This is a genomic window from Epilithonimonas sp. (genome assembly GCF_032055105.1).
GTDB lineage: Bacteria > Bacteroidota > Bacteroidia > Flavobacteriales > Weeksellaceae > Epilithonimonas.
In genome coordinates this window covers 1-196688 of sequence record NZ_DAMBRK010000007.1, presented here as the reverse complement: position 1 = coordinate 196688, position 196688 = coordinate 1, and the positions used below count along the sequence as shown (strand labels likewise).

The following is a 196688-nucleotide window of genomic DNA, read 5'->3' as shown; positions in this document are numbered from 1 at the left end:
CTTCTCATAAAAAATGCCCCTAAAAAGTGTATAACTTTTTGGGGGCAGTCCAAATGTGACGAGGTTTTTTTATAATTATTTTTAAAGATTTAAAACTTAAAATCTACACCAACATAGAAATTCTGTTTCATAATCGGCGCATAAACCATTCCTCCGTCAAAGTAATTTCCAAAAGGATTACCTGCATCCAGAATCGCAACTTTTTGCTGGTAACCGGTTAAGTTTTCTCCTCCTAAATAAACTCTGATTTTCTCAGAAAAGTTTCTGGAAATCTGAGCATTCAAAGTTGCATAACTTGGTGAATAATCTGCTAATTGAAATTCTGTAGGATTTGATTTTGTATTCGGAAGTCTTTGTTTTCCAACTAAATTCAAAGTCGTGTCAAAGCTCCAAAATCTGCCTTTTTCAGTTTTATTGGTTGAATAAGCCAAGTTCGCAAATCCACGATGTTTTGCCATAAATGGCACTTTTTTCAGTCCGCTTAGATAATCCAAAGCAACATCGTAATATTTGTAAGCCAATCTGAAATCTAAGTTTTTAATCGGCTGAAAATCCCATTGTGTCTGGAAACTGTTGGCGAAAGATTTTCCTTCAAGATTGTAAAACAAAATTTTCTGAGCAGATTCATCCAAATCGGTTACAACCTGATTCTGGAAATCTGTTCTGAAAAAATCAGCTAAAATCGTGGATTTTCTTCCAAATAATTTGAATTCTTGTTGTAAACTCACGCCATAATTCCAAGCGATTTCCGGTTTCAAACCATAGATTTCACCACCATTATTGATGATTTGGATTTGACGATTGGATGCAAAATAAGATTGACTTTCTGCAAAGATATTCGCAGTTCGGAAACCTCGTCCAGCCGAAATTCTGAAAATCGTTTTCGGCGTCAAATCATATTTGAAATTCATTCTCGGCGTAAACTGTGTTCCAGCAAGATTATGGAAATCAACACGCGCACCTGTTACCAAAGTGAATTTTTCACCTGTCAAAGTATATTCTGCAAACAATCCAGGAACAGTTTCGGTTCTTTTGTAATTGTCCAAAAGATAATCTTCATCGTATTTATCATAAAGGAAACTCGCACCAACTTTATATTTGTTATTCGTATTTCCGATGATACTTTCGAAAATCAAATTAGAATAATAAGACGTTTCTTTTCCAAAATAATTTCTCAATCCAAAAAAGCTATCTTGCTGATGATAAGTCAATTGATTCATCCAACCCAAGCTTTGATAAGGTTTCCCTTTGAAAACATAACCTGTTTTATTCCATAATTGAAATCTTGAGATATCAATTCCAACACCATAAAGCGATTGGTCTTTTTGAGGAATCCTTTTATTAAATCCGATTTGTCCCGCCGTTCTTTCATCTTTCAGATAATTAATTCCGAAATGCGAAGCAAATCCTGAATTCACCAAATCATTGTAATTCAAAAGATAAGCAACATTTAACTGACTTCCTTTTGGTCTGTCAAGAAAACCGTCATCGTTCATATCTGTATCTCCAAAAGTTCCATTTCCGTGGAGTAAAACACTTTGAGTCCATTTGTCAGAAATTGGAGAAGTACTCGTCACATTGGCTTCAACTCGACCATTGTTATCAGAAAACAAATTGATTTCCGTTTCCGATTTTTTATCATCTTCGTTAGACTTCAAAAGTTCCGTATTGATTTGTCCAGTAATACTTTCGTAACCATTTACAACCGTGCTTCCGCCTTTTGTTAATTGGATTCCGCCAATCCATTTTCCAGGAATAAAATTGAGTCCATAAGGTGAAGCCAATCCACGGATTTCAGGTAATTGTTCTTTGGTCAAAAGTGTATATTTCTGGTCAAGTCCGAGCATTTTTAATTGCTTAGTTCCCGTAACCGCATTACTGAACGAAACATCCACAGTTGCATTAGTTTCAAAACTTTCGGAAAGATTACAGCAAGCCGCTTTTAACAATTCTTTGGAACTGATATTGAAAATCAATCCTGCTTCTTTTTTGTTGATGGCAGTCGCTTCTTTTTCTCTCGTCAGTTTTACACCTTCAATTTGATTGGTTTTTTTATCAGAATCTGAGTGATGTTCAAGCGTGTCAATCGGTTTTTCGAAATCAGAACCTCTTGTGTATAGACAACACGCAGGCAAGTTTTTGTAAGCATCTTCAGGCGCTTTGAATTTCTCGTTATCGTGACCAACTTCAGCGATTTGTTTCAGAATATCGTCGCATTGCACTTTCGATTCTTCAAGCGTCATCGTCAAAGTCTGATTTTCTGCAGTCCAGTTGGCTGTTTGTGCTCCTGCTTTCAAGGCTGCTTTTTCTATTCTGGCTTTGCACATATTGCAATTTCCTTTTACCAAAAACTGTTCTGTAACGGTTTGCGCGAATGAAAATATCGAACAAAAGAGCAGCACAGAAAACATAAGTTTTCTACTTAAATAATTCATCGTCAAAAATTTAAATTAATTACTTAAGCTCGCAGACTTGTTTTGTATTAGCATTTTTTGCCAATTTTTTGCTGTTGTCAGGACGGTCGTACTGGCAGCAAGCGTCTAAATCATCGTAAGTTTTGTCAGAAGCACGGAACATTTCGTTGTCGTGACCAACATTGGCTACGCTTTTCAGGATTGCTTTTTTGTCAGTTTTAGAAGCGTCATAACTCACGGTCAAGACTTTTTTGCTCATACTCCAGTCGGCTGATTTTACATTTTTATCAGCTTTAACAGCGGTTTCGATGCGTTCTTTGCACATTCCGCAGTTGCCTTCTACTTTGGCTTTGAAAGATTTGGTTTGAGCAGAAAAATTTGAAAATAGAAATATAGAAAGGAATAAAATTCCTGATTTTATGATTGTATTCATTTTGATTAATTTTAATTGTTTGATAATAATGTCTTTGTAAAATTGCCCCCTGAATTGTCAATCTGAGGCTCTCGAAGACATTTAAATAAAAAAAATTAACCAAGTTTAGGCGGTTGCCAAATATTGAAAGACCTTGCTAAAGGTGATTGAGAATAGTAAGAAAAAGGATTGTTGATTTCGAAAACCAAAGTTTTCAGTTTGTTGTCGAAATTATTCAGAACAACAGAAAAAACGAATCCCGAACTGCAGGTTTTGCAAGTGGTGCAATTGTCTTTGCAGTCTTTTTCTTTTTTGGAATCGTGATGACAAGAATCTGATTTTTTCTCTTCTTTTTTGCAACACTCAGAATCTGATTTCTGAGCTTCACAACAAGAACTCTGAGCCAACTGAACATTAAAATTTTGCCTCGGAAATACAAAAATCCCCAAACATAAAATCATTAATATCAATTGAAACCTTCTCAACATCGTTTTGCAAAATTAGCAAATACAAAATAAACGAACCACAGAAGACACAAAGATTTTTTGTCTTTATATTAAAAAACCGGTAAACTTTTGTGCCTTTTGTGGTTTACAATTTAGGAATATTCTTTGCATTCTACAAGAAAACAGAATCTATGAACAGCACTATTTCCAAAATCAAAGGAATTTTTAATCTCCTGAAACATATCGATATAGACCAAATCTCCAAAATCTCACAAAAAGTTGACCTTCCAAAACTGATGAATCAGTTCTCAAAATTGGATGAAAATCAAATCAAAGGTTTGACGAAAATGCTCGATTCTTCTGGCAAGAAAAAAGAATTACCACCGATTAATGGCGATTTTTATGAATTACATATGAAACTGACGGATGAGCAAAGAGCAATTCAGTTAAAAGTCCGTGAGTTTATGGAAAAAGAAGCAAAACCTTTGGTCAACGATTATTGGCTGCACGATGATTTTCCACACGAACTCATCCCAAAATTCAAAAAACTGAATCTCTGCGGTGTCACTTACGAAGGTTACGGTTGTCCGAACCTTCCTTTCTTAATGGAAGGTGTTATTGCAATGGAAATCGCCAGAGTTGATGCATCTTTAGCTACATTTTTCGGAGTTCAATCTGGATTATCAATGGGCTCAATTTATATGTGCGGTTCCGAAGAACAGAAACAAAAATACCTTCCGAAGATGCAACAATTCGATTTGATTGGCGCATTTGGATTGACAGAACCAGAAGTTGGTTCTGGCGCAGCAGGCGGATTGACAACAACCTGCAAAAAAGTAGAAGGCGGCTGGATTCTGAACGGACAGAAAAAATGGATTGGTAATGCGACTTTTGCTGATGTGATTATTATTTGGGCAAGAGATTTAGATGACAATCAAGTCAAAGGTTTCATTGTCGAAAAAGGAACGGAAGGTTTTTCGGTCGAAAAAATCAAAGGAAAAATGGCACTCCGAATTGTTCAAAACGGATTGATTACAATGAAAGATTGTTTCGTTGCCGATTCTCAAAAAATGGAACACGCCAACAGTTTCAAAGACACAGCAAAAGTCCTCCAAATGACAAGAGCAGGCGTTGCTTGGATGGCGACAGGCTGCGCAAGAGGAGCTTACGAAAGTGCTTTGGATTATACCAGAAAACGTAAGCAATTTGGAAAACCGATTGCTTCCTTTCAATTGATTCAAGGGCATTTGGTAGAAATGTTATCGAATTTGACAGCAATGCAAACTTTGGTTTTCAGATTGTCCGAAATGCAAGATGCTGATATTTTGAAAGACGAACACGCTTCCTTAGCAAAAGTCTTCTGTAGCCTGAGAACGCGTGATGTTGTGGCGCAAGCAAGAGAAGTAATGGGTGGAAATGGAATTCTTTTGGAACACGATGTTGCCCGCTTTGTTGCCGATGCAGAAGCCATTTATTCTTATGAAGGAACCAAAGAAATCAACTCGTTGATTGTTGGTCGCTCGATTACTGGAATGAGTGCATTTGTTTAGATATCTTATGTTAATGAATTTTCGCTTTAATTGTTGTAAATTTATTTCAATGAAAAAAGTAGTTTTTTTAATATTAATCAGTTTATTTTTGCAACAATGTGCGCAGAAAAAAATTGATTTAACCAAACCTCAACAACAAACAACAATGGAAGATAACACACACGCCAACAATCCCTATTATTCAAGAACTGACAAAACCAAACTGAATGTTTCCAACGAAGAATGGAAAAAAATCCTTGCTCCTGAAGTTTACGCCATCGCAAGAGAAGCCAATACAGAATATCCTTTCACAGGAAAATATAATGATTTCGATGAAGTTGGAGAATATTACTGCGCTGTTTGCGGTAATCATTTGTTCCGTTCGAGCTCTAAATTTGCGAGTACTTGTGGCTGGCCAAGTTTCTTCGAAGCAGATAAAGATGGCGTAATTTACAAGAGAGATTCTTCTCACGGAATGGAACGCATCGAAGTTCTTTGCAAACGTTGCGATTCACACTTAGGGCACGTTTTTAATGATGGTCCGCCACCAACAGGAACTCGATATTGTATGAATTCTGTTAGTCTGGATTTCCAGAGAGATAAGAAATAAATCAATCCCGAATAATTCGGGATTTTTCTTTTTTATGACTTAATTTTGTATCAACTAAATCTAATTTAAAATTGAAAACAATATTCATCACCGGAGCAACTTCCGGAATCGGGAAAGCAACTGCAATTCTATTAGCAACGCAAAAAAACAGATTGATTCTCTGCGGAAGAAATAAAACGGTTCTCAAAGAACTCAAAACAGAATTGTCAAAAGAAACTGAAGTTTTTACTTTGAGTTTTGATGTCAGAAATTCTGAGGAAGTTTTTTCTGCCATCAATTCACTTCCGGAAAATTGGAAAAATATAGATGTCTTGATTAATAATGCTGGAAACGCTCACGGACTTGACCCAATTTCTGAAGGAAATATCGATGACTGGAACTTAATGATGGATGGAAATGTGAAAGGTTTATTATATGTTTCTCAACCGATTATCAAATTGATGAAAGAAAAACAAAACGGGCAAATCATCAACATCAGCTCGGTTGCGGCAAGACAAACTTATGCGAATGGTGTGGTTTATTGTGCTTCTAAAAAAGCCGTTGATGTAATTTCGGAAGGAATGAGAATCGAGTTGACAGAATTTGGGATTCGTGTGACTAATATTCAGCCGGGAGCTGTTGAAACTGATTTCTCGAAAGTAAGATTCAAAGGTGATGATGAAAGAGCTGCGACAGTTTATGCGGGTTACGAACCTTTAGTTGCAGAAGATATTGCGGATGCGATTGCTTATTGCATCAATGTTCCGGAAAGAGTTTCGGTTTCTGATATGACGATTTATCCGAAAGCACAAGCAGAGCCAAGGACAATTTATAGAAAATTATAATCTGATAATGAGGTTTTTAAGTTTAATTTTCTGCTTGTTTTTTGTTGCCGGATTTTCTCAGATTTATTCTAAGAAAGAAAAAACATTGTTGAGTCAGGTTTTAAAACTGGATTCTTTGATGGAAAATAATGATTCTAAGATTTTAGAATTGTTTTCTGATGATGTTTCTTTTGGGCATTCTAATGGCTGGATTCAGAATAAAGATGATTTCAGAAAAGATTTCGAATCCGGAAAAGTGAAATATCAATCTATTAAACAAACTAAATTAAAGGAATTTAAAATTAAAAATAAATTCGCAAATATCAGAAGAATCATAGCTGTCAAAGGACTTTACAAAAACGAAGCTTTTGAAATGAAGCTTTCAGTTCTCGAATTTTGGATTAAGCAAAAAGGAATCTGGAAATTGTGGAGCCGGCAGAGTGTGAGTTTGAAATAATTCTTCCTTAATTCTTACATTTGCAGAATGAAAATCCTTCACATAGAAACCTCGTCCAAAAACTGTTCTGTTGCCATTTCTGATGGTGAAAATCTGCTTTGCCTTTGCGAAGAAGTTTCCGATAATTATAAACAATCCGAAAATCTTCACAGTTTTGTTGAATGGGCTTTGGAAGGCGCAGAAATTTCTTTGAAAGATTTGGATGCTGTTTCTTTGGGCAAAGGTCCGGGTTCTTATACAGGTCTTAGAATTGGAGCGGCTTCTGCAAAAGGCTTTTGTTATGGTTTGAAGCTTCCTTTGATTGCTGTTAATTCTTTAGATTCTATGGTTGAAGAATTCGTTAATCAAGGTTTTGAATTAATTATTCCTTTGATTGATGCCAGAAGAATGGAAGTTTACACCGCTTTTTTCGATGGGAAATCAGGCGAAATGATTTCTGAAACCGAAGCCAAAATCCTAGATGAAAATTCCTTTTCAGAATTATCTGACAAGAAAATTCTCTTTATTGGAGACGGTGCAAAAAAAGCTCAAGAAATCCTGAATCTTCCTAATGCGGAATTCAAATCGGATATTTATCCTTCAGCAAAAGGCTTGATTAAAAAATCGGTTGAAAAATTCAATCTAAAAGATTTTGAAAATGTGGCTTACTTTGAACCCTTTTATCTAAAAGATTTTCAAGGAATTAAAAAAGCCGATAGAGTTAAAAAACAATAATTATTTCTTAGAAATCCTATACAATTTCCCACTGTCCGTCACCGCATAAAGATTCCCGTCTTTCCCATCAAAAACATCACGGAATCTCTCGCCTTGGTCTTCTAATAACCTTTCTTCTCCGACAACTTTGTTGTTTTCAAGAATAATTCTGTTGATTTTTTCGCCACTGAGACAAGCAATGAAAAGATTGTTTTTCCACTCAACAATGTTTCCCGTATAAAATGTAATTCCACTTGGAGAAATCACCGGATCCCAATAATAAACGGGCTGTTCCAAATCATCTTTTTTTGTCAATCCATTATTGATTTTCTGTCCAGAATATTCGATTCCGTAAGTAATTGTTGGCCAGCCGTAATTTTTTCCAGGTTGTATGAGGTTGATTTCATCTCCACCTCTTGGTCCCATTTCGGTTTCCCAAAGTTCGCCGGTTTCTGGATGAATGGCAATTCCCTGAGGATTTCTGTGTCCGTAAGAATAGATTTCTGGCTGAGCTTTGTTGCTTCCGATAAAAGGATTTCCTGCGGCAGGTTTTCCGTTTTTATCGATTTTAATAATTTTTCCCAAATATGCTTTTAAATCCTGAGCCAACGGACGTGTTTCCAAGTCCGACCTTTCACCTGTACTTACGAAAAGATTTCCTGATTTATCAAAAGTCAATCGACTTCCGTAATGAAGTCTTCCATCATAAGAAGGTGTTGCTCGGAAAATAACTTTGACGTTTTCCACTTTGTTTGTCGACAGAATACCTTTTGCAACAGAAGTCAAATTCCCCTTTTCATAAGGTTCTGAAAATGACCAATAAATCGTTTGATTATTTTCAAAATCCGGGTCAATCACAATATCAAGAAGTCCGCCTTGTCCGCGACTATCAACTTTCGGAAGACCCGTTATTTTTGTTACATATTTTCCGTCTGGAGACACAAGATTGATAAATCCTGTTTTCTCAGTAATCAGAAAATTATGATTGGGCAATTGTGCAATTCCCCAAGGTTTGTCAAGTTTTGTATTGATAACATCAACCTGATATTCTGTCTGCGTTTTGTAACCCATCACTCTCGTTTGTCCTTCAAAAGTTGGTTTGTTGTTGGAATTTGGTTTCTCTTTTTCTACTGGAGGAAGGTTTTTGATAGATTCTTTTTCCTGACAAGAAATCAAAATCGTTGAAAAACAAAACATTGGAAGAATAATGGACTTCAGCATAACAGATATTTTTTCTAATGAATGGAAAAATAGTGCCACCAAAAAAATCTTAATTAAATTTTTTTTCCACTTACCTCCTGTTTTTGACGGGGCTTGTTTTAAGTATTTTCACATATTTTAACATTTGCCCTTTTTTTTAATATATAATTAGTTAAAAAATTATATTTTTGATTACAAATTCCTAATTAATATGAAAATCAAAAAAATAAGTGTTGTGTTTTTTTTGGGTGCAAGTTCACTTTATCTTGCTCAGACAAAAGATAGTCTTTCAGGAGAAACGGCAGTAGAAGAGGTTACTATTATTGGAACTCGGAATAAAAATAGAACCGTTACAAATACCCCTGTCCCAGTAGATGTTATCGATCTGAAACAAGTAAGCCAATCCACAGGTCAGGTAGATGTTAATCAGCTTTTACAATTTGCTGCGCCATCATTTAATTCTAACAAACAATCTGGCTCAGACGGTGCGGATGCTGTAGACCCAGCGACTTTGAGGGGTTTGGGTCCTGATCAGACTTTACTTTTGTTGAATGGAAAAAGATACCATCAATCTTCTTTGATCAATCTTTTCGGAACCAGAGGAAGAGGTAATTCGGGATATGATATGAATACGATTCCTGTTGCAGCTATAAAAAGAGTAGAAATTTTAAGAGATGGAGCTTCTGCCCAATACGGCTCGGATGCAATCGCAGGTGTAATCAATGTTGTTTTGAATGACAGAGATCACGGATTTGAAGGAAGTGCTTTTTACGGCGCTAATCTTTTCAAAAGTCCAGGAAATAACGATGTGGTGTCGAATAAAAAATGGGACGGAAATACCTTTGATTTCAGCGGAAATCTTGGAACCAAAATAGGAAACAATGGAGGTTTTGGAAATTTTACTTTTGAAATCATAAATAAAGATTATGCAATAAGGAATGCAAATCCAGATAAATTTGATGCGCCGAGACAGCGTTTTGGAGATGCTAAATCCAATAATATCTTTTTCTTTGGTAATATAGAAGTTCCTTTTTCTAATAATTTGAAATTCTATTCACAGCCAGGTTTTTCTTATCGTAATACCCATGCCTATGCCTGGACAAGGTCTGCAGATGCGGATGGTAACATCCCAGAAGTTTATCCAAACGGCTTCGATCCTGTTCAGAACACAAAAATCTCAGATTTTACTTTTGATAATGGTTTGAAGTTTAAAGTTGGTGATTGGGATTTTGACTTCTATAATGCTTTTGGAAATAACAGATTTGTGTATCAAATTGATAATACAATCAATGCTACTTTGGGTGTTAATTCTCCAACTAGTTTTGATGCAGGAGGACATTCGCTTTTACAAAATACAACAGGGATAAGTACAAGCAAATTTTTTGATGTATTAGAAGGTTTGAATCTAGCAATCGGAACAGAATTCCGGTATGAAAAATTCAATATCATAAAAGGCGAAGAGGCGTCTTATGCCATGTATGATGTGAATGGGAATTTGGTAACGGCCGATACAAACCCAGATTTATTGGTTGTTAATCCATTGTCTGGAGATGTGAGACCTGGCGGATCACAAGGTTTTCCGGGCTATTCTCAAGAAGTTGGAAAAAGTAGAAATAATTTTGCTGCTTACATAGATACAGAACTTGATATTACAAAAAATTGGATGATAAGTGCTGCGGGAAGATTTGAGAATTATAATGATTTTGGAAGCACAATCAATGGAAAATTTGCGACAAGATATGCGATAACGCCGCAATTTGCATTCAGAGGATCAATATCTACAGGTTTCCGAGCGCCATCATTGGTTCAGAAATATTATAGTTTACAGTTCACCAATTTTCAAGGTGGAGAACTTGTGACGGTTCAGTTAGCATCTAATGATAGTGCTCTTGCAAAAGAAGTTGGGATCCCAGAGCTGAAACAAGAAACTTCTACGAATGGAAGTGCGGGATTTACATTCAATAGTGGAAAATTTACCGCAACTATAGATGGTTATTATATTAAAGTAAAAGACAGGATTGTGCTGACCGGAACATTTGATCAATCAGATGATGCAATTGGCTCGATTTTGACAACCAATCATATTGATCAAGCACAATTTTTTACTAATGCTGTAGATACCAAAACAAAAGGAATTGATTTGATTCTCTCTTATAACACAGGTTTAGGTGCTGGAAAGTTGACCGCTACATTGGCTGGGAATTACAATGAAATGGAGATTACAGATGTTCATACCAGTGGAAAATTGGTTGGTAAAGAAGATGTTTATTTGAGTGCTAGAGAAAGGGCATTTATCTTGGCTTCTGCTCCTAAGAGTAAGATTAATCTAAATCTAAATTATAAAATCCAAAAATTCAATGCGAATCTACAATTGGTAAGATTCGATAAAGTGACTTTGGTAGGTTATAATGGACCAGATGATTACCAAACTTATACCCCAAGAGTGACCACGGATATTTCGCTAGGTTATGATTTTACAAAAAATTTCTCTTGGATTGTGGGCGGAAAAAATATTTTTAACAGATACCCAACATTACAATATTCATCTGTATCTGATGGTAATACAGAGTCCGGTGGAATCTTTGATCCTGTGCAGATGGGGTTTGCAGGTAGGCAAATATTTACAAGAATTACTTATAAATTCTAAACTTATTTTATTATTTTCTTTGAAGGGTTCATAATTTTGAATCCTTTTTTTATAGAAAAATTTGCGCATTCAAATTTTAATTCTACATTTGTAGAACAAAATATAATATTGTAGAAATGAACGAGCAAAAATTAACAGAAACCGAAATCATCTTAATGGAAATCCTTTGGAAAAAAGAAAAGGTTTTTATGAAAGATATTTTGGAAGAATATGCTGAACCAAAACCTGCGTCAACAACCATTGCAACATTGTTGAAAAGAATGCAAAACAAAGATTTGGTAGGATACAAACTTTATGGAAACTCGAGAGAATACTTTCCAAAAGTGAAGAAGGAAGATTATTTCCAAGGCGAAATGACTTCTATGATTGACCGTTTTTTCAATAATTCTGTAAGCCAATTTGCATCATTTTTCACTTCAAATGCAAAACTATCTCAGAAACAATTAAAAGAACTTCGAGACATTATTGATAAAGAAATAAAAGATTAAAATGTTTACTCTTATTTTAAAAATAATCCTTTGTTCATCGTTATTGATAGGGATTTATTATCTGTTTTTACAACGGGAAAAGATGTTCCGTTTCAACAGATTTTATCTTTTGTTTGCCTTGGTTTTTTCTTACGTGATTCCGTTTGTTAAAATTAATCTTCCGGCAGCTTCGCAGCAAAAAAGCCAATTGATTTTTGATGAAATTCCAACGCAACAATTGATTCAGAATGCAAATCAAACATCACAATTTGATTGGATCAATTTAATTTTTTTAGCTTATTTTTTAGTTTGTATTTTGCTGATTATCAAATCAATTATTTCAATTAGGAAAATCATTAGTCTGAAAGGAATTGATATTAATTATCAAAATCTGAAAGTGAAATTATTAGAGAAAAATCTGCCTCCGTTCAGTTTTTGGAATAAAATCTATCTGAATAAAAATTACTTTGAAAATCAACAAATCGATAACCGAATTTTCCAACACGAGAAAACGCATATTGTTCAGAAACATTCTTTGGATATTCTATTTTTAGAGATTTTGAAAGTTTTTTCTTGGTTCAATCCAGCATTATATTTTTATAAAAAAGCGATGACAGATAATCACGAGTTTTTGGCGGACGAAACTATTATCAAACAACAAAATAATATAAAAGATTATCAACAATTGATTCTTTCCGAGATTCTCCAAACTCAGAACCTAAACTTGACACACCAATTCAATTACAATAAGACCAAAAAACGATTTATTATGATGACCACAAAAAAGTCAAAATTCGAAAAAACAAAAAAATTGTTTGCTGTTTCTGCTTTTGCCGGATTGAGCATTCTGTTTGTACAGAAAATCTATGCTTCAGAAATTGAGACTATAAGTCCGTCTATTCCAACAGAAATAACGATTAATAATTTCAATAATCTTGATACAATTCCTCAGAGAATAGAAGCAAAAACCAATGTAAAGCTTAAAAATTCTAAAAAAGTAAAAACACCACCGACTCCAAAGGAATTCAAGGAAAATGAATTACCAATTCCACCTCCACCACCACCTGCAAGAAACCTTACAAACGCTGAGTTTCCTGAGGGACTGAATAATCTAAGAAAAGGAATTGCTGAAGCTTTTGATTCTTCATCATTTGATGGAAAAAAAGGAACTATAAAAACAAATCTATTTATTACGATTAACAAGTATGGAGAAACGGTGGACGTTAAACCAGATGGAGATAATCAAAAATTCAATGAGGAAGCTATAAAAGCATTTAAAACAGCAACACAAGGTAAAACTTGGAAACCTGCAACGGAAGATGGAAAAGAAGCCACAACTGTTTTCCAATTACCTGTAACGATGCAATTTCTTTAAAATTTTTAGAAAAAAATAATCAAATAACCCTTTCAGAGTTTGAAACTTTGAAAGGGTTTTGTTTTATGGAAAGCCACGTTTTATTTTGTAAATTTGTTCCATGCAATTCAAACTTCAATCAGAATATCATCCTACTGGAGACCAGCCTCAAGCTATTGAGAAATTGGTAGAAGGAATCAATATTGGTGAAAAATATCAGACACTTCTCGGTGTTACCGGTTCCGGAAAAACTTTTACCGTTGCAAATGTGGTACAACAGGTTCAAAAACCGACTTTGGTTTTGGCCCACAACAAGACTTTGGCAGCTCAGCTTTTTATGGAATTCAAAGAGTTTTTCCCGGAAAATGCTGTGGAATATTTTGTTAGCTACTACGATTATTATCAGCCGGAAGCTTTTATTGCTTCCACAAATACTTACATCGAGAAAGATTTAAGCATCAACGAAGAAGTTGAGAAATTGAGATTGTCTGCTACAGCCAGCCTGCTTTCCGGGAGAAGAGATGTTTTAATTGTGGCTTCAGTATCTTGTATTTATGGTATTGGAAATCCAACGGAATTTCATAAATCCTTAATTACACTTGATAAGGAAGTAAAAGTTTCCAGAACAAAACTACTCCATTCCTTGGTAAATGCATTATATTCCAGAGCTTTGAATGATTTTCAAAGAGGAACATTCCGCGTAAAAGGAGATGTCGTTGATATTTTTCCTGCTTATGCAGATAATGCGGTGAGAGTCCAGTTTTTTGGAGATGAAATTGAAAAGATTCAAAGTTTCGATCCCGTTTCGGGAAATGTAACCGCCAATTTTGACTCCATTAATATTTATCCTGCTAATCTTTTTGTAACCACACCAGAAACCATGCAAAGTGCGGTGCGTCAAATCCAGGACGATTTGGTAAAACAGGTAGATTTCTTCCAGGAAATTGAAAAACCTTTGGAGGCAAAAAGGCTACAAGAAAGAACAGAGTTGGATTTGGAAATGATAAAAGAATTAGGCTATTGTTCCGGCATAGAAAATTATTCCCGATATATGGACGGCCGTTTACCCGGTTCCAGAGGTTTCTGCTTATTGGATTATTTCCCGAAAGATTATCTGATGGTAATTGATGAAAGCCACGTTACCATTCCCCAAGTCCACGCGATGTATGGAGGAGACAGAAGCCGAAAAGAAGTATTGGTAGAGCACGGTTTCCGACTTCCTGCTGCGATGGATAACAGACCTTTGAAGTTTGAAGAGTTTGAATCTCTGCAAAACCAAGTCATCTATGTATCTGCCACGCCTGCAGATTATGAAATGGAAAGAACCGGCGGAAATTATATTGAGCAAATTATCCGCCCAACCGGACTTCTGGATCCTATTATAGAAGTCCGTCCAACGATGAATCAGATTGATGATTTGATTGAAGAGATCCATAAAAGAGTAGAACTGGATGAAAGAACTCTGGTAACTACTTTGACTAAAAAAATGGCGGAAGAACTCACCAAATATTTCACGAAAGTTGGAATCCGAACAAGATATATCCACTCTGATGTGGAAACGCTGGAAAGAATCCAGATTATGCAGGATTTACGTCTGGGATTATTTGATGTTTTGGTTGGTGTCAATCTTTTAAGAGAAGGTCTTGATTTGCCTGAAGTTTCTTTAGTGGCGATTTTGGATGCCGACAAAGAAGGAATGTTGCGTTCTCGCCGTTCGATGATTCAAACGGTTGGTAGAGCCGCGAGGAATCTAAACGGACGCGCCATTATGTATGCCGATAAAATAACAAAATCTATGCAGGCAACGCTTGATGAAACCAATTATCGCCGGGAAAAACAAATGAAATATAATGAAGAGCACGGCAAAGTTCCTCAGGCTTTGAACAAAAAAATCAGTGAAAACTTGGTTGGAAGAAGTAAAGATTTCCCAGACGAAAAATATACTCAAAAACAAATTCTACAGGAAGTTGCCGAAACCAAAGCAAGCTATGGAAGCGAAGATATCGAGAAAATCTTAGCTCAAAAGCAGAAAGAAATGGAAGCTGCAGCAAAAAATCTCGACTTTATAAAAGCCGCAAAACTTCGTGATGAAATTGCAGCTCTAAAAGCTTAATTATTTCTTCAAAAAGTATTTGTAAAACTTCAGAATCTTCTTGATTTTTCGTTTTCTTACCATCTTTTCAGAAGCTTCATTGATTTTTTGAAGACAATATTCTACAGGAACTCCTGATAACTTAGAATATTCATTGCTGATGATTTTCATTGTGTCGACATCGGTCGTTAATCTTGCAAAATTCAGAAGTCTTTTGTCAGTCGGAAAATCGGAATGAAAACTCATTCTGTTGAGATCAACTAAGTAGAAATTATAAGTTTCATTTTCTTTTTTTAAAAGAAAATTTCCAGAAGCATTGTCAATAAACTCGATTCCTTTTTCGTGCAAATTGAACATTAAAGTTGCATAGCCTCGGAAAATTTTTTCTCTCTCAGGATAATCAGCATTATGTAAAGCGTCTGTCAAAGGAAAACAATTGTCCAGCTGCTCACTGACATAATAACTTGATGTCAATCCCCAAAAATCAAAAAACTCGATGTAGGCAACAGGATTTGGTGTGTAAAAGTTTTTACTGAGTAGGAGATTTGCATATTCAAAAGAACGTCTGGCTTTGGATTTTCTATAAAACTTGTAAACGTGTCTATTGATGAAATTATGTTGTTTGAAGGATTTGAAATTATATTTTTTACCCTCAATTTCAAAAATTTTTACAATATTTCTGGCTCCAGGACCAATTAAAGTTCCGCCGTTTTTGAAGTTTTTAATAATATCAGAAACTTTATTTTTATATTGAGAAAAACCTTCGGAAAATACCCAGTTCATTGACTTCTTATTTTTAGGTTATTAGTTTAAAGACGTTTTAATCAGCTCCATTACTTTATCATTGTCCACATTATTGGTGTTTACAGATAAACTTTTATGATTATAAGGTTTGTACATATTTTCGTCTGTCACAGAAAACAGTCCAATCGTTGGAACTCCAGAAGCACTCGCCAAATGCATTACACCATTATCAGCTGCAATAAAAATGGCACAATTTGCAATGAAACCACACATCTCACGAACATCTTTACTATAAAAATTTGGAATCTTGAAATTGAGTTTTGAGATGTTTTCTACCGGTAAAAGTTCAATGATATTATAATCTGGGAAAGTAGCTTCTAATTTATCATAAAATGATGTCCACCAAGATTCTGAATAACATTTATCTCCAGTCGCATTGGTGAAAAGGCAAATGGTTTTTTTGTCATTTTTTACAATGTTATGTAGTTTTTTCTTTCCATCTTCAATTTCTGATTGGTCTAATTTTAAATCTAGAAAAGGAACTTCAGATTTGTTTTCATCAAGTCCAATTTGAGTTAGATAATATCTTAAATTGTAAATGGTATTTTTCGCAATGTGATTGTAATCAGAATGTTGGGATTTAATATTCTCAACTTCTTCTCCAAAAAATTTGTAATCAGCGTCTGCTAATGATATAGATAATCTTCCGGAAGAAGAACCTTGCGTTGCGTTGATTGCCAAATCATACTTGTTCCATTTCAAAGCAAACCAGCCTTTTATATATTTAAAAAGATTGCTAAAAGGCTTTTTCGGAAGTTGATATATATTGTTAACACTTTTATAATTCTTGAAAATAATTGGAGTCACTCCACCTTTCACAAACAAATCAATTTTTGCATCCGGAAATGTGTTTTCAATCTCTTGAACCAGCGGAGTTAATAATAGAATATTTCCCAATCTATGATTAGGTCTGGAAATCAGAACTCTTTTTACTTTGAAATTTTTATTAAGTTTCCCCTCAGCATGCGACTTACCAATGTTTTTAGTAAGACTTTTCATAACAGACCTTCTTACGGCGTTGATTTTTTTCTTCATATAACTTTTATGATTGCAAATTTACCGAAAAAAATTATCGTCTGAGCGGTTTTAGCAAATCCATCAAACCATTTAATTTGATTTCGTAGATTGTTGCCAATTGCATTCCGAGTTTTCCTTGTGGAAATCCGCCGTTTCTCATGAACCATTCGAGGTAAGAAATGGGTAAGTCAGCGAGGATTGTTTCTTTGTACTTTCCGAAAGGCATTCTGACTTCGCAGATTTCTTTCAGGATTTGAGGATTGATTCCCTCCATTTTATATAATTAAATCGTTTTTGTTTTCTATTTCAATTTCCTGATTTGGAAGTTCTAATTGTGGCGTTTCATCTTCAGAAAATTCATCTCTGTAAACTTGGATTAATAAAACTGTTATAGACATCATGATTGGACCAAAAATCAGTCCCATAAATCCAAAAATGTTCATTCCGAGAATAATTCCGAAAACGGTAACCAGAGGATGAATGTCTTCTAATTTCTTAAGCAAAGTAAATCTCAAAAGATTATCCGTCAATCCAACCGCAACAAGACCATAAATCAAAACTCCAAGTCCCGGTCCTGTTTGTCCTTCTGCAATCATAAAAATAGCAACTGGAACGTAAACTATAGCAGCCCCAACAACGGGTAACATAGATGCAAGAGCCGTTAAAGCAAATAAAAGCATTGGACTTGGCGCTCCAAATATGTAATAACCAATCAAAGCTACAATACCTTGTCCAAGCGCAACTACAGGAATTCCGATGGCGTTTGCCATTACGAGTTTAACGAATTTGTCACCTAACATCTGCGTATTGGTTCTTTTGAAAGGCATTGCTTTGGCAACAATTCTTTCAAAAAGTCTGGCTTTAACAAACATAAAATACAGGATAAAATACATCGAAACAACGACCGTAAAAGTATTAAAAGTCGTGCTCAAAGCTTTTGTAGAAAATGTTCCGGCAAAGTTGGTAACTTTAGTAATATTCTCTTTACTTAAGATATCAAACCCCACTTTTTGATAAACAAACTGATGAATCTTCTCCAGAAATACATTGAATTTTTGCATATAAACCTGTGCATTTCCCATTTTGGAAACCAATTGGTCAACCGTAAAATAAACAGGCAAAATGAGTATTACAAGTGATGCTAACATCAGAACTGTTGAAGAAAGCCAAGGTTTCCAGTTTTTATCTTCAATTAAATAAAAATTGAATTTTCTACAAATGATATAAAGCGTAACAGCTCCGAGAAATGAAGGAATAAATAATGCCAGATTCCAGCAAATTAACCCAACTAAAACACATATAAGAAGAATTAATGCAATCTGTTTTATAACAACAGAGTCTATTGGTTTACCGGAATCTGACATAGTTTTTATTTATTTTTTATGGATTTAATTGTCTCGGCGTCCCACAGTAAGCGCAGTAAGTAGAATACATTGCGATGTAAGCAAACGGAATTGTAAGATAAATCCCCACACAACACAAAACTACACCTGCAATACTGATAAGGCCAGCCAATAATGCGGTAAGTAAAATCGTGCCATAATTGTTTTGTACAATGTCAAAAGATTTTTTCAAAGCATCAAAAGCACTTGCTTTTTCAAAAATTAAGATAGGATAACCAAGGAAAAAGAAAGGCATCACAAAAACTGCAGGCAAAATGCACATAAAAAGTAGGATTGTGAGCGCAATTTGAGTAATTAATGCGTAAATGAAAATATTAACAAAGTTTTGTTTATAAGCAAAAAAGATATCGGAAACAACAATTAGTTGCTTGAAATTGGATTTATTAGCCACATAAATCAAACTTACTAAAACTGGTGTAAGAAGAAGTGTAACAAGAAAACTTGCGCCAGTATAAGCCGCAAAACCAGGAGCTGCAATAATATCTGCGTAATCTACGTGTCCTCCGCTAGTCATTTCTTCAACCAAAAGTTGAGAATCAAAACCAGTTACCATCTGGATGATGAAACTAAGCAAGAAATAGATAACAACAGCCAAAAAGCAATATAAAAACGTATTCTTAAAAATCTCTAAAGCGTGAGAAATAATTGAGCCCACTTCTCTTTCTGGGGTTGTTGCTTGAGAATCAAGATCATTAAAATTTTCCATTGTAGTTTGAGTTTGAAGTTTATTATCAAATCTACATAAAAAAATCTTGAATCGAATTAAGTCAGCAACAATTATTCCTGAAAATCAGTAATTAAGTATTTGTAAAGAACATAAATCATCGCATTCCAAAACGGAAATGTCAAAAATAGTCCAAAACCGAAAGCTAAAATTCCCGAATAGGAAAAAAGTATTGAGACAAAACTTGCTATCAAAATCAAAATAATATTCTTCTGAAAAGTCTGAATATTAATCTTAAAGGCTTCGAAGAAATTGCTGTTTCTAAAGAAAATCAAAGCAGGAATAAGCAACATCATTGGAATCCAAATTAATGTAAAAACAGACAAGTAAGTATTGATAACACTCCAAAACAATGAGTAAATGGCAAAAAGGAAAAAGTAATGTCCTCGGAATCCTACAAAAAGGTCACTGATTTCTGGAGTTTCTCCTAAATCTAATTTTCTGTAGATTTTAAAAAATCCAATATTCAAAGGGAAAATAACTGCTTTAATAACCAAAACGACCATTGCAAAAGAAAGCGCATTTTGTGTCTGCATCAGCGATTCATACTTTTTCAAAAATGCTTGAGTGTCTGTGTAAAATAAGTTTTGAAATTTCTGAACTTCTTCAAAAAGCCCATAATATCGGAACGCGTACATTGCAGCGAACATAAAAATCGCAAAGTAAATTGCGCTGAACAAAAACTGAAATGGCAATGTTCTCATCCAATATTGGTAAGCCTCTGTTAATATTTTCCCGATTTCTGGTTTTTGCGTCGTCATTTCTCAAACTTTTTGCAAAAGTAACTATTATTGTTTTGGAAATATATCGCAAAGGCACAAAAAATTATTTTCAAACCCAATGTTTTTAAGTCGCAAAATATCCAATATTGGAAACTTTGCGACTTATCAATTGTATTAAAGATTAAATTGCGCCTTTGCGATACAAATTCCTATTTTTGTTTTTATGTTTGAGAATCCGCAGTTTCAGAAGATGGACGAATTATCAGAGAGAAATGAACCTTTTTTTTTCTTGATTAATTTTTTGATGGATGAAGTCAGAATTTTCACTGAAAATGAAATTCAAAATAATGCTTTGTTAATTGATTTTCCGAATGTTACAAATGCTAATAATCAACACGAAGATATTCCAAATTTTGAATGGAAATCATTTCCTGAAACCTTAGAAAAATATCAAAAAGGATTTGAATTGGTTCAGGAAAATCTTAGAAAAGGAAATTCTTATTTGACAAATTATACAACTAAAACTGAAATTGAAACCAACTTAAGTTTAGAAGATATTTTTAAATTTTCAAAGGCAAAATATAAAGTTCAGTTTAAAAATGAATTCGTATTTTTCTCACCGGAAACTTTTGTAGAAATTGTTGATAACAAGATTTTTACACATCCGATGAAAGGAACGATTGATGCAGAAATTGAGGATGCAGAAAATATTCTTAAAAATGACCCGAAAGAAAAAGCAGAACATTACACCGTTGTCGATTTGTTGAGAAATGATTTGAGTATGGTTGCAGATAAGGTTCAGGTTAAAGAATTTCAAAGAATCGATTATATCAAAACCAAGCAGAAAAATCTCTTGGCGATGAGTTCCGAAATCGAGGGAGAAATCAAACCGGAATATCAAAATAAAATCGGGACAATTCTTCAAAAATTGTTGCCTGCAGGTTCTATTTTAGGCGCTCCAAAACCCAAAACGTTGGAAATTATTTTGAAAGCCGAACAATATGAGAGAGGGTTTTATACAGGAATTGCAGGTTATTTTGACGGTAAAAATCTGGATTCCTGCGTGATGATACGTTTTATTGAAAAAGAGAACGAGAGACTGTTTTTCAAAAGCGGAGGTGGAATTACCCATCAAAGTGACCTTGTTAGCGAATATGAAGAAATGAAAAACAAAATCTATGTCCCGATTTATTGAAAGCATCAAAGTTGAAGACCAGAAAATTTTCCTGAAAGAACTTCATCAGAAAAGAATGAACGACACTTTTTCGAATTTTGGAAAGGTGTGTAAAATCGATATTCATAGTCAATTTTTAAATCTGGAACACGAAGAAGACGGACTTTACAAATTCCGAATCGAATATGATTTGGAGAATAATTTCAAAACACAAATTATTCCTTATGCGATTTCAAAATTATCTAATTTTGAATTGGTTATTGATAATGAAATGGATTATAATTTCAAGTCTGCAGACAGAACCCAATTACAAAAATTGAAAGATAAAAGTCACGCTGATGAAGTGATTATTGTGAAAAATAATCAGATTACAGATACTTCTTATTCCAATCTATTGTTCTTGAAAGATAAAACTTGGTTCACACCAAAAAGTTATCTTCTGAATGGTGTAATGAGACAGAATCTTTTGAAATTAAAAAAAATCAAAGAAGCAGAAATCACTCTCGATAATATCAAAAAATTTACCCATTTTCAGCTTATCAATGCGTTGAATGATTTCGATGATATGTTCATTTATCCGATTGAAAAAATTATTAATCTGCCTAAAGAGGAATCGGATTTGGAGTTTTAATTTATTTTAGAAATTACTGATTCAACAGAATTTCCTTCAAAAGAAGTTGTAATTGTTGCAGAGTTATTTTTGATTTTAACAATTTTACATTTTAAACCTCCATTTGAATTAATATAAATGTCAGTTTCATCAAATCTGCTTTTCAAAGTATCTATCAATAAAATATATTCACAATCATTTATCCATTTTACATTGTAAACTCTTTTACTTCCTAAGTTTTTACCTGTTTTTAAATCAAAACTTTCCTCAGTCTGATATTTTTGTTTTCTTTCTAAGATATACTTTCTGTTATTAGATTTATTAACAAGTTCAAATTTACCAATATGAAAATCTTCACACTTTAAATCACTTTCTTCTTTCAAACTAAAGATTGAAAGAAAGGCAAAACTTAGAATTATATTTTTCATAATGAGTTTTGTTTACTTCAAAGCTTCAAAATACTGCTTCAAAATATCCGCATTATTACATCCTGAAGTCATTACTTCCAAAATTTTTGGTTTAGAGTCTGGCTTGAAATAATTTGGTAAAACACGGTCAAGAGAAATCTCATCTTCAACTCGTGTATAATCGAAGCCGAAATTCTTTGCCAATAATTCTGCATTTCTATGATGTTGTGTTGCAATGAATTCGTCCAAAGCATTGGTTCCACTTGGTCCAGGAATGATTTTGAAAATGTTTCCCTCGCCATTATTGAAAATCACAATTCTCGTATAAGGCGGGATGTACTGATTCCAAAGCCCGTTGATATCATAGAAAAACGACAAATCGCCGGTAATCAAAATCGTTGGCTCATCTTCCATCATTGCAAATCCCATTGCCGTAGACGTACAGCCATCGATTCCGCTGGTTCCGCGGTTGCAGTACACATCATATTTTTGATATTCAAATAATTGTGCGTATCGGATTGCTGAAGAATTAGAAATATGAATTCTATAATTTTCAGGAATAATATCAGATAATTGATGAAAAAGATAGAAATCCGAAAAAGGAGCTTTGTTAAGATATTCCTCGTGTTTTGCATCTTTTTTATCTTTCAAAACATCCCAAAGATTGAAATAAGGTCTTGGTTCCAGATTAATGGATTTCAATAATTTGGAAAAGAAAATCTCTGGCTTAGTTTCAATTTTCTGAGTTAAAGCATAATAAGTGTCTGGTTGCCAATATTCATCAATATGCCAATGTTGCTTTGGTTTTGCTTTTCTCAAGAATTGTTTCACTCTTTTAGAAACTACATTCTGTCCGATTGTAATCAACAAATCCGGAGCATAAGTATGGTAATCTTCCTCAGAAAAATCGGTGATATAACGGTCGATATGAGCAAAAAATTTGTCGTGCTGAAGATTAGAATTCATTTCCGTTAAAACAACAACGGTATGATTTTTAACCAATTGAGAAAGCTGAGCTTCCAATTCCGGATTTGGAGACAATGTTCCAGCCAAAATCATAATTCTCTTGGAAGTATGCCAATCTGCAACAAGATTGGAAGGTAACTCGTAATTCTTTTTCTGAATTGTTTTCTCAACAGCTGGCATTACAGGCAATTCTTCCAACAAATTATAAAGAGGCTCTGTCAAAGGAATATTGATATGAACCGGACCGCTTTTTTCGATGCATAATTCAACCGCTTTTTTGATGGTTTCAAAATTATAATCATCCGCGCCATCTTTTTCATCTTCCAATAATTCGAAATCGCCATAAGAATGCTGTTGGAAAATATTTTTTTGACGAATCGTCTGTCCGTCAAAAATATCAACAAAATCTGCCGGTCTGTCCGCCGTTAAAACTAAAAGTGGTACATTTTGATAAAACGCTTCCACAACAGCCGGATAATAATTGGTCGCTGCAGAACCGCTTGTACAAGTAATTGCAACGGGTTTTTTAATCGATTTTGACATTCCCAAACCTACAAAAGCTGCTGCTCTTTCATCCACAATACTGTAGCATTGGAACGTATCAATCTCAGAAAAATGAATCGCCAAAGGTGCGTTTCTGGAACCTGGAGAAATAATGATTTTATCGATGCCGTATTGTTCAAGAATATGTGCGAGAATTTGGATGCTGCGTTTTGCGGAATATTGCTTCATTTGGGAAAATTACTGAGAAATAAATCAGTTTGCAAATTTAATGAAAAGCTTTTAACTCATTAATAATATATCTAGCAGATTGTCCAGATTTAGCCTATTATTAATTTATATAACAATTATGTTGATTGAAAAAATTCTTGTGGTTAAATTTAAACTCTCAATACAATCTCTCTACTTCTAGAATAATAAACTACACCCTCAAATAAAAAATAAGAGCCTGAAAAGTTTCAAGCTCTTATTTTAAATTTCTCCACCTAGACGAAGGAATCTTATGAAATATGAATGTTTCTATTTTATTTCTGACTCAAAAAATATTCTGCTTCCGCTTTTCCCCATTTTGGGTCAAGAGAAGATTTTGATTTGTAAGTTCCAAACTGCTCCAATGCTTTTTTGAACAATTCTGTCCCTTTAGCTTTGCTGCCGCCAAATTGTTCTGGTGTGAAATAAGCATCTTCTGCTTGTAAAACTGTGATTCTTGGATTGTTTGGATCTAGTTCTTGTGCTTTAGCCAAAGCTTGTTGTGCAACTGGAGCTTCGGTCATATATCTGGACATCGGATCTACCATCATTTTCAGTCCGCTTGTCATTTTTTTCAGGATGAAAAGTTCAGCATTGTTTGGGCTTAATGTTTCTGCTTTAGCAATATATTTCTCCGCATCGGCTGCAACTGGATCAAGTTCTGCTGTTTTTCTGGATTTCATCAATATTCTTCCTTTCTGAATCGTTGCAAATGCAGCATAATAATACGGTAACCATTCTTTAGATTCTTTAGTTCCGATTCTATCAAAATCATTAGCCAAAGCCGTGAATTCATCTGGCGTTTTATGGTCTTCTACTTTAGCTATTTTTTCTGTCATAGCTTTTTCAAAAGCTGTTTGAGCGAAAGTTGTAAATCCTATTAAAGAAAGGCTGATTGTTAAGATTAATTTTTTCATATGAGAGTATTTTATTGTTTTTTAAAATTTCTGATTCAAAGATAGAGCGAGTTTTCTTTAGTTTAAATTTTATTACACCGAACTGTTATTTTTGATGTCTGAATTGTAATTTTAATTAAGTTTTCAACCACAAACGATTAATATTGATTGATTATTCTAAGTTGAATTTTAAAAGTTCAAATAAGTTAACTTATTTAAAATCAAACTTCTGTGCCTTTTGTGGTTTTAAATCACTTATTTAAATCACTTACAAATTATTATTAATAGCATCATTCGTCTTATCAACACCAAAACTCACAAATACTCCAACAAAAACAAATGTATTAACTGGTGGTCTAACAGCTGTTCTGCTATTTCCATCGGCAGAATAATTGTATCCGTAAACATTTTTATTTCCAAGGATATTATTAATACTCAAAACAAATACAGTAAATGATTTCGAATCTTTTTTCCCAACACTTGGAACATAATTGATACTAAAGTTCAGTCCGCTGTAATCTTTCAACTTTCCTTGATGACGAACGATATTCTCTCCATTTTCTGAAACCAAATCATAATAAGGTCGTCCTTTGGAATAAGTATAAGACAGATTAAATCCAGTTTTCCAATCCATCACAAACTTCTTCGCAACAGCATTAAGAGTATGTTTTGAAGCAAAATTGGGAGCTAAACTAAAAGGATAGTTTAAGAAGTCTCTTTTAGAATCCAAATAAGAATAAGTTAACCAATAATCAATCTCTTTAAATGTTTTTTTGTCTCTCCAAAAAAACTCGATTCCTTTTGCAAAACCTTTTCCAGCATTACTATTCGCAATCTGATAATATTGATTATTGGCCGAAGACACATTATCTGCCAACGAAATGGTTTTAATCAAATCGTCATATTTTTTATAAAATGCTTCGAATCTCAAACTTCTTCCATTCGCATTTTTCTGAACCTGAAAGATATAGTGGTCAGCTCTCTGGAAATCAAAATTCTTGCTGTAAAGGTATTTGCTTTCCGGATTTTGATAGAAGATTCCGTAAGCTAAAGAAGTTGTCCAATCTTTCGAAATTCTATAAGCTAAGGCTACTCTTGGCGAGAAATTCCATTTGTCCAGATAAGAAGAATGTTCTGTTCTGGCACCGACTTTCGCCGTTAAATTATTAGTAAAAATCAAATCTGTTTCTGCAAAAGCGGACGAAATTAAATCTTTATAATTTCTTTCGAAAGTTCCATATTTCATATTTTCATCAGCATTATTCAATTCGAATCCGGCTCTCAAAACACTTGCTCTATCGATTTTTCTTTCAACAACTGCTTTTGCATTGATGTAATTGGATTGATTATTAATTAGTGTGTTAGACTGCTCTACATCATTAAGAAAAGTTGCAAAATTCAAATCACTGGAATTGTAAGTGTAAGAAGTTCCGATGTTCAGGAAATATTTCCCGAATTTCTCTCTGTAAGATAAATTGTGATACATATTCTGTCCTTTCAGACTTACCATATTTTTGTCAGAATCGGGTTCCAGACTTTCTGAACCAACTGCCATTTTGTTTTCATCTACACTTCCATAATATTTGATAAAACCTCCTTTTTTAGTTTTAATTCTAAAGTTTCCATTAAATCCATAACCTTGAGGATATTTGTCAAAATCTGTATTGAAATTGAATAATTTCCCCATCAATCCAAGATTCGAATAACCTCCAGCAAAACCCCAAGAAGCTGTTTTTTTCTGATTCAGTTTTTGATAATTTGCACTTAGGAAAATCGGAGAAACGCCGAAATCAAAAGATTTCGTTTCCGGCAAATCCACACTTTCTAAAACTAGAACCGACGACAAAGCCTGTCCGTAAATCGCTGAATATCCACCACTTGAAAATATATTTCCTTTAAATAGCGAAGTATTAAAACGGTCTCTTCCCGCAATTCCCGGAACCGAATTGGTGAAATAATTATTGACCAGATTGCCGTCCATAAAGATTTTGGTTTCAGCACCTGTTCCACCTCTCACGAATAATCCTTCACTCTCTCCCACTTTCTGAACGCCTGGTAAATATCCTAAAGCTGAAGAAATCTGTCCATTTGCACCAGCAGTTGTATATACATCCAAAGGTGTCAATAAAGCTGTTGCACGTTTCTTGTCACTGGCTTCTATACTTCCTGCAGTAATCACAACCGCATTGATTTCGCTGATTTGTTCTTTAAGATTGGCATTCATCAAAATGTTTTTGCCTTCAATTTTTACAGGAAGTTCAACTTCATCATAATTTTGTCCTGAAAAAACCAAAATCTTATCTCCAGTTTCTGAGGTTGTGAAAGAATAATTTCCATTAGCATCGGTTGTTGCGCCGTCATAAGTATCTTTGAGTGTTACATTAATGTCTTTCAATACTTTATTCTTATAAGTCACTTTTCCGGAAACGGTAATTTGCGACCAAATACTGATTCCAATTACTAAAGTTAATAAGCTAAAAAGTTTACGTTGAGTTTTCATATGACTTAATTTTGACTCAAAGATATTTCGGCGAATGATAATATTAAATTAATTATGACCGAACCGTATATATTGCTAACCGAATGGTAAATGTTTCACGTAAAACATTGACTTTATAATATTGGCTTTAAATTTGTTATATCGGAAAAATAATAATTAACTTTAAACAAATAAACTTTTTATAATGAAAAATCTAATACTTATTGGTATTGTGGGACTTACACTAGCTTCTTGCAAAACTATTTCAAAAGAATACATTATTCGTCCAAAATCTCATACAGAGACTCAGGGAACGGCTAATTTCAAGCAAAAAAAAGGTAAAGTTGAAATGGATCTGAGTGTTTTCAAATTAACACCCGGTCTTCACGCTGTTCACATCCACGAATTTGGAAATTGCGGTGCAACAGATGCTTCTTCTGCCGGTGGACATTGGAATCCCGGAAAAGACGACCACGGAAAATGGGACACAGAACACTTCCATATGGGAGATATTGGAAATCTGGAAGCTAATAAAGATGGACAAGCAAGATTGGTTTTCAGTACAGATAAATGGTGTCTTGGTTGTGATGACCCAATGAAAAATATCATTGGAAAGGCCATTGTAATCCACGCAGGAGTTGATGATTTCCATACGCAACCAACCGGAAATGCGGGCGGAAGAGTTGGATGTGTGGAGATTAAGTAAAGATTAAGAGATGATAGACGGATAGATAATAGATTTACTAATCAATGTCTATTATCTATCCGTCTATATTCTTTTTAGTCTTCAAAGCTATATTTCAAAACTTTGGAAAGCATCAATAATATGATGGATTTCCAAAGTTTTTTGTTTGTTTGGAAGCACCGAAATAATATCAAACCTGACTTCTTTATCAATATTATTTTCCTCGATGAAATAATTGGAAGCTGATATTAACAATTTGATTTTCTTCTTATTAACTGCTTCTTGAGGTTCCAGAAAAGCATCGGTATTTCTGGCTTTGACTTCTACAATAACGATTTGATTTTCAAATTCCGCGATGATATCCACTTCGGCTTTCAAGTAACGGAAATTACGAGCTAGAATCTTATATTGATTCTTGACTAAAAAATCAACTGCTAAATCTTCAGCAATTTTTCCAAACTCGTTATGATCTGCCATTGTAAATTGTGATTAATGAAACTCAACAATAACTTTTTTGCCAACTTTCAGATTGATTTCTGAACCAATAATCAATGGTCTATTATCAAAAATATGTCCATTTGGAAAGCCAAAAACTGTTGGAAAATCATATTTGGAGAATCTGTCAGCAATTAATTGATAAGCAAATGAATCGAAGGATTCTTCATATTCTTTGTTCTCGGTTTCTTTTCCCATATTGATCATTCCGCCAACAATTAAGCCTTTTATTTTTTTGAAAACGTCCGCTAATACCAGACTCATTATCATTCGGTCCAGCGCATAGAAATTCTCGCCAATATCTTCTATGAATAAGATTTTATCTGTGAAATCAAAAGAATAACTGGTTCCTAAAAGTGCATAAACCAACGCAAGATTTCCACCAACCAGAATTCCGGAAGTCTCTCCTACTCTATTATTTGGATTTGAATCTATTTTATAATTGAGTTTCTTGCCTTTCAGAATATCAAAAATCAATTCATAACTTTCTTCTGTAACGCCAAAACTTGAAGTTTTAATGGTTTGTCCGTGGATAGATGCAAAACCTTTTTTCAACAAATAGCTTTGAATAACCGTATTGTCAGAATAACCAATATACCATTTTGGATTTTCCTTGAACTCAGTTAGTTTCAAATCCTGCAAAAGATGCTGACAACCATAACCACCTCTTGAAGCCCAGACTGCAGAAATCTCTTTGTCATTTAAAGCCCAATTGATATCGTTTATTCGCTGTTTCTCGGTTCCGGCGTATGAATAGCCGTTTTGGTATTTTGTGTAGAGATTTTCGCCTAAAATAGGTTCGTAACCTTTGGATTTTATTAATTCTAAAGTTTTTTCTAATTGCGGAATCTCAACAGAACCTGCCGGTGAAATAATGGCTATTTTATCTCCTTTTTTGAGCGGTTTTGGGAAAATAATATTTTGCATTTGTGTGTTTTTGATGTATTTGATTTAACGCAAAGGTCGCAAAGATTTTTTTATTTTATTGAAAATATTTTAGGGTCACAAAGACGCTTCGCTCAGCAAAAATTCTCAAGTTATTTTGTTATTGCATAGGAATCTCATCCATTTAGATTCATACGAAATGACAAAATTGGGTTTATATGTTAACCGTCGATTTATGTTGAATCTGCAACCCGACTTGAACGATTGAGCCCTTCGACAAGCTCAGGATAAACTACAGGCGGATAAGTTGTCCAAATAATTCTACTTAATCTTCGGCTGCTGTTTTTCTGCTCGTTCTAATTTCTCGTCGAACTTGTTGAACTTTTTGAAGCTTTGAAGGAAAATAAAGAAACTGAATAATATCAAAATACAACCTACTGCTTTCCTTATTTTATTGGCTACTCTTTGATTAAGCTTATCGTGGAATTGCTTTGCTAAAAAGATTTTGGAAAGGTCTATAAGAAGATATGTTCCAATTACAATCCCAATGTAAAGGACAAAATCCTGAACTCTCGGATATTCTTTCCGAACAGAAAGAACTGTTACTAACCAAAAAAGAACAACACCAATGTTAAGTAAATTGAGTAAAAAGCCGTTAAGGAAGGTTTTGAAATAATTTTGATCGATGAGTTTTTCTTCGCCTTCGATATGCATTTTGGTTCTGGAAAGCAACATATAAATGGCATAAATCAAGATGAGAAACGCCGAAATCCGGTAAAATCCGGGATGTTTATCAATAAGACTTACCAAATCAGCGCTGGCGTAATAACTGACAACGATACAAAGTAAATCAGCAGAAACTACACCGATATCCAAAGCAATGGCATGTCTTGGACCGCGGGAAAAACTGGTTTCTATCAGTAGGAAAAAAATAGGTCCAATAAAGACCAAACTTAGCATTATTCCTAATCCGACAGCGTATAAAATGAGTTCGAGCATTTTTTTTTAAATTTCAGAACCGGCTGTAAAAATAGAGATTTAAAATTTAAGATACTCTGATAAATTGAAGTTAATATAACTTATCTCGCAGATTTTGCTAATTCAGCAGATTTTTATAGATATTCTAAATCTGTAAAATCAAAATAATCTGCGAGAGTTTTTCTAAGGTTATAAAATTGAATGTCAGTAAGAAATTAATTCTAATTGACAATCTTAAAATCCAACTGCTTTGCAATCAAATTAGCTTTCACTACCTTTATTTTTACCTCGTCTCCGAGCTGATAAGTATTGCCTGTTCTGGAACCAATAATCGCATAATTTTTTGCATCTAAAGAATAAGAATCGTCCACCAAATCGCGGAGTTTTATCATGCCTTCTGCCCCATTTTCTGGAATTTCTACCCAGAAACCATACTCTGCAACACCGGAAATAACGCCAGAGAAAACTTCGCCAACGTGGTCTTCCATAAACTTGACCTGCATAAATTTGATGCTTTCTCTTTCCGCTTCAGAAGCTAATCTTTCCATTGCTGAACAATGTTTTGCCTTCTCTTCCACTTCCTCTTTATTTGGCGATTTTCCACCGTCCAAATAATGCTGTAACAATCTGTGCGCAATCAAATCCGGATAACGACGAATGGGCGATGTAAAGTGCGAATAATATTCGAAGCCAAGTCCGTAATGTCCAATCGGGTCTGTGGAATAAACGGCTTTGCTCATACTTCTCATCGCCAGCGTTTCAATCATATTTTCTTCGCCTTTGCCTTTGACATCACTCAATAATTTATTCAAAGATTCAGCGACTTTTTGGGTATTTGCCAAGTCCATTTTGTAACCGAAAGTTCTTACGAAATCTCGCAAAGCGGTTAATTTCGCTGGGTCTGGGTCATCGTGAATCCTGTAAATGAAAGTGTTTCCAGTTGGTTCATTTCTTTTATTTAATGAAATAAATTCGGATACTTTTTTATTCGCCAAAAGCATAAATTCTTCAATCAAATGATTGGAATCTTTACTGACTTTGAAGTAAACACCAATCGGTTTGTTATTTTCATCCAGATTGAATCTTACTTCGCTCCTATCAAAGGTAATCGCACCATTTCTGATACGTTCCGCTCTCATTATTTTGGCTAATTTATCCAACTGAAGAATTTCCTCAACCAAGTCTCCTTCTCCAGTTTCGATTCTTTCCTGAGCTTCTTCGTAAGCAAATCTTCTGTCTGAATGGATTACCGTTCTACCAAACCATTGTTTATGGATTTTCGCATCTTCATCCAGTTCAAAAACAGCTGAGAATGTGAATTTATCTTCATTTGGGCGCAATGAACAAACATCGTTACTCAAAACTTCCGGAAGCATCGGCACTACTCTATCAACCAGATAAACCGAAGTTGCTCTGTTATAAGCTTCTTCATCCAAAATCGTCCCAAGTTTCACATAATGAGAAACGTCCGCAATGTGAACACCAATTTCCCAAAGTCCATTTTCTAATTTTCTGATAGACAAGGCATCATCAAAATCTTTCGCATCTTTAGGGTCAATCGTAAATGTTAAAATATCACGCATATCCCAGCGTTTCGCCACTTCATCTGCATTGATACTTCTGTCGATTTGGTCAGCATCGTGTTCCACTTCTGGTGGGAAATTGTAAGGTAAACCATATTCTGCTAAAATCGAATGAATCTCTGTTTCGTGGTCGCCAGGAGCGCCAAGAACAGTTGTGATTTCTCCTTCTGGATTCTTGCTTCCAGGCTTCCATTCCAGCATTTTTACGATGACTTTATCGCCGTCTTCTGCTCCATTAAAATGGTTTTTGGAAATGAAAATATCTGTATTAAGTTTCTTCTTATCCAAAACCACAAACCCGAAATCCTTGTCCGAAATCTTTTGGAAAGTTCCAACAAAAACCTCTTTTGCTCGTTCCAAAACTTCTACAACAGAACCTTCTAGTTTTTTGCCTTTGAAATTGTAAGTTACAATCAGGACTTTGTCGCCTTGTAGAGCGTCTTTCACATTTTTCTGATGGACGAAGATATCATCATTGATTCCTTCCACTTTAACATAAGCATTTCCGGATTGATTAAAATCTATAACACCTGTCAAAGTCCCTTCTATATTGAGGTTAACAATATATTTTCCTTTTTCGGTTTCTTTAATTTTCTGAGTTGCCAAGAGTCTGTGAAGTGCTTGAATTACAAGCTCTCTTTGTCTTGGATTTTTGTAATCTATACCTTCCGCAATCTGTTTATAATTGTAGATTTTGGAAGTTTTCTGATTCATAAAACGAATGATTTTCCTTCCGATATCCAGAAGTTTTTGGTCGTTTTTATGACTTGTATGTTTTTTGTTTTTCATTTGTTTCTAGTTATAATTCAACTACATTTATCAACAACAATAATAATCCCACAAATGGATTATTTTATTCAATAAATATATAATAAAAATAGGGGAGTTTTGGAAACCTTTGTATTAATTTATGGTTTCGTGAGAAAGAACTTTCTCTGTGAAATGCGTTGCAAAGATATAACTTTAAAAATAAAGCCTGTAATCTTAGCAATTACAGGCTTTTTATGCTTAGCAAAATGTGATTTTATCAACTCGGTTCTGATGTCTTCCACCTTCGAAATCTGTTGTTAGGAATTTATCTACAATCTCGAAAGCTAACTCTTTTGAAATAAATCTCGCAGGAATCGAAATCATATTCGCATCGTTATGTTGTCTTGCAAGAGAAGCAATTTCCGGCATCCAACAAAGTGCACATCTTATGTTCTGATGTTTGTTTGCCGTGATTTGAACACCATTTCCACTTCCACAAATCAAAATTCCTAATTCGTTTTCTCCATTTTCAACAGAATTTGCTGCTGGATGTACAAAGTCCGGATAGTCTACAGAATCAGTAGAGTAGGTTCCAAAATCCTGAACTTCATACTTATCTTCGAGGTATTTTTTTATTAATTCTTTGTATTCAAAACCGGCGTGGTCTGCGGCTATTGCTATCTTTTTCATTTTTATATACTTATTATTTTTAATGGTAAAATGGAATCGCTTGTCTGCGAATTCATTGTTTTTTTAATAATTCATTTATTTCAGTATAAAATTACTACATATTTTGAAATTGTTGTTACAATATTTTAATACAATTGATAATAATATTTTATATTAATTATATATATCTTAACTTAATTAATCCTATAATGTATAAAAAACAAACAATTTTCAATATTATTAATTAATATCTTATACTTTGTTAGAAATTGTTAGAAAACCTGTGGATAACTTCTTTTAAATATTTCTTTTAGTTTTTAAACAAATTTTGTAATGAAAATTGTTGACAAATATTTTAACAAAATTTTTAGAAAACTTTTATTGGAGATTCCCTTCATTTATCCGCAAGATGGTTTTGAAGAATGAGTTGATTTTACATTTATCAACAATTGTTAATAACATAATTAATCTATTGATTAAAAGAACATTAATAATGTTTAAAAAGTCTTAATTAATCTACATTTCTTGTGATAAAATATTCAAGATTTATTTATCCCCATACTCTCGTCTACAACAATATACTACATTCTTATTTTTTTTAAAAAGAAAAAAAAAGTTGTTTATGATTGTAAGAAAAGTTTGTGGAATTTTTTTGAGAATAAAATTTCCGAAAGGAGGGAATAAGTTTTAAATTTGTGAAACAAAGAGAGGAGGAGTGATTTCAAATCTCAATAAAAACCTTAAATATATTTTAAATGAAAACAATTAAAGATTTCGATTTTAAAAACAAAAAAGCTTTAATAAGAGTTGATTTCAATGTTCCTCAAGATGAGAATCTTAATGTGACCGATAATACAAGAATCGTTGCCGTAAAACCTACAGTTGATAAAATCTTGGCTGACGGTGGATCTGTTATATTAATGACACACCTTGGAAGACCAAAAGGAGAGGTGAATGACAAATATTCTCTTAAACACATTTTGAAAGAAGTTTCTAAAGTTCTTGGCCAAGAAGTGAAGTTTGTTGAAGAATCGGTAGGAGAGAAGGCTGAACAAGCTGCTGCTGAACTTCAGGCTGGAGAAATCTTATTATTGGAAAATCTACGTTTTCATAATGAAGAAGAAAAAGGTGATGAAGCTTTTGCAGAAAAGTTGTCTAAATTAGGTGAAGCTTACGTGAATGATGCTTTCGGAACTGCTCACAGAGCACACGCTTCTACAGCTGTAATTGCAAATTTCTTTCCTTCTACTAAATTTTTCGGTTTACTAATGGAAAAAGAATTAGTAGCGATTGATAAAGTTCTAAAATCTGGTGAAAAGCCTGTAACTGCGATACTTGGAGGTTCAAAAGTTTCTACAAAAATCACCATTATAGAAAATATTCTTCCTGCAATTGATAATTTGATTGTTGGTGGAGGAATGTCTTTTACTTTCATCAAAGCACTTGGTGGAAAAATTGGGCAATCTATTGTTGAAGATGATAAATTGAATCTTGCATTAGAAATTCTGGCTAAAGCAAAAGAACATAACGTAAATGTTTATCTTCCGACAGATGTTGTGATTGCTGATGATTTTAATAACGAAGCTGAAAGAAAAGTTGCTGACATTAGAGAGATTCCAGAAGATTGGCAAGGTCTGGATGCAGGTCCAAAATCAAGAGATATTTTCAATGATGTCTTGATGAATTCTAAAACTATTCTTTGGAATGGTCCAATCGGAGTTTTTGAAATGTCAAATTTTGCTGCTGGAACTAAAGCTTTAGGTGACAGTATTGCTGAAGCTACAAAATTAGGAGCTTTCTCATTAGTTGGAGGAGGAGACAGTGTTGCTTTCGTAAAACAATTTGGTTATTCTGATAAAGTAAGTTATGTTTCAACAGGAGGAGGAGCAATGTTGGAAAGCTTGGAAGGATTAGAACTTCCAGGAGTAGCTGCAATTAATAAATAGAAATTTACTTTTCCAAATAAATTTAAAAACCGACAAAAAAAATTGTCGGTTTTTATTTTCTCTATACTTGAATAAGTTTCAGTAAAAATTTTTTAAGCGATTCTCAGTGACTTTAATTGGAAATTAAAAATCATTGAAATTTTTTTTAAATTTTGTATTTATTAACAATTTTTAAACAAAATGTCTGAAAATTGGCTTTCAGAATTGTATCAAAAATCGATTTTCTATTTTTTTTCAATAATATATATCAAACTGGAAAATTCGGTGTTAAAAAGTGCTTTTACGTTAGAAATCGTTCCGTGAACTACAGCTTTTAGCCAAAAAAGAGGTGATTTCTTATATTTTTCACTCAACATCGAGATATAAAATGAATCGAGTAGGAGAGGTTTGATTTTTCTTAATTTCCAATCTGGATTTTTCGAAATCAAATTTTCCATTCCATTTTTTGAAAAATGATAGATGTGTCTCGGTACATCATACGCTGCCCAAAATTCTTTATAATGTTTCGCATCGTAAGAAGTTGGATTCGGAACGGCAATAACTAACAATCCTTTTTCTTTTAATTTTGAATGAAAAATATCTAACATTTCTTTCTGATTTTCGATGTGTTCGAAAACGTGCCATAAACTAATTGCATCTAAACTTTGATTTTCAATTGAATTTAAATCATCAATTATTTTAGCTTTTGAGATCTTATTAATTGCTGCATTTCTAGCATTTGAATTTGGTTCATATCCAAAAGTATGAAAATCATTTTCAATATATTTAACAAATTCTCCGGCACCGCAACCATAATCTAAAACATTTGAACCTTTTTTAATTCTATCTACGAGAATATTTTTCTTGTATTGAAGATTAAAAGACTGTAGAAATTTATAAAGTTTTTCTTTTAAACTTCCCGAATCCTGATGATGCGAAATATAATCTTCACTTTCATAATATCTTGAAATATTAGAAGGAATAGGGGAGGTTTTGAAAACTCCTTTTGTTTCTGTTTCTACAATTTCAAATTCTTCTTGTGTAAGAAAGTGGTCTTTAATTTTCATAAATTAATTCAAAGTTTTTAAACAAAAAGAACAATGAAAAATAACATTGTTCTTTGTAATGTTTCACGTGGAACATTTATAATTTTATCTTCCCAAGTATATTAAAAGTACATTAATATCTGCTGGCGAAACACCACTGATTCTTCCTGCTTGTGCAATAGTTTTAGGTTTTACTTTGCTCATTTTTTGTTTAGCTTCAGCTGAAAGAGAAGTGATTTTAGAATAATCAAAATCTTCAGGAATTCTAATAGTTTCTAATCTATTCAGTTTAGCCACATTTTCCTTTTCTTTCTCTATGTAACCTTTGTATTTGATATTGATTTCTGCCTGTTCTCTTACTTCATCTTTGTAAGTTGATGCTACATCTTTTATTGCCTCAATTGCTTCTAATCTTTCCAAAGTCATATTAGGACGAGTCAAAATTTGAGCAGCTCTGTAAGCTTGATCAACAGGAGAGGATTCAATGGTTTCAAGAATTGGATTAATAATTCCTGGTTTAAGAGAAGTTTCTCTAAGGAAAGTCTCTAATTCTTCACTTTTTGCTATTTTTTCTTCAACTTTTCTAAGTCTGTTTTCCTTAGCTAAACCAAGGTTGTAAGCTTTTTCAGTTAATCTGATATCCGCATTATCTTGTCTCAATAGCAATCTATATTCAGCTCTGGAAGTGAACATTCTGTAAGGTTCTTCAGTTCCTTTTGTAATTAAATCATCAATTAAAACACCTATATAAGCTTCATCTCTATTCAAAATAAATTCTCCTTTGTCGTGAACTTTATTATGCGCATTGATTCCTGCAATTAAACCTTGTCCTGCAGCTTCTTCATAACCCGTTGTTCCATTGATTTGACCAGCGAAATAAAGGTTTTCAACCAGTTTTGTTTCTAATGTGTGGTTTAGTTGGGTAGGAGGGAAGTAATCGTATTCTATGGCATAACCAGGACGGAAAACTTTTACATTTTCGAAACCTGGAATATGTTTCATCGCTTTGATTTGAACATCTTCTGGAAGAGAAGAACTGAATCCGTTAACGTAGATTTCCACAGTTTTCCAGCCTTCTGGTTCTACAAATAATTGATGTCTGTTTCTCTCAGCAAAACGGTTAATTTTATCCTCAATACTTGGACAATATCTTGGACCTAAACTCTGAATAGTTCCATTAAACATCGGACTTCTGTCAAATCCTTCACGTAAAATATCGTGTACAGTTTCGTTGGTATAAACGATATGACAGCTTAATTGTTTGGTTAACTTAGGTGTGTCTAAATAACTGAATTTCTGAGGATTTTCATCGCCTTTTTGTTCTTCCATTTTGGAATAATCTAGACTTCTTCCGTCCACTCGAGGAGGAGTTCCAGTTTTCATTCTACCAGCTTCAAAACCTAAAGAAACTAATTGTTCAGTAATTCCAAAAGCTCTTGGTTCTCCCATTCTTCCACCGCCTAATTGTTTGTCTCCAACGTGAATCAATCCATTCAGGAAAGTTCCGTTCGTTAAAACAACAGATTTAGCTTTAATTTCGATTCCAAGAGAAGTTATAACACCTGCAACTTTGTTATTTTCGATGATGAGTTGCTTTACCATATCTTGGAAAAAGTCAAGATTTGGCGTGTTTTCTAATGCTAAACGCCATTCTTCTGCAAACATCATTCGGTCATTTTGTGTTCTTGGAGACCACATTGCAGGACCTTTGGAGAGATTCAGCATCTTGAACTGGATTGCAGATTTGTCGGCAACAATGCCAGAATAACCGCCCATTGCATCTATTTCTCTTACAATTTGTCCTTTTGCAATTCCTCCCATTGCTGGATTACAGCTCATTTGTCCAATGGTTTGCATATTCATTGTAACAAGGAGCGTTTTTGAACCAAGATTGGCAGCAGCAGCAGCAGCCTCGCAACCTGCGTGACCAGCTCCAACTACAATTACGTCGTATATTTCGCTTATCATATTCTATATTTTAAAGGTAATGTTTCACGTGGAACATTGACCATAATATTGGAACTAGCCCCGATTGACTCAATATTATTTAATTATTTTTTTATTGAATCGTCGAAGCTCATCCTTAGCTTTGTAGCGGTTACCCCGCAACTAGCTTTGGAAAAAGCATTGGCGTGAGGAGTATGAGCGGAAAGCGGGATTAAGCTCCTAAAAATTTTTAAATTGATTGATATAAAAATCTTCTTTTGCTCGCATTTGTGTTTGTTCTTCCTCGGTTTTATCCTTGTATCCGCAAAGATGAAGAATCCCGTGAGCCAAAACGCGATTGAATTCTGATTCAAAGTTTTGAGATAGGGTAGAGGCGTTGTCAAAAATGCGCGGCAAAGATACGAAAATATCTCCCGAAATGGTTTTTCCCTTCACATAGTCAAATGTGATGATGTCGGTGTAATAATCGTGGTCGAGATAATCCTGATTGACCTTGAGAAGATATTCGTCGTCACAAAAGATATAATTGATTTCGCCGAGCTTCTTGTTCTCTGTTTGAATCAGGTTTTCTAGCCATTCAGAAGTTTTTGAATGGATTTCTACTTTGTCAATTTCTTCAAAAAAATAGTTTATCATATTTTTAAAACCAATGTCCTAAGATGACACTGAAAACGCCTTTATGTTTGTTAAGAGATTTACTGAAATTGATTTTTATCTGTCCAAATGGAGATTTGTAACCTGCAGTCAATCCAAGTGAACTATAATTAAGTTTTGCAGCTTCTTCGAATTTGATGGAGCTAAACATATTTGCTAAACTGAAATTACCAACTAAGAAATAGTTTTTACCAAATCTCAACTGAAAATCATTGGAAGCTATGAAAATATTATTATCAGTTAAAGAGCCGAATTGATAACCTCCAAATCTTTTGAAATTGACAATAGATTGTTCAAAAATTCCACCGACTCTATATTGATAAAAAGAAGGTAAAGTTTCTTCACCTATCGTGATTCCTCCATAAAGATTCAAACGGTAAGTGAACATCTTTGAAATAGAGAAATTCATTTTGATATCTGCTTTTATAGTAATTGGTTTTTTCTCTAATTCTGAATTGAAAAGGTCTATAATTTTTCCTTCTGCATTTAGGTAAAATCCTTTTGTTGGAAAATCTTTATCATTTTGAGTATCGCTTTTCAGAAATAGATATGGATTAAGGTACTTTTCTATGTTTTTGTTGGTACCGTTTCTTTCACTTTCAAAATAATCGTGGCTCAAACCTCCGCCAATTGCAAATTTATCTTTCCAAACAGATTGTAAAAAGACCTCATTTCTAAACCAATCCCAAGTTTCTGTGGTATTATTATCAAAGTTTTTGAGGTCAAAAGTCATCCCTGTAGAATAAATTCCAAAACCTGGAATGTAACCGTTATCAATAAAATAATTAAAATAATATCTAGGATTATCTCCAATCACAACATCTAATGACAAGTTTGAATTTCTAAAAAGAAGACGTTTCGCAGAATAATTAAGTAACAATCCTGTCTTAAAAACTTCGTCATAATGAAGTCCAAATTTCAAAAAATGGCGAGAATCGTCTTCGGTTACATATAATTTAAGATAACTTCCATTATTTTCCTGAACGATGTCGTAATTGATAAATTTATAATTGTTGGTTGCATACAGTTTATCAATCATCTTATTGATGCTTCCATAAGTCTGCATAGAAGGCAAAGTAAGCCCCATTTTTCCACGAACATAGTTGGACTTATAAATTCTGCCATTTTCCACCACAAGACTGTCTATTTTGTAAACGCTGGAATAGATTTGATTGATAGAAGACCTTACTCTTTGGAAATGACGTTTGGGTAATTCGTTTAAAATATCAACATATTTTTGAGCTTCTACATAACCGCTGTCAAGGATTTTTCGTTTGTCATCGTAACTTGTAGCAGTCATTCCTGTGAGGTTCGGTTTGATATTGATATCGGTGTATTTATATTGATTTTTCGTTTCTTTTTGAATCCCGAAGTCGATAATTTGATTAAGGATAGAAATAATATTGTTAAGGTTTCCACGCTTTGCTAAAGGTTGATTAAGGTCAACGCCAATCACGATATCAATTCCTTTATCTTTCAGAGGTTTTGAAGGAAAATTAACTGTCATTGCGCCGTCAACATAAAGACTATCTCCAATTTTTACAGGGTCTAAAAGCGAAGGAAAAGCAGAGCTAGCCATAATAGATGAAACCAAATCTCCCTTTTCAAAAATCTTCATTTCACCACTTTCAAGATTGGTTCCAATACACATAAAAGGAATAGGAAGTTTGGAAAAATCATCAATATTGGAAACATTTCTAAGCAATTCTTTCAACATATAAACATTTCTCTGTCCTGTACTAATGGAAGAAGGAAAAGAAATTTTTCCATTTTTAAAAGGAACTGTGAACAGATATTTGTCAACATTTTTATTGAAAAAACTCGTTTCCTGTCTTGTTTTAGTCTCCGTTATCAAAGAATAGAAATCCGTATCCATAACGATTTTCTCAATATCTTTACCTGTGTAGCCGGAAGCGTATAAACCGCCGACAATCGCACCCATACTTGTTCCAGAAATATAATCGATTTTAACACCTAGAGAATCCAAAACTTTCAGAACTCCAACGTGAGTGAAACCTTTTGCGCCTCCTCCAGAAAGCGACAAACCAATCTTAGGATTTTTTGGAATGACAAGATTTTCTTTTACCTGAGGATAACTCATCAGATAAGCTAAAAATGAAATCAGATAAAAGAGTTTCTTAATCATTTGCTAATTTTTTATATAGATTCTTTTGACTCTCGGAGAAATCGAAGTTAATACTTCATAAGTAATTGTACCACAATATTTTGAAAATTCTTCAAGAGTAGGATTTGAATTAAAAATCGTTACAGAATCGCCTTCTTTTGCAACAACATTATCCACATCAATCATCATCATATCCATACAAATACTCCCGACAATTGGACTGAGTTTATTATTAATCCCAACATTTCCAACTTTATTTCCAATCAATCTTGGAATTCCATCAGCATAACCAACGGGGATTGTCGCAATTTTGGTATCGTGTTCAGCTTTGAATCTTCTGCTATAACCAACCGATTCTCCAGTTTTTACTTCCGAAATTTGAGAAATTACAGTTTTAAAACTAACCGAATGTTGAAGTTGTTTTTTAATTTCAGGATTTGATGTTTCTCCAATCATTCCAATTCCAATTCTTACCATATTGTATTGATAATCAGTATAATTGGTAATTCCCGAGGAATTAAGAATATGTCTGATTGGCTGATAACCCAATTTATCAATCAAATAACTTGAATTTTTTTCAAATGTCTTTAATTGATTCAAAGTAAATTTTTTTTCTTCAGGTATATCAGATGAAGATAAATGACTGAAAATACTCTGAACTTTTACATTCATTAAGTTTAATTTTTCAGTTAATTCATCTAATTCAAAATCCTTAAAACCAAGACGATGCATTCCTGTTTCCAATTTGATATGAATCGGATATTTCTGTTGATTTCCAGATTTTATCAATTGTTCATTGAATAATTCTAAAACCCGAAGACTGTAGATTTCCGGTTCCAGATTATATTCTATAACGCTGTCGTAGCTGTGCTGTTCAGGATTCATCACAATAATTGGCGTTGTAATTCCTTTCTTTCTTAATTCAACACCTTCGTCAGCAAATGCAACACCAAGATAATCAATATGATGATGCTGAAGGAATTCAGAAATTTCATAACTTCCTAATCCATAAGCATTTGCTTTTACCATTGCCATCATTTTGGTTTCAGGTTTTAGCAGAGATTTATGGAAATTAATGTTATGAAGAATTGCATTGAGATTGATTTCAAGAACTGTATCATGTTTTCTAAGCTCAAGAATTTCTTTGATTTTTTCAATCTCAAATTTTCTGGCACCTTTTAGAAGAATAACTTGATTTTCTAAATCATTAATTACTTTACTTTCAATGAATTGATTCGTATTATTAAAAGTAAAAGTTTCAGAATTAAATAGTTTATAAAACGAGCTAATTTCTTCACCAATCAAGAAAACTTTATCGAATTTTTGTTCATTAACCAGCTCAGAAACCTCAGAATATAATTCTTCAGAATTCTCATTAGAATCCAGAATATCTGTAAGAATCAGAGATTTTTTAGGTTTGTTATATTCGCCGATAAACTGGAAAGCAATTTTCAAAGAATCCAAATCCAAATTATAAGAATCATTGATAATCAGATTGTTTCTAATTCCTTCGATGCTTTCAAGACGCATTTCAATCGCTTTGAGTGCATCGATTTTTTCTTTGATTTGAAGATTTGAAAGTTTAAATTCTTTCAAAATTCCAATCAAAGCTAAAACATTGGTTAAAGTCGCTTCATCTCTTTGATTGATTGGCAAAGAAAATTCTTCATCAAAATATTTGATTTTAATATCCTGAGTTCGGTCATTAACATCAGAAATTATAGTAATATCATTATTAATTTTTAATCCATATGATATTAATTTTTTACTTGAGTATAATTGATTTATTAATTTGTCTGTCAATTCGTTATCAGAATTAAAAAATATTACTTCTGATTGTTTGAACAGCTTTAGTTTTTCATTAATTAATTCTTCTTCAGAACTGAAATTTGCCGAGTGAGCGGTTCCAATATGTGTCAATAATCCAATCTTTGGATGGAAAACATTTTCCTGTTTTTCCATTTCGTCAGGCTTGGAAATTCCAACTTCGAAGATTCCTAACTCGTGCTTTTTATCAATTTGTAACAATGATAATGGCAAGCCTATTTGAGAATTAAAACTTTTCGGGCTTTTAACCGTAACAAACTCATTATAAAGACATTGATAAAGCCATTCTTTCAGAATCGTTTTTCCGTTACTTCCCGTAATTCCAATCGAATTGATATCAGAATGTTCAAAATGATATTTGGCAAGCGTTTGTAAAAACTCAACGGAATTTTTTGTAATGATTTGATTGATAGAAGAATTATCAATTTTATTTTCAGTAATAATCGTATCAATTCCTTTTTCTATAACAATTTCTATATATTTCTGTCCAGAATTTTTTTTGGTGCTTATCGCAAGAAACGCAGTATTTTTTGTAGAATAAATCGTTCGGCTGTCAAACGCCAAATTTTTGATTTTGATATCTTGATTTCCAATCACTTCAGAATTGGTAATTTCTGCAATTTCTTTTGCTGTATAATTCATTTGATTTTATAAATCGTCTATTACGAATTTTTTATCTTCATCCTGATAATTGTTATATAACCGTAATATTTTCAGATATTTAGATTCTAATTTATATATCAGAGTTGTTTGTTCTGTAATCAGAAGTTTGTTATAATTTGGAAATTTTTCCAGCTTTTGGAAAGTTACTTTTTTATCCAAAATCAATCCGATTTTATGATTGAGAATATTCATAAAATTTTGATATTCCCGAAAAGTGAATCTATTCCCGATATAATCTTCTATTTGCTCAAGGTCTTGAAGAGCAAACTTAGACCACCTTATTTCCATACTTTTTCAAAAATCGTTCTTCGGAAAGTTTCATTACATCATCGTGGGAAAAATAGATTCCATTACTGAAATCTTTTTCAGCTTCTTCCAAAGTTTGTAAAAGAGAAGTTTCCGGGTCGATAATTTCCGCAATCTTGAGCAACTCTTCCGGATTGAATTTCTTTTCCTTCATTTTACGGAAAAATGTAGGTTCAGAAATCCCGCTTTTCTCAATGATAAATTTGATTTTAAAAGGAGAATTCTTCAAAATCTCATCAATCGAATTGCTTATTTTAATATAATTTTTAATTTCTAATATCATTTTGTGAGAGTTTTTACTATTAAAATTTAAACAAATTTAATTAAAATAATGATATTAATCTTTAGCTTTCAAAACTTCATCCACAAAAACTCTTCTGCTCACTGCATCATAAGCTTCGGTTTCTCCAAGTTCCACCAATTCCTTTCCTGCAGAAGTTCTCATCGAATAATTGGCAAGATTTCCGGTTCTTTTACAAATGGCGTGCACTTTGGTCACATATTCTGCAGTTGCCATCAGATTTGGCATTGGTCCAAAAGGACGGCCAAGAAAATCCATATCCAATCCGGCAATCACAACTCGTATTCCGTTGTTTGCTAATTGATTGGCTACGTCAACAATGCTTTCATCAAAAAACTGTGCTTCATCTATCGCAACAACATCACAATTAGAGCCCAACAAAAGAATCTCGGAAGGACTTTCCACAGCTGTACTTCGGATTTTCGTCTGATTATGCGAAACGACATCTTCATCAGAATATCGCGTATCAATTTTCGGTTTGAAAATCTCGACATTCTGGCCAGCCATTTCTGCGCGACGAAGTCTTCTGATCAGTTCTTCCGTCTTTCCGGAGAACATAGAACCGCAGATAACTTCCATCCAACCGCTTTGTTTGGAATGATTAATTGTATTTTCTAAAAACATTATTAATTTAGCAAAAAATTGTTTTAAAATTATAAAAGAAAAACTTGATGAAACCTTTTTGGGAACAAAATTGTTCTTAAATTTATAAGCATCAAATTTAAGTAAAAATTAATAAGATATATTATGCAAAATTGGCGGGAATCATACGATAAAGTTTTCGAAGAGATAAAGAATCTTTTGTCAGAATTATCAAAATCTGATACTTACGAAGATATTTTGATGAAGGAAAATGAAATCAATCAGTTATATCAAAAATTTTCTTTTCTTAAAGTTTCTCAGAATTTTGAGTTTTCGTCAACTGAAATTGAACCTTTGCAAATTATTGAAAATCAATTAACAAACTCTGATTCAAATTTAATTTCTGTAGAAGATTTTGAAGAAGAAAATAAAGTGGCGGAAATTGTAGTTGAAGAAACAGAAGTTCACGATATTTTTGATGACGTTCCGGAAGTAGAAGAAGTTCATTCTTTTGAAGAAATTGATGCTCAAGAAGATTTGGTTGAAGAACCGGTTTTGGAAAATGAAGCTTTAAATGAAATCGTTGAAGTTCAAAATGAAGAACAAATAGAGGAAGTAATTTCTGATATTTTGACTCCAATCAATGTGACGGAAGAAATTATCAATGAATCTCAAGAAACAATTGAAGCTGAAACTCCTGAAGAAATTCTTTTGGAAGAACCAACGGAGAAATTGGAACCAATGCAAGACAGTCAGTTTTCTTTTGCAATGACAAAAGAACAACCAATTGCTCAAGTTTCAAATGATGATTACGAAGCTCGATTAGCAGAAAAAGAAGCTAAGTTGAAAGAACTTGAGGAAAATAGAAGAAAAATTGTAGAGTTTTCGAAAGAAAATACCCAACCTAAAGAAAAAACTCAGGAAGTTTACGAATCTCAAACTCAAGAAGAATCTCACGATAAGAAATTCAAATTGGCTCATATCAAAGGTTTGAAAATTGCAAAATCTTTGTTTGATGATGACCATTTGGAGGAGGAAGAAAAACCTGTTCCGGTTCAAACCTCCGGAAGTCTTCTGAAAAATAATGTGCCGACAGATTATATGGAGGCACCGAAACCAAAACCGGAATTCAAGCTTGATTTGAATGACAGAATTGCTTTTTCTCAACATCTTTTCGGAGGAAGTCAAAGTGAACTAAATCAAGTAGTTGCTGTTCTAAATTCTTTTACTTCTGTTGAAAAAGCTCAGGAATTTTTGAGCGATATCTATTACGAAAGAGATTGGAAAAAGGCAGATTCTTACGCGCAGAGATTGTGGACTTTGGTTGAAAATAGGTTTTTGTAGATTGTTGTATCCAAATACACTTCCTGTTTAGAAAATAACTCACAACAAAATTGAAAAAAATAAATGAGTCAAAGTATTGCTGGAATATGTGTCAATAAAGGATTTGATATTGATGGTTTTGATTTGGGAGAAGATCTTGAATTTCTATGGCAATTTCAAAAAAAAGTTTCTCCTGAAATCGCATTTGAAAAAAATAAAAAAGAAAAGTTCTATGATGTTTGTTTCTTAGAAAATGCAACTTTAATTCTAACCGAATTGGAAACAGGAATGTGGGGACGAACTTCTAAAAAATATGAAGTTTTTTCTTTTGTTATCCAAGAATCTACAATGAGTTTTAGTTTTAAATGGAGTTTAAATTCTGATTTTGAACAAAGATATTTCCGTGTTGAAAATAATAGTATTGATGAAGAAGTTTCTGGTGGAGAAAAATTAGCTATTGAAAATTTGTATGAAGATTATACAGAATTGATAGAAGCACAAATAAAAGAAACAACAGGATTCTCACTTAAAGATTTTTCAGATAAAGAATTTTACAGATTCAAATGGGTGGGTTGGGAAGTTTTATCAAAAGATATTGATTATGTTTTAAGAAGTGGATATTTCTACAAGTATTTTGGAGGAGAATTGATTGCAAATTATACTCAAGAAGACCAAATAAGACTTTTTGAATTATTTCATAAATATGCGGTCGATAATAATATAGACGTTTATCATTATATGACTTATGGTAACTCTGAAGGAATAATGCCTGTAGAAACTATATTCAAAACAAATTATCACGATGTAATAAAAATATTGCTCAAGAATCCTGAAACAGAATTGGTTGTAAAAAAACATTACACAAAAAATCAATTAGATTGGTTGTTTTGTATACATCAAAATGATGAAAAAAGATATAATGAAATACTTAATGACCATTTAAAGATTGAAGAAAATATTATTTTGAGTGAGATATTTCAAGAAAAAAAATCAAAGAAAAAATTGAATAAATGGTGGGAGTTTTGGAAATAAATATATTTAAAAAGTAGATGAGTGGTATTCTTTATTTTGTTCCAACACCCGTTGGAAATCTGGAAGATATGACTTTCCGAGCTGTGAAAGTTCTGAAAGAAGTGGATTATATTTTGTGTGAAGATACAAGAACTTCTGGTGTTCTTCTAAAACATTACGAAATATCTAAACCTTTGAAATCCTATCATTTACATAACGAACATCAAGCTACACAAAAAGTAATTGATGACCTCAAAAATGGTCAAAATATTGCTATCATTACCGATGCAGGAACTCCAGGAATTTCCGACCCAGGTTATCTTTTGGCAAAAGCTTGTGCGGATGAAAATTTGGAAATGATTTGCCTTCCTGGCGCAACAGCGTTGATTCCAGCGCTTGTAGTTTCCGGATTACCAAATAATGAGTTTCTTTTTGCAGGATTTCTTCCTCAAAAAAAGGGAAGACAAACAAAATTGAAACAATTGGCTGAAGAGAAAAAGACAATCGTTCTTTACGAAAGTCCACATAAAATCAATACAACGCTTGAACAAATCAAAGAATTTTTTGGAGAAGAAACTAGAGCGAGTTTAAGTCGGGAAATTTCCAAAAAATTCGAGGAAACTAAACGTGGGACAATCAATGAGTTAATTGAATTCTCGAAAAGCAAAACTTTAAAAGGTGAAATTGTTCTGATTGTGAATAATTCATAATGAAAAATTACAAACTAGGTCAATACGAAATTGAAGATTTAGAATTTGCTTTGTCAGATTTTGAGAAGCAATATGGAATTCATTTTAATCAAGATGAATTGAATTCTATTGAATGTGTTGAACAATTAACAGAAGCCATTTCAAATAAATTTGATTATGAAAGTTCTAGTGATTGTACTAGTCAACGAGCTTTTTACAAATTGAGAAATGTTCTGAATAAATTGAATACTGGAAATCAAAATATCAAACCGGATTTGGAATTGGCAGAATTAATTCCAAGAAAAGGCAGAATTCAGAAAGTAAAAGAAATTGAAACAGAATTAGGATTCGAACTTAATGTTCTCCAGCCAAAAAATTGGATTTTTTATTCGGCAATTTTTTTGTGGATAGGAGTAATTTTATTGTTTTTTTTCCACTTCTTTTATGCCTTAATTTTAGCGATTTTTAACTACTATTTTTTTGGTTTCATCTTTAAAAAAGGAAAGGAATTTAAAGTATCAACTGTTGAAGAACTCGTTAATAAAATTGTTATGGAAAATTATTTTAGAGTCAGAAGAACTTCAAATACAATTAATAAAATTGAGTTTAAAAAAGTAGTTTTAGAATGGTTTTCCGATAGAATGGATATGGATAAAGAAGAACTAAAATCTGCAAAGTTCATTTAAAGTATTATTTTTGCCATAATAAAATTAGAAAACATTATAAAAATATATGGGATTACTACAAGGTAAAGTTGCAATCATCACTGGAGCAACGCGTGGAATCGGAAGAGGAATTGCAGAGGTTTTTGCCAAAGAAGGTGCGAAAATCGCATTCACTTATGCCGGTTCTGTTGAAAAAGCTAAAGAATTAGAATCAGAATTAAGCAAAATAACAGAAATCAAAGGATATCAGTCAGATGCTTCGGATTATGACGCCGCTCAAAAATTGGTTGAGGATGTATTGGCAGAATTCGGAACGATTGACATTTTGGTAAATAATGCAGGAATTACAAGAGATAACTTGATGTTGAGAATGTCAAAAGAAGATTGGGATACGATTATCAAAGTTAACTTGGATTCTGTTTTCAACTTGACAAAAGCGGTTATCAAACCAATGATGAAAGCTAAATCTGGTTCTATCATCAATATGACTTCGGTTGTAGGTGTGAAAGGAAATGCAGGACAAGCAAATTATGCCGCTTCTAAAGCTGGAGCAATTGGTTTTACTAAATCTATCGCTTTGGAATTAGGTTCCAGAAACATCCGTTGCAACGCAATTGCTCCAGGTTTCATCGAAACTGAAATGACGGCAGCTTTGGACGAAAAGACAGTTCAAGGTTGGAGAGACGGAATTCCTATGAAAAGAGGAGGACAACCTGAAGACGTTGCTAATGCTTGTGTTTTCTTCGCAAGTGAACTATCTTCTTACGTTACAGGTCAGGTTCTGAATGTTGATGGAGGAATGTTGACTTAATTAAAACAATATCAATTAATTATAAGGCTTTTTGTACAGTACGCAAAAAGCTTTTTTTATAAAAAAATTATGACAATCAACGGAAAGAGTTACAATAATATTTTATTGGTTTTTGCTTTGGAATCTGAAGCAGGAAAAGAATTCGAAAATTATAACAAAGTCTTTGTAGGAATAGGAAAAGTTAAAGCGACTTATAATCTTACAAAAGCTATTCAGAAAGTAAAACCGGATTTAATTATCAATCTTGGAACTGCCGGAAGTACAACTTTTGACAGAGGAAGCGTTGTGAATTGTAGTCGTTTTATTCAGAGAGATATGGATGTCAGAGCTTTGGGTTTTCAGAAGTTTGAAACACCGCTTTCTGGTGAACCTGTTGTTATGGAGTATGGTTTAAATGTCGAAAGTCTCCCAAATGGAATCTGCGGTTCTGGCGACCAATTCGAAATGGAGCATATTAATCCAGAATATAATGTCATCGATATGGAAGCTTTTGCGCTTGCGAAAGTTGCAGAATATGAAAAAATCGATTTTCTATGTCTGAAATATATTTCTGACGGCGCAGACGGAAATGCAGCCGACGATTGGACACAAGAGGTCAAAAAAGCATCGATTACGTTGAAAAGAGAACTAGACAATCTTTAAATAATAAAAAAAGGAACTCAAAACTGAGTTCCTTTTCCTTTTTCATTAATATCTAAGTTTTATTTCAAACTCTCAAAACTACGTTTGATAAAATCCGTCAATTCTTTTCCTTTCAAAAGATTCTGAGATAATTTTGCCAAATCCAAAGCCTGATTAATCATCACATTTTTCTCATCAGCATTATCTTTTTTCAGTAATTCCTCAGCGAAATTCGAATTAGAATTCACCACCAAATTATACATCTCCGGGAAACCGCCCATTGCGAACATTCCGCCACCGCCAGTTGCCTGCATATCTTTCATTCTTCTAAAAAACTCCGGCTGAGTTAACGTAAACGGAGCATCTGTAGAGTCCAAATCTTCCAATTGAACCGTAAACTTCGTATCATTAATCGATTCCTCGATTTCTTTCTTCAATGTTTCTTTATCCGAATCATTTAGTTTAGAAATTTTCGGCTCATCTTTTTTGATTAAGTTATTGATATGGTCTGCATCAACTCTCGCAAAAGAAACATTCTCTTTCGAAGATTCCAATTTCTGGATTAGATGCGGAACAATTGGAGAATCCAGCAATAAAACGTCATAACCTTTTTCTTTCGCAGATTCTATATAGCTGTGTTGTTCGTCAGCGTTATTCGCATAAAGAATTACTGTTTTTCCGTCTTTATCTGTTTGAGTTGGTTTGATTTTCTCAATCAATTCATCCCAAAGATAATAGTTGTTATCCGTCGTTGGATAAAGTGCAAACTTGTCAGATTTTTCATAGAATTTATCTTCCGAAATCATTCCGTATTCGATAACGATTTTGATATCATTCCATTTCTGATTATAATCTTCACGATTTTCATTGATTAACGAAACCATTTTGTCCGCAACTTTTTTCGTGATGTAAGAAGAGATTTTCTTCACTGCACCGTCAGCTTGAAGATAAGAACGGGAAACATTCAACGGAATATCCGGTGAATCAATCACACCTCTCAACAACATCAAGAAGTCAGGAACAATTCCTTTCACCTCATCCGTCACAAACACCTGATTTTGATACAATTGAATTTTATCTTTCTCGATATTCAGGTTGTTACCCAATTTCGGAAAGAACAAAACGCCTGTCAAATTGAACGGATAATCTACATTCAAATGGATATGAAACAAAGGCTCTTCAAACTGCATCGGATACAATTCTCTGTAGAAATTGTTGTAATCCTCATCTTTCAGTTCAGACGGCGATTTTGTCCAAGCCGGATTCGTGTTATTGATGATGTTGTCAACTTCAATGGTTTCCGGTTTCGCATCTTCAGCAGAACCTTCCGGCAAAGGCAAAGTCTCGGTTTTTGTCCCGAATTTAATCGCAACTTGATTGAATTTGTTATACTTTGTCAACAATTCACGAATTTTAGATTCCTCCAAAAACTCAGTCGAATCTTCTGCAATATGAAGCACAATTTCAGTTCCTCTGTCAGATTTTTCAGCTTCTTCAAGCGTATATTCCGGACTTCCGTCGCAAATCCAACGAACCGCTTTACTATCTTCTTTATAAGATTTAGTCAAGATTTCAACTTTCTCTGCCACCATAAATGCCGAATAAAATCCAAGACCAAAATGTCCGATAATTCCAGCATCTTTCGCTGAATCTTTATATTTTTCAAGGAATTCCTCAGCACCTGAAAATGCCACTTGGTTGATATATTTCTCAACTTCTTCACCAGTCATCCCGATTCCTTGATCTTTGATAGTCAGTGTTTTCGCATCTTTATCAATTTTTACTTCGATGATTGGATTTCCGTATTCAACCTTCGCTTCACCAATTGTCGTAAGGTGTTTCAGCTTCGTCGTCGCATCCGTTGCATTAGAAATTAACTCACGTAGAAAAATCTCGTGGTCGCTGTAAAGAAACTTTTTGATGAGCGGAAAAATATTTTCCACCGACACATTAATACTTCCTGTTGCCATATTATATTATTTTTTGTTTTTTATTAAAATTTGAAAGACAAATCTCAAAAAAAAGACCATCCAAAAATTAATGACAAATTGTCGCTTGAAATTAAAAACTCTAAACCTAAAAGTCTTCGACTCCGCTCAGACTGACATTGCTGAAAATGAAACCATAGTATTAGACTTGTCACACTGAGCGGAGTCGAAGTGTTTTTTCTTAAAATAAAACTTTTGATGGGTTTTTACGCCTTTGCGAACCTTAAAAATATTTTCAATATTGGAAAAAAAATTTTGCGTGCTTTGCTTTCAAAAATTACAGTAGCTTATATGATAAATTTGACTTCGTCAAATCTTTGCGCCTTAAAACATAGAATCATATAAAACCCTTTTGTGCCTTTGCGTTTAAAATCCAAGCCGAGCATAAACCAAAAATCCTTACATTTACTTTCATCAACAAAAAGCAATAATGCGTCATAAAATAAAAACCCAAAACCCTGATTTTAAGAATATTAAATTCAATTCTAATTCAGAAAATTACACTTTTGAAAAAGACGGTTTGGAGTTAAAATCAAAATACAGTGCAGAAGATGTAAAAAACGAAAGCATCAAAAATGGGTCTGCCGGAATTGCGCCTTTTCTTCGAGGTCCATATTCTACAATGTATGTTCAGAAACCTTGGACCATTCGCCAATACGCAGGGTTTTCCACAGCCGAAGAATCTAATGCTTTTTACAGACGAAACCTTCAAGCTGGACAAAAAGGACTTTCGGTAGCTTTTGATTTGGCAACACACAGAGGTTATGATTCCGACCACGCAAGAGTCGTTGGCGATGTCGGAAAAGCAGGTGTTGCGATTGATTCGGTTGAGGATATGAAAATCCTTTTCGACCAGATTCCATTGGATGAGATTTCGGTTTCAATGACAATGAATGGTGCAGTTTTACCGATTTTATCTTTTTACATTGTCGCTGCTGAAGAACAAGGTGTTTCTCAGGATAAACTATCCGGAACTATTCAGAATGATATTTTGAAAGAATTTATGGTTCGGAATACTTATATCTATCCGCCAACACCATCAATGAAAATCATCGCCGATATTTTCGAATACACTTCCAAAAACATCCCGAAATTCAACTCGATTTCTATTTCGGGTTATCATATGCAGGAAGCTGGAGCAACGCCGGTTTTGGAAATGGCTTATACTTTAGCCGACGGATTAGAATATGTAAGAACCGGAATCAAAGCCGGAATGAACGTTGACGATTTCGCTCCGAGATTATCCTTTTTCTGGGCTATCGGAATGAATCATTTTATGGAAATCGCCAAAATGCGCGCAGCTCGTTATATTTGGGCAAATCTCCTAACACAATTCAATCCTCAAAATCAAAAATCCTTAGCTTTAAGAACTCATTCTCAGACTTCTGGTTGGAGTTTGACGGAACAAGAACCTTTCAATAATATCACAAGAACTGCCATTGAAGCGTTATCTTCTGCTTTAGGCGGAACTCAATCCTTACACACGAATGCTTTGGATGAAGCGATTGCCTTACCAACAGATTATTCAGCAAAAATCGCCAGAAACACCCAAATCATTCTTCAACAGGAAAGCGGAATCTGCGACGTTGTTGACCCAATGGGCGGAAGTCACTTAGTCGAATCACTAACACAGCAAATGATTGACGAAGCAATGAAATACATAGATGAGGTTGAAAAAGAAGGAGGAATGACAAAAGCCATTGAAGCAGGAATCCCGAAAATGAGAATCGAGGAAGCCGCAGCAAGAAAACAAGCAAAAATCGATAGCGGAGAAGAATTCATCATCGGAGTTAATTCCTTCAAATCCAATCTAAAACAAACCGACATAGATATTCTCGACATTGATAACACAGAAGTCCGCCGAAAACAAATCGAAAGATTAGAAAGAATAAAAGCTGAACGTAACACCGAGGCGGTCAGCCAAATTTTGGATGAAATTAGAAGTTGTGCAAAAACAGGAAATGGAAATCTTCTTGAACTTTGTATAGAAGCGGCAAGAAGAAGAGTAACACTTGGAGAAATGAGCGATGCAATGGAAGAAAGTTTCGGACGTTACAAAGCCAATATCAGAACTATTTCAGGAGTTTACGCTATGAATGCAGGAAAAAACGAATACTTTGAAAAAGCTGTTTCTCTAAGCCAGAAATTTGAAGATGCGGAAGGAAGACGACCGAGAATTATGGTGGCTAAAATGGGTCAAGACGGTCACGACCGTGGTGCAAAAGTCGTAGCAACTGCATTTGCAGATATGGGTTTTGATGTGGATGTTGCACCGTTGTTCCAAACTCCGGAAGAAGTCGCAAAACAGGCGGTGGAAAATGACATCCATATTTTAGGTGTTTCTTCTTTAGCGGCTGGTCACAAAACACTCGTTCCGCAAGTTGTGGACGAACTGAAAAAACTCGGTGCAGACGATATCACCATTGTTGTTGGTGGTGTAATTCCCCAACAGGATTATGAGTTTTTATACGCTAATGGTGCCGATTTTATCTTCGGTCCCGGGACTAATTTGCCCAAATGTGCGGTTGACATTTTGGAGGAATTTTTAAACTAAAATTTTACGAGAAAATAAAATGTAGAATAAAAAATTTTAGATACTATTCAAAATCTATTTTTGGAACGGGAAAAATTAAAATTTAAACCTTGTTTTTTTACATATTATGTTAAAACTAATTTAAAAAGAAGTTATTGATTTTTCGTAAATTTGCAAGTCTTTTAGATAAATCATCAATCTAACATTTAAATTATAATATGTTACCAAAAATAAATCCCCTTCAGACTTCCGCTTGGAAAGCTCTTGACCAGCAATTTGCAAACAATGATTTTGAACTTAGAACTTTGTTCCAGTACAATCCAAACCGTTTTCAGGAGTTTTCGTTAGAAACAGAAAACTATCTTTTTGATTATTCTAAGAATTTGGTTGATGCTAAAACTTTAGAATTATTGTTACAGTTGGCAGAAGAATCACAATTGAAGGAAGCAATTGGCAAAATGTTTTCTGGTGACAAAATCAACGAAACTGAGGGAAGAGCAGTTCTTCACACCGCTTTGAGAGATTTTTCTGATAAGGAGATTTTGGTTGACGGCGAAAATATCAAACCTGCAATCAAAAAGGTTTTGGATCATATGAAAGCTTTTTCGGAATCCGTAATTTCTGGTTCTCACAAAGGTTTCACTGGCAAGGAAATCACGGATGTGGTGAATGTAGGAATCGGAGGTTCTGATCTTGGACCAGTGATGGTTTGCTCTGCTTTAAAACATTTTAAAACAAGACTGAATGTTCATTTCGTTTCCAATGTGGACGGAAATCATATGGCAGAAGTTGTTAAAGATCTTAATCCTGAAACAACTTTGTTTATTGTTGCCTCTAAGACTTTTACGACTCAGGAAACAATGACCAATGCCAATTCTGCAAAAAAATGGTTCTTGAAATCCGGTGCTAAAAATGAAGATGTTGCAAAACATTTCGTAGCATTATCAACCAATATTGAGGCGGTTAAAAAATTCGGAATTGCGGAAGAGAATATCTTCGAATTTTGGGATTGGGTTGGCGGTCGTTACTCGCTTTGGAGTGCAATCGGATTAAGTATTGTCTTGTCTGTTGGTTATGAAAATTTCGAACAGTTATTGAAAGGAGCAAACGATACAGATGTTCATTTCCAAACTAAAGATTTTAAAGAAAATGTTCCTGTTTTGATGGGCGTTTTGGGTGTTTGGTATCGTAATTTCTATGCTGCTGGAACTTATGCAATTTTGCCTTATTCTCAATATCTTGATCGTTTCTCTGCTTATCTTCAGCAAGGTGATATGGAAAGTAACGGGAAATCTGTTGACAGAAATGGCGAATTCGTGGAATACGAAACAGGGCCAATCATTTGGGGAGAACCGGGAACTAATGGTCAACACGCTTTTTATCAATTAATTCATCAGGGAACAGAATTAATTCCTGCAGATTTCATCGCTTATGCTAAATCTTTAAATGAAGTTGGTGAACATCAGGATATCTTATTAGCGAATTATTTTGCACAAACAGAAGCTTTAGCATTTGGAAAAACAGAAGATGAAGTTTTTGCTGAATTAAGATCATCTGGCAAATCAGAAGAAGAAATTGAAAAGTTGTTGAATTACAAAATATTCGCTGGAAATACACCAACCAATTCTTTCTTGTTTAAGGAATTGACTCCATTCACATTAGGACAATTAATAGCTTTATACGAACACAAGATTTTTGTTCAAGGTGTGATTTGGAATATCTTTAGTTTTGACCAATTTGGTGTAGAATTAGGAAAAGTATTAGCGGGAAAAATCCTTCCAGAATTGGAAGCTGAAGGTCAAGTTGAAACGCACGACAGTTCAACCAACGGTTTGATTAATTTTTATAAATCAAATCGATAAAATATAAAAGTGGAGTGTTGGGAAAGGAGCACTTCACTTTTTTCAAATAAATCTAAAAAGTAAAAAGAAAGAAAAATGGCACAAATTCTAGATGGACTGAAAGTGTCCAAAGAGGTAAAAGCTGAGATCAAAGAAGAGGTTCAGAAGATTCTTGCCAACAAAAGAAGAGCGCCACATTTGGTCGCAATTTTAGTTGGTAACAATGGAGCAAGCAAAGCTTATGTCAATAGCAAAGTGAAAGATTGTGAAGAAGTTGGATTCAGTTCTTCATTGATCAAATTTCCAAGCACAGTTTCAGAATCAGAGTTATTGGAGAAAATCGATGAGTTGAATAAGTCAAAAGATGTAGACGGATTTATCGTTCAGTTGCCTTTGCCAAAGCAAATTGATCAGGAGAAAATCATTATGGCAATTGACCCGAGAAAAGATGTGGATGGTTTTCATCCAGAGAATTTTGGTAAAATGGCTTTGGAAATGGATACATTTTTACCAGCAACACCATTTGGAATTTTGACATTATTGGAACGATATAATATCGAAACCAAAGGAAAAGATTGTGTAATCATCGGTAGAAGTAGAATCGTTGGGAAACCAATGAGTATATTAATGGGAAGAAAAGATTTCCCAGGAAATTCTACAGTGACTTTGACACACTCTTACACAGAACATATAGAAGAATATACAAAAAAAGCAGACATTGTAATAACAGCGCTTGGTGATCCTAATTTCTTAAAAGGAGAGATGATCAAAGATGGAGCAGTTATCGTAGATGTCGGCATTACAAGAGTTGATGATGATTCTGAGAAAGGATATCATCTTGCAGGCGATGTAGATTTTGACAGTTGCGCAGAAAAAGCAAGTTGGATCACGCCAGTTCCTGGAGGAGTTGGACCAATGACGCGAGCAATGCTGATGAAAAATACCATCATTGCCTATAAAACGTCAGTTTATAATGACTAAAGAAGAAGAAAATATTTTATTAAAAGAAGGTAAAATGCTCCCAGTGATGGAGCATTTTTACACTATTCAAGGTGAGGGATTTCATGCTGGAAAAGCGGCGTATTTCATTCGCTTAGGTGGATGTGATGTTGGCTGTCATTGGTGTGATGTCAAGGAAAGTTGGGATCCAACGCTTCATCCATTGATGGATACTGTAGAAATTGCAGAAACCGCAGCAAAATATTGCAAGACAATTGTTCTCACAGGTGGAGAGCCATTAATGTGGAATCTTGATATCTTGACTTCAAAGTTAAAAGAGTTGGGATGTACTATTCATATCGAAACTTCTGGCGCTTATCCTATGAGCGGACATCTGGACTGGATCACGCTGTCGCCTAAGAAAACAGGACTTCCGTTAGCAGATATTTATAAAGAAGCGAGTGAACTTAAGATGATTATCTTCAATCAAAATGATTTTAAATTCGCTGAGGAACAAGCTGTTAGAGTTTCAGATTCTTGCGAACTTTATCTACAGAGCGAATGGAGCAAACGAGATGCGAATTATCCTAAAATTACAGATTTCATTTTAGAAAATCCAAGATGGAGATCTTCTATCCAAACGCATAAATATCTGAATATCCCTTAAATTTGGTTTATGCAAAGACTTCGATATTCTCGATATTTCAAGACATTTGTGATTTTACTAGATATGATTCTGGTATCATCTGTATTTGTGATTTATTATTGGAGAAACTTCGAAGTCAAATATGACTCAGAATCTGTTGAACAGAATGTTTTATCAATTCTATTGTTATGTTTTTTTTGGTTATTGCTGAGTGGAAGAACAAGGCTTTATCACATACCAAGGAATGTTACTTATACGATATATCTGGAAAGAATTCTGATCCATGTATTTTTCTTTTTTCTTGGCGTTGTAATGCTTGGAAAAGTCAGTATGAATGACTTCCTCAAAACGGAACGTTTTTATCTTGCCGGCATTTTGCTATTAGTAGTAATCCCTATTAAAAGTTTCATCTATTTTCTTTTGAAATACATCAGAAGTAAGGGGATTAACCATAGAAATGTGATGTTTATAGAAGAAGGTATTTCTTCCAATATGCTTAGGGAGATCATCAATCAGCGTAAAGATTATGGATACAGAATATACGATTATCCGCAAGGGAATTACAATTTGAATCATATTATAGAGTTCTGGAGAGATAATGGGATTCACACCATCTTTTTGCCATCTGAACACCGCCTGGAAAAACAATTTGAGAATGATCTTTTCCGCCAAGCAGAACTTAATAAAGTTAAAATTTCTTTAGTTCCTAATATTATTCAGAACGAGTTTTTTGAGTATGAGTTCAATTACATAGAAACTGTTCCGGTATTGTCTCAGGCAAAATATCCATTAGATTTTTTCACAAATGCTGCACTCAAGAGATTATTTGATTTGTTTTTTTCTTTGGTTGTTTTAATAGGAATTTGTTCTTGGCTTTTTCCAATCATTATTTTATTAATAAAATTGGATGGATCAAAAGGACCTGTATTTTTTATTCAAAAAAGATATGGCTATCACGATGAGGTTTTTGATTGTTTGAAATTCAGAACAATGAGATCTGAGAATAATACAGCTCAAAGCACAACTTCTGTTAATGATAATAGAATTACCAAAGTAGGAAAATTTCTAAGAAAAACCAGTTTGGATGAGATGCCACAATTTATAAATGTGCTTAGAGGAGATATGACAGTTGTTGGGCCAAGGCCTCATATGCTTTTGGTGGATGATTTTTATAAACCGAAAATTAGTAGATATAGTCTTAGAAGTATGGTAAAACCAGGAATTACAGGGCTGGCTCAGGTAAGTGGTTTCCGTGGGGATGAAGGAGATATGAAAGCTGGGATGAAAAAAAGAATCCTTGCAGACTCATTTTATGTTAGAAATTGGAGTTTTAGTATGGATATTGTTATCATTTTCAAAACTGCTTTTTTGGTCATAATTGGAGACAAAAATGCACGTTAAGTATTTATTAAAGAAAAGAACTAATTTTGTTTTATGTTAAAACAACTATTTACCTCTATAGGAGAATATTTTTTGCTGTTAGGAAAAGCTATCAGTAAACCACAAAAAAGAAACGTCTATATGAAACTGCTTGTAAGAGAGTTTTATGACTTGGGAGTCAATTCTTTTGGCTTGGTTTTGTTTACATCTTTCTTCGTAGGCGCGGTTGTAGCTATTCAGATGTTTAATAATTTTGATGCATCCGATTTTCCAATTCCTAATAGTTTTGTGGGATATGCAACAAAAACAGTTTTAATTTTGGAATTTTCTCCTACGATTATATCTGTAATTCTTGCAGGTAAAGTAGGCTCTTACATTGCCTCTAGTATTGGAACAATGCGTGTTACAGAACAAATTGATGCATTGGATATTATGGGAGTCAATTCTCCAAATTTCTTGATTTTGCCAAAGATTGTAGCTAGTGTTGTTTTCAATCCAATACTTATTGCCATTAGTATTGTTGTCGGGATTTGGGGAGGTTATGTCGCAGGAGTTGCTACAGGAAACTGGACTACTGCAGATTACATTACAGGAATACAGATGTATATGCCGTCTTATTTCATATGGTATGCTTTTCTTAAAACAGCTGTTTTTGCTTTTTTAATTGCAACTATTCCCGCTTATTTTGGATATAATGTAAAAGGAGGATCTTTGGAAGTAGGAAGAGCAAGTACACAAGCTGTTGTTTGGACAATGATTTCTGTAATCATAATGAACTTATTACTAACACAAATGTTCCTTAGCTAATGATAGAAGTAAAAGAATTAAGAAAGAAATTTGATGATGTTGAGGTTTTGAAAGGAATTAATACATCATTTGATACCGGAAAGGTCAATCTTATCATTGGACAGAGTGGATCCGGGAAAACAGTTTTCCTCAAATCACTACTCAATGTTTTTGAGCCATCAAGCGGAGCTATTTTATTTGATGGACGAGATATTATGACAATGTCCAGAGAAGAAAAGCAGGGTTTACGCTCAGAGATTGGAACGGTTTTCCAAGGAAGTGCACTATTTGACTCTATGACAGTTGAAGAGAACATTAGTTTCCCATTGGATATGTTTACCAATCTTACTTATCGCGAGAAAAAAAGAAAAGTTCTGGAGGTGATTGGTCGAGTTAATCTTCAGAATGCCAATAAAAAATATCCTTCCGAAATATCAGGAGGGATGCAAAAAAGAGTTGCTATTGCAAGAGCAATTGTTAATAATCCGAAATACCTTTTCTGTGATGAGCCCAACTCTGGATTAGATCCCTATACATCCAATGTTATTGATGATCTTTTGATGGAAATCACAAAAGAGTATAACACCACAACAATCATCAATACCCATGATATGAACTCTGTGATGACGATTGGTGAAAAAATCCTTTATCTAAGACTAGGAGTTAAAGAATGGGAGGGGAACAAAGATATTCTGGCAACAGCAAAGAATAAACATCTGATAGATTTCGTTTATTCATCAGAACTGTTCAAGCAACTGAGAGACTTTATGCTCGAGAATGATCAAACTAGTTTAATTGACGTAAAACCCGAAAACAATGAGAAAGACAATTCAAAAATTTCAAAACAATAATAATTTCAAAATGAGTAAAAAACTAATTAGTACACTAGCCGTATTTTTAGGAATAATGGCCTATTCGCAAGTCACCGTTGGAGTGAGAGCTAATGCTCTTTTCAATACTTCTTCGGCTAGCTGGGATAATTTCACAAATACCATTAACGGAGAAAAAGAAAATTCTGGTTTCAATGCAGGTTTATCTTTCAAAATTGGTTCTCCAGTGGGAGGATGGTTTGTAATGCCGGAAATTTATTATACTTCTATCAAGACTGAAGCTACTGCGACAACTGTAACAGAAGGAAATGTTAATATTGAGGCAAAAAGTAATAGAATTGATGTTCCTGTTTTAGTAGGACATAATTTCTTATTGGGCAAATTAGCGGCATTTGTAGGGCCTGTGGCTTCTTATAACCTTACCACAGACAACACATTTGCAAACTTTAAGGAAAATGCTACGAAAGAGTTTACAGTAGGTTATCAATTTGGAGCGCAAGCAACTTTGTCTAAGTTTGTTATCAATGCAAGATACGAAGGCGCTTTTTCAAAAGATACAAGAAAATTTATCAATAACGTATCAGGAGAAGAAGTAAGATATGACAACCGCCCAAGTATGTTTATCTTAGGTATAGGCTATAATTTCAAATAATATTTTATTATCATAAAAATGAGAAGGCTGGAAAAACAATTTTCCAGCCTTCTTCATATATAGACCTTAAAAATTTACAAAACCAATTCTTTGTGAGAAACTTGATTTTGTTCTACAAATGTAAAGGCAAACATTCAAATTCTTTTTAACATAATAAATAAAAAACAGAACAATATTAATCTAATTTGTTTATTTTTACATAAATTTAGCATTAACAGGAATGAAGGTAATTCTAGAACATATTTCGCCTGATGATAATAGCTCTTTCCGAGTTCTCCATATCAAAGATGTTCCCATTTCCGAACTCAATTGGCAATACCACTATCATCCTGAAATTGAGATTGTTTGTGTACTGAAAGGTAAAGGAACAAGACATGTTGGCTATCATAAAAGCCACTTCGAAGATGGCGCTTTGGTATTGATTGGTTCTAATATTCCACACTCTGGTTTAGGTCTTAACGCAACTGATCCACACGAGGAAATCGTAATCCAGTTCCGAGAAGAGATTCTTTGTTTGCCAGAAGGAGAACCAGATACTAATTCTATTAAAAAACTAATAGAGATATCAAGATATGGCGTTCTTTTTTCTTCGGAAGTTAAAAAACGATTGATTCCCAAATTAGAAAAAATTACTGAGGCAGAAGGTTACACAAGATATCTATTACTTCTGGATCTTCTTTTTGAACTTTCCAAAACAGATGACTACGAACTAATGAATACAGAAGTAATGCCTTATACAATAGTTTCCAGAAATAGGAACCGTCTGGAAGCGGTTTTCACCTATGTGGAAAATGGTTATCGGAATGAGCTGGATATTATGCAAGCCGCAGATTTGGCTAATCTTACAAAGCCTGCTTTCTGTAATTTTTTCAAAAAAGCAACTTCATTAACTTTTGTCGAGTTTGTCAATCGATATAGGATTGACAAAGCTTGCATCCTACTTTCCCAAGAAAAAAGCATAGCAGAAAGTTGCTATGCTACAGGTTTTAATAATATTACTTATTTTAATAAGATATTTAAAAAATATACCAAGACTACGCCCGGTCAATTTATCAGAAGTCTTTAATTATTAAAGGCTTCTATTGTTTATATTTTTTACTGCTTGTTGTTTTTCCAATTCCGCTTTTTGCTTTTGAAGTTCTTTGAACTCTCTTTTCAGTTGAGCTTCTTTTACAGCGTTTCCTTTGCTGACGTAGCCTATCATTCCTCCAATAAAAAGACCAATTCCGATTCCTGCCAAAATTCCCATCAAAGTAATGGGTTCAAATAATTTGATGACAGAAAAATTATCATTGAAATAAAAAAGAACAAAAGCTAAGGCCAATAACAAAAGCCCTGTTAAACTTAAACCCTTCATAGTATTGTGATTTAGATTCTAAAATTTACTAAAAAAGTTTATAGTTTTCCACCAGCAGCTTTATAATATTGAAGCGCTTTTGGCATATCAGCATTCAGGTCTGCAATTCTATTAGCGGGATTTGGGTGGGTAGAAAGAAATTCTGGTTGTCTACTTCCTGTTGAAGAAGCCTCCATTCTTTGCCAGAAAGAAGTTGCTGTTCTTGGATCGTAACCTGCCATTGCCATCAGTTGTAATCCCATTTCGTCTGCTTCAGATTCTTGTTTTCTACCGTAAGCCAAAAGTCCAACTTGTGCTCCTACAGGATATACTTTTTCGAAGATTCCTGCCCATTGACTGTTAGAAATTGTCCCTCCTAAAAAACTTCCTCCATATTGTGCAATCATTGCTTGCGAGATTCTCTCGTTTCCGTGTCCTGCTAAAGCATGAGAAACCTCATGACCCATTACGACTGCAATTCCGTTATCGTCCTTACAAACGGGCAAAATACCTGTATAAAACGCTACTTTTCCGCCTGGCATACACCAAGCGTTTAGTTGGCTGTCCTGGATCAAATTAAACTCCCAATTATAACCCGATAGCGCAGATTCTCTGCCTATACTTTTATAATAAGCATAAGCTGCATTTTTGATTTTTGCGCCTACATTTTTGACTCTATTAGCATCAGCAGTCCCAGTAATTACTTTGGAGCTAGAAAGGGTTGTTTTGTACTCTGCTGCTGCAGCAGTTACTATCTCGCTGTTGTTAGCAATTTGAAGAGAAGAGCGACCTGTTACAGGATTAGTAACACAAGCCGTAATTCCTAATCCAGCTAATAATAAGGTTGAAATTTTTACAATTTTCATCGTTTTATTTTTTTAATTAATTGTGTTTTACAAGTTTTATTCCAAAACTACTCTTTGTTCAAAAATGCATCCCAACCTTGTGCTGTTAACGGAATCAATTGATTAGAACCTCTTGCAATCAAGAAATTACCTGCATTGTTTTCTGTAGCGTGACCAATTATCGTGAAATCTGGATGATTCTTAATCTTATCAAAATCTGAAGAAGCAATTGTGAATAGCAATTCATAATCTTCGCCACCATTTAGCGCAGCCATTGCAGGATTAAGGTTCAATTCGTCTGCTGTATGGATCGTAGTTTCATCCATCGGGATTTTCTCTTCATAAACATTGAATCCTACTTTTGACTGATCCGATAAATGAAGAATCTCAGAAGCCAACCCATCAGAAACATCAATCATAGATGTTGGTAAAACATCCAATTCTGCTAATTTAGCTTTAACATCCGTTCTTGCTTCTGGCTTCAATTGTCTTTCCAAGATATAATCGTAACCTTCCATTTCAGGCTGCATATTTGGGTTTGCCAAATAAACAGAATGTTCTCTTTCCAAAATCTGTAGCCCAAGATAAGCGCCTCCAAGATCTCCTGTTACAACCAATAGATCGTTTGGTTTTGCACCATTTCTTTTTACGATTTTATCTTCGTTTTCAAGACCAATTGCAGTAACGCTAATGACTAATCCAGCGTTGGAACTTGTTGTATCTCCGCCAATTAAGTCTACTTTGTATCTGTTACAAGCTAAGGCAATTCCAGCATAGATTTCTTCCAAAGCTTCAACCGGAAAACGATTAGAAACAGCAACAGAAACCAAAATCTGAGTTGGTGTTGCATTCATCGCAGCAATATCGCTGAGGTTCACAACAACAGATTTGTAACCCAAATGTTTCAGTGGAACGTAACCCAAATTAAAATGGACACCTTCCGCTAGCATATCAGTTGATACGACAACTTTTTGACCTTCAGAATCAATAATAGCTGCATCATCGCCAATAGAAAGTCTTGTAGAATTCTGAACAATTGGAAAATTCTCTGTCAAATGTTTTATCAATCCAAATTCTCCAAGCTTGGAAATAGGCGTGAGTTCTTGTGATTTATCTTCGAGCATAATTTTTTATTAATGATGAGTTGTAAATAATTAATGATAATTCGTTTTTATCACTAATTTAAAAATTTATTTAAAGTTTTCTAAAAGAGAAACGTCTATGTTCTCTGGTCGGAAAGGCAAAGTTTTCAAATATTCTCTGGAAATCGTCTGTACATTTTCAGATTTATATTCGTTCATTACCAAGAGGATGTCTTCTGGCGGAGTTGTTGTTTTTCTCAACATCATATCAATCCAAACACCGGTTGCTTCTGCTGTTGCACAATGGGTTCCATCGGTAAGATAAAACTTGTGAACGAATTGATAAATCATCCCATCTTCTGACATTGCGGCTACTTCCAAACCAACAAAAACTGTTTGATCTGCATAGATTTCTTTGAAGAAAGAATAACGCTCGTGCAACATCACAGGACCAACTCCCCAACGATTCAGTTGAGTTAAACCGATTTTGTTTTTATTAAGGAAAGCCATTCTCGTTTGTGAGCAATAGTCAACATAGGTTGAGTTTCCAAGATGACGATTAGCGTCGATATCGCTCCATCTTACTTCGAATTTATGGTAATAAACAGACATTTTTTTCGATTTTAATATTCTTCAAAATTAACCATTTGAGGTGGATATTAAAAATGTAATTTTGTGCATCGAATACAAAAGTGTCGAACACGCGACATATTGGTTTCATTGAAATTAAAATTAATGTCAAAAAAGAAAAGAATAATCATTATTGGTGGAGGCGCAGCTGGTTTTTTTGCAGCAGCTAATCTTGATAAACAAAAGTTTTACGTTACAATTATCGAACAAAACTCTGATGTTTTACAAAAAGTGAAAATCTCTGGAGGTGGAAGATGCAATGTGACGCACGCTTGTTTTGATCCGAGGGAATTGGTTCAATTTTATCCAAGAGGAAATAGAGAATTGCTGAGTGTTTTTACAAAATTTCAACCTGGTGACACAATGGATTGGTTCGAAACCAGAAATGTTCCCTTGAAAATCGAAAAAGATAATCGCATTTTTCCAACAACAGATTCTTCTCAAAGTATTATGAATGCTTTGATTAATGAAGTTCGAGAAAAAGGTTTTGAAGTTAAAACTCAGGTTTCCGTTTTGGAGATTCTTAAAGATGATGAAACTTATTTAATTAAAACAAAACAAGGCGATTTCGTAGCCGATATTGTAATTTACACGACAGGAAGTTCTCCAAAATCTGTGAAATTGATTCAAAATCTAGGTCATAAAATTGTAGAAGCTGTTCCTTCTCTTTTCACATTTAATATTAAAGATAATTTGCTGAAAGATCTTCCTGGAACAAGTTTTGAAAATGCGGAAGTTAGAATTCCGAGTTTAAAAACTGAAGAATCTGGACCGCTTCTTATCACACATTGGGGACTTTCTGGTCCTGCAGTTTTGAAAATATCGGCTTGGGAAGCAAGAACTCTGGCAAAATTGAAATATCAGTTTGAAATCGAGGTTAATTTCATCTCAAAACCAATTGCTGAAGCTGAAGAAGAACTGAAAGAATTTAAAAATCAAAATCCTAAAAGATCTATCGGACAATCCAAAATATTTGATGTTACGAATCGTTTTTGGAACAAGATTTTGGAAATCAATCAAATCAATCCAGAGAAGCAGATTGCTAATATTTCGGGAAAAGAAATGAACTTAATTCTTGAAAATCTCTGTGCTAAAAAACTTTTGGTTACAGGAAAATCAACCTTTAAAGATGAGTTTGTAACGGCTGGTGGAGTAGATCTTAAAGAAATTAATTTTAAAAATATGTCTTCAAAGGTTTTATCAGATTTTTATATTGCTGGTGAAGTTCTTGATATAGATGCAGTTACGGGAGGTTTTAATTTCCAAGCCTGTTGGAGCGAAGCTTGGTTAATTTCGCAACATCTAAACTCGATGTAACAAATGTTTTATTAAATTTGAGAAATTAACTTTGAAAATGAAATTCAGAAAAAACGTCATCAGACTGCTTGTATTATCAAGTTTACTTTTCATATTCTCTTGCCAAACCAGAGTAGTTTCTCCAACAAAACCTTTGCAAGATAATTCCATCGATTTGTATAAAAAATACACGATTCAGACCAAAGATGCGAAGTCACAGAGAATTGAAGTTTTGAAAATTGATGCAACCAAAATCTATGGCAAAAACAAAGCAGGTGAAATGGTAGAAATCGAGAAAAACGAAGTGAGAGAAGTTAAAAAGCTTGATGTTTTGCTTTCTGCTATTATTGCAATCGCAGCGGTTGCAGCAGTTGTTTTTATTCCAATTTAACAGTGAGAAAAAATTTCTTTTTACTATTTTCTTTAATATCATTTTATTCATTTTCTCAAAAAACACAAAATGAATTTTCTGCAAAGTATCCTTTGGGAAATGAAGTTTTCAAAAAAGAGTTGTCTCAGGCATTGAATGTTGATAATATTAAAGGTAACGGAAAGGATACTTGTTATGTGAGATTTGTTGTTGAAAGAGATGGTTCTCTGTCAAATATTATTGCAGAAGGAAAAAACAATTCATTTAATAAAGAGGCAGAGAGAGCTTTAATGAAACTAAATCCTAAATGGACGCCAGGAAGTATAAACAACGTTCTTGTTAGAAGTCGGTTTAAGGTTCCCCTATATATTGATTTTGGAAAGTAAAAATAAAATCAAACATCCTACAAAATAAAACAAAATATCTCCCCAACTAAAAGAGTTGCCCAAAATTATCATCATTACCCGATTGTCTTTGAAACCCATCAATTCTCCGAAGTGAAAATATTGGGCAAACTCAATCAGACAAGAAAATATAAAAACTCCAATAATCAGTTTTGTTGGATTAATTTCAAAAAATGCTTTGATGAAATAATACATCAACATTACAACAAAAACATCGCCCAGATATGCTCTTACAAAGAAAATGTCTTTGAGTTTTGTAGCAATCAGAACTTCTACAAGGAAAATGAAAATAGCAATTAAGAAGTTTTTGTAGTCGAATTTTAATTGGAGAGTCACAATTGATAGCTTTTAAATCATAACAAAAAATCGGTGTAAATATTTTATGCCGATTTTTTATTTCAATAAGTTTAAACTTGGTTTAATTTTTGAAAAAGTATTTTTAAAAAATCAAATTATTATGAAAAAGATACTTTTTATGGGAATATTAGCTTCTTTAATTTTAAGTTGTATTCCAGACAAGGATAAGCGAGATAAAAGAAAAGACGACCTAAGCGCAGAGCATATGAGAAATGAAGGGATAGACTCTGCTGCTGTTTCTTCTCAAAAAAATACAGTGGATACGATTTCTAAATAATCGCTATCTCCCAATCATCTTCTTAATCGAGTTCAGTTTCATCAGAGCTTCAATTGGCGTCAAAGTATTGATGTCAATTTTTGTCAATTCTTCGCGGATATTTTCCAGAACTGGGTCGTCCAATTGAAAGAATGAAAGCTGAAGGTTTTCTTCGGTCACGCGTTTTATTTTCTCTCCGGAATCTTGTGTTGTTCTGGTTGATTCTAGAGTTTTAAGAATTTCATTGGCGCGATTCACAACTTTGGAAGGCATTCCTGCCAACTTCGCCACATGAATACCAAAACTGTGTTCACTTCCTCCTGAAATCAACTTTCTGAGAAAAATAATATTGCCTTTTGCTTCTTGAATGGAGACGTGGAAGTTCTTGATTCTTTCGAAGTTGACAGACATTTCGTTCAACTCGTGATAATGCGTTGCAAACAATGTTTTCGGTTGAGTCGGATGTTGATGAAGATATTCGGCAATCGCCCAAGCAATAGAAACGCCATCGTAAGTAGATGTTCCACGTCCGATTTCATCCAGAAGAATCAAACTTCTGTCCGAGATATTATTAAGGATATTCGCAGCTTCATTCATTTCCACCATAAAAGTCGATTCGCCAGCAGATAAATTATCTGTTGCGCCAACTCTTGTGAAAATCTTGTCAAGCGTTCCAATTTCAGCGTGTTTCGCAGGAACAAAACTTCCGATTTGAGCCAGCAAAGCAATAATCGCAGTTTGTCTCAGAATCGCGGATTTACCGGCCATATTCGGTCCGGTTACCATTATGATTTGTTGAGAATCTTTGTCTAAGAAAACATCGTTCGGGATGTAAGATTCGCCAAGTGGAAGTGATTTTTCGATGATTGGATGTCGTCCTTCCTGAATGTCGATTGAGAAAGAATCATTCAGAATAGGTTTGGTGTAATTGTCTTCAACAGACAAATCTGACAAGCCAACTGCGCAATCCAATTCACCAATCAGTTTCGAATTTTCCTGCAATTGGTCGATATAAATCAAAACATTTTCGCAGACATTTCTGTAAAGTTCCAATTCTAATTTTCCAATTTTTTCTTCAGCGCCAAGAATTTGATTTTCATATTCTTTCAGCTCTTCGGTGATGTAACGTTCTGCATTTACCAAAGTCTGTTTACGAATCCAATCTTCAGGAACTTTGTCTTTATGCGTATTTCTAACTTCGATATAATAACCGAAAACGCCATTGAAATCAATTTTCAAACTTGTGATTCCAGTTCTTTCGATTTCACGTTGACACATATCGTCTAAGAAACCACGACCTTTGCTTTGAAGATTTCTTAAGTGGTCAAGTTCTTCCGAAATTCCTTCTTTGATGACATTTCCTTTGTTGATGTTGACAGGAAGTTCATCATTCAAATGATTTTTGATGAAATCGATTAATTCCTCAAGATTGATGAAAGGGTCAATCCAAGCTAAAACGTCCGGAAATTTCAGAAGATGTTTTCTGATTTCATTAATATTAATGATACTTTGACGGAGATAACCTAATTCTTTCGGTGAAATCTTTTCGGCTGCTAATTTTCCAATTAATCTATCCAAATCAGAGATGCCTTTCAGCAAATCTTTAATGTCGTATTTCAAAGAATCTTCTTTGTTAAGGAATTCAATTAGGTTCAATCTTCTGTTGATATCGCCGATATTTTTCAAGGGAAGAATCAAACGTCTTCTCAATAATCTTCCACCCATCGGAGTAGAAGTTTTATCAATAATATCAAGTAGAGATTTCCCTTGATGATTAGCAGAATAAACAATCTCGAGATTCCTCAACGTGAAATTATCCATCATCAGATAATCATCCTGTGGAATCACTTGAATTCTCGTAATATGCTGTAAAAGTGCGTGATGCGTATCTTCAACCAAATAAGCGAAAATTGCTCCTGCTGCAGTAATTCCTAATTTATGTTCATCGATTCCAAAGCCTTTCAAAGATTGTGTTTTGAAATGCGAAGTCAGTTTTTCGTAAGCATAAGGATATTTGAACGCCCAATCTTCCAGCTTGAAAACATTTTTATTCCTAAGCTGATTCGGAATCTCCGAAGTTCTTTGATAGATAATTTCGCTCGGGTCAAAAGTGTGAACAATGTGAAGTAATTTCTCAAGATTACCTTCACTTACGAGAAATTCTCCGGTAGAAACATCCACAAGTGCCATTCCGTATTTTTCTTTTTCCTTATGAAGAGAAAGTAGGAAGTTATTTTTCTTAGAAGTCAGAACTTGGTCATTGAACGTAACACCTGGTGTAACCAATTCTGTAACACCACGTTTTACAATTCCTTTGACGGATTTTGGGTCTTCCAACTGATCGCAAATCGCAACACGCATCCCAGCTCTAACAAGCTTTGGTAAATAAGAATCTACAGAATGATGCGGAAATCCAGCCAATTCGATATGACCTTCGCCATTGGCTCTTTTGGTGAGAACAATCCCAAGAATCTGCGACGTTTTTATCGCATCTTGTCCAAAAGTTTCGTAGAAATCTCCAACACGGAACAGCAATAATGCATCAGGATATTTCGCCTTAATCGTATTGTATTGCGTCATTAACGGAGTTTCTTTCTTTGCCAATTTTCGGGATTTTAGAAGCGCTAAAATACGAAATTAAAATGCAGAAAAAAGAATGAAGGTTTCCGGAAGATTATTTTTTTTCCAACTTTGCCAAAGCTTTGGAGCTTTTTCTGTAAGCCCATTCTTCTTTATATTTTACCCATTTTGCTTTGAAGATTTTCCGCATCAGCTTGTCCGTATATCGCATTATGAAAACGTGATAAAGCATACTTAGAAACTTCGAAGGACGATTGGGTAAAGCTCTAATAGACAAGGAAAAACCTGGTTCTAAGTAACGGTTGTAATGCCAAAATGCGCCGGGAATAAACAATGCGTCACCGTGTTCCATTAAGATTTCCGTTCCGGTTGCATATTTCAAAGCTGGATATTTTTCATAATCTGGATTGTCATAATCAATTTCTTCAATCGTGTGAACGGACAAAGGAACTTTATAAAGTAATTCATTTTGCTTTTGGTCAAACAATAAAATTCTTTTCTTTCCTCCGAAATGAACGTGAAAAAAATCTCCCAAATCAACATCATAATGCATCAGAACGTGCGCTTCGCTTCCACCAAAAAACAAAGTCGGAAGACGTTTGAAAAATTTCATTCCCAAATCCGGATAAGAGAAATCTTTCAGTAATTCTGGTAACTTGTCTGTGATGATGTAAAAAAAGATTCTGAGGTCGGAAGGTTTACTTTTTATAATGTCAATATAATCCTTCATCTTCATCTTTGTTGCTGGTGTGTCAGAACTTTTATTAGCGTCGGCTGGTTTGTTGTCATAGATTGGAACAACTTGTTCTCCTGCTTTTTCTCGGATATAATCCAGATTCCATTTTTCGTAAGCGCCCCATTGTTTTGCAAAACCTTTTATCAGAAGTGGTTTATGAGGCTTGAAATACTTTTTTTGAAAATCTTCTTTATTAATGTGTTCTACGATGTCAACAGGATTCAGAATCATATTAATTGTTTTGGTTCAATAAAAATAGTAAAAATGAAGTTTATGAGACTGTTCTTTGTGAAATTTTCGAAAAATAAGATTCGTTAAAAGAAAATTAAAAATAATCCGTTTAATTATTAAATTTGGCTAATGAAAAAATATTTTTACCTTCTTATATTAAGTTTTTCCTTGATAAGTTGCTACACATACAAAGTTGCAACAGAAGCCGATGAAACATCGGATAGCTATGTTAGAGCACAAAACAGATCCGAACTAGATGTGAAATCTAATGAAAAAGTTGCGGTTAACACTGTTGCAGATAGGAGAACAAGTGTAGCAAAAATACCAACGAGAGGATCAAGAAATACAAAACCGGAGAAAGAGAAAAAACCCAAACCAACGAGCATTATAGAGAAATTGGAAGTGGGCAAATTTTTCAAAATCGATGTAGCTGATAGAAGCTACAAAATACAAGTGGACAAATGGGAAAGCGACACGTTGATGGCGCACGTTATTCATAAACCGAAAAATATTCTTAAATTTCATAAAAATCAAATCAATCAATCTACAATTGCAGAAAGAAGATTTTCCCAACCAATAGCTGATATTATTACAGTGGCTGCCTACGCTGGTGTTGGTCTAGGTATCTGGTCATTGGTTAAATGATGCTTTCGAAATTATAAAAAAAGTCAAGGACTTGTTTAATTTTAAATTGGAATTATAAATAATATCAGTTAAAAATTATTTATAGTTAATCCAAATAGCCTCATATTTGTATCTTTAAAAAGTTCAAATAATTTAAAAACTAAATTTTTGAATATAATCTATTGATTCATAATGAAAATCGAACAAATATATACTGGTTGTCTAGCTCAAGGTGCTTATTACATCACTTCTGAAAATGAAGCGGCAATCATAGATCCACTAAGAGAAGTTAAACCTTATCTTGAACGTTTGGAGAAAGATCAGGTCAAACTCAAATATATTTTTGAAACTCATTTTCACGCAGATTTTGTTTCGGGACATTTGGATTTATCAAAGAAAACCGATGCTCCAATTGTTTTTGGACCGACGGCAAAACCAGATTTTGAAGCGATTATTGCTGAGGATAATCAGTTTTTTGAAATTGGAAAAATCAAAATAAAAGTTCTTCATACACCAGGTCATACTTTGGAAAGCTCTACTTTTCTTTTGATTGATGAAGATGGAAAAGAAACAGCCATTTTCTCTGGAGACACTTTATTCTTGGGTGATGTTGGAAGACCGGATTTAGCGCAGAAAGCAGGTGAAATTGACGAAAGAGATTTAGCAGGAATGCTTTACGAAAGTCTTCAAAACAAGATTTTACCTTTGGATGATTCGATTACGGTTTATCCGGCTCACGGTGCTGGTTCCGCTTGCGGAAAAAATATGCAGAAAGAAACGGTGGATACTTTGGGAAATCAGAAAAGAACCAATTATGCGCTTAATCAACCCAACAAAGAATCTTTCATTAATGAAGTTCTGGATGGATTAACTGCTCCTCCAAAATATTTCGGAATGAACGTAGCAATGAATAAAGGTGGCTACGAAAGTTTTGACCAAGTTCTGAAAAAAGGGAAAAATCCGTTGTCTGTAGAAGAATTCGAATTGGCGGCGGAAGAAACCGGAGCTTTGATTTTGGATACAAGAAGTGCCGCGGTTTTTCATAAAGGCTTTGTTCCGAATTCTATCAATATTGGAATCAAAGGCGATTTTGCGCCTTGGGTTGGAGCAATGATTGTAGATGTTCAGCAACCGATTCTTTTGGTTTCTGACGAAGGAACGGAAGAAGAAGTAATAACGAGATTGAGCAGAGTAGGCTTTGATAATGTTTTAGGGTTTTTGGACGGAAGTTTCGAAGCTTGGAAAAATTCTGGAAAAGAGACCGACGAAATCAGAAGAGTTTCTGTAGAAGAATTTGCCAGTGAATATTCTGAAAGTGTGAAAGTTGTTGATGTGAGAAAAGAAACAGAATACGAGGCAGAACATGTCAACGAAGCTTATAGTAAACCTTTGGCTTACATCAATGATTGGGTTAATTCTTTAGATAATTCTGAACATTTTTATATTCATTGTGCTGGAGGTTACAGAAGTATGATTGCGGCAAGTATTTTGCAGTCAAGAGGTTATAGGAATTTTACTGAGGTTGACGGCGGATTCAATGCGATTAAGAAAACTGAGAAATTTCCACTGAGCAATTTTGTTTGTCAAAGTAAAACTTTGTAGAATTAAAAAAAACTTCGAGAGCCTCAGTGTGACAACGTTTTGTATTGTCAAGATGAGGTTCTCGAAGAATCTAATATCTAAAAACTAACTTCTAAAATCTTCGTTATGTCACAAAAATTTCAAGAACTCATACAATCCGAACGTCCAGTTCTTATTGACTTTTTCGCAACTTGGTGTCAACCTTGCAAAGTACAATCTTCCGTTTTGAATTCTGTAAAAGAAAAAGTTGGAGAAAAAGCGAGAATCGTAAAAATTGATGTTGACCAATTTCCGTCGATTGCATCAGAAAACGGCGTTCGTGGTGTTCCTACTTTAGCGATTTTCAAGAACGGAGAATTGCTTTGGAAAGAAAGTGGTGTTCATGATGTTAATTCTTTGATTGGATTGCTAGAGCAGTATTCTAATTGATGATTCTTAATCAAAAAAAACAAAATATTGTCTAATTAGACATTTCTTATTCTTATTTTTGCAAAAAATTTTGACCGTTGGTAAGAATCGCAGAGCATAATGATTGGGTGGTATATTGTATTCTTGGGAGTATCTTTATATACATTATTCTTTTGTCTGTTTTTCAAAGAGATGCTAATGTCAAAGACTTTTTGTTGCTAAAACTAGAAGACTCCAACAATCTCACGCCTTCTTGGTTGATTATTTCTATTGTGAAGTGTTTGATGACTGCTCTTTTGTTATCACAATTTGTTCCGATTGTTCCAAAGCTTTTTTCAATAGATGTTTTAGGCTTCCAAATCAATAAATTTGGTTTTACATTTTTGGCATTATTAAGTTTTGATGTTATCAAAAACATTTTAACCTTCTTGTTCTATTCCAGCATTGGAAGTGGTAAAAATCTGAAAGGATTGACACTGGTTTCCAGTAAGTTTTATTTCTTAGAATCTATTGTTTTTATAATAGCATCTTTTACACTTTATTTTTTTCCAATCGACTTAGTGAAATATTTCTATTTCATCATTGGGATGGTTATTTTTTCTTTCTTTTTAAAAAACTTAATATACATTTTCCACAATCAGTCTATTTTACCAGAAAAATGGTATTATAAATTTTTGTATATTTGCACGCTTCAAATAGTACCGTTTTTAGTACTTTGGAAATTCTTATTTTATTGAATGTAACATACACATTTTAAGATGAAAATCAAATCAATTTTAGTATCGCAACCTGCTCCTAACGAATCATCACCTTATTTGGAAATTGCAAAAAAAGAGAAAATCAAAATCGATTTTCGTCCTTTTATTCACGTAGAAGGTGTGGATGCTAAAGAACTCAGAACACAGAAAATTGACCTTACTCAATACACAGGTATTATTTTCACAAGTAAAAATGCAATCGACCATTATTTCCGTCTTGCAGAGGAAATGAGATTCTCTGTTCCAGATTCTATGAGATACATATGTCAGTCAGAGGCGATTGCCAATTATCTACAGAAACACATTGTTTACAGAAAAAGAAAAATCAGCTTTGGAGAGAAAAACTTCTCAGACTTGGCTGCTTTGTTCAAAAAATATCCTTCGGAAAAATATCTTTTGCCTTCTTCCGATGTTTTGACTCCGGAAATTCCAAAAGTAATGGATGCTGCTAATGTAGACTGGACGAGAGCAATTATGTACAAAACAGTTGCGAGTGATTTGACAGATATCAACATTAAGGATTATGATATGTTGGTTTTCTTCAGTCATCAAGGAATCAAATCTTTAGGAATCAATTTTCCAGATTTCAAACAAGGCGAAACAAAAATTGCTGTTTTTGGAACAACTACTCAAGCTGCAGCGGAAGAAGCTGGATTAACTGTCAACGTAATGGCGCCAACCAAAGAAACGCCATCTATGACAATGGCTATTGAAAAATACATCAAAAGCGTTAATAAGTAACAACGCTTTTACATAAATCAAAACCGTCTTCTTTTCGAGAAGATGGTTTTTTGTTTATTTTTGTTAAATCTGAAAATAACTTCAGAAAACTACTTTTAACCACATAGACACATAGTTTTCTGAATAAATTAATTGAACACTAAAGTTGAAATAGAAGATATTTACATTCTCTCTATTTTTTCTTTGTATAAAAAATTAATCTATGTGCCTATGTGGTTTTAATTAATATCAATTTCAAAATGAATGCTCCTAAAGCAAAAAAAATAGATAAACTTCTTGAAATTCAAAACGATAAAAGAAACGACCCTTTTTTCTGGATGAATGAACGTGAAAATCCCGAAGTTATAAAATACCTAGAAGAAGAAAATTCTTACACAGATTTTGTAATGAAGGATACAGAAGACCTTCAGAACGAATTGTTTGAGGAAATGAAATCCCGTTACAAAAAAGACGACCAGTCTTTACCTTATTTCTTTAATCAATATTGGTACATCGTCCGTTATGAAGATGGGAAAGAATATCCTGTTTTTTCGAGGAAATTTCAGACTCTGGACAATGAAGAAGAGATTCTTTTGGATGTCAATATCTTGGCAGAAGGCGAAGAATATTTTGATATAGGAAGCGTTTCTGTAAGTGTTGATAATCAATTTATTGCTTATTCTTCTGATAAAACTGGGCGAAGAATCTACACTATATTTTTCAAGAATATCAAAACGGGAGAAATTTTCGAAGATAAAATCGAAAACACAACCGGAAAAGCTGTTTGGGCAAATGACAATCAGCATATTTTTTACATCAGAAAAGATGAAAGTCTAAGAGCTTATCAAATCCACCGTCACAAGTTGGGAACAGATACTGAAAAAGATATTTTGATTTTCCACGAAGAAGATGAGACTTTTGATGTTAATGTTTTTAAAACCAAATCTTTAGAATACATCTTTATTTCTTCATCAAGTACGAACGAAGATGAACATAGATTCATTCCTGCAGATAATGTTTTTGCAGATTGGAAAATAATTCAGGAAAGAACGGAGGATTTGGAGTATTCTGTGGAGCATTATCAAGATGATTTTTACATCATTACAAATGCTGACGATTCTACTAATTTCAAAATTGTAAAGACCAAAGTTTCTCAGCCAGAGATAGAAAATTGGGTAGATTTCATTCCTCACAGAGAAAATGTTCTGTTGGAAGGTTCTGAAATTTTCAATGATTATTTCGTGATTGAGGAACGTGAAAAAGGACTTCTTCAAATCAAAATCATCGAAAGCAAAACAGGAGATTCTCACTATCTTCCATTTTCCGACCCAACTTATACGGCGTATATCGGAACGAATATGGAATTTGACACAGAAAAACTGCGTTTCGGATATACGTCTTTGACAAAACCTTCTTCAACTTACGAATATGATATGAAGGAAAAAACCACCCAACTACTTAAAGAACAGGAAGTTTTGGGCGGAAAATTCTTCTCAGAAAATTATATCTCAGAAAGAATCTGGGCAAAAGCAAGAGACGGAAAAGAAGTTGCGATTTCTCTGGTTTATCATAAAGATACCAAGAAATCTGCAGAAACGCCTCTTCTACTCTACGGTTACGGAAGTTACGGTCACACGGTTGACGCTAGTTTTTCCAGTGTAAGATTGACTTTGCTTGACCGAGGTTATATCTACGCCATCGCACACATCCGAGGCGGAGAATATCTTGGAAGAGAATGGTATGAAGACGGAAAAATGTTGCAGAAAAAGAATACATTTTTTGATTTCATCGATTCTGCAAAATATTTAATATCAGAAAATTATACTTCTCCAAAACATCTTTACGCAATGGGTGGAAGCGCCGGTGGATTGCTAATGGGAGCTGTGATGAACTACAATCCGGAATTATTCAATGGGATTGTGGCGCAAGTTCCGTTTGTAGATGTTGTGACGACGATGCTGGACGAAACCATTCCTTTGACAACGGGAGAATACGACGAATGGGGAAATCCAAACGAAAAGGAATATTATGATTATATGAAATCCTATTCGCCTTACGACAATATCGAGGCAAAGGATTATCCAAATACGCTGATTACAACTGGCTTCCACGATTCTCAGGTTCAATATTGGGAACCGGCAAAATGGACAGCAAAATTGAGAGATTTGAAAACGGATAACAACATTCTGATTTTCAAAACCGATATGAGTTCCGGTCACAGCGGTGCAAGCGGACGATTCGAGAGTTTAAAGGAAATTGCTTTGGAATATGCGTTTCTTTTGAAGATAGATAAGTAATCTAAATTGATTTATTAATGAAAACCGACAACACCAGAATTTACAAAATGTCTTTTGCCGGCGTTTATCCGCATTACATTGCGAAAGCTGAGAAAAAAGGCAGAACAAAAGCCGAAATTGACGAAATCATCTTTTGGCTGACGGGTTATGATTCTGAGAAACTTCAGGAAATCATTGATAATAAAATTGATTTCGAAACATTTTTTGCAGAAGCAAAGTTGAATCCGAATGTTTCAAAAATAACCGGTGTGATTTGTGGTTATCGTGTTGAAGAAATCGAAGATAAACTGATGCAACAGATTCGTTATCTGGATAAATTGATCGACGAATTGGCGAAAGGGAAAACAATGGATAAAATTTTAAGAAAGTAAAAAAGCAATATGACAGAATCCGAAATCTGGAAAAAAATAGAACATTTCTTTGAAGAAAACTTTCAAACCGAAAAGAATCCTCCTATTGAAACAATATTATTTTTAATTGGTATTCAGGAACTCGGAAGTGGCCAACAAAAATTCACTAAAGATGATAAGGTCAATCTTATTCATATTGCGGTTTGTAGATTGCTAGAGCCTTTTGGTTATTACAAATTCACGCATTATGAAGATGGCTGGCCTCAATTCGAAAAGTTAGACGACCTTCCTGAGTTGAAACCTAACGAACAATCGCTTCTAATGAAAAAAGCGATTATCCAGTATTTTATTGATGAAGAAATTAATTTGGATTAAGGTTTACATCTCGCAGATTCGACAGATTTTGCTGATGATAACCTTAAAAAATCTGCACAATTCGCTTAATCTGCGAGAAAATTATCGTGATTGATTTTCTTCTAAAATTTCCTCCAACTGATTCAATCCCATTTTAAAGCCTTCTTCAAAACCCATTTCGATGAGCTGATTCATTTCTTCTTTTGAGTTGAAATGCAGATTAAAGGTGGTTCTTGTACCTTCATCAATTCCTGTGAAACCAATCAGCCAAGAAGTTTGGGGCAAATCTGTTCTCACTTTTCCTTTGTCGTCGGCGAAAGCATCTGTCCACGCAATACTTCGGTGAGGCATTATTTCGCCATAATTTGCTAGTGCCTTTTCTTTTTCTCCGTTCGGACCTTTCATTGCATACAACCAATTTCCGTTTTCTCGAAAATCCATTTTTTCGGTTTCACATTTCCAAGGTTTTGGCGCCCACCATTGGTCAATAAATTCTGACTTTGTAAAATAATCCCAAAGCGTGGAAACATCGGCTCTGTAAACTTTCATCACATATACTCCTATTTCCGAGTCCTTATTAAAAAAAATTTCTGAGTTCATAACTTTTACTTTTTATAAAATTAATTATAAAAAATCACACCAAACTTTTCTTATGGCAATGTATTTGATATTCACAATAAAATGTTAAATCTTTTCATTTTAAGAAATATTTAATAATTACAGCTCGTTATTATTGTTGAGATATTCTTAAAAAGAGTAATTTTAACTTTTCAAACTTAAAAAATATATGAACAACAAGTTTATTCCTATTATATCTGTTTTTATGACAATTTCCTTGGTGGTTTTTGTCTCTTTACAGTTATATTGGATTAAAGAATTATATACTTCGCTTGAGCAGGATTTTTCCAATAAAGTTTATTCCGCATTAGAAACTTCGACTCAGAAAGTCAATCAAATCGAGGTCAACAAATATTGGAATGAGACTTATAACAATGTTGGAAAAGAGGTTTTAGCATCTAAAAACCAACCAACTAAGACTTACATCCAACAAAGTTCTGATTCTGCCAATCGTTCGAATATTCTTTTCCAAACAAGCATTGTTGAAAAACAAAACATTCCCGTTTCGGCAAAAGGTGATACTTTGTACACGACGAAACTTTACAAAGATGAAGGACAACTGAAACTGAAAAGAAGCAATCCTGAACCTTTGACAACCAACATCAGCAGAGACCTTGATAATAACTCTTATCAGATGAAGGAATTTGCACGGTTGAGTGCAACCAATCTTCCGATAGAAAAGCGTGTTGACAGCAAAACCATAGATTCCGTCATTTCAAAAGAGTTAAAGCTAAAAGGAATTGATACAAAATTTGGCTTTGCTGTCATCAATAAAACCAACCAATTGACAACGGTTGCAAACAACATTTATCTTGACCAAAAGGATAAAACGAATTATACATATCCGCTTTTTACAGACAGCAAAGACAGAACGCTTTATACTCTAGCATTAGTTTTTCCAAGAAAGGATTATTCTTTGGTAAAACACAATTTACCAATGTTGTTGGGAACTTTTATTTCATTATTGACGATTTTGGGGATTTATATTATTTCGATTAATTATATGATGAGACAGAAAAAGATTGCTGAAATCAAAACAGATTTCATAAACAATATGTCTCACGAGTTCAAGACGCCTTTGGCAACGATTTCTGTCGCAACGGATTCTTTGGCTAATGATAAAATCGCAACCGACCCTGATAAAGTCAAATACTATTCAGGACTCATAAAACAGGAAAACCTGAGGATGAAAAAACAGGTTGAAACCGTTCTGAATATGTCCAAACTGGAACGAAACGAAATGCCTCTTCATTTGAAAGAAACCAACGTTCGGGAATTGATAAAAAGCGTTGCCGAATCTTTCCGATTAATTGTCAATGAAAGAAATGGAAGTTTAACAACGGATTTTAATGCGACTAAATATAATTTTTTAATCGATGAATTTCATATTTCGAATGCTTTGATTAATCTTCTTGATAACGCTAACAAATATTCTCCGGAAACGCCTGAAATAAAGGTTAGTACAAGAAATGAAGGAAACTGGTACGTCATCGAAATTTCCGATAAAGGAATGGGAATGGAATCGACCAATAAAAACAAGATTTTCGAAAAATTCTTCCGAGAAGAGACAGGAAACATCCATAATGTAAAAGGACAAGGTCTTGGATTGTCTTATGTGAAAAAGATTATTGAGAATCACAAAGGTCAAATCCACGTAGATTCTCACAAAGGAAAAGGAAGCACATTCACCATAAAACTTCCGATAATTTAATTAATAATGAAAAATTAATAATTAAGATTTTGGAAAATACCGAAATTAAGAGAAATATTATTAGAGATAAGTCCTTTGATTTTTCTGTAAGGATTATTAATCTTTTTAAATTATTAACCTCAGAAAGGAAAGAGTTTGTTTTATCAAAACAATTATTAAGGTCAGCAACATCGATTGGTGCAAATATAGAAGAAGGAATTGCCTCTTTTAGCAAAAAAGAGTTTGTCGTGAAACTGCAAATCTCTTACAAAGAAGCTTTTGAAGCATATTATTGGATAAAATTATTACATAAAACAGAATTTATAAATGAAGCAGAATTCAAATCACTAGAAAAAGATGTAGAGGAAATTATTAAATTATTAACAACTATTTTAAAAACCACTAAACAAAATATAAACGACACGAAGAAATATTAATTCTTTATTTTTAATTATTAATTACAAGGCTATGAGCAACAGGATATTATTAGTAGAAGACGACCAAAGTTTTGGCGCAGTTCTTAAGGATTATTTAACCATCAACAACTTCGAGGTAACATTAGCAACCGACGGAGAAATAGGACTGAAAGAGTTTACAGAAAAGGAATTCGACATCTGCATTTTCGATGTAATGATGCCGAAAAAAGATGGATTTTCTTTGGCAGAAGATGTGAAAAAAATTGATAAAAACACGCCAATCATTTTCTTGACCGCAAGAAATATGCGTGAAGATATCCTGAAAGGTTATCAATTGGGAGCAGACGATTACATCACTAAACCATTTGATACAGAGTTACTTCTTTACAAAATCAAGGCAATTCTACAAAGAAGCGCTGTTTTGGAAAATGAAGACCAAGAGCAGTTCAAAATCAGTAATATCTTCTTCGATTCTATGTTGAGACAACTAAGAGTTGGCGAAAACGAGTACAAATTATCTCCAAAAGAAAACGAACTTTTGAAATTGCTTTGTATTCACAGAAACGACTTTATGCCAAGAGATTTAGCTTTGAGAAAAATCTGGAAAAAAGAGAATTATTTCACGGCGAGAAGTATGGACGTTTACATCGCAAAACTGAGAAAACTTCTGAAAGATGATGAAGGTTTGGAAATCATCAACGTGCACGGAGAAGGTTTCAGACTATTAGTGAAAAACCCATAAAATTAAACCCTTCAGAAATTTCTGAAGGGTTTTTTTATAACTTTTTACATTATACGTTTTACAAAATAAAAATGATTTAATTCGTTGCCATATTCTGCTTTGGAGAACCAAGAATTGAATCCATTTTTTCAACGTTTTTCAGCCATTTAGAACTTGTGAGATATTTTTCGTCAGGATAATAAATAAACAGACAAGTTCCGTTTTTTATCTTATTAATAATCGGTTGTGCCATTTCTCTGGAAACCGCAGGACAACCCCAACTTCTTCCTAATCTTTTCTCAGATTTGATAAAATCTTCACTTACATATTTTGCGCCGTGCATCACAATGCATCTTTCCAGCGCCGCATCATTATAGCCCTTGTCCATCCCAAAAAGTCTCATAGAATAGCCATTATCGCCATTATAAGTCTGTTCTGTAATATAAAAACCAAGACTTGACTGGTGCGAATCTTCTGTGTTAGAAAAGTTGGTAGCGAACTCTTCGCCTGTTCCTTTTCCGTGTGCGACCAATGTGTTGAACAGCACTTTTTTCTCATCCAAATCAATCACCCAAAGGCGTTTTCTGTTAGAAGATAAACTAAAGTCACAAATCGAAAGTAATTTGGCTGACGATACAAGTTTTTGGGATTTTTTCAAATTTTGGAATCCTAAAAAGGCTTTTTCGAAGACTTCAAAATTCAATTTTTCATCCGTAAACTGAAGCTCTTTATAGATTTCTTCTGCGGGATTTTGTGGTGAGAAACTCTTTTTTGGGCTTAGTTTTATTTCTTTTACTATCGTTTTGGTTTGAGAGATTTTGCTCTCAGAACTTGTGGGGTAAAAAGAAGTGGTTACCAAATAAACTAAGCATAACAATAATGGGAATTTCTTCATTAATTATAATATTAAGATTTTATTTTAGTGGTGCAAAATTATATATAAATCATTTTCAGACTGTTACAGTCAAGCTTTTTAACGGTTTTTTAGTAAACTTTAACGCAATTACTCCTTTTTTGAACGATTTTTATTAAGACTTTATTATGATTGACACTTTTAAAGTTTTAAATTGCAGTAAACTTTTGAAGTATGTCAACAATTAAAATTGCAGGTCTCAATCTCGATATTTCTTGGAAAAACAAGGAACAGAATTTCAAACAAATCGAAGAAGAATTCGGTTCTGTTGAAGCAGATTTGTTTCTGCTTCCTGAGATGTTTTCTACAGGATTTTGTATGGAAGCTGAGGAAGTTGCCGACAGAAATCTAGAAACTTTGATTTGGATGAAATCCTTTGCCAAAAGTAAAAATTCGGCAGTTGCAGGAAGTGTTTCTGTGGAGGAAAATGGGAAATTCTATAACAGATTTTATTTTGTTTTACCCGACGGAAGTTTTGAATATTACGACAAAAGACATTTGTTTTCTTACTCCGGAGAAGATAAAATCTACACAGCAGGAACAGAGCGAAAAATTATTGATTATAAAGGATTTAAGATTCTTTTGCAGGTTTGTTTTGACTTACGATTTCCTGTATTTTCGAGAAATCAAAATGATTATGATGCCGTTTTATATGTTGCGAATTGGCCAAAATCCAGAGTTGAAGCTTGGAAATCATTGTTAAAAGCACGTTCAATTGAAAATCAGACTTTTCTTTTTGGATTAAATCGAATTGGAACAGACGGTTATAATCTTGAATATGAGGAAAGTTCATTAGTTTATTTCCCCAACGGACGAGAAATCTCTGAAAGAAAAAACAATCTTATCAGATCTGAATGGAATTTGGATGAATTGAAAGAGTTCCGAAATAAGTTTCCTTTTTTGAATGAAAGGGATGAGTTTGAAATAGTCTATAACAAATAATTATTTTACATTATTTTCATTTCGTAAGAATCACTCAATTTTACAGAATTTAAAATAGAAAACAGAATTTAGAGCTTCAGTAACATCGATGAAAACTCGAAAGTTACTGTTTTCTATTTTTCTCTTCAATCCAACGACTCATATATTTTGTCGAATTCAGTTGATGATGTTGCAGAATTTTCCCGAGATAATTTTCTGTCCGATGATTTTCTAAATTATTCTCAATATTCGAAATGATTCCCCGAAACTGATTGACATACAATTTCTTATCAAAAATTTGTTTCAAAATCTCATTTGCATTTTCGTTGGCTTGATTCCAAATGGATTCATTTTGATAAAGTTCAACAGCGTTTGTCACAAATCCTTCGTCAGAATTTTCTATGAATCCATTCCAAGGCAAATTCTTATGCATTGCTTCTGCACCAATAGAACTGGTCACATTAGGTAATTCAAATCGCATACTTTCCCAAAGTTTTCCTTTCAATCCTGCGCCAAAAGGAATCGGAGCCAGTAAAACTCTGTATTGATTAAAAAGTAATTTAACATCTTCGGCTCTTCCTTTTACCAAAAAACCTTCTTTCTCATTATGCAGTTGAAAAACCTTTTCCGAAGCATAAGCGCCATAAATATGAAGTTCTACGTTTGGAAGTTCTTTTCTAATATTTTTCCAAATCGATTTCAGTTTGAGAACAGTTTGCCAATTCGGTTCGTGAAGAAAATTTCCAATGCTAACGAAATGTTGTCTTTCTTCAAAAGCAGTTTTATTTTTTTCGATATTCTCAATCAAGAAAGGTATATAAAAAAGAATGTCAGGATTGATTTTAAATTTTTCTGTCAATAATTGATATTCGAATTCTGAAATAATAAGCGACAAATCACATCGCAAAATCGAAGCCATTTCTCTCTTGAAAATATCATTAATCAAATCTTCATTACTAGTTTCTCTCTTTTCAACAAAAGCTTTTCTTCTTGCTTCTCTCAGAAAATGCAAATCTTCTGTATCAATGATTTTCAAAGCATTTGGACAATTTTCTGAAACTCGCCAACCAAATTGTTCTTCGGTTACATAACGGTCAAAAAGTACAATATCTGGATTGAGGTCTTTTATCTTTTTATCAAAACTTTCATTATTGATGTCGATTTTTTGGATTTCGATTTTTTCTGAAAACTCGATATTGTTGGAAGAAGTTAGAAACGTAATTGTATAATTTGCTTCCGAAAATAATTTGATAAGCTGCATCATTCTGTAACCTGCTGCTGTAGAAGCCGGTTCTGGAATAACGAGACCAATAATGACAAGATGTTTCATGTGGAACAAAAATATAAATTATTAAAACAAAAAATTTATACTAATTTTGATATATGCGAATAGAAAACGAAATCAAATTAGGGTTCAAAGATGTGATGTTTCGTCCGAAGCGTTCTACACTCAAATCCCGCAGCGAAGTTACAATAGAGAGAGAATTCACTTTTCTTCATACTCAGAAAAAATGGAGCGGTGTTCCGTTGATTGCTGCCAATATGGACACAGTTGGAACTTTCGAAATGGCGGAAGCGCTTTACAAAGACAAAATCATTACGGCTGTTCATAAACATTATTCTGTACAGGAATGGTCTGATTTTCTGAAAGATAAAAGCGATGACTTCTACCAATACATTGCACTGAGTACAGGAACTGGAAAAGCTGACGAAGAGAAAATCAAAACAATCTTGGGTGCCAATCCGAAAATCCAATTTCTTTGCATTGATGTTGCGAATGGTTATTCTGAACATTTTGTAGAATTTGTGAAAAAAGCACGTCAGAATTTTCCAGATAAAATTATTATGGCAGGCAATGTTGTAACCGGCGAAATGGTAGAAGAACTTATTTTAGCAGGTGCTGATATCATCAAAGTTGGAATTGGACCAGGCTCGGTTTGTACAACTCGAGTCAAAACCGGAGTTGGTTATCCTCAACTTTCTGCGATTATTGAGTGTGCGGATGCGGCTCACGGTTTGGGCGGTCAAATCATTGGTGACGGTGGTTGTAAAGTTCCCGGAGATGTAGCGAAAGCTTTTGGTGGCGGTTCAGACTTCGTAATGTTGGGCGGAATGTTTGCCGGACACGACGAAAGCGGCGGTGAACTCATCACAGAAAATGGAAAAACTTTCCGATTATTCTACGGAATGAGTTCTCAAACTGCAATGGATAAACATTCTGGAGGTGTTGCAGAATATCGTGCTTCCGAAGGAAAAACCGTGAAGGTTCCTTACAAAGGTCCAGTTGCAGAAACAGTAAAAGATATCTTAGGAGGTGTTCGTTCAACTTGTACTTATGTTGGTGCATCAAAGTTGAAAGAGTTATCGAAAAGAACGACTTTTATCCGGGTTCAAGAGCAGGAAAATCAAGTTTTTAATGGATAAAATATGTTTCGACAATATTTTACCATTATATTTAGTCTAATTTTTCTAACAATAAATGCTCAGAACAAAATGAGACCTTTAGAAGAACTAATCAACAAAACAGACTCAGGTTGGCCAATTGTTGAAGAAATGGTCAAATCTGCAAAGAATAAAGTTGAGATTCTCTCGGTAAACTCTGATAAAGCCAATGACGCGCTTTATAAAACTCAAGTTACAACGCGTTCTCCAATGGGTGCCATTGTTTATCATACAGGTGGCATTTTAGTAGATAATGGCTGGATTAGAATTCTTGGCTCTGGCAATACAAAACTTGATAGAAGTCTTCCCGATTGGAACCAAGGGAAATCATTCAAAGAGTATGGTGAAACGCCTTCGTTTTTGTTGATTGCTGATGATGCAATTGGTGGATTTTTTATTTTGAATGGCGGAAGCCTTGGAGAAGATTTGGGCAAAGTTTATTATTTCACTCCTGATAACTTGGAATATGAACCTTTAGATATTACTTATACACAGTTTCTTGATTTTTGTTTCAATAATGATTTGAATCAATTTTACAAAGACAATCGATGGAATAATTGGCAAAAAGAAGTTTCTGAATTAGACGGAAATAAAGTTTTCAACTTCTATCCTTATTTGTGGACAAAGGAAGGTAAAGACATCAATAAAAATTCTCGAAAAGCAATTTCAATAGAAGAACAATATAATCTGAATATAGAATTCCGAAAGCAACTTGGATTACAATAAAAAAACCAGCCAAATTCGGCTGGTTTTTATTTTTACTTGACTTTTGCCAAATGAATCACATTATCTCCTTGAGAAATCAACAATGAGTCTTCCGTAGATTCTGCAGAAATACTATTTCTCTCATAGATTTCTCCTGCTGTTGTTGCTTGTTTAAAGTCAAGAACAAACTTGTTATTGTTAGCTTCTATAGTAATTGTTTTTGCCTTGCCATCGTCTATAAAAGTCGCTTTTGCTCGGCTTCCATCACTTGCTTTGTAAGGATATGAAACAGATGAGGTTTTTTTACCATTTATATCTTTTTGGGCATTAGAGGATGTAATAGTATCTGTTTTTCCATCTTTTTCTACGATTTCTGTTGTTGTAGAAAAGGAATCGGATGTTTTTTTGACATCATTTTTTTTACAAGAAAATAAAACTAAAGCGGTTACAAATCCTAGAATTAAACTGTTTGTTTTCATGGGCTAAATTTTTTATTAATAACAAAATTTCTGTCAAATTGTTGTCCAAAGACAGCAAAAAATCTAAAACTAATTTCGGAATTTTTTTATATATAATGATTGGATTAGATAATAAATTTTTATAGTCTTATAACTGATTGTTTTACAGAATTAATTTAAATCAAGTTACTGCTCAATAAATTATAATAATACAATTGATAAAATTCAGAATTAATTAAATAATGATTACTTTTAATCCCAATTTCTAACCCACAACAAAATGCAATTCTCCGGACAGATCCTAAAAATGATTTCCCAAAACGGACAACCCATCCAATACTATCTCAACCTAAAAAATGATTTGATTAATATGAATCAACTTTTTGGAAAAGATTTGCACATCAAACATATTGGTTATCAATGTGTGAATTGTGGAAATGACGAGAAAATCTACCGAATGGGATTCTGTAAAAAATGCTTTTTCGAAAGTCCTTATGCTAGTGATACGATTATCCGTCCAGAATTGTCAAAGGCTCATCTTGGTATTGTCGAGCGAGATTTGGAAGTGGAAAAAGAAATCCAGTTGGTTCCGCATATCGTTTATCTGGCTTACACAGGTGATGTAAAAGTTGGCGTTACGAGAACGCATCAAATTCCTACGCGTTGGATAGACCAAGGTGCGACTTTCGCTTTGCCAATCGCCATTACAGAAAACCGTTACGAAGCCGGAATGATTGAGGTTGAACTCAAAAAACATATCGCCGATAAAACCAACCCGAAAAAAATGTTGGCGGATGAATATGAAGACACTTTAGATTTAATTGATTTCCGAAACAAGATTGCGGACTACTTTCCTAATGATTTCAAAAAGTTTGCAGTGACTGATGAAGACATTGTAAAACTAGATTTTCCTTACGAAGCGCCGGCAAAAATCAATGTTTTTACATTGGACAAAAAACCAGAATTCAATGGAGTTTTGAAAGGGATTAAAGGACAATATCTTTCTTTTGAAGGCGGAGATTTTATCAATGTAAGAGGACACGAAGGTTATGTGATTGAATTGACAGTTTGATAAAATGAAGAATCCTTTATTTTTTCTCTTACTAATTTTACTTTCTTGTTCAAAGAATCCTAATAAGATTTCTAAAAAAGATATTAATTATATAGAAAAAGATAAAGAAACAGGCTGGTTTCGAGTTCATAACAAACAAAACAAATGGGGATTCATAGATAAAGATAGTTCTATTGTAATTCCTTTTGAATACGATTTTGTAAACCCTTTTGAAAACCATCTTGCTTATGCAAAACAAGGAAGTAAAGAATTCTTTATTACTTATAAAAATTTAAAATTAGAAGGAGATTTTGATGCTGTTAGTGTTTTTTCAGAAGGTTTAGCTCCAATTAAAAAAAATAGGAAATGGGGTTTTATCAACGAGAAAGGAAAGATTGTTATTCCAATTCAATATGATGTTGTTGATTGTTTCAGACCAAGTGGATTGTGCGCGGTAAGTAAAAATGGAAAATCAGGGTTCATTGATAAATCTGGTAAAGAAATAATTCCTATTATTTATCCTGAAGTGAATCAACAGATGCTGGATAAAAATGTTATTGTAAAAAACAAAGGCAAATGGGCTTTCTTTGACAATCAAGGAAAACAACTCTCAGACTTTATTTATAATGAAGTTTTCCGAACAGACCATTATGATTTTTCCAAAGACATTTTTACAAGAGATGAATCTACTTATTTCGAAAACGGAGCTGTTTTAGTTTTAAAAGATAATCATTATGAATTCCTCAATGAAAAAATAGAACCTGCTTTCCCCAACAATAAGTTTGATTCCGCAACAGTTTTTGACGCTTTTAAAAACGCCATCGTCAAAAGAAATGGCAAGTATGGAATGATAAAACCAAATGGAGAATTCAAGGTACAATTAGAATATGATTTTATTGAACCTTATGATACTAGTCACGGTCATTATTCCGAGTACTATAATGCAAGAAAAGGAAAAATCTTTTCTATCATTAATAGAAATTTGGAAAAAATAGGAGATTCTTATGAGCCAATTCATAATAATTTCCGAACAGACAATCCAACCATTTCATTTAAAAATCTTAAAGGAAAATTTGGTTTAGTTGATAGAAATGGAAATATCAAAATTCCTTTTGTTTATGATGAAGAACTCATATTTGAAGGGGATAATTATGCAATTGCAACCAAAAACAATAAAAAAGGAATCATTAATATTAATGGAAAAGTAATCTTCCCTTTCAATTTTGATAACATTACAACACTTGATGATATAGAAAACATTTTCATTTTTCATAATAAAAATGAAGCTAAAGTAATGAGCATCAATGGAAAGATATTAATTTCCGGATATGAAAATATCCGACCAATTTTCTATGACCATTCAAAATTCATAGTCAAGAAGAATAAGAAATTTGGTGTAGTTGATATCAATAACAAAATTCTTGCGCCAATTATCTATGATGAGTTTTCTGATTGGGTAGAATATGGTCCCGAAAACAGACATATTGTAAAAATTGGTTCAAAATCCGGAATGTTGGAAGAGAAGACTTTTAAGCAAAAAATACCGGTAGATTATGATTTTGTTTTCATCTCTCGGTTTGTTGTTTTTGTTGGAAAAAATAAAAAATATGGCATTATTGATTTGAATAATAAGATTCTTTGTCCATTAATTTATGATGAAGTGAAACCAAGTTATGTTTATGGCTTAGGTTTTGGAGAGGATAAAATATTTGCCAGAAAAGGGAAAGACTATTTTGAAATTAATATTAATGGAAAAGTTTTGAAATCTGTTACAAGACAAGATGTACAACAGAAAACTAAATCTCCAAGAATAGAAATTCCAGAACCGCCACCACCGCCAAAAATAAAATAATATGCAAAAAAAACTACTGAAAATTACTGCAATCGTACTTGGGAGTGTTTTGATTCTCATAGTTTTACTGAATATCGGATTCAGTCTTTGGCTCAAATATAAATTACCAGATTATCTCAAAACCAAAACACCTTACGAGATTACTTATCAATCTCTGAACGTGGAAATCTTAAGCGGAAGTATCTCCGCAAACCAAATTGAAGTTAAAACTAAACAACCAAACAATCTTGAAGTCTTAGCTCTCGAAGGAAGCTTGGGTAATTTGAATATCAGTAGATTAGATATAATTGAATTTTTAAAAAACAATCAAATCGAGGCTAATTCTATTAAGCTGACCAATCCTAATTTAAAAATCAGATTAGCCAAACCAAAAGAGGAGAAAAACAAAAAAAATCCAATTCCTTTCACCATCAAAAATATTGAAATAGAAAAAGGAAATATCGAGATTCATAAGCCTGATAATACAAAACTTTTCTCTGCTAACAATCTTAATATCGATCTCAAAAATCTAAGTCTTAATCAAAATCCTAACGAATTACCTTTTGCTTTGGACAGTTATAAAATCTCTGCCAATCAGTTTTACGCACAAATCGGTGAGATTTATTCTTTGAATTCTTCTGAACTGAAAACAGTTAATGGAGAATTGATAATTAATAATTTTGAACTGAAACCATTGATTGATTTCAAAAATTGGGAACAGAATTTCAAAACACAAAAGACATTTTTCGATATCAAAAGTAAAAGCATTTCTTTCAACGATTTGGTATTTAATAAAAAGAAGCTGAGTTTTAAAAATGCTCAAGTTGTTGATCCAATTTTTATATTACAAAATCGTGATAATAAAGTTGTTAAATCAAACAAAGAAAAGTCAAACTTTAACATTGATTTTGAAAACTTTGATATTAAAAACGGACAATTTTCTATCTTGAAATCGAATGGGAAAAAGTCACTTTCATTAGTGAAATTCAATGCTAATTTGAAAGAATTTGTAATGAATGAAGACACTTCAAAAAACAAAATTCCTTTCACTTACAAAGATTACAAAGTTTCCGGAAATCAGTTTTTTTATGATGCTGGGAAATATTACAATATGGATTTGTCAAGCTTCGAAATGTCTTCACAAAACATTGATTTAAAGAATTTTAAGTTAAAACCAAAAGTATCAAGAGCTGAGTTTGTGAGAATGATTCCTATGGAAAATGATTTGTTTGATATTTCCGCTAACAGAATCCAGTTTTCTGGAATTAATTGGAAATTCGAAAATGATAAACCGAACATCAGACTTAAAAATGCAAAGCTGACAAATGTTGATGCTAACATCTTCCGAAGTAAAATCCCGAAAGATAATCCAAAAGAAAAACTGCTTTATTCCAAATTATTAAGAACAATAAAATTTCCTTTAGTTGTTGAAAATCTGAATCTTATTCAATCCAAATTGGTGTACGAAGAAGATACGCCGGATTCTAACGGACCAGGAAAAGTCATTTTCACTCATTTTAATATGGATGTTGAAAATCTCAATTCCAACAAACAAAAAGGGGCGAATACAAAAGTTCCGATTGTAATCAATTGCAAATTTATGGATGCGTCACCAATGAAAGTAAATTGGAACTTCAATACGGCTGATATGCGGGATAATTTCACAATCGCCGGAACTATCAATGATTTGCCTGCTGTTGACATCAATCCGTTTATCAAACCTTATCTTAATGTGTCTGCGACCGGAACTATCACGAGTCTCAATTTTGATTTCAAAGGGAATAATGACATTATGAACGGGAAATTCAAGATTACTCACAAAGATTTGAAAGTGAGCCTTCTTGATAAAAAAACTAGAGAAAAGAAGAAGTTTTTATCTGCGGTTGTGAATCTAGTTGTGAGAAAAGATTCAAAACAATTTCCGGAATCTGTGGATGTTTATGTTGAGAGAAACAAGGAAAGGTCTTTCTTTAACCTGTTTTGGAAAGGCATTGAAGACGGTCTGAAAAAGACTTTGATCAGCATCAACGTCGATAAAGTGAAGGAAAATGTGGAAGATGTGAAAGAGACCGTGAAAGAAACAAAGAAAAAAATAAAAGAAGCTAAACGTGAGATTAAGAATAACCGTTTAAAGAAAAAAGAAGCTCAATCCTAAAAATTGAACTCCTTTTTTATATCCATCTGATTTCAGAAATCATATTCTTCTTTCTCTTCTGTAGGCAAAGATTTGATAAAATTATCAAACTCTTGACCGTCATAATTGCTGTCGGCACCATAAGAATCTATAATCATCGCTTTGTTGCCGTAGACATCTTCAACTAAATATAATGCAATATTATCAGCTGGGTCACTCGCTCCTTCGAAGCGATAAGTTCTGATGATTTTCAGGTCTTCAGCATGATAAGCTTTTGATGTGCTACGGATGACAAATTGATTTTTGTCGTTCATTATGATTTCGTCCGTAATTCCTTTTTCTCTGAGTTTCTCCATAACTTGAGAAAGCGTTAGCATTGGTTTTGTGCTCATAATAATATTTTTTGGGATTGGTGAGTATAAGTAAACAAATCACGAACCAAAAAACAAAAGACTTTACAAGTTGTGTAAAGTCTTAAAAAAATAAAAGTTATGAAAAATTAAATTCTCCCTCTCTTCTTCAATTAGGAAAATTTATTTGTTGGCCTTGTAACGTTTATCCGGCGTTCCGTCTTTTTTCAAAGTTTTGGCAGCCTTGTAACGTTTGTCTGGTGTTCCGTCTTTTTTTAGTTTGACATCTGCAGTCGTAGCTATTTTTTCAACTTTTGCTTCGCCTTTTTTGGCTTGCTTTTCAATTTTTTTAGTCGCTGTCTTTGCAGTTGCCGGAGCTGTTGTTTGTGCTGTTGCTAAGCCTAACCCGAAAGTAAGTAGCAATGCGGATAATAAATTTTTCATTTTCTGTGATGTTTTGGTTCGACAAATTTATGTTAAAAATCATTCTAAAATTAAGAATAAAAAACTTTAACCAGAAATTATAACAACTTAAAAACGGCTTAAAAGTTATAACGGTAAGCTAAACTAAAGTTGAGAAATATGGCTTTGGAGTAATAATCGGCAATGTCGGGATTTTGATTTCCGATTTTAGCATTATAGAAGTTAAGTTTTGTCCCGAAAAAGACTTGTTGATAACCTTCATTATCAATAGTATAAATAGCTTTTGCGCCGAAATTTAATCCGCCGTTTCCTTCGGTGAATTTACCAGAATTATCCAAATAAGGACTTTTCATCCTATATGTACTGTAACCCAAGATTTCTTCCACAAAAAAATCTTCTGTGATTTTATCTTTATGGAAAATATACCAATCAAAATTGTTCATAGAAGGTGCACCAAGATACCCGAATTTATCAGCATTTTTTACATTGGCTAAAAAATAAGTGTATTCTACACCAAGTCCGAAATTTTTGTAAAGGTTCAGATTTCCACCAATCCCAAATCCATAAAAATAATCGAAGCTATCTTTAAGAAAATTATCGCCAAGTACGGTCATTACTTTAACGTGTGGGTCGATAGAAGAACGGACATTTTCCGTCCAGTCTTGCTTTTTCCTTCTCTGAGAAAAAGTAGCAATTGAAATTAACGAAAAAGATAAGAGTAAAACTTTCTTCATTATTTCAAAACTATGTCATCGAAAATAACATAAGTCACACCATCAGGAATTTCGATGCTCAAAGAATCTCTGGAGATTTTGCATCCTTGAGTATCCGTTGAAAAAGATTTAATTTTAAAATTCTTCAGTTGGAATTTATAAGCGCCCTTGTCATAAGGTCCGGCTAATACAAAACTTCCACTTTCTTTGGGATAAGTTTCTGCAATGATTTTTTTGTCTTTTACGAGATGGATTGGGTCTTCCAGAAATTTAGCATCAGAATACGTAATCTTTCCCTCCGCATAAGCACGGAAAATGTTAGCATCATCATCCTTACATTGAATCGCAAGAAGTGACAACAAACAGAAAAAGGATAATATTTTGAAACCGAATTTCAAATGTTCATAGTTTAAGACTGTAAAATTAAAACTAATTTTTTTGAAAAATAGTATCTTTGTAACAAATAACGATTCCGAAAATATCTCGGAATCGCTTTTTGCGTTTATGCCTACATTAATGGAATTAAAAAAAATCAATCAAAATCTGCTTCCGGACTTGCTTCAGAAACAATTCGGGAATGAGATTTTTTCTCAATTAAATAACAACCAACATATTTCGGTCAAAGGAAGTGCAGGTTCTGCGGTTTCAATTTTGGCTTCGGAACTTTTCCTTACCCAGAAAAAAACGATTCTTTATCTTGTTGATGACAAGGAAGATGCGCTTTACATTAATGCAGAAATGGAAGACTTGATTGGAAAAGAAAATGTACTTTATTTTCCTGCAACACATCTTGAACCTTATCAAGTCGAGAAAACCCAGAATGCGAATTTGGTTTTAAGAACCGAGGTTATTAATAAGATCAATTCCGGAAATGCTCCGAAAGTGATTGTGGCTTTCGTTGGTGCTTTGTCAGAAAAAGTTCTGAAAAAAGAAGATTTTAAAGCGATTTCTCATCACATCAAAGTTGGTGACCAGTTGGATTTTGATTTTGTGGATGAATTACTGAATCATTACCAATTCAATCAAACAGATTTTGTTTCCGAGCCGGGAGAATTCTCTGTTCGTGGTGGAATTGTGGACGTTTTTTCTTTCTCTAATGAAAAACCTTATCGTATCACATTTTTCGGAAATGAGGTGGAAAGCATCAAAACTTTCGATATAGAATCTCAACTTTCTGTTGATAAAATCACTGAATTTCAGTTGGTTTCCAATATGAATTTTTCGGTTTCGGGAAGCAAGGTTTCGTTTCTTGATATTTTGCCAAATGATAGCTTTATGGTTTCGAAGAATCTTTTTGTTTCCAATAGAAGAATCAGAGACTTTTACGAAAAATCATTAGAAAAATTTGAGACTTTAAGTAAAGATATTAAACATAGAACACCAGAAGGATTATTTATTTCGGAATCAGAATTCCAGAACCGATTAATCAAATTCAAAACGATTGATTTCAGTTCGCAGGCATTTGAACTTCCAAAAATTAAAAATGTAGAACTCAATCAAACTCAACAACCGAGCTTTCATAAGAATTTCGAAATGTTGATTCAGGATTTGGAAGAAAAGCAAAGTCAAGGATTTGACACTTGGATTTCTTTTTCATCGGAAAAACAGAAAGAAAGATTAGAATCGATTTTTGAAGAATTGGAACACGAGATTCCGTTCAAAAGTTTCAAATCCGAACTTCACGAAGGTTTTGTAGATTCTGAAAATAAAATTCTGATTTATACTGACCATCAGATTTTTGACCGATATCAGCGTTACAAATCCAAAGACACTTTTGCGAAGTCGGAGCAATTGACACTCAAAGATTTAATGTCTTTGAAAGTAGGTGATTACATTGCCCATATCGACCACGGAATCGGGAAATTTATGGGATTGGTAAAAGTCAATAATGACGGAAAAATTCAGGAATGTTTTAAACTTAGTTATAAAAATGGAGATTTGCTTTACGTGAGTATTCATTCCCTTCATAAAATTTCAAAATATAACGGACCGGACGGAAAAGAAATCGTTCTCAGCAAACTCGGTTCACCCGCTTGGAAGTCGCTGAAACAGAAGACGAAAGCTAGAGTTAAGCAAATTGCATTTGATTTGATTAAATTGTATGCTCAGAGAAAAACGGCGAAAGGATTTCAATATTCGCCCGATTCTTATCTTCAAAATGAATTGGAAGCGAGTTTCCTTTACGAAGATACGCCGGACCAAGAGAAAGCAACTCTGGACGTGAAAAAAGATATGGAAGCAGAAGGCGTGATGGACCGATTGATTTGTGGCGACGTTGGATTCGGGAAGACGGAAGTTGCGATTCGTGCGGCGTTCAAAGCGGCGACTGATAGCAAACAAGTTGCGATTCTGGTTCCGACCACGATTTTGGCTTTCCAACATTACAGAAGTTTCAAAGAGCGTTTGAAAGATTTTCCTGTTAATATTTCTTACTTGAATCGGTTCCGAACGGCGAAGCAAAAATCTGAAACTTTAGCAGGTTTGAAAGATGGAAAAATCGATATCGTGATTGGAACGCACCAATTGGTTTCGGATAAAGTGAAATTCAAAAATCTTGGTTTATTGATTATCGATGAGGAACACAAATTCGGAGTTTCGGTAAAAGATAAATTGAAAACGATGAAAACTAATGTTGATACGTTGACATTGACGGCAACACCAATTCCGAGAACTTTGCAGTTTTCATTGATGGCTGCGCGAGATTTATCGGTGATTAAAACACCTCCACCAAACCGTCAGCCTGTTGAGACAAGCATTGTTGGTTTTAATGAAGAGATTCTTCGTGATGCGATTTCGTACGAATTACAAAGAGACGGACAGGTTTATTTCATTAATAACCGAATCGAAAATCTGAAAGATATTGCAGGATTAATCCAAAGATTGGTTCCCGATGCAAGGGTGATTACAGGTCACGGCCAAATGGACGGAAAACAAATGGAACAGAATGTTCTCGATTTTATGGAAGGAAAATATGATGTTCTAGTAGCAACAACAATCGTAGAAAGTGGTGTTGACGTTCCAAATGCGAATACTATTTTTATTAATGATGCTCATAGATTTGGGATGGCAGATTTGCATCAGATGCGTGGAAGAGTCGGACGAAGCAACCGAAAAGCCTTTTGTTATCTGATAACGCCTCCGTTTGATATGATGACATCTGACGCAAGAAAACGTCTGGAAGCGATTGAGCAATTCTCAGATTTAGGAAGCGGTTTCCAGATTGCGATGAAGGATTTGGAAATCCGTGGTGCAGGAGATTTGTTGGGTGGCGAACAAAGTGGATTTATCAATGAAATGGGATTCGAGACTTATCAGAAAATGATGCAGGAAGCTTTGGAAGAATTGAAAGATGATGAGAATTTTGAAAATCTTTTCGAAAATGAAGAAGACAGAAACAAGCTCATCAAATCTACAAAAGATGTGAACATCGACACCGATTTGGAATTGATGTTGCCAGATAATTACGTAAGTTCAACAGAAGAACGTTTGTCGCTTTATCAAAAATTGGCTGAAATCCAAAACGCGAAAGAGTTACAAGCCTTTGAAAATGAGTTGAAAGACCGATTCGGAGAATTGCCAAGCGAAGCGATTAATCTTCTAAAATCTGTGGAATTGAAGTGGCTGGCGGCGGAAATTGGATTTGATAAATTGGTGGTGAAGAACAAAGTTTTCCTCGGTTATTTCCCTGCGAATCCTCAGGATAAATTCTATCAAAGCGAGAAATTCAAAAAAATCATATCTTATCTCACACAAAATCCGGGAGAAGCTACGTTAAAAGAAAAGAACAATCAGCTGATGATGAGGAAAGATAACGTAAAAAATGTGGATGAAGTGAATCTGGTTTTGAATAGGATTTTGGCTTAAAATTAATTATATTTGATTAATAAAATTTTAAAAATGAATACTTTAACAATAAGAACAGAAAACCCAAACTTGCTTTCTTTGGTAAAAGATTTTCTGAAAAAATATAAAGAAATCGAAATTATAGAAGATGAGATTTCTGAAGATAAATTGAAAATTTACCTTGAAAATATTCAAAAAAAAGCCAATCAAGAAAACACCATTGATTCCAAAGAGATGAAAGATAAGTTCTTCCAAAAATTATGCGAATTAGATACACAAAAGAAGCAGAAGAATCTTTAATCGAAATTGCAGAATTTCTCTATTACAGATGGACGGAGAAAGAGATTCGAGATTTGTATGCTGAATTGGAAACGGTTCTCGAAAATGTATCTCAAAATCTGGTTGTTTATGAAAAGTTTTCGGAAAGTATATTTCAAGCTTTGATTGGGAATAGAAATGTGAAATTATATTTTTCGATTAATGAGGATGAAATCTTGGTTCTTTTCTTTCTCAATTGCAGACAAAATCCTGACAGACTTGATTTCTTAAAGTAAATATACTCTTAATGAGCCAATCTCTATTTGCTATTAAAAAAACAAAATTGATTCTATTGTTTTTCACGACAATGGTTTCTTTCTGCAACGCTCAAATCCAAAAATATCATTACGATAAGGAAATGACTTTTCTAAGTGAAGCGGATAATGAAGCGGGGATTTCGGTGAGATTTAATTCGAAAGACAAATCGGTTCCTGTTTATTCGATAAGTTATAATTCTGAGAAAAAAGAGATTCGAAATACGATTAATTTCTATTACGCTTATCGGAAAAATATCTATAGAATGGATGGTTTGCTTTATAACAAAAAATATGTTTCGGGTAATGGTTTCCGAACTTATAGTGCAGAGTCACCGATTAGATATTTCAAAAAAGCTTCGGATACTTTGTATGAATATCAGTCGTTTCGAGATTTAGAAAAAAGAATTGCAACAGATAAAGACGGAACCAAAATCGAATTGTTTGTAGCGAATCTCAAAGATAATATCGATTATTCTGAACCAGCGTTGTTTTATCTTTCGGAACATTATGGGATTTCGCCTGGTTTGGGAAAAGGTGAGATTGTGGTTTATGCGAATTATACTTTTAGTAATAATTTCAGCGCCGGAGATTATGTTAAGATGAAAGATATTGATGAAGATGTTTATTTCAACAAAGAACAAATTGAAGCTCTGATTGATGACAAATATCGAGAGTTTGTTACCAAAAATGAACCAGAAAAAAAACCAATCTATTGCTCTGTAACATCATTTGGTAAAAATACAGATGAAAAAACAACCGAAGAATTGAACGATTTCCTTGGCAATATCTGCGAATATTATGAGTTATGGAATAAGCAAGAAAATAATGAAAGTTTCAAAACCTATTTTGATTCCGAAATTAAAAGAATAGTTGAAATTTATAAAAACAATGACACTCTAAATGAGAAACAACTCAAAACTTACCTTGAAGAATTGAATCAGCTTAAAAGTCAGAATTCCTTAGAAAATTTTGATTATAAATGAATTATTTTCAATTAAAAATTTGAATTCGAAAATTTATTTTAAAAAGTTAACTTTGCAAATAGAAAACAATACAATGAAAAGCATATTTTATTATCTAACCATAATATTCGGAATCTTTGCATTGGCATCTTGTAGTCCAAATCAAGATGATAATGGCGATTTTTTGCACGGGATAGTTTACGACCCAACTACTACTGATCCAGGAAGTGGGAGCGAGACTACAAAGCTTCTTGAAAAAGTTTCAGGAGTAGATTCTGATGGGGAATCTACCACTGTTACTTATACTTACAAAGATAAAAAACTAACTTCTGTAAAAACGGAGGTAGACACAGATATGGAAACTGCGCTATTAAGCTATTCAAATGATGTAATAACACATATGGATATTACCAATGTAGAATCAGGAGATACTAGACAGACAAAAGTAGATCTTTTATATAATTCTGGTAAATTGATTGGTGCTAACGGAACAACCGAATCTGGAGGAGCTGTCCTCTATAAGTCAACGACAAATGTTACTTACGTTGGAGACAAAGTTTCGAAAGTGGTCACTAGCATGAACACAGAGGATCCGGATAATCCAGGGCAGTATATTTTGTCTTTTGAAGTTATAAGTGATCTAACCTACACAGGAAATAATATTTCTGTTTGGAAATTAACCACAACCACCGCATCTACTCCTCCTATTGTAATCCCTCCAATTGTAATAGAATCTGAACTAAGTAATTACGATAGTAACAAGAACCCTTTTGGAACGCTACCTTTAGCTTATAATATTTTATCAACACATTACAATACTTCTAATCAAGGTATGTTAGGTCTATCTACCAACAATTACAGAAGTGTCAAGGTTACAACGATGGGGTTCTCGCAACCACTTAACATGACTTATACTTACGATGCAGGTGGATATCCTATAACAATGCTTTCTAGTGGAGGAGACAAATTAAATTTTCAGTATACAAAATAATGAAGTATCTCATCGTCGGTATCGGGAACAAAGGGGAAGAATATGTGGAAACCCGACATAATATTGGTTTCAAAATTGCTGAAAAAATTGCAGAGAAGATAGAAGCGCCATTCAAATCTTCAAATTTCGGATTGCTGGCAGAAGGAAAATACAAAGGCAGAAAAGTTTTTGTACTTAAGCCGGATACCTATGTCAATCTTTCTGGAAATGCTGTTAAATTCTGGATGCAGAAAGAGAATATTCCTTTAGAAAATATATTGATTATTACGGATGATCTTGCATTACCTTTTGGTTCATTAAGGATGAAAATGAAAGGTTCTGATGCGGGTCATAATGGTTTGAAAAGCATACAGTCGCAGCTGAATACTCAAAATTATCCAAGATTAAGATTTGGAATATCTGCCGATTTCTCCGAAGGAAAACAAGCAGATTATGTATTAGGAAAATGGAATACCGAGGAACAAGAAAAACTTTCCGAAAGAATCGAAAAGTTTTCCCAAGCGGCATTGTCTTTCGTTTTTGCAGGTGTTCAAAATACAATGTCTGCTTTTAATGGAAAATAGATTAATCTGTATCTGTTTTCAAAAGCCTTTACGGATTTCGTTTTTTAATTAAGCAAATTATTTTAGATATTCAGTTTTGAAAATAAGTAAGCCGGATAATAAATTACCCGGCCTACCACCCTAATTGTATGAAGAAAAAAATTTCCTATAACCAAGTTACAACGCCAGTTTCAACGTCATAATTTGCACCCACGACTTTGATTTTACCTTCATTTTCTAGGTTTCTCAAAGTTGAACTTTGCTTACGAATTTCATCGATTGCATTCTTTACATTTTGTTGATTCAGTCTTTCCAAAAGATCTTCGTTTTTGGATGAGCGCTCTTCTCCATCTTTGATAATATTTTTGATTATTGGGTCAAAATGTCCAATCAAGTGGTTCAGGTTATCCATTCCAAGACCTTCGATAGCTGCAGAGTCTAGACCTCCTTTCAAAGCGCCACATTTAGTATGACCAAGGACAACAACCAACTTGGATCCTGCAACATTACAGCCAAATTCCATAGAGCCAAGAATATCTTGGTTCACAAAATTACCTGCAATTCTAACGCTGAAGATATCTCCCAAGCCTTGGTCAAAAATCAATTCAGCAGACGTACGGCTGTCGATACAACTCAAAATAACTGCAAACGGCCATTGACCAGTGCGAGTTGCATTAACTTGCTCAAGAAGGTCTCTGTTGGCTTTAAGGTTATTTACAAACCTTTGATTTCCTTCTTTCAAGAACTCTAATGCTTTTTCTGGTGTAATGGTTGCTTGTGTTTCGGATGTATGTGCTTTCATTTTTTTTAAAATTTTAAATAGTTAATATCTGCAATGTTTTTACATCGCTCTTTTATGATTGACGATGATATGCGAATCCTGGTCGCTTGCATAATCTTTGTATGATGTTTTGAAGCCTAATAATTCTACTTCTATGTCTTCTTCTTTTGCTCTTACATTGGCAAAATCCTGGATCAGCTCCAGAACATCCGTTGTGATGTAAGATGTTGTTTTTGCATCTATGATAACTTTGGAGCCAGATTTTATGTTTTTTAAAGTTTTTTTGATGGCAGCTTTATTGAGAAAAGAAACTTCCTCAGCCAGCTTTATTGTAATCTCATCTGCATCATCCAAAGTTTCTTTGCTAAGATAGTAAGCTCGTTTCATATTTCCTTGAAGAATGTAGAAAACGGAAATTAATAACCCAATTCCTACACCTTTCAGTAGATCTGTGAAAACAACAGCCAAAACAGTTGCCAAAAAGGGAATGAACTGATACTTACCATTATGCCAAAAATGTTTGAAAGTGGCTGGTTTTGCCAATTTGTATCCAACCAAAATCAATACCGCTGCTAGAGTTGCCAAAGGAATTAGATTTAATATAACAGGGATTGATAAAACACAAATTAATAACAACACACCATGAATAATTGTTGAAGTTTTCGACGTTGCACCAGCATTGGCATTGGCAGAGCTTCTTACTACCACAGATGTCATTGGCAGCCCACCAATGAAAGAACTGACTAAGTTTCCAATACCTTGAGCTTTCAGTTCCAGATTGGTGTCGGTAATTCTTCTTCTAACATCTAATCTGTCCGATGCTTCTATACAAAGCAAAGTCTCTATAGATGCTACAATAGCTATGGTAGCTCCTGTTATCCAAACTTTAGGATTTGTAAATCCGTTGAAATCGGGAAAAGTGATTAGGTTTTTAAAATCATCTAGTGACTTAGGAACAGGTAATGTTACAAGGTGTTTTTCCGTAATTGCTAAAGAACTTCCTGATAGTTTAAAAAATTCATTCAGTAGAATCCCTAAAATAACTGCAACCAAAGCACCTGGTAATAGCTTTAATCTTTTGAGAACAGTTATGTGATCCCAAGCCAATAAAATAGCTACAGAAACCAAGGTTACTATAATAGCGCCTGGATGAGTTGCGCCAAATAATTCTGAAAAATACCCAAAATTGAGCCCTTTGTCGAAAATAGATTCGTGACCTTCGTAATCGCGATCAAAGCCTAATGCGTGAGGAATTTGTTTCAGTATGATAATAATTCCAATGCCGGCAAGCATTCCTTCGATGACATTATTAGGGAAATAATTTGAGATACTACCTGCCCGGACAAATCCAAGAACTAATTGTAAAATACCAGCAATAATACCAGCACAAAGAAATAATTCAAATGCGCCTAGATCTGTTATGGCTACCAAGATAATAGCTGTAAGACCAGCAGCCGGGCCAGAAACAGATATGTTGGAATTACTAATATATCCTACAACTATTCCGCCAATAACCCCAGCGATAATCCCAGATAACGGTGGCGCACCAGATGCCAAAGCAATTCCGAGGCAAAGTGGAAGAGCCACAAGGAAAACGACAAGGCCAGAAGGAAAATTTTCTTTGATTCCTCCGATCAAAGATTTTGATTTTTGCATAATAAAACAGCAGAAGTCATTGATAATAATTATCAATTATTCTTTAAAATGTTGATGAACTTAATGTATAGTAGGGCTTACTATTATTATAAACAGCAAACAATTACGTTTATAGAAAAACGAAATTATATATTAAGCTTCTGGAGGAGGAGAGAAGATACTAAGGTGAGGTGGGAAATACACTTTGGACTCCCAACTTATACTTATTTTTTTTTGTGTGTCTAATTCTAAAAACTTGATGAAATCATGGATGTCCATCGTTTTAGGAATTGCTTTTTCATAAATTACAATTGTCATATTTGAGTGATGTTCCTCTTCATTTACTATAATATTGGTTCTTGGTATTTTCCACCCCAACATTGCAGCAATCCCAGGGAGGGCTGTAAAGTTTAGAAAAACCGCTAATATTATAATACTCAAATATTTCATCTAAAATCTTAAATAAGATTCTTATTATTTTTTTTATTCATTACCCAATCAGAATCAGTTAGGTTATAAATCTGTTGGATGTCTTTCAATATTTTCTCAAAATCGATATCAAGATCTATAATTTTTCCTGTTCTAAGGTCAAAAACCCAACCGTGAACAATAGGAAACTCATCTAATATATATCTTTCTTGTACGCAAGCCATTTTTATCACATTGATGCATTGCTCCTGCACATTCAGTTCCACAAGGCGATCATATTTAAGAGATTCATCTTTTATAGCATCTAGCTCTGCGTGATGTAGTCTATAAACGTCTCTTATGGTTCTCAACCAAGGATTCATCAATCCAAGATCTTGTGAGGTCATTGCTGCTTTTACACCACCACAATTATAATGCCCACAAACAACAATGTGTTTCACTTTCAGGTGTTCAACTGCGTACTGGATGACAGCTGTTGAACTCATGTCCAAAGTGTTCACCACATTTGCGATGTTTCTATGGACAAAAACTTCACCTGGTCCCACGCCCATCAACTCTTCTGCTGTTGCTCTACTGTCAGAGCATCCTATGTAAAGATAATCTGGATGTTGTGTTTTTGCTAAGTTATGGAAATATTCAGGGTCATCTGCAAGTTTTGACTCTACCCATTTTTTATTGTTTTCGAAAATTTCTAAATAAGACTTTGCCATAATTAACAGATGTAAAATTACAGATTATTTGTTTCTTATGATTGTTTCTAAAAAACAATAGATTAAATCAATAACAAAACAAAAATATAATTTATTTTCCAATGTTAAAGAGATTTAACAAAGTTTAATATTAAGCTGTTGGTAGTAACTGTGGATAATTAATAATGATTTGTCAGTTCAATATATAGACATGATATAATTATAAAGAATTTAGTTAATTTTGGAAACATTCAAAAAATTAGAAATGAAAGTAAAATCAATCTTTGCAACAGCTGCCGTTGTTTTTTATGTTGGTGCCCAAGCTCAATCTATGACAAAAATTAAATATCCTGAAGCGGAAAAAGATGATCAAGTAGACACTTACTTTGGTGAAAAAGTTCCAGATCCTTATCGTTACTTAGAAAATGATGTTGATGCTACTCAAGTTTGGGTTGATGACCAAGTAGAATTTAGCCAAAATTATCTTTCCAAAATTCCGTTCAGAGAGACTATTAAAACTCAACTGAGAGATATCTGGAATTACGAGAAGATATCTGCGCCGTTCAAAGAAGGAGATTATACTTATTACTCTAAAAATAATGGTTTACAAGCACAATCTGTGATTTACAGAACTGGACTTAAAACTAAAAATATCGAGGTTTTTCTAGACCCAAATCAATTCTCGGAAAAAGGGACAACTTCGCTTTCTAATCTTTCATTTAATAAAAAAGGAAATCTTGCTGCTTATTCTATCTCGGAAGGTGGAAGTGACTGGAACAAGATCATCATCATTGATGCAATTACGAAAAAGCAAATTGATGATACTTTGATTGATGTGAAATTCAGTGACATTGCTTGGAAAGGAGATGAAGGTTTCTATTATTCCAGTTATGACAAACCGAAAGAAGGAACAGTTCTTTCTGGAATGACCGATAAACACAAAGTTTATTTCCACAAATTAGGCACAAAACAATCCGAAGACCAACTGATTTTTGGTGGTGAAAAAACGCCAAGAAGATATCTCTCTGCAGGTGTTTCGGAAGACCAAAGATTCTTGATTATTTCTGCCGCTAACGCTACTAACGGCAACGAATTATACATCAAAGATTTGAAAAACGGGGGCGATTTTGTCCAAATCAACAAAGGCTTTGACATCAATGCGGATATTGTGGATACACAAGGCGATGATCTATTCATCTTCACGGACAAAGATGCGCCTAATATGAGATTGGTAATGGTGAGCATCAAAAATCCAAGTCCTGAAAATTGGAAAGATGTCATCCCAGAAACTGAAAATGTATTGAGTATTTCTGAAGCCGGCGATTTCTTCTTCGGAAAGTATATGAAAGATGCAATCAGCTTGGTAAAACAATTTGATAAAACAGGAAAATTAGTTAGAGAAATCTCTTTGCCTGGAAAGGGAACTGTTTCCGGATTTGGCGGTAAAAAAGAGGATAAAGACATCTATTATTCGTTTACTAATTATATTACGCCAGGAACGATTTACAAGTATAACGTTGCTTCCGGAAAATCAGAAGTTTATCAGAAACCGAACGTGAAATTCAATCCAGAAGATTACGTTTCTGAACAGGTTTTCTACACATCAAAAGATGGGACTAAAGTTCCAATGATGATTAACTACAAAAAAGGAACGAAGCTGGATGGTAAAAATCCGACCATTCTTTATTCTTATGGAGGTTTCAATATCAGTCTTCAGCCAAGTTTCTCTGTGGTGAATGCTATCTGGATGGAAAACGGCGGAATCTATGCTGTTCCTAATATCCGTGGTGGTGGTGAATACGGAAAAAAATGGCACGACGCAGGAACTAAGCAACAAAAGATAAACGTGTTTAATGACTTTATTGCTGCCGGAGAATACTTGCAGGCGAAAGGTTATACTTCCAAAGAATTTATGGCGATTTCCGGACGTTCCAACGGAGGTCTTTTGGTTGGTGCAACAATGACGATGAGACCAGATTTGGCAAAAGTAGCTTTCCCTGGTGTTGGCGTTTTGGATATGTTGAGATATAACAAATTCACGGCGGGAGCAGGTTGGTCTTACGATTATGGAACTGCGGAAGATAGCAAAGAAATGTTCGAGTACCTGAAATCTTATTCGCCAGTTCACAACGTAAAAACAGGAACTTGTTATCCATCCACAATGATTATCACAAGTGATCACGATGATAGAGTTGTTCCAGCGCATTCTTTCAAATTTGGAGCTGAGTTGCAGGAAAAACAAGCTTGTAATAATCCGATTTTACTAAGAATTGAGAAAAATGCTGGCCACGGCGCAGGGCGTTCTACGGAACAGGTGATTGGTGAAAATGCTGATTTGCTGAGTTTTGCACTTTTTGAAATGGGAATCAAATCCTTGAAAAAATAAAATCGTTAATTATAAAAGAATCTCTGAATAAGGGGTTCTTTTTTTTTGTTTAATTACTATCTTCGCAATACAACTGATGTTATGAATTATCTTATCACTGGAGGAAGTGGATTTATTGGTTCTCATTTAGTAGAACAACTTTTGAAAAATGGACATTCTGTCATTAATGTTGACAATTTTGATTCGTTTTATGATTACAAGATAAAAATCCGAAATACTTTAGAATCAACTAATAAAGTTACTAAATTCGATTATAGTGATAAGGAAAGTGATATTTCTCGATTAATATCATTAACAGAATCAAATAATTATATTCTTTATTTTCAAGATATTCGTGATAAACAAGGACTTGAAACTATTTTTAGAAGACATAAGCTTGATCAGGTCATCCATTTAGCTGCTTTAGCTGGTGTTAGATCATCCATTGAGCGTCCTTTAGAATATGAGGAGGTTAATATCCGTGGTACTCAGAATCTTTGGGAACTTTGCACCGAATTTGGAATTAATAAATTTGTTTGTGCTTCATCGTCAAGCGTTTATGGGAATAGTGAGAGGGTTCCTTTTTCCGAGACAGACAATGTTGATAAGCCTATTTCTCCTTATGCGGCAACTAAAAAAGCTATGGAAGTCTTAGGGCACGTATATCATCATCTTTATGATTTGAATGTTATTCAGTTGAGATTTTTTACAGTTTATGGACCAAGACAAAGACCGGATTTGGCGATTCATAAATTCACGAAGTTAATATCGGAAAATCAAGAAATCCCTTTCTATGGCGATGGTTCTACAGCTAGAGATTACACTTTTATACAAGATATAATAGATGGAGTCTTAAAAGCGATCAAATATCTTGAGACCAATAACGATGTTTATGAAATCGTAAATCTTGGTGAAAGTGAAGTGGTAACGCTTGACGAGATGGTTTCTACATTGGAAAAAGTCCTCGATAAAAAGGCTGTGAAAAAATATCTGCCAATGCAAGCGGGAGATGTCATAAAAACCAATGCCGATATCACAAAAGCAAAGTCTTTGATTGGTTATAAACCGACAACAAACTTCCAAAATGGCATAAAAAAATTTGTGGAATGGTTTTTGGCAAAACAGGATTGACTCATTTTTAGATGGTTTTTATATTAATAATTTCTTTATTGTAAATTAATTTTTAAAAATTGTTGAAAATCAAGGTCAAAATGTATAAAGTATCACCTAATTTTTTACTTTTGCAAAAAATTTAATATTATGTATTGGACATTAGAATTAGCATCATATTTGAGCGATGCACCTTGGCCGATGACCAAGGCAGAATTAATTGATTACGCGATCAGAACTGGAGCGCCTATGGAAGTTGTAGAAAACCTACAAGCTATCGAGGACGAAGGGGAAATCTATGATGCGATAGATGAGATCTGGAGCGACTATCCTACAGATGAGGATTACCTCTGGAACGAAGACGAATACTAATTCGTTTTTTGAATTTTGACTAAAATAAAATTAGCCAAAATTTTTTTATTAAATAACATTACGCAATTAGCCAAAAGCTAAATGCAAACCGCAAATAGCAAATTATGAGTTTTTTAAATACCGTTCTTAAAAGTTTTTTGGGAGACAAGAATGCAAAAGATCTTAAAGAAGTAAAAAAAGTAGTCGCAAAAATCAAGACAGTAGAATCTGGAATTCAAGCATTAACTGATGATGGATTAAGAGATAAAACTGCAGAGTTTAAAGGAAAAATTAAAGCTGCAACGGCTAAGTTTACTACCCAAATTGAAGATACTAAAGAGCAAATAAAAAACTCAACCAACGTTGACGAAAAAGAATCACTTTTCAAAAAAATCGAAGGTTTGAAAAAAGAATCTTACGAAGTTGAAGAGAAAGTTCTTAATGAGATTCTTCCTGAAGCTTTCGCTTTGGTTAAGGAAACTTCTAGACGTTTGGCACAGAATGGAGAAATCCGTGTAAAAGCGACAGACAAAGATAGAGAGCTAGCGGCTACAAAAGATTTTGTTTTTCTAGATGGTGATATTGCTGTTTGGAAAAATACTTGGGACGCTGCTGGAACGCCTGTAGTTTGGGATATGGTTCATTACGACACACAGTTCATTGGTGGTGTTGTATTGCACTCCGGTAAAATTGCAGAAATGGCAACTGGTGAAGGTAAAACATTGGTTGGAACTCTTCCAATTTATCTTAACGCTTTGCCAGAAAGGGGTGTACACGTTGTAACCGTAAATGATTACTTAGCAAAACGTGACTCTGCTTGGATGGGGCCATTATACCAATTCCACGGAATGACCATCGATTGTATCGATAATCACCAGCCTAACTCAGACTCTAGAAGAAAGGCTTATCAAGCAAGCATCACTTACGGTACTAATAATGAATTTGGTTTCGATTACCTGAGAGATAATATGGTAACCAATCCAACTGAATTAGTTCAGGGGGAATTGAATTTTGCGATTGTCGATGAGGTTGACTCTGTTTTGATTGATGATGCTAGAACGCCATTAATCATATCTGGTCCAGTTCCTCAAGGTGACAGACAAGAATATGATGTTCTTAAACCTTCTATTGATAGAATTGTTGAGGTTCAGAAAAAAACAGTTTCTGCGATTTTCAACGAAGCTAAAAAATTAATTGCCAACGGAAATACCAAAGAAGGAGGTTTCAAATTATTACAAGCTTACAGAGGTCTTCCTAAAAACAGACAGTTAATCAAGTTCTTGTCAGAAAGTGGAAACCGTGCTTTGCTCCAGAAAGTTGAAGGTCAATACATGGCAGACAACAACCGTGATATGCCGATCGTGGACAAAGACCTTTATTTCGTAATCGATGAGAAGAATAATCAGATCGATTTGACAGACAAAGGTGTAGAATATATGTCTGCGGGTAACGAGGATTCACAATTCTTTGTATTGACAGATATCGGAACGGAAATCGCTGATATTGAAAAGAAAAATCTGTCTAAAGAAGAAGAATTCGCTGCTAAAGAAGAATTATACAGAGAGTTTTCTGTGAAATCTGAGCGTATTCACACAATGAATCAATTGCTTAAAGCTTATACATTATTTGAAAAAGATGATGAATATGTGGTAATTGATGGCGAAGTGAAAATCGTTGACGAGCAGACTGGTCGTATTATGGACGGTCGTCGTTACTCAGACGGTCTTCACCAAGCGATTGAAGCAAAAGAAAATGTAAAAATCGAAGCGGCAACGCAAACATTTGCAACGATTACTTTACAAAACTATTTCCGTATGTATAACAAACTGGCTGGTATGACTGGTACAGCGGAAACTGAAGCTGGAGAATTCTGGCAGATTTACAAATTGGATGTAGTCGTAATTCCTACCAACAGACCTATCCAAAGAGATGACAGACAAGATTTGGTTTTCAAAACCAATCGTGAAAAATACAATGCAGTAATTGAAGAAATAGAGAGATTAACATCGGCTGGACGTCCTGTTTTGGTGGGTACAACTTCTGTTGAAATTTCTCAACTACTTTCCAGAGCATTACAATTAAGAAAAATCCAACACCAGGTTTTGAATGCGAAACTTCATAAGAAGGAAGCAGAAATTGTAGCTGGCGCTGGTGGACCAGGCGTTGTAACTATTGCTACCAATATGGCTGGTAGAGGTACCGATATCAAGCTAAAAGCTGAGGTTAAAGAGGCTGGAGGTTTAGCAATTATTGGTACAGAAAGACACGATTCTCGTCGTGTTGATAGACAGTTGAGAGGTAGAGCTGGTCGTCAGGGAGATCCGGGAAGTTCTCAGTTCTATGTTTCTTTGGAAGATAATTTGATGCGTCTTTTCGGTTCAGAAAGAATCGCTAAAATGATGGACAGAATGGGTCATAAAGAGGGTGAAGTGATTCAGCATTCTATGATTTCCAAGTCTATCGAAAGAGCACAGAAAAAAGTTGAAGAGAACAACTTTGGTGTTAGAAAAAGATTACTTGAGTATGATGATGTTATGAACAAACAACGTGACGTTATCTACAAAAGAAGAAAGAACGCTTTGTTCGGAGATCATTTGAAGTATGACATCGTGAATATGATTTACGATACGGCTGCTGCAATTGTTTCTTCAGCAAAAGCAACTGGAAACTTTAAAGATTTTGAATTTGAGATTATCAAGTATTTCACAATGGAATCTCCTGTGAGTGAGTCAGAATTTGGAAGTTTACAAATCCCTGCATTGACGGATAAAGTGTTCAAAGCTGCAAAAGAAGACTATGATATGAGACTCAATCTTCTGAAAGAAAAAGCTTATCCAATCATCGAGAATGTTTATTTGAATCAAGGTTCTATGTTTAAGATGATTCAAGTTCCTTTTACAGACGGAAGCAAAACAATGACTATCGTTACAGATTTAAAAGAAGCTTACGAAACTAAATGTGAATCATTGATCACAGATTTCGAAAAGAATATTTCTTTGGCTATTATTGATGAAAACTGGAAAACTCACCTAAGAGAAATGGATGATCTTCGTCGTTCTTCTCAAGGTGCGGTTTATGAGCAAAAAGATCCATTGGTAATTTACAAGCAAGAATCTTTCTACCTATTCAGTGAAATGGTTGATGCAGTAAACAAGGAGATTGTTTCTTTCCTATACAAAGGCGAAATCCCAGCATAATCCATAAGTATTATACTTAACATAATAAAAGGACGTTGAAATTTTCAGCGTCTTTTTTGTTTTAACAAAATTTAAGAAATGATAAAAATCATACAATAAGCTAATTTAGAATTAATAAAAATAATACCTTTGCAAAAAATTATTCCCCCTTAATGAAGAAAATTATTGTAAGTGCTGTGGCTTTGGTTTCTACTTTTGCCTATGCTCAGGAAAATGATACAATTAATAAATCAAATGAGATTGATGGTGTTGTTGTACATGGATATATCACTAGAGATAGAGAGTCTGTTAACAAAATGCCTTTGAAAGAGATTGAGAATCCACAAGTTTATAATACTGTAAACAAGAATGTTATCAAAGAGCAGGTTGTTACCAATTTCAATGATGCTTTGAAAAACGTTACAGGTATTGCCAGACTTTGGGAATCTACCGGAAGAGGAAATGATGGTGGAGAATACTACACAATGAGAGGTTTTTCTTTACAGCCAAGTTTGGTAAATGGAATGCCAAGTTTGAGTAATGGAACTCTAGATCCAGCAGGAATTGAAACTATCGAAGCAATCAAAGGTCCTTCTGGAACTTTGTATGGAGGAAGTGTAATTTCTTACGGTGGTTTGATTAATGTGATTACAAAAAAACCTTACAATTATTTTGGAGGAGAAATAAATTATGTAAATGGAAGTTATGGGCTTAATAGAATTACGGCAGATGTCAATACTCCTTTAAGCAAGAGTTTATTTGCAAGAGTTAATGCAGCATATCAGAAAAATAATACTTTCCAAGATGCCGGATTCAATGAGTCTTTCTACATTGCACCTTCTGTAAAATTTGTTGCTAATGATAGATTGACATTCTTTGTAAATACAGAGATTAAAACTTCTGAATCTGCAAATGCACCTATGGTTTTCCTCAATAGAAACAATGCTTTGACGTTCAATTCTATTGGAATATTTAAAGATAATTACAAGAAATCTTATACAAGTAATGATTTAACAATCAATAATTATATATTTAATTTACAAGCTCAGGCTCAGTATAAAATTTCTGACACTTGGAAATCTCAAACGATCTTATCAAGAAGTAATACCAAAACTGATGGCTATTATTCTTATCTTTGGGATTTGTCCAATGGCAAAGATTTTCTAAGACAGATATCGAAAGCTGGAGGAGAAACTAATACCACGGGTATTCAGCAAAATTTTGTAGGTATTTTTAATTTTGGTAATGTTAAAAATAAATTGCTTGTAGGTCTTGATTATTTTGAAAGAGAATTTGTCTTAGGTGGAACAGGCTGGATGGGTTATGGCACTGTAGATATTGTCAATCAAACTGATACAGTCGCCCCAGACCAACCAACTACACTCACAACATCTGCTGTGGACAAAGTTTTGGCATCTTCTGGACAGGCTTCTGGAAGCTTCCAAGCAAAAATATATAGTGCTTACATATCTGATGTTGTAAATATTCTTCCAAACTTATCTGCAATGTTAAGTATGAGAGTGGATCATTTTACAGGAAAACCTACTGCATACTCCACAGAAGAATCTAAAGCAACAACTACTTTTTCACCTAAATTAGGTTTGGTATATCAGCCTATCCAAGACAAAGTTTCAATATTTGCAAACTATATGAATGGTTTCCAAAATGTTGATCCAGTTGAAAACCAAAATGCTGATGGTACAAAATCGTGGGCATATTTTGATCCTGAACATGCAAATCAGTGGGAAGTTGGTACAAAAGCAAATTTAGCCGGAGATAAATTCTCTATTACTGCGAGTTATTATAACATTTTGGTAAAAGATAAGGTGATGCCAGATCCTAATGACGCAAATAGAAGCATACAAGGAGGAGAAGTAGAAAGTAAAGGATTTGAAGTAAGTGTATTAGGAAGCCCAATTCCAGGTATGAACGTAATTGCTGGTTATAGCTATAATGACAGTAATGTGAAAAAAGGAGATCCAACTTATGTAGGTTATCGTACAGAAGAAGCTGGACCTAAAAATCTAATTAACTTTTGGACAACATACAAAGTTCAAGAAGGAGCTCTTAAAAACTTCGGAGTTGGATTTGGTGGAAACTCTTCTAGCAGATTTTATACGCTTAATAGAGGAGGAACTGGAGCTTTCCCACTTCCAAGCTATATCATTATGAACTCTTCCCTTTCATACACAGAAGACAGATATAGCATTATCTTGAAGTTAGACAACATTGCTAACAAGAAATATTTCTCTGGTTGGTCAACGGTTACACCACAGAGACTTAGAACTTTATCGCTAAGTTTGAATTACAAATTTTAAAACAATAAAAGGCTAAGTTTGCAACTTGGCTTTTTAGATATTTATGAAGAAAAAACACCATCATAAAAAGAAACCAAGTTTTTTCAAAAAATGGTCAGCCAAACTACATTTGTGGTTTGGCTTATCCATTGGTTTTCTGATTTTTATAATTGCAATTACCGGAGCGCTTTATGTTTTCAAAGATGAGATAGAAAACTTTACCCGTAAAGAATACATCTATCATAACGAGCAAAATATCGAGTCCAAAAAAGTGATTCCAATCCGGGAGTTGGAGAAATTAGTCGACCAGCAAACCAAAGAAAAATATCCAATTCATTGGGTTAACGTTCCGATAGATAAAAAAATGTCCTATCAATTCTGGTGGTACGAGCATCAGCCTGACCAATGGAATTATTTTGACGAATTTCCGATTTACAAATTGGCATATGTTAATCCTTACACCGGAAAAGTACTCCAGACTTATGATGAGAAAAACGGATTCTTTGCGATTGTAAAATCCATCCACTGGAGTTTTCTGTTGAAGCAGGAATGGGGAACTTACGTTGTCGGGATTCCAGTTATTATCTTTCTGATAATGCTGATTACTGGTATTGTTCTTTGGTGGCCAAAAAATAAAGCCGCGAGAAAACAGCGTTTCAAATTCCAATGGAAAGATACTACTCAATGGAAAAGAAAGAATTACGACCTTCATAACATTCTTGGTTTTTATTCTTCAATTTTCGCATTGATTTTGACAATTACAGGATTGTTTTATGCTTTCTTTGTTGTTCAGGCAATGATTTACGTCGTATTTTCTGGAGGAGAAACTGCTTATCCTGATTTTTCAAAAATCACGACAAAAGCTCCTATCGAAATGAGAACAGACAAAACGTTAGACAAAATCTCAAATAAAGTGATTGAACTCTATCCAGACGCTTATGCTTTTTCATTGGACTTAGGACATCCGCACATCGATGATCACGAGCATCCGAATTTCGAAGTTTACGTAAAGCATTTGTCTTATTCTTATCACAAAAGCAGCAGTTTGATTTTTGATGAAAACTCTGGAGAATTGCTGCACACGCACGATCCAAAAGATAAGAATTTTGGAGAAAAAGTTGTTGGTGCAAATTATGATATTCACGTTGGAGCGATATTAGGTTTGCCTACAAAAATTATTGCTTTCATTGTTAGTTTAATTATCGCATCAATGCCAATCACAGGGTTTATGATTTGGTGGGGAAGAAGAAAGAAAACACAAACCAAATAATTGATATTAAAATCCGGATTTCTTATTCGGATTTTTTCATTCAACACTTTAGTATTATTGATGATTTTCATCAAGTTTAAATTTAAAATTAATTTAATATCTGATGTATATTAGTTTGTTTTTCCCTAAATTTAGGGTCTTAAAAAATTAAAAATTAATGTCATTAATTGATTTATCTAAGCAAATAGCAATAGGAATAGATATTGGCGGAACTAATACTAAATTTGGTTTGGTCAACCATCGCGGAGAAATCCTTGCGAAAGGAAGTATAAAAACTGAAGAGTATAAAGAGGTAGAGGATTTTATAGAAGCCTTGTACGTCAACATCAAACCTTTGATAGACGAAGTTAGCCAAAATACAAGGCTAGACGGTATTGGAGTTGGTGCACCCAACGCTAACTATTTCAAAGGAACAATTGAGTTGGCTCCTAATCTTCCTTGGAAAGGCGTGGTTCCTTTTGCAGAATTGATGAAAGCAAAATTTGGTGTTCCTTGTAAAATGACCAATGATGCTAATGCAGCCGCTCTTGGCGAAATGATGTTCGGAGCAGCAAGAGGAATGAAGGATTTCATAATGATTACGCTTGGAACAGGCGTTGGAAGTGGAATCATCAGTGGAGGTAATCTGATTTACGGACACGATGGATTTGCTGGTGAATTAGGACATACAATTGTAAAACCTGGTGGAAGAAAACACTGGAGCACAGGTTCTGAAGGAAGTCTTGAAGCTTATGCTTCTGCAACTGGAATTGCTATCACAGCTAAAAAATTCCGTGCAGAGTTTCCAGATTCTATGCTAAATCAATATCCTGAAGACGCAATTAACTCTAAAACAGTACACGAGTGTGCTGAAAAGGGAGACCCAACGGCAATCGAAGTTTTCAGATATACAGGACAAAAATTAGGAGAAGCACTAGCAAATTTTGTAATGTTCTCTTCTCCACAAGCTATATTGTTATTTGGAGGTGTGATTAAAGCTGGAGATTTCCTGCTAAAACCTGCCAAATTGCATATGGAAAGAAACCTGCTTCCTATCTTCCGCTCAAAAGTAAAATTAGTTTTCAGCGAGTTGGATGAGGCAGATGCAGCCATTCTAGGAGCAAGTGCTCTTGTTTGGGAAAATAAATAATTGATATTCATAAATCCTTTGATGTTTCTTTTTGATAGGAATAATTTTTGCTATTGATGACAAGAAAAATCAAAGGATTTTTTCTTCCAGAAAATGAATCGTTATTTATTATTAATACTCAGTTTTTTTCTCATCAACTGCAATGGGCAGGAGAAAAAAACAAAACCTCTAACAAATCAAAAAATGGATAAAAACAATTTGGAATATGCCACTTTGGCAGGTGGATGTTTTTGGTGTGTGGAAAGTTGTTTTCATATGCTAAAAGGTGTAGACTCTGTGATTTCCGGATATTCCGGAGGTCATAAAGACAATCCCACTTATGAAGAAGTTTGCACAGGAACAACTGGTCATGCAGAAGTTGTTCAGATTGCATTTGACCCTAAAGTTATTTCTTATAAACAATTATTAGAAGTGTTTTGGTTTCTTCATAATCCAACAACACTTAACAGACAAGGCAATGATATTGGAACTCAATATAGATCATCTATTTTCTATCATTCTGAAAAACAAAAGCAGGAAGCAGAAGAATCTCTAAAAGAATCCGAAGCAAAACAAGAATGGAACGGAAAATATGTAACAGAGATTGTTCCTTTCGAAAAATTCTGGTCAGCAGAAGCTTATCATCAAGGTTATTATAATGACAATCCCACACAGCCATATTGTAGTGCAGTAGTTGGTCCTAAGATTCAAAAATTCAAAAAACATTTTGGAGAATTGGGTTGGTTAAACGAAAAAGTGGAGAATTAATTCTCCACTTTTTTTATTTTAAAATGATATTATTTCCAACCTTGATTCTGCTTGTCATCCGACCTTTTCTTACCGTTAACTGTTGCCAAAAAACCTAATTGAAATAACACCGCATCTCCATCGCTTTTCAGACGATAATTCCCGGCCAATTGTAAACCTTCATCCAAAACAAAAGTTAATCTGGCATTTGCAGGTCTTAATGTCATCGTGAAATTGTCATTAGGTTTATAGGTAAAACCGGCACCCAGATTGAGGTATCCCGGTGCCATAAAGTTAGAAATTTTCTCTGCTTCGGGATCGTAGCCTGCGGCAAATTGTGAAATAAAACCAGCGCCTACAGAAACATACCAATTATCAGAAATTTTGCGTCCGTAATTGGTAGAAAGATTAATGACATCTTGGTTTTTTTCTGTTTCCAACGCCTTGGGTGTTATTCATCCCATATCCAAGAATAATAAGATTTTCCCAAAGGTCTTTATCTTTTTCGTAAGTCAAATTGTAATTGAAACCAGCTTGCCAACCAACATTATTAGCGCCTCCAGCAACCCAGTTGGAGAAAGCCGATTGGTTTAGAATCAATGTGTTCTGTCCGACAATTAAGCAAGTTTTTGTGGAATTTTGAACAGGTTGGTCCTGAGAATAAGCATTTACTAGTAAAATGCTTACTGAAATTAGAAATCAAATCTTAATTTATAAAAATGGTTTGATAACGCCTGTGTTGCTGTCTCTCTCCATTTTGTAACCCAGATTGTAGGTAATTCCGATTCCAAGGGTTTGTTTCCTTTGTAGTTTTTGGATTTGGTCGTGGTCATACATCATATCAAGTGTAACAACAGTGGTAATATACTTGTTGAATTTTAGATTCAAACTTCCACTATAGTTGATGTCAACTCTCTCCGAATGTTCTAGATAATTAGTAAAGAAATTGACCTGATTTACAAAAGTAGCATCTTTGAAAAGCTTGATTTTATAAAGAATATTTACCATTGCACCTAGCTCAGCTCTCATGCTTTGGCCATCTCTTTCAAGACCATAATTGCCAGCTACTTGAAGTTTTTTATCTAGTACAAAAGTAAATTTTCCATTCGCAGGTCTCAGAATCACCTGGAAATTTTCGTTCGGATTGTAAGAAACACCAATACCTAAGTTGAGATAACCAGGCGCCATAAATCTTGAGATTCTATCATCATAAACGGGATCTGGAGTGTTAGAATAATTATACCCAGCTGTAAACTGAGAAAGGAATTGAAAACCAGTTGACAAATAATAATGTTGCGCCAATTCATAACCATAGTTGGTCATGACATTGATGTAATCATCGGTTTTTCTGGTAGATTGTCCTGTAGAGGAAACAAATCCATAACCTAACTGAATATTATTGTCTAGATAATGTTTATTTTTTTTATAAACGATATTATAATTTGCCTTTCCGATAACACCAATGTTGTTATTGCCTCCCGCATACCAATTGGCAAAAGAAGATTGATTGAAAACTAAACTATTTTGCCCAAAAATAAACCAACGCTTAAGAGTCGGTAGAGTAAGAATTGTAGAAGGGGTTATTGGACCTGCTTCTTCTCCTCCGGGAACAATCACAAGGTTATTATTAAGTTTTATCGAATCTTTTTTGATTCTCTTGATGTCAACAATCCTTGGACTGGAAAGGCTATCGAGGTCAAGCCCCGTAGAATCCCATTTTTTTTGTGAAATTGAATCTATTATTTTCTGATAATCAGTAACCTGTGCTTGAGATACGACACTCAAAACAAGACAAAATATCGCCAATACCTTTTTCATTAATTCAAAATTTAAAGGCAAAAATAGTAAATCAAAATTTGAAAAGTCGGACTTTATAACCAAATTAACGTTCTGATGTTGTATTTTACAGACAAAATTTCCTCAGAAAAAAGTTGGCTGTAAAATTGTGAAACTAAAATCAATGTTAACAAAAGCTTTTAAACTCAAATCGTTCCTCGTACCAATTTTTATGTTGGTATTGATGTGGAGTTTCTTTCTTTTGCAGAACATTGGATTCTTCGGTGGTTGTAGTGGAGCCTTGATTCCATTGATGCCAGAAGGTTTGAAGGGTGTGATTTTCGCTCCACTTTTACACGGCAATCTGGACCACATTGTCAGCAACTCGATGCCAATTGCGATTTTACTGTTTTTGTTATTCGAGTTTTATCCTAAAATTGCTACCAGAATATTTTTGATAGGTTGGATTGCTTCTGGACTTTTGGTTTGGATGCTTCCGCCAATTGATATCGTCACAGGACAATGGAATTACAGTTGCATCGTTGGCGCAAGTGGATTGGTTTATATGCTGGCATTTTTCATTTTTTTCAGTGGAGTTTTTCGTTGGAATATGAAGTTGTTAACTATTTCTCTTCTTGTTGCTTTGTATTACGGAAGTTTGATTTGGGGGATTTTTCCGGAAGAATTCTTCTCTCAATTACAGGAACCGAGTAAAATCAGCTGGCAGTCGCATCTTGCAGGAAGTATTACCGGAGTTATACTTGCATTGATTTTCAGAAAGATTGGAGAAGAAAAAAAAAGAAAATTCATCTGGGAATATCCAAACTATTACAACGAAAGAGACGATAAAATGTGGCAAGAATACATCGCCAATCATCCAGAAGACTTTGAAGAACTTCCTCAGTTGAAACAACATAATATTTGGGAATATCTGGATGAAATTCGGAGAAATGAAAAATAATTCTTAATTTGGTCAGAACACAAATGACCTTATGACAACCGAAGAACTTCTTTATACTCTCGCGCTTAAACAGTGCAAAAACATTGGAAATATCAATCTCAAAAAACTTTTAGAAAGTATTGGTTCAGCCAAAAAAGTCTGGGAATCTCAGAAAAAAAAGCTTTTAGAAATATCAGGAATTGGAAATAATTCAATTAGGGATATTGGAAACAAAGACTTTTTAATACAAGCTGAAAAAGAGTTGAAATTCTGTGAAAAACAAGGGATTAACATTATTTCGCAAAACGAAAAACTTTACCCAAAACATCTTCTTAATTGTGACGACGCTCCAATTCTTCTTTTCTACAAAGGGAATCTTAGTAATGACTTCAATCCAATAAGTATTGTTGGGACAAGGAAATTGACTTTTTATGGGAAGAGTTTTGTTCAAGATTTACTAACGGAATTGTCAGGTACGAAAGTTTGTACTGTAAGTGGATTAGCTCTTGGTGCGGACACTTCTGTCCACGAAGAATCTCTTAAAAATCAAATCCCAACAATTGCTGTTTTAGCTCAAAGCCTGGACAAGATTTATCCAGCTTCCAATAAAAATCTTGCAAAGAAAATCCTTGAAAACAATGGTGCTCTGATTACAGAATATGCTTCTTTTGAAGGAATGGCGAAAGAGAATTTTTTACAAAGAAACAGAATCATTGCTGGGTTCTCTCCTCAGTTGATTGTTGTAGAAACGGCTTATGGTGGCGGTTCTATGACTACAGTTACAGCAGCGAATCAGTACAATAGGGATGTTTTTGCTTTGCCAGGAAAAATCATAGATGTTTATAGCCAAGGCTGTAATCAGTTAATTGCGATGAACAAAGCAGAAACTATTGTCAATATCAAATCACTGATTGAAAACCTCAATCTTTCCCTTCAGCCAGAACTCTTTCCTAAAGAAAAAGCAAAAATCGTCCTGGATTCTTCCAAAGTTGAACATCAAAAAGTTCTCGATATTATCATAGATGAACATACAATTTCTTTGGACGAATTAGCCGAAAAAACAGGTATTCTACACCATAAATTATTACCAATTCTTCTTGATTTGGAGATATATGGTTATGTCAAATGCCTTTCTGGGCGACAATATCAGATAAGCTAGAAAAGTAACATTTTTGAAACTTGAAGTAATTTAACATTAAATTCAAAAATTATTAACACATATGACGTAATTATACATTATGCAAAAAACTTAATTAATATCGTTAAATTTTCAATAAAAATCAAAATATTACTTGCGAAATTCGAAAATAAAATTAAATTTGTTGTCATAATTATAGAATAATGGAACACTATAACGTTGAACAAAAGATTCTGGAATTTATGGCAAAAATTGAAGCCAAAAATCCTAATGAACCAGAATTTATCCAGGCTGTAAAAGAAGTTGCGGTGACCGTGATTCCTTTCATCGCTACAAAAAAAGAATATACCGGAATGAAGCTTCTTGAGAGAATGGCTGAACCGGAAAGAGTAATCATTTTCCGTGTGCCATGGATCGATGATAATGGAGAAATCCAAGTGAACAGAGGTTTCAGAATCCAGATGAATTCTGCTATCGGACCATACAAAGGAGGAATCAGATTTCATCCAACAGTTAACTTAAGTGTTCTTAAATTCCTAGCTTTTGAGCAGGTTTTCAAAAATAGTTTGACTACGCTTCCAATGGGAGGTGGAAAAGGAGGTTCTGATTTTGACCCTCAAGGTAAATCTGATATGGAAGTGATGCGTTTCTGTCAAGCATTTATGATGGAATTGTGCAAGCATATTGGTCCTGAAACAGACGTTCCTGCAGGTGATATCGGTGTTGGAGCAAGAGAAATAGGTTACCTTTTCGGGATGTACAAAAAAATCAGAAACGAGTTTACTGGAGTTCTAACAGGTAAAGGTTTGGCTTACGGAGGTTCTTTAATCAGACCAGAAGCAACTGGTTATGGTGTAGTTTATTTTGCCGAGCAGATGTTGAAAACCATCAACGAATCTATTGCTGGCAAAACGGTTGTAGTTTCTGGTTTTGGAAATGTAGCTTGGGGAGTTATCAAAAAAATCAATGACCTTGGTGGAAAAGTTGTTACTATTTCTGGACCAGATGGTTATATCTATGATAAAGATGGAATCTCGGGAGAAAAAATCGAATATCTTCTAGAATTAAGAGCTTCTGGAAATAACAGAGCTGAAGATTACGCAAAAAAATATCCTGAAGCAGAATTCTTTGCTGGGAAAAGACCTTGGGAAGTGAAATGTGATATTGCTTTCCCGTCTGCAACTCAAAACGAATTGGACCTTGAAGATGCAATCAAATTGGTAGCAAATGGTTGTCTTTGTGTAACTGAAGCAGCTAATATGCCTTCTACTTTAGACGCTATTAATTACTTCTTGGACAACAAAGTTCTTTTCTCTCCAGGAAAAGCTTCTAACGCTGGTGGTGTTGCAACTTCTGGACTTGAAATGACTCAGAACTCAATCAGATTGAACTGGAGCTCAGAAGAAGTGGATGCAAGATTGAAAGAGATTATGATTGGTATTCATAAAGCTTGTAGAGATTACGGTAAAGAAGAAGACGGCTATGTGAATTATGTAAAAGGTGCAAACATCGCAGGTTTCGTAAAAGTAGCTGAGGCAATGTTGGCTCAAGGTGTAGTTTAAGACCAAATTATTTTTAATATATAAAAAATGCAACTGATTTATTTAGTTGCATTTTTTTTATGTTGATTTTACCTTTTGTAAATTATCTTGGTAAACCTCTTTTTAAAGCATGATTGGCTCTTTCGATGGCTTTTTTCTCTTTCCAATTCATATAATTGGCTTTGAAGTTTTTCTTCATAAAGTTGTCAAAGTTTCTTTGAACGGTAAGATTCCAAAGCGAGTGTGCTTTCACAGCCCAGCTTTTGTCCCAAGCTCTTAAAGAAATTGAAAAACTACCATCCAGGTATTTCATCCAATGCCACCAACCTGTCGGCATAAAAAGTGTGTCGCCGTGTTCCAGAAAGCATTCGATACCTTCAACACCATCTAAAGCTGGGAATTTTTCGAAATCAGGATTTTCTATATCAAAATCTTCTAAGGCATAGGTGGCGTAAGGGATTTGATAAAGTCGCTCTTTCCATTTATAATCAAAAAGCAGAACGTGTTTTCTTCCATTGAAGTGCGTATGGAAAATATGCGCCATATCAATATCGTAATGAAGAAACGTTACAGAACCCTTTCCTCCAAAAAACATACTTGGATATTTGTCTAGAAATCCCCCCATTAATTCTTTTGGGGAAATATAATCATTTAGGATTTTCGGAGCATGTTTTATTGGGTCAAAGAAGAAGATTCTCAGGTCTGTTGGCTCTCTTTGTATTAGATCGATATAATCCGCAAACTTCATCTCTGTTGTTGGCGCATTGATAGGAGCAGCAGGGTCAGCTTTGGCACTATCATATAAAGGAACTGTCACATCTCCAACAACTTCCTTTATATATTCCATAGTCCATTTTTGGTAAGCTGGCCATTTTCTAGCCATATTTTTAATTACCACAGGTTTGCGTGGCTTAAGGTATTTTTCAAAGAACTCTTCTTTGGTGATATCATCTACAATATCAATAGGTTTTAGAATAACTCCCATGTTAATGTAATATTAAGGAACAAATTTATTAAATTTTACATTCAACCAAGAAAAAACCATTCCTTAGTTTGTATTAATTATAAATAAATTGGATTGAATTTATAAATCGACGAATGTTGAGGTATTTATACGGTTTTTGTATTTAACTTATTTCTTTTTTTACACTCCAATAAAAAGTTTGTAACATTTTGTAAGTTTCTTTTACTAATGTTTTAGTGATACAATTAATAACAATGAAAAAAATTCTATCTATCCTTTTTGTGCTGAGTTTTACTTTGACGGTATTTGCGCAAAAGACAATTACAGGATTAATTAACGATGGTGATGGTAAACCGCTTGCTAGTGCAAGTGTAACAATCGAAGAACCGGGAAAAAATGCAATTCTTGCTTACGGAATTTCTAATTCTAAGGGAGAGTACAAAGTCACTTTTACCTCTTCTGAGACTAATCTTGATTTGAAGATAAAAGCCTTCAATCAAAAACCAATTACGCGTTCTATTACCAACAGTGATCAAAAGCTTAATTTCTCAATGGATTCTCAAGCTACAGAAATCCAAGAAGTGAGACTTAAAACAAAATTGATTACCAAAAAAGGTGACACAATCGCTTACGACCTTAAATCTTTTGAAAATAAAAATGACAGAACGCTTGCCGATGTTTTGAAAAAAATCCCAGGCATCGAAGTTAACAAAGATGGAACTGTTCTTTATCAAGGTGAAGCGATTAACAAATTCTATGTTAACGGGAAAGATCTCATGGAAGGTGGATATGGAACGGTTAATAACTCTCTACCAAAAGATGCTGTTTCAAAAGTTGAGGTTCTAGAAAACCACCAGCCTGTAAGTATCCTTAGAGATAAAGTTCCTTCTGAACAAGCTGCACTTAACATTAAACTGAAAAAATCTGTGACTATGACTGGTCGTGGAGAGATTGGTGCAGGTTTCAGCCCGTTACTTTGGAATGTGAAATTGACGCCAATGTTCTTTGGGCAGAAAAACCAATGGGTTGTAAATTACAAAGCCAATAATAACGGAGAAAGTGTAGAAAAAGAAGGGAACTTATTAAGCTTTGGGAGTCGCTGGGAAGGGAGAAGATCTCAAGCGGGTCAAAAATCTTGGACTAATATAGAAACTGCTGGAACGCCGGATGTACCTGAAAAAAGATATCTTTTAAATAATGTTCATTTCTTTTCAGCAAATCTTTTGACAAGTCCTTTCAAAAATAAAGAATGGGAACTGAAAGCCAATGCTTCTTACACTAATAATAGCATCAAGAGAGAAGATTTACAAACAAAAGTCTATGAAGCTGGCTCTCCTACAATCGGAACAGGTGGGACTTTTATTTCAAGCACCAATAATAGATTTTTTGATAATGCTGCAAAAGGTGAATTAATTTTCACAAAGAATGCTAAAAAAGGATTTTTCAAAAATACAACAACTTGGAACAGCTTCTGGAATACAGATAGAGCTAATGTAGACAACAATCTCCCTCCATTAGTAAATGATCCTACAGCAACACCAATTCATAAATTTGCGGACGAGTCTTTAGATTCTCCAACAGGAACATTCCAAAATTCATTAAGCACAATTATTCCTTGGAACGATAAGCTTGTTAATTTTATGAGTTATGTTAAGTATCAGAAAGACAAGCAGACGCTTACGGTTTCTCCAGGAAACTATATGGAAAACTTTGGATTTAGCGATTTTGATAAAATTAGACAATACGCCATTTCTAAAACCCTCGAAGTCAATCACTCCGCTTCCGTAGGCTTTTCTTATAGGAAATGGACATTCACACCAGAGTTTGGTTTGAATATGAACTTCAATAATTTGAAATCAGCTATTACCGGAGAAGCTAATAATACCAGCTATTATTTAGGAATAGAAAAACAAAATGATATGGATTGGAATGAGGTAATGCCTTATACGCAGGTTGGCGTTAATTTCAAATCTCAAAATTTCAACCTCAACCTAACTCTTCCAATGAATTTCTATGGTATTACCTACAAAGATAACATCAGGCAAAATTATCTAGATAAAAGTAAAACTGTTTTTGAGCCTAATTTATTTGCAAACTTAGACTTTGCATCATTTTTCAAAATCTGGGCTTTCGCCAATCAATCTTATGATTTTGGAAACTTTGGATTCCTTTATGGAGGAAATATGCTGACAAGTCCTACCAGTATGCAGGTTAGATTCGGTAAAGATGTAGAAATGCCAGAGTACTTATCTAGAATGGTTGGGTCAAGATTAGAATACAGAAACCCTTTGAATAATTTGTTCTTCAATGTGAGATATAACTATTCTACAAACAAAAGAAATTTAATAGAAAGTTACACAACTAATGGTTTCATTTCTGAGCTTGTATTACAAAGTTTAGAAAATACAATAAAAACCCAGACAGAAGGTGCAGAAATTGGTAAGTATTTTCCAAAATTCAAAACCAATCTATCTATAAGTGGAACTAATACAGACTCCAATTCTTTCTCTTATTTTAACTCAGATTTGAGAGAGTCGGCGAACAGTAGACAAACGATGGGTGTCAAATTTAATAACACCTATTTCAGTTGGTTCAGTATAGATTATAATATCAATTTGAATTGGAGTAAAAATACCAACAAAAACGATAATACTGTATTTACATCCAGCGGTTGGAATCATAATCTAGCAGCCTATATTTATCCAAGCGATAATCATACTTTTGGTTTCAACTGGGATGATCTGTCTACAAAAGCAAGTGGACAAAGCTTTAGAAACTCTTTCTTCGACTTATCTTATCAATATACTTGGGTTAAGAGAAAAATTGATTTCGAATTCAAATGGTTGAACATCGCCAACAGAAAAGTTTATGAAACGGTAAATGTAGATGTTTTACAACAACTTGTGACGACCAATCAAATGTACATCCGTCCAAGCCAATTTATGTTCTCCGTAAAATTCAATTTCAAGTAACACACCATTTTATTATAACCAAAAAGGCACGCGATTTTTTTCGTCTGCCTTTTTATTTTTCTTAATTTTAAATCACTAAATTTTTAGGTATGAAAAAGTTATTTTTATTAATGATGAGCTTTTTGAACTTATTCATTTTCGCTCAAGGAACTAGAATAATGTACGAGTACAAGTTTGTTTCAAATATCGAGAAGAAAGATTCTATGGATACAGAACTGATGTACCTGGATATCAAAAAAGACGGCAGCAAGTTCTACAGCAGGAAAAAGTTTGTGAGCGATTCCATTAGAGAAGCTTATGTACAAAAGCAATTATCAATGGGATCAAGTAATATCAATTACACCGACAATAACCCTTCAAAAGTGCCATTTTCTGTGGTGAAACAATATCCAGATTTCAAGATTAATCTTCATACCTCGATGGGGCAAAACCGTTTTGATGTGTCAGATTTCAAAAAAATGGATTGGAAAATACTTCCCGATAAAAAAACGATTGATAAGTTCGAAGTTCAAAAAGCAAGTCTTGACTTTGGTGGAAGAATTTGGACAGCTTGGTTTTCACAAGATTTCCCTTTTCAGGATGGACCTTATAAGTTTCACGGATTGCCAGGTCTAATCTTAGAAATGGAAGACTCTACAAGTACGCACGTTTTCAAATTTGCAGGAAGCAAAAAATTTGATGAGGTAGAAAAAATTGGAAAAACAGATAATGACACAACTGTTGGCGGAAGAACTGTAAGAATAGGATCGCTTGCAGGTGGGAAAGAGCTGGAAGTGACGGAAGATCAATTTATGAAACAGTGGAAAGATTATAAAAACGACCCAGTAAAAGATATGAGGCAAATGATTTCAAGACCTGGAGTGAAGATGAGAGTCAATATCAATGGAAAGAAATGACAGATCCTGCTGAAATGCTTAGAAATATGGAAAAGTTCCAAAAAGACCAGATCAAACAGGATAATAACAAAATAGAACCGGCTCTTTATCCTTAATTTCTACATAAAATCCTTACTTTTATAGTCCTCAATTTTGGGGACTTTTTTATTCTAATTTTTTAATAAATCTTAAATGAGTTACTTACCAAAACTTAAAAATATAAAAGCCTTTGTTTTTGATGTAGATGGAGTTTTTACAGATGGAAGTGTTTACCTTTTGCCGGATCAAAATATGTCACGTGTTATGAGCGTTCTGGATGGATATGCCGTGGTTCAGGCTTTGAAACAGAATTATATCATCGGAATCATCACAGGCGGAAACGATCCGATGGTCAAAAACAGAATGGAATATCTGGGTGTCAAAGATTATTATGCCAAGTCTTCTCACAAGATTTCTGACTACGAAGATTTCAAATCAAAATACAATTTACAGGATTCCGAAATTCTTATGATGGGTGACGATATTCCTGATATTGGGATTATGAAAGTGGCGGAGATTTCTGCTTGTCCCGCTAATGCTGTTCCAGAAGTTAAGGCGATTTCGGATTATATTTCGCCAATATTTGGAGGGAAAGGTGCGGTTCGTGATGTGATAGAACAAGTGATGAAAGTTCAAGGGAAATGGAATCTTGACGAAGAAACAAAATCAGCTTAGTTTATTGAAAATGAAATTGTTATTAGCTTCTAATTCACCTAGGCGAAAAGAATTGTTGTCACAATTAGGCTATCAATTCGATGTCGTTAAAATAGATGTGGATGAGTCTTATCCTGAAGATTTGAAACCCAATCAAATTGCGAAGTATGTCTCCGAGAAAAAAGCGAAAGCTTTCGATGTTAATACTGATGAGGTTCTTTTGACTTCGGATACGATTGTTGCATTGGACCAAAAAATTCTTCTCAAACCAAAAGATGAAGCAGAAGCTTTTGAAATGATTAAAAGTCTTTCAGGAAAAACGCACCAGGTTTACACCGCTTTTACTATTAAAACTGCCGATTCGGAAATTAGCAAAACCAGTAAAACTGATGTTGAGTTTTCGGAAATAAGTGATGAAGAGATTAATTTTTATATCAAAAATTATAAACCTTTTGACAAAGCCGGATCCTACGGAATCCAAGAATGGCTGGGAATGGCAAAAATCAAAAACATCTCGGGGTCTTTCTATTCTGTGATGGGTTTTCCGGTAGATTTGGTTTACGAAGAACTCAAAAAAATGAACTGTTTCCCGAGCGATTTTTAAAACTGTCAGTATTAAATAATTTTCCTTGCAAAATTTCGTTATTTTTACAGATTGAAGACTCAATTTCCAATTGAAATAATTAGATGAGAAAATATTTACTAATCATACTTGCTGTTGTAAGCGTATTGGCCTGTAATCCGCGTAAAAAGAAAAAGAAAACCAAAAGTGGACCAGTCAATAGATTTATGACATACCACAATACTTTGTTCAATAGTAAAGAAGCTTTGAATGCTGAAATGGAAAACCGAGACAAAGCACATGTGGATAATTTTTATGATCCATATATCTCTGTTTATACAACAGAGGATGTTGTTGTTGAGCCCAATAGTTTTTCCAGTGGTAACAACGATTCTGGTGCGCCAATGGGAATTGGGGGGAGAAGTTCTAGATCTGCTAATACGGCTAGTTTTAATAATAGTAGTAATGGAACAATGGCGGCGAGCTCTGGGAATAATGGCAACAAAAAAGGCGCAACTATTCTACAGATCACCGAAGCTAAAGCTATAAAAGCGATTACAAAATATTCTGTTTTAGTAAATGGTGTTGAGAAAAATAAGAAGATATTTGATGCTTACATTCTTTTAGCAAAAGCAAGAATGTACCAAGGGAAATATCTAGAATCTTTGGATGCTCTTAGTTATCTTTTCAATACGATGGATAAAGATAAAAGGATTCCTTTGGCGCATATTTACAAAGCCGCTAATTATACCAAATTAAAAGAATATTACCGTGCTGATGAGGTTTTCAAAGATCTTGAGGAAAATCCGAAAATCAAACTTAAAAAAGAACATCTAAGAATTCTAAAGGTTTATCAAGCAGACAATTTCCTGAAATGGGGCAAAAAAGAACTTGCAGCCGAAGTCTTAGAAGAAGCTTTCACGTACAACAAAGAAAGAAAAACGAAAAGCAGAATTGCTTTTTTACGTGGTCAGATTCTTTCTAGCCTTAATAAAAAAGAGGAGGCCAGAGAGTCATTTGCTACAGCTTACAAATATGCTAACAGCTATGAATTTGAGGTGAAATCTCAAATCGAGATTGCTAAAACTTTTGATAACAAAACAGATAGCTACGAAAAAGCAATCGCTTACATTACTAATATTGCCAAAAAAGGAACTTACGCTTCTCGCAAAAACGAGTTGTATTATGCAAGCGGTTTGATTGCCACTTCTGCAACCAAAGATTCTATCGCAGATTCTTTTTTCAGAAAAGCTTTGAAGGAAAAACAGTCCGATCCACAGATTCGTGGACTTACATACTCGGAAATTGCAAAGAAGTATTTTTCTAAGGATGATTATCTTACTGCAGGTATCTATTATGATAGTGCTTTGGCTGTGATGAGCTATCAACCGGAAAAAGAGAGACTGACGAGTCTTACTGCCAATATCAAAAAACTGTCAAAGAACTATTATATAGTTAAGAAAAATGATAGTATACTTAATTTAGCAAAAATGTCTCCCGATCAGCAAAGAGAATATTTTGCGAAACATATTGAAAAAATAAAAGCAAAAGAAGCGGCAGAAGAACTAGAAAAAAGAAGAGCAGAGCGCAGCAAAGGTTTTGACAATTCTGACTATAATGCCAATTCTATTTTTGCAGGCAATTCTACAGATGCCAATAGTTTTCAAAACTTTGGGATTACTGGAGGTTCTACCTTTTACTTTGCTAATTCTAATAATATCCCGAGAGGAGAAAGTTCTTTTAAGCAGACGTGGGGAAACAGAACCCTAGCTGATAACTGGCGCTATTCTGCAAAATCGTCAACTATTGAGGAGTTAAAAAATGAAGCTTTAGGATTAGCTAATGCTCCAGACCCAAGACGTTTGGAGCCAGAATTTTATATTGAGAAAATCCCAACTTCTGCCGGAGAATTAGGAAAGCTTAAAAAAGATAGAGACACAGCAAGCCTAGGAATGGGAACGATGTATGAGAACTATTTTGGCAATACAAAACTGGCTACAAAAACTCTTTTTGATCTAGTTGATGCAAAACCAGATGAAGAGATAGATTTGCAGGCTTTGTACAATATTTTTGTTTTCAATTACGAAAAAAATCCTGTTGAAGCAGAAAAAGCAAAGGCTCTCATTTTGGAAAAATATCCATATACATCATATGCAGAATTTGTAAAAAATCCTAAAAGCAAAGATTTTAATAAATCCACAGCGGATGTAGAAAAATTGTATGCAGATGCTTACAAACTCTATGAAACGGAGAAGTTTAAAGAGTCATCTGAGATGATAGATAAAGCAATTGTAGATCATCCAAAAGATGCATTGGTTCCTAAGTTTTACTTATTAAATGCCTATAATGCAGGGAAAACTGCAGGTAAAGAGATCATGATTCTGCAGTTAGAACAGATTGTTCTTAATTATGCTAAAACACCAGAAGGTATCAAAGCAAAAGAACTGCTGAAGTATCTGAAAAGTGATGTTAAACTAGAGCTTACAGATGAGTCTGGAAATGCACTTTCTCAAAAACCGCCGCGACAAATGTCTGTGGATGAAGAGAAAGCGAAGCAACTAAAACAAGAATTAGATGCTAGTGAGGGAGGAAAAGCATCTGGACCAGCAATTCCTGGGATGCCAGATACAATGTCGTCACAACAGCAAAATCAGAATCAACAACGTAAAAGAAAATAAAAAAGAGAGCAATTTGCTCTCTTTTTTATTTTTATGCTTTATCTAACTGAACGGTGAAGTGTCGTAAGATTTCTGGTTCTCGTTTGATTTTGTAGCCTTTTACGATGTCATCTCTTCTCTCAAAAACATTGATAACCGCAGTCGCAACATAATCCATATGATTGTTGGTGTAAGTTCTTCTAGGAATTGTCAGCCTCAACAACTCCAGTTTTGGGTAACGGTTTTCTCTCGTTTCGGGATCCCTATCTGCCAACAACGTTCCGATTTCCACGCCTCGGATTCCGGCTTCTTTATAGAGTTCAATTGCTAAAGTTTGTGCAGGGAATTCTTCTCTTTTGATATTCGGTAAGAAGTTAAGTGCATCAATAAAAACAGCGTGTCCGCCAATTGGTTTTTGAACAGGAATTCCGGCTTCCATCAATTTGTTTCCAAGATATTCCACTTGAGAGATTCTACTTTCCAGATAAGGAAACTCTGTAGCTTCCTCCAAACCAGACGCAAGCGCTGACATATCTCTTCCCGCCATTCCGCCATAAGTAATAAAACCTTCGTAGATGATTGTGAAATTCGAAGCTTGTTCGAAGATTTCTCTATTCTTCAAAGCGATGAAACCTCCGATGTTTACCAAACCATCTTTTTTGGAACTCATCGTCATTCCATCACCATAAGAGAATAATTCTTTACAGATTTCTTTGATCGTTTTATCTTGTTGTCCAGTTTCTCTTTTCTTGATAAAATAAGCATTTTCTGCAAATCTCGCTGAGTCAAACAAAACAGGGATTCCATATCTGTCAGACAATTCTTTTACAGCTTTGATGTTTTCCAAAGAAACAGGTTGTCCACCAGAAGAATTACAAGTGATTGTAATCAAACAAAACGGGATTTGTTCTTTTGGATGAGAGCTATAAACCGTTTCCAATTTTTCCAAATCTATGTTTCCTTTGAATGGATGAAAATCATTAATATCAAAAGCTTCATCTATTGTACAATCAACTGCATGTGCTTTTCTGATTTCTATATGACCTTTCGTCGTGTCAAAATGGGAATTTCCAGGAACAATGTCGCCTTCTTTTACCATAACTGAGAACAGTACATTTTCTGCTGCACGACCTTGGTGCGTTGGTAATAGATAAGGAAATCCTGTGATTTTTTCAACAGTTTGCTGTAAAGCTTCGAATGAACGGGAACCAGCATAACTTTCGTCGCCAATCATCAATGCGCCCCATTGTTTGTCACTCATTGCACCTGTTCCACTGTCTGTCAACAAGTCGATAAAAACGTGGGAACTTTTAAGATTGAATAAATTGTAATTGGCATTTTTCAGCCATTCTTCGCGTTGTTCTTGGGTGGATTGATATATTTCTTCGACCATTTTGATTCTAAATGGCTCTGCATAAGGTAGTTTCATAATAATGATTAATTAATAATGAATAATTAATTTCGTGGAAAATGATTATAACTTCTTTTCTAGGACGAAACTGCAGCCCGACTTGAGTGGAGCTCTTTTTCTTTTTTGAATAAAAAAGAAAAAAGCGGGAACGCAAGGCGGAAAAAGCTGCCCTAATAAAAAGTAAAATTAATTTCGATAAAAGTTGACTGATAATGAACAGAAATATTCATTATTAATCGTTAATTATTAATTAAAAACTACTCTGGTGCTTTGAAAACGTTATCGTCTGAATGGAATCCGGCAACGCCACCACTTACAGCAAACTTCATGGCCTCGGCGGAACTCATTCCCGTAACTTCTTTTATGTTGTTGAATTTGGTAATAATAACCCAACCAGAAACGGCGTAAGAATGTGGCAGATAAACGGCAACCATTTGATCTAGATTAACGGCGGACATGTCTGACTGTGTCAAAAATCCGATCCTCCAAATCTCTGGATTCTCATTGGTTTTGACCCAAACCGGATGATTGAATTTTTTCTTGTCTCCAACAAATGAAACGAGAACGTCTTTCAAAGAAGTGTAAAGAAATTTGATTCCCGGGATGTGTTCCAAAACATAATCCAAACCATCAACAATCAATCTTCCTATGATGAATTTGTTCCCGAAATATCCAATAAATGTTGTCCCGAAAATGACAATAAAAAATATAAGTCCCGGAAATTTTCCCGAAACTGATGGAACCAAATTATCGATACTAAAAACGACTGTAAAAATAATCCAAACCGTAATGGCAAACGGCCCAATAATAATCAATCCCTGAAGGAAAGATCTAAGAAAAAGACGAAGATAATCGTTAAGGTTTCGGTTCATTTTAATTTTTATAGTCTTCGAGAGCCTCAGACGGACACTTCCAGCATTGATTTTTCACATTAGTTTGTCACACTAAGCGGAGTAGAAGTGTCTAGTTTATCCGTGGATGGTTTCTTTGTTGCCGTAGGATTGGATAACTTGAGCTTCATACTCCAGCCATTCTTCCCAGCGTTTGTTCACTTTTTCTGGATCTCCAAGTTCTCTTGCAAATCCAATAAATGTCGTATAATGATTCGCTTCCGAAATCATTAGGTCGTTATAGAATTTTTTCAATTCCTCGTCCTTGATATTTTCTGTCAAGACTTTGAAACGTTCACAACTTCTGGCTTCTATCATTGCGGCGAAAAGCATTTTGTCCACCAAAAGATCTTTTCGGTCACCACCTTTCACAATGAATTTCATCAAGTCATTCACATAATCGTCTTTTCTCGTCCAGCCCAAAACGCCACCTCTTTTTTTGATGATCTCGTGAACTTGATTGAAATGATCCAATTCTTCTTGAGCAATTGCCAAAAGTTCGGTTACCATCTCTGTATGTTCAGGAACCATTGTTATTAATCCAATGGCGTTGGTTGCTGCTTTTTGCTCGCACCAAGCGTGATCTGTAAGAATCTCTTCAAGATTATCTTCGGCAATATTGGCCCAACGTGGATCTGTAGGAAGTTTAAGACGGAACATTTTATATTTTTTGTAAAAATAAGGATTTGCTTGATGTTTATTAAATATTTATCAACAAAAATTATTTTTTTTGAATGTAAATATCATATCACTATGATGTAATTGGTTATATAGAAATTTGGCACAAATGTTGAAAATCCTTCATCAACCAAATAATAAAATTATGAAAAATTTAACTTTTATCAATCGTGCTAAATGTTTTCTTTTTAGCGTTCTAGCGATTTTCTCTTCGGTTCTTACATTCGCTCAAGATTCTACAATTGTAAAAACTACTAATACAACAACCACTTCTACGGAAGAATGGCAAAGTAATCCTATTTATTGGATTATTGGTGGCGTTGTTCTGATTATAATTGTCGCAATCATTGCAATGAGCGGAAGAAAAAAAAATGATTAAAACGTACAAGCGCTTTTTAGGAGCGCTTTTTTTTTGAAGTTTTTGAGATAGACAATATATTAAGGTTTCACATTTACAAACCTATCAAAAGAAATTAAATTGCCAAAATCATGGACTTGGAATTCAATCTTTAAATCGTTGAACTCCCTTTGCATCTTGTCTGCATTATTTTGATAGACAACTTTTAGGTTTGGAATTTCAAATTCAAAATCTTCAAAATATTTTCCCAATTTGTCTTCTATTTGTTGAATGGACACCAATCCACTTTCTTCGACATTCCTAAAAAACTTTTTATAATTTTTTTGAATAATGATAAAATCAACAGGCGGAATAATTACAGGAATATGATTTGGCCAAACACAAGTTCTATAAATCTTACCATCGCTGTGGTTTTTTAAAAGAATATAACCTGCAACAAAAATGTCTTCTTCCAAATTTTTTTGAAGTTGATTTCTATTAAATTGGTAATTCCAGATATAATCGGAATGTTCTTTTGGATAGAAATCTACTTGAAAAGCTTCGAAGTTTTCTTTTATAAGTCTTTCGTTTTGAACAGTCCATTGATTTCCAAGATAATCTTTTTCAAATTTTTGAGGATTGTCCGGATCAATTTCATCCTGCATATTCAAAACATATAAATCCAAATCTTCTAATATCTCATCCAGAATAGGAAAAGATTCGTAACCGAAAAAATTGGGTCTGATAAAATTGACTGTAAAATTGAAATTCAAATTATCATAACTTTCAAAACTATCCCAAATTTCAATTTCTTCTGCTTCTGTGTTGGGTTCGATCCAATCAATTCCAAAATAAACTCCAGTTTCTTCATTATAATAATTCCATTGACTTCCATTTTCATCAAGGGTAAAATAATTAGAATTGTTCAAATAATCTCTTACTTGTTGTTCCGATAAATTGCTAGATTTTCTTTTGTAGAAATATAAATCGTAACTCATTATTTTATGTTTTTGAAAACTTAAAAACTTAAAGATTCTTTGTGTAAAATTATTTAGAAGCAGTTTTCTCTCTCAAAAATTCTAAAACTTTCCAGCCTAGGTCATCTACTTTTTTCAAACCTTTCGAAATCAAAAATGCTAAGAAAATATTAAGCGGGAAAATAATTAAAACTAATAAATACCACGGCATAGAATCTTTCAACGGAACAACGAGGAAATAGACCAAAGACGAACTCATTCCTTGCCCGAAATAAAAGAAAATCGCGTTTTGTCCAACATTAGTAAGGAAATTTGGTTTCGTGATTTTCAATCTATTATAGAAAACAAATAATGTGACGAGTGAAAACAAAGTCCAAATGATATAAGGAATCTTTGGCGGAAACTTTTGCTTGTTGAGTTTATAAAACATATCGCCACCATAATTCCAGAACATCCAAGACAAAGTAATCGCAACCAATCCGTATAAAACAGGAATTATTTTGGTCGGGATTTTCTTACCTTTCATTCTATTCGCAACTAGGAAAACGGCCATATAAAATGCGACATAACCCACTTGTCCGTTTGGATAATATGGAGGAAAAATATTGAATATCAAAGTTAATACAAGACAAATCCCAATAAACCAATTGATATGTTTCGGGAAAAATCTAAGAATCAAAACGCCCAAAACAGTCAAGATATAATACACTTTCAAATACCAGAAACTTCCCATCACGACTGGAAAAGTATCACAATTAGAATAACTGTGCAGATACCAATTTCCCAAAATATCCCATTGAGGTTCAGACGAAACACTGCTCGGAACATACTTGCTTCCAAATGTCGAATAGAAATCTTTCAGCCATTCAAATGAAAAAAATGTGAGTCCAAAGACTTTGAAAAAATAGTCTAGAAAAAACAGAAATGTCACAAAAATCATATACGTGATTTGTAACTTCAACAGACGATAAAGCGTTTTCTCGATATTATTTCCGGAAGTGATTCCACTGAGAGCATAAAACAATGCCACATCAAAAACCAAAGAGAAAACTCGCGCTTCAACAGGCATATAGAATTGCCCACTCCAAAAAGCCGTGTGGATAAAGATAATAGAAATGGTTGCTAATCCTTTGGCAAAATCTATGTAGAGATCTCTTTTCATCGATGGTGATTAATTATCTGAGTTTCAAAAATATCATTATTTTCCCAAGTTCTTTATAATTATTTAACTTTCATCGCTCGATTCTTATCCTTATTTTTGAAAGTTCAATTCTAAAGATGTCAGATATCATTCAACTTTTACCAGATCACGTTGCCAATCAAATTGCTGCAGGAGAAGTCGTGCAGAGGCCAGCCTCTATAGTGAAGGAGCTTTTGGAAAATGCGGTGGACGCAGGTTCGGATAAGATTCAGCTGATTGTTCGCGATGCTGGGAAAAACTTGATTCAGGTTGTGGATAACGGAATAGGAATGTCCGAGACCGATGCAAGATTGGCTTTTGAACGCCACGCAACATCCAAAATCCGTTCGACAGAAGATATTTTTAAGATTGCAACCAAAGGCTTTCGTGGAGAAGCTCTGGCTTCTATTGCCGCTGTTGCACAAGTGGAACTGAAAACCAAGCAAAAAGAAACGCCTGTTGGAACCAATATTTATATAGAAGGTGGACAATTTCAGTTTCAAGATCCGATTCAAACCGTTGAAGGATCTAATTTTTCTGTCAAAAATCTTTTCTACAATGTTCCTGCGAGACGCAAGTTCCTTAAGAATGACAATGTAGAATTTCGGCATATTATTGATGAGTTTCAGCGAGTTTCATTAGCTCACGAAACTATCGAATTCGAATTATTCCATAATGACGAACCGATTTTCAAACTGAGAAAAGGTGGGCAAATGCAACGTATTGTAGATGTTTTTGGAAGGAAACTGCAGCCGCTTTTGATTCCGATTAAAGAAGATCTCGGTTGGGTAGATTTACACGGATATGTTGCAAAACCAGAAGGTGCTAAAAAAGTAAGAGGAGAACAATTTTTCTTTGTTAATGGACGATATTTCAAAAGTCCTTACTTGAGCAAAGCCGTTCAGGAAGCGTTTGAAGGATTGTTACAGCCAGGTTATATTCCATCGTTTTTTCTTTTTCTACAACTAGACCCAGAGAAAATCGATGTTAATATTCATCCTCAAAAAACCGAAGTTAAGTTTGAAGATGAAGCGCTGATTTTTGCTTTGATGCGTTCTACAATCAAGCGTTCTTTGGGGATCTATAACGTTGCACCAAGTCTGGATTTTGAAAGAGATCCAAAAATGGAAGCATTTTTCTCTCCAACTCCTAGCAGAAGCAATGCAAGTTCTGCTTCGGGTTCGCCAATGCCTTCTGCGATTAATGTGGATAGAGATTTCAATCCTTTTACTGTTTCAAAAACGACAGAAGAGGAAAGGATCAATTTGGCTGAATTATATCAAGCTTCCGAAGCTGCACCTTCAAAAATCAATCTTTTTGAAGATGATGATCTGGACGAAGATCTTTTCCGATTACCCAATGGCTATTGGCTTTTGAACAAAGACGGACAAACTTATATGTTGGATTTGGGAAGAATGCATCGCGTGTTGATGTCTTCTCATCAAGAAAATCTGCCAACCAAGAAAGCTGGGCAAAGTCTTTTATTTTCTCTGGAATATCACTTGAACGAAATCGAGAAAAACAAGTACAAATCCATCAAAAAATACTTGCCGGATTTTGGCTTCGAAATGACTTTGGCTCAGGACAATGTCTTGAGAATAGAAACAGTTCCGGAAGCATTGAAGGAATCACAGGTCATCAAATTCTTAGAAAAAATCTTTGAAGTTTTGGAATACAGAACTGAAGAAGAATTTTCAAAATATTTTGAATATCAATGGATTAAACTCAAAACCAAATCCAAATTCGATTTCATTTATAAAACCGAAGTCGAGCAATTGGTAAAGGATTTCATTGACCTTGGATTTCCACAATATACGGTGAACGGAAAAAAATGTTGGATGGAAGTTCCGTTTGACGATTTTAAAAATAAATTTTAAGTTATGTTTCCTCAAATAACACCGGTTACTAGAAATATCATCATTCTAAATGTGATTTTTTTTGTGGTAACTTTTCTCCTCCCCAATCTTAATCTTAAAGCTTTATTAGCTGGGTATTTTCCTTTGTCTCCAAATTTCCAATCTTGGCAAATCATCACGCATATGTTTATGCACGGAAGTGTGATGCACATTGTTTTTAATATGCTGACACTCTATAGTTTTGGTCCAGTTCTAGAACAAGTTTTGGGACAGAAAAAATTCATCATTCTTTATTTTGCAGCAGGATTAGGTGGGTTTTTATTATATAATCTTTGGAATTATTACGAAGTGAGTCAATTGACGAATTTTTTAAACAATCAAGACTTCGATATCCATCAAGTTTATAAGACAATTAATTATAATTATATAGAGTACTATCCTAATTTTTCTAATAACGAAAATATAAATGACGCAGCTCAACAACTTTTTGGAATCTTAAGAACCCCAATGGTTGGTGCTTCAGGTGCAATTTTCGGAATCATTGCAGCTTTTTCAACTTTATTTCCAGATGCTAAGCTGATGTTTATGTTTATTCCTTTTCCTATCAAAGCAAAATATTTGACGCCAGTTATTATTGTTATTTCATTGTTCTTGGGCGTTGGACAATTCAGCGGTGATAATATTGCACATTTTGCCCATCTTGGCGGTGCATTGATTGGTTTTCTTTACATCTGGAACTGGAAAAAATACCGAGACCGAATCCAATAGATGGGAATTATTAGATTTATTTTAACTATTTTTCATTTAATAATTATTGTTCTGCTTTTCGGGACAATAATGAACGCTTATATCCCACCAAGTGTTTTTGGATTTCTGAATCTCTTATCTCTTGGATTTCCGATTCTGATTATTCTTAATATTATATTTCTGATTTTCTGGATGGTAACTTGGAAAAAACGAGCGGTTGTTTTTTTGATACTGTCATTGTTTTTCATTATCCCGACAAGACGTTGGATTAATTATACACCAACTAAAAATCAGAAATCGAATCTAAAAATCATTTCGCTTAACGGAAAGTCAGGAAAGTTTGGAGATGAAGATATTTATAACTTTCTTAATGCTCAAGATGTTGATGTTGTTCTGACACAGGAATACAAAAGTGCAGAAGATTTGAAGGGTTTTAGTTATTTCGTACGCAATTTTCCGGTGGTTAAAATCCAATCTAGATTTCCAATTATAGAAAGTGGAATTGTAGAAACTGATGCCAAGAACGGGCGATGTATCTATGCTGATATCAAGGTGAATGGGAAAATCGTCCGTTTCGTGAATGTTTATATGGAGCCTTTTTACCTAGACAAATCTATGGTAAAACCAACTGCTGATATGAATGTGAATGAAGAAAAAGTAAAAGATATCCTTCGTAAACTAGTTCCTACATTCCGTAAACATCAAAGTCAAATTGCTCCAATCAAAGAATTCTTGGACAGTTCGCCTTATCCAATTATTCTTGCCGGCGATTTCAATTCTGTTCCCAATTCTTACGAATATTATACTTTATCCGAAAATTTGGAAGATACTTTTCTGAAAGTAGGAAAAGGAAGTGGAACAAGTTTTCACGATTTCAAATTTCCTATTAAAATTGATCACGTTTTTGCATCAGAATCAATAATACCAATCAGTTATAAAGTGGATAGAAGTGTAAGAATATCAGATCATTTTCCAGTGATTGCAGAGTTTTATATCGAATAATTTTCGATATTTGTTATATGAAACAATTCTATTTCTTTTTGATTCTAGCTTCAGTATCGTCTTGTTCCAAAAATGCTCCAGCTATCAACAATTCAGACCAATTGGATGCATCGCCGCAAATCCTTTATGACACAACCGCAATAGATTCTTTCGGTCCAGGTGCAACATCGGAAAGTGTAATGGCGAAGATTAATGCTGTGGCAATAAAACGTGAAAAAGACAGTCTTGCTGCCGTTGCAAAAGCAGAGCAGGAAAAACTCAATAAAGAAAAAGCTGAAAAAGAAGCACAAAAAATCAAAGAAGAAAAGGATAAAGCTAGAAAAGAACAAGCTGCTGCAACGGAAAATTCTTCATCAAATCCATAAAAAAAACCACCAAAAATTGGTGGTTTTTTCTGTTAAAAATTGCTCCCTTTAGGGTTGGGGCAACAATTTTATTTGTTATAAAGCTCCTCAACCTTATCCCAGTTAATCACATCAAAAAACGCTGATACATAGTCAGGTCTTCTGTTTTGATAATTAAGGTAATAAGCGTGCTCCCAAACATCCAATCCAAGAATTGGAGTTCCTTTAACGTCAGCAACAGGCATTAGTGGATTATCTTGATTCGGAGTTGAAGAAACAACCACAGAACCGTCAGAATTTTTCACTAACCAAGCCCAACCAGAACCAAATCTAGTCTTAGCAGCATTAGAAAAATCTTCTTTGAATTTTTCAAAACCACCGATTTTTTCGATTTCAGCTTTCACGTTTCCAACAGGCTCTTTGCTTCCGCCTGGAGTCAAAAGTTCCCAGAAAAGTGAATGATTGTAGTGTCCGCCTCCGTTATTTCTCACGGCTGGTTTATCTGTACCTGTTTTTTGGATTTCTTCAAGAGATTTCCCTTCAAGGTCTGTTCCTGCAATTGCATTATTAAGATTGTCCACATAAGCTTGGTGGTGCTTAGAATGGTGGATTTCCATTGTTTTCGCATCAATCGTTGGTTCCAACGCATCGTATGCATAACCTAGTTTCGGTAATTCGAATGCCATAGTTTCGCTATTTATTTGTTAATAATAAATGAATTGCCCAAAAATACTCAATAATTATTCCTAAAAACAAGAATCACACTCATTTTATAAATATTTAACATCGAAATTTTTAATAAATTTTGCCGTAACTTTGACCCATTCTAAATAATTAAAACAACAAGATTAATTATTTGGGCAGCTTTATCCGCCTGGAGTTTATCCTGAGCTTGTCGAAGGGGTCAACCACTCAAGTCGGGCTGCAACAATTCAACGTTTAATTATTGATTTTAAAGTTTGCAACTAATCTAACTTCTGAAATCTAGCTTCTAATATCTAAAATAAAATGTTCGACATCAATAATATCAGAGCGCAATTTCCAATTCTGAATCAGCAGGTCAACGGAAAACCATTGGTTTATCTGGACAACGCTGCAACATCTCAAAAACCGATTTCAGTTTTAGAAACTTGGGAAAAATATTACGAAACCATCAATGCGAATGTTCATCGCGGAATTCACACTTTGAGTCAGATTGCAACGGAAGAAATGGAACTTTCCAGACAGAAAATCCAAAAATTCATCAATGCAAAGCACGATTACGAAGTTATTTTTACCAAAGGAACAACGGAAGGAATCAATTTGGTGGCTTATGCTTTGACGAATCAGATTAAGAAAGATGATGAGATTATTATTTCATATTTGGAACATCATTCCAACATTGTTCCGTGGCAAATGCTTTGCGAAAGAACTGGCGCAAAACTGAAAGTTATTCCAATGGACGAAAACGGAATTCTTCAAATCGATGTTTTGGATTCTTGGCTTAACGAAAAAACAAAAGTTGTTTCTGTAAATCAGGTTTCTAACGCTTTGGGAATCATCAATCCAATTGAACAAATCATTGAGAAAACAAGAAGACTTTCTAACGCTTATGTTTTGATAGACGGCGCACAATCTTCGCCTCATTTCAAAATTGATGTTCAGAAACTAGACTGCGATTTCTTTGTTTTCTCAGGACACAAGATGTATGCGCCAATGGGAACCGGAATTCTTTATGGTAAAGAATCTGTTTTGGAAAATCTTCATCCATTCCACGGCGGTGGCGAGATGATTGCGGTTTGCAGTTTCGAGAAAACAACTTACGCAGGTTTGCCATTCAAATTCGAAGCTGGAACGCCTAATGTTGGTGGAAATATTGCTCTTGGTTCAGCCGTTGATTTCATTAATCAAATTGGGCACGACAATCTTCAAATCCACGAAAATGAACTTCTAACTTACGCACAGAAAAAACTTCTGGAACTAGACGGAATCAAAATCTATGGTGAAAAAGCCAACAGAACGGGCGTTGTTTCTTTCAATCTGGAAGGTGCAGGAATTGCTTCTGATACAGGAATGATTCTCGACAAAATGGGAATTGCTGTGAGAACCGGACATCATTGTACACAACCGATTATGGATTTCTTCAATATTGCTGGAACAGTTCGTGCAAGTTTTGCAGTTTACAATACTTTGGAAGAAATTGATATTCTTGTCGAAGGTGTAAAAAAAGCACAGAGAATGTTGGTGTAAATTATATAAAAGTAAATTTCTCGCAGATTAAGCTAATTCAGCAGATAGACTTTAAACCAAATCTGCTTTATCTGCAAAATTAGCGAGACTTAAAAAAATAAAACTCTTTTAGATAATTTCTGAAAGAGTTTCTTTTTATTAAACTGACAAATTGTATTGTTTTTTCCTATGGCACAGCTCTTGCGAAATTATAATCCAACATAGAACCAGATTGATTTTCTAAGAAATATAGAGAATCAATCTTTATATCCATTAAGATTAATGACAATATGTCATCAACTATATTATGACAGAATTTGAAAATATCAATTTTGAAGAAATCTTTGAAGAAGGCGTAGGAATTATTTCAGAAGAAATTAATTTTTCCGACTTCGATACTAGAGAAAGTGATGATTATCAAACGCTTTTCCCAATTCTTCCCGTAAGAAATATGGTAATGTTCCCAAAAGTGGTGATTCCTATTACAGCAGGAAGAGAAAAATCCAAAAAATTGCTGGAGGAAGCTCAAAAGGAAAATAAACTCATCGGAATTATCAGTCAGAAAAATCCGAATGTGGAAAATCCAACCGAGAAAGACCTTTACACCATCGGGACTTTGGCTAAGATTATCAAAATTATCAAACTTCCAGAAGGTAATATTACAGCGATTACGAGAGGTGTTCAAAGATTCAAAGTCAAAAAAATGGTTTCTCAGGAGCCTTATTTCCTAGCCGAAATCACAAAACAAAAAGATTCTCAACCAAAAGATAAAGAAGAATTTTCTGCATTGATGGACAATATCAAAGACCTCGCAGAAAAAATCATCAACATCGACCCCAATATTCCGAATGCGGCGCAGTTTGCACTTAAAAATATTGACGGTCAGGAGGATTTGTTGAATTTTGTTTCAGCAAACGGTAATTTTTCTTCCGACAAAAAGCAAAGATTGTTGGACGAAAAAACTTTGATTGGACGTGCTAAAACATTGTACGAATTGATGCACGACGATTTCCGCCATTTGGAATTGAAAAATCAGATTCATCAGAAAACAAGCAAAGACCTTGATAAACAACAGCGTGAATATTTCTTGAATCAGCAAATCAAAACCATTCAGGATGAATTAGGTGGCGGTGCTGAATCCGATGCTGATGAATTCAAGAAAAAAGCTGAAAAAATAACTTGGAATGCTGAAGTCGAAAATCATTTCCAAAAGGAACTTCAAAGACTTCAGCGCCAACATCCTAATTCTCCGGACTATAATGTTCAGAGAAATTATTTGGATTTCTTCACGGATTTGCCTTGGGAAAAATATTCCAAAGACCATTTTGATTTGAAGAAAGCCGAAAAGCTTTTGGATAAAGAACATTTTGGGCTTGAGGATATCAAGAAAAGAATTTTGGAACATATTGCAGTTCTTAAATTGAAGAATGATATGAAGTCGCCAATCCTTTGTTTGGTTGGTCCTCCAGGAGTTGGAAAAACCTCACTTGGAAAATCGATTGCGGATTCTTTAGGAAGAAAATATGTTCGAGTTTCTCTTGGTGGATTACACGACGAAAGTGAAATCCGTGGTCACAGAAAAACTTACATTGGTGCAATGGCAGGAAGAATTCTTCAATCCATTAAGAAGTCCGGAACATCCAATCCTGTGATTGTTTTGGATGAGATTGATAAAATCGGGCAAGGGATTCACGGTGACCCGAGTTCTGCTTTGTTGGAAGTTCTTGATCCTGAGCAAAATAGTAATTTCTATGATAATTTCCTAGAAATGGGTTATGACCTTTCCAAAGTGATGTTCATTGCGACAGCTAATTCGCTTTCTTCTGTTCAACGTCCGCTTTTGGATAGAATGGAAATCATCAGTATTGCCGGTTATACTTTGGAAGAAAAGATTGAAATCGCCAAAAGACACTTAATAAAAAAACAACTCCAGGAAAATGGTTTGGATGCAAAATCCTTGAAACTAGGAAACCCTGAATTGAAACATATTATCGATGCTCATACTTCGGAAAGTGGTGTGAGAACATTGGAAAAGAGAATTGCCGGAGTTGCTCGCTGGGTTGCTTTGCAATTGGCAATGGAAAATGAATTTGACCCGAAAATTTCTGTTGAAAAAGTTGACGAAATCCTTGGAGTTCCAAGACCAAAAACTTTAGCTGAAATCACAGATGTTCCAGGTGTTGTAACAGGATTGGCTTGGACAAGTGTTGGTGGTGATATTTTGTTCATCGAAAGTATTCTTTCCAAAGGAAAAGGTGGTTTGACAATGACTGGAAATCTTGGAAATGTAATGAAAGAATCAGCAACAATTGCATTGGAATTCATCAAAGCTCATTACGAGGAATTAGGAATTTCGGAAGATGATATCGAGAAGAAAAACATCCACGTTCACGTTCCAGAAGGCGCAACTCCTAAAGATGGACCTTCTGCGGGAATTGCAATGTTAACCTCAATGGTTTCCAGCTACAAAAACAAAAAAGTGAAGTCTCACTTGGCTATGACGGGTGAAATTACCTTAAGAGGAAAAGTACTTCCTGTTGGTGGAATCAAAGAGAAACTTTTGGCAGCGACAAGAGCCGGAATCAAGGAAGTGATTCTTTGCGAGGCGAATAGAAAAGATGTTGAGGAAATCAAAAAAGATTATCTTAAAAATCTGAAAGTCAATTATGTTAACAATATGAGCGAAGTAATTGAAATCGCTTTGAAATAAAAATTACAAAATCCCGATTCTAAATTAGAATCGGGATTTTTATTATATTAAAGTTGTTCAATAGCTTTTACTAATCTATCTTTTTCTACGACCATTCCTTGGATGTGTTCTCCGGAAAATTCTAGAAATTGTTTTGGCTCAGGTGCATTGTTATAAATGACTTGTCCGTGTTCAAAGGGAACTGTTGAGTCGCCCTTGCTGTAGATGAACAATTTTGGAAGTCCAGCCAAAGATTTTACATCTTCTTTTGCAGAGTATGGAGAGGTTACATATTTTTCAATGACTTCCTTCATTTCTGGTTTGAATTTTATGGCAATGTCTGTGAAAGATGTCATTCCTCCATCCAAAATCAATCCTGAGATTTTTGATTGATTATCTTTTGCTAAATGAGTTGCGATTTGAGAACCCAAAGATGCACCGTAAAGATAAATTTTAGTTTTATCAATGTCTTTTCTAGCTAATAAATAATTGAACATTTTTTGGCCATCTTCTGCGACATTCAAATGGGTTGGTTTTCCTGTTGATTTTCCATAACCTCTTACATCCACCATTACCACTTGGAAGCCATCTTCTACCAATGGTTTTGTGATGTATTGGTAAGTCGAGATATTTCCGCTAGTTCCATGAAAAAATAAAATTGTTTTATTGATTGATTTTGATTCTGGTTTTAAGACCACCGCAGTGATGGTATCATTTTCTACGGGAAGATTTAAGTTTTCAATATTTTTGAATTCCAAAGGTTTCATTTCCTTTTTTGGCTGATAGAACATATGGTCCATTTGAGCTTTAGAAAAAAATGATACTAATACTAAGAATAGAGAGAAGAATACTGTTGTTTTCATTGTTTTAAATTTATTTGATGGTTCAAAAGTAGACTGTCTGAACATCAAAAAGAAAATTATCCGACCGAATCGTCAAAAACTCAGACCGAACTGAAAAAAAATAGGATTAACAAAAAAGAGACCTAATAATAAGTCTCTTTATATCTGTATAATTTGAATTTTTAATCTCTAAGTCTGGCAATCACATCCAGACCACCTTTTGTTTTGTCTCCAATTTTGCAAAGGATCTCTGTATCAAGAGGCAAGAAAACATCCATTCTGGATCCAAACTTGATAAATCCGAATTCATGTCCTGCTTTGGCTTTATCTTCGATATTACAATAGAAAACAATTCTTCTGGCAACATAACCTGCAATCTGGCGGAAAACCACTTGATGATTCGTTAAACTTTTTACAGCAACTGTTGTTCTCTCATTCTCGGTAGAAGATTTCTCGTGCCAAGCCACCAGATATTTTCCTGGATGATACTTTTTGTAATTCACTTCTCCACTTACCGGATAACGGCAGATATGAACATTAAGAGGTGACATAAAAATAGAAACCTGAATACAATTAGCTTTCAAAACTTCATCTTCGAAAACCTCTTTGATCATGACGACTTTTCCGTCAACGGGTGCAATCACATTTTCTGTATGGTCCAAAATCGCTCTTGTTGGCACTCGGAAAAACCAGAAAATCAATCCTAACATTACTAATAACGGAATTAAGATGATTAATGACCATAATTGTAAATAATAAATAGATATGGTTGCAATAAATGCAATGAACAAAATCGCAACAATTAGTGTTCCTTTTGATTCTTTATGTAGTTTCATAATAGTCTTTTAAAATAATTTTTCTAAAATAAAATAGAGGTAAATCACTGGCGCACAAATGATAAAACTGTCTAGTCTATCCAAAATTCCACCGTGTCCAGGAATGATGTTCCCGCTGTCTTTCACTGCAAAACTACGCTTTAGCTGACTTTCTACCAAATCGCCCAAAGGTGCAAAGGTTGCGGTCAATAATCCAACAATCATCCAGTTTCCTCTTAGTTCAGGGAAATATTTCTCAACGAAAAAGCCTAGAATCAATGTCAGAACTACACCTCCAGCAAATCCTTCCCAGGTTTTTTTAGGAGAAATTTTGGGAGCCATCTTATGTTTTCCGAAGAATTTCCCAGTGAGATAAGCAAACGTATCACTGCTCCATATCAAGACGAAAAGCATAAATACTTCTAATGTAAATGGTTTATCTGGATCAAGAGTACTGAATTTTGGTAAGCCTAATGCAAATCCAAAAGGCAACGCTAAATAAATAACAGTGAAAATCAATTTGCCATTTTCAAAATAAAGTTCCTGAGAATATTTGAATAATGTAATAGCTGCAATAGGAATCAATGCTAAAGCTAAAATCTCGCTGAAGTTAACATCAAAGAAAAAACCGTGATAAAAAAAACGCTTACTGAATCGATAATAGATGATAGCTGCTACCGGAAAAACTAGCCATTTATAAAAGCTGTTATCAAATTTCATAATCTTGATACATTCATAAAGTCCTACAACAAGGAAGAATGTTATCAATCCATAAAAAAGATATTGTTGTTTTAAATCCGGAATAATATTGCCAAGCAAATATTCACCCAAAGGCGTAGTACAAATCGCTATGACGAAAACATAAACTAATCCCGAAATAGTCCGTTGAATTAAATTTTTATCCAAAGCTGAAGTTTAATCTTCCAACAAAAGTAAGAAAAGTTTGGTATTATCCTTATTCGGAGTGTCTAACTTGGATTGGCTTCCGCTAATGGATGTTAGATTCTTGAGGTTTCCTGCGCGTTTTACCTTCATCATTGCCTCGTTCAAATTATGTGTAATCTGAGAAACATTGGCCATGATGATAATCTTACTCGGCAAACGAGAAGAATGGTAATGAAGGATATTGTTATGAGAGAGCATGATTCTGCCGTCAAAAGCAATTAGATACTCACAAGTGATGAAAGCGGCATCGTTCTCTTCGGTCAATTCGGCAGAGTAAGGAATCTTTACAACATCCAAAAAATTTTTCAAATCCTGATCCCAACAGAATACATTACTTATTTGTTCTATCTTAACGATTTGATTCAAGGTTTGAAGGGCTTCAGATTCATCTGCACAATAATTAAAGAATCCTCCGGAATGCGTAAAAAGTTGCGCAAATTTATAGTCCAAATCGGCATCATGAAGTTGATCGGCCAGTTTTGTTACATCCGGCTCCTCTTCTTCGGACTGATTCATTATCTTGTTAACGAGTTTTTTAAACAGACTCAATTTCTGTGCTTTTTTTATTAATTATTACAAATGTAAAGAATTATTATAATACTCTAAAAACCAAAACTTTATTTTAATAAAAAAATCCTAAATAATATAGGATTTTTTTATTCTTTTATGAATAGATCATCAATTTAACTCTCTGTATTTAAGACATTTCCAGCATCAGCAGGATTGTCTAAACTAGACACAGGTTTTTCCGTTAATTCTGGATCCCAAGCTCTTTTTCCGAAGATTTCTTCCAGATCTTCACGGAAAATTACTTCTTTTTCGAGTAATTTATTAGCCAATGCATCTAATTTATCTCTATTTTCAGTAAGAATTGTAATAGCTCTCTGATATTGAGTTTCTACTAATTTAGAAATTTCTTCGTCAATTAATTTTGCCGTTTGCTCAGAATAAGGTTTTCCGAAACTATATTCAGACTGTCCTGAACTGTCGTAATAAGAGATATTTCCCACTTTGTCATTCAGTCCATAAATTGTAACCATTGCCTGAGCTTGTTTTGTTACTCTTTCAAGATCTGACAAAGCACCTGTAGAAATATTTCCAAAAACAGCTTGTTCTGCAGCTCTACCTCCAAGAGTTGCACAAATCTCGTCCAACATCTGTTGAGTTGTAGTCAGCTGTCTTTCTTCTGGAAGATACCAAGCTGCTCCAAGAGAACGTCCTCTCGGAACGATAGTTACTTTAAGCAATGGTGCAGCGTGCTCTACCAACCAAGAGATGGTTGCGTGACCAGCCTCATGGAAAGCCACTCTTCTTTTTTCGGAAGGTTTGATGGCTTTATTTTTCTTTTCGAGTCCACCAATTATTCTGTCCACTGCATCCAAGAAGTCTTGTTTGTTTACAGCTTCGTGAGAGTTTCTTGCTGCAATAAGTGCAGCTTCATTACAAACATTGGCAATGTCTGCTCCACTGAAACCCGGGGTTTGCTTTGCTAAGAATTCTCTATCGATAGAATCGTCTAACTTTATTTTTTTCAAATGAACTTCAAAGATCTGTTGTCTCTCATGAAGTTCAGGAAGATCTACATAGATGGAACGGTCAAAACGTCCAGCTCTCATCAATGCTTTATCCAGAATGTCAGCACGGTTTGTAGCAGCCATTACGATAACGTTTACATCTGTACCAAAACCATCCATTTCTGTAAGTAGTTGGTTAAGCGTATTTTCGCGTTCGTCGTTACCACCTTGGAATCCACCTTTTCCTCTTGCTCTACCAATAGCATCTATCTCATCAATGAAAATAATGGCTGGAGATTTTGTGCGAGCTTGAGCAAAAAGATCTCTAACTCTGGATGCTCCAACACCCACGAACATTTCTACGAAATCTGAACCAGACAATGAGAAGAAAGGAACTTTAGCCTCACCAGCAACAGCTTTCGCTAACAAAGTTTTACCAGTTCCCGGAGGGCCAACTAAAAGAACACCTTTTGGGATTTTACCTCCCAATTTTGTATATTTTTCAGAATTTTTCAAAAAATCAACAACTTCCTGAACTTCCTCTTTGGCGCCTTCCAATCCTGCAACATCTTTGAAAGTTACTTGCAGTTTGTCCTTTTCGTCAAATAATTTGGCTTTTGATTTTCCAATACTGAAGATTTGTCCACCGGGACCTCCAGCACCACCGCCCATCTTTCTGAAAATAAAAAAATAAAGCAATGCAAAAAGCCCACCCCAAAGCGCTAAAGTAAATAGCAATTCGGAAAAACCACTTTGGCTTTTACCAAACTCCATTCTTGCTTGGGTTGGAAGTTTGGAGTTGATGTTTTCAAAGCGCTCTTGGAAATATCTAAGATCACCATAAGTCAAGACATAGTCTGGATTTGGTTTGATGTTGATTACAGAAAGAGGGTCGCTCTTTTTCTCTCCGGTTTGTAATTCTGCCTTAGCTGTTTTTGTAAGATAAACATCGGCTTTGAAGTTGTCTCTATAGACCATTACTTCGCCCACTTTGCCTTTTTCTACAAGCGTATAAAACTCCTTTTCATCTATATTTTTCACCATAGAATCTCCCAAAAGTCCCGGAAGAAATATGAGTAAAATGAGTCCCAATAAAACGGGTATAAACCAGTTGAATCCTTTGTTATTCATTCTTATTTTTTAAAAATTGATGATGCAATGATGCATCTTTTTTAGCTTTCTATTTTCGTGATTTTGGCATCTCCCCAAAATTCCTCGATGTCATAGTATTCGCGAATTTCTTTTTGGAAAATGTGCACAACCACAGAAACGTAATCTACCAAAACCCACATAGAGTTTTCTGTTCCCTCTACGTGCCAAGGTCTGTCGTTAAGGTCGTTTCTTACATTTTTTTGGATGTTTCCTGCTATTGCAGAAACTTGTGTGTTCGAATTTGCACTACAGATAATAAATGTTTCTGCTGCTGCATTTTCTATGCCTGATAGGTCAAAAACCAAGATGTCCTCACCTTTTGTATCTTGAATCGAATCTACGATTTTGTCGATTAATAATTGTTTTTCTGTAATTTTACTCATTCAAAAAATTGTCTAATTTGCAAATTTATTGATTTTTATCTATTTATCTTTTGTTTCTCATGTTTATTATCTCTTAAAGTTTTCATAAATGAGCCAATTATTCCATCTCGAAAATTGTTTTTCTACAAACGACGAAATTATCCTGCTTTTGAATGAAGACGAACCAACTGCTGTTTTTACTTTTAACCAGACACAAGGTCGTGGACAATATGGTAACATTTGGAAAGTGGTTCCAAATCAAAACCTAGCTTATTCCCTTGCTATAAAAACTTCAAAGATCAATATTTCCGATACATTCCTCAATTATTATACCGCTATTATTGTTCGGGATTTTCTTGCCAATCTGACAAATGGAAATGTTGAAATAAAGTGGCCCAACGATATTATCCTTAATGGAAAAAAGGTTTGTGGCATCCTCATCGAAAAGAAAAAAGTAGCGAAAAAAGAATATTATATCATTGGGATTGGAATTAATATTCTTCAAAACGATTTTTCTCATCTTCCAAAAGCTGGTTCTATCTTGTCTATCACAGGATTAAGTTTTGACTTAGAAGATTTCGCCACTCAATTTCATCAATACTTAATTTCAAAAATAGAACAGATTGATTCAGAAGAAGAAATTCTAAATATTTACAATAATTCTCTTTTCAGAAAAGAAGAGATTTCGGTCTTTCAAAAAAATAATGTAAGACAAAATGGCATTATCAAAAATGCTGACAAAAATGGTTTTCTTTGGATTGAACTGGAAAATGAGGGTTTGCAAAAATTCTTTCACAAAGAGATAGAACTACTTTACTGATTTGCTCTTTTGATGTAAAGATATCCGGCAATAGGTGCGAAAAAAATATTCGGTAGCCACATTGCTAATAATGGTGGTAACGATTTGTTTTCGGAAACAACAGTTAAAACCTGAAACGAGAATACGAACAAAAAGGCTAATGCAATTCCTAATGCAAGGTTAATACCCAATCCTCCACGTTTCTTCTGAGATGATAATGATAATCCTAAGAACGTCAAAATGATAATAGAAACTGGCATAGATGTTCTTTGGTAAAGCTCGTTGTAGAAGGATGTTACGTTGTTGTTTCCTTTTGCTTTTTCCCGTTCTATCATGGTTAATAATTCGGGTGTGGTTTTGTTTTGAGCTACCAATTTATCCGGAAATAACTCGGAAGGAGGCAGTTTGAAATCCTGAATTTTAGTGGCTCCTTGTCCTAAGATTTCTGTGTCGTTCTTTCCAGCTGTTCTTTCTGTGTAATTGTTAATCACGAAATGTTTTTTCTTCACATCCCATTGGATATCCATTGCAGAAATCTGATAAACCAATTTTTTGTTTTTATCAAATTTCTGATACATATATCCAGATCCACGGTTTTCTTTTTTGTTATAGCTGTTTACAAAAATATAATCGGTAGCACTAATGTTGGACGCAATGCTCATATTTCCAAGCATTTTCTCCTTGTTTACAGCGTTGTAAGTATAAGGCTCTAAGATATTTTTTTTGATGTTAGACCACGGTAAAATAAAGTGATTGATTGCTAGTGTAACAAAAAATATGAGCAAAGATGTGATGAGATACGGTCTCGAAAATCTATGAAAACTGGCTCCACTGCTGATGATGGCAACAATCTCTGTGTTGTTTGCCATTCTGGAAGTGAAGAAAATTACCGTGATGAAAACGAGAATCGACATAAATGTCAAAATCAAATTCAAAATCCAAAACGGATAGAAATTAAGCAAAAAATAACCAACTGTGAATCCGTTGCTCTCAATTCTCGGTGTTTTCGCCTGCACATCCACAACCATAATGATGATAGACAAAAGCGCCAACATAAAAATGAGGGTTCCCAAATATTTTTTGATGACGTAAAGATCTATGATTTTCATCGTTCTATAATTGATAAATGATGATTGATTACTTTTCTTAAATATTGATTACAGACGTTTCTTCAATTGAGGGATAATCTGCTCTTTCCATTGATAAAAATCTCCAGCAACAATATGCTCTCTCGCTACTTTTACCAAGTCCAGATAAAATGCCAAATTATGAATTGATGCAATCTGTTTTGCAAGATATTCTTTCGCTACAAAAAGGTGTCTTACATAAGCTTTGGTATATTCCTGATCCACAAAACTGGTCCCAAACTCATCCAAAGGAGAAAAATCGGTTTTCCATTTTTCGTTTTTCATATTCATCACACCTTGCCAAGTGAAGAGCATTGCATTTCTTGCATTTCTAGTTGGCATTACGCAATCCATCATATCTACACCAAAACCAATGCTTTCTATGATGTTCCAAGGTGTTCCAACGCCCATTAGATATCGTGGTTTATCTTTTGGAAGGATATCCGTAACTTCATTCGTGATTCTATACATCTCTTCTTCTGGTTCTCCAACGGAAAGTCCACCAATAGCGTTACCTTCTGCGCCAGCTTCAGAAATCACTTCAGCCGAAATTTTTCTCAAATCAGAAAAACAAGAACCCTGAACAATTGGGAACAATCGTTGTTTGTGACCGTACAATTCTTTGTTTTCTTCAGTCCAATCGATACATCTTTTCAACCAACGGTGGGTGAGTTCCATCGAAGTTTTTACAGCATTATAATCGCTAGGGTAAGCTATACATTCATCAAAAGCCATAAAAATATCAGCTCCGATTTGTCTTTGGATTTGCATAGAAACCTCTGGCGACATAAAACGTAAACTTCCGTCAATATGCGATTTGAATTTCACACCCTCTTCTGTAATCTTTCTGCTTTTTGCCAAAGAAAAAACCTGATAACCACCAGAATCTGTCAGGATTGGTCTGTCCCAATTCATAAACTTGTGAAGTCCACCAGCTTGCTCCATAATATCCATTGTAGGACGAAGCATCAAGTGATAAGTGTTACCTAAAATAATCTGGGCTTTTATATCTTCCTTTAGTTCTCTTTGATGAACGGTTTTTACAGACGCAACAGTTCCAACCGGCATAAAAATTGGGGTTTGAATCTGTCCATGGTCTGTTGTGATGACTCCAGCTCTTGCTTTGGATTCTGAAGTTTTTTCGATTTCAAAAAATTTCATTCGTATATCTTAAATTTCGCCTTCGACTATTGTGTTTTGCCGAATGGAACTTGTGTTTGTATAATTTATCTTGCTTGTGCCGGAAGATTACCGCTTTCTTTCAATTTTTTCTTGATAAACCCGTCAGCTTTTGGGTCTTTTACGATAATAATTTTCTGTGCATCATCCAGAATATTTTTGATGACATCTGGTTTTGTCATGTAATATTCATAGCTTTTTGTGAAGAGTTCACCTTTTACCTTATATTTTTTTAGAATATATCTTGTCGAATTTTCGGAATTGATATTTGTTCCGATTACATATTGCTGATCATTAATCGCAAAGTCTGCAATCATCTGGGACATCTGATCTTCTGATAAGAGCTCTTTGGGTTTTTCGATAGCTTCATTGCAAGACAATGTGCAAAAAATCAGTGATATGTAAAATAAATATTTCATATTTATAGTTTACCGATAAGATTTTTCCATTTTAGATTTAAAACACCGAAGATGGCTTCCTTTATGATTCCGCCATTCATTTTGCTTTCGCCTTCGGTTCTGTCTGTGAAAATGATAGGAACTTCAACAATTTTAAGGTTTTTCTTGAAGACGCGGTATTTCATTTCCACTTGGAAACCGTAGCCTTTCAGTTTGATTTTGTCTAGACCGATTGCAATCAAAGTTTCTTTTCTGAAACAAACAAATCCCGCAGTTGTATCGTGAATCGGAAGACCGAGAACAAACCGAACATATTTTGATGCAAAATAAGATAACAAAACTCTACCCATTGGCCAGTTCACCACATTCACACCCTGCGAGTATCTGGAACCAACTGTCATATCCGCATTTTTACAAGCTTCATAAAGTTTGATTAAATCTTTTGGATTGTGAGAAAAATCGGCGTCCATCTCAAAAATGTAATCATACTCGTTATGAATGGCCCATTGAAAACCATGGATATAGGCTTTGCCCAATCCGTCTTTTACCTTCCTAACGGTCAAATGAAGTTGAAGAGGATATTTTTCGCGTAGTTTTTTAACAATTTCCGCCGTTCCATCGGGTGAAGAATCGTCAACGACTAGCACATGGAAATCTTGGTCCAAGTCAAAAACAGCCGAAATAATTTTTTCGATGTTTTCTTTTTCGTTGTAAGTTGGAATAATGACAAGTTTCTTCATCCGGCAAATAATCCGCAAAGATAAACTTTAATAACTAATGATTTTTTTGGTGGACTGTAAATTAACTTTTTTTAATAATTTTTTCTAGGATAGAGAATTTAAACCTTATTATTAATATAGCCTTCTGTCGCATTTGTTTTTGGAGTGATGACTGCTGGGTTTCCCAAAACCAGAGAATTGTCTGGTACATCTGTATTCACATAAGCATTAGGCGCAATTAAAACATTGTTGCCAATTTTAATATTGCCTACAATGACAGCATTGGGACCAATCCATACCTCGTTTCCAATCTCGGGAACACCTTCGTTTTTTCCACGATTGGCTTGGGCAATGGTTACACCTTGAGCGATATTGCAGTTTTTTCCGATTTTAGTTTTTGGGTTAATCACCAATTGTCCCCAATGTCCCAAATATAAACCTTCCCCAATCTGAGTTTCGGGATAGATTTGGAAGCCGTATTTGATTTGGTAATGACGGAGAACCAGTTTATAAAACAAGCCAATAATAGGTTTTTTATAATTTTTTTGAGTTTTTCTAAAGATATAAATGTAGTGAAGGTTAGGACTAAAACACCTTTTCAGAATCTGAAAACCAGACAAGTATTTTCCACTTTCTCTGTAAAAATCTTTTTGAATGATAGAATAACCCATAGTGTAAAAATAGGAATATTTTTGATTGATATTCTTACATTAAACTGTCTATTACAAATTATCAATGATTTTCATAATCTTGTTGACAGAGTTTTTTAGATTGAATGGCATTTCATAATTCTGTAAACGATCCTGATAGTTTTGAAAATTTTCTGAATTGGTCAACGCTTCTTTCATTCCTTTGTAGATTCCGTCTTCCGAGTTTTCTGTAATCAAACCAAGATTGCCATTTTCCAGCATTTCTTTCACGCCGGAAACATCTGTTGCAATGATATTCTTTTTCAGAGTAATGGCTTCAAATAAAACTGTGGGGAAACCTTCGTAGCGTGAGCTTAGTATGTAAAAATCTGCCGCTTTGAAATAAGGATAAGGATTATCTGTAAAACCCAACATTGTTGCTGTTTTGTCAACGCCAAGTTCTGTTTTCAATTTTTTGACATTTTCAAAATCATAACCGTCGCCAACGATTAAAACTTTATGTTGAAAACCTTCATCCAAAAGTCTTTTGTGAGCTCTCAACAAGCGGTCAAATCCTTTCTGTGGAAAGACGGTTCCTACGGAAATGAAAGACGGAACATTATTATCGAATTCATAATTGATAACAGGCTTTTCAGCTTTAGTAAGAATTTCTTCTGTGTCAAGTGGGTTGTAAATTCTAACGATTTTGGACTTCTCTTCTTCATTTTTGGCTAATGATAAGAAAGTCTCCTGAATTTTTTCAGAAATCACCATCACTTTGTCATAATGGAAAAAACGTCTGATTTTTTCTGGAGTATAACCGCTAACCTGCGTGAGATCGTTATGGATCCACATTAGTTTTTTAGAGGATTTCAGAGGGCTATTCAGAACCTCATCCATAAAACCATGAATGGCAGCAAACTCAATATCGTATTGCTTTTTCTTGAGTTTTCTTCGGTAAAGGATTTTTGGATACTTCTTTAAAAGTTGCTGGTAAACAACACGATAAGCTTTTTTGGGTAAATCCTTTGGGCGATTGGTTGTGATCATTTCGCCACGGTTCAGGTACATCACATTCACCCAATCAGGAACTTCTACCAAGTATTTTCCTGAGTAGAGATTGAGCAGAAGGTCAACCTCGTACTTGTCTTTCGGGAGATTTTTAAGAAAAGTCACCAGAACTTTCTCTGCGCCTCCGTGACGAAGAGAACCAATTCTGATAAGTATTTTTTTTTTCAATGATTTTGATTAAAACTCCAAAATTCCGGCTCCCCAAGAATAGCCAACGCCAAATCCTGCCACCATCACTTTGAAACCTTCTTTTATTTTGCCTTGTTCAAAAGCCAGTTTCAGAGCAATAGGAATGCTTGCCGAGACTGTGTTACCAATGTTTTTCATATCCACGAAGAATTTTTCTTCTGGGATATTACAAAGGTTTCTGAGATAATTCAACATATAAGAACTCGCTTGGTGGAAAACGAATAAGTCGATTTCGTCCAATTTGAGTTTGTTCTTTTTAAGAGTATCCTGGATCAAAGTCGGGATGTTTTCTACAGCAAAAGTGAAAATCTTAGGTCCCTTCATAAAAAGGGTAGGCTGCTCATCTGTTTGGTTTCTGGAAGCGCCTTTTTCTACAATCAGATTATTGAATCCGCTACCGTCTGTGCCTACGGAAAATTGATAATGCTCCTTAGAATCATCTTTTTCAACAATAGTTACAGCTGCTCCATCTCCAAAAATAGTTCTGTTGGATTTGTCATTTTTATCCAAAAACTTGCTGTAAGTTTCGGCGGTAACCAATAAGATGTTTTTTGCCACACCAGATGCAATAAGTCCTTGTGCTAATGTCAACCCGTAAACGAATCCAGAACAGCCCAGGTTAAAATCTAATGCGCCAATGTTCTTGGCAAGACCTAATTTGTCTTGTAAAATACAAGCTGTAGTGGGTAAGAAATAATCGGGACTTTGGGTGCAGAAAAGAATAAAATCTATTTTGCTTTTATCGTAATTTTTGAAAAGTTTCTCACAAGCTTGATATGCCAAATCCAAAGCTGTCTCAGACTCATCTGCAATATGTCTAGACTCTACACCTATTTTTGCTTTGATTTTTTCGGCACTCCATTCTGGGAATTCTTTCGAAATATCTTCGTTGGTTAATATATTTTGGGGCAAATAATATTCAATTGCTGCAATATTGATCATTATACTCTTTCCTAAATTTTTGCAAAGATAAGCATCTTAAAACAATGTTATGTAAAGAATGTAATGAGTATTTTTTTTTACGTTATAATTAACTAATTTTATAAAAAATGACCTTAAATTAAATATCAGATTTGGAAGCAAAACAATACACATACCTTAATGTTTTAAAAGAGACTAATTACAGAAACATTCCAGATGCTGATATAAAATTTACAGAATCTCAAAATGTGGTTATTCTACCTTTTTTATATCTGGGCTCTGGTGCAATCCGAAGAGCTGGCGGTGTACTTAATGACAGGGAGGAATATATTGAAGAATCGGGATCCAGAAAAGGTTACCTAAAATACGGAAGGGCTTATCAATATGATAATTCGAACATAGAATTTGTAAATGAAGAAGTCATATGGTTTGGCTATTTTTACAGCCATTGGGGGCATTTTATCATAGAATTGATTGGAAGAATGTGGTTTCTTCTAGAAAACTATAATGGTCAAAAAATTATTTACATCAGTCAAGATGGAGATGAGTTTGGAGGTGTTTTTTTAGAATTTATGAATTATCTCGGTGTTGCTGCAGAAAAAATAGTCAAGATTACGAAGCCAATTGGATTTGCCAAAATTATTATTCCAGAGTATGCTGCTACAGAATATTATTATTCTAGTCAATATATCAAACTGCTTGATAAAGTGATTGCAAATTCTGATTATGAAAATTGTACTTTTCCTAAACATGAAAATATCTATCTGTCCAGAAAAAAAGTAAGTGATAGCAAGATCAAGGATTTTGGAGAGAAAGAGATAGAAAAGCAATTTGAGAAGAATGGATTTGTTTCCGTTTCACCAGAAAAATTATCACTTCGAGAACAGATTAACCTTTGGAATAGGACGAGAAATATAGCTTGTATCAATGGAACTTTGCCTCTCAATATCGTTTTCAATAGAACGAAGATCAACCTTGTAGTTCTCAATAAAACTGATATCGTTCATGAAGCTTTGATAAGTATACATAAGGTTTTTAATAAATCAAATATTATCTACATTGATGTTTTTTATGAAAAATATAAAAGTCTAACCAAGAATATTGGAGTTGGTCCATTTTTTCTCTATCGCTCATCAAAACTCAGTGAATTTCTAAAAGACAATCATTATAAAGGTTTTAGAGATGCGAGTTTTCACAATCTGCGAATGAAAGCTTATTATGTTAAGTACAAGATTTACAAGATCTATGGTGATTACTATTATCTCATTCCGAAATATTACTACAAATTAAAAAAGAGATTTTTAAAGACCTGAGTAATTACAGAATATTTTTCCATTTTTCTATAATAGCATCTTTTCTCCAATTCTGAGATTCCATAAAGGAGGATTGTATTAGGCTATTTAAAAATTGCTCGTTATGAGTCAGCGTTTCTAATTTTTCTGTAAATGAACGTTGATCACCTAAATTTATTAGATAACCATTTTTTTCATTAATGATATCGGATGGACCATAATTGCAGTCATACGCTATCAAGACATTTGAAAAAAACATAGCCTGGATCAAAATAGTGGGCAAAGCTTCTACCTTGGATGTCAGACAGTTGATTTTTGAAGTTCTAAGGAGTTCATAAACTTCTTCCATATTTTTGCTTCCCAAGAGCTCAATTTTGGAGCTGAGATTTTTTTCTATCAATTCTTTCCGGATATGATTTTCCATACTGCCGCTTCCAATAATGATAACTTTCCAACCGTCAGGAAGATTGGTTTGGGATATAATCTCTACTAGCTCACTTATATTTTTCTCGGGATCCAATCTTGCAACCACAGAAATAACGTTATTCTTGTTTTCTAGAGATAAGAAGTTCTGTGCTTCCACCTCATTATCCATAGTATTGTAAATAGTTATTGCGTTTTTATTGATTGTTTTGAAATAATTTTCTCCGGGTATATTGGTACTTATAACTGTTTTTAAATTTTTATAATAACTCCTCAATCTGCTCCAAAAAAAACCTCCAGTTGTATGACTAATATGTTCCCAAGCAATTGTTTTGTGACGTACACTTTTATTAAGCGCTAGAGAGCAAGACAGTTTATACCAGCAAGATATTATGTTGTCATAGTTTTTATGGTTGTCTTTCAGCCATTTATTCATCAATAATGTAACTCCTAATTGATAGATGTAATCATTAATATTCTGTAATTTTGGGATGAATCTTAATCTTTTTTTATTGAATTTACAAATCCCAAAAGCCCAATGTCCAAAACTATCCAAGTAATGCTTTTTGACTCTATGATCTATAGGGTAAAAATCCTCGTGTTCTGTCATTAGAAAGAGAATGTCTACCTCGTAACCTTTATCAACTAGTTCATTGGCAAGGTTCGATAGGACCTTTGCAACGCCTCCAGCTTTTATGTTTTGATAATAAATGAAGAGCAGTTTGTTTTTCATCTTTAACTGAGGGATTTAAAAATTGGATAAAAAAGAAAGGTCAAAGTTTTCAAAAGTTTAGACTCTAATCCCGAGACTGTTTTACCAAAAGAACGATTGTCTAAAATACAAAACTTCAAATATCCTCCGAGATTTCTAATCAGTGTTTTTGGGTGGCGAAAAAACTTATCGTAATAGGTATTCAGAAAAGCTTTATAATTTTCTGCTAAACCGAATGCATTTTTTTTGTCATAGAATTGATTGGCCAGAGAGTGTTCATCTTCTTTGTCACGGAAATAGATTCTTGTAACCTCATTAATGCAATAATGAAAACCTAATTTATCAAACTGGAATTGAAAAACACCTTCCGGAATAAAGCCTTTCCCAGAAAGATCTCCGAAGTTTAACTTCATTTTTTTATAAATCTCCGTTTTTCCCATTCCCCACTTATCGCCTTTGATTTTGAATCTGTAACGCATATCAAAAATAGTACAGATCAAAGGTTCTTTCGGAAAGCGGTCACCTACGATATTTCCAAATTGGTCTTCGCAAAGTGTGGATACAAAAACGATATTTTGAATGTCGGGAATACCTTTCCAAGTCTTGACCAAGATTTCCATAGAGTCTTTGGGCAGAGCGTCGTCTGAATCTAAAGGAGAAAAATATTGACCTTCTGCCAGATCAATTCCTCGGAAAAAAGTAAGAAACTTGTGTTGATTTTCCTGGTGATAATAGCGGATTGTGAAGTCTGATTTTTTTTGAAAATCTTCAACAATCTCCTTGGTGTTATCTGTAGATCCGTCATCTATCACTAGCCATTCAAAGTCTTTGAAAGTCTGCTGTTGCAAAGATTTGAAAACCCGGGGCAATGTATGAGCCCGGTTATAAGAAGGTGTGAGAATAGTGACAGTCGGTTTGCTCATTATTTAAGTTGGTATTGGCTGAGAAATATATCTGTTACTGCATTATAGATCTTCTGATTTTCAAATTTATCCACTGCTTTTTCGGTATTGGTTTTAATATTTTGAGGAACTTCAGGATTGGTTAAAAATAATTTCATTCCTTCATAAATCGAATTTTCATCAGGGTTTACAAGATATCCATCAATATTATGTTCTATCATTTCCGGGATTCCACCAACATTGGTACTTATGATAGGGATGTTTAGCCCCATTACTTCGCCAATTGTAAGAGGATAAGATTCTGATTCTGAAGGCAAGACGAAATAATCAGAATTAATGATGTAAGGATAAGGATTGATCTGCGAGTCAAGAAGTAAGAATGTCTTCTCCACATCAAGCTCTTTGGCTTGATTCTTAAGATTTTCCATTTCTCCACCACCGCCAATTAATACAATCGAGTGTGGAAAACCTTCATCCAAAAGTCTTTTGTGGATTTTCATCAGCGTGTGATAATTCTTGCGACTGTGCAATCTTCCCATAGAAGAGAAAACGGGTCTGGTTTCATAACTCACGGGAAACTCGGTAGCTCTTTTTCTTACTTCATCAATCTTGATGGCGTTGTAGATTACAGAACTGTTTGGATATTCTGTTTGATAAAGATCTTTGATGACATCTCTCGTCTGTTTGGAACCGAAAATAACCCAATCAAATTTTTTAAGATTATTGATTCTATTATGAACTCTTTCTCTATCTGGATCATAACCGACATCTGTATGAAACCAAGCTATTTTTCTAGATTTAAGAGGACTAGATAGGATGTTTTCAAACTCTGCGTAAGTGGGTGCAATCTCTAGGTCAAAGTTTTCTTTGATGACTTTTTTATATAGTCTTTTTGGATTTTTCCGATAAAAAAGAAGAGTTAGATTTCTTTTGATTAATTGAAGGGTTCTAAGCAATTTGTTTTTGCTCATATCTTCTTTCCCTTTTTGGAATGTAATGAGCTTTACATCATTTGGAATATTATTTCTGAGTTCGCCCTGATTGAGTGTTAAGAAAAATGTAATATCAAAAATATCTCGTGGTAGATTTTCCAAAAGATCGAGAAGAACCTTCTCTACACCGCCCATTTCCATAGATCTATGGCGGAAAAGTATTTTTATTTTTTGATGCATTTGTGTTAATTTCAAAAAAAATGATTCTAAAAAAACAAATATAAGATTGTTTGTGCAATTCTTTTGTATTTTTGAATTTCAAAACATGATTTATGAATAAAATTGCTGAGATTGTTTCGACCTTTTTTGCCTACTTAAAACGTCCGGATCTTTATCCAGAATTGAGACGAAAAATCTGGAAAAACATATTCAATCGTTCATCCGGATTACGAGGGAAAGAAGAAGCGGAGCAATGGTGTAAGAGCATTGCGATTTCTGAAAAAGATTTCATAGAAAAAGTTTTGAACACTACCTTCATCCCTTTTGAGAAACTTTTTCCTCAAGAGTTTGCATTTGCCTTACAAGCGCAAGCAAAAGCGCCTGTGAAAATGGGAGGAGCAGGATCTTTAAGTGTTATTTATTACATTAATGAATATGCGAATGCTCACAAATCGATAGAAACCGGCGTGGCTTACGGATGGTCTTCTTTTGCTGCTTTGGCATCTTTGGTTCATAGAAACGGAACGCTTTATAGCTCTGATATGCCCTACATTTTGCAAAACCAAAGCGAGGATTTTGTGGGCTGTGTAATCCCGGAAAAATATAAAAATAACTGGGAGCTTTACAGGTTTGCCGATAAAGAATCGCTTCCTAAGATTTTTGAAAAAACCAATACTTTTGATGTGGTGCATTATGACAGCGACAAAACCTATGACGGAAGAATGTGGGCTTATAAATTATTATGGAACAAGCTGAAAAAAGGAGGTGTTTTTATGAGTGATGATGTGGGAGATAATGCGGCATTCAAAGACTATTGCGAGCAGAATAATCATCATCCTTATATCATAGAATTCGATGGCAAATTTGCCGGAGTTATCATAAAATAATCAGAAAGCGTTTCCAATTGGAGCGCTTTTTTAATGTGTATTACAACCCATTTCTTCGTATTGATTACGGAATTTGTTAACCCATTTTTCAAATTCTGGAATGTTGATGTTTTCCGAAACAAAACTTTTAAAATAATCAAGAGAAAAATCTTTGGGAAAGTTTTCCATTGCATCAAATTCTCCCTTCATCCAAGCTTCATTAATCAAATAATTGAATCGATTAACATCAAAATCAAATCCATACTCGTGATAAGAATTGGTTGCAGAAGATTGAAAAGTAGTTTTCATGGCTTCTGTTTTCAATCTGGATATGAAATTGGGATTGTGTTTATTTTTTCGATAAAATAAAGAGGCGTTTATAAGTTGTTTTTTTTCATCCACTTTACCATCCATATCTTTCCAAATGTTCAGCCAATAATCCTTTTTGTAAAAACCCATTAATATAGAATTGAGCGACCAGTATTTCAAATGAGTATGATTGTTGACGATTTTCAATTTGTAAAGAATCGTGAAAAATTTATACTGATTATGGAAAAAAGCTGTCATCAGTTTTTTATTCAGTAACAACAAATCTTTTGGCTGAGCAGATTCCAAATCTTCGGAAATTGAGTTTAGATTTAAATCTTTTCTTTCGCTTTCATTACCTAACCAGCCTAATTTTAAAAGATTGATGTCGAATTTTCGAGCTTGTTCTTGTAAATCATCAACATTAATTGGTTGTGTAAACCATACATCATCTTCTGTTACAATCACATACTCCGAAGCTTTTTTTACATTGTCGTACCAGAATTTGGTAGGGATTTCAAAACCATTTATCGGTTTTCCGGATTTTAGGTTTTCCTCAATTGCTTCTATTTTCTTTTCGTAGCTTCCAGAAGGGTAGATTTCTACTTCGGGATGGTCTTTTCTTATTTTATCAAGATATTTTTTCGGTGTTCCATCATCCAGGACTTTGATCTTAAAGTTACCAGAAACATTCAGTTTAATCGATGAAATACATCTATCAAGGTAATAAGGTCGGTTAAAAGATTTGATTAAAATATCCATCATCAAAATTTTCGCAAAATTTTCGCAAATAAATTATTTTGTTTCATTTTTAAAAATTCAGGAAGGTTTTTTATTTCGGAAACTTTTTCACCAAAAAGTTTATTGATTTTTCTTCTCTCCAAAGTGTCCAAAAGTACCTTTTGCCAGTTTTCATTAAGCTTCAATTTTTTTGATGAATCTTGAGAAACACCATTGGTGTGAAGCCTATAAAGATATAACGGTTCTTTTATGAAAGTAAAATCTCCAGTTTCGTATAATTTTAGATAAAGGTCTTGATCCACGGCAGAAGTCAATTCTGTATTGATGCCAACAGTTTTGTTGTATGCCGATTTTTTAAAAGTAAAAAAATGATTGGCTTCTAAAAATATATTGAAGAACTTTCTGTCTCCATTTTTTACAGCTCTGGAATGTGCAAATATCCGCTGAGGTTTTAGATAGTTGTCACAAAGTATAAAACTAGAGTAGGTAACTACATTATCTGCAGTGTGATTTTTTAAACTCACTTCTATAGCATTTTCTACCAAAGCATCATCGGGATCCACAAAGCCACAGATTTCCCTAGAAGACAAATCGATGCATTTTTTTTTGGTAAATCCTACGCCACTATTCTTGACATTTCTGAATAGCCTGAATCTTTCATCCTTATTTGTGAGTTCTGTGATTTTTTCAAAAGAATCGTCCGTAGAGCAATCGTCTACAATTATAACTTCAAAATCTTGAAAAGTTTGTTTGATAAGACTGTTATAGCAATCTTTGAAATATTCAAAATTGTTGTAATGTGCGATAAGGACAGAGAATTTTTTCATCGTGTAAGGATATTGTCAAAATTAACAAAATAATCTTAGATTTGTATCTTAATATTGCTATATGTGCGGAATTACGGGGATTGTAAAGAAAAATATTCTAGAAGAAAATTTATACAAACAAACTCTTAAAAAGATGACAGATTCTATCATCCACCGAGGTCCGGATGATGAAGGTCACGAGTATTTTCAAAACTGTTTTCTTGGTTTTAGGCGTTTGGCAATAGTAGATCTTTCCAAAGATGGTCATCAACCGATGTATTCTAATACCAAAAATGAATGCATTGTTTTCAACGGAGAAATCTATGGCTATCGTGATTTGAAAAAAGATCTTTCCAATTATCCTTTCCAAAGCAATACAGATACAGAAGTTATATTGTCATTATATCAAAAAAATGGGATAGAACTTCCAAAGCAACTCAATGGTATGTTTTCTTTCGCAATCTGGGACGAAGATAAACAACAGCTTTTTTGTGCAAGAGATAGATTTGGAGAGAAGCCATTTTATTACGCTATTGGAAATAATGGAGAATTCATTTTTGCATCAGAAATCAAATCTATTTTAGCAACGGGTCTTATAGATGAAGAACTCAATGATGAAGCTGTTTTTCATTTTTTGAGATATATGTACGTTGACAGTCAGCAAAGTATCTATAAAAATATTAAAATTTTACCTCCTGCTCATCAATTAATCTATACAGATGGAAAAATTGAAGTTTCTCAGTATTGGAATTTTCCTCAAGAAGAATTACAAATTTCTGAAAATGAAGCGATTGAGAAATTTCAACAATTAGTTGAAAAATCTGTTGAGAAACAGTTGGTTGCAGATGTGAAAGTAGGCGCTTTCCTTAGTGGAGGATTGGACTCGGGAACTTTGGTTGCTCTTTCCTCAGAACATCATCAAAATTTGACTACTCTTGGTTTCCAATACGAAGGAGATTGGGATGAGATGCCAGATGCCAGAACAATTGCCCAAAAATATAATACAGATCACAAAGAAGTCGCACTCCAAAATGCTGACATACCGAAAACTTTAGTAGAAGTCTTAAAGAAGTTGGATGAGCCGCTTGCGGATACTGCAATCCTCGCAACTTATACTATTTGTAAAGAAGCAGCCCAGAATATGACTGTTGTAATTACAGGTAATGCTGGAGACGAACTTTTTGGTGGTTACAAATGGTATCAGCAAGAAAAAGAAATTCTTGAAAAAGGAGGCGCAAATGCCTCACTTTTGCCATTGTATAAAGTGGGTTCTACAATCAGTGAAAAATTAGGTCTTGAAAAATTGAGGTTGTATTTTCTTGATCATATTTTTCGATCTAAGTTTCCTGATATTGTCTCTTATCAGAAAGGAAAGGTTCATAATAATTTTACAGAGGAAGAAACACTCCAATTGATGAAAACTAGACCGAATTATGAACATCAATACAATTTTCCTTTAGATAAGAATAATCTGAATACACCAATGAGAATGGATCTAACCAATGTGATTGCTGGAGATTATCTGGTAAAAGATGATCGTATTGCAATGATGCATTCTATAGAATTGAGAACGCCATTTCTGGATAAAGATTTGGTGGAATTTTGTTCAATGCTTCCTGCAAAATATAAAGTAGATGAAAAGCAGACCAAGATTATACTAAGAAAAGCATTTGGTGAAAAATTGACTCAAAATATTCTTACGAAAAAGAAACAAGGCTTTGGTGCGCCTATCTCGCAATGGTTAAGAATTCCGGAAATGGAAGATATTACCAAAAATATACTTAAAAACTTTAGCTCAAAAATATTTATAAAATTAGATTTCCAGGCGGTTCAGAGACAACTCAATTATAATTATAAACATTGGAGTTTGCTGGTTTTGGGGATTTGGATGGAAGAACATTTATAGAGTCAAATCATTTTTCATATTCAAAAGAAACAATCTTAAAATTTGTGTTATCATAGATACCTTCAGGAAAATCTTTTTTAATTTTAAAACCAACAAAAAACTCTGGTGCTAAAATTTGGCTTGCGGTATTACTAAGAAATGCTGCCCACCAGCTGAATGTGCTGTTGGAAATGATAATAGATGTGGCATTCTTTATAAGTTGGAAATCAATGATTTCACTTTCAGAAAAAACTTCAATACCTTCTAAGAAATCAAATCGTTCTTTTGCCAATTCTTTATCGTCGGTTATAAGAACTATTTTATGAGACTTAATGTCTTCTATGTTTTTTAGGGCATTTTTATAATAAGAAATGGGTAAAACAAGATTTTTTCCGCCAAGACTTTCATTTCCCCAATTGATATAATCTCCTAATCTGCAATGGATGGCCAAAATTTTGTTTTCCTGATATAAATTTCCATATCTTTCATTGAACTCAGCTAGATATTTAGTTTTTATTTTTATGTTCTTTCGGATAACATCTTCATAATTTTCAAAAAACAATAAAGACTGAAAATATCCATCTAAAACAATGTTATTCTCGATGCCTTTTTTAACATCGATAAGCGGTTCAAAATCATACTGAGAATAGGTTTTCTTTGGAAAAAACGTAATAAGTCTGTGGATGAATTTACGAAAATAAAATGAATCAACCCAAGAAACTTTTTCAAAATATTTCTGAAAACCTTCGTCCCAACCATATACCAATACAGGTGTTTTACACTTGTTTTTTAATGTAAAATAGAGTGCATATTGGAAGAGATTATTTTCTATTCTTCCTTTCAAGTTAATGAATTTCATGATTTGATTTTGTAATAGATTGTATAGGCAAGGCTTTTCAAAGCTCTGTGGAAATGTTTTCTAGAACTTATAAAGTTGTAGTACTGAATATTGAACTTATTGAGAATGTTGGAAATGAAATTGAATCCTGTAATATTGGTTCTAACATATAAAGCATCTCCCCAAAAATTCTCATTGACAAAAGTTTCTTTTCTTACAAACCCATGATTCGCTAAAAAAACATCTAAATCTCTCAATAAAGTGCAGTTTTTGTAGAGTTCTTTTAAGTTGATTTCGGCCATTATAAAATCAAAATTATTTAGTAACCTTGTAGATCGATTACCATTAATTTGTAATCATTCAACACAATAGAATTTTCGAGGAAATAACTGTCCAATCTTCTTCCTACAATTTTTTGTGTTTCAACGATTTTAGTTTTATGAAGTTTTTGCGTCAGTGCTGGTTCCAAAATGGATGAACTTTGATCAAAATCCGTAATATTAAAAATGATTTCTTCCCTGTCTTTTTCAGAAATCATAATATTGTATATCTGGCTATTGATAGGATAGTTTTGTAATTTAGTTTTCAGACCATCAACTAACTTCGAATTGCCTTCTACCCAAATTACATCAGTAATATCGTTTGCTGAATATTCTTCTGCTTCTTCTGCTAGATGGGCGCCCAGATGCAGAATTTTTGTAGGGAAATTAGGATACTTTTTTTTAAGATAAGGAAGTGATAAAAGCATAGTTTCTAATTTTAAAGTGAAAATTTTATAATTATTACCCCTAAATGTTTTTAGAACGGAACAATTGATAACAATTACCAATAGCAACCACCTTCTATTTTTTCAAAATCCTTAGGAATATCTTGAGTAAAAATCCAACCACTTCCATTGTCTTTTCTTAGCTCTGTATAATGTTTCCATTCTTCCCATCTTTTGCCCTTGATTCCAAAAAGAAGTTGCGTCACACCTCCTAGATGAATGGCTTGTTTTCCAAAATCTTTTACGAAAGAGGCTAGAGGGAACCCATAAGCACCACAACCAATTATCGCAATATCAAAATCGGTCTTAGTAATCTGATTTTTCATAGAATCTAATGCATCAAACCAAGTTTCGAATTCAGATTTTTGACCAGCTATTGTTTGTACAGCTTTTATGGTTTTTAATTCAAAATCAGGTAATATCTTTGGGTTTTTGTAAAGAGAATCTTTTCGTAAGAATTGATATTTGATAGATTCTTCAAATGGATGTACCAAGAGTACTTTTTTGCTTTTTAATTCATAAGACCAAGGGTTTTCGTAAAACCAAGGCTCTAGTTCTCTTATTTTACAAAGCTCTACTTGTTCTGGGATATTTTTAACCTGATATTCCATCTCGTTCCAAACGCCAAGAATATCAAGATTTTTGATAGATTGATTGTAAATATTAATAAACTTTTCTGCCAAAGAAAGATCATTAGGAAAAAAACCAGATAACAAGCAAAGATTATCTAAAAAGATAGAGTCTTTTTTCCAAATAATATTAATGTCTCCAGATAATGTTTTTGCAATACCTGATAAATCAGAATTAATTGATTTTTGCAATAATTGATTAACTAAAAATCTAGTTTCTGTACTGCCAAGTCTTCCAATCATGAAAGGTTTTCCGCTTTTTATCATTTCAGAAATCAATTGATTGGTCTCTGTATTTTTTTCACGATTCAGAACATCATCAAAACGATTGTTTTTGTGTAACAATGGAGCTGTTCGTTTTGCAAGACGGTGGAGGTAATGATAGTTATTGGAATTAATCATTTTTATAACGTTTTTATCATTTGGTTTTGTTTGTTGATAATGATAGAGTTGTCCGGAACATCTTTATGAATCACACAACCAGCACCCAAAATAACATTGTTGCCAATGGTTACATCTTTCAGAATAACAACATTAGCACCAGTCCAGACATTGTTTCCCATTTTAACTTTACCAATACTGAAGTCGGTTTTAGAAACAGAAAAAGGGTCTTTGGTATATTGATGATTATGATCAAAAATTTTCATCCCTTCTCCCAAAATGCAGTTTTCTCCAATGGTTACTTCTCCCAAACAAGAAATTGTTGCCCTTGTGATGTAAGTATTTTTACCAATAGTCAATTTACCATTTGGTTTTACGGTGATGAAGTTTGACTGGTTGATTGTTACATTTTCTGCAATATCAAATTTTGCAGATTGAGAAATGTCAAAAAAATTATCAGAGCCTATTTTGAAACTGCTATGAACTTGACTTTTATTCGTAAAGAATAGCTTCCGTTGATTGGAAATCACACACAGATTGACAAAATTTTTTAATTTGAGAAAGATTTGACCAAGTACTGATTTCATTTTGTTTTTTTTCGAATCATTTATTACAAATATAAAGTTTTCGTATTTATTTCAATAATTTTGCTGGTAATTAGTAAATCAATATTTCTCCTATGAATCCTTTGGTAACAGTCTCAGTCCCAATTTTTAAATGTGAGAAGTTTATAGAGAATTGCCTTATCTCTATCAAAGATCAGATCTATAAAAATATAGAAGTGATTCTAGTAAATGATCAAACACCAGACAATAGTTTAGCTGTCATAGAAAAATTCATTAAGGAATCCCAACTGGAAAATTGGAGGATTATTAATTTGAAAACAAATTCTGGACTTTCTGTGGTGAGAAATGAAGGTATTGTGAACGCCAAAGGAAAGTATATCTTTTTTGTAGATAGTGATGATGAGATTGCTCCAGATGCTATTGATAGTCTTGTGAAGCTTTCCGAAGAAACAAGGGCAGAGATTTCTATGGGTGAAGTTCAAGGGGTGAGAATCCCATCGAATGAACATGTTGATGTTTTCCCGATTGATACAAAAGTTGATATTGTAAAAGGAAATCTAAACATTCTTGGAGAACTCGTAAATGGAGGATTTGCTATTTCTTCGTGGAACAAGCTTATTTCTGTTGATTTTTTGAAATCCAATAATTTGTATTTTACAAAAGGGTTGTACGCCCAAGATTCTCTTCATACTTTCGAGATGGGCTTGCATTTGGAGACTTTAGCTTTTTTGAGGCAAAAAACATACGTCTATTATCTTCATGAGGATTCTGTGATTCATAACCGGAAAAAAGTTCATTTTGATAATTGGATTACAATTGCTCAAAAAATAAATGAACATTATATCAAAGAAAAAAATGCAGAACGCGGAAAATTAATTTTGGAATATCTAATTAATTTTAAAGCTGTAACCCTGCAAATGAATTGGAAAGCGCAACAAAATGAAGAACTCTGGAAATACAGTTATAAAGCATATTCCAAACTGAAAAAGCTGAGTTTACAGGATTATTTCTCTTCGGATTATTCAACAAAACTAAAAAAGCAGGACTTATTTTATCGCCTGCCTTTGTTTGTTGGATATAGATTTTTCCGATGGAGATTTGATCGTTAATTAAAGTCTTTTAATACCACCTTCTTTTGCTAAAATTCCTTTTACATCATAGATGATTCCTTTTTTGGAAAGAAGATTTTTGATGTTCAGAGTTTCAAATTCTTTGTGAGAAACAGCTAAAACTACCGCATCATACTTTTTGAAAGGTGTTTTTGTTGAGGTTGTAAGACCATACTCGTGCATTACTTCTTCCGGGTTTGCCCAAGGATCGTATATACTTACATTGATTCCGTAATCTTCAAGATTTCTGACAACATCTACAACTTTTGTATTTCTGACATCAGGACAATTCTCTTTAAAAGTAAATCCTAAAACTAATACATCAGAACCATTCACTTTCAAATCCTGTTTCAGCATTTGTTTCACGGTTTCACTCGCAACATATTGTCCCATAGAATCATTCATTCGTCGCCCTGCAAGAATAATTTCCGGATGATAACCAAATTCCTGAGCTTTCTGAGCCAGATAATAAGGATCTACACCAATGCAATGTCCGCCAACCAAGCCTGGTTTGAAAGGAAGAAAGTTCCATTTTGTACCGGCTGCTTTCAGAACATCGTGAGTATCAATTCCCATTAGATTGAAAATCTTTGCTAGCTCGTTAACGAATGCAATATTAATATCTCTCTGAGAATTTTCTATCACTTTTGCTGCTTCTGCCACTTTGATTGTTGGAGCAAGATGTGTTCCTGCTTCAATCACAGATTTGTAAAGATCATCTACAATTTTTCCAATTTCCGGAGTAGAACCAGCCGTTACTTTAAGGATTTTTTCAACTGTGTGAAGCTTGTCTCCAGGATTGATTCTTTCCGGAGAATAACCTGCAAAAAAATCAATATTGAATTTCAAACCGGTGTTTTTTTCCAAAACAGGAATGCATTCTTCTTCTGTAACTCCCGGATAAACAGTAGATTCGTAAATTACAATGTCGCCTTTTTTAAGAACTTTTGCAACGGTTTCGCTTGCTTTGTAAAGTGGCGTAAGATCCGGACGATTATTTTTATCAACCGGAGTTGGAACCGTTACAATGTAAATATTGGAATCGGAAATGTCTTCTAATTTGTTGGAACAGAATAATCCTGTTTCTCCAAAAGCCGGATTTTTGGAAACCAAAGCAGACTTTAGTAATTCATCTTCAACTTCTAAAGTATCGTCTTTCCCAGCATTAAGATCAGCTATTCTTTTTTCATTAATGTCAAATCCGATAACAGGATATTTAGTGGAAAATAATCTTGCTAAAGGTAATCCAACATAGCCTAATCCGATTATTGTAATTTTTTGATTCATTAGTTTTTTTATTTAAGATTTTCCCAATACCAGTTTACAGCTTCCTTCAATCCTTCTTTCATAGAAAGTTTTGGGTCGTAATTTAAAAGCTCTTTTGCTTTATCAATACTTGCGAGAGAGTGTGGAACATCACCTTTTCTGTAATCTCCGTAGATGACTTCTACGTCTGCAATTTTTGTATCAAAGTCTGATAAATATTGTTTCAGATATCTTACTAAATCATTGAGCGTAGTTCTTTCTCCAAAAGCTGTGTTATAGACTTGATTTACAGATTCTTCATTGTCTGATGTTAAAGCTAAAAAATTCATCAAAATCACATTGTCGATGTAAGTGAAATCTCTGGAATATTCTCCGCCACCGTTGATAACCGGAGATTCGTGGTTCATCAGCTGCATTACGAACTTAGGAATTACAGCAGCATAAGCTCCGTTTGGGTTTTGCTTTCTTCCAAAAACATTGAAATATCTAAGTCCAATTGTATCAAAATCATAAGTTCTTTTGAAAACATCAGCGTATAATTCATTAACATACTTAGTAATAGCATAAGGAGAAAGCGGTTTTCCTATTTTATCCTCAACTTTGGGTAGGCTTTCAGAATCCCCGTAAGTAGAAGAACTTGCTGCGTAAACAAATCTTTTGACACCGGAATCTCTGGCTGCTACAAGCATATTTAAGAATCCACCAACATTCACATCGTTACTTGTAATTGGGTCATTGATCGATCTTGGAACAGAACCAAGAGCGGCTTCGTGCAAAACAAAATCCTGATTTTCACAAGCTATTTTGCAGTCTTCTAAGTTGCGGATGTCGCCTTCTATTAATTTGAAATTTGGATTGTCTTTAAAAGCTTCGAGGTTTTCTCGGAAACCTGTTGCAAAATTATCTAAACAAGTTACGTTTGCACCAAGATTTAATAATTCTTCACAAAGATTGGAGCCGATAAAACCAGCACCACCGGTTACTAAAATATTTTTATTGTTGAGTTTTTCTTTAAAATCCATTATTGTTTTCTACGAGTAGTATTTCTCTAATATTTTGTAAAGATATGACTCTTTGTTTGTAAGATTGTTAATTCTGAAATAATCTTCTATATCAGGAATATTAATGTCGTAGCCGGAGCCATTTTTTATTAAATTCAAATCTAACTTTATATTATAAAAATCTTCTATAATTTCTAAAATCTCTATAATGGAATAGTTTTGCATGTAGGCAAGGTTCACAATTTTGTTGAAATCATATTTCTCTATTAGATCAAAAGTAATTTGCTTGACATCAGCTGCATCTATAAGATTTCTAGTCGCTTTTGTATGAACATTGATGGTTTCATTGTTTTTGATAGAACGAACTAGATAATTCATTAGAAGGTTCGGGTTTCCGCCTTTTCCAACAACATTACTAACTCTTAGAATTAAAAATTGATTGTGATTATTCTTGATAAGTTGCTCCATTTTAAGTTTATGAAGAACATAATCACTTCCTATTTTAGAAGAATCATAGATGCTACAAGTTGAGAAATAAACGAAGGTTTTTTCCGGATTTTCTGCAATTGTTTTTTTGATGAGACTTTCTTCTCTTAGGAATTCTTCTACGCGAGTTTCCAAAGAATTTGAAACTCCCGAGGCAAAGAAAATGATGTCATCTCTATCATCATCTATAAATAATGATGCAATAAGACCTCTGCCAATTATCATTGTAAAAGGGTTTTTAATATTAATTCAGAAGCTTTTCCATCCCCAAAAGGATTTTTATCGGATTGGAATATAAACTCCTTCTCATCGTCCCAAATTTTATAGAACTCTGATTTTATTTTTTGTAAATCTTTACCTACTAATATTCCACAATTGCAATCTATAACTTCTGGTCTTTCTGTTTCTTCACGTAAAATTAAGACACGTTTTCTAAGGCTTGGAGCTTCCTCTTGTATTCCTCCAGAATCAGAAATAATTAATTTTGCAGCTGCCATTTTCCGGATAGTTTCCAGATAGGGAAGTGGTTCTGTGAAAATTAGATTTTCTGGTTTTTCATTTTCAAAAACATCAAGAATGATTTTTCTTGTGTTTGGGTTGGGGTGTAATGCCCATTCAAAAATAATATTAGGATTTTCTATAGCTAATTCTTTGATAGATTGTGAGATTTCCTGTAATGGTTTTCCTATATTTTCTCGTCTGTGTGCTGTTATGAAAACTTTGTCCAGGTATTCTATTTCAATATTTTCTTTATCTAGAATGTATTGAATCATATCCACAATCGTGTTTCCTGTAAGAATGATATTGTCTTGAGTTATTCCTTCTTTTATAAGATTATTTTGAGATAAAGTGGTTGGCGCAAAATTAACATCGCTTCCCAGAGAAACCACTCTTCTGTTGTATTCTTCCGGAAAAGGCATGTTGATATCTGCCGTTCTAAGGCCAGCTTCGATATGATAAAACTTTCTCTTTTCAAGAAACGCAACCATCGCAGACGCCAAAACTGTAAAAGTGTCACCTTGTGCTACAATCTTGGTGATGTTTTCTTTGTGAACAAGGTTTGACAAGCTGTTGATGAGTTTTGCAACCAAATTAGAATTGGTAAAATCGAGTGATTGTACAGAGAGTCGAAAATCCGGCTTTATATCAAAACTTTCTTCCATTTTGGAAAGAAGATCATCGTGTTGACCTGTGTTTACAATAACAACCTCTTCATTCTGAAGGTGAAATTGATTAATAACAGGAAAAACTTTTAAGAACTCGGGTCTGGTTCCGTAAACAATAGCGATTTTATGACTCATCAATTTGGTTTTTGTAAAAATAATAATTCTTAAGGTCTTATCCTTCTTAAAATATGTTTTAATAACATTTTCAATGGAAACTGATTCAATATTTCGTCAGCTGTGATGATTTTAAGATTATTGATAGCGTTGTGAATTTCTTTTTTTCCTTGTTTGATTTTCGCAACATTTTTCAAATGAAAATAGGCGTGTACATAATCTTTAAAAGGGTTGGGTGTATCACGCTCGTGCCAGGTTCCAACAAAGTGGTGTGCAGCGTAATTCTTTGGAAGATCCAGACAAAAATAAGTAGAAGGATAAATTGCGATTCCGTCTTCCAATTCTTGGTATTCATCCCTACTTGGATCGGCTTTGTAATGGTTAATAAGAAGATCCGAGACAAAAACCGTATTGGTTGTCAAATCAAAATCTGATTTCTGATTATAAAACTCCAAAACTTTTTTTGGCCAAGGATGATCTTTTTCTGTTGCCCAAAGCGCAGTGAAGGGAGAACCTTTGATCTCAAAACCGGAAAATGCGCGGTGAACTAGAAACTCATCCAAAGAAAATTTAACTTCCACATCTATGTCCATATAAATCCCGCCTTGCCCAAACAGAGCTAAAGCTCGGGCATAATCAGAAACAAAAGCCCATTTTTTATTTTCTGCAGCCAGGCGAACATACTCGCAACAATTCATATCAAAGTTGGATTCGTTCCACTCGATGATTTCATAATCTGGAAGGTTCTTCTTCCAAGAGTCTAAGCAGATGTAAAAAGATTCGGGTTTTGGGTTTCCTCCAAACCAACAGTAATGGATTTTTTTGGGAATCATGAGTCTTTTAATTGAATATTCCTTTGGCGATATATTTTAAAAACTGGGGGATAGATTTTGTATTTGTAAATTGTTCCCATATAATACTTCTATAATAAGAATTAAATATATTCCTTTTATGATTTCTAAGTTCATTTGTTATCCTATCTCTCATTGCAGAATTTAAGAGATTTTTATAGCCTTCGGAATCATTATTGTTGATGAGGTCTTTATATACATCATATGAAAACTTAGTTTTCTTTCTTTGATCCAGAGACATAAAAACATTGTTTCCGTGAATCCTATAAACCGCATCAAAATCTTTTGTGTAAATTCCCAGACCGTGATCTAAAATGTGATGTTTTATATGGGTATCACAATAATACTGATATTTTTTTTGAAGAGAAAGATCCAACGAAGAAGTTCTGAAAACGATTGTCATGGTCTGGATTCTCATAAATTCTTCAAAATCTTTCTGATTAAACTTAAAAGAATGATTTCCATTAAAAAAATCTTTGCGGAAGTAGGGGCATTCTACTAGGTTTCCGTCATTGTAAAGTTCTTTGTATTGATGGCAAGCCAAGACAGCATCAGGGTTTTCCTCCAGGAGATCAATCTGCTTTTGTAACTTGTTTTCATTAACCCAAAAGTCATCTCCTTCGCACATAGCAATATATTTTCCCCCAGTCTGTACACATTTTTCTAAGGTGAAAATAAAGTTGGGCATCCATCCAAGATTTTTTTTCTGTTTTATAAAGGTTATAAGGTCTTTCTTCGGATGGTTTTCAAGAAATTGATCGACGACTTTTTGGGTATTATCCGTAGAGCAGTCATCAGATAAAATAATGTGATAACTGAAGTTTACCTTTTGGTGGATAATACTTTCAAGTGCTTCAATAATATAATCCTGTTGATTATAGGATATCATAAAGACGGTAGCCAAAGGAGGATTATTCATAATGTTTATTTGCACGTTTATTGGCGAGATTTTCTTTTTCGTCAATCAGCCATTGATTTGAGTTGTCATGAGGTTTTCTATTGTTAGATCCTCTTTTAAAAAGTGTTTCTGTAAGTTTTCTGAGGTTTTCCCAAATTATATTCGGAATAGAAAAAGCCTCTTATTTATGCTTTAATGGTTGCATTAAAAGTTTATAATATGTGATGTAATCTCTGAGCCTGATTTTTGATGAAATCTTAAACATAGCATTATTTTTTTAAACGATGGATCAAAATTCCTAAGGTGATAGAAGGTTTTTTGAATTTAAAAATCTTACTTAAAAATTCAAAGAAACTAACATCTAGTTTAAACTCAATCTTTCTGTATGTGTGAAGTAGTTGATCTAGAATGAATTCTGTTGCTTCCGAAGATGCTTTGTAGTGATATACATAATCTAAAATATTATAATAGTAGTAAAATGTATGTCTCTGGAATTTTTTTTTGTCTGCCTCTATTGATTGAGTAAGATTTGCCTCATGATATCTTTTAAGCGTAACATTCTCATTTTTAAAGCCGTTTTTTTGAGATCTTAAAACTAATTGCGTCATCAATACATTTTCTATATCCGCATGGTACTTGAAAAAGAATTCACATTTTTTTGCTAATTCAGATTTTACAATCAAATCGTTGGTGAAAAATCTTAACTTGTTTAATAAATAATTATCTGCATTAAAATCATATTTTTCATAATAAGAATAATCAATTTCTTCTTCAACATTATTTGGTTGTCCAAAATTTTTAGATTTAAAAACAGCATAATCAAGATTACCATCAAGCATGAATTGTAGCTTTGCTTCCAGATGATGCTCCATCATAAGATCATCACTGTCAAAAAAAATAATATAATCGCCTTTAGCTTTTTGTAGACCTATATTTCTGCATGCATTAGCACCTTTTGGATAATCTTTGGGGCGGATAAAAAGTTTAAACCTGGAATCTCTTTCAGCATACTGGTTAATTACTTTTATAGAGTCGTCAGTCGAGCCATCATCTACAATAATACATTCCCAGTTAGGATAGGTCTGTGATGCTATCGAGTCTAAGGTCTCTTTTATAAGAGTTGCCCGGTTGAAGTTGGGAATGATAATGGAGACTAAATGATTCATTAAAGTAGATATTTAGAAAGCTTTAGGCCATGAATGAAGTTATCGGTAAAAATTATAAAAATTGTTTGTAAGCTTAGCTTGTGATGTGAGTAATATAAATGTTTTTTTAAATTTTTTAAAATGATTTTTTTTTGTGTCGAGCTAAATTGTCTATAATAGTTCGCAATAATATAAGTGTAAAATTCATTTGTAGCTGTTTCCTTCAAAGAGGTATTATTTGTCATGGAGGAGATGTTTTTTTCAGACATTCTTACAAAAACAAATGTATTTTTACAGTAAAGGATCTGGTCATTTTCAGCATATTCGAAAATCATGCAGTCATCACTGTGCCAAGCAAGCGGAAATTGCTGTATTTTATTATTTAAAAAGCTTTTAGTTCTGAAAATATTTTCTGATAAAGAGGATAAAGAAGAATGATTGATTCTTGATATAAGAAATTCATATCGGCTAATCAGATCTTTTCCAAAAGAAAATTGGCGGATAAAATTATTGTTTTCATCGATAATTTTTACAGGAAACTTTATAACATTAATCCCTTTTTCATCAAGTTGAGTTATAGAATTATAAAAAGATTCTACAAAATTCTCAGGCAACTCATCATCATCACCCAAAATCTGAAACCATTCTTCTGTTATATTTTCTAAAATTCTTTCCCATTGCAATGCCAGATTTTTCCCGCCAAGATTTTCTTCGTAATAAAAATATTTGTACTCATCATCCTTTAGGTATTTTTTTATAATTGGTAAAGGATCATCTGGACTATTATCATTTCCTATATATAAAGAAAAATTCTTGTCTTTCTGACTCGCCACAGATTTAATTGTTTCTTCAAAAAAATCAATTTTGTAGTAAGGGATGACTATGGCAAGTTTGTTTTTCAAGGGTGAAATTTTAGATTAATTTTAATTCTTTTAAAAAATGATCAATTTCAATTTCAAAAATCTGCTCTTCCCTTAAGATTTTATTCTTATATGATTGAAAATTTTTTAGATGCAATTTATAATTTGCAAAAATATCAGAAATCAATTCAAATATTTTTGTTTGATTTTTTATGGGTTCAGAAAATTTATATTTATCAAAAATGGGAATGTCGATATTGTTTTTTGCAGAACCTTCTCTGTTTGTTATAATGCAGCAATCATTTACTGCGGCTTCTCTTGGAATTCTGTCTTTCCCGGGATGGTATCCAAAATCAATATATAATTTAGATTTTTTAAACAGTTCTTGGACTTCGATAGGAGACATATTTTCTATTGGAATCCAATTGAAATTTTTGGGACTGTTTTTTTTTAATGTCTCAATTTTTTCTATCCCTTTTTGTGGATTATATACAATAATATTTTCCTTGGAAGAGATGTCTGTGCTGACAGACAATTGCAAAATATCAGAATTTATAAAATCGGATAGTGGCAAAGGATTCTTTAGTCCCAATTTTTTGATAAATTGTAATGCATAATGGCTTTGATAGAAATTGCAATATACGTTTTCTTGATTCAGCATTTCATTCAAAGTATTATACGGGAATCTATTAATTGTTTTTTTTAAAAAATTTTTAAGATTCTGTATAAGGTCATTAGAAAATATCAAGTTCTGTTTTAGCAGCCATTTGTCTTTGAAAAAATTGTCCACACTCAGCCACCATTGGCAAAGCTTGATTTCAGATGATTTTATCTTTCCAATGAGTGTTTCTGGTAAGATTAGGAAATGATCTTTTGTATCTGCGAAATCTAACACAATTTCTTTCTCAAAATTGACAAAATATTTTTTGAATCGATCTGCAATCAAATCTTCCTTATTTTCTTGAATAGCATCATAATAATAAATATAAGAGTCAATACCTCTCTGTTTCAATTTTTGATGAAGTTGGTGCAGTAATTCTGTTCCGCCTGTTGCGAAGAGAGTAGGACAAGCAATATATATACTCATAGTTACTAATTTTTTATCCAAGAATTTGGATTTAATAGCTTTCCAAGAACCTTACCACCTTCCAACTCGATTAGATTTCTAGGCTCCACAATAATCGATATATAGTAATCTTTTTGTTCTATGCTTCCAAAGCCTTTACGCCACATGGCTCCTTCAAGATAATAATTTCCTTCTGTCAATAAATTATGGGGCAGTTTTATTTTAGCATTAGAAACTCCGCCTACGGGAGATAGATTACTAAGTATTTCAGAAGAAATTAAAGCTTCTCCATCTTCAGTAAAAATGGTACATCCAAACTCTACGTTAGAGAAATTTTCTGCTTGTAAAGTAATATTTAAAAAATAATCTCCATCAAAAGAACTAATTGAATTTTTTTTGATACCATTTTCATCGCTTATGAAAACACGTGATACTTTTTCTTTTTTGTTATCGTTATTAGTATAATCAGTTATTTTGTTTTCAAAAAGGTGCTGGTTATAAATAGAAATTGTCTTGCTAATATTTCCGTGATATTTTACAGTTCCTTTATCAAGAAATATTCCTTTGTCACACAGTTTTTTTACAGCATCCATATTATGACTTACAAACAGTACGGTTCTACCTTCTCCTTTGGATACGTCTCCCATCTTACCCAAGCATTTTTTCTGAAACTCGGCATCCCCCACCGCAAGAACTTCATCTACGATTAGAATTTCAGATTCTAAATGTGCGGCTACAGCAAAGGCAAGGCGAACATACATCCCGGATGAATAGCGTTTTACGGGCGTATCAATGTATCTTTCAACACCTGAGAAATCTACAATCTCATCAAATTTTCTCGTAATTTCTTTCCTTGTCATCCCGAGAATTGCGCCATTGAGGTAAACATTTTCTCGACCAGTCATTTCCGGATGGAAACCTGTACCTACCTCTAGTAAAGATGCTATTCTACCGCTGGTCAGGATTCTTCCAGTTGTGGGTTTTGTTACTTTGCTCAGAAGTTTTAAAAGCGTAGATTTTCCAGCACCGTTTCTTCCAATAATACCTACTGCAGAGCCTTGTTCTATTTCAAAGTTGATATCGCGAAGAGACCATACATATTCGCTTTCTCCTTTCTGAGTACGGTCATTAGACTCTCCAATTTTAAGGTAAGGGTCTTCTTTTCCACGAATCTGATGCCAGAAGCGATTGAGGTCATGTGAAAGTGTTCCTGTACCTACTTGACCCAGCCTGTACTGTTTTGAAATGTTTTCTGCTTTTAGTGCTAATTTCATCAAACCGTTTTAATATATTGTCTCGTTCTCTTCAAAAATATGAAGAAAATAAATATTTAATTGCCTTTCTGCGATAAATCCGAAAAATTTACTTTGATATGTATCATCCGGAACTTTTATTTTGTTCTGAATATTTGATCCTAGGGGGACAAAAAATCTTTGTAAAAAACAGAAAATATCTTATCCATAGTCTCTTTAAATAAAATCTTTTGCAATTTCTAGAGCCTCGCCAATCACATGGTGCATATCCATATAACGATACGTCGCCAATCTTCCTATGAAAGTTATTTTTTCTAAACCCTCTTTCTCGGTTTCGTATTTGGAAAGAATTTCCAGGTCTTTGGAAAGTCTTTTGGGGTAATATGGAATATCTTCTTCCTCCGTTTCTTTACTAAATTCTTTGAAATACACTGTTTTATAGTGAGATTCCCAAGGTGTAAAATGCTTATGCTCGTGGATTCTAGTGTAAGGAATTTCGGGATCGGCGTAGTTGATAACCGCATTTCCTTGATAATCATCTTCGGAAAAATGTTTCTCAAAAAAAACAGTTCTATAAGACAGTTTCCCATGTTTGTAATTGAAAAAAGCGTCTATAGGGCCTGTATAGAAAATGTGATCAAATCCGCTCAAGTCATAACTTTCGTCAAATTTTGTATTGAGCAAAACTTCAATATTTTCTGAATCGAGCATTTTTTCAAAAATTGAAGTGTAGCCTTCTTTGGGAATTCCTTGGAAAGGATTGTTGTAATAATTATCATTATAATTAAATCTAACAGGTAATCTTTTTAAAATACTTGCTGGCAATTCTGAGGGTTCGCAGCCCCATTGTTTTTTTGTATAACCATAAAAAAAGGCTTCGTACAAATCTTTTCCAATAAACTTGAGAGCTTGTTCTTCGAAGTTTTGAGGTTCAACGATATTTTTCTGAGCGATATTTTCAATAAAAAGCTTTGCTTCTCTTGGATTAAGATTTTTTTTAAAAAACTGATTTATGGTATGAAGGTTAATAGGGAGAGAATAAACTTCTGATTTATAAATGCTTTTTACTCTATTTACAAATGGAATCATCTCACAAAAATTCTGAATGTAATTCCAGATTCCTTCATTATCTGTATTGAAAATATGTGGCCCATATTTATGAACCATAATGTTGGTTTCTTTGTCCCGTTCTGTATAACAGTTTCCTCCAATATGGTTGCGCTCTTCCAAAATCAATATTTTGTTGTCGGGATTCTTCGAAAGTTGTTCTGCAATTACAGCGCCAGAAAATCCACTGCCAATGATGAGGTACTTTTTCATTAAAAAAATATTTATTATACCGTATCCATAAAACTTTTTTCAACTTTGTTGAAAACTATTGTTCCAACAGCTAAAATCAAGATGATGATTGCTGAACTTATTAACAGCATTTTAACATTGAAGTCTCCCACACCTAACCAAGCATATTTAAAACATTCAAAAATACCAGTCAAAGGGTTGTAGAACGCCAAGGTTTTGAATATTCCGCGTAAGCTGGAGATTGGATATATTACAGGCGTTGCATACATATATAAAGTGACTCCAAAAGATAAAAGCATTTGGACGTCTCTGTATTTTGTAGTGAGTGAAGAAAAAATCATTCCTGCTCCTAAAGCAAACATGGCCATTAATAATATAAGAAATGGAGTCGCAAGAATCCACCAATTTGGTTGTACTTCGCCTTTTACTAAATAATATAAGAAAATTAGTAAAAAAAGACCCATTTGAACTCCAAATCTCATGAGATTGGATAATACTATCGAGATAGGCATTGCTAATCTTGGGAAATACACCTTCCCAAATATCCCAGCATTGGCTGTGAAAACAGTAGATGTAGCATTGAGACAAGATGAAAAATAATTCCAAAGCGTGATGCCCGCAAGATAGAATAAGATTTTTGGAGCTCCATCAGTAGATAATTTTGCAATATTTCCAAAAATCACGAGATAAACAACAGTAGTAAAAATTGGGTTGATGAAAAACCAAATAGGACCAAGGATAGTTTGCTTAAAGCTAGATACAAAATCCCTTTTTACGAACATATAAACCAAATCTCTGTAATGCCAAACTTCTTTTAGATTGAGGTCAAAAAGAGAATGCTTAGACTCGATTGTTTCTGTCCATTGCTGTTCGGTATTATTCATTTGTGTGTTTTAAAAATTTTATTTTACGAGATTTTTCAGATATTCTCCATATCCGCTTTTCCCATATTTTGTAGCTGTTTCTAGAAGTTTTTCTTCAGTTATGAATTTATTTCTAAAAGCAATCTCTTCTATACATCCAATTTTGAAACCTTGTCTCTTCTCGATTACTTTTACAAATTCTGAAGCATCATTCAGAGAATCAAAAGTTCCCGTGTCCAACCAAGCAGTTCCTCTATCTAGAACACCAACTTCCAATTTGCCCTTACTCAGATAAACATTGTTGATGTCTGTGATTTCTAGCTCACCTCTCTGGGATGGTTTTATATTCTTTGCAATTTCAACAACATCGTTATCGTAAAAATATAATCCGGGAACAGCATAGTTGGATTTCGGCTTCAACGGTTTTTCTTCAATAGAAAGAGCTTTGAAGTCATCATCAAATTCAACAACGCCATATCTTTCAGGGTCGGAAACGTGATATGCAAAAACAACGCCACCATCTGGATTGGTTTTATTCTTGAGCAAAGTTCCCATTTCAGAACCATAAAAAATGTTATCACCCAAAACCAAGGCAGCAGAATCATCACCAATGAACTTATCACCAAGAATAAAAGCTTGTGCTAATCCATCTGGGCTTGGTTGAACCACATATTCTATGTTACATCCCAATTGAGATCCGTCTCCTAGCAACTTGATAAATCCTGCCTGATCATGAGGTGTTGTGATGATTAAAATGTCTTTGATCCCAGCCAACAACAATGTTGAGAGTGGATAATAGATCATTGGTTTGTCATAAACAGGCATCAACTGCTTGCTAACTGCGATTGTTAACGGGTAAAGTCTTGTTCCGGAACCTCCGGCCAAAATAATTCCTTTCATATTACGATTAGTTTTTTTTGTATTTTATGAATATTGACTTTCGTAATATTTTTGATAATCGCCTGAGGTCACATTATCCAACCATTCTTTGTTGTCTAAGAACCATTCGATGGTTTTTCCTAATCCTTCTTCGAATGTTACGGATGGTTTCCATCCAAGATCTTTGTTAAGTTTTGTAGCATCGATGGCATAACGTTTATCGTGGCCTGGTCTGTCTTTAACATACGTAATCAATTTTTCCGAATATCCTTCTGGCTTGCCAAGCTTAGCATCAAGTTGTTTGATCAATTCTTTAACAAGGTCAATGTTTTGCCATTCGTTGAAGCCTCCGATGTTATATGTCTCACCTGTTTTAGCTTCGTTGAAAATCTGATGAATAGCTTTTGCATGATCAATTACGAATAGCCAATCTCTTGTATATTTTCCATCACCATATATTGGTAAAGGTTTTTCATTTAGGATATTAGAAATACAAAGAGGAATCAATTTTTCAGGGAAATGATTTGGTCCATAATTATTAGAGCAATTTGATAAAATAAATGGCATGCCGTAAGTGTTTCCATAAGCTCTTACCAAGTGGTCAGAAGCAGCTTTGGAAGCTGAGTAAGGGGATTGAGGATCGTAAGGTGTAGTTTCCAAAAAGAAACCGGATTCTCCCAAACTTCCATAAACTTCATCTGTAGAAACGTGGTAGAAAAGATTTTTTCTTGGTTCGTTTGGAAATCTTCCGTGCGTGTGATCTGGGTTTAGGGTCCAGAACTCAATGCAGAGATTGAGAAGATTGGCAGTTCCGTTTACATTCGTATTGATGAATGCGTTTGGATCAATGATACTTCTATCAACATGACTCTCAGCAGCCAAATGTACAACTGCATCTGGGTTGTATTTTTCAAAAACCGTTCTTAGTTCTTCGGGTTTTGTAATGTCTGCTTTTTCGAAAACGTAATTGGGCTCGTTCTCAATATCTTTGAGGTTTTCAAGATTTCCAGCATAAGTTAATGCATCGAGATTAATGATTTTTGAATCCGGATTATTTTTTACAAATTCTCTTACGACATGAGAGCCTATAAATCCAGCACCTCCCGTAATGATTATATTTTTCATCTTTTATTTTATAATTGTCTTATTTTCGATAATTTTTCATCTTTCCCAAACTAGGTAATAGGTAGAGATTATCTAGTTTTTCATAGCATTAGGTTTCTTGTTGGGTTAAGTCATAGTTCCTTTGACTAGGTTGACGTATCTAGCGTCAATAATTGCTATATTCACAAAGAATAATTTTAATATTCGTACAAAACTAAGAAAATTTAGTCGAAGTTTATCTAGTTGTAATTATGGGTTTTTGTTTGTTAAATAAAATTTAATTATCTTTGCAAAAGATTTACGGGAAAATGGGAAGGCTTTCGCAAGAATGCCTTTTTTCGTAGATGTAATTAAGTGGTTATTAATTATGGATTTCAAAACAGAAATAAGTCGATTACTTAACGAGTTTTTAGAAACAAGAACAGATCTTTTTCTGGTAGATTTGAAGATTTCAGCTTCATCTGATGTTATAGTAATATTGGATGGAGATAATGGAGTTACACTTCAGGACTGTCTGGATGCAAGTAGAGCAATAGAGTTTAATATGGATCGTGAGATTCATGATTTTAGTTTGCAAGTAATGTCTGCTGGACTAAGCGAGCCTCTAGAGTCGCCAAGACAATTTAAAAAGAACATAGGGAGAGAGATTGAGGTAATGTTGAATGATTCTTCTGAAATTGAAGGAGAACTTTTATCTGTAGATGAAGAAAAAATTGTTCTGAAGCTGGAATATAGGCGTCCGAAATTAATAGGAAAAGGAAAAGAAGATGTTGTAGAAGAAAAAGAAATTCCTTATTCCGAAATCAAAAAAGCATTAGTAGTAATTAAATTTTAACAATATAGATAGATCTTTGTCGTCTATCATTTATCAATTATATATTAGAATATGGATAATTTAGCTTTAATAGAAGCCTTTGGTGATTTTAAAGAAATAAAGAATATCAGCAAAATAGACTTAATGGCTATTATCGAAGATTCTCTTAAGACTCTTCTTAGAAAAAGATACGATTCTGATGATCACTTTGATGTGATTGTAAACCCTGATAAAGGAGATTTTCAGATTTTCTTGAACAAAGTGATTGTTGAAGATGAGATGTCTGAAGATGATGACTTGGAAATAGAAATTTCTGAAGTTAGAAAAATAGATCCAACTTTTGAAGTAGGAGAAGAATATACACAAGAGATTCCGGTTGCTAAATTAGGAAGAAGAAATATTCTAACATTGAAGCAAATCTTGGCTACAAAAATTCAAGAACATTTCAATGCTTCTTTGTATGAGCAGTTCAAGGATAAAATTGGTGAAATTATTATTGGTGAAGTACACCATATTCGTCACAAACACGTGATTCTTTTGGATGATGAAGATAACGAATTCATTTTGCCAAAAGAAAACCAGATTCCTTCTGATTTCTTCAAAAAAGGAGAAACTGTAAAAGGAATTGTAGAAAGTGTTGATTTTAGAGGTTCTAAACCACAAATTATCGTTTCTAGAACAGCGCCTAAATTCCTAGAAGAGTTATTGGAGCTTGAGATCCCTGAAATCCAGGACGGAACTATTATTCTTAAAAAAGTAGTAAGAATCCCTGGTGAGAAAGCGAAGATTGCTGTTGATGCTTATGATGATAGAATTGATCCTGTTGGAGCTTGTGTTGGAGTGAAAGGTTCTAGGATTCATGGAGTTGTAAGAGAACTTAAGAATGAAAATATTGATGTGATCCAATGGTCAAAAAATCCTGAAATCTTTGTGAAGAGAGCTTTAGGAAATATTATCATTAATAAAATTGAAATCAACGAAGAAGCAAACTATGCATTGGTATATACGCCAGTAGAAGAGATTTCTAAAGTGATTGGTAAACAAGGTCAGAATATCAAGTTAGCGTCTTGGTTAACAGGTTACGAGATTGACGTTTACAGAGAAACTTCTGATGATGATGATGTTGAATTAAGAGAATTCTCAGATGAGATCGAAGCATGGATTATTGATGAGTTCAAAAAAGTTGGATTGACTACAGCTAGAAGTGTTCTTGATAAAGATACTGAAGGATTGTTGAAAATTGTAGATCTTGAAGAAGAGACAATTGAAGATGTGAAAAACATTCTAAGAGAAGAATTAGAAGGTTAATAAAATGAAATAAAGTTTTCGGAAAGTTTTCTGTAAAACAAAATACTTAATAAAAAGAAAAATAAAGCCAAAAGCTTAAAACGCTAAAGCCAAAAGCAAATTTATATTTATGCCAAAAATAAGATTAAATAAAGCCGTTAAAGAACTTAACATTTCTATACCAAGAGCTGTGGAATATCTTCAGGGCAAAGGGATAGAAGTGGACAGTAATCCTAACGCTCTATTAGAAGAACAGGCATTTTCTGCATTGGAAGCTGAGTTCCGAAAAGATGGTGAACAGAGAAAAGCTTCTCATGAGGTAGTAATTTCTAAAGTTCCTGACGAAAAATTAGCGATCGAAGAAAAAGCTCCTGAGGTTATAAGAGCCAAATCAAGCACAAGACCTGAAACCAGAATCTTGGGAAAAATCGATCTTAACCCAGCTAAGCCTGTGGAAGAGGTTGCTCCTACTGCACCTCCTGTAGTAGAAGAGAAAAAAGAAGTACAGCCAGAGGTTGTAAAAAGAGAGGAGAAACAAGAGTTCAAGGTTTTAGATAAAATTGATCTATCCAAAATAGACACTGGAAGATCAAAACCTTCTGAAAAACCTAAAGAAGAACCTAAGCCAGTTGTAAAAGAAGAACCAAAGCCGGAACCTAAAGTTGAGAAACCTCAACCGGTAGCTGAAGTTTCTGCTCCAGTTGTAGAGTCTGACGAACCTCAAAAAATCGAGACTGTTTATCAGAAATTGGATGGTCCTAAGATTGTAGGGGAAAAAATTGATTTGTCCCAATTTAATAAGCCAAAACCTTCGGCTAATTCTAACAATAACGCTGCGAAGAAAAAAAGAAAACGTATTACAAAAGACGTTCCAGGACAAACAAACTCTAACAATCAAGGTGGTAATAACCAAGGTGGAGGCAACAGACAAGGAGGACAAGGTAATAATAATGGCAACCGCCCACAAGGTCAGGGAGGTAATCGTCCGGGTGGTAACAACAATCGTTCAGGTGGTAACAACAACCGAGGTGGTAATAACCGAGGTGGTCAAGGGCGTACTATGCCGGTTGAATTGACCGATGAGCAAGTTAAAAATCAAATTAAAGAAACTTTAGAAAAACTAACTAATAAAGGTGGTAAGTCTAAAGGTTCTAAGCATAGAAAAGATAAAAGATCTTGGAGAAGAGAGCAAGACGAGCTTCAGCAAGAAATTGATGCAGCAGACAGAACTCTTAAAGTAACTGAGTTCATCACAGTTAGCGAATTAGCTAGTTTGATGAATGTAAGTGCAACAGAAGTAATCTCTGCATGTTTTTCTCTAGGTGTAATGGTGACAATGAACCAGCGTCTAGAAGCTGACACTCTTTTATTAGTAGCAGATGAGTTTGGTTATAAAATTGAATTTGCTGATGCTGATGTAGAAGAAGCAGCGGCTGATGATGTTCCAGATTTGGAAGAAGATCTATTGCCAAGAGCACCTGTTGTAACAGTAATGGGACACGTAGATCACGGTAAAACTTCATTGCTGGATTATATTAGAAAAACTAATGTAATTGCAGGAGAGTCAGGTGGAATTACTCAGCACATTGGAGCTTACAATGTTAAGTTGGAAAGTGGACAAAGAATTACATTCTTGGATACACCTGGTCACGAAGCGTTTACGGCGATGAGAGCTAGAGGTGCTCAGATTACAGATATTGCAATTATTGTTGTTGCAGCGGATGATGACGTTATGCCACAAACAAAAGAAGCTATTGCTCACGCACAAGCAGCTGGTGTTCCAATGATTATTGCTATCAACAAAGTTGATAAAGCTGGAGCTAATCCAGACAAAATCAGAGAGCAACTTTCAGCGATGAATGTTTTGGTAGAAGAATGGGGTGGAAATGTACAAGCTCAAGAAATCTCTGCTAAGTTTGGTAACAATGTAGATTTGTTATTAGAAAAAGTACTCCTTCAAGCTGAGATGTTAGAGTTAAAGTCTAATCCTAACAAACAGGCTAGTGGAGTTGTCATAGAAGCCGCTTTAGATAAAGGACGTGGTTATGTTGCCACAATGTTGGTTCAAAATGGAACTTTGACAGTTGGAGATTACGTACTTGCGGGTAAAAATCACGGTAAAGTAAAAGCTATGTTGGATGAACGTGGTAAACCAATGGAAAAAGCAGGGCCATCAATCCCTGTTACAATTCTTGGTTTAGACGGTGCACCGACAGCTGGAGATAAATTCAGAGTATTTGCTGACGAAAGAGAAGCAAAATCTCTTGCCAATAAGAGAGAGCAGCTTCAAAGAGAGCAATCTATCAGAACTAAGAAGCATTTGACGCTTGATGAGATCGGACGTCGTATTGCTTTAGGAGATTTCAAAGAATTGAATATTATCCTTAAAGGTGACGTGGATGGATCTGTTGAAGCATTAGCAGATCAATTACAAAGATTGTCAACAGAAGAGATTCAGGTTAATATTCTTCATAAAGGAGTTGGTCAAATTACTGAGTCGGATGTGTTATTAGCAGCTGCATCAGATGCAATCATGATTGGTTTCAATGTAAGAGCTAGTGCCAATGCAAAAGATATTGCAGATAAAGAAGAAGTTGAAATCAGAACTTATTCTATCATTTACCGAGCAATTGACGAAGTGAAAGAAGCTATGGAAGGAATGCTTTCGCCAGAGATTCAGGAACAAGTTATTGGTAATGTAGAAATCAGAGAAGTATTTAAAATTTCTAAAGTTGGATCTATTGCAGGGTGTATGGTTCTTTCAGGAAAAGTTACTAGAAATTCTAAAATCAGACTCCTAAGAGATGGAATCGTTAAATTTGATGGAGAATTAGAAAGTCTTAAACGTTTCAAAGACGACGTAAAAGAAGTAACAAAAGGTTATGAATGTGGTCTTAATATCAAAGGCTATAATGATATAGAAGTTGGAGATATTCTTGAGGTTTATGAAGAAGTAGCTGTTAAGAAGAAACTTAAGTAAAATTTTATAAAAATAAAAACCGTCGCAGTTGACGGTTTTTTTTATGTTAATAATCGTTATTTGTAATAATTCTAAATAAGTAAAATTAAATTGTAAATAATACTTGATGATAACAGTGGGTGTATTGTGAAAACTGAATTATTGATATAATAATTTAATTATATTTAAAAAAAAATATCAAATTATAACCTATTATTGTCTTGTGTAATGAATTTGATAATTTCAAGCCTTGTTAAAATTTGTAGTGTTAATATTTTTTAACATATTTGCAGATTATAATTAAATAGTGTTAATATGAATGTAAAATTACGATTGTTATCCGTTGGTGTGTTGTTCTTTACGGGACAAGCATTAATGGCACAAAAGAAAAATAGTGATACGACCACGAAAACAAAAGAAATTGAAGAGGTTGTATTAGTTGGTGGAATCAAATTAGATCCAGCTGTTAAATTAGGTTCTTATAGCGTTGTATCCAAAGCAAATTTTGAGTCTACTCCGGTTGCTTCAATTGATGAGGTGTTGAACGGTAGAGTTGCAGGTTTAGTCTTTTCTACAAATGGTGGGGATCCAGGCTCTACAAATTTAATTACAATTCGAGGTGTCGGCTCATTAATAGGAACACCTAATCCATTATATGTTATTGATGGTGTGGTTGTCGGTAAAGGATCTGACAACGCTCAGGTTATGGAGTCATGGAATCCGTTGGCAAGTATAGATCCGAATGCAATAGAAAAAGTTGCGGTGTTAAAAGATGCTTCAGCTACTGCATTGTATGGTGCTAGGGGAGCAAACGGTGTGATTGTAGTAACTACTAAGCGAGGTAAGTATAATCAAAAAACAAGATTTAATTTGTCAAGTGATATGTCTGTACAAGATATTGCTTATGATAAACAAAATTATATGAATGCCTCAGAATATTTGAGATGGGGTGGGCTTACTTATGTAAATAGAGATTACAGAAATGGCATAACTACCGATATGCAAACGGCAATTGATAAGTTCGCCACTGATAATAACTATGATGGGGTAACGGATCAAAGTTGGCAAGATGCAGTTCAAAGAAAGACTTCTACAGTTAATACTTATAATTTTTCAGCAACAGGTGGTGGTGAGAATACTTCATTTCGTTTAGGAGGCTCATACTATCAAAATGAACCATTGGTTCTTAAAAGCAAATTTGATAGGTTGAGTTTAAATGCAGCGGTAGATCACAAGATTTCTGATAAGTTTAATTTGGCATTCAACGCGAACTTTACTAATGTAGAGAGGAGAACTTATAGTGATGGAGGTGCTTATAGAAATCCTTGGTTGACTAACTGGTATATCGCGCCTATCTACCCAGTCTATAATATAGATGGTAGTGGAACTTATAATCAAACTAACTTAGGTAATGGAAACGACAATTTTAATCCTGTTGCTATCCAAAATATGGATATGATGATGGGTTCAATTAAAACTTTTGTTTCTTCGGTTAGTGGAGATTGGCAATTTGCAAAAGGATTTTATGCTAACTCGTTATTTGGTGTTCAGTATCAGGCATTAGATGAAAAGGAATTTTGGCATCCATCAATTGGTGACGGATTAACTTATGGAGGATATGTCTTGGATACGAGAACAAGCGCCTTTGATTGGAATTGGAATAACTCTATTAGTTACAAAAGAGTATTGGCTGAAAAGCATGATATCCAAGCTTATGTGGGAATGGAATATCAAGAGCATAAATATTATGTGTTAGGAGCTCAGGGAGATAAACTATCAAGTCCTTTACCATACCTTACTTTTGCAACACAGCCTTTTCTTGCTTCATTTTCTACAAGAGAAAAGTGGACTCAGATTTCATATTTCTCTAGGTTGAATTATACATTTGATTCCAAATATTCATTCTCTGGACAAATTAGAAGAGATGGTAACTCTACATTAGGAGATTCCAAATTTGGAAACTTTTGGTCAGTTGCGGGATCTTGGAACGTAAAGAATGAAAACTTCGCACCAGATTTTTTCAGTCAGTTGTCGATTAGAGCAAACTATGGGGAGATTGGAAATATTCCATATGCTGATCAATGGGGATCAACATATAATTCATACGCTTTGATCAGTCCAGCATATGCGTATGCTGCAGAGACTGCAACCAACATTACACAAGCTGGTAATAGAAATTTAGTATGGGAGGTTTCCAAGCAAGCAAACATAGGATTGGATGTTGCTATACTAGATGGTAATTTAGGTGCTACTGTGGATGTATACAACAGAAAAACAGTTGATGCGATATGGCAAAGACAGACAGCGCAATCTGCAGGTGCATTGGATTCCTATTTAGCTAATGTGGGAACAATCCTAAACAAAGGTGTTGAGGTTACGTTGAATGCTAGACCTTTTACTAAAGGAGATTTCAAATGGTTTTTAGATGGTAACTTTGCTTACAATAAAAATACAATAGAGAGTCTTAATGATCCAACTGAACTTACATTGTCAGGTACAGCAAATAGTATGAGAGCTACTGCAGAAGGACATCTGTTAGGAGAATATTATACATATGACTGGGCAGGTGTAGATCCAAGCAATGGAGATGGCTTATTCTGGACAGATGCTTCACATACTGCAACCACCAATAATAGAGCCTCAGCTCAAAGAGTTTGGCAAGGTAAATCGCCTTTCCCAAAATATACAGCAGGGCTGAAAAGTGAATTTAGATATAAAAATGTATCACTTAGTGTATTTTTCACTGGACAATTCGAATATTCTGTTCATAACAGATGGCAAAACTATATCTTGGGTGATGGCTCTGCAAATAATAACCAAATCACAGATGCGCTATACGATAGCTGGACTCCTACAAATACTACAGCATCAAACCCGATACAATTACCAGGATCATTCAATCCGGTTAATGCGTCTGGTCCATCAACAAGATGGATGAGAGATGGGGATCATATTAGGTTAAAAGAAGTTAAACTTGCGTATAGTTTTGGCAATGTATTGAAAGATGCAGGAATAGAAAATTTGACTTTATACTTAAGAGGGTTTAACTTATGGTTGTATACTTTCGATAAGAGCTTAACTTTTGATCCTGAGGCTAATTCAAATGCTGCAGGTGCTTCTTGGCAAGGAAAAGGATTGTACGATTACACATCTCCAATTATGAGAAGTTTATCTTTTGGAGTTTCTTTAGATTTTTAAAATTAGTATTATGAAATTAGAAAAAATATTTATAAGCATATTAGTAGGTGCTCTAACTTTGTCTTCTTGTAGCGAGGAAAGATTGAATGAGATGCCTGTAGATCAATTCCCACTTAATACCCCATTAGCTACTGAGTCAGATATGGAATTCTTGGTCAATGGAATATATGATCAGTATTCTACCGCAGCAGGCTTTGGAACAGATGTTTTAGTATTTGGAGATTTGATTTCTGACAATGTTTTCATTACTTCACAAAACACGGATGTAGCGTACAGAACAACAGGGTTTTTAAATTGGTCTGCGGATATATCAGATTTTGGAATGTTAGACGAATTTTATGATGGTATCGTTTTAGCCAATGCGGTGATTAATGATACCTCGTTAAAAGAAACGCCTGCTGTACTCAATTACAAAGGTGAAGCAAGAATTGCAAGAGCATTAGGATATTTCTATGCCCTTAATTTCTATTCTCCTAATCCAACTTCTGGAACAAATCTAGAGTATGGTGTACCATTAAATCTTGGGAATTATAATGCGGATAGCCAATTGCCTAGAGCTACTGTAGCAGAAGTTTATGATGTAATTATTTCTGATTTGACTACTGCCCTTAGCATTATGACAAAGGAAGCGCCAACGAACAAAGGCCATTTGAGTCCTACTGCTGCAAGGTTATTGTTGTCCAGAGTTTACCTTACTCGTGGTGCAGCTGGAGATTACCAGAAAGCACTTGATTATGCCAATTTGGTAATCAATTCTGCGGCCTCGTCAAGTAGCAAATTTAAATTTGTCTCCAAAGCAGATTATGTGACTTACTTCACATCGCCTAATATAGGTGAGAGCGAAAATCAACCCGAAACGGTATGGGAGATCAATATGAACTCTGCAGTTGGAGAAAATACAGGTGTCAACAATTCTCTCTCGGTTTTTTATGCGAGCAACGGAGGTAAAAAAAGATTTTTATTTCAAAAAAGTTTTTATGATGCTTTTCCAGCAAGTGACGTAAGAAAAGAATTGTTTCTTGCTACTGGATCAACTATTCCAACTCAAGACGAACCAAGAGGTGTGTGGACTAAAAAATATATTAGAGCAACATCCGAAGGTAACTTTACACAGAATGTAAAGGTTCTAAGGATGTCGGAAGCTTATTTGAATAAAGCGGAAGCACTCAATAAGTTGGGTAATCTGCCAGCAGCACTTATAGAATTGAATGCCTTTGCTACAGAAAGGGGGGGGACAACATATGCTTCTGGAAGTTTAGAAAACATACTAACAGAAAGAAGGAAAGAGTTTTTCGCTGAAGGACAAAGGTTTTTCGATTTGAAAAGAAATAATTTAGGATTTTCCAAAACTTCAAATTGCTACAGCATTGTCTGCGAAGTTCCAGGAAATGATAAATTATTTGTAATTCCAATGCCTTTGAGAGAAATGAATATTAATCAAAATATGAAACAATACCCTGGATGGTAATCATCCTATGCTGCCTCATTATTGAGGCAGCCTTTAATTAATTTGAAAGACAAATATTCAGGAGTGTATTTATTCATTTTAGAAAATTAATATTTTAAGTGAGTGTTATAAATGTGAAGAATTTAAGATTATGTCTTAACAAATTGTAATTCATTAGTATTTTGCATTTTATTTTTTGAATATTTAAAAATAAAATGTAAATTAGACAAAATTTAAAAAAAAAATAAATTTATTATTATGAGAAAAATCTATCTTTTAGCAAGCGTTATGGTAATGGCTGCTACAAATGCGCAAGTTTCTATTAATGACGATTTTGAAAGCTATTCTGCTGGATCTTATTATGGAGGACATTGGTCGAATTGGTCTGGAGCATCAGGTGCTGAAAATTTAGTTGTTTCAACTGCGCAAGCTGCAAGTGGAACAAAATCAGGTACAATTAGTGTGAATGGGCAAGATGTTATCTTGAAAATTCCAACTGTATATACAGGGGTACATACATATCAGTGGAAAATGCTTGTTCCTGCTAACAAATCGGCATGGATGGCATTTATGGAAGATACTTCAAATCCTGCTGCTTATGGTGATGATTCAATGCCATTTAAACTGAATTTTAATACGAATACATTAATTGGAACTGATAATTATGATAACAAGATGTATGTTTCGCTATACGCTGATGCAGGAACTGTATCTTTATCAGATCCAATTGACTACCCAATCGGGCAGTGGGCAACTTACAAAGTAGTTTTTGATTTGGACAGCGCTATTGTTTCATTATATATAAATGGAACAAAAATTATAGAAACAGATTATACGGCTCCTGGATTGTCTGTAGGAGGTGCGGATCTTTGGAAATTTGATACAGGAAGTCTATTTATAACCGGATCTACAAGTACAAATGATCCTTGTGAATGGTATATTGATGACTTCGTGTATGGTGAAGGGGATTTGGCTGTTGTAGATGTTAAAGCAAAGTCTTTCTCTGTTTATCCTACGCTAGTTAGCAATCAAGTATTTAATGTTTCAGGGGAGTCAAAAATTTCAAGTGTAGAAGTGTATAATATTGCAGGGCAGCAGGTGTTGAAATTAGCTCCTAATGCAACTTCAGTTGAAGTAAATACTTCTAAGCTTGTGCCAGGAACTTATATTGTAAATGTTACTGGAGAGCAAACTAAACTTAGTAAAAAGATTATTGTTAAATAATATTCGCAATATTTGAATTTTAAGATCGTCTTCTAGACGGTCTTTTTTTGTTTAGTCAATTTGCGTTTGTTTATATTTGCTATTCATTGCGTCCTAAAAATCAAATACTTGATGCTATTGTGTGAATTCTCTAAATTGGAGTTGCTCATAAGCGATAAATGTATGAAGAAAGGCTTTATAATGTGAAAAAACAATACATCAATGTTTCTAATTATGTAGCTCAAGCGATTTTTGCTGACGGAAGTTAAAGTTATCAAAAAATAATCCCATTTATTTTCATATAATTAAGCCCCGCATATAGACTGCACCCAAAAGTTTAGACAAAATTAAATAATATTTTGATAGGAAAGAG

The 196688-nt window shown here is 34.1% G+C and carries 181 protein-coding genes and 1 pseudogene; 89 read left to right on the top strand and 93 right to left on the bottom strand.

Annotation, left to right across the window (positions count from 1 at the left end):
* Positions 1-89: 89 nt before the first annotated feature.
* The 3 genes from RTY06_RS08360 to RTY06_RS08350 all read right to left on the bottom strand — a co-directional run bounded on the left by RTY06_RS08360 (position 90) and on the right by RTY06_RS08350 (position 3287).
* The gene (locus tag RTY06_RS08360; RefSeq protein ID WP_312824194.1) at positions 90-2411 is read right to left on the bottom strand and encodes a TonB-dependent receptor domain-containing protein; all 2322 of its coding nucleotides are present in this window, start codon (positions 2409-2411) and stop codon (positions 90-92) included.
* A gap of 43 nt (positions 2412-2454) precedes the next feature.
* The gene (locus RTY06_RS08355; RefSeq protein ID WP_312824188.1) at positions 2455-2847 is read right to left on the bottom strand and encodes a heavy-metal-associated domain-containing protein; all 393 of its coding nucleotides are present in this window, start codon (positions 2845-2847) and stop codon (positions 2455-2457) included.
* Positions 2848-2942: 95 nt separating this feature from the next.
* Positions 2943-3287 carry a hypothetical protein gene (locus RTY06_RS08350; protein ID WP_312824187.1) on the bottom strand — a complete coding sequence of 115 codons (345 nt, stop codon included), beginning with the start codon at positions 3285-3287 and terminating at the stop codon, positions 2943-2945.
* Positions 3288-3463: 176 nt separating this feature from the next.
* Between RTY06_RS08350 and RTY06_RS08345 the strand changes: the two genes are divergently transcribed.
* The 5 genes from RTY06_RS08345 (at position 3464) to tsaB (ending at position 7385) form a co-directional block, all read left to right on the top strand.
* On the top strand, positions 3464-4822 hold the full coding sequence (locus RTY06_RS08345) for an acyl-CoA dehydrogenase family protein (protein ID WP_312824186.1): 1359 nt from the start codon (positions 3464-3466) through the stop codon (positions 4820-4822).
* A gap of 49 nt (positions 4823-4871) precedes the next feature.
* A complete protein-coding gene (msrB, locus tag RTY06_RS08340) occupies positions 4872-5411 on the top strand; it encodes a peptide-methionine (R)-S-oxide reductase MsrB (RefSeq protein WP_312824185.1) in 540 nt (179 codons plus the stop codon).
* 71 nt (positions 5412-5482) lie between these two features.
* Positions 5483-6235, top strand: a complete 753-nt coding sequence (locus tag RTY06_RS08335) for an SDR family NAD(P)-dependent oxidoreductase (RefSeq protein WP_312824184.1) — start codon at positions 5483-5485, stop codon at positions 6233-6235.
* Between the two features lie 7 nt (positions 6236-6242).
* Positions 6243-6671: a nuclear transport factor 2 family protein gene (locus RTY06_RS08330; RefSeq protein ID WP_312824183.1), complete on the top strand. Its 429-nt coding sequence runs from the start codon at positions 6243-6245 to the stop codon at positions 6669-6671.
* A 27-nt stretch (positions 6672-6698) separates the two neighbouring features.
* Positions 6699-7385 carry a tRNA (adenosine(37)-N6)-threonylcarbamoyltransferase complex dimerization subunit type 1 TsaB gene (tsaB, locus tag RTY06_RS08325; protein WP_312824181.1) on the top strand — a complete coding sequence of 229 codons (687 nt, stop codon included), beginning with the start codon at positions 6699-6701 and terminating at the stop codon, positions 7383-7385.
* Here tsaB and RTY06_RS08320 read toward each other — a convergent pair whose 3' ends face one another.
* Positions 7386-8585: a PQQ-dependent sugar dehydrogenase gene (locus tag RTY06_RS08320; protein WP_312824179.1), complete on the bottom strand. Its 1200-nt coding sequence runs from the start codon at positions 8583-8585 to the stop codon at positions 7386-7388.
* A gap of 190 nt (positions 8586-8775) precedes the next feature.
* Between RTY06_RS08320 and RTY06_RS08315 the strand changes: the two genes are divergently transcribed.
* From RTY06_RS08315 to uvrB, 4 genes are all read left to right on the top strand, one after another.
* The gene (locus tag RTY06_RS08315) at positions 8776-11211 is read left to right on the top strand and encodes a TonB-dependent receptor (RefSeq protein ID WP_312824177.1); all 2436 of its coding nucleotides are present in this window, start codon (positions 8776-8778) and stop codon (positions 11209-11211) included.
* Positions 11212-11327: 116 nt separating this feature from the next.
* Positions 11328-11699 carry a BlaI/MecI/CopY family transcriptional regulator gene (locus RTY06_RS08310; RefSeq protein WP_312824175.1) on the top strand — a complete coding sequence of 124 codons (372 nt, stop codon included), beginning with the start codon at positions 11328-11330 and terminating at the stop codon, positions 11697-11699.
* A gap of 82 nt (positions 11700-11781) precedes the next feature.
* Positions 11782-13053, top strand: a complete 1272-nt coding sequence (locus RTY06_RS08305) for a M56 family metallopeptidase (protein ID WP_312824174.1) — start codon at positions 11782-11784, stop codon at positions 13051-13053.
* A gap of 100 nt (positions 13054-13153) precedes the next feature.
* On the top strand, positions 13154-15145 hold the full coding sequence (gene uvrB / locus RTY06_RS08300; RefSeq protein ID WP_312824172.1) for an excinuclease ABC subunit UvrB: 1992 nt from the start codon (positions 13154-13156) through the stop codon (positions 15143-15145).
* On the opposite strand, the gene RTY06_RS08295 is transcribed toward uvrB, so the two are convergent.
* The 6 genes from RTY06_RS08295 to RTY06_RS08270 all read right to left on the bottom strand — a co-directional run bounded on the left by RTY06_RS08295 (position 15146) and on the right by RTY06_RS08270 (position 19833).
* Positions 15146-15907 (bottom strand): lipopolysaccharide kinase InaA family protein, encoded by a 762-nt coding sequence (locus tag RTY06_RS08295; protein WP_312824171.1) that lies wholly within the window; start codon positions 15905-15907, stop codon positions 15146-15148.
* Positions 15908-15928: 21 nt separating this feature from the next.
* Positions 15929-16963 (bottom strand): glycosyltransferase family 9 protein, encoded by a 1035-nt coding sequence (locus RTY06_RS08290; RefSeq protein WP_312824169.1) that lies wholly within the window; start codon positions 16961-16963, stop codon positions 15929-15931.
* Between the two features lie 34 nt (positions 16964-16997).
* On the bottom strand, positions 16998-17210 hold the full coding sequence (locus RTY06_RS08285) for a DUF3820 family protein (protein ID WP_089770244.1): 213 nt from the start codon (positions 17208-17210) through the stop codon (positions 16998-17000).
* A gap of 10 nt (positions 17211-17220) precedes the next feature.
* Positions 17221-18309: an AI-2E family transporter gene (locus tag RTY06_RS08280; protein WP_312824167.1), complete on the bottom strand. Its 1089-nt coding sequence runs from the start codon at positions 18307-18309 to the stop codon at positions 17221-17223.
* 16 nt (positions 18310-18325) lie between these two features.
* Positions 18326-19054: a beta-carotene 15,15'-monooxygenase gene (locus RTY06_RS08275; RefSeq protein ID WP_312824165.1), complete on the bottom strand. Its 729-nt coding sequence runs from the start codon at positions 19052-19054 to the stop codon at positions 18326-18328.
* A gap of 71 nt (positions 19055-19125) precedes the next feature.
* On the bottom strand, positions 19126-19833 hold the full coding sequence (locus RTY06_RS08270) for a hypothetical protein (RefSeq protein WP_312824163.1): 708 nt from the start codon (positions 19831-19833) through the stop codon (positions 19126-19128).
* A 211-nt stretch (positions 19834-20044) separates the two neighbouring features.
* Between RTY06_RS08270 and RTY06_RS08265 the strand changes: the two genes are divergently transcribed.
* Together RTY06_RS08265 and RTY06_RS08260 are read left to right on the top strand one after the other, a co-directional pair.
* Positions 20045-20989 carry an aminodeoxychorismate synthase component I gene (locus RTY06_RS08265; protein ID WP_312824162.1) on the top strand — a complete coding sequence of 315 codons (945 nt, stop codon included), beginning with the start codon at positions 20045-20047 and terminating at the stop codon, positions 20987-20989.
* On the top strand, positions 20973-21599 hold the full coding sequence (locus tag RTY06_RS08260; RefSeq protein WP_312824161.1) for an aminotransferase class IV: 627 nt from the start codon (positions 20973-20975) through the stop codon (positions 21597-21599). Before RTY06_RS08265 ends, RTY06_RS08260 begins: the two co-directional genes overlap by 17 nt.
* Here the strand turns inward: RTY06_RS08260 and RTY06_RS08255 are convergent.
* The 4 genes from RTY06_RS08255 to RTY06_RS08240 form a co-directional block, all read right to left on the bottom strand.
* A complete protein-coding gene (locus RTY06_RS08255) occupies positions 21596-22006 on the bottom strand; it encodes a hypothetical protein (protein WP_312824160.1) in 411 nt (136 codons plus the stop codon). The genes RTY06_RS08260 and RTY06_RS08255 overlap by 4 nt on opposite strands.
* A 12-nt stretch (positions 22007-22018) precedes the next feature.
* A complete protein-coding gene (gene menD / locus RTY06_RS08250) occupies positions 22019-23683 on the bottom strand; it encodes a 2-succinyl-5-enolpyruvyl-6-hydroxy-3-cyclohexene-1-carboxylic-acid synthase (RefSeq protein ID WP_312824158.1) in 1665 nt (554 codons plus the stop codon).
* Between the two features lie 293 nt (positions 23684-23976).
* On the bottom strand, positions 23977-24618 hold the full coding sequence (locus RTY06_RS08245; RefSeq protein WP_312824156.1) for a hypothetical protein: 642 nt from the start codon (positions 24616-24618) through the stop codon (positions 23977-23979).
* Between the two features lie 247 nt (positions 24619-24865).
* Positions 24866-27097 (bottom strand): TonB-dependent receptor, encoded by a 2232-nt coding sequence (locus RTY06_RS08240; protein ID WP_312824154.1) that lies wholly within the window; start codon positions 27095-27097, stop codon positions 24866-24868.
* A 184-nt stretch (positions 27098-27281) separates the two neighbouring features.
* Between RTY06_RS08240 and RTY06_RS08235 the strand changes: the two genes are divergently transcribed.
* Entirely contained in the window at positions 27282-27782 is a 501-nt protein-coding gene (locus tag RTY06_RS08235; RefSeq protein ID WP_312824152.1) for a superoxide dismutase family protein, read from the top strand.
* Between the two features lie 87 nt (positions 27783-27869).
* Here the strand turns inward: RTY06_RS08235 and RTY06_RS08230 are convergent, their stop codons facing one another.
* From RTY06_RS08230 to rpiB, 5 genes are all read right to left on the bottom strand, one after another.
* The gene (locus RTY06_RS08230; RefSeq protein WP_312824151.1) at positions 27870-28238 is read right to left on the bottom strand and encodes a YraN family protein; all 369 of its coding nucleotides are present in this window, start codon (positions 28236-28238) and stop codon (positions 27870-27872) included.
* Between the two features lie 12 nt (positions 28239-28250).
* Positions 28251-29183 carry an LD-carboxypeptidase gene (locus RTY06_RS08225; RefSeq protein ID WP_312824149.1) on the bottom strand — a complete coding sequence of 311 codons (933 nt, stop codon included), beginning with the start codon at positions 29181-29183 and terminating at the stop codon, positions 28251-28253.
* Positions 29184-29462: 279 nt separating this feature from the next.
* The gene (locus RTY06_RS08220; RefSeq protein WP_312824147.1) at positions 29463-30140 is read right to left on the bottom strand and encodes a LysE family transporter; all 678 of its coding nucleotides are present in this window, start codon (positions 30138-30140) and stop codon (positions 29463-29465) included.
* Between the two features lie 200 nt (positions 30141-30340).
* Positions 30341-32491 (bottom strand): ribonuclease R, encoded by a 2151-nt coding sequence (rnr, locus tag RTY06_RS08215; protein ID WP_312824146.1) that lies wholly within the window; start codon positions 32489-32491, stop codon positions 30341-30343.
* Between the two features lie 219 nt (positions 32492-32710).
* Positions 32711-33142, bottom strand: coding sequence for a ribose 5-phosphate isomerase B (gene rpiB, locus RTY06_RS08210; protein WP_312824145.1), 432 nt, complete (start codon positions 33140-33142; stop codon positions 32711-32713).
* A 734-nt stretch (positions 33143-33876) separates the two neighbouring features.
* On the opposite strand from rpiB, the gene RTY06_RS08205 reads away from it, so the two are divergent.
* Positions 33877-35067, top strand: coding sequence for a phosphoglycerate kinase (locus tag RTY06_RS08205; RefSeq protein WP_312824144.1), 1191 nt, complete (start codon positions 33877-33879; stop codon positions 35065-35067).
* Positions 35068-35291: 224 nt separating this feature from the next.
* Here the strand turns inward: RTY06_RS08205 and RTY06_RS08200 are convergent, their stop codons facing one another.
* The 8 genes from RTY06_RS08200 to RTY06_RS08165 all read right to left on the bottom strand — a co-directional run bounded on the left by RTY06_RS08200 (position 35292) and on the right by RTY06_RS08165 (position 44539).
* Positions 35292-36113, bottom strand: coding sequence for a class I SAM-dependent methyltransferase (locus RTY06_RS08200; RefSeq protein WP_312824142.1), 822 nt, complete (start codon positions 36111-36113; stop codon positions 35292-35294).
* A gap of 84 nt (positions 36114-36197) precedes the next feature.
* Positions 36198-38060, bottom strand: coding sequence for a tRNA uridine-5-carboxymethylaminomethyl(34) synthesis enzyme MnmG (gene mnmG, locus RTY06_RS08195; RefSeq protein WP_312824141.1), 1863 nt, complete (start codon positions 38058-38060; stop codon positions 36198-36200).
* 198 nt (positions 38061-38258) lie between these two features.
* Positions 38259-38675 carry an rRNA maturation RNase YbeY gene (gene ybeY, locus RTY06_RS08190; protein WP_312824140.1) on the bottom strand — a complete coding sequence of 139 codons (417 nt, stop codon included), beginning with the start codon at positions 38673-38675 and terminating at the stop codon, positions 38259-38261.
* A 4-nt stretch (positions 38676-38679) separates the two neighbouring features.
* Positions 38680-40839: a patatin-like phospholipase family protein gene (locus RTY06_RS08185; protein ID WP_312824139.1), complete on the bottom strand. Its 2160-nt coding sequence runs from the start codon at positions 40837-40839 to the stop codon at positions 38680-38682.
* A 3-nt stretch (positions 40840-40842) separates the two neighbouring features.
* Positions 40843-43287 (bottom strand): bifunctional UDP-N-acetylmuramoyl-tripeptide:D-alanyl-D-alanine ligase/alanine racemase, encoded by a 2445-nt coding sequence (locus RTY06_RS08180; RefSeq protein WP_312824137.1) that lies wholly within the window; start codon positions 43285-43287, stop codon positions 40843-40845.
* Between the two features lie 6 nt (positions 43288-43293).
* Positions 43294-43596, bottom strand: coding sequence for a hypothetical protein (locus tag RTY06_RS08175; RefSeq protein WP_312824135.1), 303 nt, complete (start codon positions 43594-43596; stop codon positions 43294-43296).
* Positions 43577-43897 carry a hypothetical protein gene (locus RTY06_RS08170; RefSeq protein WP_312824133.1) on the bottom strand — a complete coding sequence of 107 codons (321 nt, stop codon included), beginning with the start codon at positions 43895-43897 and terminating at the stop codon, positions 43577-43579. The genes RTY06_RS08175 and RTY06_RS08170 overlap by 20 nt, the downstream gene beginning before the upstream one ends.
* 54 nt (positions 43898-43951) lie before the next feature.
* Positions 43952-44539, bottom strand: coding sequence for a thymidine kinase (locus tag RTY06_RS08165; protein WP_312824132.1), 588 nt, complete (start codon positions 44537-44539; stop codon positions 43952-43954).
* Between the two features lie 123 nt (positions 44540-44662).
* Here RTY06_RS08165 and RTY06_RS08160 point away from each other — a divergent pair, with 123 nt between their 5' ends.
* From RTY06_RS08160 to RTY06_RS08135, 6 genes are all read left to right on the top strand, one after another.
* The gene (locus tag RTY06_RS08160) at positions 44663-45841 is read left to right on the top strand and encodes a hypothetical protein (protein WP_312824131.1); all 1179 of its coding nucleotides are present in this window, start codon (positions 44663-44665) and stop codon (positions 45839-45841) included.
* Positions 45842-45904: 63 nt separating this feature from the next.
* Complete coding sequence (locus RTY06_RS08155) at positions 45905-46852, top strand: hypothetical protein (protein ID WP_312824130.1); 948 nt, start codon at positions 45905-45907, stop codon at positions 46850-46852.
* A 17-nt stretch (positions 46853-46869) separates the two neighbouring features.
* Positions 46870-47541: a 16S rRNA (cytidine(1402)-2'-O)-methyltransferase gene (gene rsmI, locus RTY06_RS08150; protein ID WP_312824129.1), complete on the top strand. Its 672-nt coding sequence runs from the start codon at positions 46870-46872 to the stop codon at positions 47539-47541.
* Positions 47541-48206, top strand: a complete 666-nt coding sequence (locus tag RTY06_RS08145; RefSeq protein WP_312824128.1) for a hypothetical protein — start codon at positions 47541-47543, stop codon at positions 48204-48206. Before rsmI ends, RTY06_RS08145 begins: the two co-directional genes overlap by 1 nt.
* A gap of 46 nt (positions 48207-48252) precedes the next feature.
* A complete protein-coding gene (gene fabG / locus RTY06_RS08140; RefSeq protein ID WP_312824126.1) occupies positions 48253-48996 on the top strand; it encodes a 3-oxoacyl-[acyl-carrier-protein] reductase in 744 nt (247 codons plus the stop codon).
* 69 nt (positions 48997-49065) lie between these two features.
* Complete coding sequence (locus RTY06_RS08135; protein WP_312824124.1) at positions 49066-49638, top strand: nucleosidase; 573 nt, start codon at positions 49066-49068, stop codon at positions 49636-49638.
* A gap of 59 nt (positions 49639-49697) precedes the next feature.
* Here the strand turns inward: RTY06_RS08135 and htpG are convergent, their stop codons facing one another.
* Entirely contained in the window at positions 49698-51587 is a 1890-nt protein-coding gene (htpG, locus tag RTY06_RS08130) for a molecular chaperone HtpG (protein WP_312824122.1), read from the bottom strand.
* Positions 51588-52035: 448 nt separating this feature from the next.
* On the opposite strand from htpG, the gene scpA reads away from it, so the two are divergent.
* From scpA to RTY06_RS08085, 9 genes are all read left to right on the top strand, one after another.
* The gene (scpA, locus tag RTY06_RS08125; protein WP_312824121.1) at positions 52036-54159 is read left to right on the top strand and encodes a methylmalonyl-CoA mutase; all 2124 of its coding nucleotides are present in this window, start codon (positions 52036-52038) and stop codon (positions 54157-54159) included.
* Positions 54160-54356: 197 nt separating this feature from the next.
* Positions 54357-56000 (top strand): glucose-6-phosphate isomerase, encoded by a 1644-nt coding sequence (pgi, locus tag RTY06_RS08120; RefSeq protein ID WP_312824120.1) that lies wholly within the window; start codon positions 54357-54359, stop codon positions 55998-56000.
* 75 nt (positions 56001-56075) lie between these two features.
* Positions 56076-56960, top strand: a complete 885-nt coding sequence (locus tag RTY06_RS08115) for a bifunctional 5,10-methylenetetrahydrofolate dehydrogenase/5,10-methenyltetrahydrofolate cyclohydrolase (RefSeq protein WP_312824119.1) — start codon at positions 56076-56078, stop codon at positions 56958-56960.
* The gene (locus RTY06_RS08110) at positions 56953-57585 is read left to right on the top strand and encodes a 7-carboxy-7-deazaguanine synthase QueE (protein WP_312824117.1); all 633 of its coding nucleotides are present in this window, start codon (positions 56953-56955) and stop codon (positions 57583-57585) included. Before RTY06_RS08115 ends, RTY06_RS08110 begins: the two co-directional genes overlap by 8 nt.
* A 9-nt stretch (positions 57586-57594) precedes the next feature.
* Entirely contained in the window at positions 57595-58965 is a 1371-nt protein-coding gene (locus RTY06_RS08105; RefSeq protein ID WP_312824116.1) for an exopolysaccharide biosynthesis polyprenyl glycosylphosphotransferase, read from the top strand.
* 33 nt (positions 58966-58998) lie between these two features.
* The gene (locus RTY06_RS08100) at positions 58999-59751 is read left to right on the top strand and encodes an ABC transporter permease (RefSeq protein WP_116032755.1); all 753 of its coding nucleotides are present in this window, start codon (positions 58999-59001) and stop codon (positions 59749-59751) included.
* Positions 59751-60581, top strand: a complete 831-nt coding sequence (locus RTY06_RS08095) for an ATP-binding cassette domain-containing protein (RefSeq protein ID WP_312824115.1) — start codon at positions 59751-59753, stop codon at positions 60579-60581. The genes RTY06_RS08100 and RTY06_RS08095 overlap by 1 nt, the downstream gene beginning before the upstream one ends.
* 10 nt (positions 60582-60591) lie before the next feature.
* Entirely contained in the window at positions 60592-61212 is a 621-nt protein-coding gene (locus RTY06_RS08090; RefSeq protein ID WP_312824114.1) for a hypothetical protein, read from the top strand.
* Positions 61213-61432: 220 nt separating this feature from the next.
* Positions 61433-62278 (top strand): AraC family transcriptional regulator, encoded by an 846-nt coding sequence (locus RTY06_RS08085; protein WP_312824113.1) that lies wholly within the window; start codon positions 61433-61435, stop codon positions 62276-62278.
* A gap of 3 nt (positions 62279-62281) precedes the next feature.
* Here the strand turns inward: RTY06_RS08085 and RTY06_RS08080 are convergent, their stop codons facing one another.
* The 4 genes from RTY06_RS08080 to RTY06_RS08065 form a co-directional block, all read right to left on the bottom strand.
* Complete coding sequence (locus RTY06_RS08080; RefSeq protein ID WP_312824112.1) at positions 62282-62569, bottom strand: hypothetical protein; 288 nt, start codon at positions 62567-62569, stop codon at positions 62282-62284.
* Between the two features lie 38 nt (positions 62570-62607).
* On the bottom strand, positions 62608-63414 hold the full coding sequence (locus RTY06_RS08075) for a M48 family metallopeptidase (RefSeq protein WP_312824110.1): 807 nt from the start codon (positions 63412-63414) through the stop codon (positions 62608-62610).
* A 47-nt stretch (positions 63415-63461) separates the two neighbouring features.
* Positions 63462-64517 (bottom strand): thiamine-phosphate kinase, encoded by a 1056-nt coding sequence (gene thiL / locus RTY06_RS08070; protein ID WP_312824108.1) that lies wholly within the window; start codon positions 64515-64517, stop codon positions 63462-63464.
* A 66-nt stretch (positions 64518-64583) separates the two neighbouring features.
* A complete protein-coding gene (locus tag RTY06_RS08065) occupies positions 64584-65087 on the bottom strand; it encodes a thioesterase family protein (RefSeq protein ID WP_312824106.1) in 504 nt (167 codons plus the stop codon).
* Positions 65088-65210: 123 nt separating this feature from the next.
* Between RTY06_RS08065 and RTY06_RS08060 the strand changes: the two genes are divergently transcribed.
* The 3 genes from RTY06_RS08060 to RTY06_RS08050 are packed head-to-tail and all read left to right on the top strand — an operon-like array spanning position 65211 to position 67157.
* Entirely contained in the window at positions 65211-66422 is a 1212-nt protein-coding gene (locus RTY06_RS08060) for an NAD(P)/FAD-dependent oxidoreductase (RefSeq protein WP_312824104.1), read from the top strand.
* Between the two features lie 37 nt (positions 66423-66459).
* Positions 66460-66792 carry a bacteriophage spanin2 family protein gene (locus RTY06_RS08055; protein ID WP_312824102.1) on the top strand — a complete coding sequence of 111 codons (333 nt, stop codon included), beginning with the start codon at positions 66460-66462 and terminating at the stop codon, positions 66790-66792.
* 2 nt (positions 66793-66794) lie between these two features.
* Positions 66795-67157, top strand: a complete 363-nt coding sequence (locus RTY06_RS08050) for a hypothetical protein (protein ID WP_312824101.1) — start codon at positions 66795-66797, stop codon at positions 67155-67157.
* Here RTY06_RS08050 and RTY06_RS08045 read toward each other — a convergent pair.
* The gene (locus RTY06_RS08045) at positions 67134-67511 is read right to left on the bottom strand and encodes a DUF2809 domain-containing protein (protein ID WP_312824100.1); all 378 of its coding nucleotides are present in this window, start codon (positions 67509-67511) and stop codon (positions 67134-67136) included. The two genes, RTY06_RS08050 and RTY06_RS08045, sit on opposite strands and share 24 nt — an antisense overlap.
* 121 nt (positions 67512-67632) lie before the next feature.
* On the opposite strand from RTY06_RS08045, the gene RTY06_RS08040 reads away from it, so the two are divergent.
* A complete protein-coding gene (locus RTY06_RS08040) occupies positions 67633-67809 on the top strand; it encodes a hypothetical protein (protein WP_312824098.1) in 177 nt (58 codons plus the stop codon).
* A gap of 3 nt (positions 67810-67812) precedes the next feature.
* Here the strand turns inward: RTY06_RS08040 and mutS are convergent, their stop codons facing one another.
* Positions 67813-70368, bottom strand: a complete 2556-nt coding sequence (gene mutS / locus RTY06_RS08035) for a DNA mismatch repair protein MutS (RefSeq protein ID WP_312824192.1) — start codon at positions 70366-70368, stop codon at positions 67813-67815.
* A 94-nt stretch (positions 70369-70462) separates the two neighbouring features.
* Positions 70463-71335: a cupin-like domain-containing protein gene (locus RTY06_RS08030; protein ID WP_312824096.1), complete on the bottom strand. Its 873-nt coding sequence runs from the start codon at positions 71333-71335 to the stop codon at positions 70463-70465.
* Positions 71336-71464: 129 nt separating this feature from the next.
* Here RTY06_RS08030 and RTY06_RS08025 point away from each other — a divergent pair, with 129 nt between their 5' ends.
* From RTY06_RS08025 to RTY06_RS07990, 8 genes are all read left to right on the top strand, one after another.
* Positions 71465-71980, top strand: a complete 516-nt coding sequence (locus RTY06_RS08025; protein ID WP_312824094.1) for a hypothetical protein — start codon at positions 71465-71467, stop codon at positions 71978-71980.
* A gap of 171 nt (positions 71981-72151) precedes the next feature.
* Positions 72152-73561: an MBL fold metallo-hydrolase gene (locus RTY06_RS08020; protein ID WP_312824092.1), complete on the top strand. Its 1410-nt coding sequence runs from the start codon at positions 72152-72154 to the stop codon at positions 73559-73561.
* 105 nt (positions 73562-73666) lie between these two features.
* The gene (locus tag RTY06_RS08015) at positions 73667-73969 is read left to right on the top strand and encodes a thioredoxin family protein (RefSeq protein WP_312824090.1); all 303 of its coding nucleotides are present in this window, start codon (positions 73667-73669) and stop codon (positions 73967-73969) included.
* A 77-nt stretch (positions 73970-74046) separates the two neighbouring features.
* Positions 74047-74685 (top strand): DUF4271 domain-containing protein, encoded by a 639-nt coding sequence (locus RTY06_RS08010; protein ID WP_312824088.1) that lies wholly within the window; start codon positions 74047-74049, stop codon positions 74683-74685.
* A 21-nt stretch (positions 74686-74706) separates the two neighbouring features.
* Positions 74707-75447 (top strand): uroporphyrinogen-III synthase, encoded by a 741-nt coding sequence (locus RTY06_RS08005; RefSeq protein ID WP_312824086.1) that lies wholly within the window; start codon positions 74707-74709, stop codon positions 75445-75447.
* 239 nt (positions 75448-75686) lie between these two features.
* Positions 75687-77723, top strand: coding sequence for a S9 family peptidase (locus RTY06_RS08000; RefSeq protein ID WP_312824084.1), 2037 nt, complete (start codon positions 75687-75689; stop codon positions 77721-77723).
* A gap of 17 nt (positions 77724-77740) precedes the next feature.
* Positions 77741-78094 carry a DUF2200 domain-containing protein gene (locus tag RTY06_RS07995; RefSeq protein WP_312824082.1) on the top strand — a complete coding sequence of 118 codons (354 nt, stop codon included), beginning with the start codon at positions 77741-77743 and terminating at the stop codon, positions 78092-78094.
* Between the two features lie 9 nt (positions 78095-78103).
* Positions 78104-78448: a hypothetical protein gene (locus RTY06_RS07990; protein ID WP_312824080.1), complete on the top strand. Its 345-nt coding sequence runs from the start codon at positions 78104-78106 to the stop codon at positions 78446-78448.
* A gap of 81 nt (positions 78449-78529) precedes the next feature.
* Here RTY06_RS07990 and RTY06_RS07985 read toward each other — a convergent pair whose 3' ends face one another.
* On the bottom strand, positions 78530-79027 hold the full coding sequence (locus RTY06_RS07985; RefSeq protein WP_312824079.1) for an SRPBCC domain-containing protein: 498 nt from the start codon (positions 79025-79027) through the stop codon (positions 78530-78532).
* 187 nt (positions 79028-79214) lie between these two features.
* Between RTY06_RS07985 and RTY06_RS07980 the strand changes: the two genes are divergently transcribed.
* From RTY06_RS07980 to RTY06_RS07970, 3 genes are read left to right on the top strand one after another with little or no spacing between them, the layout of a single operon-like run.
* Positions 79215-80756 carry a HAMP domain-containing sensor histidine kinase gene (locus tag RTY06_RS07980; protein WP_312824077.1) on the top strand — a complete coding sequence of 514 codons (1542 nt, stop codon included), beginning with the start codon at positions 79215-79217 and terminating at the stop codon, positions 80754-80756.
* Positions 80757-80785: 29 nt separating this feature from the next.
* Entirely contained in the window at positions 80786-81172 is a 387-nt protein-coding gene (locus RTY06_RS07975) for a four helix bundle protein (protein ID WP_312824075.1), read from the top strand.
* A gap of 31 nt (positions 81173-81203) precedes the next feature.
* On the top strand, positions 81204-81893 hold the full coding sequence (locus tag RTY06_RS07970) for a response regulator transcription factor (RefSeq protein WP_089870393.1): 690 nt from the start codon (positions 81204-81206) through the stop codon (positions 81891-81893).
* Positions 81894-81969: 76 nt separating this feature from the next.
* Here the strand turns inward: RTY06_RS07970 and RTY06_RS07965 are convergent, their stop codons facing one another.
* Positions 81970-82767 carry a murein L,D-transpeptidase catalytic domain family protein gene (locus RTY06_RS07965; protein ID WP_312824073.1) on the bottom strand — a complete coding sequence of 266 codons (798 nt, stop codon included), beginning with the start codon at positions 82765-82767 and terminating at the stop codon, positions 81970-81972.
* Between the two features lie 192 nt (positions 82768-82959).
* On the opposite strand from RTY06_RS07965, the gene RTY06_RS07960 reads away from it, so the two are divergent.
* Complete coding sequence (locus tag RTY06_RS07960; RefSeq protein ID WP_312824071.1) at positions 82960-83727, top strand: nitrilase-related carbon-nitrogen hydrolase; 768 nt, start codon at positions 82960-82962, stop codon at positions 83725-83727.
* A 103-nt stretch (positions 83728-83830) separates the two neighbouring features.
* On the opposite strand, the gene RTY06_RS07955 is transcribed toward RTY06_RS07960, so the two are convergent.
* A complete protein-coding gene (locus RTY06_RS07955) occupies positions 83831-85036 on the bottom strand; it encodes a glycosyltransferase (RefSeq protein ID WP_312824069.1) in 1206 nt (401 codons plus the stop codon).
* A gap of 53 nt (positions 85037-85089) precedes the next feature.
* Here RTY06_RS07955 and RTY06_RS07950 point away from each other — a divergent pair, with 53 nt between their 5' ends.
* Positions 85090-86130 carry a GMP reductase gene (locus RTY06_RS07950; RefSeq protein ID WP_312824067.1) on the top strand — a complete coding sequence of 347 codons (1041 nt, stop codon included), beginning with the start codon at positions 85090-85092 and terminating at the stop codon, positions 86128-86130.
* Positions 86131-86199: 69 nt separating this feature from the next.
* Positions 86200-86874, top strand: coding sequence for a DUF2625 domain-containing protein (locus RTY06_RS07945; protein WP_312824065.1), 675 nt, complete (start codon positions 86200-86202; stop codon positions 86872-86874).
* A gap of 32 nt (positions 86875-86906) precedes the next feature.
* On the opposite strand, the gene RTY06_RS07940 is transcribed toward RTY06_RS07945, so the two are convergent.
* On the bottom strand, positions 86907-87332 hold the full coding sequence (locus RTY06_RS07940) for a hypothetical protein (RefSeq protein WP_312824063.1): 426 nt from the start codon (positions 87330-87332) through the stop codon (positions 86907-86909).
* A gap of 259 nt (positions 87333-87591) precedes the next feature.
* On the opposite strand from RTY06_RS07940, the gene RTY06_RS07935 reads away from it, so the two are divergent.
* Genes RTY06_RS07935 through RTY06_RS07925 form a run of 3 tightly spaced genes read left to right on the top strand, consistent with a single transcriptional unit; the run spans position 87592 to position 92348 of the window.
* Positions 87592-88383 (top strand): DUF2797 domain-containing protein, encoded by a 792-nt coding sequence (locus tag RTY06_RS07935; RefSeq protein ID WP_312824061.1) that lies wholly within the window; start codon positions 87592-87594, stop codon positions 88381-88383.
* Positions 88384-88387: 4 nt separating this feature from the next.
* Entirely contained in the window at positions 88388-90214 is a 1827-nt protein-coding gene (locus RTY06_RS07930) for a WG repeat-containing protein (RefSeq protein ID WP_312824059.1), read from the top strand.
* 1 nt (position 90215) lies between these two features.
* A complete protein-coding gene (locus tag RTY06_RS07925) occupies positions 90216-92348 on the top strand; it encodes a hypothetical protein (RefSeq protein ID WP_312824057.1) in 2133 nt (710 codons plus the stop codon).
* A gap of 32 nt (positions 92349-92380) precedes the next feature.
* Here the strand turns inward: RTY06_RS07925 and RTY06_RS07920 are convergent, their stop codons facing one another.
* From RTY06_RS07920 to RTY06_RS07905, 4 genes are all read right to left on the bottom strand, one after another.
* Positions 92381-92719, bottom strand: coding sequence for a hypothetical protein (locus tag RTY06_RS07920; protein WP_312824056.1), 339 nt, complete (start codon positions 92717-92719; stop codon positions 92381-92383).
* Between the two features lie 141 nt (positions 92720-92860).
* Positions 92861-93121, bottom strand: coding sequence for a hypothetical protein (locus tag RTY06_RS07915; RefSeq protein ID WP_312824054.1), 261 nt, complete (start codon positions 93119-93121; stop codon positions 92861-92863).
* 98 nt (positions 93122-93219) lie between these two features.
* Positions 93220-93834 carry a hypothetical protein gene (locus RTY06_RS07910; protein ID WP_312824052.1) on the bottom strand — a complete coding sequence of 205 codons (615 nt, stop codon included), beginning with the start codon at positions 93832-93834 and terminating at the stop codon, positions 93220-93222.
* Positions 93834-94211 (bottom strand): hypothetical protein, encoded by a 378-nt coding sequence (locus tag RTY06_RS07905; RefSeq protein WP_312824050.1) that lies wholly within the window; start codon positions 94209-94211, stop codon positions 93834-93836. The genes RTY06_RS07910 and RTY06_RS07905 overlap by 1 nt, the downstream gene beginning before the upstream one ends.
* 118 nt (positions 94212-94329) lie before the next feature.
* Here RTY06_RS07905 and mfd point away from each other — a divergent pair, with 118 nt between their 5' ends.
* From mfd to pth, 6 genes are all read left to right on the top strand, one after another.
* Positions 94330-97677, top strand: coding sequence for a transcription-repair coupling factor (gene mfd / locus RTY06_RS07900; protein WP_312824190.1), 3348 nt, complete (start codon positions 94330-94332; stop codon positions 97675-97677).
* A gap of 33 nt (positions 97678-97710) precedes the next feature.
* On the top strand, positions 97711-97956 hold the full coding sequence (locus RTY06_RS07895; RefSeq protein WP_312824048.1) for a hypothetical protein: 246 nt from the start codon (positions 97711-97713) through the stop codon (positions 97954-97956).
* Positions 97917-98210: a type II toxin-antitoxin system RelE/ParE family toxin gene (locus tag RTY06_RS07890; protein WP_312824047.1), complete on the top strand. Its 294-nt coding sequence runs from the start codon at positions 97917-97919 to the stop codon at positions 98208-98210. Before RTY06_RS07895 ends, RTY06_RS07890 begins: the two co-directional genes overlap by 40 nt.
* 11 nt (positions 98211-98221) lie before the next feature.
* Positions 98222-99214 (top strand): hypothetical protein, encoded by a 993-nt coding sequence (locus RTY06_RS07885; protein ID WP_312824046.1) that lies wholly within the window; start codon positions 98222-98224, stop codon positions 99212-99214.
* 73 nt (positions 99215-99287) lie between these two features.
* Positions 99288-100184 (top strand): hypothetical protein, encoded by an 897-nt coding sequence (locus RTY06_RS07880; protein ID WP_312824044.1) that lies wholly within the window; start codon positions 99288-99290, stop codon positions 100182-100184.
* Positions 100184-100747 (top strand): aminoacyl-tRNA hydrolase, encoded by a 564-nt coding sequence (pth, locus tag RTY06_RS07875; protein ID WP_312824043.1) that lies wholly within the window; start codon positions 100184-100186, stop codon positions 100745-100747. Before RTY06_RS07880 ends, pth begins: the two co-directional genes overlap by 1 nt.
* Positions 100748-100892: 145 nt before the next feature.
* On the opposite strand, the gene RTY06_RS07870 is transcribed toward pth, so the two are convergent.
* From RTY06_RS07870 to RTY06_RS07855, 4 genes are all read right to left on the bottom strand, one after another.
* Positions 100893-101528 carry a carbonic anhydrase family protein gene (locus tag RTY06_RS07870; protein ID WP_312824042.1) on the bottom strand — a complete coding sequence of 212 codons (636 nt, stop codon included), beginning with the start codon at positions 101526-101528 and terminating at the stop codon, positions 100893-100895.
* Between the two features lie 39 nt (positions 101529-101567).
* Positions 101568-103163, bottom strand: a complete 1596-nt coding sequence (locus tag RTY06_RS07865) for a SulP family inorganic anion transporter (protein ID WP_312824041.1) — start codon at positions 103161-103163, stop codon at positions 101568-101570.
* Between the two features lie 132 nt (positions 103164-103295).
* The gene (locus tag RTY06_RS07860) at positions 103296-103460 is read right to left on the bottom strand and encodes a hypothetical protein (protein WP_312824040.1); all 165 of its coding nucleotides are present in this window, start codon (positions 103458-103460) and stop codon (positions 103296-103298) included.
* A gap of 140 nt (positions 103461-103600) precedes the next feature.
* Positions 103601-104281 carry a carbonic anhydrase gene (locus RTY06_RS07855; protein WP_116032842.1) on the bottom strand — a complete coding sequence of 227 codons (681 nt, stop codon included), beginning with the start codon at positions 104279-104281 and terminating at the stop codon, positions 103601-103603.
* 244 nt (positions 104282-104525) lie between these two features.
* Here RTY06_RS07855 and RTY06_RS07850 point away from each other — a divergent pair, with 244 nt between their 5' ends.
* The 8 genes from RTY06_RS07850 to msrA all read left to right on the top strand — a co-directional run bounded on the left by RTY06_RS07850 (position 104526) and on the right by msrA (position 116705).
* Positions 104526-106646, top strand: coding sequence for a prolyl oligopeptidase family serine peptidase (locus tag RTY06_RS07850; RefSeq protein WP_312824038.1), 2121 nt, complete (start codon positions 104526-104528; stop codon positions 106644-106646).
* 81 nt (positions 106647-106727) lie between these two features.
* Positions 106728-107756, top strand: a complete 1029-nt coding sequence (locus RTY06_RS07845) for a GDP-mannose 4,6-dehydratase (protein ID WP_312824037.1) — start codon at positions 106728-106730, stop codon at positions 107754-107756.
* A gap of 129 nt (positions 107757-107885) precedes the next feature.
* On the top strand, positions 107886-108107 hold the full coding sequence (locus RTY06_RS07840; protein WP_027382805.1) for a DUF2795 domain-containing protein: 222 nt from the start codon (positions 107886-107888) through the stop codon (positions 108105-108107).
* Positions 108108-108211: 104 nt separating this feature from the next.
* Complete coding sequence (gene secA / locus RTY06_RS07835; RefSeq protein WP_312824036.1) at positions 108212-111283, top strand: preprotein translocase subunit SecA; 3072 nt, start codon at positions 108212-108214, stop codon at positions 111281-111283.
* Between the two features lie 152 nt (positions 111284-111435).
* Positions 111436-113580, top strand: coding sequence for a TonB-dependent receptor (locus tag RTY06_RS07830; RefSeq protein WP_312824035.1), 2145 nt, complete (start codon positions 111436-111438; stop codon positions 113578-113580).
* A 43-nt stretch (positions 113581-113623) separates the two neighbouring features.
* Positions 113624-114829 (top strand): PepSY-associated TM helix domain-containing protein, encoded by a 1206-nt coding sequence (locus RTY06_RS07825; RefSeq protein ID WP_312824034.1) that lies wholly within the window; start codon positions 113624-113626, stop codon positions 114827-114829.
* 157 nt (positions 114830-114986) lie between these two features.
* Positions 114987-115958, top strand: coding sequence for an ROK family protein (locus RTY06_RS07820; RefSeq protein ID WP_312824033.1), 972 nt, complete (start codon positions 114987-114989; stop codon positions 115956-115958).
* Between the two features lie 93 nt (positions 115959-116051).
* On the top strand, positions 116052-116705 hold the full coding sequence (msrA, locus tag RTY06_RS07815; protein ID WP_312824031.1) for a peptide-methionine (S)-S-oxide reductase MsrA: 654 nt from the start codon (positions 116052-116054) through the stop codon (positions 116703-116705).
* Positions 116706-116785: 80 nt separating this feature from the next.
* Here the strand turns inward: msrA and RTY06_RS07810 are convergent.
* Both RTY06_RS07810 and RTY06_RS07805 read right to left on the bottom strand, forming a co-directional pair.
* A pseudogene (locus RTY06_RS07810) lies at positions 116786-117365 on the bottom strand (DUF3078 domain-containing protein); the annotation flags it as partial.
* Positions 117366-117395: 30 nt separating this feature from the next.
* The gene (locus RTY06_RS07805; protein ID WP_312824029.1) at positions 117396-118502 is read right to left on the bottom strand and encodes a DUF3078 domain-containing protein; all 1107 of its coding nucleotides are present in this window, start codon (positions 118500-118502) and stop codon (positions 117396-117398) included.
* Between the two features lie 142 nt (positions 118503-118644).
* On the opposite strand from RTY06_RS07805, the gene RTY06_RS07800 reads away from it, so the two are divergent.
* The 3 genes from RTY06_RS07800 (at position 118645) to gdhA (ending at position 122100) form a co-directional block, all read left to right on the top strand.
* Positions 118645-119421: a rhomboid family intramembrane serine protease gene (locus tag RTY06_RS07800; RefSeq protein WP_312824028.1), complete on the top strand. Its 777-nt coding sequence runs from the start codon at positions 118645-118647 to the stop codon at positions 119419-119421.
* Positions 119422-119452: 31 nt separating this feature from the next.
* On the top strand, positions 119453-120559 hold the full coding sequence (gene dprA / locus RTY06_RS07795; RefSeq protein ID WP_312824027.1) for a DNA-processing protein DprA: 1107 nt from the start codon (positions 119453-119455) through the stop codon (positions 120557-120559).
* A gap of 182 nt (positions 120560-120741) precedes the next feature.
* Entirely contained in the window at positions 120742-122100 is a 1359-nt protein-coding gene (gdhA, locus tag RTY06_RS07790) for an NADP-specific glutamate dehydrogenase (protein ID WP_312824026.1), read from the top strand.
* Between the two features lie 82 nt (positions 122101-122182).
* Here the strand turns inward: gdhA and RTY06_RS07785 are convergent, their stop codons facing one another.
* Positions 122183-123064 (bottom strand): cupin-like domain-containing protein, encoded by an 882-nt coding sequence (locus RTY06_RS07785; protein ID WP_312824025.1) that lies wholly within the window; start codon positions 123062-123064, stop codon positions 122183-122185.
* 233 nt (positions 123065-123297) lie between these two features.
* On the opposite strand from RTY06_RS07785, the gene RTY06_RS07780 reads away from it, so the two are divergent.
* From RTY06_RS07780 to RTY06_RS07760, 5 genes are all read left to right on the top strand, one after another.
* On the top strand, positions 123298-126015 hold the full coding sequence (locus RTY06_RS07780; protein WP_312824023.1) for a TonB-dependent receptor: 2718 nt from the start codon (positions 123298-123300) through the stop codon (positions 126013-126015).
* Between the two features lie 89 nt (positions 126016-126104).
* A complete protein-coding gene (locus tag RTY06_RS07775) occupies positions 126105-126911 on the top strand; it encodes a GLPGLI family protein (protein WP_312824021.1) in 807 nt (268 codons plus the stop codon).
* A gap of 171 nt (positions 126912-127082) precedes the next feature.
* On the top strand, positions 127083-127604 hold the full coding sequence (locus RTY06_RS07770) for a KdsC family phosphatase (RefSeq protein WP_312824019.1): 522 nt from the start codon (positions 127083-127085) through the stop codon (positions 127602-127604).
* 10 nt (positions 127605-127614) lie between these two features.
* The gene (locus tag RTY06_RS07765; protein ID WP_312824017.1) at positions 127615-128187 is read left to right on the top strand and encodes a Maf family nucleotide pyrophosphatase; all 573 of its coding nucleotides are present in this window, start codon (positions 127615-127617) and stop codon (positions 128185-128187) included.
* Between the two features lie 83 nt (positions 128188-128270).
* On the top strand, positions 128271-130823 hold the full coding sequence (locus RTY06_RS07760; protein ID WP_312824015.1) for a tetratricopeptide repeat protein: 2553 nt from the start codon (positions 128271-128273) through the stop codon (positions 130821-130823).
* Positions 130824-130854: 31 nt separating this feature from the next.
* Here RTY06_RS07760 and RTY06_RS07755 read toward each other — a convergent pair whose 3' ends face one another.
* From RTY06_RS07755 to RTY06_RS07745, 3 genes are all read right to left on the bottom strand, one after another.
* Positions 130855-132231 carry a tryptophanase gene (locus RTY06_RS07755; protein WP_312824013.1) on the bottom strand — a complete coding sequence of 459 codons (1377 nt, stop codon included), beginning with the start codon at positions 132229-132231 and terminating at the stop codon, positions 130855-130857.
* 239 nt (positions 132232-132470) lie between these two features.
* A complete protein-coding gene (locus RTY06_RS07750) occupies positions 132471-133085 on the bottom strand; it encodes a DUF502 domain-containing protein (protein ID WP_312824011.1) in 615 nt (204 codons plus the stop codon).
* Positions 133086-133181: 96 nt separating this feature from the next.
* Positions 133182-133763, bottom strand: coding sequence for a tRNA-(ms[2]io[6]A)-hydroxylase (locus tag RTY06_RS07745; protein ID WP_116033446.1), 582 nt, complete (start codon positions 133761-133763; stop codon positions 133182-133184).
* Positions 133764-133926: 163 nt separating this feature from the next.
* Between RTY06_RS07745 and RTY06_RS07740 the strand changes: the two genes are divergently transcribed.
* Positions 133927-134160 (top strand): hypothetical protein, encoded by a 234-nt coding sequence (locus tag RTY06_RS07740; RefSeq protein ID WP_312824006.1) that lies wholly within the window; start codon positions 133927-133929, stop codon positions 134158-134160.
* Positions 134161-134219: 59 nt separating this feature from the next.
* Here RTY06_RS07740 and RTY06_RS07735 read toward each other — a convergent pair whose 3' ends face one another.
* Entirely contained in the window at positions 134220-135116 is an 897-nt protein-coding gene (locus tag RTY06_RS07735; RefSeq protein ID WP_312824005.1) for a hypothetical protein, read from the bottom strand.
* Between the two features lie 49 nt (positions 135117-135165).
* Positions 135166-136257: an acyltransferase family protein gene (locus RTY06_RS07730; RefSeq protein WP_312824004.1), complete on the bottom strand. Its 1092-nt coding sequence runs from the start codon at positions 136255-136257 to the stop codon at positions 135166-135168.
* Positions 136258-136373: 116 nt separating this feature from the next.
* Between RTY06_RS07730 and mutL the strand changes: the two genes are divergently transcribed.
* From mutL to RTY06_RS07710, 4 genes are all read left to right on the top strand, one after another.
* Entirely contained in the window at positions 136374-138152 is a 1779-nt protein-coding gene (gene mutL / locus RTY06_RS07725) for a DNA mismatch repair endonuclease MutL (protein ID WP_312824003.1), read from the top strand.
* A gap of 3 nt (positions 138153-138155) precedes the next feature.
* Positions 138156-138899, top strand: coding sequence for a rhomboid family intramembrane serine protease (locus RTY06_RS07720; protein ID WP_312824002.1), 744 nt, complete (start codon positions 138156-138158; stop codon positions 138897-138899).
* Positions 138900-138968: 69 nt separating this feature from the next.
* Positions 138969-139880, top strand: a complete 912-nt coding sequence (locus RTY06_RS07715) for an endonuclease/exonuclease/phosphatase family protein (protein ID WP_312824001.1) — start codon at positions 138969-138971, stop codon at positions 139878-139880.
* Between the two features lie 17 nt (positions 139881-139897).
* A complete protein-coding gene (locus tag RTY06_RS07710; RefSeq protein ID WP_312824000.1) occupies positions 139898-140245 on the top strand; it encodes a hypothetical protein in 348 nt (115 codons plus the stop codon).
* 68 nt (positions 140246-140313) lie between these two features.
* Here the strand turns inward: RTY06_RS07710 and RTY06_RS07705 are convergent, their stop codons facing one another.
* Complete coding sequence (locus RTY06_RS07705) at positions 140314-140910, bottom strand: superoxide dismutase (protein WP_312823999.1); 597 nt, start codon at positions 140908-140910, stop codon at positions 140314-140316.
* A gap of 322 nt (positions 140911-141232) precedes the next feature.
* Here RTY06_RS07705 and RTY06_RS07700 point away from each other — a divergent pair, with 322 nt between their 5' ends.
* Both RTY06_RS07700 and lon read left to right on the top strand, forming a co-directional pair.
* On the top strand, positions 141233-142453 hold the full coding sequence (locus RTY06_RS07700) for a cysteine desulfurase (protein ID WP_312823998.1): 1221 nt from the start codon (positions 141233-141235) through the stop codon (positions 142451-142453).
* A gap of 286 nt (positions 142454-142739) precedes the next feature.
* Positions 142740-145142, top strand: a complete 2403-nt coding sequence (gene lon / locus RTY06_RS07695) for an endopeptidase La (RefSeq protein WP_312823997.1) — start codon at positions 142740-142742, stop codon at positions 145140-145142.
* 47 nt (positions 145143-145189) lie between these two features.
* Here lon and RTY06_RS07690 read toward each other — a convergent pair whose 3' ends face one another.
* The 6 genes from RTY06_RS07690 to rsfS form a co-directional block, all read right to left on the bottom strand.
* Positions 145190-145984, bottom strand: a complete 795-nt coding sequence (locus RTY06_RS07690; protein WP_312823996.1) for an alpha/beta fold hydrolase — start codon at positions 145982-145984, stop codon at positions 145190-145192.
* 161 nt (positions 145985-146145) lie between these two features.
* A complete protein-coding gene (locus tag RTY06_RS07685; RefSeq protein ID WP_312823995.1) occupies positions 146146-146799 on the bottom strand; it encodes a phosphatidylserine decarboxylase family protein in 654 nt (217 codons plus the stop codon).
* A gap of 9 nt (positions 146800-146808) precedes the next feature.
* Entirely contained in the window at positions 146809-147684 is an 876-nt protein-coding gene (locus RTY06_RS07680) for a phosphatidate cytidylyltransferase (protein WP_312823994.1), read from the bottom strand.
* Between the two features lie 9 nt (positions 147685-147693).
* On the bottom strand, positions 147694-148272 hold the full coding sequence (locus RTY06_RS07675; RefSeq protein ID WP_312823993.1) for an LUD domain-containing protein: 579 nt from the start codon (positions 148270-148272) through the stop codon (positions 147694-147696).
* 134 nt (positions 148273-148406) lie between these two features.
* Positions 148407-150368: an ATP-dependent zinc metalloprotease FtsH gene (gene ftsH / locus RTY06_RS07670; RefSeq protein WP_312823992.1), complete on the bottom strand. Its 1962-nt coding sequence runs from the start codon at positions 150366-150368 to the stop codon at positions 148407-148409.
* A 41-nt stretch (positions 150369-150409) separates the two neighbouring features.
* A complete protein-coding gene (gene rsfS, locus RTY06_RS07665) occupies positions 150410-150772 on the bottom strand; it encodes a ribosome silencing factor (RefSeq protein ID WP_312823990.1) in 363 nt (120 codons plus the stop codon).
* A gap of 88 nt (positions 150773-150860) precedes the next feature.
* On the opposite strand from rsfS, the gene RTY06_RS07660 reads away from it, so the two are divergent.
* Entirely contained in the window at positions 150861-151571 is a 711-nt protein-coding gene (locus RTY06_RS07660) for a biotin--[acetyl-CoA-carboxylase] ligase (RefSeq protein WP_312823989.1), read from the top strand.
* On the opposite strand, the gene RTY06_RS07655 is transcribed toward RTY06_RS07660, so the two are convergent.
* The 7 genes from RTY06_RS07655 to RTY06_RS07625 all read right to left on the bottom strand — a co-directional run bounded on the left by RTY06_RS07655 (position 151565) and on the right by RTY06_RS07625 (position 157804).
* On the bottom strand, positions 151565-152659 hold the full coding sequence (locus tag RTY06_RS07655; protein WP_312823987.1) for an LptF/LptG family permease: 1095 nt from the start codon (positions 152657-152659) through the stop codon (positions 151565-151567). The genes RTY06_RS07660 and RTY06_RS07655 overlap by 7 nt on opposite strands.
* A 48-nt stretch (positions 152660-152707) precedes the next feature.
* On the bottom strand, positions 152708-153838 hold the full coding sequence (tgt, locus tag RTY06_RS07650; RefSeq protein ID WP_312823986.1) for a tRNA guanosine(34) transglycosylase Tgt: 1131 nt from the start codon (positions 153836-153838) through the stop codon (positions 152708-152710).
* A 65-nt stretch (positions 153839-153903) separates the two neighbouring features.
* Positions 153904-154275, bottom strand: coding sequence for a DUF4296 domain-containing protein (locus tag RTY06_RS07645; protein ID WP_312823985.1), 372 nt, complete (start codon positions 154273-154275; stop codon positions 153904-153906).
* Positions 154276-154277: 2 nt separating this feature from the next.
* Positions 154278-154994, bottom strand: a complete 717-nt coding sequence (locus RTY06_RS07640; RefSeq protein WP_312823983.1) for a polyprenol monophosphomannose synthase — start codon at positions 154992-154994, stop codon at positions 154278-154280.
* Between the two features lie 98 nt (positions 154995-155092).
* On the bottom strand, positions 155093-155644 hold the full coding sequence (locus RTY06_RS07635; RefSeq protein ID WP_312823981.1) for a serine acetyltransferase: 552 nt from the start codon (positions 155642-155644) through the stop codon (positions 155093-155095).
* A 51-nt stretch (positions 155645-155695) separates the two neighbouring features.
* Positions 155696-156841 (bottom strand): glycosyltransferase, encoded by a 1146-nt coding sequence (locus RTY06_RS07630; protein ID WP_312823979.1) that lies wholly within the window; start codon positions 156839-156841, stop codon positions 155696-155698.
* A 9-nt stretch (positions 156842-156850) separates the two neighbouring features.
* Positions 156851-157804 carry a ketoacyl-ACP synthase III gene (locus RTY06_RS07625; RefSeq protein WP_312823977.1) on the bottom strand — a complete coding sequence of 318 codons (954 nt, stop codon included), beginning with the start codon at positions 157802-157804 and terminating at the stop codon, positions 156851-156853.
* A gap of 131 nt (positions 157805-157935) precedes the next feature.
* Here RTY06_RS07625 and RTY06_RS07620 point away from each other — a divergent pair, with 131 nt between their 5' ends.
* Complete coding sequence (locus RTY06_RS07620) at positions 157936-159096, top strand: glycosyltransferase 61 family protein (protein ID WP_312823975.1); 1161 nt, start codon at positions 157936-157938, stop codon at positions 159094-159096.
* A 4-nt stretch (positions 159097-159100) separates the two neighbouring features.
* Here RTY06_RS07620 and RTY06_RS07615 read toward each other — a convergent pair whose 3' ends face one another.
* From RTY06_RS07615 to RTY06_RS07605, 3 genes are read right to left on the bottom strand one after another with little or no spacing between them, the layout of a single operon-like run.
* Positions 159101-160231, bottom strand: a complete 1131-nt coding sequence (locus RTY06_RS07615; RefSeq protein WP_312823973.1) for a glycosyltransferase — start codon at positions 160229-160231, stop codon at positions 159101-159103.
* Positions 160232-160233: 2 nt separating this feature from the next.
* Entirely contained in the window at positions 160234-161133 is a 900-nt protein-coding gene (locus RTY06_RS07610) for a glycosyltransferase family 2 protein (protein WP_312823971.1), read from the bottom strand.
* Positions 161133-162284: a glycosyltransferase gene (locus RTY06_RS07605; protein ID WP_312823969.1), complete on the bottom strand. Its 1152-nt coding sequence runs from the start codon at positions 162282-162284 to the stop codon at positions 161133-161135. The genes RTY06_RS07610 and RTY06_RS07605 overlap by 1 nt, the downstream gene beginning before the upstream one ends.
* A 92-nt stretch (positions 162285-162376) precedes the next feature.
* On the opposite strand from RTY06_RS07605, the gene RTY06_RS07600 reads away from it, so the two are divergent.
* Entirely contained in the window at positions 162377-163150 is a 774-nt protein-coding gene (locus RTY06_RS07600) for a class I SAM-dependent methyltransferase (protein WP_312823968.1), read from the top strand.
* Between the two features lie 30 nt (positions 163151-163180).
* Here the strand turns inward: RTY06_RS07600 and RTY06_RS07595 are convergent, their stop codons facing one another.
* The gene (locus RTY06_RS07595; RefSeq protein WP_312823967.1) at positions 163181-164200 is read right to left on the bottom strand and encodes a glycosyltransferase family 2 protein; all 1020 of its coding nucleotides are present in this window, start codon (positions 164198-164200) and stop codon (positions 163181-163183) included.
* On the bottom strand, positions 164200-165003 hold the full coding sequence (locus RTY06_RS07590; RefSeq protein ID WP_312823966.1) for a glycosyltransferase: 804 nt from the start codon (positions 165001-165003) through the stop codon (positions 164200-164202). Before RTY06_RS07590 ends, RTY06_RS07595 begins: the two co-directional genes overlap by 1 nt.
* A 61-nt stretch (positions 165004-165064) precedes the next feature.
* On the opposite strand from RTY06_RS07590, the gene asnB reads away from it, so the two are divergent.
* Positions 165065-166888, top strand: coding sequence for an asparagine synthase (glutamine-hydrolyzing) (asnB, locus tag RTY06_RS07585; protein WP_312823964.1), 1824 nt, complete (start codon positions 165065-165067; stop codon positions 166886-166888).
* A 7-nt stretch (positions 166889-166895) separates the two neighbouring features.
* Here the strand turns inward: asnB and RTY06_RS07580 are convergent, their stop codons facing one another.
* The 5 genes from RTY06_RS07580 to RTY06_RS07560 form a co-directional block, all read right to left on the bottom strand.
* Positions 166896-167726: an alpha-1,2-fucosyltransferase gene (locus RTY06_RS07580; RefSeq protein WP_312823963.1), complete on the bottom strand. Its 831-nt coding sequence runs from the start codon at positions 167724-167726 to the stop codon at positions 166896-166898.
* On the bottom strand, positions 167723-168007 hold the full coding sequence (locus RTY06_RS07575) for a hypothetical protein (protein ID WP_312823962.1): 285 nt from the start codon (positions 168005-168007) through the stop codon (positions 167723-167725). Before RTY06_RS07575 ends, RTY06_RS07580 begins: the two co-directional genes overlap by 4 nt.
* Positions 168008-168024: 17 nt before the next feature.
* Positions 168025-168453, bottom strand: a complete 429-nt coding sequence (locus tag RTY06_RS07570; protein ID WP_312823961.1) for a hypothetical protein — start codon at positions 168451-168453, stop codon at positions 168025-168027.
* A 74-nt stretch (positions 168454-168527) separates the two neighbouring features.
* Positions 168528-169502, bottom strand: a complete 975-nt coding sequence (locus RTY06_RS07565; RefSeq protein WP_312823960.1) for a hypothetical protein — start codon at positions 169500-169502, stop codon at positions 168528-168530.
* A 2-nt stretch (positions 169503-169504) separates the two neighbouring features.
* Positions 169505-170068, bottom strand: coding sequence for an acyltransferase (locus RTY06_RS07560; protein WP_312823959.1), 564 nt, complete (start codon positions 170066-170068; stop codon positions 169505-169507).
* A gap of 92 nt (positions 170069-170160) precedes the next feature.
* Here RTY06_RS07560 and RTY06_RS07555 point away from each other — a divergent pair, with 92 nt between their 5' ends.
* Positions 170161-171156, top strand: coding sequence for a glycosyltransferase (locus RTY06_RS07555; protein ID WP_312823958.1), 996 nt, complete (start codon positions 170161-170163; stop codon positions 171154-171156).
* Here the strand turns inward: RTY06_RS07555 and RTY06_RS07550 are convergent, their stop codons facing one another.
* The 14 genes from RTY06_RS07550 to rfbB all read right to left on the bottom strand — a co-directional run bounded on the left by RTY06_RS07550 (position 171157) and on the right by rfbB (position 185428).
* Positions 171157-172443: a nucleotide sugar dehydrogenase gene (locus RTY06_RS07550; protein ID WP_312823957.1), complete on the bottom strand. Its 1287-nt coding sequence runs from the start codon at positions 172441-172443 to the stop codon at positions 171157-171159.
* A gap of 8 nt (positions 172444-172451) precedes the next feature.
* Positions 172452-173444 carry an SDR family oxidoreductase gene (locus tag RTY06_RS07545; protein ID WP_312823955.1) on the bottom strand — a complete coding sequence of 331 codons (993 nt, stop codon included), beginning with the start codon at positions 173442-173444 and terminating at the stop codon, positions 172452-172454.
* Positions 173445-173453: 9 nt separating this feature from the next.
* Complete coding sequence (locus RTY06_RS07540) at positions 173454-174134, bottom strand: NAD-dependent epimerase/dehydratase family protein (RefSeq protein ID WP_312823954.1); 681 nt, start codon at positions 174132-174134, stop codon at positions 173454-173456.
* The gene (wecB, locus tag RTY06_RS07535; protein WP_312823953.1) at positions 174131-175210 is read right to left on the bottom strand and encodes a non-hydrolyzing UDP-N-acetylglucosamine 2-epimerase; all 1080 of its coding nucleotides are present in this window, start codon (positions 175208-175210) and stop codon (positions 174131-174133) included. Before wecB ends, RTY06_RS07540 begins: the two co-directional genes overlap by 4 nt.
* 29 nt (positions 175211-175239) lie before the next feature.
* Entirely contained in the window at positions 175240-176022 is a 783-nt protein-coding gene (locus RTY06_RS07530) for a glycosyltransferase (RefSeq protein WP_312823952.1), read from the bottom strand.
* Between the two features lie 7 nt (positions 176023-176029).
* A complete protein-coding gene (locus RTY06_RS07525) occupies positions 176030-176959 on the bottom strand; it encodes a glycosyltransferase (protein WP_312823951.1) in 930 nt (309 codons plus the stop codon).
* 248 nt (positions 176960-177207) lie between these two features.
* Positions 177208-178104, bottom strand: coding sequence for a glycosyltransferase family 2 protein (locus RTY06_RS07520; RefSeq protein ID WP_312823950.1), 897 nt, complete (start codon positions 178102-178104; stop codon positions 177208-177210).
* Entirely contained in the window at positions 178104-178985 is an 882-nt protein-coding gene (locus tag RTY06_RS07515; protein ID WP_312823949.1) for a glycosyltransferase, read from the bottom strand. Before RTY06_RS07515 ends, RTY06_RS07520 begins: the two co-directional genes overlap by 1 nt.
* A 10-nt stretch (positions 178986-178995) precedes the next feature.
* Positions 178996-179604 carry a hypothetical protein gene (locus RTY06_RS07510; RefSeq protein ID WP_312823947.1) on the bottom strand — a complete coding sequence of 203 codons (609 nt, stop codon included), beginning with the start codon at positions 179602-179604 and terminating at the stop codon, positions 178996-178998.
* A gap of 431 nt (positions 179605-180035) precedes the next feature.
* Positions 180036-181283: an ABC transporter ATP-binding protein gene (locus RTY06_RS07505; protein WP_312823945.1), complete on the bottom strand. Its 1248-nt coding sequence runs from the start codon at positions 181281-181283 to the stop codon at positions 180036-180038.
* Between the two features lie 195 nt (positions 181284-181478).
* Entirely contained in the window at positions 181479-182582 is a 1104-nt protein-coding gene (gene glf / locus RTY06_RS07500) for a UDP-galactopyranose mutase (RefSeq protein ID WP_312823944.1), read from the bottom strand.
* Between the two features lie 14 nt (positions 182583-182596).
* Positions 182597-183445, bottom strand: a complete 849-nt coding sequence (locus RTY06_RS07495) for an ABC transporter permease (RefSeq protein WP_312823943.1) — start codon at positions 183443-183445, stop codon at positions 182597-182599.
* A gap of 18 nt (positions 183446-183463) precedes the next feature.
* A complete protein-coding gene (rfbA, locus tag RTY06_RS07490; RefSeq protein WP_312823941.1) occupies positions 183464-184324 on the bottom strand; it encodes a glucose-1-phosphate thymidylyltransferase RfbA in 861 nt (286 codons plus the stop codon).
* Between the two features lie 24 nt (positions 184325-184348).
* Positions 184349-185428 carry a dTDP-glucose 4,6-dehydratase gene (gene rfbB, locus RTY06_RS07485; RefSeq protein ID WP_312823940.1) on the bottom strand — a complete coding sequence of 360 codons (1080 nt, stop codon included), beginning with the start codon at positions 185426-185428 and terminating at the stop codon, positions 184349-184351.
* A 346-nt stretch (positions 185429-185774) separates the two neighbouring features.
* Between rfbB and rimP the strand changes: the two genes are divergently transcribed.
* The 6 genes from rimP to RTY06_RS07455 all read left to right on the top strand — a co-directional run bounded on the left by rimP (position 185775) and on the right by RTY06_RS07455 (position 196336).
* On the top strand, positions 185775-186242 hold the full coding sequence (gene rimP / locus RTY06_RS07480) for a ribosome assembly cofactor RimP (RefSeq protein ID WP_312824189.1): 468 nt from the start codon (positions 185775-185777) through the stop codon (positions 186240-186242).
* A 51-nt stretch (positions 186243-186293) separates the two neighbouring features.
* Positions 186294-187529, top strand: coding sequence for a transcription termination factor NusA (gene nusA / locus RTY06_RS07475; RefSeq protein ID WP_116033363.1), 1236 nt, complete (start codon positions 186294-186296; stop codon positions 187527-187529).
* 109 nt (positions 187530-187638) lie between these two features.
* Entirely contained in the window at positions 187639-190488 is a 2850-nt protein-coding gene (gene infB / locus RTY06_RS07470; RefSeq protein WP_312823936.1) for a translation initiation factor IF-2, read from the top strand.
* 294 nt (positions 190489-190782) lie between these two features.
* Positions 190783-193665, top strand: a complete 2883-nt coding sequence (locus RTY06_RS07465; protein WP_312823934.1) for a SusC/RagA family TonB-linked outer membrane protein — start codon at positions 190783-190785, stop codon at positions 193663-193665.
* A gap of 10 nt (positions 193666-193675) precedes the next feature.
* Positions 193676-195133: a RagB/SusD family nutrient uptake outer membrane protein gene (locus RTY06_RS07460; protein WP_312823932.1), complete on the top strand. Its 1458-nt coding sequence runs from the start codon at positions 193676-193678 to the stop codon at positions 195131-195133.
* A 237-nt stretch (positions 195134-195370) separates the two neighbouring features.
* Positions 195371-196336: a T9SS type A sorting domain-containing protein gene (locus RTY06_RS07455; RefSeq protein ID WP_312823929.1), complete on the top strand. Its 966-nt coding sequence runs from the start codon at positions 195371-195373 to the stop codon at positions 196334-196336.
* The last annotated feature ends 352 nt before the right edge of the window (positions 196337-196688 follow it).

What these genes read in the sequence shown, in the direction of transcription:
- RTY06_RS08360 (WP_312824194.1), bottom strand. Translation starts at nt 2,411, where the DNA reads ATGTTTTCTGTGCTGCTCTTTTGTTCGATATTTTCATTCGCGCAAACC.
- RTY06_RS08355 (WP_312824188.1), bottom strand. Translation starts at nt 2,847, where the DNA reads ATGAATACAATCATAAAATCAGGAATTTTATTCCTTTCTATATTTCTA.
- RTY06_RS08350 (WP_312824187.1), bottom strand. Translation starts at nt 3,287, where the DNA reads ATGATTTTATGTTTGGGGATTTTTGTATTTCCGAGGCAAAATTTTAAT.
- RTY06_RS08345 (WP_312824186.1), top strand. Translation starts at nt 3,464, where the DNA reads ATGAACAGCACTATTTCCAAAATCAAAGGAATTTTTAATCTCCTGAAA.
- msrB (WP_312824185.1), top strand. Translation starts at nt 4,872, where the DNA reads ATGAAAAAAGTAGTTTTTTTAATATTAATCAGTTTATTTTTGCAACAA.
- RTY06_RS08330 (WP_312824183.1), top strand. Translation starts at nt 6,243, where the DNA reads ATGAGGTTTTTAAGTTTAATTTTCTGCTTGTTTTTTGTTGCCGGATTT.
- tsaB (WP_312824181.1), top strand. Translation starts at nt 6,699, where the DNA reads ATGAAAATCCTTCACATAGAAACCTCGTCCAAAAACTGTTCTGTTGCC.
- RTY06_RS08320 (WP_312824179.1), bottom strand. Translation starts at nt 8,585, where the DNA reads ATGCTGAAGTCCATTATTCTTCCAATGTTTTGTTTTTCAACGATTTTG.
- RTY06_RS08315 (WP_312824177.1), top strand. Translation starts at nt 8,776, where the DNA reads ATGAAAATCAAAAAAATAAGTGTTGTGTTTTTTTTGGGTGCAAGTTCA.
- RTY06_RS08310 (WP_312824175.1), top strand. Translation starts at nt 11,328, where the DNA reads ATGAACGAGCAAAAATTAACAGAAACCGAAATCATCTTAATGGAAATC.
- RTY06_RS08305 (WP_312824174.1), top strand. Translation starts at nt 11,782, where the DNA reads ATGTTCCGTTTCAACAGATTTTATCTTTTGTTTGCCTTGGTTTTTTCT.
- uvrB (WP_312824172.1), top strand. Translation starts at nt 13,154, where the DNA reads ATGCAATTCAAACTTCAATCAGAATATCATCCTACTGGAGACCAGCCT.
- RTY06_RS08295 (WP_312824171.1), bottom strand. Translation starts at nt 15,907, where the DNA reads ATGAACTGGGTATTTTCCGAAGGTTTTTCTCAATATAAAAATAAAGTT.
- RTY06_RS08290 (WP_312824169.1), bottom strand. Translation starts at nt 16,963, where the DNA reads ATGAAGAAAAAAATCAACGCCGTAAGAAGGTCTGTTATGAAAAGTCTT.
- RTY06_RS08280 (WP_312824167.1), bottom strand. Translation starts at nt 18,309, where the DNA reads ATGTCAGATTCCGGTAAACCAATAGACTCTGTTGTTATAAAACAGATT.
- RTY06_RS08275 (WP_312824165.1), bottom strand. Translation starts at nt 19,054, where the DNA reads ATGGAAAATTTTAATGATCTTGATTCTCAAGCAACAACCCCAGAAAGA.
- RTY06_RS08270 (WP_312824163.1), bottom strand. Translation starts at nt 19,833, where the DNA reads ATGACGACGCAAAAACCAGAAATCGGGAAAATATTAACAGAGGCTTAC.
- RTY06_RS08265 (WP_312824162.1), top strand. Translation starts at nt 20,045, where the DNA reads ATGGACGAATTATCAGAGAGAAATGAACCTTTTTTTTTCTTGATTAAT.
- RTY06_RS08260 (WP_312824161.1), top strand. Translation starts at nt 20,973, where the DNA reads ATGTCCCGATTTATTGAAAGCATCAAAGTTGAAGACCAGAAAATTTTC.
- RTY06_RS08255 (WP_312824160.1), bottom strand. Translation starts at nt 22,006, where the DNA reads ATGAAAAATATAATTCTAAGTTTTGCCTTTCTTTCAATCTTTAGTTTG.
- menD (WP_312824158.1), bottom strand. Translation starts at nt 23,683, where the DNA reads ATGAAGCAATATTCCGCAAAACGCAGCATCCAAATTCTCGCACATATT.
- RTY06_RS08245 (WP_312824156.1), bottom strand. Translation starts at nt 24,618, where the DNA reads ATGAAAAAATTAATCTTAACAATCAGCCTTTCTTTAATAGGATTTACA.
- RTY06_RS08240 (WP_312824154.1), bottom strand. Translation starts at nt 27,097, where the DNA reads ATGAAAACTCAACGTAAACTTTTTAGCTTATTAACTTTAGTAATTGGA.
- RTY06_RS08235 (WP_312824152.1), top strand. Translation starts at nt 27,282, where the DNA reads ATGAAAAATCTAATACTTATTGGTATTGTGGGACTTACACTAGCTTCT.
- RTY06_RS08230 (WP_312824151.1), bottom strand. Translation starts at nt 28,238, where the DNA reads ATGGCAGATCATAACGAGTTTGGAAAAATTGCTGAAGATTTAGCAGTT.
- RTY06_RS08225 (WP_312824149.1), bottom strand. Translation starts at nt 29,183, where the DNA reads ATGCAAAATATTATTTTCCCAAAACCGCTCAAAAAAGGAGATAAAATA.
- RTY06_RS08220 (WP_312824147.1), bottom strand. Translation starts at nt 30,140, where the DNA reads ATGCTCGAACTCATTTTATACGCTGTCGGATTAGGAATAATGCTAAGT.
- rnr (WP_312824146.1), bottom strand. Translation starts at nt 32,491, where the DNA reads ATGAAAAACAAAAAACATACAAGTCATAAAAACGACCAAAAACTTCTG.
- rpiB (WP_312824145.1), bottom strand. Translation starts at nt 33,142, where the DNA reads ATGAAAAAGATAGCAATAGCCGCAGACCACGCCGGTTTTGAATACAAA.
- RTY06_RS08205 (WP_312824144.1), top strand. Translation starts at nt 33,877, where the DNA reads ATGAAAACAATTAAAGATTTCGATTTTAAAAACAAAAAAGCTTTAATA.
- RTY06_RS08200 (WP_312824142.1), bottom strand. Translation starts at nt 36,113, where the DNA reads ATGAAAATTAAAGACCACTTTCTTACACAAGAAGAATTTGAAATTGTA.
- mnmG (WP_312824141.1), bottom strand. Translation starts at nt 38,060, where the DNA reads ATGATAAGCGAAATATACGACGTAATTGTAGTTGGAGCTGGTCACGCA.
- ybeY (WP_312824140.1), bottom strand. Translation starts at nt 38,675, where the DNA reads ATGATAAACTATTTTTTTGAAGAAATTGACAAAGTAGAAATCCATTCA.
- RTY06_RS08185 (WP_312824139.1), bottom strand. Translation starts at nt 40,839, where the DNA reads ATGATTAAGAAACTCTTTTATCTGATTTCATTTTTAGCTTATCTGATG.
- RTY06_RS08180 (WP_312824137.1), bottom strand. Translation starts at nt 43,287, where the DNA reads ATGAATTATACAGCAAAAGAAATTGCAGAAATTACCAATTCTGAAGTG.
- RTY06_RS08175 (WP_312824135.1), bottom strand. Translation starts at nt 43,596, where the DNA reads ATGGAAATAAGGTGGTCTAAGTTTGCTCTTCAAGACCTTGAGCAAATA.
- RTY06_RS08170 (WP_312824133.1), bottom strand. Translation starts at nt 43,897, where the DNA reads ATGATATTAGAAATTAAAAATTATATTAAAATAAGCAATTCGATTGAT.
- RTY06_RS08165 (WP_312824132.1), bottom strand. Translation starts at nt 44,539, where the DNA reads ATGTTTTTAGAAAATACAATTAATCATTCCAAACAAAGCGGTTGGATG.
- RTY06_RS08160 (WP_312824131.1), top strand. Translation starts at nt 44,663, where the DNA reads ATGCAAAATTGGCGGGAATCATACGATAAAGTTTTCGAAGAGATAAAG.
- RTY06_RS08155 (WP_312824130.1), top strand. Translation starts at nt 45,905, where the DNA reads ATGAGTCAAAGTATTGCTGGAATATGTGTCAATAAAGGATTTGATATT.
- rsmI (WP_312824129.1), top strand. Translation starts at nt 46,870, where the DNA reads ATGAGTGGTATTCTTTATTTTGTTCCAACACCCGTTGGAAATCTGGAA.
- RTY06_RS08145 (WP_312824128.1), top strand. Translation starts at nt 47,541, where the DNA reads ATGAAAAATTACAAACTAGGTCAATACGAAATTGAAGATTTAGAATTT.
- fabG (WP_312824126.1), top strand. Translation starts at nt 48,253, where the DNA reads ATGGGATTACTACAAGGTAAAGTTGCAATCATCACTGGAGCAACGCGT.
- RTY06_RS08135 (WP_312824124.1), top strand. Translation starts at nt 49,066, where the DNA reads ATGACAATCAACGGAAAGAGTTACAATAATATTTTATTGGTTTTTGCT.
- htpG (WP_312824122.1), bottom strand. Translation starts at nt 51,587, where the DNA reads ATGGCAACAGGAAGTATTAATGTGTCGGTGGAAAATATTTTTCCGCTC.
- scpA (WP_312824121.1), top strand. Translation starts at nt 52,036, where the DNA reads ATGCGTCATAAAATAAAAACCCAAAACCCTGATTTTAAGAATATTAAA.
- pgi (WP_312824120.1), top strand. Translation starts at nt 54,357, where the DNA reads ATGTTACCAAAAATAAATCCCCTTCAGACTTCCGCTTGGAAAGCTCTT.
- RTY06_RS08115 (WP_312824119.1), top strand. Translation starts at nt 56,076, where the DNA reads ATGGCACAAATTCTAGATGGACTGAAAGTGTCCAAAGAGGTAAAAGCT.
- RTY06_RS08110 (WP_312824117.1), top strand. Translation starts at nt 56,953, where the DNA reads ATGACTAAAGAAGAAGAAAATATTTTATTAAAAGAAGGTAAAATGCTC.
- RTY06_RS08105 (WP_312824116.1), top strand. Translation starts at nt 57,595, where the DNA reads ATGCAAAGACTTCGATATTCTCGATATTTCAAGACATTTGTGATTTTA.
- RTY06_RS08100 (WP_116032755.1), top strand. Translation starts at nt 58,999, where the DNA reads ATGTTAAAACAACTATTTACCTCTATAGGAGAATATTTTTTGCTGTTA.
- RTY06_RS08095 (WP_312824115.1), top strand. Translation starts at nt 59,751, where the DNA reads ATGATAGAAGTAAAAGAATTAAGAAAGAAATTTGATGATGTTGAGGTT.
- RTY06_RS08090 (WP_312824114.1), top strand. Translation starts at nt 60,592, where the DNA reads ATGAGTAAAAAACTAATTAGTACACTAGCCGTATTTTTAGGAATAATG.
- RTY06_RS08085 (WP_312824113.1), top strand. Translation starts at nt 61,433, where the DNA reads ATGAAGGTAATTCTAGAACATATTTCGCCTGATGATAATAGCTCTTTC.
- RTY06_RS08080 (WP_312824112.1), bottom strand. Translation starts at nt 62,569, where the DNA reads ATGAAGGGTTTAAGTTTAACAGGGCTTTTGTTATTGGCCTTAGCTTTT.
- RTY06_RS08075 (WP_312824110.1), bottom strand. Translation starts at nt 63,414, where the DNA reads ATGAAAATTGTAAAAATTTCAACCTTATTATTAGCTGGATTAGGAATT.
- thiL (WP_312824108.1), bottom strand. Translation starts at nt 64,517, where the DNA reads ATGCTCGAAGATAAATCACAAGAACTCACGCCTATTTCCAAGCTTGGA.
- RTY06_RS08065 (WP_312824106.1), bottom strand. Translation starts at nt 65,087, where the DNA reads ATGTCTGTTTATTACCATAAATTCGAAGTAAGATGGAGCGATATCGAC.
- RTY06_RS08060 (WP_312824104.1), top strand. Translation starts at nt 65,211, where the DNA reads ATGTCAAAAAAGAAAAGAATAATCATTATTGGTGGAGGCGCAGCTGGT.
- RTY06_RS08055 (WP_312824102.1), top strand. Translation starts at nt 66,460, where the DNA reads ATGAAATTCAGAAAAAACGTCATCAGACTGCTTGTATTATCAAGTTTA.
- RTY06_RS08040 (WP_312824098.1), top strand. Translation starts at nt 67,633, where the DNA reads ATGAAAAAGATACTTTTTATGGGAATATTAGCTTCTTTAATTTTAAGT.
- mutS (WP_312824192.1), bottom strand. Translation starts at nt 70,368, where the DNA reads ATGACGCAATACAATACGATTAAGGCGAAATATCCTGATGCATTATTG.
- RTY06_RS08030 (WP_312824096.1), bottom strand. Translation starts at nt 71,335, where the DNA reads ATGATTCTGAATCCTGTTGACATCGTAGAACACATTAATAAAGAAGAT.
- RTY06_RS08025 (WP_312824094.1), top strand. Translation starts at nt 71,465, where the DNA reads ATGAAAAAATATTTTTACCTTCTTATATTAAGTTTTTCCTTGATAAGT.
- RTY06_RS08020 (WP_312824092.1), top strand. Translation starts at nt 72,152, where the DNA reads ATGAAAATCGAACAAATATATACTGGTTGTCTAGCTCAAGGTGCTTAT.
- RTY06_RS08015 (WP_312824090.1), top strand. Translation starts at nt 73,667, where the DNA reads ATGTCACAAAAATTTCAAGAACTCATACAATCCGAACGTCCAGTTCTT.
- RTY06_RS08005 (WP_312824086.1), top strand. Translation starts at nt 74,707, where the DNA reads ATGAAAATCAAATCAATTTTAGTATCGCAACCTGCTCCTAACGAATCA.
- RTY06_RS08000 (WP_312824084.1), top strand. Translation starts at nt 75,687, where the DNA reads ATGAATGCTCCTAAAGCAAAAAAAATAGATAAACTTCTTGAAATTCAA.
- RTY06_RS07995 (WP_312824082.1), top strand. Translation starts at nt 77,741, where the DNA reads ATGAAAACCGACAACACCAGAATTTACAAAATGTCTTTTGCCGGCGTT.
- RTY06_RS07990 (WP_312824080.1), top strand. Translation starts at nt 78,104, where the DNA reads ATGACAGAATCCGAAATCTGGAAAAAAATAGAACATTTCTTTGAAGAA.
- RTY06_RS07985 (WP_312824079.1), bottom strand. Translation starts at nt 79,027, where the DNA reads ATGAACTCAGAAATTTTTTTTAATAAGGACTCGGAAATAGGAGTATAT.
- RTY06_RS07980 (WP_312824077.1), top strand. Translation starts at nt 79,215, where the DNA reads ATGAACAACAAGTTTATTCCTATTATATCTGTTTTTATGACAATTTCC.
- RTY06_RS07970 (WP_089870393.1), top strand. Translation starts at nt 81,204, where the DNA reads ATGAGCAACAGGATATTATTAGTAGAAGACGACCAAAGTTTTGGCGCA.
- RTY06_RS07965 (WP_312824073.1), bottom strand. Translation starts at nt 82,767, where the DNA reads ATGAAGAAATTCCCATTATTGTTATGCTTAGTTTATTTGGTAACCACT.
- RTY06_RS07960 (WP_312824071.1), top strand. Translation starts at nt 82,960, where the DNA reads ATGTCAACAATTAAAATTGCAGGTCTCAATCTCGATATTTCTTGGAAA.
- RTY06_RS07955 (WP_312824069.1), bottom strand. Translation starts at nt 85,036, where the DNA reads ATGAAACATCTTGTCATTATTGGTCTCGTTATTCCAGAACCGGCTTCT.
- RTY06_RS07950 (WP_312824067.1), top strand. Translation starts at nt 85,090, where the DNA reads ATGCGAATAGAAAACGAAATCAAATTAGGGTTCAAAGATGTGATGTTT.
- RTY06_RS07945 (WP_312824065.1), top strand. Translation starts at nt 86,200, where the DNA reads ATGAGACCTTTAGAAGAACTAATCAACAAAACAGACTCAGGTTGGCCA.
- RTY06_RS07940 (WP_312824063.1), bottom strand. Translation starts at nt 87,332, where the DNA reads ATGAAAACAAACAGTTTAATTCTAGGATTTGTAACCGCTTTAGTTTTA.
- RTY06_RS07935 (WP_312824061.1), top strand. Translation starts at nt 87,592, where the DNA reads ATGCAATTCTCCGGACAGATCCTAAAAATGATTTCCCAAAACGGACAA.
- RTY06_RS07930 (WP_312824059.1), top strand. Translation starts at nt 88,388, where the DNA reads ATGAAGAATCCTTTATTTTTTCTCTTACTAATTTTACTTTCTTGTTCA.
- RTY06_RS07925 (WP_312824057.1), top strand. Translation starts at nt 90,216, where the DNA reads ATGCAAAAAAAACTACTGAAAATTACTGCAATCGTACTTGGGAGTGTT.
- RTY06_RS07920 (WP_312824056.1), bottom strand. Translation starts at nt 92,719, where the DNA reads ATGAGCACAAAACCAATGCTAACGCTTTCTCAAGTTATGGAGAAACTC.
- RTY06_RS07915 (WP_312824054.1), bottom strand. Translation starts at nt 93,121, where the DNA reads ATGAAAAATTTATTATCCGCATTGCTACTTACTTTCGGGTTAGGCTTA.
- RTY06_RS07910 (WP_312824052.1), bottom strand. Translation starts at nt 93,834, where the DNA reads ATGAAGAAAGTTTTACTCTTATCTTTTTCGTTAATTTCAATTGCTACT.
- mfd (WP_312824190.1), top strand. Translation starts at nt 94,330, where the DNA reads ATGGAATTAAAAAAAATCAATCAAAATCTGCTTCCGGACTTGCTTCAG.
- RTY06_RS07895 (WP_312824048.1), top strand. Translation starts at nt 97,711, where the DNA reads ATGAATACTTTAACAATAAGAACAGAAAACCCAAACTTGCTTTCTTTG.
- RTY06_RS07890 (WP_312824047.1), top strand. Translation starts at nt 97,917, where the DNA reads ATGCGAATTAGATACACAAAAGAAGCAGAAGAATCTTTAATCGAAATT.
- RTY06_RS07885 (WP_312824046.1), top strand. Translation starts at nt 98,222, where the DNA reads ATGAGCCAATCTCTATTTGCTATTAAAAAAACAAAATTGATTCTATTG.
- RTY06_RS07880 (WP_312824044.1), top strand. Translation starts at nt 99,288, where the DNA reads ATGAAAAGCATATTTTATTATCTAACCATAATATTCGGAATCTTTGCA.
- pth (WP_312824043.1), top strand. Translation starts at nt 100,184, where the DNA reads ATGAAGTATCTCATCGTCGGTATCGGGAACAAAGGGGAAGAATATGTG.
- RTY06_RS07870 (WP_312824042.1), bottom strand. Translation starts at nt 101,528, where the DNA reads ATGAAAGCACATACATCCGAAACACAAGCAACCATTACACCAGAAAAA.
- RTY06_RS07865 (WP_312824041.1), bottom strand. Translation starts at nt 103,163, where the DNA reads ATGCAAAAATCAAAATCTTTGATCGGAGGAATCAAAGAAAATTTTCCT.
- RTY06_RS07860 (WP_312824040.1), bottom strand. Translation starts at nt 103,460, where the DNA reads ATGACAATTGTAATTTATGAAAAAGCAATTCCTAAAACGATGGACATC.
- RTY06_RS07855 (WP_116032842.1), bottom strand. Translation starts at nt 104,281, where the DNA reads ATGGCAAAGTCTTATTTAGAAATTTTCGAAAACAATAAAAAATGGGTA.
- RTY06_RS07850 (WP_312824038.1), top strand. Translation starts at nt 104,526, where the DNA reads ATGAAAGTAAAATCAATCTTTGCAACAGCTGCCGTTGTTTTTTATGTT.
- RTY06_RS07845 (WP_312824037.1), top strand. Translation starts at nt 106,728, where the DNA reads ATGAATTATCTTATCACTGGAGGAAGTGGATTTATTGGTTCTCATTTA.
- RTY06_RS07840 (WP_027382805.1), top strand. Translation starts at nt 107,886, where the DNA reads ATGTATTGGACATTAGAATTAGCATCATATTTGAGCGATGCACCTTGG.
- secA (WP_312824036.1), top strand. Translation starts at nt 108,212, where the DNA reads ATGAGTTTTTTAAATACCGTTCTTAAAAGTTTTTTGGGAGACAAGAAT.
- RTY06_RS07830 (WP_312824035.1), top strand. Translation starts at nt 111,436, where the DNA reads ATGAAGAAAATTATTGTAAGTGCTGTGGCTTTGGTTTCTACTTTTGCC.
- RTY06_RS07825 (WP_312824034.1), top strand. Translation starts at nt 113,624, where the DNA reads ATGAAGAAAAAACACCATCATAAAAAGAAACCAAGTTTTTTCAAAAAA.
- RTY06_RS07820 (WP_312824033.1), top strand. Translation starts at nt 114,987, where the DNA reads ATGTCATTAATTGATTTATCTAAGCAAATAGCAATAGGAATAGATATT.
- msrA (WP_312824031.1), top strand. Translation starts at nt 116,052, where the DNA reads ATGAATCGTTATTTATTATTAATACTCAGTTTTTTTCTCATCAACTGC.
- RTY06_RS07805 (WP_312824029.1), bottom strand. Translation starts at nt 118,502, where the DNA reads ATGAAAAAGGTATTGGCGATATTTTGTCTTGTTTTGAGTGTCGTATCT.
- RTY06_RS07800 (WP_312824028.1), top strand. Translation starts at nt 118,645, where the DNA reads ATGTTAACAAAAGCTTTTAAACTCAAATCGTTCCTCGTACCAATTTTT.
- dprA (WP_312824027.1), top strand. Translation starts at nt 119,453, where the DNA reads ATGACAACCGAAGAACTTCTTTATACTCTCGCGCTTAAACAGTGCAAA.
- gdhA (WP_312824026.1), top strand. Translation starts at nt 120,742, where the DNA reads ATGGAACACTATAACGTTGAACAAAAGATTCTGGAATTTATGGCAAAA.
- RTY06_RS07785 (WP_312824025.1), bottom strand. Translation starts at nt 123,064, where the DNA reads ATGGGAGTTATTCTAAAACCTATTGATATTGTAGATGATATCACCAAA.
- RTY06_RS07780 (WP_312824023.1), top strand. Translation starts at nt 123,298, where the DNA reads ATGAAAAAAATTCTATCTATCCTTTTTGTGCTGAGTTTTACTTTGACG.
- RTY06_RS07775 (WP_312824021.1), top strand. Translation starts at nt 126,105, where the DNA reads ATGAAAAAGTTATTTTTATTAATGATGAGCTTTTTGAACTTATTCATT.
- RTY06_RS07770 (WP_312824019.1), top strand. Translation starts at nt 127,083, where the DNA reads ATGAGTTACTTACCAAAACTTAAAAATATAAAAGCCTTTGTTTTTGAT.
- RTY06_RS07765 (WP_312824017.1), top strand. Translation starts at nt 127,615, where the DNA reads ATGAAATTGTTATTAGCTTCTAATTCACCTAGGCGAAAAGAATTGTTG.
- RTY06_RS07760 (WP_312824015.1), top strand. Translation starts at nt 128,271, where the DNA reads ATGAGAAAATATTTACTAATCATACTTGCTGTTGTAAGCGTATTGGCC.
- RTY06_RS07755 (WP_312824013.1), bottom strand. Translation starts at nt 132,231, where the DNA reads ATGAAACTACCTTATGCAGAGCCATTTAGAATCAAAATGGTCGAAGAA.
- RTY06_RS07750 (WP_312824011.1), bottom strand. Translation starts at nt 133,085, where the DNA reads ATGAACCGAAACCTTAACGATTATCTTCGTCTTTTTCTTAGATCTTTC.
- RTY06_RS07745 (WP_116033446.1), bottom strand. Translation starts at nt 133,763, where the DNA reads ATGTTCCGTCTTAAACTTCCTACAGATCCACGTTGGGCCAATATTGCC.
- RTY06_RS07740 (WP_312824006.1), top strand. Translation starts at nt 133,927, where the DNA reads ATGAAAAATTTAACTTTTATCAATCGTGCTAAATGTTTTCTTTTTAGC.
- RTY06_RS07735 (WP_312824005.1), bottom strand. Translation starts at nt 135,116, where the DNA reads ATGAGTTACGATTTATATTTCTACAAAAGAAAATCTAGCAATTTATCG.
- RTY06_RS07730 (WP_312824004.1), bottom strand. Translation starts at nt 136,257, where the DNA reads ATGAAAAGAGATCTCTACATAGATTTTGCCAAAGGATTAGCAACCATT.
- mutL (WP_312824003.1), top strand. Translation starts at nt 136,374, where the DNA reads ATGTCAGATATCATTCAACTTTTACCAGATCACGTTGCCAATCAAATT.
- RTY06_RS07720 (WP_312824002.1), top strand. Translation starts at nt 138,156, where the DNA reads ATGTTTCCTCAAATAACACCGGTTACTAGAAATATCATCATTCTAAAT.
- RTY06_RS07715 (WP_312824001.1), top strand. Translation starts at nt 138,969, where the DNA reads ATGAACGCTTATATCCCACCAAGTGTTTTTGGATTTCTGAATCTCTTA.
- RTY06_RS07710 (WP_312824000.1), top strand. Translation starts at nt 139,898, where the DNA reads ATGAAACAATTCTATTTCTTTTTGATTCTAGCTTCAGTATCGTCTTGT.
- RTY06_RS07705 (WP_312823999.1), bottom strand. Translation starts at nt 140,910, where the DNA reads ATGGCATTCGAATTACCGAAACTAGGTTATGCATACGATGCGTTGGAA.
- RTY06_RS07700 (WP_312823998.1), top strand. Translation starts at nt 141,233, where the DNA reads ATGTTCGACATCAATAATATCAGAGCGCAATTTCCAATTCTGAATCAG.
- lon (WP_312823997.1), top strand. Translation starts at nt 142,740, where the DNA reads ATGACAGAATTTGAAAATATCAATTTTGAAGAAATCTTTGAAGAAGGC.
- RTY06_RS07690 (WP_312823996.1), bottom strand. Translation starts at nt 145,984, where the DNA reads ATGAAAACAACAGTATTCTTCTCTCTATTCTTAGTATTAGTATCATTT.
- RTY06_RS07685 (WP_312823995.1), bottom strand. Translation starts at nt 146,799, where the DNA reads ATGAAACTACATAAAGAATCAAAAGGAACACTAATTGTTGCGATTTTG.
- ftsH (WP_312823992.1), bottom strand. Translation starts at nt 150,368, where the DNA reads ATGAATAACAAAGGATTCAACTGGTTTATACCCGTTTTATTGGGACTC.
- rsfS (WP_312823990.1), bottom strand. Translation starts at nt 150,772, where the DNA reads ATGAGTAAAATTACAGAAAAACAATTATTAATCGACAAAATCGTAGAT.
- RTY06_RS07660 (WP_312823989.1), top strand. Translation starts at nt 150,861, where the DNA reads ATGAGCCAATTATTCCATCTCGAAAATTGTTTTTCTACAAACGACGAA.
- RTY06_RS07655 (WP_312823987.1), bottom strand. Translation starts at nt 152,659, where the DNA reads ATGAAAATCATAGATCTTTACGTCATCAAAAAATATTTGGGAACCCTC.
- tgt (WP_312823986.1), bottom strand. Translation starts at nt 153,838, where the DNA reads ATGAAATTTTTTGAAATCGAAAAAACTTCAGAATCCAAAGCAAGAGCT.
- RTY06_RS07645 (WP_312823985.1), bottom strand. Translation starts at nt 154,275, where the DNA reads ATGAAATATTTATTTTACATATCACTGATTTTTTGCACATTGTCTTGC.
- RTY06_RS07640 (WP_312823983.1), bottom strand. Translation starts at nt 154,994, where the DNA reads ATGAAGAAACTTGTCATTATTCCAACTTACAACGAAAAAGAAAACATC.
- RTY06_RS07635 (WP_312823981.1), bottom strand. Translation starts at nt 155,644, where the DNA reads ATGGGTTATTCTATCATTCAAAAAGATTTTTACAGAGAAAGTGGAAAA.
- RTY06_RS07625 (WP_312823977.1), bottom strand. Translation starts at nt 157,804, where the DNA reads ATGATCAATATTGCAGCAATTGAATATTATTTGCCCCAAAATATATTA.
- RTY06_RS07615 (WP_312823973.1), bottom strand. Translation starts at nt 160,231, where the DNA reads ATGAAAAACAAACTGCTCTTCATTTATTATCAAAACATAAAAGCTGGA.
- RTY06_RS07610 (WP_312823971.1), bottom strand. Translation starts at nt 161,133, where the DNA reads ATGAGCAAACCGACTGTCACTATTCTCACACCTTCTTATAACCGGGCT.
- RTY06_RS07605 (WP_312823969.1), bottom strand. Translation starts at nt 162,284, where the DNA reads ATGCATCAAAAAATAAAAATACTTTTCCGCCATAGATCTATGGAAATG.
- RTY06_RS07600 (WP_312823968.1), top strand. Translation starts at nt 162,377, where the DNA reads ATGAATAAAATTGCTGAGATTGTTTCGACCTTTTTTGCCTACTTAAAA.
- RTY06_RS07595 (WP_312823967.1), bottom strand. Translation starts at nt 164,200, where the DNA reads ATGATGGATATTTTAATCAAATCTTTTAACCGACCTTATTACCTTGAT.
- RTY06_RS07590 (WP_312823966.1), bottom strand. Translation starts at nt 165,003, where the DNA reads ATGAAAAAATTCTCTGTCCTTATCGCACATTACAACAATTTTGAATAT.
- asnB (WP_312823964.1), top strand. Translation starts at nt 165,065, where the DNA reads ATGTGCGGAATTACGGGGATTGTAAAGAAAAATATTCTAGAAGAAAAT.
- RTY06_RS07580 (WP_312823963.1), bottom strand. Translation starts at nt 167,726, where the DNA reads ATGAAATTCATTAACTTGAAAGGAAGAATAGAAAATAATCTCTTCCAA.
- RTY06_RS07575 (WP_312823962.1), bottom strand. Translation starts at nt 168,007, where the DNA reads ATGGCCGAAATCAACTTAAAAGAACTCTACAAAAACTGCACTTTATTG.
- RTY06_RS07570 (WP_312823961.1), bottom strand. Translation starts at nt 168,453, where the DNA reads ATGCTTTTATCACTTCCTTATCTTAAAAAAAAGTATCCTAATTTCCCT.
- RTY06_RS07565 (WP_312823960.1), bottom strand. Translation starts at nt 169,502, where the DNA reads ATGATTAATTCCAATAACTATCATTACCTCCACCGTCTTGCAAAACGA.
- RTY06_RS07560 (WP_312823959.1), bottom strand. Translation starts at nt 170,068, where the DNA reads ATGAAATCAGTACTTGGTCAAATCTTTCTCAAATTAAAAAATTTTGTC.
- RTY06_RS07555 (WP_312823958.1), top strand. Translation starts at nt 170,161, where the DNA reads ATGAATCCTTTGGTAACAGTCTCAGTCCCAATTTTTAAATGTGAGAAG.
- RTY06_RS07550 (WP_312823957.1), bottom strand. Translation starts at nt 172,443, where the DNA reads ATGAATCAAAAAATTACAATAATCGGATTAGGCTATGTTGGATTACCT.
- RTY06_RS07545 (WP_312823955.1), bottom strand. Translation starts at nt 173,444, where the DNA reads ATGGATTTTAAAGAAAAACTCAACAATAAAAATATTTTAGTAACCGGT.
- RTY06_RS07540 (WP_312823954.1), bottom strand. Translation starts at nt 174,134, where the DNA reads ATGATAATTGGCAGAGGTCTTATTGCATCATTATTTATAGATGATGAT.
- wecB (WP_312823953.1), bottom strand. Translation starts at nt 175,210, where the DNA reads ATGAGTCATAAAATCGCTATTGTTTACGGAACCAGACCCGAGTTCTTA.
- RTY06_RS07530 (WP_312823952.1), bottom strand. Translation starts at nt 176,022, where the DNA reads ATGATTCCCAAAAAAATCCATTACTGTTGGTTTGGAGGAAACCCAAAA.
- RTY06_RS07525 (WP_312823951.1), bottom strand. Translation starts at nt 176,959, where the DNA reads ATGAATAATCCTCCTTTGGCTACCGTCTTTATGATATCCTATAATCAA.
- RTY06_RS07520 (WP_312823950.1), bottom strand. Translation starts at nt 178,104, where the DNA reads ATGAATCATTTAGTCTCCATTATCATTCCCAACTTCAACCGGGCAACT.
- RTY06_RS07510 (WP_312823947.1), bottom strand. Translation starts at nt 179,604, where the DNA reads ATGCTGAATCAAGAAAACGTATATTGCAATTTCTATCAAAGCCATTAT.
- RTY06_RS07505 (WP_312823945.1), bottom strand. Translation starts at nt 181,283, where the DNA reads ATGAAATTAGCACTAAAAGCAGAAAACATTTCAAAACAGTACAGGCTG.
- glf (WP_312823944.1), bottom strand. Translation starts at nt 182,582, where the DNA reads ATGAAAAAGTACCTCATCATTGGCAGTGGATTTTCTGGCGCTGTAATT.
- RTY06_RS07495 (WP_312823943.1), bottom strand. Translation starts at nt 183,445, where the DNA reads ATGAATAATACCGAACAGCAATGGACAGAAACAATCGAGTCTAAGCAT.
- rfbA (WP_312823941.1), bottom strand. Translation starts at nt 184,324, where the DNA reads ATGAAAGGAATTATTTTGGCCGGAGGTTCCGGAACAAGACTTTACCCG.
- rfbB (WP_312823940.1), bottom strand. Translation starts at nt 185,428, where the DNA reads ATGAAAAATATAATCATTACGGGAGGTGCTGGATTTATAGGCTCTCAT.
- rimP (WP_312824189.1), top strand. Translation starts at nt 185,775, where the DNA reads ATGGATTTCAAAACAGAAATAAGTCGATTACTTAACGAGTTTTTAGAA.
- nusA (WP_116033363.1), top strand. Translation starts at nt 186,294, where the DNA reads ATGGATAATTTAGCTTTAATAGAAGCCTTTGGTGATTTTAAAGAAATA.
- infB (WP_312823936.1), top strand. Translation starts at nt 187,639, where the DNA reads ATGCCAAAAATAAGATTAAATAAAGCCGTTAAAGAACTTAACATTTCT.
- RTY06_RS07465 (WP_312823934.1), top strand. Translation starts at nt 190,783, where the DNA reads ATGAATGTAAAATTACGATTGTTATCCGTTGGTGTGTTGTTCTTTACG.
- RTY06_RS07460 (WP_312823932.1), top strand. Translation starts at nt 193,676, where the DNA reads ATGAAATTAGAAAAAATATTTATAAGCATATTAGTAGGTGCTCTAACT.
- RTY06_RS07455 (WP_312823929.1), top strand. Translation starts at nt 195,371, where the DNA reads ATGAGAAAAATCTATCTTTTAGCAAGCGTTATGGTAATGGCTGCTACA.